This is a genomic window from Dyadobacter sp. LHD-138 (genome assembly GCF_030929615.1).
In the GTDB taxonomy this organism is placed as follows: Bacteria; Bacteroidota; Bacteroidia; order Cytophagales; family Spirosomataceae; genus Dyadobacter.
The window spans coordinates 1-187525 of sequence record NZ_JAVFVU010000020.1 but is presented as its reverse complement, the minus strand read 5'-3'; the positions used below and the strand labels follow the sequence as shown (position 1 = coordinate 187525).

Below are 187525 nucleotides of genomic sequence, written 5' to 3'. Positions count from 1 at the left end.
GAAGACTTTTCAGAGATGTTGAGAAAACCATAGAATCTTCTGAGGCAATGCTTGAAATTGCCTATTTATCAATTTTCTTAAACAGAATGACAAAATAAATATCCAAAACATACTCTAAGGGCACTTTTTCATTCGGCACTTTTAAACCCGGCGCGGCTTAAGTTTACTATTTCTCTTTATTTTACCCACAACGTTTGTTAAAAGCAGACGCATGCCCTCTATTGTCGTATCCTATACCAACCACAATTTCCATGAAACACACTTTATTTATTGCATTACTGATCGTTTTTTCGGTAAAATTTCAGAGTAACGCGCAAAAGCCCAAACCTGATCCGGCGGATACTACCAAAAACGCCGGCCCCTCGACGCTTATCGCGGCCCAAAGCAGGCTTATGGGCGTCATCCCTTCCTCTCCCAACGTAGCATCACTTGGCAAATATATTGACACACCTATCAGCTATTATACCGGTACGCCTACGATCTCAATTCCAATTTACACAGTAAAAAACGCCGATATTGAAGTACCGATATCCATTTCCTACCATGGCGGCGGCATCCGGGTGGAAGAAGAAGCCTCCCAGGTCGGGACTGGATTTGCCTTAAACGCGGGCGGTGTGATCCGAAGACAGATCCGGGGCCAGGATGACCTGCTTTCCAACGGTACGACATGGAAAAGGCTGCGGGAATTAGCCACCTCCGCAAGCGGTGCACTCTGCATCAACCTTGCCCAGGGAGGCTATGGCATTTTCACGGCCAACAATATCGGGTCAACAACGACACCGGCAGGAACGGAACTGTTCAATATACTTTCCAATATGAAATCACGGGTCGGTTTTGAACCTATAGTCGATTCAGAACTTGACCTTTTCTCTTATAATGTAGCCGGTTACAGCGGAAAATTTGTCATTGAACCTCTGAACACCGGGTCGTATGCCGCACGGACACTGAGCAATGACGCGGTTAGTATCACGGTGACAGGAGGCACTCCATCGGCCTGGAATTTTATATTAACCTTCCCCAATGGTGCAGAGTACACTTTCGACCAAAGAGAAATACAAAAAGTCTATTACCCAAGTGACAAGCGAACGATCAAGTCACAAAATGCGGTCGATTACGGTTCTACACCCTATACTTCCGGCGGCACCGACCACGTGGGAGCATGGTACCTGACCAAAATAAAATCAGCGCACCGACTGGCAACCGATGTTGTTACCTTATCATATACGGTAGGTGGTTATGTGGGACAGCTCCCAACGGGAACAGAAACCTATTATATCAATACCGCCACCACGCCAAGTGACCCTAACTTCCGCTGGAAAGTTACTGAGGTGCAAAGCCAGGAAATCACACTTGATCAGATCACTTTTACAAACGGGAAAGTGAAGTTTTTCAGGAGCAGCCGCAGTGACCGTCCTGCCGGAGCATTAAAACTAGACCGGATCGAAGTGCAAACACCAGGAAACGCGATCATAAAAAAAGTAGAAATGCTCTACGATTATTTCAGCAGCGGTTCCACCTCACCCGACATTGTCAAAAAACGTCTGAAATTACTTTCTGTACAAGAAACGACCGGAACGAATCCGATCCCCAAGTATCAGATGGAATATAATGCTGTAAACCTTCCCGATAAAAATTCATATCAGCAGGATTGGTGGGGATTTTATAACGGTGCCACCACCAATGATACCAAAGGTGGCGATGTAAAAGGGACGATGCTGCCCTCTGACGCAGCCGTAGGACCGGGAAACAAGTTGCCCACAAATATAGCGGGCGGTGCCGACAGAAATGCCAATGCCGCCTATTCGGTAGCTTGTATGCTGACCGGCATTACCAATCCGACCGGCGGAAAAACAGTTTATAACTGGCAGGGCAACGGGTATACTAACGGTTCTTCGCAATCAAACTTTCCGGTAAAAAATGTAGGGGATTTTTTAGGTACCGAAGAAGTGACCGGACCAGGGACCCGTATTTCAAAAATAGAATACCGGGACCGTGATGCCAGTGTACAAAAACAAACGCAGGTTGAGTACCAGGAGCCGGGTACGTCCATAAAAACCGGGAAATTAATGACCGGTGTGGTATTTATCGAGTGGGTAGACCAGGGCGTATTATATTCTTCCACATCGCGCCACCCGATGGGTGGCAGTTTGCAAGGCAACCTGATCGGTTACAGCAAAGTATCTGCTTTCAACGGGGCTTCCCGTCTGGCCGAAGGCTACTCCTATTACAATTATCAAAACCTGGTTGAGCAGGCAGATTACACCACCTTCTGTATGTCCTGGGGTTCTGGTGGCACTGCGCCGGTATGCAGTATCCAGCCTACTCTGTATTCGCCCGGAAGTTTCAATTGTAGTCCTTACGGTAACGGAGCGATCAGCACCAGCAAGAGTGTCAGTGAATCCAGTATGCCCAACATCGTGCACGATCTCAACGGCAGTCTTTTGGAAGAAACCCATTTTAATGCCGCCAACAAACCCGTTAAGTCAACGGTCAATCTCTATGAATCGATCCGCGAATCACTCTTCTCCAATTATAAAGTAAAGGAAACAGATGGTTTTACTTTTGGATTAAGCTACCAGATGGAAAGGCTCTGGAACCGGATTAAAGAAAGCAAAACCCTTGTCTACGATCAGGACGGAGATATCAATCATTTCAATCAGACTGTTACGGAATATACCTACGGCACCACTTACCCCTTCCCCGCAAAAACGGTGACCACAGACAGCAAGTCGGGAGCGGCAAAAGTACCGGCTACCATTGCAGGGCAATCGGTACAGGTTTATGACCGTCAGATTGAAACAACTAACGTGTATCCGTTTGACCTGGCCGATGCGACCAGTACTGCCATGACAACGGCCAATATTGTATCCGAGCCCGTTGAAACCACAACTAAACTCGGCACAGTAAGCGGCACAACCCAGACTTTAACCCCGTTACAGTACCAGAAAACAACTTATAACAGCTCACCTTTCTTCCTTCCTCAAAAAATAGAAAGCAAGCTGGGCGCAGCTGCAACCGCTGCAACCGACATGGAATTTCTTACCTACGATGCAAGGGGAAACTTGTTAACCTACAAAGAAAGGGACGGCATTGTCAAAAAACTGGAATATTATACTGTCAGCGACATCGGTAAAACAGACCTGCTAAAAACACAAACCGTTGCCGAGGGCAGTTCAATCCCTCAATCGACCAATTACGACTACACCCCGCTCGTAGGCTTGCAGGGCCTCACTGATCCAAATGCGAAAACCATCAATTATGACTACGATGATAAAAGCAGGATCAAAACGGTTAAAAACCCTTCCGGTTCAGCGCGTATAGCCTATTGTTACAACTATGCTGGCCAGGTAGTAGAATGTGCTACGCTTGCACCCACAGGAAGCATTGCAGCAACCGATACGGTTTTGCTCTATGACATTCCGGCTATACCGCTGCCCGTTACCCTTGTGGAATTCGAAGCTACCAGGGTTGAAAAGACAGCAAGGTTATACTGGTCAACAACGGCTGAAACCAATAGTGACCGTTTTGAAATCCAGCGCAGCAAAGACGGCAAACAGTGGTTTAATCTGGGATCAACCCCTACACAGGGTGAAAGCACAGCCTTACAACATTATACTTTCACCGATAAATCGCCGCTACCCGCAGAAAATCTGTACCGCTTAAAAATGGTCGATAAAGACGGAACCTTTGCATACAGCCGCATCAAAAGCGTGTCATTTGACGAGACAGGTGGAGTAACCTTGTATCCCAACCCTATCACCATCGGCGAGAAACTAAAACTTTCTACCGATCATCCGGATAAGATCAGCACCATCAGAATTTACGACACAACAGGTCAACTTGTTCATGAGTCAGGACATGCTGCGGAAATTAATACCGCAAAACTGGCACAAGGCCTTTACATGGTACAGATTACTTATACCGACGGTAGTGTAAACACACACCGGGTCGTGAAACAATAAATCATTTTCTGGCATTTTGAACCGTATTCTCATGAAATACACCATATTATTTATCCTGCTGCTTCTGGTTGTGTTGCCCGTTCTGGCGCAGCAAAGCAATGATCAAAATTACGTGCTCACGCGCACCTTCAAACAAGCGGGTGCCAATGTCAACGATGTAAGCAAGGTTGTTAACCAGGTACAATATCTGGACGGACTGGCAAGGCCGATACTCAATGTCACAGTCGGACAAAACCCTGTCAACTGGGGGGATATGATCCAGAATGTGACCTATGATCCGCTTGGCAGGCAACCCTTGCAGTACCTGCCCTACACCCTACCAACCAGTACCGGCGGATTTAACGGAGCCATTGGTAATGTGACTACCTGGTATTCAAATAACTACGCAAAACTGAAAAGTGATGACTTGGGACGGCCTTACAACGAGACTTTTTTTGAACAATCTCCGTTAAACAGGCCCTCCGGCCAACGTGCACCAGGAAATAAAAGCGCAAATTCTTCGATCCAATATAAGGTCAATGACGGCTCAGAGGTAAAACGTTATGACTACGCTGGGGGCACTGTAACCCAGAATGGCACTTATGCTGCCGGAACACTTACACGGCAGCAAAGCAAAGATGAACAGCAAAATGAAACCAATATATACACCGACAAGCTCGGCCAGATGGTTTGCAAGAAGATACAGGCATCCAATACCGAAACACTGATCACTTACTATGTCTACGATGATCTCAAACTGCTCCGTGCGGTGTTGCAACCCAACTATCAAAATGCAGCTGCTCCTTCACTGACCGACCACGCTTTTACTTATGATTACGATGAGCTTGGCAGAGTGATTGTCAAAAAAATTCCCGGCGCAGGGACTTTCGAAATCGTTTATGACCAGTACGACCGTCCTACCTTATCCCGTGATGCCAACCAGCTTGCGCGGGGTGTCTGGGGCTTTACCAAGTTTGATGCCCTGAACAGGCCTGTTGCTACCGGGGAAATATCGTCCACAGATTCGAGGGCAACCTGGGCCACAAATGTCAACACCGGTGCCCAGCATCATGAAGACCGGGACAATGCCGTTACCGCTGGATACTCCCTGAACAAAACAGTCCCGACAACGGCAACAGTAGACCATCTGCTCACCATCACCTTTTATGACGACTATGGTTTTACCAAAGCAGCCGGGCTCGCTTATGCCAATGTATATTATCCGGCCAATAACGGTAATGTGAAAGGACAACAGACCGGTGGCAGGGCAAGAATCCTTCCCGGAGGCAGCCCCTTGACAGGTGACTGGCTTAGCAGTGCCGTTTATTACGATGGCGAGTATCGTGTTATTCAGACCGTACGGGAACTGCATGATTTGGGAGCTAGCGCTACCGAACGTGTTTCCACTGAATACAAATATGACCTGGCTGCGGTGGCATCCCGGCAAAAAACCGAGCAGATCGTTTCAACAGGCACCAATTCCCTCCTGGTCGAATATACCCATGATCATGCCGACAGGATTCTGGACATAAAAGAGACGGCTTCCTTTGGCGGATCGCCGCCCGGCAGTAAAACCAAAACTGCTCATACTGTCGCAATGCGTTACAACCCTTTGGGGCAGCTGCAAAGCAAATGGTTTCATGCTTACTATAATCCCGCTGCAAGCGGTCCGGTCAATGCAGTCAGTGCCACTAAATTTCGGCGCAGGACCAGTTACGTCAACAACATACGCGGTTGGCTGACCAGCGCAACGACCTCTTATCTGAAAAAACAGGGCGATCCGAACCTGACATACTATGCTTTTGCACTCGCCTACGACAATGCAGCAAATTACACCAATGGCAATATAAGCCAGATGATGTTTCGCGGAAATGCTGTTGAAACATACACCAAAGGGCTTTCTTTCACGTACGATAAAGCCAGCAGGTTGACCGAAAGTGTAGGAATTGGCGGTTATGCAGACACTGAAAGTGGAATCACCTATGATGGCAACGGCAACATTAAGACACTATCGCGTGCCGGGGCATCTGTCGATAATCTGATCTACACCTATCCCGGTGAGGGTAACCGTTTGGGTTCGGTTAACGACGGCAGTGGTAATGGCTCCGGTGTCAGAAGCGGGGCAAGCGGCTATACCTATGATGCCAATGGCAACATGCTTACCGACGACAACCGCGGGGCCACTCTTACCTACAACTATCTGAACCTGCCCAAAACCATTTCTGCAGGCGGAAAAACATATACCTACGACTACGATGCTATCGGAAACAAACACAAATACGCAGGCGATACCATTACCACAAAGTACGCCAGAAGGTTTGAATACAACCAAAACAATGTCCTTAGAAGGATTGCAACCTCCGAAGGACAGGTGGTACCGAGTGGGGACACACTTCGTTTTGATTATTTATTAAAAGACCATTTGGGCAATGTCAGAGCTGTTTTTGATGAAAAGGGAAATACGCTCCAACTCAGCGACTTTTATCCTTTTGGGGGTAGTATCTCGCGTGATGGCAGTTTAGCGGAGAATGCCAGAAACGGTTTCAATGGTTATCTTTACAATGGCAAGGAGTTACAGGTTGGTACCGGTCTTTTGGATTACGGGGCCAGGATGTACATGCCGGAGATTGGGCGTTGGGGTGTGAATGATCCGTTAAGTGAACAAGCAAGACGATATAGTCCTTACAGCTATGCTAACGACAATCCGCTCATCTTTATTGATCCGGATGGAATGAAAGTAGTGAGTATAGAAGGTGGTACGAGGTATACAGAAGGCGATGCAGCACAATATTGGGAACAACTTGTACAGGAACAGAACGAAAGGGATAAAAAAAGAGGACACAAGAAAGATGCCTCAAAGAGTGAAAAAGAATTATCTAAAACTCAGGCTACAGTTACTGCATTAGGTTCAACCGCAACTCTATCGGAAGGAGTTACTGCACTTGGCTGGGATGCAGTATTAAATGGACTTAGCGTTATCACTCGATTGGGAAGTGCAATTGGTGTAATGTTAATGGTTGAAAGTGATACAAAAACAGAAAAGAAAAAAGAAGAAGGCGTGACATTGTATAGAGGTGTCCATCGCGGCCACCCTGATTATAAGAATGCCATTAAGGGCAGAGCAGTACCCTGGGGGATAAATGGCGGACATGCAAATCCAGAGCGCCATGCAGGAGGAGCAACATATAGTATTTTTACTTCTTGGAGTCTGACCAAATTTGAAGCTTTGAAAAATGCAACGGGAAGTGGACCTGGGGGCGTAATTCTCGAAAAGAGATTTTCTATTACCAAGGACGGAGTAATTCCCCAGACCGGAGGTTGGTTCGACGACGAATTGGAATATTTGGTGCCGGGAATAGTAAATGGGGCGAAAGTTCAGGTTGTAAAGTAAATTATGTAGATTATGAAATCAGAAATTGGAGTTCTCACTAAAGATGAAAAGTTGAAAATCAATGATTTATTAGTTAATAATACCAACTATATTTTTCAGAATCTTGAAATGCTCCTCTCAGGAGAAATTGGTCACTTTATCGAATCTCGGGAGCATATATTAAAAATTTATGCGTTTCGCTTGAAAAATACAAAAAGGGACAATTTAAAAAAGCAGTTAGAATGGCTCGTGAATAACTTGATGGAGTCATCCGATGAACTAATTAGAGCGTCATTTATTGGTCCGGCAGAAAATAGAATTATGATCTTTTCTGATATTTATTTTACTTCATTACTTGGTGTGGTGAGTAAAGATGATTCCCAATTAGTTAAAAGTACAACTTGATAAAGTCATTCTCTATTAAATTTCTGAGCAATCTGGTGAAATATAGATTGCTCAGAATTGTTCATTGGGTTGGTTATAGAATGACCCGCTAAGTGAACAAGCGAGGCGATATAGCGCTTACAGCTATCCTAACGACAAACGATGTTGACCGACAATGCTCGGTGTTGTTAATGGAACAAAGGTTCAAATTGTGCGATAATTTTGATATGGATAACGGAATATTAACTCTTGATGAAAGAGTAACACTAAAAAACTTGCTATCTACGTCACAGAAATACACTTTTGTTGACTTACCGGCTTTGGTTGAACGGGATGCTAAGTATTTTATCGCGACCAAAGAACATCTTTTGAACATCTATGTTCCTCGCTTTAAAAATACGAATAAAATAAAAGTAAAGTCTCAACTGGCATGGATCGTAAACAACTTGACAGCATCTTTAAAGTCGAATCTCCGAGTTTCAATAATTGGACCAGAAGATGATAGAATAATTATTTTCTCGGATATGGAGATGGATGCGCTTCTAGGGGTAGTGAGCAAAGAAAATTCTTTATCTGTTATTGATACTATTCCTGGTTCTTAAAACAGCTTTCTGGCTGGCGTTGCGGGTATCTTATTCGAAGATCATGCTATGATCTTGTATTGTTAATATGTTCATAGAAATACTCTCATCATTTGATAAGAGTATTTCCATATTAACCAACGTTAATAAACCGATGAGTGGCGGTAAACCATCTTTTTCTTGACGATTAATAACCTAACCGACAAAGGAAATGGAACTATTTAATAAGGTTTATTCACTGCTGATAGGCTTGGGTAACGACAGCGATTTTGCCAAGATTATTGTTGACCAGATCGCCTCTGATGAGGTTATATTCTATAAGGGAGGTGAAATGAAGACATCCTCTACGGTTCAGATTTATATCGACCGGTATAACTATGCTAGAAATTCCTCAAAGCTGGGAAAGTTCGAGAGGTTTGATCATTTTATTTCACAATTGAAACAATGGAAAGAACCTGCTCTGTATTATTGCAACATAAGCGACTTATCTAAAAATGAGACAATAATTATTTTTCTCTCAGTCAGGCATGATGAAGTAGTGGCTATTATGAAGAATAATAAAGTTTCCCCAGAATCTCTAGCTTCTGGTATCTCTAATCGAAGCGAAAATTATACTAGGCTAAAAAAGCTTATTCCCATTACATTATCAAGTTAAATGATGGAGATCAAAAAGGTGATTCTTAAATGAGAAACAAGGGCTGGTCTGTCTTAATAAGATCGCCCTTGTTTCTGTAATGTAGCGTTTAAAACGCTTTCTCTCCCGAGCAAAGGCTCAAATTGTTAAATAATTTTGATAATTGTGGATATGGAGAACGGAATATTAACTCTTGACGAAAGAGTAAGGCTAAAAAAATTGCTATCTAAGTCACAGAAATACACTTTTGTTGACTTACCTACTTTGGTTGAATGGGATGCTAAGTATTTTATCGCGACCAAAGAACACCTTTTGAATATCTATGTTCGTCGCTTTAAAAATACGAATAACATAAAAGTAAAGTCTCAACTGGCATGGGTCGTAAACAACTTGACAGCATCTTTAAAATCGAATCTCCGAGTTTCAATAATTGGACCAGAAGATGATAGAATAATTATTTTCTCTGATATTGAGATGGATGCGCTTCTAGGGGTAGTGAGCAAAGAAGATTCTTCATCTGTTATTGAGTATACTATCCCTGGTACTTAAAACAGCTTTCTAGCTGCGTTACCGATCCTATCCCATCAAAGTATATCAAATTATAGCATGGAACTAATAGAACTAAAAGATTTTTTTGAAATGGATTTTGGGGCTCCATTACCAATGATAGTATCCACAGATACTGAGCTATTTATTACATTTTATTCTGACCAAGAAATCAAATCATTTTATCCCAACGCTCTTAACCCCGTTTATAGCACAGGGGTGGTTGTTTTAAAATTTAAACATTACTTGAAATATACTTTCGGGATTCCAGGGAATGAAACCATCGAGGGCCACCCTTACTTTAAACTGGGAATGAAATTGTTTAAGTTTTACGAATTAACAAACTCTGATTTAGTAGCTCATCTCGAAAAAATTGAAAAGTCTCACCAATACTATAATCCTAATAAATGGAAGGATTATAAGCATTACATATTGACCTTCCACGATAATATGTTTGAATGCGTAGCAAAAAAGTTCAAGGTAAGGATAGAAAATTTATCAATTTACGACCAGGCTAACAAATTATTGAGCGAATTGTCGACAAAAGAACAATAAGTATCTTTCAACCGAACAACCAGAACTTCATAAAATCGGTAACAATGTTAGCGATGAACTAGGTGATCGAAAAATTTAAAACGACGCTTGTGTTTATATCTATGAATTATTAAAAGACGCGAAAGGCACAGAAAAAAGTATGGATTAAATGACAGTCTTATTTGAAAAAAATAATACAATTAACTGATAATCAGATTGGTAAATTAAATTATTGTCTGCTAGTAAAATTGCGGAATACACGAAAAAGGAACTTAGCTATAAAGGTCTACTATGATTAATCCTTAGTAAAATACTGTCGGGCAAAGGGTAAATGTCTTCAATTGGGAGCACCCCTTTGCCTGATCTATTTTATTAAGGCTAACCAATTGATTTACTGGAAACTCGGATGATAAAAGGATTGCTGACATACACCTTGTTTTTAATTATTGCAGATGCTTTCTTCTACCTGATGATCAATTACATTCAGGGCAATCCCTATAGCGTGATTATTATATCCTTAATAGTAAGGGCAGTATGTTTATCCATACTGTTCCTTACTATTGGATCAATCACCTTCGCGGTACTTAAGAATAAAAGAAGTAATTTATCACTGGCTGTTACTACCTTTGCGATATACGCATTACTCCCTATCAATTTGGGCTCAAAGACAATAACAAAACCCTGTTAGAAGTTTATTCGGAATTACATAGCGAGTTCTATTTATTCTCACTAATTTTCCTGCCGTATCTTTTAGCAAGTTTAATATGCATTTTACTGGCTAATAAACTGAAATTGTTTTAATTCCCCTTAGCCTTTGCTTGTTTAACGAGGTCAATAATTTTGTTACTTTTTGACTCATCAGCGGCTGATGAAGCGTCATTTCTCTTGAGGGCCTCCCAATTTTTGGACTTAAAACATGATTACTCGATTGGACAAGCAAACCTTTGGTCGCACTTTGGTTTGCTTGTAATAATATTTCCTCGAATAATGCGGATTCATTTGTCGATGTACTAAGCACCGATAATGACTTACTTGTCGATTTAAACAAGGATCAATCCCCTTTTTCCAAATCGAACACAAAAATATTACAACCTTCAATGAATAATGACAGAGTTGTTTCCCAATTTGGCTGGTTTACAGCCCATAAGTATTCACCTACCACCAATTCATTCGTAAGTTTAGAAACAAATAAAAAGTTAAAACAAAAAATTGCAGTAATTCAAATTCCAGCAAAAGAACGATTGAAAATTTTACAAACACTTTCAAAATTTGGAATTAACCATAATACTATTTTTCCAGGAATTGAAGGTCTTTGTTCGCATCTAAACTGGTCATATGGGTTATAAGATCAGTAATAATTCGAGAAGATAATTATCCATCATAGATCTCGCAAAAGACCATTTCCTACAACCTTAAACATCGCTAAATTTCTTCGATAAGGACTCAAATAAAATGACGGCAATTGGAACTTTAATTACTGGTGTGGCTACAATGCTTGCCGTATTAGGTGGGTTTTACACAATGCGAAAAAGAACAAATCCAAAAGATCAATTTAACAAATTGGATGAATATGTTTCACACAGAATTTTCGGACTTAATGATACATTTCACAACGCTTGGTGATGAAACTACAAAAGACGAATTAATAATTATTCAGCGAATAAGCATTTCATCCTACTACTATCTGAAAAAGATTCTGCACAAAAGGAAATGTTGGATCAATTTGAAGTATTTTGGCATTTTGCAAAAACTCATACAATGGAAAGAGATTTGAAGCAAAGTGAATTTGACCCATATGTTTTAAAGCTTCATACTTGTGCAAGCGTTGTTTTAGATGAAGTTGCTAGAAAATTGTAATTTTCCTGAAAATTCTCACAAAGAGACCTTTTAAAGCCATGAAAGCTTTTCCCCTTAGAATAATTCAGTCTTAGACTCGGTTAGGAATTTGACATTTTTCAAACTTGCATATCCACGTACAAATTGAAAATTAACGGCTATAAAATGTTAACAAAACTATCTAGCCTGTTGTAAAACAATCCAGCCGCACATTTATCAGTCAGTGCAAACGAAATTTACAAAGTAAAAAATGACGGCGTCAAGTCCATCCTTCTATTTACCGCGGTAGTCACCGCTCCTTAAACCGCAGGCTGAACTTGCAGCCAGGGGGCAAAAGCCCCGTCATTTTTTCTTCGAGTTGAAGGCAGCGATTGCCCTGAGCGCAAAGCCGGGCTTATTTACTTAAAGCCTTTCAATCATGAAAATTTCAGAAAACACTCCAAAAATCTATGTGGGTACTTATGGAATGTACAATTCCGGTTCGCTTTTCGGAAAATGGTTTGATCTTTCAGACTACACTGACACGGAAGAATTTTTTAAGGATTGTTATGAGTACCACAGAAACGAATTTTTGCCCGAATTGATGTTCCAGGACTGGGAGAATATCCCGGACTTTCTGATCAGTGAATCAAATCTTCATGAAGATGCATTCAAATACTTCGAGATAGTTTCTGCTATGGATGATGATACCACAGAAGCTTTTGAGATTTACTGCGCGCAAATTGTCTACTGGCCATCCAACGGAAATGATTTGGATGAAACACTCGAAGGATTTGAGCAGTCTTATCAGGGATATTTCGGAAAAGGGAATGATCCGAAAAAAGACTTTGCTTATCAGTTTGTAGAAGACACCGGACTTCTTGCAGGAGCTCCTGACATTCTGGAAAGGTACTTCGACTATGAGGCATATGGAAGAGACCTGTTTTTGGAAGGATACTCAGCGTATGAAGGATATGTTTTTATAGATCAATAAACGCTTGAAGAGCCGCTGAAAACCCAGCGGCTCTTCATTTTTCATTCTTTTTATTCTCAAAGGAACAACAGGAAGCTTTCCCAAAAATCACTTTTCTATTTTTAGCGGGTTAAAAGGCTTTCCGGCAAAGTCTGAGCTGTAATCAGCCTTGCCTGTAAGAAAAACTAATTCTATTCTATCATTAAACTGTAAGGAAATGACGACGAAGGGAAAGGAAAGTGAAAAAAGAAATATCATGTTCGCAAACCAGCTTGTTACAACAGTCGACCTTGAAAATTTCAAGGTCGACATGCTTGACGCAATTCGAAAGATGATTAAAACTGACCAGGGGCTTCCTGCTAAAAAATGGCTTAAATCCAGTGAGGTCAGAAAAATGCTGGATATCTCGCCAGGTAAACTGCACATGCTGCGGGCAAGTCGAAAGCTAGCCTTCATGCGGCTTGGCGGAATTATTTATTATGACAGGGAAGACATAATCAAGATGTTTGAAAGTAACAAGACACCGGTAGCTAAAAATCTAACTAACAGATGAAATCTGCTCTTCGTTGTTCGGGAGCACAGGTGCCTCCCAGTCGCAAACACGTCGAAATCTATTTCATTCAAAAAGGTCACTGTGAGAAGACTGCTCGGGAATTTTATCAGCACTACGCAGAAAAAAGCTGGATTAATCCTGAAGGCAATTTGATCGCAGACTGGAAACGGTGCGCCTGGCAATGGATCTGGAACAGGTAAAAAATTTATCGCCTTTCATTTAGCTGCTTGTAATTAACCTGTGTAGATTGTTTGTAACCCACCACTGCCGGTTTGGCAGCGGTGGGCTTATTTTTAAGCAACTGCTTTCAACTTCCCTGATTTGGTAAACAGTTTTCCTTTCACCTTGGCCATATTTTCACTAATCCGGTTTTTACGGACACGCGCATACCGCTGTGTTGTCCGGATATTACGGTGTCCCAGCATTTTGCCAACGTCTTCCAAAGGAACACCACTGTTCAGCATGATGTCTGCAAACGTGTGACGGGCCAAATGCGTGTTGAGCTCCCTTCGGATTCCACAGATCACTGCCAGTTCCTTCAAATACACGTTGTACCGGTAATTGCTGTTCACCGGAATCAACCGGTTATTGATTTTACAGTACGAGTGGTTTTTATACTTGTCAATTAACTCCTGAACGATCGGAAGGATCGGTACCATTTCAGTCACATCCGTTTTGCCCCGGTCTTTGATCAGCCACTTCTCACCTGATCTACCAACCCGGACAACATTTTCCGGGCTCAGATTATACATATCCTGATAAGCAAAACCGGTAAAACATTGAAAAATAAAAGCATCCCGCACTTCGGCAATGCGGTCGATGGATAGTTCTTTCTGATAAATCGCCTCTACTTCCAGCAGCTCCAAGGGTTGCACTTCCTTGTTTCCACCCGAACAGATGAAACCTTCTAACGGGTTGCTGGCAATCACTTTTTTCTTCACGCCAATTTTGACAATCTGCCGTGTCCATTTAACCTGTTTTTTGGCGGTAACTTCCGAAAGAGGCTGATCCTGGTGCAAGGTGAGATAATCATAGAATTCGTCTGCAAACAAGTGATCAATCTCAGAAAATTCCAGATCACGCCGGTGATACCGGTATGCGATGAAGGCCTCCACTTTTTTTCGGGTAGAGCGCCAGTGCCTGAGCGTCCCGCTGGAACGTAGCCCCTTCTCTGCCTTCTTCTCAAAGGTGGCGATAAACTCATCAAAAGCATTCAGCAGTGTGCTGCCCGGTTGAGGGGTTTGCCCCGAGGTCCTCTTTTCTTGCATGGCAGGCACGCCCAGGTAAACATTTTTTAGCATCGCTGGTGTAACCCGGTCAAACTGGGCTTGCAGCATCATGAAGTGTCTTTGAAGGTCTGTCTGCGCCTGCATGATCTTTTGGTTGATCATTTTTGCTTCCAACCCGGTACTCCTGACCTGTTTGGCCTCTCCATCCCAGAAATCCGAGTGGATTTTCTGACCCAGCGAAATGTCAGTGTCCAGACCATCAATGGTAATGCGCAAATAGATCGGCGCTTTGCCGTCTTTGGATGCTTTTCCCCGGTAAAGCCACAGCAGCAGGGATAGGTTTTGTTTGAATTTCATTCTCAACACATTTTAAGGTTAGAAATAAATGTTCCGGGAGAACCTTAAATCAAATCGCCTCAATCAAACATTCATTCGGTCACCTAATTTACCAAATCCAAATGGTGACCGAATAGGTGACCGAATGGTTTGATTTATCTTGATTCAGAATAACCTGCTTTTTTGTTAACTGTGCTGAAAATCAATGCATTTTAAACAAGAAAGGCACACTTTCGTGTGCCTTTTGTGATCCCGCTGGGATTCGAACCCAGGACCCATACATTAAAAGTGTATTGCTCTACCAGCTGAGCTACGGAATCTTATTTTTGGTAACTTCTGTGTCCAAGAGGAGAGTCGAACTCCCATACCCAAACGGGCACTACCCCCTCAAAGTAGCGTGTCTACCAATTCCACCACCTGGACATTACGAGGATATTCTTGTTTCTCAAAAGACATTAATTTTTCCATACAACAACTCTGGCTCTGCCTTTTGTCAGACCTTAATTCTTATCAAAATTGATATGCTTAAAATCCTGAATTTCGTTTCACTTTGATACCGTGTCCCTCAATTGTGATGCAAAAGTATAAAATTAGATTTACGTTCCAAATTATATGGCAAACTAATTTTCAGGTTACTTTTCGAGCAGACTCTAAGTTTCTCTAACATAGAAACTTGCAGTCGAAACTTTTTTTTCAAAAAAATCACATTTTAATTTTCGCTATCCTCGAAACAGGGGTTTTAATATAAAAACTGCCTCCAGAATACCTGGAAACAGTTTTATTCTTGCACAGTTTCACCGCGAACAAGGTTACTACAATGCTTGTTTCTTTTCAAGTGCAATAAAATCTTCCCGCACCGGCGTAAAACAGTCGATCACCTTACATTCCGTAAAAGCCTTTGCCGAATGCGGCGCGCCTGAAGGAATAAAAGCCGCCATGCCTGCCGTCAGCAACTTTTTCTCTCCGTCAATGACAAACTCAAGTTCCCCTTCCAGTACATGGCACCACTGCTCATGCACATGACTGTGCTCCGGCAAATCGGAACCGCTTACAATCGTAAAATGGCAAAATGTTGAATTTTCGGAATGCGAAATTGTTCCGTAAATCCCATCCCAGATCTGAACGACATTACCCTGACTAAAATCTACAAAAGGCATATTACTAAAACTAAATGTTGATACAAGCAAGTTAAATAAAAGAAGTAAAATCTCAGCCATCGTCTCCACAGACAAGCTGGCATTTTTTACGATAAGCCCATTTCATTTTTTACGGCAAAATTTCTAACGGCGATAGAAATCTTCTGTTATGGACTTTTTGAGCAATATCTAACTAAAACCATTACTTAATATCCTTTTTATAAACATACCAATCTCCGTGTATAACACGTCCCAAATCAGGGTTTTGATAAAAGAAAAGCTACAAAAAAAAATGCACTCATATCAGTAAACGCATACCTATAAATAACTAAGTCTTCTCAGTTCAGAACCAAGGCAAGTATGCCAGCACTATCTTTTACTTTTAAGTAATATTCAATACACTTAACGACCATGAACAAAGATTCCGGATCCATGCCCGGACGGCTGGCTTCTATTGATGCGCTGCGGGGTTTCGACATGCTGATGATTTCCGGCGGCGGCTCATTTGTATATCTGCTGCACGGCAAAACCAATATCCCGGCCATTGACGCTGTTGCACAACAATTTGAACATCCGGAGTGGAACGGTTTCACCTTTTACGACTTCATTTTTCCACTTTTTCTGTTTCTGGCCGGCACGTCGTTGGCATTCAGTCTAACGGGAGGTTTGTCCAAAGGTATACCGCAGTCCGTTCTACTCAGGAAGGTATTTAAGCGAATGATCATCTTGATACTTTTAGGCATTCTGGACAAAAATGCGCCGATCAATATTTTTGACCCGGCCAATATCCGTTACGGAAGCGTACTGGGAAGAATTGGTCTGGCTACTTTTGTTGTTGCCTGGCTTTACATGCGGTTTTCCTGGCAGCACCGGCTATACCTGGCCCTTGTCGTTTTAGTACTCTATTATTTATCGTTGATACTGATCCCGGTACCCGGTTTCGGAGCCGGTGACCTCTCATTCGAAGGAAACCTCGTCGGCTGGCTCGACCGAAATTTCATGCCTGGCAGACTTAAACAAAAAACATACGACGAATTAGGCCTACTGACACAATTTCCCTCATTTTGTCTCACCCTGTTCGGGACCCTTGCCGGCGACATTTTACTAAAACGTATTCCCGAATCCGGTAAAATGAAAAGACTCCTCATATTGGGTTTATCCGGAGTCTTTTTGGGTTTATTATGGAATCTTGTTTTCCCGATCAACAAACATCTATGGTCGAGCTCATTTATTTTGGTCACGTCCGGTATGTCTTTTTTGCTACTTGCCGTTTTTTACTGGGTCATTGATGTGCAACATTTTGTCAAATGGTCGTTTTTCTTCCGTGTCATTGGTATGAATTCGCTCGTGATATACCTCGCAGTCCGTTTTATCGATTTTAATGCCTCATCAAAACTCTTGTTTCAGGGATTTTACATGCATTTCGATGAAAAATGGCATGAAGTATTTAATACGCTGGGCGGCCTGGCACTGGTATGGCTATTCCTCTACTTCCTGTACAAAAACAAAATCTTTGTTAAAGTGTAGCAAGCGAACCACCTACTCCCCTGCCCTAAATTTCTCCTGTTCATACCTATGCAGACAAAACACGATTGCATTCATTTAATCTTCATTGGGATAAAACTAACAAAAATTATATATTAGTAGCGGATTGAAAACTTTGCCTGACCACATGCAAGTCTTTCTGATCCGCACTTTCTTCTTTTTAGCGTATTGATTCCTTGTCCGGACATAATTTGGAATAACTGTCCTGTATTCAAAATGTAACAATTGAAGCCCGCTTGCTACTTTAAAATTGATATGCGTTTTAAATACTTTGTGTTTTTTATCGTATTAATATTTGCTTCCCGATGTGCCTTACCGCTCACAACAACGGCGCAGAGTTTTGAATTGACCAGTTACAAAAAGCGCGTTACCGTTCCATTTAAGATGGTCCGCAATATGATCGTCGTTGAGTTAATGATCAATGGAAACGGTCCCTTCAATTTCATACTCGACACGGGCGTCGGCCTGATGATTATTTCCGATCCTAAACTTATTGACTCCATCCATGTTTCTCACAAGCGATCCGTGCAGCTTTTTGGCCTCGGAGAAGGCGAATCCTTCGAAGCTTATGTCGTTTCAACCCTGAAAGTCACATTACCCGATATCGAAAGCAATGGCGTTGGCGCGGTGGTTTTTAAAGAGGATCATTTTGGACTGTCCAATTATGCAGGTATACACATTCACGGCCTGCTGGGTTATGAGTTTTTCAATAATCTGGCGGTTGAAATCAATTTTTCAACCAACGTACTTAATGTGTGGCGCCCCAAAGACTTAAGAACCCGCCGTAGGGGCAACAAAATACCGATCACAATTGAAAACAAAAAACCTTATCTGGAAACAGACCTGGTCCTTCCCGATGGAACCCTTAAAAAAAGCAAGGTTGTGGTTGATATCGGTGCCGGTCATGCACTTTCACTAGAAAATTATGAAGACCATAATAACAGTTTCCCAAAACTCACCATGGCAAACCTTGGCATGGGTTTCACCGGCCCAATCAGCGGTTATATCAGTCGCATTCAGAAAATCGAACTGGGAAAATATAAATTCAGAAAAGTGATAACTGCTTTTCCATCCATAAACGCCTTTAAAAGGGAGACGTTTTTAACCCAAAGGGACGGGAATCTAGGCCTGGGAATTTTAAAAAGATTCACCGTCACCTTCAACTATCATGACCGCGTTATGTATCTGAAACCTTCACAGCGATTTGGAGAACCTTTCGAACATGACATGAGCGGCATTGAATATTTTACAGGAGGCGATGATTTTAAGCACATTATCATTCACCGGATCGAACCGTCGTCGGCTGGCGATCTGGCCGGTTTACAGAAAGACGACGAAATTTTGTCTATTAACCTCAAACCCGTGTCGCAGATGACATTGGAAGAAGTTGACGACATTTTCAAGTCACGTGACAACCGGACGATCCTACTTGAAATATTCCGCCAGAAAAAGCATCTCAACGTTTTTATGGTATTGAAAAGAAGGATTTAAAAAGTCGATTTAACGATTTACACTTTGACCTTCTTCCCTTATCAGGCAAACGTTTCCTTTTTCAGCTTCAACACCAGCATCACCATTACTGAGGCCAGAATTAGTATCGCATAACTGAAACTCAGGTTGTATTCATCCTTTGCCGGAAGCAGGTAAACAATCCCATAACTTAAAAAAGATACGATTACGTAATTAACGCCGCCGCTAAGTCCGCTGGCGATGCCTGCGTTTTTGGGAAATTTGCTCAGACAGTAGGTAAAAAAGTTGTTAAAGGTAAACCCGGCACCGACATGAATGATAAAGGCAAAGAATACCATCGAATACAATCCTGAAACATATTGAATACTGATGATCATCACCACCACAAAGGCAACCTGAGCCAAAAGATTAAATACCATTCGCTTGAAAAACGGACGATTGATGGTGGCTTTACCTAAAAATCCACCTACAAGCCACGCAAACCCCAAAATCAAAGATCCATAACCGGAGATGATCGGAGATAAATGTAACGCGTGTTCAATGATAAAAGGCCCTGTCATGTTATAAATCATCACCATGCTGTACGCAAGGCCGATCATGGCGAGTCCTAGTGTAAAACTTACGGTGGTAAGCATATCGGTGTATACTCTGGCTATTTTTCTGATGTTAAACTCCGAAAAATGCCGCAATGTTTCGCCGCTGTAAATAAACTCCAGAACAGCCATGATCGCGGCAAACAAGGCAAGGAAATAAAAATTGGATTCCCAACCCAAAGCGCTCTGCAAATAACCTCCGAGAAATGGCGCCACAATAGGCCCCGTCGACCAGATGATTGAAAAAAGGCTCAGATAATGTTTCAGTTTTTCGCCCGAGAAAAGATCAATAAAGTAAGCTCTTTTGGACACGACAATGGCTCCCACCGTAATGCCGTGCACAATCCGCATCAGATAAATAAGGTAAATACTATGCGTGTTGGCAATAACAATACTGGCGATCGCAAAGATGATCAATCCGGAAAGCCCGATTTTATAGCGCCCGAAACTATCCAGCAAACTGCCAATAAATAGCTGCGTTACGCCGTAGCTGATCAAAAAAAGCGTTAGTGTAAGCTGTACCTGTATATCGCTTACCTGCAAGGACCCGGCCATCGACGGCAGCGAAGGAAGGTAAATATCAGTAGCAAAACCTGAAAGTGGTATCAAGGCAAAAGCCAGAATATTTGCTATGCCCTGGTGGCGTTCCTTAATTGGTTTTGGCTGTGAAATTTGGCTCAACATGAAAATACTAATACTAAATTTCGAGAGCCGCAAAAATTAAAATCTCAGCTCCCCTATTAAAACAATAAACCGAACAAACGGAAAAGTACAAGAACAATTCACGCGAATTCTTTCTTTCGTCTAACATCGTTTTACCACAACTCGTTTCGTTGTTCAGAGAAAAACAAGGACAGCCTACATGTAAAAAACTGATTTTATGAAAGTTAAACGCAAATCAAAATTCTTGTATTTAACAAAATATCCAGTCCTATCATTATCAATATCTTGTTTTCAGCCAATCTCATTCTCTCAAAACAAGGTGTCCTGATGTACCCTCGGAGTTCGACGGTACATCAGGACACCTTGTTTATTTGGTTCCGGGTTCGGCTTATTTTGGGCTACGACTTTTTCCCTCGCTACGTCGCTCCTTGGTATTAGTCGTCATATGATTTTTCTTCACCAGTTCTTCTTCCTTATGGCGACTATCCAGATTGTCCTTGTTTTCTACCCTGACCATTGGTTTCGGGCTCGATGTTTGTGGCTGTTTCATATATCAAAGAATTGATTAGACGGTAAACAATACAAAAACAGTGCCACATTTTCACAACAACTGTTCCGGCGGCGAGGACAACAATTTTACGTTACCTCTCAAATCAATGATGAAGCAATGCACGTTAAGGAAATACGTTTCTTGCTCCCTACCCGACTTCTTTTCGTGATAAACTTTATGGTGCAAATCTTCCGCAAGCGCAGTGGCAAACTTCTTGTGGCACGATATTTCAGCTTCCCAGTTCGTGAATTTCCCGTCTTTCAGGAATTCCTTATAAGCACCGCAATCCTCATGTTCCACAATGTAAACGTCACGGATATCATGCAGGTCGACAGCAATTTGCAGGTGATCATCCAAAGACCTCTTCCAATGCTCAAAATTGTCATAATGCTCCAAAACATGATGATGAAAAAGGTCATAATGAACGCCGCCGGCATGATAACTCAATGCGGCTCCCGCCAATGCAAAATGGTCGTAACGATTTGCAAGATTATCATGGTGTAGAAATTCCAGCAGGTTATCGGCTAGTCTCAGATCAATACAACTGATTACGAATACATTTGTACCAGGTATCCGGTAATCGTCAACGGGCGGATAGTCCAGATGTGCCATGCAATGTGGTTTTACAAGATGTCAATGATATTTGAAAGAACGCCTTTTGTTTTCATAAACATATCACCAAAATACAAGAAAACCAGCGAGTATTAAAGTTTATCAGATTAGCTTTCGGAAGTCATAACTGTAATGATTTAAATCCTTGAAAACGCACTGGGCCGACTCAAAATAATTTCTATTTCTGGCATCCTTTAACCATACTTTTATGAAAATATTTCGACAAAAGGGTAAAATCAAGGGGACAAAAACCGATTTATCCAAATTAGTTACCTAAATTCAACCTGCAAAATGAATCGTGACATTCGCATACTTAAAAATGCCGCCAGTGGTACATCTTTTTGCAGGATTTTTAAGTAACAACGCAACTATAATCCGATATGGTAACGAAGCACTTAACACACCAAAACACCCCTGAGAGAAACGTAAGGCTTAATTTCAGCCAGATCCATTCATCATAATCCGGTTTGCACGGAACAATTTTTGTTAAATAACCCATTAAGACTTTCCTCAACCCTTTTAATTTTGTTATGTATAATCTTTTAATTTTAGAAAGTGATTCCATTTTTAAAATAGGAATTTCTAATCGACTGGAAAGAGAGAACAAAAACATTAAGATTGAGACTGCTGAGAGCATCAGTAAGGTTTTTCAGAAATCTCTTTTCCTGGCAAAAGAACAAAAGGACAGCTATGACCTGTTTATCGTTTCGGTGAATAAACAGGAAGATCACATGATCTCCTTCATCAAATATGTAATCCAGAATAAACCGGAACTTCCCATTCTGATTTTCTCTTACGAAACAAACGACTGGCTTTTCAAACAGGGAATCGACTGCAGGCAAACCAAAGGTCGTTATATTAAAAAAGTGTCCTGCTGGCAGGATATCCAGCAGGAAGTAAAAAGGCTGTTTGATGACCCGGTTGTTCTTTCGTCCACACCCACCAGAGAAATCAACGCTGATTTTCCTGTGATAAGTCTGCGCGTGATAGAAAACTGACACGATTGGTGACGGAATGTATCTAAAGTATTTATCCAGCAATGCAGTACATTTCTGGATAAATAAGTATTAGGTCAAGACGAATACGTATATACAAATACGTTAACATTTATCACCAACCAGCTCCTGATATAACGTGATTCAGAAACTGTTTATTTCTTGTCAATTTTTTTTAGCTTGGCTCCCGCAATATCTTCCCAACGGTACAAATGAAAGGTTTTATCATCGCTCATGGCCACAAAAAGACCGTTTTTAAAATCTGAATTCAATGGTACTGATACCATTTCCGATCCGTCGCTGTGGTTTGCCAATACCTTCACCGTATTTAGCAACGAATGATTATGCGGGTTTTTAGCATCCCCTTCCCGACTGAAAATCTGGAATTGATTAGCTCCCTGATCCGAAACAAGAATATAACCGGTACTGTCCGTCAGCTTGTAGATCGAAATACCCTCATGATCTTCCGTAAAGCCGGTTGTGGCAAACAGCGCCAGTTCCTTATTTCCTTTTTCAGGATCGGCATAATACTTCCTTACGCCTTTGCCTTCATCGGAATAGTAGACATACCCCGAGGCATCATCTACCGCGATAGACTCAATTTCCTTCAATCCGCTGTATGTGCCGAATTTCCGTACCAACGTTGCTTTCACCTGGCCTGAACCGTTATCTTCAAGCAAATACTGCCATAGATAAGTGCCGTCAACGGGTCCGGTTTTCCTACCTGCAATCGCAAAAATTTTCCCGTCTTTACTTTTGTAAAGCCCGATCCCCATCAAATCGCGGGTACCTTCTCCGGTTTCTCCCAGAAATATTTCGATGCCGCCTCCATCAACGGGTTTCATATCAGGCAAGGAAAAAATCCGAAGCTTATGTGTAAAGCGCTCCGAAACAACGGCAATATCCGTCGCCTTTCCGTTGAGTGTCAACCCATATTCTATGTCGACATTATTTGGCCGCTTCAATCCACGGACCATCTTCTCCTGCTGAGATTTTCCTTTCAGGTCAAAAACGTAAAGACCACCATCCTGATCTTTATCTGTACCAATAATCAGGCTTAAAGCCGGGTTTTGCGGGTTGATCCAAACGGCAGGATCATCGGTATCATGCGCGACGGTATCCGAAATAAACAAAGGTTTTATAACCTGAACCGAATCTTTACCGGCAGATTCAGCAACTTGCTTTTTATCCTGACAGGATAAAAATAAAATACTCAAAGCACTTAATGAGCTAATCAGTTGTTTCACAGCAATATATTAAAAATAGCTAAAAATAAAACTCCCGGTAATATACATCGCTTCCGGGAGTCGAAATTATTATTTTGTACCAAATGCGCCGATGTAGCTGGTCGGAGCAGGCGATTTATACGTAACACCATTGACCAGAAGACCGTTGGCAAATAATCTTGTAAAATCCGTTTTGCCCTTTCCAATGGCTGGTGAACCGGTCTGTAAATGGAAGTCCCAGGCGCTGTTGAAAGTCGCATTCTGCATGTCGGTAGTCAACGGATAATTTACAAACTTCGGATCATTTTCGGCCGCCTTTGCAGAAATAACATCATTCACGCCTTTCACAATTTCCTCGGTTGGCTGAAACTGGTCGGTGGTGGTTTGGTTCTGGCCATAATAAAAAGTGCTACTGATCACCGAACGCGCATCCTCCGGATTCCCCTTATCTCTTTTAATCCCATAACGGTCATTTGCCAAAAGGTTGTTGTACAAATCAACACGAACCCCTTTTTCAAGCCAAATCGAGCCGCCTTTCGTCGTCGGCCTTCTCCAACCCGCATTGATGATCGTGTTGTTATACCCTACTACGTAAGCCTGAGGCGTGCGGTCTCCTGTGTTTGATAATTTAAGCGCATTGGTGTTCGGGCTGTAAACCACGTTGAAAGCGACATCAGCCTGCACGCCCGACTTTATATTGATGGCATCGCCGCCGGAAACCCCTGTCGTGTAAAAGAAATTATTGGCAATGATCACCTGTCCACCTTCGATATAAAAACCGTCTTCGTTAAAATTGCGGATCGTGCTATTGGTTACAATCAGTTTTCCTGCCGCGTTGGCGTAATAAAGAGCCGGTACGTGAGATCCCGCCTCTTTATAAAGTTTCGCTTTAACCGAAGGAGATTCTTCGGTTGTTACCGCTCCGCCGTATTCCAAAACCGTATTATTCAAAACAAATTCGCTGGACGAAGCGGCTGCAGTAAGTCCGCCCCACAGGTTACCGTACTGATTTTTAGCCGTTTTCCATGCATCCGGAACAGTAAATTTCACTGGAGCTGCGGTAGTACCCAGGCTGTACAGATTCCCCTTGACGATCACCTCCGGTTTCACAACCGAGTCGCTGAAAAGGACCGTTACACCTTCTTCAATCGTCAGCGATTTTCCTGCCGGAATCTGGATATGGCCCGTTATCTTATACGTCCCCCCCTTGGTCCACACGCCGGAAACATCACCGGAAATAGCCTCCTTGATTACGGGGGTTTCAATAACCGGGGTCGGCTCATCTTTGTCGCTTGAACAGCCAGTCACCAAAAACACGCCCATAGCGGCACATGCAAGTAGATTTTTCATTTTCAGATCGTACATTTTTAAATTGATTTTGGTAAATATTATTTTAGAATTTGTAGCGGACTCCTGCCAGATATGACCGTTGATAATAATCCCGGCGCATTAAAGTTCTTTTCGAATTGGTTTGTTCAGGGACGTTAACATTTGCCGGACTGGCCGTTTTCATGTAAACCTCCATAGGCGTGTTAAGGAGATTATTAGCTTTTAAAAATATTCCCAGTCCGCTTGCAAATGTCTTTTCAACGGATGCATCCAGCTGCACAAAACCTTTTTGCCAGAAATCATTGTCAAGAAACTGTGAAACTGTATTGATTCTGTCGCCCGTGTAGCCTCCTGCCAACTGGCCGTCAATACCATTTTTAGGATTTTTGTACAACAAAGAAAGATTTGCCACGTGCGCCGACTGACCATAAAGTGGTCGCGACTGATCTACGCTGATCGTTTCCAGATCACCGCTTTCATTTCTAATCCGTTTGGATTTAGGCGTTGTGATTTTCGAATGCGTGTAGGTGTAGTTAGCCTTCACCCCAAACATTTTAAAGTATTTGATATAATCAACTTCCAGTCCGTAATTATTGGCATTTCCGAAATTTCCCGGTGCATAGTAAATATCCTGGCCACGGATGGCGTCGCGCTGAAGGGTATATTCGATCGGATCTTTGATGTGTTTGTAAAACAAACCAACCATCAATTGCTCCGACGATTTCGGGAAAAGCTCATACCGAAGATCGATATTATCGGCTATCGCTCTTTTCAGATCTGCATTTCCCCGCTCCTGATATTCTTCGTTGATAATCCGATAGGGCACAATTTCAAAGAATCCGGGCCTGTTTACCGATCGAAAATAAGAGGCCCTGAGATTAACATTTTCTCTGGTTTTATATTTCAAATGAAGGCTTGGTAAGACATCGGTATACACCTGCTTGCCATCCGGCCTGTCCTCACCCACCGGAAAGCGCATGGTATACCCCTGATCGGTAGACTCTATACGAAGCCCTCCAAGCACTTCGAAAGATTGAAACTCGGTTTTAACCTGAACATAGCCAGCTTTTATCTGTTCGGTCGCATCGTAATTCAATGCGGTGGCAACGGCACCGCGCGGGTTTTGTATTGTCCAGTGGATTTGAGAATATTCCGTAAAATCCTTGCCATAAACTGCAAACGGGTCACTTGGCCTCAGCTGGTAATTATTGTAAAAATTAGTCCTGTTTTTATCCCGAAACAATCCACCGGCTGTGTATTCAAGCCGCATGTTATCTAAATTCTGTACATAGGTCAGATTCAGATAGGCCGAAAGGTCGCGGTCGGTATTGTGTTCCCATCTTCTGGACGCATCACTGACTGTTGTTCTTTTTTCGACAAAATTCTGACGAACCCCAAGTAAAGGAACCGTGATGTTATCCGGCACTTCATTCGTAGCCTTTGAATACACCGCCGACCATTGCGCACTGAACTTTTCTGTAAGCTGATGTTTCCCCTGCAAAGTACTGTTAAAAATCTGCTGGCGGGTCAGCCGGGACCTGGTTGAATATCCCAACGTGGCATTTCCCAGAACAGGGTCATAACCGCCAATCGTCAGCTGCGTGGTTTTCACATCCCGCACCTGGACATTTGTCAGGTTCATAAACGCATTGTAAAACTGGATTTTATGATTTCCGTTGATTCTATAATCCAGTTTGGAATGTAGTCCATAGCGCGTCTGTTGCTCGGAATACTGGCGCTCGCTCATTTTTGTAAGCGTTTCCCCACTGAGGGTATCGACGGTTTCTGAGTCAAAGAACAAGCTGTTACTGCCACGATAGGTATTCTGATAACTTCCTGCCAGCAGTACACCAAGTTTATCATGAAAGTACCGGTTCCCGATGGCAAGGCTTCCAAGCAGGTTGGGCATGGGTGATTTCGATCTATAATCAACGGCGGCTTTCGAGAAATCGGCCTGCGTAGCACTGTACTGGTTTCCGTTTCTTTCGTAGGGTGATTTTGACTGAATATTTTTGTAGTCATACGTCATGAAATCGCGCTGCATAAATAACTCATTGTAACCCGTCGAGATATTCGCAGAGAAAGTGAACCGGTCCGGCGCATCTTTCATGACCATGTTTATCGCGCCCCCAATGGCATCACCTTCCATGGCTGGCGTTAAGGCTTTATACACTTCCAGGCGATCCAAAAGATCCGATGGGAATATATCCAGCGGCACATAACGATATTTATTATCGGGACTCGGAATTTTAACACCGTTAACCAGGGTGTAATTATACCTTTTGTCCATCCCACGTAGAATGGCGTGCTGACCATCGCCATTACTGTTACGTTCCAATGTCACACCCGAAACACGCTGAATCACATTGGCGACGGTTAAGTCCGGCGATATCTGTATCGTTTTCCCCGACACAATATTCATCACCTGATTTGCATTACGCTCCATCGATCTGGCCGTTTGCTCAGCTGCACCATCTCGTTTTCCAATAACCGACACCTCTTTCAAACGAAGTTCCTCCGCGGTTTCCAGCGACATATCCAGCTGCACAATTTCATCATCGCCGATGGTAAATTCTCTTTGAATCACGGCATAGGAAATATGCCGGACGATCAATTTGTAAGTTCCTTTATTAACGTTTCGGATCGTGAAAGTTCCGTCCAATCCCGATACGTCCTGAAAGTTTGTACCATCAAGCATCACCACAACGCCCAGTGCGGGTTCCCCGCTTTCTGCTTCCAGCAGTCTGCCTTTAAGGATGCCTGCCAACAGGCCCGAGGCAGCAGCGATAACTAAAACAAAGGATAAATAAATTCTATAAACCATCTTACCAAATCGCAAGGTTAAAATAATGAAGGCAAATATTTCTGCCTTTTTAAAACAACGATACGAAGGTGAAGAAAGAATGGGCAGCCATGCAAATACTGCCCGTTAACAAAAAGGAAACAGCGTTACATCAGGCGTTACAAGAAGGCAACAAGAATCAAAATAATAGGTTAAATTATTAGTAATAAGCATTTTGCAGCATTACGCACCGCCATTATCTTTGTGTTATGTTAATGTTACGTCAATATTAACAACATCAGATCGACTGAATGTAGGTGGAAAGATTCTCACCCTGCGGCAGGTTCAATTTTTTCCGGAGGCGGTGGCGCATCACCCTTAAGCTATCCTGAGATACACCGAGCAATGTAGAAATATCCTGAGAAGTAAGGTTCATTTTAATCAGCGCGATCAACCGCAGATCATTGGAGGTCAGCGAATCAGATTGCTGTTGAAGCCTGTCAAAAAAAGACTGGTGTACTTGCTCAAAAATTCCGCGGAATTCTTCCCAGTGCTGGTCATCGTTAAGCCCTTCACTGATTTGTTCAGAAAGTTGCTTGATCTGTTTCTTCTGATCGCGTTTCTCTTCTTTCACCAACGCTTCCAATTGTCCCTGAAGATTTTCAAGGAGCTGATTTTTACGGATTACATGCAAGGTATAACTTGTCAGTTCTTTCGTTTTTATTTCCAGCTCCTGTTTCAGATTTTCCTCTTCAAGTCTTTTATTTTTCAGTTCGGCTTCCATCAGCTGGTTTTGCGTCTGATATACCTGCTTGTTCTGCGCGTGCAGTTTTTGCTCGTTCCTGATTTTAAGCCGCTGGCGGCTGATAATTAGGCTGGCAATAAGTATGATCAAAACAATAACGACAATGGTAGCAATCGCGATAAGGGTATCCGTTTTACGGGCATGCAACAGCTTTTCTATTTCGTTATCCTTTTTTTCGATTTCATAAAGCGTTTGCAGCAGTGCAAGCTGCTTGTTGTTTTCCGCTGAATAAATATCGCTCAAATAAGCTCTGCTAAGCGATAGATAATAAAATGCGCTGTCGTTTTTGTTAAGAAAGTTATAGCCCTTTCCAATATCGTTACAGGCTCCGGAAAGCTGATAATGCTCACCCGTCTTTTCTGCAAGAGCAAATGCCTGCTTACTAAAATTCAGCCCCTCACGATACCGACCCGTCTTTCGCAAAACGTCTCCCAGGTTGTTAAGCACCTCGATCTGCGCTCTTTCATTTCCTTGCTGTTTGTTCAAAACATAAGCTTTATTGAAGTAAAAATAAGCGGAATCATAACGTTCCTGATCTTCATAAATGCTCCCGATGTTCTCATATATTTTGGCGGCACCTTCCTTCTGATCCACCTGCTGATACGCCTGCAGCGCCTTTCTCTGAAAATAAAAAGCGCTGTCATAGCGCTGTCTTTTCTCGTACAAATGCCCGATCCGGCCATAAATTCCTGCCTTGCCCGACTCCGATTTTAGGTTTTGATAATGCGTCAGCGCTTCATCATATTGCTTTCTGGCAAGATCGTTTTGTCTGCTCCGGAAATACAATTCCCCCAATACATCCAGATTTTCTGCAAGCAATTTTTTCTGATTCCGGCTCCGAAAAACCTTATCAGCCTTTAACAAATAGTCCATTGCCTGCGGATAATGCCCGGAAGCAAACAAAACAGCGCCCATCTTATGCAGATAACCGGCAGCTTTTACCTCGTCGTCATTTTGCCTGGCTGTATTGTAATGTTCCTTCAAAACCAGCAAAAGCGAGTCCGGGCGCGGAAAATTTGTACTGATATGATCGTTGATCTCCTTTGCGCTAAAATCGGGAACAGCGGTCTGAGCGCTGCAAACCGCGCTGAGTATTGCAGTCTTAATGAGCATGCAAATCAAAAGAATGAATTTATAGCGCTTTTTAATATCCTGAGAAATAGAAGTGACTTTTAGCAAAATAAGCTAGGATTGAATTCTTGTGCAAGTTAGCACACCGAACTTAACATTGACTTGATAAAAAATTGCCGTCGAAAATCGGCTGTCGATCTACGCAAAAAGCCGGCAACTTCGATCTGACGATAAAGTGCCGGCTTAACAAATTGTCTTCTTAGTAGTGGTGAAAATTAGTTTAGATCATTGATTTTTATAATAAACTATTAATCATCCTCTTATTGGGCTAATCGCATATAGCTAATGGCCAACAGCTACTACTTAAATCCTAATACCCTTCGTTCTGGTACATTTTAACCGGATCCAGTTTGTTTTCATCAAATGGAATTGGATAATAACGGTCTTTGGCAGAGAAATTACTAAGTTTTGCGTTACCAAAATCCTCCTGTTTTTTCGATTTCATGAAGGTGATCAGTTCGTCCGTCGTGAAAGTTCTCAGCAAGTCAAACCAGCGGTGATGCTCAAAGGCAAGCTCCACGCGTCTTTCGTGCAGGATCGCGAGTTTCAATGTAGGATACTTCGCAGCATAATTTGCATTTGCTTTACTGGCGGTATAACCCGGCATTTTCGCTCTTTCTCTAACCATATCCAGATAGCCGATCGCCGCTGCGTCGTTACCCAAATACATATTTACTTCGGCAAGCATCAGAATCACGTCCGCATAACGGATTAATATCCAATCATTTCCGCCATAACCGTTCACACCAGCCGTGGTGCTCGCATCTCTGAACTTTGTCACAAACCAATCCTGAACGCTCTGATCGTTCGCAAATTTTATCGAAAAATCTTTACGCAAATCACCGGTCTCATAATCAAATACAAGATCATGGGTCACGTTCATCCCGCTGCCGGTTGACGGCTTCAATGAGTTAATCGTTTCCCCTTTTGCCTGGGTGTTGGCAGCGATCGACGAAGCATAGTTCAAATCTCCCTGTTTGTTAACAATCTGGAAAATCAGTTCCGGGCAGGTTGATTTTTTAGCAACGTCAAAAACATCCGGGTAAGGGATTTCTTTAAGCGAACCAAAGTTTTTCATACCATAAGCCGCTTCCAGATACATTTTCGCATGATTCAGATTGACCGCTTTGTTGGTCGGATCAAGTGTGGTCGCCATCGTCAGATATACCTGTCCGAGCAAGGCGTTACCGGCGGCTTTGGAGACCTTTCCAGCGTTGGCGCCCGTTTGCAGATTTTCCAGCGGGGCAGCCACCACGTCTTTCAAATCAGCCACGATCTGCTCATAAACCAGTTCCTTTTTCACACGGGCTGTAAAAGCCGTAATTTCCTCCGTGCTGATCAGTTGCTTCGTCACCAACGGCACATCTCCCCATTTTCTTACCAATTGAAAGTAGATAAAGGCACGTACAAACTTGGCCTCAGCCGTGAATTTCGCCTTATTATTTGCATCTGCAAAAGTGATCTTGTCGATATTGGACAACACAACATTACACCGCGTAATACTCTGATACAAAGACACCCAGTGGTTTTTAAGCCAGGTATTGCTGGCAAGCAGCGCGAAGTTATTGAATTGAAACGGTTCGCCGGAGTTGGACTGATTATCATTGGTACCGGTATCGTCCGAACGTTCGTCCGTGTATAAGCCGCTGTTTTCACCAACCGAATCCGAGCCTCTCAGTGACTGATAAATTCCGTTTACAGCCAGCTGAACATCATTTTCAGTTTTGAAATAGTCGCCAACCGTTACCGCGTTCGGATCCGTCTGTTCTAAAAGATCGTTGCAGGAACTCGTCAGCATCAACAGACAAAGGCCGATTGAGGTAATATATTTCGTATTCATTTTCATGTCATTTATTGTAATTAAAATACAAGTTTCACCCCCAGATTATAGCCTCTTGCCAATGGATATACACCATAATCCACGCCAGGTGTCAGGTTTGAGCCATTGTTATAGTCAACCTCAGGATTGTAACCCTTATATTTTGAAAAAGTAAACGGATTGCTCACGCTCGCATAAATTCGTGCACTGCTAATCCCCAATTTTCCATTCCACAATTGCGGAATTGAATAACCCAGCGCCATGTTGGTACATCTGAAATAGGTACCGTCCTGGATGTAAAATGTTGAAAGACGCGTGCTGTTACTTTGCGTGGCACCACGTGAAGATCTGTAAACCTGACCATTTCCAGGGCTTGCTTCCGAACGATAACGCTGGTCAACCACAGCATACTGATTCCCTGAGCCTTCCAGGTTGAACAGATAATAATCCTGACCGTCAAGCACTTCGTTTTTGTATGATCCGTTAAACGACGCGCTAAAATCGATATTTTTGTAACTGCTGCTGATGCCAAGTCCATAAGTGAATTTCGGATAAGGATTTCCGATTACTTCCTTGTCAAGATCGTTCACAACACCGTCTTTATTTACATCCTCGAAATAAAGATCTCCCAAACGCAATTTTTGGCTGGTTGTCGTTGACGGAGCCACTTCGTTGATGTTTTCAGGCGTAACAATTCCCAGCACTTTAAATCCGTAGAACATACCGACCGATGAGCCTTGCTGTGTAATGTGCGTTTTGTAAGAACGCTCGGCACCATTCGTGATGATCGTACCGGCTCCACCCATGTCAAGCACTTTATTACGGTTCACCGAAATATTACCGTTTACGCCCAATTTGAAATCAGCCGTGGAGATCAAACGACCATCGGCCTGGAAATCAAATCCTTTGTTTTGAATTTTGGAATCCTTCAAATTCGTCAAAATCGAAGACGTTCCGGATACTGCCGATATCGACTGGTTGAACAAAAGGTTGTAAGAGCTACTGATGTAATAGTTAGCCATCAAAAGCAAACGGCCTTTCAAAATGCTCACATCGGCTCCGAAGTTAAACTGCGAAGTAGATTCCCAGCCCAGGTTCGGGTCTTTTACACCGCCCGCCCACATGGCAGAAGCAATGGCGTTGCTACCGTACACAATTCCGCCCGGCGTAGCCATCACCTGTTGTGAATTGTAGTTACCGATGTTATTGTTACCACTTAATCCCCAGCTCGCACGCAGTTTAACGGTTGACTCATGTCCTAAGAAATTATTGTAAAAAGCTTCATCAGACAAGTTCCAGCCTGCTGAAACCGATGGAAAATAACCATAACGGTTGTTGGCTCCAAATCGGGACGAACCATCCGCGCGGAAAGAAGCCGTCAGGAAATAACGGTTGTCGTAGTTGTAAGTAGCACGGGAAAGATAAGAAAGCAATGTATTCACACTCTTCTCGGCTTTATCCAATTTGAAGAAAGTGGCATCTGCCCCCTTTGCCGAAATTTCCTGAATACGATCGTTGGTAAACCCTTGTGCGGAAACGCCGATGTAATCACTCGTTGTTTTCTGAACCGTATAACCTGCCAATACATCGGTGTGATGCTTACCCCATTTTTTGTTGTAGTTGAAGGTAAATTCAGCCAGCTGATCGATTTGCGTTTGGTTCTGTGCCTTGGCTTTTGCAGCTGTTTGTGACTGCACCGAATAAGGCGCAAAATTACCGCTGCTCAAACTGGTAGGCAGATAATAATTATATTTTTCATTGTAAGTAAGCATCCCCAGGTTTACTTTGAAAGTCAAATCTTTGATGACCTGGTACGTTGCATTCACGTTGTAGCTGCTTCTTAGACCTTTACGTTTAATGTTAGTCTCCTCCGCCATCGCCACAGGGTTTTCAGGATTTTGCAGACCATAATTAGCGGCCGACAAAGCACCCATTCCAAATTTTGCCAGGCTTCCATCTGCATTGTGCGAAGGTAAAAATGGAGCGTAAAGCAACGCTGACATCACCGGGCTCAGGTTATACCTTCCCTCTTCCATTTCCTGGTTCTCGTTTTGGGTAAATGAAAAATTACCCCCAACTTTCAACCTTTCATTTACTTTTCCATCCAGATTGGCACGCAGGTTTATTCTCTTTTGTCCCGTCCCGACAACAATACCATCCTGATTTTGATAGCCGCCACTCATGTAGTAACGCAAATTCTCATTGCCTCCTGAGAAGGAAACATTATGTCTTTGAAAAACGCCGTTCCGGTAAAGCGCATCCTGCCAGTCGGTATCAACCGTTGGCCTGATCATTTGCTGCGATGCAAAATCATAGATTGACGTAGGTATTGTGACACTACCTGCGTTTCCGACACGTTTGGTACGCGTCGCATTATCGTCAGATTTCATCGCATCATTCCAGGTCGCACCCGAATTTTCTACAAAATCGCGGTAAGAGTTATTCCTTCCATCAATAACAAGCTCAGCAAACTGACTGGAATTTAATAACTTAACTTTCTTACTCACCTGATTAAAACCAGTCTGAAAATCATACTCAAGTTTCCCTTTGCCTTCTTTTCCACGTTTGGTGGTGATCAGTACCACACCGCCGGAAGCCCTCGACCCGTAAATTGCTGCCGAAGCCGCGTCTTTAAGAATATCAATGGTTTCGATATCTTCCGGATTAATAAATACGTCATTTCCGGCAGGATAACCGTCAATCACATACAATGGATCCGAACTGGCATTCACAGAACCAATCCCGCGAACCCTGATTTTAGTACTTGCATAAGGCGCGCCGCTCACCTGAGAAACCTGCACACCCGCCACCTTGCCTACAAGCGCCTGACCAACGGTCGGTGCTGAAAGGTTCAATTCCTTTGCTTTAACACTGGATATCGCTCCGGTCAAATCGCCTTTGCGCATCGTTTGATACCCAACCGCCACAAATTCATTGAGCATTAAGGCATCCGACTTCAACCTAATATTTATAGGGCCCGAACCTTTGACAATCACTTCCTGCGCCACAAATCCCACGAAAGAAAAAACAAGCGTGTTGCCCTCATTGGTTTCCAGTGCAAAACGTCCCTCTGTATCGGTGATTGCACCTTTATTCGTTCCTTTTTCCAAAACCGTAACGCCCAAAAGCGGCTCTCCGTTTTCATCAACAACCTTTCCCGTCACGGCAATTTTTGGCGAGCGCGAGAAATTCGAATGACCTGACCGCTTGCTAGTTTCCGGCCTCCCCGCCCACACCGTCGTGCAAGGGCTGAAAACAATAGCGCCCGCCATGAGTATGGGTACAACAGGTAAAAGAAATTTCTTCATAATACTTTCTTAAAATTGAACAAAAACAAGACAAACCGACTAAGCAACTGCTAAATACGACTATCGCATGGAGTGAAAATTAAGCCACAAAAGTATCTAGTCAGTGTTATGCCAATGACACTGGTTTATTAAGAAAATGTAAAAATTTAAAGATGTGAAAATAAACTACCAGCCAATGTCCATAAAATGAATATTACCTTGCCGCGAGGACGTTACCGCAATGCCGCGGTCGGCTGTATTGGTTAATGCAAATCCTTCAAGTTCATCCGTTTTGTCTATATCAACAACACGAATAACCTGCTCTCTGCCTTGTTGAACAGATTTCTCAAAATCAAGAAAAGTAAACCGCCATTTCCTTCCTTCAATCTGGTTCTGAATGAGGACCAGAATCTTTTTATCGTTAATCCAATGCAGATTTTGCACCCATGGCCCGCAGCTAAATTTCTTATATAAAACACCCTTTTCGCTTGTTTTCCCCACTTTGGACAGCATTTCAGGGTCATAAAGCCTGACTTCATTTGATTTGCCCCCATAATCTGCCGTTGCCACGTACCACCTTCCCTGGTATTGCGCATACTCAGGTCTTGTTCCCTGGACGCAGGCATCATCTTCAATGGTACTGATCAGATTGCCGTCCAACGTCCCTGTGTTTTTCAACCCCTCCCAATTAACCTGATAAATAACAGCCTTCCAGAGCGTTCCCTGCGGGTTTAGCCTGATACTATTTCCAATAAAAGTTGGCTTACCGGCATGAGAAGCGATGCCGGTCGGGTGATTGATAACATCTTTCCCATCCACCGTTAACCTGATTTCTTTTTTGGTATAAACAAGGGAGTCCTGCTCCAACCGGTATTCACGCACCATGCTCACTTCTCTGTCGCCATACAAATACACTTTATCATGCAGATAAGCGGCGCCCTGACAAGCTCCCAGCAAGTCCAGTGTGTGGGAGGACTTTATTTTGATTTCAGGTTTTTCAACTGTTAAAAAGCCTGTTGCGGTTAACAGGACCGAAAGAAAATATTTCATAAAAAATCAATAAACACAGGTGAACTTAAAGACACAAAGAAAAACCTCATTTGCCGCCCGTAGATTATGGCAAGATTAATTCTTCCCCCAACATGGTTTCTAAATGTCGGGAAAGCAGAATCCGGCTAAGGAAAAGACAAATATTTTCTAATTTTAAGCTCCAATCTCTTTAATCGATTCCATGGCACTTTGCAAGACCATCATTTTCGCAGCACTTTTGGCAATTGTTTCATTGTCCTTTCCATCGGTCGGGCAGTCTATAACTGAAATCCGGAAATTCCAGGTTCAAGAAGCCAAACAGGCGGTTGCGGTTGACAATAATTTCTTTTACGTTATCAATAACAGTACTATCACCAAGCATGTTAAAACAGACGGAAAACCCGTCACAACCTGGGATGGAACCCGTGAGGGTATCAAGCATTTAAATAGCGGCGTGGTGATTAAAGGAAAATTGTACTGCGCCAATTCAAATTACCCGGAAATTCCGATGGCAAGTTCCGTTGAAATTTTTGATACCGGCACGTTGCAGCACATTGGCAGTCATAGCTTTGGCATTGCCGAACATGGATCACTGACCTGGATCGATCAGAAAGATGGATTCTGGTGGATTGGCTTTGCGCATTACGGAGGTAAGGAATCCAGCGAAGGCAGGGACGTGCGGTGGACTTCCCTCGTCAAGTATGATCCGGAATGGAGACAGCTTGAATCATGGATTTTTCCGAAACATATCGTCGAGCTGTTTACGCCCAAAAGTAACTCCGGAGGGGCTTGGGGAACTGACGGGCTACTTTATTGCACGGGTCATGACAGGCCGGAACTTTATGTCATGAAAATTCCGAAATCAGGATACACGCTGGAACATGTGCGTACGCTGGCAGCACCGATTCAAGGCCAGGGCATTGCCATTGACCATTCCGCGAAAACCCGACAAATGCTCTATGGCCTCAATCGCGCGACCAATACCATAACGCTATCGGAGATCAAATGAAATATTTTCAGTTGCTGTATGGACAACGATGCCAACGAACGGCAGCGTCGGGAAATTAACAAACTTATTCTTTCATTTCTGAATTAGTTACCGAAATGGTCATCTGTTGCTCGTATGACCAAAATTGCCTTATGGTTATATCACCCTTTCAGGGTTATGACCTAAATGTTTGATCGCATTTTCTACAATACTATCATCCCTTCGGGATTATCTGTAAGTTTAAAAAGCCTCAATATCGAAAACGGAGACATTCTTAGGACATTGAACCCAATGAGGTGATTTTCATTCCTTTCGAATCAGTCACCAAAACCAGATTTCTGAAATTGCAGCCATTCCGGTATTAGTTTCCATTTTTTCGATATATATTTGAAAACATATCGAAAAATTACATGAAAAAACTTCTGCTATGCGGGTTATTTTTCTTACATATTTCTGTTTCGTACGGACAAGGAAATATTAAAACCGGATCGGTCAACGGTGAAAAAGTACCACTTGATACCACGAAAATGCAGGAGAAAGAACTGGGAGAAATTGTTATTACAGCTTCCCGCAGCACAGAGAGCATTTTACATTCTCCTGTCAGCATAGAAAAGCTGGGTAAAACCGCCATCGGGAACTCCGCCGCTCCATCCTTTTTTGACGCACTTGAGAATGTGAAGGGCGTTCAACTGCTCACGCCAAGCCTTGGTTTCAGAATTATCAACACCAGAGGGTTTGCCAATACCACCAATGTCCGTTTTGCCCAACTCGTCGATGGCGTCGATAACATGGCACCGCATTTGGGCACGCCCATTGGAAACGCGATGGGGCCCTCCGACCTTGATATTGAAAGTGTTGAGATTATTCCCGGCACGGCCTCGGCACTTTATGGCTTGAATGCGATCAACGGATTGGCAAATTTTATCACGAAAGATCCATTTTTAAGCCAAGGGTTAAGTTTTCAGCAAAAAACCGGCGTGAATCACGTCAACGACCAGGAATCGTCCGCAAAACTATATTCTGAAACAACGTTCCGACTGGCCAAAGCAATTTCTGAAAAATTTGCCTTTAAAATCAACGGAACATTTACGAAAGGTTATGACTGGATTGCCAATAATCAACTTGATCTCAATGGTAACGCCAATGCAAAACTGGGCATAAATGCCGGTCCCGAAAACCCCGGTTTCGACCCGGTTAACGGGTATGGAAATGAATCGTCCGATCGAAAAACCATTACTTTACAAGGGAAGCAATATGTCGTAGCCAGAACCGGTTACCTGGAGAAAGAGGTAACCAGCTACAATTTGCAGAACATCAAAGCAGACCTGGGTCTCGCCTATCTGATCAACAGCAATACCCGCCTTACTTACACCTACCGGTTTGCCGATCTTGACAATATTTATCAGCGGGCAAACCGTTTCCGGCTGAAAGACTACATTTTACAACAGCATTCCGTTGAACTTAAAAACCGAATTTATCAGGTCCGGGCTTATTGGACCAGAGAAAATACGGGAAAATCGTATAATCTGCGCTCCGCGGGAGAAAACCTTGACAGAAATTATAAAGACGACGCAACCTGGTACAATGATTTCACGAAGGGTTATAACGCCGCTTATGCAGCAGGCCAGCAGGTTCAGCAGGCTTTGCAGCAGGCGCGGCAATTTGCTGATGCGGGACGTTACCAGCCGGGTACTGCTCTTTTCCAGAACAAGGTGAAAGAGTTGGCAGATATCAACAACTGGGATACAGGAGCGGCTTTGCGTGTTAATGACGATTTGTTTCACATGGAAGGCCAGCTGGATATCTCAGGCATGCTGACTGAAAACTTCCGTAAAAAAACCGGACTAAGTTTTCTGGCCGGATTTGACCAGCGAACCTATCTAATCCATCCTGACGGAAATTATTTCGTCAATTACCATAAGGATCGAGAATTTGAAAGTTTTACATATGGTAAAACCGGCGGATTTATACAGGCCACCAAAACATTCCTGCATGAACGGCTGAAACTATCAGCAACGGTACGTGCCGATAAAAACGACCATTTTAAAGCAAAAGTCAATCCCCGCTTTACACTGGTTTATGCAACAAAAAACGACCAGAATTTCAGATTTTCTTACCAGAGCGGATACCGGTTTCCAAGTATTTTCGAGGCATTTTCCAATGTTAACAGCGGTGGCGTGAAACGGATTGGCGGCCTGAGGGTTATGTCCGATGGTGTTTTTGAAAACTCCTATTTACGAACGTCCGTAGATAATTTCCAGGCCGCTGTCAAAAACGACTTTAACCAGGGTACCTCTACCAATGCAGCAATTACGAAACAAAAAGGGCTGCTGATTAAAAATACCTACGCCTATCTGAAACCGGAACATATCAACTCCTTTGAAACAGGTTACAAATCCCTTTTCCTTAACGGAAAACTGTTTGTGGATGCAGATTTATACTACAATAAATACGATAATTTCATCGCCCAGGTGGAAGTTAATGTACCTAAAACGACCATCGCCGATTCCATTCCCTATTACATGAATGATAAGGCCAAACAAAGCCGATACCGTGTATGGACCAACTCAAAAAGCACCGTTTATAACTTCGGGGGCAGCCTTGGATTGTCTTATAAATTATTTCAAAAATACATGTTGACAGGTAACGTTTCTTACGCAAAATTACACCGTAAAACCCATGACGACGCCCTGGAAGATGGATTCAACACCCCACAGTGGATTACTAACCTATCCTATGGCGGTCAAAATGTTATCGGACGTTTAGGATTCAATGTCACTTATAAATGGCAAAGTAAATATTACTGGCAATCATTTCTTGTGAATGGCCAGGTAGCAGCTTACGGCACCGTCGATGCGCAGGTAAATTACGATCTGATCCGAACAAAACTGAATCTTAAAATAGGAGCCAGTAATCTTACCAATCATTACTACAACTCGTTTTTAGGCGGTCCGGCTGTCGGTGGATTTTACTATACGACCCTTACCTGCAACATCATGTGATACTTCCGCTTCTATCCAATTTTTATAAACCCGAGCTTTTGAGTTCTCTCAACCGGTTCAGTTCTGACAACGAATAAGGCAGAAAATCGTCGACGCCCTGGCCATACCGGTGAAGATCACGAATAATGCTTGAACTGATTGGTGCAAGATTTGGAGAAGTAATTAAAAAAACGGTTTCGATCTCCTCATACACAAAACGGTTCACCTGGGCGATTCCGTTCTCATATTCAAAGTCAGTAGTATTCCGGAGACCTCTCAGTAGAAATTTCGCCCCTATTTCCCTTGCAATTCTGGCTGTAAGATCGTTATAAGTAATAACCCGGACGTTCTGTTCTTTTTCAAAAGTCTTTTCGATTAGCTCTTTCATGACATCCAGCGGAAAATAACGCTGTTTGCTTGAATTGTTTCCAATCCCGACAACCACCTCATCAAAAAGTCTTAATCCCCGTAAAATAATATCTTCATGCCCTTTTGTAAAAGGGTCAAAGGAGCCGGGAAACAACGCTATTCGCTTCATAAATTCAAATTAAAATCGGAGAAGTCACTGAATCAACCGCAATTATACCCAAATAATGAAAACGAAGTGGCCATCCACGCAATCCTAATCATTTTCTAAGTTATAAAAACCGGGTTTTATTTCAGGAAGATACCAAATAAGTGTTGAACAGCCCAAAATACCGGTGCCCGGGAATATCGCCGCAATGCGTACTGTAACGCAAAGTGGTGGGCCCATTACCGATCTGAAGGTTTGGAAAGAAACGGTTCAGTTCTATGAAAGCATCCGCTGTCGGACTTACTTCGCCATAACACAACACCTTCATATCTTCGGGAAGATAATTCAGCTCATTCAGCGCAAAAAGAACAATGTATGTCAGCTCCTGTGGCTGCGCATATTTGAATCTGTTGCACAAAATAAGCTGCTCGCTTTCCGTTACGATCAGCGTAAAATATCCCTTTTCAAGATAAATAGACACCATTTTCAACTCCTGATGTTCCGCATGGCTGACCAATGCGCCAATGATCAGCGGGCTGGTCAGGTGATAAAATGCGATATCAGACGACTCAAAGTGTTTAACCATCCAGTCATGCCATACCTTCGGAATACTAAAAACATTATTGGCATGAACGATCGGTAGCTCATGGTAAAGCACCTTTTCGTCCTGATTTACCGGATGTCCTAACGCAAATTCGAGATAACCCGGAGCCGAATCCTTCTCAAAAATAAGCGTCGGAATTAAACTGAACGCGTGTGAATTAATAGCGACCCTGACATTTTTCCAATGGTTGGAAGACCACAGCAAATGTCCGGTGAAAATCTTCTTTAATCTGTCGAAAACCTCGTCCTGACTCAGAACGACATCAAAATTATAATCCTCCAACCAGATGCATTCCATCCTTTCGTCCCTGATAATACAGAAACGTATCCTCCTTTCATCCACTTCAATGCATAACGTACAAAACGGAATTGCATCTGCATCAAATGAATTATCGCCCACCAAAAGCGTAGGGATTACTTCAATTGCCTGGTTCTCAATTTGTGCCACAATCTGATGTTAAATGATATTGCTAAACTATGTTACTAATTATTATTCTTTTTTCCAACATAACCCCTGATCGAAAGCAGGTCGTACAGTGTTTCACAATCCTTAAAAATGCTATGTACCTGCGTTTCGGGAAGCACCTTTATTTCAGACATGTCCATAAAACGAACATCCTGTATAATTTGGTTTCCTTTCGAAAATTCCGGGTCCGATCCGGTTTGTAAAGTTCCTGAGACGCTTTTTATCTGGAAGAACAACTCTACGGCGTGCAAAGGAGGCGCTACAAATTCATTGACGAAAAGCATATCCCCTACTTCCACTGTTAACCCCGTCTCTTCAAAAAATTCCCTCGATACTGCTTGCGGAGCACTTTCTCCGAACTGCATCCCTCCGCCGGGCGGGCTCCAGAATACCTTTTCAGGACCGACCAGTCTGTGGCCTACCATCAAAATCCGGTTATCGGTTATACAAATTCCACAAACCCGCATGCGCAGCCTGTTCCCATATAAATCAAGCAGTTCTTTTTTTCCCGGTTCCAATGATTATTTTTTTGGAGGGGCAAAGATAACCAACCTGTCAAACTTGACAAGTTATATGAAAATTTTAGATACTAAAAGATACGTCTCTGAAAGTTATTTCAGAGAAAACGGGTAATTCCAATACAAAAATTAAAAACGATCAGGCATAAGGGGTGCCTGAAATGTAGCCTTCGAGCGATTGAATGTGTGTCTTCTGCTCATGAATAATGGCCGAAACAATATCATTGATTGAAATGATCCCAACCAGTTCACCTTTTCTGTTCACCGGCAAATGTCTGATATGCTTGTCGGACATGATCTGCATACAGTCTTCAATCTTTTGATCGGTTTCTACCGTAATCACTTTTTCAGTCATAACATCCCCGATCAAAGTATCCCGGGAAGCACGTCCCAGCAGAATTACTTTACGCGCATAATCACGCTCGGAAAATATACCGATCAGTTCTCCGTCTTCAAGAACCAGGACAGCACCGATATTTTTTTCTGCCATGAGCTCCAGTGCCTGAAAAACAGTTGTCTCTTTTGTGATAGAGAAAATAGCGTCAATGGACTTGTTGGCGAGCACTTGATATACTTGCATAGATGTTCAGGTTATGATTAAAAGTTGAACTGGAAAACTAATATATAAATTTGCTATGAAAAAATCCAATAAAATCAATGTATATTTTTGTTATCAGAGCCCGACTTTGATATTCGGCTTCCATCCCGTAGTTTCGTGCCCATGGAAGCAGACCAATTATTACCATCCCAGCGTTTAGTTAAAAAATTTCCCTTTCGGCCGACAAAAGGACAGTTACGCTTTTTTGCCCAGACGGATGATTTTTTGATTGAGGAAAGCGGGCTGGAACGTTACCGTGACTGCTTTTTGCTTAAAGGTTATGCCGGAACAGGAAAAACCACCATTGTCAGTACTTTAATAAAGATACTGAAAAATTATGGCTTCAAATCCGTTTTGCTTGCTCCCACCGGGCGCGCAGCGAAGGTAATGTCCAATTACGCCGAGAAAATCGCGCTCACCATACATAAGAAAATATACAAACAAACCTCGGATTCCTTTTCCGGAAACCTGACTTTCGAACGCCAGAAAAACTACCACGACAACACGTTGTTTATCATCGATGAAGCTTCGATGATCAGTGACGAGGCCGACTATGGAAGCCGGAGTTTGCTTGCTGATTTGATTGAATTTGTCTTTGAAAATCCGGGAAACAAATTGATGCTCATCGGAGATATGGCGCAGCTGCCGCCCGTTGGCAAGGCATTAAGTCCTGCTTTGGATAAGGCTTATCTGGAAAAGAACTTCTATATGTCGGTTTTTGAGGAAGAACTGACCGAGGTTATGCGCCAGGACGAACAATCGGGGATTTTGTTTAATGCCACGGAACTTCGCGAAGAACTGAAAGAAGAAAAGCCTAACATTCAAATCCAGACAAAATCGTTTCGGGATACTTTCAGGATGACGGGCGAAAAGCTCGAAGAAGGACTTCGTTACGCTTTTGATAAATACGGACAGGAAAACACAATTATCCTGACGCGCTCCAACAAATCGGCCGTTCAATACAACGAATACATCCGCCGGTCGATTAATTTTTCGGAAGAAGAACTCGACGCCGGTGACAGGTTAATGGTTGTCAGGAATAACTATTCGGTTCTTGATGAAGACTCCCCTGCCGGATTCATCGCAAACGGTGATTTTGTTGAATTGTTAAAAATAAAACGGACCCAGGAAATTCACGGATTCCGTTTCGCGGATGTCGTGCTGCGCTTGACAGATTACGAAAAACAGCCGGAATTTGAGGCAAAGATCATGTTGGATACCTTGCATTCCGTTTCACCTTCCATGTCCACGGAAGATAACCGGAAATTATATGAAAGTGTTTTGGAGGATTATTTTCATATCAAATCAAAAAAAGAGCGCATGGAAGCACTGAGAAAAGATCCTTATCTCAATGCCTTGCAGGTAAAATTCGCCTACGCTTTAACGTGTCACAAAGCGCAGGGCGGCCAGTGGAGTGCCGTATTTATTGACCAGGGATATCTACCTGAGGAGCAAATTAATAGTGAATTCATCCGCTGGCTTTACACCGCAGTCACCCGGGCAACCGATGAAGTTTTCCTGATGAACTTTCACGCGCATTTCTTCAAAAGCTAAGCTGTTTTTAATCGACTGCTGCTGCTCTTTTCAACCGGTCATTGATCGCCCTTCCAAGATGGATATTCGGAACAAGTTCTGCCAAAATCCTTTCAACAGGTTGCGCGTCCAATTCGCGCAAATAAGCAAACAAATTGTGCGCCGCCTCTTTCAGATCTCCCTGTGGACTTAAAAGTCGCTGATATTTCCTGTCAATCCCTTCAATAAACTGGTCAAACAAAAGATAACCCGTTGCTTGATCATAAGTTGACGAAATCGTTTTCCTGTCCTGTAAAAAGAACGGCTTACGCGGTGCATAATGACTTTTGAGCATGCCCGGCGCCTGCGGATTCGAGGACGAATGCGGCATAAGTCCCACCGCTCCCACGACCTCTTCAATCGCTTCAATCGACAGCCCGCCTAGTCTGTAAACTGTCGGCACGCCCTCGACAAACCCGATAATCGTGGATTCAATGCCAATACCACACTCTCCGCCGTCAAGAATGTAGGGAATTTTTCCACCTAACTGCTGACTGACATGCGCGGCGGTGGTTGGGCTGATATACCCGAAAGGATTTGCACTTGGCGCGGCCAGTGGAAAATCCAGTTCGGATAACAAGGCAAGCGTCAGCGGATGGTTCGGAATCCTGACTGCCACGGTATCCAGCCCGGACGTAACCAGATCAGGAATGATATCTTTCTTGGGTAAAAGTAAAGTTAATGGTCCCGGCCAAAATTTCTTCGCCAGTAAAAAAGCCTTTTCAGGTATTTCCTGAACATATTGTTTAAGCTTTTCAAGTGAATCCGTATGTATAATTAACGGATCAAACGATGGACGGTTTTTTGTTTCAAAAATGGATAAAACCGCCTCTTCATCCAAAGCGTTTCCTGCAAGTCCGTATACAGTTTCGGTAGGAATAGCGACTAATTGTCTTTTTTGTAGAAACTCCTTTGCCAGATTTATGTCCTTACCAATGATAGCCAAAATGTTATTCTCGTTTTTTAGACTACAAAGGTATGGAAAACGTTTTTATTACGCATTTGAGACGTACTTTTTACGCCAATTTCAGTATTATTATTGTCGGGAAATATTAATTTCCCCGTTGGAATCCGGTCATTTCTATAATACCGGGGTGAATGCATCCGATCCACAGCTATTCCGTTTAGATTCTTTTTAAATTAGTTTCAAAAGCAATCCAATGGCTGACTGTTTTGTTTTACATGTTTATATTTATTGATTAAATAGTATTTTCTAAATCAATCCTTTACTATGTTCCAAATTAAAGAACAACCTGCTGTTTTTGATGTCTGCATTATAGGATCAGGGGCAGGAGGCGGGATGGCTGCTTACCAGCTTGCGAAAGCTGGTGCCAAGGTAGCCCTTCTGGAGGCTGGTGGTTATTTTGATCCGGCTGACCCTAAATACATTACCCAGTTAAAATGGCCCTGGGAATCGCCTCGCCGTGGCGCAAGCACGACCCGTCCTTTTGGCGATTTTGATGCGGCATGGGGTGGATGGGAACTGGATGGAGAGCCTTATACACATAAAAACGGGACTAAATTTGACTGGTTCCGGTCGCGGATGCTGGGTGGGCGTACCAATCACTGGGGAAGGATTTCTCTTCGTTTTGGTCCAAACGATTTTAAAAGACATAGTATCGACGGACTTGGGGATGACTGGCCTATCAGTTATGACGACGTAAAACCTTACTATGACCAGGTCGATAAGCTGATTGGTGTGTTCGGCACCGTGGAAAATATGCATAACGAACCCGATGGAATTTTTCTTCCACCGCCTGCGCCACGTTTGCATGAACGTTTCATTAAGAAGGCCGGAAAAGCAGCCAATATTCCTGTTATCCCATCACGCCTTTCTATCCTGACTAAACCGATTAACGACCAGCGCGGCGTGTGTTTTTATTGCAGCCAGTGCGGTCGTTCATGCCAGGCTTACGCCGACTTTTCTTCTTCATCGGTATTGGTTATCCCTGCCCTGAAAACCGGAAATGTCACATTGATCAACAATGCCATGGCGCGTGAAATCCTGACGGATGCAAACACAGGTTTAGCCACAGGCGTTTCTTATGTAGATAGAGAAAAATTAACCGAGCATACGATCAAAGCAAAAGTAGTTGTTTTGGCAGCCAGTGCCGGGGAATCTGCGCGTTTGTTATTGAATTCAAAATCAGGCAGACACGAAGGTGGTTTGGCGAATTCGAGCGGTGTGGTCGGTAAATATCTTCATGATTCTACCGGAGCTTCTCGCAGCGCATTCCTTCCACATTTGATGGACCGTAAACGCTATAATGAAGACGGCGTTGGCGGCATGCACGTGTATACACCTTGGTGGCTGGATAACAAAAAACTGGATTTCCCAAGAGGTTACCACATCGAGTACGGTGGTGGTATGGGTATGCCAAGTTATGGTTTCGGATCTGGTATTGAAGGATTAAACGGTAAATACCCGACTGCAAACGGAACAATGAAACAAGCGGGAGGTTACGGCGCATCGCTTAAAGAAGACTACCGTCGTTTCTATGGTGCTTATGTCGGCATGGCAGGTCGTGGCGAAGCGGTACCGAACGTTAATAACTACTGTGAAATTGACCCGAACGTAGTTGACAAATACGGTATTCCGGTCTTACGTTTTAACTACAACTGGACGGATTACGAAATCAAGCAAGCCAAACACATGCATGAAACATTTGAAGAAATGATCCATGCGTTGGGTGGTGTGGCATTGGGAACAAAACCTGGTGCGGATACCAACTATGGCATTGCTGCGCCAGGACGGATTATTCACGAAGTTGGAACGGTGCGTATGGGTGATGATAAAAAATCGTCTGCACTTAACAAGTTCTCTCAGGCGCATGACGCTAAAAATGTTTACGTGGTTGATGGCGGATCATTTGTTTCTCAGGCTGACAAAAACCCAACCTGGACGATCCTTGCACTTTCATGGAGAGCATCCGATCACATTATTGATCAGATCAAACAAAAGAATTTATAATCCCTGTCTTCTCCGGTTGACATAAATGATATAAAAATGAAACGCAGAGATTCATTAAAAGCACTAACACTTAGCTCCCTGGGCTTTGCGGCCATGAACCCGCAGGAAGCGCTTGCGGAGGCTCGGGAAATTGAAAGCCAGTTACCTCCTGAAACACCCCTGAAAATTCCGGGAGGCCGTCAGAAAGAAGAGGCAATTCGCGATGCCAGGCTGATGAAAGAAAAATTCTTCACAGTATCCGAGTTGGCTACCATTAAAATATTAGCCGATATCATTATTCCGGCCGACTCCAAGTCAGGGAGTGCTTCGGATGCAGGAGTTCCTGCATTTATCGAGTTTATCGTAAAAGATATGCCGCAGCACCAGGTTCCAATGCGTGGTGGATTGAAATGGCTTGATCTGGAATCAACCAAACGTTTCAAAAAAGCATTCACCTTACTGACACCGGCGCAGCGGATAGAAATTGTCGATGATATTGCCTATCCGGAGAAAGCTAAACCGGTTTATAGCCAGGGTGTCGCATTTTTCAATCTGATGAGAAACATGACTGCTTCCGGTTTTTATACCACAAGGATCGGCATCGATGACATCGGATATGTGGGTAATACGCCGAATATGTGGTCAGGACCGCCTGAAGAAGTATTGAAACAATACGGATTTACAAAAGAATAATTACCGAGTACAAAAAAGAGAGCGGCCATCAATTTTTAATTGATGGCCGCTCTCTTTTTTGTACTATTTATAAAAAACGCTTAATACAAAGCCTTACGCTGTGCTTTAACCGTCTCGTCTTTAAGGAAATCATCGTAAGGCATTAGCTTGTCCAAAATACCTTTTGGTCCGATTTCGATGATACGGTTTGCAATCGTGTGAACGAACTGGTGATCATGAGAATAAAACAACAGACATCCGGAGAAATCAATCAGACCGTTGTTAAGCGCTGTGATGGATTCAAGGTCAAGGTGGTTGGTTGGGTCATCCATGATCAGGGCATTGGATCCCGAAAGCATGGTACGCGACAACATACAACGCACTTTTTCACCTCCTGAAAGCACTTTCGCCTTTTTCAAAGATTCCTCACCCGAGAAGAGCATACGGCCCAGGAATCCACGGATAAAGCTCTCATCTTTTTCTTCGGAATATTGACGAAGCCAGTCAACCAGGTTCAGGTCAACATCAAAGAAAGAGGTCGGATCCTTTGTGAAATACGATTTGGTAATCGTTACTCCCCAGTTAAAGTCACCTCTATCCGCTTGCTGTTCACCATTTAAAATATCAAAAAACGAACTGATTGCCAAGGTATTACGACTCACAAAAGCGATTTTATCGCCCTTATTAACGCTAAAACTCATGTTGTTAAACAATGCCACTCCGTCCTCTGTCTTTTTTGACAACCCGTCAACAGTCAAAATCTGGTCACCAACCTCACGTTCTGATTTGAAAGCAATGTATGGATACTTACGCGAAGACGGCTTGATATCATCAATGGTAAGTTTTTCCAGCAATTTCTGGCGCGACGTAGCCTGCTTGGATTTTGAAGCATTCGCGCTGAAACGGCGGATAAAGTCTTCAAGTTCTTTCCGCTTTTCGTCTGATTTTTTATTCTGGTCCTGGCGTTGTTTCATCGCCAGCTGGCTTGATTCATACCAGAACGAGTAGTTACCGGAGAACATCTGTACTTTACTGAAATCGATATCAACAATATGCGTACAAACTTCGTCCAAAAAGTGTCTGTCGTGAGAAACAACAATGACCGTATTTTTGAAATCAGCCAGGAAGTTTTCCAGCCATAAAACCATCTCAACGTCAAGGTTGTTGGTAGGTTCATCGAGCAAAAGTACATCCGGATTGCCAAAAAGCGCCTGCGCCAGCAGGATGCGGACTTTGATATTGGTGTTAAGGTCACCCATCAATGTACCGTGTACTTCCTCTCCTATGCCCAAACCACTTAACAACTGTGCGGCTTCCGTTTCTGCTTCCCAACCGTTAAGATCTGCAAATTCAGCTTCAAGATCAGCTGCCTTCTCTCCATCGGCATCCGTAAAATCTTCCTTTTCATAGATGGCCTCACGCTCCTTCATGATTTTGTAAAGACGTTCGTGTCCCAAAATCACCGTATCCATGGCTGTATATGCGTCAAATTCAAACTGATCCTGCTTAAGGAAAGTCATCCGTTCGCCAGGATTCATGCTAATCACACCCGTTTGAGCTTCAATTTCGCCAGAAAGAATTTTTAGAAATGTTGATTTACCTGCTCCGTTTGCACCAATTATGCCATAACAGTTTCCAGGTACAAATTTTATATTTACTTCGTCAAATAACACCCTTTTGCCGTACCGCAAGGATACGTTCTGAACCGTAATCATCTTAAAACTGATTTTTTATGAATGAAAGTGCAAAATTACGAAAAATAGAGGGATTTTCTATGCCCTAAAACTGGGGATATCCCCAGTTTTATACAAACATAACAAACAAAAGAGGCCGATTTACAACCGGCCTCTTGCATTCAAATATATTTTCAACGTTTAATCAGAGAATCACACGCAAAGTATGGGCTCCTTTTCCAACGCTTACCTTTGCTCCTTGTTTTTTCAAAGCCGGTGCATCTCCTTTTGTTACCGACCAGAATTCAACCGCGCCATTGCCGTTTCCGTATTCCAAAAACTCATAAACCGACACAGCCAGGTTTGATCCGTCCTTATCAAAAACCACGCTTTTTGGATAAATTCCTTCAAATGGATAGTCAGAAACTTTTGTCAAAGCGCCGTCACCAGCCAGTTTGAATAATGACAATGAACTTCCTGTTGCGGTGCCAGCCTCAGACCATGGGTGACCACTTTTTGCAGCATTTACCGTCACGAGCGAAGCCGCATCAGGGCTTATTGCAAAAGAACCTGTATTCAAACCAACGGCAGTTTTGCTGGCAATTTTGTGTTCAGCGGCTCCGTCCATAGAAAAATCAACTACAAATAACTCTCCTTCACCCGCTGCTTTTCCGGCCGCACCTTTTGAATCGAGCACAAAATAATGTTTCCCATCTGGCGAAAATTTACCAAAAGATGGTTCCGTTCCTACCTGTATCGGCTTTCCAACCAACTCAACATTTTTCAGTTTACCAGCTTCACGCAACACTTTATACAAACCTACCTCATGTGTTTTACCCAAAGTAAAAGCAATAAAGTCGCCTGATGGATGCCATGAAACGTCTACAATTTTATTTGTCGAGTCAATACCCGATGGCAGGTTCAGGAATCTTGCAGGTTTTCCGTCCGGTGCAGATTCAATAAAGACAAGATCCTTACCAGTCTGACGCGTAGAAATAATCAACTCATTTTTATTGATATCGATGGCAGTTGGATATTTCCCAACAGGAAAACCAAATTTCGCTTTTGGAGCTGCCAGATTGGCGATATCTACCACAAATAATTTTTCACCTGCGGGAAATTCCAAAGTGGCATCCTTATACTCGGCAACGCCATCATCCGGACGCAAACGGCTTTCCAGCACATAAGCCAATCCGCCATTCGCAGGAACCGCGATTGTCTTTGCTGAACCTAATGCTGAATTCGACACCAACGCCGTGCCCACCGACTTACTGCGTTCAACCGGAAATTTAATTGATGTTAAAAGATCTTTTGCTGTGTTGTCTCTTAATAGCTTTCCATCAACTAGCGCCGAGGCCGACATATCAGCATCAGAAACAACCACAAGGCCCCGGGCGTTAAAATTAACAGGCGATTGAGCGACAGCAGGAACGGCTCCCAAAGCCACTAAACCGGCAAATAATGCGACTTTTTTCATAGAAAAAGAAAGATTTAGATAAATTGAATTTTAATAAAAAACATAAAGTGTCCTTATTAAAAGAAACCCTGTAAGCCTGTTTTAAGGTGTTACAAGGTTTCTCTTAACCGTTTGCAATATATCATATAAAACATTTAATCTACAAGATTTACTCTCGTTTCCTACGCCATTTTTATTTAAATGTATTTTTCTTCTCGACATTGTTAACATTTTGAGGTTGTTATTGCAAAAATCATAAGCTATCCATTTGGTAATAACACAGAAAACCCCGACAGTAAAACTATCGGGGCAAATATCTTTGTAAAAAAGCTGCTTATGCTGCTATCGCCAATGAATTAACCAATTTGGCCAATTTCGATTTTTGGTTAGACGCTTTTTTCTTATGGATAATGTTTTTCTTTGCCAAACGGTCCAACATAGAAGAAACTGTTTTGTAAACTTCTATCGCAACAGTTTTGTCAGTCGTTTCACGCAATTTCTTTACGTAAGAACGTGTTGTCTTATGTTGGTAGCGATTACGCAAACGCTTCGTTTCGTTGGCACGAATTCTTTTTAATGCTGATTTATGATTTGCCATCTTATAATGTTGATATTTTTCAATTCTTAGAATCGGTCTGCAAAAATAGGCATACCTTATTAAAAACGCAACTTTAGTTAGAAATATATTTAAAGAAAACCATATTATCTACTTCACCAAACGCTGTACATCTGAAGACAGATATTCTGCCACGCGCGCTTCCAACTCGGAAACCGGAATGTTGCTCAGCAGCTCGCCTTCGACAGCAAGCGATATCTTACCTGTCTGCTCCGAAATTACAATCACCACAGCATCAGTGGCTTCGCTCATTCCCATGGCAGCTCTGTGACGAAATCCCAGCGAACTGGGCACATCCACACCGTCGGCAACAGGTAACACGCAACGTGCCGCCTTAAGTCTGCCATCAACAATGACAACAGCGCCATCATGCAGCTCGCTATACTGATTAAAAAGTGAAACAATTAAAGGTTTTGACACGCGCGCATCAAGCATTTCACCCGTTTCAATAAATTTCCCAAGATCATCCCGCTTGTTCAGGACGATTAACGCGCCGTTGAAATTGGATGCGATGGTCTTGCTGGCATCTATAATTTCTTTCAGATTTTTGTTTTTTAAGTCTAAAACCGTGCTTCCAAGTATTTTTTTCAAAAACTCATTGTTTGTATAAATGGTCGATTTTCCAATGATCAAGAGGAAACGCCGGATCTCCTGCTGAAAAATAACGATCAGCGCCACGGCCCCCACGCCCATAAAATATTGCAGAATAGCCGTCAGCAGCCCCAATCCAAGGCCTTTTACAACCAGATAAAAGACGTAAACAAACAAATATCCTAAAAAAACCCTGCTTGCTATACTGCCCCGAACAAGAAAATAAATCTGATAAAGAAGTATCGATACCAAAAAAACATCCAGAATATCAGTCCAGTTAACATTCAAAAAACCAACACGCATAAGAAATTCAATATTATTTCACGACTAAATTACTAATTTTTCATTCATACCGCTAGTAGCCATCCATAGTTTTACAGCCTCAACGGCCGGTTTTACATCATGAACACGCAAAATAGACGCGCCCTGCTGTAAAGAAATCGTATTTAAAACTGTGGTTCCGTTTAAAGCTTCCTCCGCGGTAATCTTTAAGGTATTGTAAATCATACCTTTCCTTGATATCCCGACCAACAGCGGACAACCCAGTTCATGAAATTCAGAAAGATCTTTCATCAGTGCAAAATTTTGAGCCGTAGTTTTTGCGAAACCGAAGCCCGGGTCAATAATAACGTCTGAAACACCTCGCTGACGCAAGGAAATCAATTTTTCCTGCAATTCCTGTAAAATCCGGGGCACCAGAAAATCATAATCCGTCAGTGTATTCATCGTTTGCGGCGTGCCTCGCATGTGCATTAATATATACGGTACACCCAACTCCGCCACAACATCAAACATTCCCTCGTCCAGCAACCCACCGGCGACATCATTAATAATATGTGCCCCGTTCAAAACAGACTGCCTTGCCACTTCTGAACGAAAGGTATCAACAGAAATTATAAGTTCAGGAAAATACTTATTTAGCTGCTCAATAACCGGCACAACACGGTCCATTTCCTCACTTTCGCTGACCTCCTTCGCGCCCGGCCTGGTCGAGTAGCCACCGATATCAATCAAAACGGCTCCATCCTCCTGCATTTTTCGAGCATTCTCAACAACCGCATCCATGGACTTCATCCGGCTCTCCGAATAAAAAGAATCCGGCGTAATATTTAAAATGCCCATCACCCGCGGTATGGAAAGATCCAGTAACCGCCCCTGAATTTTGATCGTTTTTTTACTAACTTGCGCCATATAACAGCAATGATATTAGAATAAAAAGCGTGTTTTTCTCAATTAATGGTTGACGGTCGGTTTAGTACAGCAATTTCCTTCGATCAGACTAGCCGTTAATTTCAGAACAGCTCATCCAACATTATTCCTGTACATTTTTTAGAATTAATTAAGCCAAACACATTAAGTACGCGTGAAATCGACCGAAGCGGAATATCAGGAAATCATTCAGCATTGCCAAGATCTTTTTACAAAAAAAAACAAAGATTACGGAACTTCATGGCGCATTTTGCGCATTCCTTCTATAACTGATCAAATTTTCATCAAGGCCCAGCGCATCCGTACCATTCAGGAAAAAGGTGTGCAAAAAGTTAATGACGATATTTCTGGTGAGTTCATCGGAATCATTAACTATTGTGTCATGGCGTTGATCCAGGTAGAGCTTGGAACGGAGAAAGGAGAAATTGGCGCCGACGAACTGACGTCGTTCTACAACAGCCAGGTTAACGCAGTAAAAGAATTGCTGTTTAACAAAAATCACGACTACGGCGAGGCGTGGCGTGATATGCGGGTGAGCTCCATGACGGATATTATCCTGATGAAGTTATTAAGAATCAAGCAAATTGAAGATAATGAAGGCTTTACGCTCGTTTCAGAAGGTGTAAAATCAGGTTATCAGGACATCATCAATTACTCGGTATTCTGTCTGATTAAGTCAAACGGTTTACATACAAATTAAAACGAAAACGACGGCTGCCTAACAAATTACCAAAAATGAAGATTCTTGCACATGTTTCCCGGATTATTGTAGGGTTATTATTTATTTTTTCGGGGTTGATCAAATTGAACGATCCCGTCGGTACCCAATACAAGCTGGAAGAATATTTTGAGGTTTTCGCAACCGACTTTTCGCATTTTCAGCATTTTTTTGAAGCGCTGATCCCGTTTGCACTTTACTTTTCAGTATTTCTTTGCGCTGCGGAAGTTGTGCTGGGCATCGCTTTGCTTGTTGGTTATAAACCCAAAACCATATCCTGGCTGCTCCTACTGATCATCGTTTTCTTTACTTTCCTTACTTTCTATTCGGCTTACTTTAATAAGGTGACGGATTGCGGCTGCTTCGGGGCGGCGATCAAGCTGACACCGTGGACATCGTTTGGCAAGGATGTGTTCTTATTGATTCTGATCCTGATCATTATATATAAGCGAAAGATTTTCAAAACGCAGCCTACCGGTTTTATTGTCGCACTTTCTACCCTGGCTTCTTTGGGGATAGCGGTTTATTCATTGAGACATCTGCCCATTCTTGATCTTCTGGCATACCGTGTAGGAGCCAACATTCCGGCCCAAATGAAACCATCCGAACCTTTGCGATATAAATATATTTTCACCATAGGAGGCAAAGAAGTGGAATTTGAGCAATATCCGACGGATACCACGATGGTATTTAAAGAAATGGTGGTATTGAACGAAGATGCCAAACCGACGATCACGGATTACAGGGTTTGGAACGATGCCGGTGATTTCACCGAAGAGACTTTTAAAGGAAAGAAATTATTTCTGATCATTAAAAATCTGACAGACATCAACACGGCTGCTTTTCCGGATATCCAAAAACTGGTGAATGAAGTCAAAAAGAAAGGTGTGGAACCCATCGTGCTCACATCTGCCAGCAGCGATGAAATTACCCAATTCCTTACGCAGCATCAGCTTTCATTGCCTTACTATTTCGTTGATGCAACTGTTTTGAAAACAATCTCACGCTCGAACCCGGGGTTATGGCTTTTGAAAGAGGGAACAGTGAAAGGCAAGTGGCATTATAACGACACGCCTTCTCCGGAAGAGGTTTTGGAAGAGCTGGTCAAATAAATTCACCTGTCCATTTCGCCATCTGCTTTTCGTTACAACCTAATTATTGCTGTTTCTGTATTGTAATTCATGAAAAATATATTTCTAATCGGGCTGCCCTCTTCCGGTAAGTCTACTTTGGGAAAAAAACTTGCCCGGCTCCTTGACTATCGCTTTGTCGATATGGACAAACTGATTGAAAAAGACCAGGGCATGACGATCCACGAGATTTTCACACAAAAAGGTGAGCCTTATTTCAGAGAAGTTGAAAGCCGGATTTTAAAAAATACAATCGAAAACCGCAGCGTTGTGATTGCCACCGGAGGCGGAGCGCCCTGCTTCTTCGATAATATGGATTTCATTAAAAAGTCGGGGATCAGTATTTTTCTGGATGTGCACCACGTTGAACTGGCCAAACGTATTCAGAACCATGGCAAAGATGACAGGCCTTTGTTATCCGGCGCTGCGTCACTTGAAAACGAGCTTGAACAAAAATATCTGCAACGATTGCCCTTTTATTCCCGCGCAGATTTTACGTTGTCCGGCGATAGCGACGTTTCTCAACTCGCGGCCATTGTCCAGCCACTTTTATAACAAAAAAAGCTGAGCCCTTAACGAGCTCAGCTTTTTTACGGCTTTATTTTCCTAAAAAAACGTCCCCACGGATAATACGATATTAACCATGTGGTTGTTTATTTTGGCGGAAGCATAATCCGCCGAATTGTTCAGAAAATAGGGCGTGTACACGGACTTAAAGGCATTGTAAGTTCCTGAAACATCAGCAAAGAAACGGTCGTTACGTACACCGGCTCCTATCGACAATAGGAGTTTGTCTCTGTTGATACCATCTGAATTGATCTTATAAGGATCCGAAAGGTAAGCCAATCCCAAACGGCCTCTCAGCATCCCAGCACGGTATTCCCCGCCAATACGCGCATTCACACCACCTTTGTAAGTGTCTTTAATCTCCGCTTTGTAATCATCCTTGAAGGCCTTGTTGTCTGCGCTGGAAGTGTAGAATTTTGTTCTGACCCCCATAGCACCGTAACCAACATACTCAAGTGAACCCGTAATAAAACCTTTGTTGGAAAGGAAGAAAGTAGCACCCAAAGAACCCCGGAACGGGCTTGTGATCGAATATTCAAAATCATTTGGTGCGACAGGAATAAAAGTATCCGTTGGTCCGGCTTCATTCCCTTTGTCATCAACCAAAGATCCTTTGATGTAATCTGCCTGAAGGCTTTGGTTGAAAGTCTCCTTCATGGCCATAAAAGTAGGCGATGTCAACGACCCGCCAAATTGTAAGATCGGAGACACCTTGTAAATAATACCAAAACTTGCATTAATCCCGTTACCTCTTACGGATAAATCTTCATTTGCCGTCGCACTTCTGAAAATAGTTGGGTCTGTGAAATTATCGGTAAAAGAATGCGAGTAATCATATTTGATCCGGTTAAAGCCAACCGATCCGCCCACATATAACTTATCATCATAATTTCCGGCGTAGGTAATATTCCATTGCGTCTGCGCTCCGGTTGACTCAAAAACGCCGGTCTGTAACGACGAACTCTCCCTGTCATCCCTGAAATAAGGTGCACCGGCTGAATTGGAATAAATATATTTCATGCCATAATACGCTGCCGCTTCCGAATAAGCCAGCGGCTGATCGTTCGGCGTACCTGGCAAATAATCGTTATTCAAATCAGAAACCAATAAATTTCCATTACTGGCATTATCCACCACTTTGTCAACATAGGCGCTTCTGTTATTTTGCCCTGCGTAGCTAAACCTGTTTTGGAACGACTGCTGGCGGGAATAAGATATTCCCAAAGAAGACCGCTTCCATTTTCTCTGAAAACTTGGCTGACTTGTTATGACCAGAGAAGCCTGCGCAATATTAAAATTGGCTTTGCTATCAGAAGTATTCTGCCCGATGTAATTGGTTTTGGTGCTAAAATTAGTGACGGACGGGCTCAGGCTAAGCTCCGATCTTGTGTAAAAACCTAACCCCGCAGGATTCCCGCTGATAGAACTGGCGTCCCCGCCAAGTGCCGTATGATTTCCGCCAAGTGCCTGAAAACGTGCGCTTCCTGTTTGGTTAATCTCTGAAAATCTGAATGCGTCGGAAGCATATTGAGCAAAGGTTGGAATGGAAAGCGTTAAACTGCAAAATAGTCCAATCCATATTCCCGGTTTTTTCATGACAATTGTAGCGTTTTTTATTTTAATATATTGGTTATTAAACGAAGACCCTGCAAAATTATGACATTTTGCAGGGTCAATTTATGTCTTTAAATTACAAAAATCATTCCTGATATCAGCGTGGACCTCTTGATGATGAAGAACGACCACCTCCGCCGCCTCCGCCACTACTTGGCGCACTATAACTTGGTGCACTGTAAGACCTGGTTGGCGCGCTGTAAGTATTGTTGCTTCTTTGAGGAGCGCTATAATTATTATTATTGTCATAACTTCTGGTAGGCGCCTGATAGGTCTGCGTGCTACGTGAAGGTGCCGAATAATTAGACTGGCTTCTTGAAGGTGCCTGATATGAATCATTGCTGTAAGTTCTCGTGGCACGTGAAGGCGTGTAAGTATTCACATTATCCGAAGAATAGTTGCTGCCAGCTGATGATCTCGGACGGGAATAATACGTATTTCCGTCGCTTGTGTTTCCACCTCTTGAATAACTTCTTGTATTGGTATTGCCTGAATTTGCATCAGAAGCACCTACCCGTCCGTTGTTTGAATAACCACGGCTGCCAGATGAAGACCTTGGCGACGTGTAATAAGTATCACCGCCAGAAGTTCTTGCACTACGCTCTCTTGTCGAATTTGAAGAACGCGGGCTGTTTACAAAACTTGAATTATAACGTTCCGAAGTTCTCGCGTTTGCATTGGAAACCCGGTTGCCGTAGGTTCTCGCATATCCTCTTCTGTCCGTATTGTTGTTGACAATAATTACAGGACTGCTGTATGCCCATGGATTGTATCCGAAGCCATAACCGCCGTATCCGCCGTAACCTCCCATGCCGTAATAGCTATCATAACCATAAAGTCCCGATCCGTAGCCATAACCAAACGGATCATACCCGTAAGGACTGTAACCGTACATCGAAGAATATGGAGAATAGCCACCGAAGCCATAACCAAGGCTCATGTAAGGGCGCATTCTGAACATGCTTCCAAAACCAAAGCCAAGTCCCAGACTCAAACCGCTACCGCCGAAATAAGGACTAAAACCTGAATACGGTGTGTAGCCGTAATACGGATTGGATAAACGTGTGGCCTGATTAAATCCGTCCGTAAACCCTGCGTTATAACCCGCAGAACTTGACAAATTCCGTTGAACACCACGTGCCGACAGGTATGAATCATCATAATAGTCCGCATTTCCATTCGCCTGTTCATCCGTGTATTCCTGATAATCAGGGTTATTGGAGCGCGACAATTGTTCTGAGGCGCGTCTGTCTCTGTTATTTTTTGTAACTACTCCTGAATTTGGATTACCTCCGTAAAGGTCGTCATATCCTCCCTGAGATGCATATTGGTTGTTGGTGCAGGCACCCACGCCAAAAAGCAGTATCAGTGAAAGATATTTTAAATTATTCATGCTCCCCATGGCTCTTAGTTATTTAGAATGTTGTCTCTAATATACAATAATTTTTATACCGGACTGTGAATAAAACATCATTAGTATGACATTAATTCCAAAGTTAACATAAAAAACTATCTTTGCAACTTCATTAAAAAGCGAAGCGACAAACCGTCATACTCCTTTCCATTACATAATATTTACGAAGAATGAGTAAAGCCTTACCAACCCGCAGTGAAAATTACTCCGAATGGTACAATGAACTTGTAAAAAGAGCCGATTTGGCTGAAACTTCCGCTGTTCGTGGCTGTATGGTTATCAAACCTTACGGTTATTCGATCTGGGAAAAAATGCAGCGTGCGCTGGATGACATGTTTAAAGAAACAGGTCATTCCAATGCCTATTTCCCCTTATTTATCCCGAAATCATATCTGAGCAAAGAAGCTTCACACGTAGAGGGTTTCGCAAAAGAGTGCGCGGTTGTAACACATTATAGATTAAAGAATGACCCGAATGGCGGCGGCGTGATCGTTGACCCCGACGCAAAACTGGAAGAAGAACTGATCGTCCGGCCTACTTCGGAAACGGTGATCTGGAGTACTTATAAAAACTGGATCCAGTCCTACCGCGACCTGCCTTTGCTTATCAACCAGTGGGCGAATGTTGTTCGCTGGGAAATGCGTACCCGATTGTTTTTAAGAACAACCGAATTTCTTTGGCAGGAAGGCCATACGGCACATTCTACCTCAGCAGAAGCGGTAGCAGAAACAAAACAAATGCTTGAAGTCTATGCGCAGTTTGCAGAAGAATGGATGGCGCTTCCGGTTGTTAAGGGCGTAAAAACGGCTAATGAAAGATTTGCCGGTGCAGTGGATACCTATTGTATTGAAGCCTTAATGCAGGACGGAAAAGCACTTCAGGCCGGAACTTCACACTTTCTGGGCCAAAATTTCGCCAACGCGTTCGACGTTAAATTTCAGGACAAGGAAGGAAAACTGGAATACGTTTGGGGAACTTCATGGGGTGTGAGTACGCGTTTGATGGGTGCGCTGATCATGGCACATTCGGATGACCAGGGCTTGGTTTTACCTCCAAAACTTGCGCCGATCCAAGTGGTTATTGTTCCTATTTACAAGAATGAAGAGCAACTGGCCCTGATTTCTGAAAAAGTTGGTGAAATCACCAAACAATTGAAGAAGAGAGGAATCAGCGTTAAATTTGATAACAACGACGCCTACAAACCAGGTTATAAATTTGCCGAATACGAATTGAAAGGTGTTCCGGTTCGTTTGGCTATGGGTGCTCGCGACCTTGAAAATAATACCGTTGAAGTAGCCCGTCGTGATACCAAAACAAAGGAAACTGTTTCCCTGGAAGGCATCATCGACCACGTCAGTGATCTATTGGATAACATTCAGGAATCCATTTACAACAAGGCGCTGGCTTTCCGTGAGGAAAATACTTTCAAGGTGGATACTTTTGAAGAATTTAACAAGGTGCTTGATACCAAAGGTGGTTTCATTTTAGCGCACTGGGACGGAACTTCCGAGACTGAAGAAAAAATCAAAGAGGAAACTAAAGCAACGATCCGCTGCGTTCCTTTGAATGCTGTGGAAGAAGCCGGTGTTTGTATTTACACGGGTAAACCTTCGACGCAGCGTGTTGTTTTTGCAAGAGCTTATTAATTGCCTTTGTAACGCGTCAAATCACCAATAACATATTTTTTTACCAATAGATTCTAATAAAATGAAACAAGCACAAGCAGGTGATACTGTCCAGGTACACTACACAGGCACTCTTCCGGATGGCCAACTGTTTGATTCCTCGGCAGGACGTGAACCATTGTCTTTTCAATTGGGAAGCGGGATGGTGATCAAAGGCTTTGATGACGGTGTTACCGGTATGGCCGTTGGAGACAAAAAGACCATCCATATCCCTAACGAAGAGGCATACGGCCCTCTCAATGAAGATATGATCGTTAACTTTGACCGCAGTCAAATTCCTTCTGATATTCCTTTGGAAGTAGGCATTACGCTTAATATGCATCAGGATGGCAATGGCCAGGTAATTCCGGTGATCGTTAAAGAAGTGACGGAAACGCATGTACTTCTTGATGCAAACCATCCATTGGCAGGTCAGGACCTGATCTTTGAACTGGAACTTGTAGGTATTGAATAGTATTTCAATAGATAAAAAAACGGGGCTTCGAATGTCAAAATTCGAAGCCCCGTTTTTTTATCTCGCTACTCACCCCATTTAAGGCTATACAATTCGGGTTTTCCTTTTTTTAATTTCAATAACACCTGTTTCTCGGCCAGATCGTTCATCATCCGCTCGGCTCTTTTTTCTGAAATATTGATCATCCGAGAAAACGCTTTTGCATTGATTGAGTCGTACTCTTTCAAATATTGAACCAGTGTCCGCACATGTCGGGAAGCCAGCAGCGTTTTCGTATCAATATCGCTTTCGCCTTCAATAAACAGTCTTAAAGTCGGCACACTTTTGTCTTTTACGCGGATATAAATCATCCGCTGCCCTTTTTCATTGATCGCATAATGCGGCCGTTCCTGGCTTTCGTCAATCTCGACCCTCAGCAGAACCCGGTTGTCCAGTTTTTCTGATTTGAAGCGGACCGGTATCATCTTGTCAACAAGCTGGGTACAGGCTTTTTCCAGTTTTTCCAGTTCGTTTAATTCAGATTTTATGCCCAGCAACTCCCGGTTATCCCCTACCCCGACCAGCAAAACGCCACCGGAAGTATTGGCAAAGGAAACAATCGTTTTGGCAATTTTATATGGACTATCAATCGTTCTTTTGAATTCAACGGTTAACCCCTCTCCCTCCTTGATTAATTGTACTGTACTTTTTTTCATGCTTAAATTAAACCATATTTTTTACCCGGCAACGACTTTACAACGCCCTGAAATTCTAGGTTCAAAAGTAGCGTCGCCAATTTATTTAAATGCATCCCGCTCTGCCACGACAATTCATCAACCTGCATCGTCCCCTGCCTCCTCAGCAAAGATAAAACCTGCCCCTCGTCCTGCGTAAAACCATCAAATACCAGGCTTGACTCGCCCGGACTGCTCACCTTATTAACACTTACAACACCTTCTTTGTTCTTCGAGCTCCATCCGATCGCCTCGGCCATATCCTGAACCGACGTAAAAATCGACGCTTTATTTTCCCTGATCAGCTGATTACACCCTTCTGACTGCGTACTGGTAATATTTCCGGGTACTGCAAAAACTTCCCGGTGATAATTTTGTGCAAATTCAACGGTGATCAGACTTCCTCCCTTGTTCGCAGATTCCACCACAATGGTGATATCACTCAATCCGGCAATGATTCTGTTTCTCGCCGGAAAACGCATAGAATCCGGTTTGGTCGCCAGGGCATTTTCTGTTACCAAACCTCCGTTCCCCTGCATTTCCTTAGCCGTTTTCTGATGTATAGCGGGATAAATCACGTTTAAACCGCTGGCCATTACACCAATGGTTGACAGGCCATGTTTCAGGCTAGCTTTGTGCGCCGTGATATCCACCCCGTAGGCAAGTCCGCTCACCACCAGCGGACCATAAGGTACGAGATCCCTGATAATTGTTTCCGTAATGCCTTTTCCGTAGTCGGTGATCTGCCTTGTACCCACGATGCCCACCGTCCGATGGCTGTTGTAATCGAAATGACCTTTGGAGTAAAGTACAACGGGCGCGTCGTAAAGCGATTTTAAACGGCTCGGATAAGCATTATCAGAAAAAAAATGAAGCGCAGCACCACTTTTAATGCAGTCGGTCCACTCCTTTTCAGCCTGGGCCAAGCCTTCTCTTTTTAAGATCAACCGGGCAACCTTTTCACCAACCCCGGGTATTTTTATAAGCTTTTTAAAATCCGCCTTAAACACTTTTTCCGCACTTCCACAGTAACTGATCAGCAACCGGATCGTCACAGAACCAATGCCCGGCGTGTTCACCAAAGCCAGCGTGCAAAGCTTTTCACTTTCGGGTAATTCCAGCATGTTATTTATAGTGTGTTTGAACTGCAAATTAAAAAATATGAACCATAAACCTCAATTCGATAACAATATATTCTCCAAAGTTCTGCTGGCATAAGATTTGCTTAATCCATTGAAAAATTCTCACATTTAAAATCCCAGATGAAAAACCCAGACACTAACGATACCGGCATTTTAGAACATTACGAAGGAATGGGAGCAGTTTGTCATCCTCAGGGAGTTTATTACAGGGTTTGGGCACCGCACGCCGACAGCGTTTCGGTCGTTGGAACTTTCAATGACTGGAATTCAGAAACCCATCCATTACAACCCGAAGAAAATGGGAACTGGGGAATTCTCGTAGAAAATTCGAAAGAAGGCGATGAATATAAATTTTCGCTAAAAACACCGTCAGGTGATTTTCAGCGAAAGGATCCTTATGCTTTAATGGTGACCAACTCAGTCGGGAACGGCGTGGTTTATAACCATGCAAGTTTTGACTGGAAAGACGCTCAATATATAATGCCAGGCTGGAATGAGCTGATTATATACGAATTACACATTGGAACGTTCCACGTAACAGAACAAAATAAGGTCGGCACTTTTTTCACCGCCATTGAAAAAATTGAGTATCTAAAAGGATTGGGCATTAATGCCGTAGAACTCATGCCCTGCTCCGAATTCCCCGGTGATCGTTCCTGGGGATATAACCCTGCCAATCCCTTCGCAATAGAATCTGATTATGGAGGACCTGATGGGCTAAAAGCATTCGTTAAAGCCGCCCACGAAGCTGGTATCGCCGTGATTTTGGATGTGGTTTACAATCATTTCGGACCGTCGGATCTTGATCTTTGGCGCTTTGACGGCTGGTCAGAAAATGATGGCGGAGGTATTTATTTTTACAACGACTGGAAATCCCACACACCCTGGGGTAATACCAGACCCGACTACGGGCGCGGGGAAGTGAGGCAGTATATCCATGATAACGCCCTGATGTGGCTAAGAGATTACCAGATCGACGGGCTGCGCATGGATATGGTCGTTTACATCCGGAATGTCAAGGCTGATGGCAATCCTGGAAATGATTTGCAAGACGGTATCTCACTGATGCAATGGATCAATAAAGATATTAAAGAGAATTTCCCGGACCGGATCACCATCGCCGAAGATATGCACGCGCTGGATTTCGTAACAAACTCGGTTGAAAACAACGGCATGGGTTATGGCTCTCAGTGGGACGCCGAATTTGTACATGCCGTTCGTGAAGCCATTATCACACCCGATGATAAAAACCGTAATATTCCGTCTATTGCAGACGCCATTACCAGCCGCTATAACACGGATTCGTTTCAGCGGATTATTTACACGGAATCCCACGACGAGGTAGCCAACGGACAGGCGCGAGTGGCCGAAGAAATTGCCGACGGCGACGTGGACAACTGGTATTCCAAGAAGCGGGCAGCGCTGGGCGTAGCTTTGGTATTAACTTCGCCCGGTATCCCGATGATTTTCCAGGGACAGCCGCTTCTGGAAGACAAATGGTTTTCGGACAGCGATCCAATGGACTGGTCCAGACTGGAAAGATTCAGCGGTTTTATCAATCTGCACCGCGATCTGATCCATTTACGAAGAAACTGGTTTGGCGTCACCGAGGGTTTGCAGGGACAGGAAGTTCAGATTATACGTGCCGATGACGAGAAAAAGGTCATTGTCATGCACCGCTACAAAAACGGCGGACCGAAAGACAGCGTTGTCGTCATACTCAATTTTTCAACAGAAACTTTTGACGATTACAAAGTCGGGTTTCCAAGGCCCGGCTCCTGGAAACTCCGTTTTAACAGCGACAATGAAAATTACGATGAGGATTTTTCTAACTTAGGCGTTTTCGATGTTTCGACCGTCGAAGGAGAATTTGATCAGTTACCCCAGCATGTTCCGTTGCAGATTCCACCTTACACGGCTTTGATATTTTCTCAGGAAGAATAGCCCATAATAACAAAAAAACTTCCCGGTTGGGAAGCTTTTTTGTTATTCAATAATCCTAAATAAACGGTTCCAGCGAATTTTATTTACAAAATCCAAAGGATCCGGATCAATAGACATCCACACAAATACCGCCTTTCCGACAATGTGATCTTTCGGAACAAATCCCCAATAACGGGAATCCGCCGAGTTATGCCGGTTATCCCCCATCATAAAATAATAATCCTGCCGGAAAGTATAATTGTCGATTACCTTTCCACTTTTAGTGACTTTTCTGTCTTTCACGATAATGTCGTCATTCCCATCAAAATACTGAATAATTTCGCCGTACAAGGCAATGTTGTCATCGGTTAGCCTGACATTCACTCCTTCTTTTGGTATAACGATCGGGCCATAGTTATCCTTGTTCCAGCCGAATCTTTCCGAATTTGGATAGAGATACGTTTCTTTCATCCCTTTCGGCAATACAGTCATCTGTACGCGTTTTACAAAGTCATAGGATTTTAGCTTTTCAGCAGTTTCAGCGGTAGTTTTGACTATATAACCTTGCTCGTCGTTAGCGGAAAGGCTGTCGTCAAATGTTTCCGTATAAGGCGAATACTCCGTAATACCATTCTTTTTAAAGATATTGGTTTCATTGATAGCGGTTCCTGACGAAACAAAATAATCACTTTGCAAGCCCTCCGGATTTTCACTTTTTGCCCCATTGACATACACCTGACCGTCTTTCAGTTCAAACTGGTCGCCGGGTTGCGCCACACATCTTTTGATATAGTTGGTTCGAAGATCGATCGGATGCGGTTTCAGATTGGGCAACACATGGCTGTATTTCTGGTAAAGACCCGGATGTTCGGAAGGGATATTGAATACCACCACATCGCCCCTTTTCACATCCGAAAAGCCTGGCAAACGGAATTTCGGCAAAGAAATCAAATCCATGTAAGATGGTATTTCGGTTCCCCACAGCGTCTGATGCGATAACGGGACCTGCAACGGCGTAATTGGCGTACGTGTGCCATAGTGTAATTTACTTACAAACAAATATTCGCCGACCAGCAGCGTATGCTCCATGGAGGACGACGGAATGACGAATGCTTCAAAAAATAGCCACCGGATCAGCGTGGCGGCAATCACAGCGAACAGCACAGAATCCAGCCATTCGCGGACAGCCGATTTTTTCTTCGTTTTCACAGGCGTACGCGGTGCTTCTTTATGAACAGGAGTTATCATGGCTTGTTTATATCTTTAACAATAGTACAGGATTCGCAAATAACATCCAAATTCTTATATATATAATTTTACTGTATATTGATTTAAAACAAAAAGGGGAGAAAAGTGCAATACTTTTCTCCCCTTTTCAATCTTAAAAATTTTTCGGTTAGTTAATTACGCGGAATAATCTGCTCCAACGAATTTTCCCTAAGAAACTTGTCGGTGCCGGATCGATCGACATCCATACAAATACCGCCTTTCCGACGATGTGGTCTTTGGGAACAAAACCCCAGTAACGTGAATCAGCCGAATTGTGACGGTTATCTCCCATCATAAAATAATAATCCTGATCGAAAGTATAACTTGTAATGACCTTCCCAGCCACTTTCACGGTGTTGTTGTCAATTTCAACCGCGTCTACTCCTTCGTAATTTTTGATCACCGGACCATACAAAGCAACATTTTCAGGCGTCAGCTGCACGGTCATTCCTTTAGCTGGAATGGTAATCGGACCGTAGTTATCACGGTTCCATTTAAATAATTCCGAGTTTGGATAAAGCATTGGCTCGCTGATATCCTTCGAAGCTTTCACTAAAGTCACGTCTTTCACAAAGTCGTATTGCTTCAATTTCGCAGCCAGTTCAACGGTAGTATACACCAAATATCCCGACTGGTCATTTCCCGGAATGGTATCGTTAAAAGTTTCCTGATACGTGTTGTACTCAGAAATTCCATTTTCTTTAAAAATCTTCGCTTCGTTAACACTGGTCGTTGTCGCAACGAAGTATTCATTTTCCATCCTTTGAGGATTCTCAACGGCTGTGCCATTTGCGAAAACCTGAAGGTCACGCACTTCCAGTTTATCGCCGGGAAGCCCCATACATCTTTTGATATAGTTTGTCTTCAGATCTACCGGGTGTTGTAATTCCGGCGGATAGTTAAATACGACCACGTCGCCGCGTTTAACGTCACTGAAACCCGGCAAACGGAATTGCGGCAATTGGATGGCGTCCGTGTAGGAAGGAATGTTGGTTCCCCAAATAGTCTGGTGGGTTAACGGAACCTGCAACGGCGTTTTTGGCGTGCGCGTTCCGTAATGTAATTTACTAACAAACAAAAAATCGCCTACTAAAAGGCTGTTCTCCATCGAAGGTGTCGGAATTGTAAATGCTTCAAAGAACAACCACCGGATAAGTGTTGCAGCGATCACTGCGAACAATATGGAGTCAAACCACTCTCTTACTCCTGATTTTTTACTTTTGGAAGATGATGCAGAGGTTAATCCCTTATTAAAAGCCATATTCTGATTTATTGAGCGTTACGTATACTAGTCTAAATTTTTTAACAGATCATCCATTCCAAAAACACCTTGTTTGCCTGGAAGCCATTCTCCCGAAACCACGGCACCCAACGCAAAACCAGCCCTGTTATGTGCTGTATGAGAAATCTCAATGGTATCCACCTCCGACTCATACCGAATGATATGCGTCCCCGGCACTTCTCCTTCTCTTTCTGCTTTAATCTTAATAAAACCTTCCCCATCTTCCGGATCCAGTTTCCATCCGCCGATTTTTTCATCCTCAGCAATAACGCCTTCGGCAAGGGTAATGGCCGTTCCGCTTGGCGCATCCAGTTTGTGAATGTGGTGGATTTCAGTCATGGAAGCGTGGTAATTCTGCCCTTTCATCAAACGCGCCAGCTGACGGTTCAAACGGAAGAAGAGATTAACCCCGATACTGTAATTGGAAGCGTAAAAGAATGCACCTTTTTTACTTTCACAAAGCTGCTCAATTTCCTTGCGGTGTTCGAGCCAGCCTGTGGTGCCGCATACGATCGGCCAGCCTTTTTCAAGACAATACGTGATGTTGGCATAAGCCGATTCGGGAGAGCTAAACTCAATGGCAACGTCAACATCGTCTTTTCCGAGATTTTCCATTTCCGAGCGGTTCTGGACATCTATTTTCCCGACGATAACGTGTCCTCTTTCCAAGGCAATCTTTTCGATTGTTTTACCCATTTTGCCGTAACCCAGCAATAATATTTTCATTTTAAAAACTTAAATTTCAATCAATACTTTATTAACTAATATCTCTTATTTCCGGAAATTAAAAACGAGGCTTACACCGGGTGTAGGCCTGGTCATATTGGGCTGCTGAATTTTCGGCGAAACATGCAATGTCAGGTCGTCCGACAGGTCAAATGTTTTTAAATGTGCGGCAACGTTGGCTTCGATGATGGAAATAGCATAAAGCGCAACGGTAAACACAATGGCGGTTTCACGGTAACGTCTGTAACGGCTTTTCTCTCTTTTAACCTGATCCACAGTTAACATCAATGAATCCACGCGCTCGCCATTTAAAATACCTCCCCGATAAAAAATCGGCAATCTGGTATCCGACGTTACTCCCTTTTTAAACTTTCCGTATCCCGCGCTTGTCGGATCATCCAGATCATAAAAGCTCCTATATCCTTCTACGAAATCCTTATACCTGACATTCCAATAGAGCGCAGTCCAGGTTCCGCCTCCGAGCGCCGCATACACCAAAGGAACTTTCCAGTAGTCGCGGTTATAAATTTGTCCGGATCCGGGTATCATCGCCGCCAAACGCGTGGCTTTTTTAGGATTAGGCATCCATTTCTTTGTCACCTTTGATAAAGAAGTATCGCCCTTCATTACTGCCGCTGTATCTGCAACTACAATTTTGGCAGCCTTCCCATTTCCACCATCCGGCCCGACAGTCTGGGCATTTCCTTTACCAGAGATAAAAAGGACAATCCCTATCAAAAACCACTTTTTCAAGCTTTGCTATTAAATTTCAACGTTTCCAAAATCTTTTTCAACTCATCCTGAGACTCAAAAGGAATCTTAATTTCACCCTTATGGTCGTCACTGCTTTTCACAGATACTTTTGCCCCAAAAAAGGAAGACAATTGGAATTGTAGCGATTTTATTTCCTGGTTGACCGTCACCGGTTTTTTAGTCTCAAAAGAAATGCTGCTCATCATACCAAGCTTGCGCACCTCTTCTTCTACTTTACGAACCGACCATCCTTCTTCAATAATTTTATTGAAAATTTTCAGCTGGATCTGGTCACTGTTGATGGTGATAATTGCCCTGGCGTGCCCCATGCTGATGCGGTTGTCGCGCAAAGCAGCCTGAATCACCGGCGGCAATTTCAAAAGACGGATGTAGTTATTAACCGTAGTCCGGTTCTTACCCACGCGCACACCAAGCTCCTCCTGTTTCAGGTTACATTCCAGAATCAGGCGCTGGTAGCTCAGGGCAATTTCTATCGAGTTAAGGTTTTCACGCTGAATATTTTCAATCAGCGCCATTTCCAGCATTTGCTGGTCATTCGCAGTCCGCACATAAGCCGGAATGCTCACCATCCCAAGGGATTTCGAGGCCTGCAAACGTCTTTCACCGGAAATAAGCTGATACTGGTCCGGCCCAAGCTGGCGAACCGTAATTGGTTGAATAATCCCCTGGACCCTGATCGAGTCTGCGAGTTCCGAAAGTGCTTCCTGATCGAACTTGGTTCGGGGCTGATATGGGTTCGCTTCTATCTGATCCAGCTCGATCTCGTTCATCGAACCGACTGCATCAAGAGACGAAGGTCTTGTACTCGGACGGGGCGTGTTATTCACCTTGTCCGAATCCTGCAACAATGCGCCCAAGCCTCGCCCGAGACCGGTCATTTTTTTATTTTTATTGGTTGTTTCCATTCTGCGCTATGATCTCCCCTAAATACAATTGATCAATTTACTCCCTGATGTGCATCCGTAGAAAGCAATCCGTTTTTAGTCAGAATCTCTCTGGCCAGATTCAGATAACTGATAGCACCCTTGCTGTCTGCATCCTGCGCCAAAACAGGAATACCATAACTTGGCGATTCACTTAAACGAATGTTGCGGGGAATGATTGTATTAAATACCAACGACTCAAAATGGCTGGTGACCTCATTAACCACCTGGTTCGACAAGCGTAAACGCAGGTCGTACATGGTTAAAAGGATACCTTCAATCGCAAGATTTGTGTTGAGTCGTGACTGGATAATGGTGATTGTATTCAGGAGTTTCCCTAAACCTTCCAATGCAAAATATTCACACTGAACGGGTACAATCACAGAATCTGCCGCGGTTAAACTATTGATGGTAATTAAACCCAGAGAAGGTGAACAGTCGATAATGATAAAATCGTATTCGTCGCGCACTTCCGCAATCGCATCTTTCATGCGCTGCTCGCGATTTTTAAGGTTGATCATTTCAATCTCCGCCCCTACCAGATCTATGTGCGACGGCAATAGATTGAGGTTTGGGAAATCGGTTTCCAAAATGACATCGCTTGTACGAACATCCTCTACCATACATTCGTAGATGCTGTTCTGCATTTCCTGAGGGTTAAATCCCAGTCCTGAGGTAGAATTCGCCTGCGGATCTGCGTCAATAATAAGCGTACGGAATTCCAGTGCTGCCAAGCTGGCAGCAAGATTAATCGCGGTAGTAGTTTTACCTACTCCGCCTTTTTGGTTTGCAATTGCAATTACTTTGCCCATGAATTGTGTGAGTTACCAATGCCAAATTTCAATTATTCGGAGCAAACCACCAAAAAATGTTCCACGGAGTTTTAATAATAACTATTTAAAACCTGTATATCAGAATGTTATATCGTATTAATATTTGTTAATTTTTCGAATATATATCAAAAAAACCAATGTTTCACGCCCAAACCTGTGTTCCCTCCGTGCAATTCTTGCACATTTCGATCTCGGATCTTGACCGGATCAACGATGCTCTAAAGTCGGTATACTTCTTGCCGCGCCACAACTCCCGGAAACTGGTCCGCTTCATATCGCCCAATTGATATTCGGCATCCTTATCAAAACAACAGGGCACCACCGCGCCATCCCAGGTAATAACACAGGAGTGCCACATTTTCCAGCAATGATCAACAAACTTGTTTTTGATCGAAAAACCTCCGCCTTTCTCTTTCTTATAACGGGAATATTTGTCAATGGTTGGTATCAGATCAGATCCTTCCTCGTAGTCGTATATCTGCGCCGTTTTCAAACCCACTTCATCCACACCCATTTCCTCAGCCAGTTTCTTGACGTCTTCAATCTGATGTTCATTGGGCTTCACCACCAGAAACTGAAAAATCACATGCGGCGTACTTGATTTCAGCTCTTTTTTCCATTTGATGATATTGCGCGTTCCTTCCAGCACTTTTTCAAGGTTTCCGCCGATGCGGTACTGCTCGTAAGTGTCCTGCGTGGTTCCGTCAATAGAAATGATCAGACGATCGAGCCCCGACTCCACGGTTTTTCTGGCTTTTTCATCCGTCAGATAATGTGCGTTTGTAGAAGTTGCCGTGTAAATACCCTTGTCATGTGCGTACTGCACCAGTTCGAAAAACTTGGGATGCAGATAAGGTTCGCCCTGAAAGTAAAATATAAGGTATAATAAGGTATCCGCGAGTTCGTCGATCGTCTTTTTGTAGAGTTTTTCTTCCATCATCCCCGTCGGACGGGTGAAAGAACGCAGCCCGCTCGGACATTCAGGGCAGCGTAAGTTACAGGAGGTGGTTGGTTCGAAAGAAATGGCAATGGGCATTCCCCAATGAACAGGTCTGCCAGTGGATTTCGAGTAAAAATAACTGCTTAATATCTGAATGGCATTCCATGCACGCTTCGGAGTAACCTTCGACATGAGGTTCAGGCCATCTTTAAAATTTTTATTCATCTGGTTAATTTTTAGCTTTCATTACCGAAACACGAAATCGATAATCCGCTTGTAAACAATACTTTTGCCATGGCTTATCAAACAAAATATCACAGCCCTAACGAACCGAAATACCCGTCGAATACTTTATTTCGGATATAACGAAATAGCTGCTGATGTGTAACACACTTTTTAGGGCAGAAAGTTTATGCTGGTAAAATTGATTGTACGCTTCCCCGTCTTCTACCACCACTTTGAGCATGTAGTCAAAATTGCCGGAAACGACCGAACATTCCAAAACTTCGCTCATATTAACAATGGCCTGATTGAAATCCTCAAAGCTCTCACGTTTTTGTTTATCCAGTGTAATATTACAATAAACAATCAACGATTTCCCCAGCTTCCGGCGGTTTAAAAGGCAAACATATTTATCAATATAACCTTCTCTTTCCAGTTTTCGAATGCGGTCATGCACCGGTGTAACGGACAAATTGATCTGGCTTGCGATTTCCTTCATCGTAACTTGTGAGTCCTCCTGAAGAAGTTCCAGAATGTGGCGATCCGTAGCATCTAATGACATAGAAAGTGTTTTTTTCAGTGGTGGTTTATTTTACGGTAAATGAAAGGATATTTTTCCTGACAAAACACCCAAAACAGTTTTTTTTTCTATATTTAAATACCTCAAAAGAATCTTTTTCCACAATCCGGTACTTTTACAGAATGATTTAAATAAACTCTTTCCCAAAATATAAAATTGCTATTACTATGATCATCGGCGTTCCGAAAGAAATCAAAAACAATGAAAACCGGGTGGCTGTTACGCCAGCCGGCGTAACTGAATTTCGTAAACACGGGCATACAGTTTACGTTCAGACTGAGGCTGGCAAGGGAAGCGGTTTTACAGACGAACAATATAGTGAAGCCGGAGCGACCATTCTGCCAACAATTGAAGAGGTTTATGGCATTGCGGAGATGATTGTTAAGGTAAAAGAGCCGATTGAAAGCGAATATGCCTTGATTAAAGAAGATCAGTTGCTATTCACCTATTTCCACTTTGCTTCATCTGAACCGCTGACCAAAGCAATGATCGGACGCAAAGCAGTTTGTCTTGCTTATGAGACAGTAGAACGGGCAGACAGAAGTCTGCCTTTATTGATTCCAATGAGTGAGGTCGCCGGTCGTATGGCAATTCAGGAAGGTGCAAAATTTCTGGAAAAACCCATGGGCGGATTCGGGATTTTACTTGGCGGCGTTGCGGGTGTAAAACCAGCAAACGTGCTCGTACTGGGCGGTGGCATTGTTGGAACGCAGGCTGCAAAAATGGCCGCGGGCTTAGGCGCCAATGTTACCATTGTTGATATCAGCCTTGCGCGTTTGCGTTACCTGGAAGATATTATGCCAGCCAACGTGGACACGGTGATGTCTAACGAATACAACATCCGTGAATTGATCCAAAGCTCTATCCTTATTATAGGCGGGGTTTTAATTCCGGGTGCAAAAGCACCTTCACTGATCACAAAAGAGATGTTGAAACTGATGAAACCAGGAACCGTTATGGTGGACGTGGCCATCGATCAGGGCGGATGTTTCGAAACTTCTCATGCTACTACACACGAAGATCCCATTTATGAAGTCGATGGCGTTGTTCACTACTGTGTGGCCAACATGCCGGGGGCGGTTCCTTATACTTCTACCCTTGCATTAACCAATGCTACCCTGCCTTATGCGTTACAGCTGGCAAATAAAGGCTGGAAAGATGCCTGTACCAACAATGAAGAATTGCGCAAAGGACTGAATGTTGTCCACGGCAAGATCGTTTTCAAAGGCGTTTCCGATGCTTGGAACCTGCCTTACACGGAGGTTAGCGAGGTGCTTTGATTGATATAAACTTGCACAACAACCTGGGCTGCGCCACCATGTGATGCAGCCCGGGTTATTTACAGGATTTTACAATCCAAAGTTCTTGGAAATACCAAACCCTGCACCGCTTCCAAAGTTAAGCCCGAAACTGCTGCTCCTGTCCTGGCCTTTTACTTTGGCCGATGTAAAACCAAGACTTCCAAAATTAAAGTTCAGCGCAAAACCGTTTTTAAGATTCACGCCGATCGCCGGAAAAAGAGTAGCCTCTGCCCCATTCATTTTCACTCCGGCTGTTTTTCCTGATAAGAAATTGGTGTTCAGCTGCCCATAAACTGCGAAGATATCCGAAAGCGGATGCGCATAACGAATAAACGGCCCGGCCCCGAAAGCAGTCGATTTTACTTCCGGGGATCCGGTCTTCCAGCTTTCCGTTTTCAGATTAACCCCACCCGTCCAGTGGTCATCCCATTGATAACCCACCCCAGGTGAAAAAGAGAAACTGCTTGTTTTCACATCCGCGGCCGATTTGCTGCTGTTGATCCCCAGATTTCCATAAACGAGGATTGAATGACGCTGAGCATGAGCGGTTAAACTCGCAGCAGCGACCAGAGCACTTAAAAAGATCTTTTTCATGGTCGTATGTATATAGTTGTGTATGACGTTACCTGCACCGAAACAGGTAATTTTATCCTTTATACGGGCTTAATACAAAAAAGTAACTGTGTCCAAACTTATTAAAAAAGTTAATTAGGGCACTCACAGCACCGTTTTCAGCTTCCCATCGATACTCGCCAAATTATCGTTTCTAAAAATATTACAATTATTATTTCTCAAATACTTGATTGTTCAGATTTTATTCTTACTTTTGTAAAAAAATTAGAACGAACATCCGTTCGCTTCTCTGCTTCTAAAACGGTTCGGCGACAGTTTGCGCCACCAACCTTTAAAACGCCTGGTTGGCTTTTACCCGTTTCGTCATGCAGAGCCCCACGGATGTCTAGTGGTGGGCTTTGCGCAATCCCCTTTGAACTAAAAAAAACTGATCGTCATCAGATTTGTTGTACCGAATCGGCCTCGTCTGGTTTACCTTAACAAGCAGATGTGATTTCAAATTGTGCAGATTGTTTAAGTATCAGATTTGGTTATTCGTCATGAATAATAATCAGATTTTGTATTGAGGGAATCTAATGTCTGCCACTTTCTATTAAATCATTTTTAAAGAATTTTAATAACAATAAGATAGATGACAACTGAAACAATTGAGACAATTGAAGATTTTGAGACCTTCGCTGATTTAGGACTCTCAGAAAACATCCTTAAAGCCTTAACTGAAATGGGTTTCACAAAACCCTCCCCAATACAAGCGCAAGGTATCCCTGCTGTTATGCAAGGTTCTGACGTAATTGGTCAGGCTCAAACAGGAACCGGAAAAACTGCTGCCTTTGGAATACCTGTACTTGAACGTATTGACACATCCAGCAATGCAGTTCAGGCACTTATACTATGCCCTACAAGAGAATTAGCTGTACAAGTTTCCGAAGAATTGGGAAGACTTGCGAAATTTCAGCGCGGAATAAGAATTGAAGCTATATATGGTGGTGATTCAATCGATCGCCAGATCCGTTCACTAAAAAGAGGCGTTCATATTGTTGTAGGAACACCTGGTCGTGTAATGGATCATATGCAACGTCGTACTTTGAAATTTGACGAAGTACGTATGATGGTACTTGACGAAGCGGATGAAATGTTGGATATGGGCTTCCGTGAAGACATTGAAAGCATTTTGGCCGACATGCCGGAAGATCGCCAGACGATTCTTTTCTCGGCAACAATGTCTAAGCCGATTATGTCAATCACAAAACGTTTCCTTAACGATCCTGTGTTGATTAAAGTAGTTCGTAACGAACTTACCAACGTGAACATCGAACAGGTTTGTTTTGAAGTGAAACCACAGGCAAAAGTGGAAGTAATGACTCGTTTGATCGATATGTATCATTTGAAATCATTGCTTGTATTTTGTAATACAAAACGTAAAGTGGACGAAATCGTTGAAGATCTTCAGCTTCGCGGTTATGCATCAGAAGGTATCCACGGTGACTTGCGTCAGCAACAGCGCAGCAATGTAATGAGCAAATTTAAGGCCGGTGTAACAACCATCCTTGTTGCAACTGACGTAGCTGCACGTGGTATCGACGTAAGCGGTCTTGACGGGGTTATCAACTACGATATTCCTTTGGATGAAGAATATTACGTACACCGTATCGGCCGTACAGGTCGTGCCGGTATGTCCGGAAAAGCTTTCTCCCTGGTTGCACGTGACGAAAAATTCCGTCTGAAATCAATCGAGAGTTATACAAAAGTAAAAATCGAAAAAGGCGTTATTCCTTCTTATGAAGATATTGTTGGGGTTCGTAAAGCACGTTTTGTAGAAAGCATCTCTGCGGCTATCCAGGAAGGCGACATTGACCTGTACGAAGATGTATTGGAAATGTTACGCCACAGCGGATACTCAACAGAACAAATTGTTGCTGCGCTTGCTAAACAAATCATGGGTGTTCAGAAAAATGAATACGCTGACAGCAATCTTGCATGGGAAGAAAGACGTGGTGGAGAACGTCGTGAAGGCGGAAACGACCGTTTCGAACGTCGTTCATCAGGAGGCAGCCGTTTCGAAAGAGGTGGCCGTGATGGTGGAAGAGACGGAGACCGTCGTGGTGGAAGCGACCGTTTTGCAAGCAGAGAACGCAGCGGCGAATCGCGTGCACCACGGGAACGTGACGGCGAATCAAAACGCACAGCGGCACCGGAAGCGGGTATGACTCGTTTATTCCTTAGCCTTGGACGCAAAGACCATATCATGCCACGTGATATCGTTGGTGCGATTGCAGGCGAAGCAAACATTCCTGGTAAAACAATCGGAGCGATTGATATTTATGACAAATTTACTTTCGTTGACGTACCTGAACGTGATGCCCGTGCGGTATTGCGCGCTATGGACGGTAACACCATAAAAGGTAAAGCTGTGCAAATTGATATTGCAAAATAATCCGTTGGATATTTCTGACACCAATATATGAATTGAAAAGGGACTTGTAAAAGAGTCCCTTTTTTCGTTTCTTTTCCGTATGGAAAATCAGCAAAAGTTAGAAGTATGGCTCAGAGGCCCGCTTGAAGGAATACCGCCCCTGTTGCAGCCAGTGGCGCATGCGCTGTTACAGGTACAGGAAGAATTGAACGCGCTGGACAAAACTTTCCCAACCGAACGTCTATGGCTAAAACCGGCCGGACTGGCCTCCGTAGGTTTTCACATGCAGCATCTGGCCGGTGTACTGGACCGTCTTTTAACCTATGCCAAAGCACAACCCCTCACAGAAAACCAATTCACTTATCTGAAACAGGAGGGGACGGAACCTTTTCCCGGATGTACTTTTAGTGATTTACTGCACATTTTAAACAAACAGTTCGCTGTCGCCCTTGATCAGATAAAACGGACCGATTCTGCTACGCTCCTGGAGATCCGCGGGGTTGGCCGCGCTCAAATTCCATCCACCCATCTTGGGCTGCTCTTCCATGCGGCCGAGCATACCGTAAGACATTTTGGTCAGCTGCTGGTAACATTCAAAATTCTTCTCAGTGATAGCAAAACAAATATTGAGTAGTTCGAAATGTACTTAACCTTTTAAAAGTGTTTATTTTACATTATAATACAATCTCATGCAATTTTCTAAATCTACAATTCTTTGCTGCCTGTTTGCGCTATGCAGTTTTGCGGCAGTCGCTCAAAAAAACCCTGAAGACAAAATTGGCTGGAAGCTTGGCGCTCAGTCCTATACGTTTCGTTTATTCACCTTTGACGAAGCCCTTAGAAAAATTGACAGCTGCGGATTAAAATATGTTGAAGCTTTTCCGGGCCAAAAATTAGGTGGCGGACTGGAAGGCAACATGGATTTTAAAATGGATGCAGCCAAGCGTCAGGCGGTAAAAAATCTGCTCAAAAAACATGGCATCACCATCACCGCGTTTGGCGTTGTCAATGCAAAAGACGAAGAAGAATGGAAAACTTTGTTCGAATTTGCGAAGGATATGGGTATCCTGAACATCAACACGGAACCTAAACCGGAGCAATTTGCATACATCGCGCCGCTGGCCGACAAGTATAAAATAAAAGTGGCTTTGCATAACCACCCAAAACCTTCCCGTTACTGGCACCCGGACTCCGTCCTTAAATATGCTGTTCAGAGCAAATTCATCGGTTCATGCGCTGATATCGGTCACTGGGTACGGTCTGGCCTGGATCCTGTCGAGTGTTTGAAAAAACTGAACGGACACGTTTTGGGCTCCCATTTTAAAGATGTGGTAAAAGACACGCCTGACGGAAAATACCACGACGTGATCTGGGGAGGCGGTGACAGCAAAGTAGATGCTGTAATTGTTGAACTAAAACGCCAAAAATTCAAAGGACCTATATCCGCTGAGTATGAGTACCATTGGGAAAATAGCGGTCCGGAAGTATCAAAAAGCGTTAAATATTTCCGCAGCTCTTTCGAAAAATCAAAATAAAACGGGTGTAAATACTGTTTTAAACCTAATTAGTTCTTTTAACATTTAACAGTACCTTTTTATGACTTATAACCGTAGGTTATTTTTAAAATCCGCTGGTGCCGCCGCAGCCGGCACGCTTGTTTTCTCCATTTCGTCATGTGGAGGATCAAAAGACAAAACTTCCGAAAGTGCTGATTCGACAGGCTTGGCATCGGCAGCTACTTCGGGAGCGCCGTCAATTCCTGATTTTGGATTACAATTGTATAGCGTTCGTGACATCATCGGAGCAGATCCAAAGGGGGTTTTAAAACAAATAGCTGATTTAGGTTATAAAAAGGTAGAAAGCTATGCAGGCGATAAAGGATTTTTGTGGGGCATGAAACCCAAAGAATTCAAAGCATACATGGATGAACTTGGCATGACCATCGTGAGTACCCATGCCGACACGACAAAAGATCTTGAAAAAACGGCTGCTGAGGCCGCGGAAGCCGGTTTGAGTTATGTTCTCCAACCATACATCGGCGCGCAAAAGACCTTGGATGAATGGAACAAGCGTGCTGAAGAATTCAATAAGCGTGGGGAGATCTGTCAAAAAGCAGGTATCAAATTCGGATATCACAACCACGATTATTCTTTTAAAGTACAAGACGGAAAAATTCCTCAGGAACTTTTACTTGACAATACCGACAAATCGCTTGTTCACTTCGAACTTGATTTGATGTGGATCGTCGCCGCTGGTGCTGATCCGGTTGCGCATTTGAAAAAATATGCGGGTCGCTACGACCTTTGCCATATCAAGGACCTTGTGAGCAAACCAGAGCACCATTCAACGGATTTAGGAAAAGGAGAAATTGATTTCGCGAGTTTGTTGAAAGTTGCCTCCGATTCCGGTATCACGCAGTTTATCGTGGAGCAGGAAGAATATCCGGGACCCGTTTTGACAAGTATTGGAAACGACGCGGAGTACATGAAAAAGCTTGTTTTCAAATAAGCCTTACTCTTCACTTTCTGGCCTGATATGCAGAAGCCGCCGCCACCAACTCCGTTGTTCGGCGGCTTCCGCTTTTTTATCCGTTTCATTGAAGGAAAATTTGGTCATTTCGGATAAGTCCGGCTGCCCTGCGTTAATCCAGCACGTAAACCATAAGTTGCTTACCATTTCAATGGACGATCGCATCTGGCGTTGCACCTGTCCTTTTAAAAGATCATGATAAGCCCGTGAAAAATCTTCCGAGTAGGTTCTTACCAAAACATTATTCCTGGGTTCGTAACTAAATTTTTTATCCTGCGGAAAAGATTCACTTAATTGCTTTTCCAGCAAAAAAACCGAGTCGCTCGCCACATGTGCATGGTTCACGGCCTTCCATGCTGCTTCACTGATGTTTTCGATGTAGGCTGCCTGTCCAATCCATAAATCATAATCCGCCGCATACAACTCGGGAAGCCGGGATTCCCAAAACGCATGAATACCTTCCTGCCGGGTCAATTGCCCATTATAATTTCGGGTGGTATGCAAAGGCACATGGGCGTCGGCAATATAGTGCCCGAGGTCAGCAGAAATACGTAAAATTCTTTTGGGATCCCTATCCCTGAACGCCTCCATCAGCTGAAAACTTGCGGTCTGAATATACCAGGGGACGATACCGTGTTTTCGCAAGCTGTCCTCTCCCACTTTTTTAACGGCTGCCGACCAGAACCGTGGCAAAACTGCCGCACTATCGCCATACACATCGAGATCAATAAAATGCCTTTCCGCCTCGCCCACGACCGCATAACGTCGCCGGTCCGGATTTACGGCGTTCTCTGTGATGTAATCAATATGCTTTTTGTAAAAATACTGCATCTCGGGCGGAAGCCTGAAAACGGCCAGACGGTTAATTCGGCGGTGTGCCCAGAACCCCCATTCAGGTTTAAAACCCAACAGACCAGTCAAAAAAAGCCAGACAGAACTTAAAATCAGCAATTTTTTGAAAAAAAACTTAAAAACTTTTGGCTTTTTTTCGAAAAACCTATGGTCTGTTTCCATATAAAGTTTGGTATAATGATCTCCATTTCAAACACCATTATATACCGTAAACAATAAAAAAAGTAACGTTTCCAATAGAAAATAAACCTGATTTTTCATTTTTATAACTATTTCAAAAAAAGCAACCTGCTTTTATCGCCCCCTCTTACACAAAAAACAAAAATTCAGCAGACAAGCAGGGAGAATAATATATGGCTGACTGAGCTTTGGCAGGCTAAAAATTTCAAAAAACACCTCACAAACAATATATGTTATATTATTTATTTAAATAATGCAATAAGAAATATTTATTATACTTTTGCTTAAGAATAAAACCAGACGGTTACCGAATTTCGAAACAATGAGAACAAAAAATAAAACATTAGGATATTTACTTCCAGTATTCGTATTGAGCGTGTTTATGCTCATTATTTACGGAGCGTACGTTCCGCATAAACCAGCGGAAACACAACGCGTTGTTTGTATCAAATTCAAACCTGGTACAACATCTGAGGAAATAGAAAAACACATGCGCGATTTTGCTACTTTGAAAAACAACGTAAATGATGTTGTGGCTTATTCAGCAGGGCGTGTTCAAAAATCAGAAGGAACTCAGAGTGATTACGACGTAATTCACTATCTGACTTTCCGGACCAATGATGCCGCGAAACAGTATGCATCCAATGCAGATCGCAAGAAATTTGTGAAAAGCAACGAAGGGCACTGGGACAAGGTATTAGAAATGAATTCCAGTATCGAGAGATAATTATTAAATAGTAATAGGAGTGAAAATCATTAAAAAGAGTCGGGAATTCCCGGCTCTTTTTTTTGTAAGTGGTAGTGAAAAATTAGTTTGTATTATTGATTTTTACAATAAACTATTAATCATCCGGTTACTGAGCTAATCGCATAAAGCTAATTGCCAACAGCTGCTTATCACCAATTAATAGGCTGAAGCCCTTTTTGCACGAGATATTCATTCGCTTTGCTGAAATGCTTGCAACCAAACCACCCTCCCCCATTCGCCGCCATGGGCGATGGATGTTTTGCTTTTAACACGTAATGCTTGCTTTCATCGATGATTTTGCCCTTTTCCTGCGCATATCTCCCCCAGAGCAAAAAAACAATATCCTTTTTTTCGTCCGACAAACATTTGATCACCGCATTGGTGAAAGTTTCCCATCCCATGTTTTGATGTGAACCCGCTTTCCCTGCCTCAACGGTTAAAGTAGCGTTGAGCAAAAGTACGCCCTGAGAAGCCCAGCGTTCAAGATTTCCGCTTTTAGGAACAGGCTTCCCCAGATCCTCTTTAATTTCTTTAAAAATATTAATCAGGGAAGGTGGAACCCTGACGTCGTCATTCACGGAAAAACAAAGTCCGTTTGCCTGACTAAAACCATGGTAAGGGTCCTGGCCAAGAATAACGACTTCACAATCGTCAAAACTGCAATGATTAAATGCGTTGAAGATTTGTTTAGCAGGCGGAAAGATCTGTTTGGCTGCATATTCCTTTTTTACAAAATCGGTCAGGGAAACAAAATATGGTTTTTCAAACTCCGTTGCTAATCGTTTTTTCCAGGATTCCTCTATTTTAACATCCATACTTTTGATAATTGAATTAAAAAACAAATTAATTGATTTTTGATTTGGTTTTATCCGTAATTGATGACTATTTTCGTTTATATTGATGTTTTACAAAAGATAGAGCAAATCCTCCTAAAATTAACCCGGATATTCACCAATATTCTTAATGTATATGGTTTCGAAAGTAACAGATGGCGTTAAAGTCACCGTATTGACAGAATATCAGCCTGATTACTCTAATCCAAGGCAGGATCATTTTGTATTTACCTATAAGATTCTCATTGAAAACCACAGCGAGCACACGGTCAAGCTGCTGCGCAGACATTGGTTAATTTACGATGCCAACGGCACTGTCCGTGAAGTGGAGGGTGAAGGCATCGTTGGTTTACAGCCTGTGCTGGAACCCGGAGATGTGCATGACTATGTTTCAGGGTGTAATTTGCGGACGGACCTGGGCAAAATGTCCGGAACCTATCTGATGGAACGTGTTTTGGACGGCCGCCAGTTTCACGTCATTATTCCTGCGTTTGCGTTGGTTGTCCCTTATCGATTAAACTAAAATACTTTCGCCGTAACTTTGATGGCCGAAAGACAATATTATTAAAAAATACCTCAATTGATTACTTCTTATTTTAAGTACCTCCTGCGTTCCGGGAATGAACATGCTATTCACTCGCCCTTTCTTTTTGATCTGTATACCAAAGTTATCAAGGTTAAAAACGACAACCACCCGGACTACGATGAGCTAAAATCGCTTCGCAAAGCATTGCTTTCTTCCAATGAAAAAATTGAAATACTTGACCTCGGTGCTGGCTCCCGGGTTAATAAATCCAATCTGAGGAAAATAAAAACGATTGCCAAAAACGCTGAAAAACCTGCAAAATTCGGGAAACTATTTCACCGGTTAATCCGTCATTTCCAGCCCGAAACCATACTGGAACTGGGTACATCGCTCGGGCTTACGACCTTGTACATGTCAAAAGCAAAACCTGGCACTAAAATTATTTCTTTTGAAGGCTGCCCACAAACCGCGGAAGTAGCACAAAGGAATTTTGACAAATCAGGTGTCGAAAATATTGAAGTCGTGCTCGGAAATATCGACGAAACGCTACCGGCAGCCCTGCAAAAACTAAACCGCAAGCTTGATTATGCTTACTTCGATGCTAACCACCGTTACGAACCTACGGTAAGGTATTTTGAAGACTGTCTGCCTTATGCCCATAACGATTCCCTCTTTATTTTTGACGATATTTACTGGTCCGACGGAATGACCAAGGCGTGGGAAGAAATCAAGGCGCATCCGCAAGTGACACTCACGGTTGACTTATTTTGGATCGGGCTGGTATTTTTCCGGAAGGAACAGGTCAAGGAAGATTTTGTGTTAAGATTTTAGTGCCGGAGGCAGCTTCACACCTGCTATTTATTTACTGGCAACATGCGGATTCCGAGAATAAATTATCTTTATAGATTATTTACTTTCACTGCCACCTCTACAAACCAATGGATACCAAAGCAATCCTGGAAAACCTGACACAAAAAGGAATAATACCCGAGGAGCAGTCCGTTCAGGTTCTGGAATATGAAACGACAAAACCCTTTTCGATACACTGGGAACTGAGGTCCCTTCTCTTCCTGGGAATAACCTTGCTCACTTCCGGACTTGGTGTGCTGATCTATAAAAATATTGATACCATCGGGCATCAAGCCATTATAGCCCTTATCGGCGCGCTGGTTGTTGTATGCTTTTATCATGTGATCAGACACCGGCTACCATTTAGCTGGGACGAAGTAAACCACCCGACAAAATTTTCGGAACATGCCTTGCTGCTTGGCTGTACGCTTTTTCTGATCATGGAAGGCTATTTACAGTTTCAGTACAACTTTTTCGGCACAAAATACGGCCTTGCCATATTCATTCCAACGGTGTTATTCTTTCTTCTTGCCTACCGGTTTGACCACCGCGGCGTGCTTTCCATGGCCATTACCGGATTAGCCTCCTGGCTCGGCCTGACCATTTCCCCACTCGCCGTTTTAGAAAAAAATGATTTTACGGCTCCGGGAATTACCAACACCGGAATTGTTTTAGGTATTGCACTGGCTGTCATCAGCTGGCTTTCTGAAACCCGAAATCTGAAAAAACACTTTGGTTTTACTTATCTCCTGCTCGGTGGAAATCTTGCCGTTATAGCCAGCATGACCGGTTTGTTCACAAGCAGTCCGAAAATAATTTACTTCATAATCGGTGTACTCCTGTGTCTTTATCTGGTTATGTATGCCAGAAAAACGCAATCCCTGATATTTCTGCTGCTGGGCGTTGTTTATGGTTACATCATGCTCACCTACGCTGCTTTTGAAGCCTTGCCGGATATTGTCCTCGGCTTTCTGAGTATTTACTACTTTTTGTTCACCAGCATCGGCGTAATCTTTTTTCTGTTAAACGTTAAGAAAATCTTAGGGCTGAAAAAATGAAAAAGGCATATAACGAAACCTGGGTTCAGAACCTCGATATTCAGCGCATTGCTCAGTCCTGGCAGGAGAAAAACCTGATTACCACTGCGCAGTTTGAGCAGGTTAAAACTGAATTTCACGAGTCGTTTTATCGCCCGGGCATCTTTGTGAAAATTGGTTTATTCCTGTTTACACTTGTTGCGGGCTGCTTTTTCACGGGTTTCATTTCCCTGTTTTTCATTGACGGAGGCGGCGATAAATCCTTTGCCGTTTTGAGTATGCTGTGTGCTGCCAGCTTCTTTTTTGTGCTGGAATATTTCATAAAAGACCGCAAGTTGTTTCATTCCGGTATCGATAATGCCTTGCTTTACATGGCCACAGGCGCCGCCCTTGTTCCGATCTTTATCATTTTCCCGGATCTAAAGGTCTGGCAGTATTGTGTATTTATCCTCATTATCCAAGTACTTGTCACGCTGCGTTATGCGGATGTTTTCACGACACTTATCGGCATCATCGTACTCTATGCTTTTTTTTCCAATCTGCTGATCGGCTTTCCTCTGGGAAAAGCACTGCTCCCATTCGCGATGATGATCCTCTCCGGAATCATCTATTTGTTAAACAGGAAAAGGCAGGATGCCTATTACCGCGATACTCAGACCGTGATAGAAATTGTGGCCCTGGTTGTCTTTTATCTAGGCGGAAACTATTATGTCGTACGAGAAGGCAATGCACTGCTCGCAGATTTATTGTCACCGGTTGCACCTCAAATTCCTTTTGCAACGCTGTTCTATCTACTTACGGCTGCGATTCCCCTGCTTTATGTCGCCCTCGGATTGAGGAATAAAGACCGGGTTTTGCTGATTATAGGCTTATTGATGACCGCCTTTTCCTGCTTTACTTACCGCTATTATTTTGACATCATTCCTGTCGAAGTTTTACTTTCGGTTGCAGGTGCATTGCTGATTGCCCTGACCGTCTTTTGTATTCATTATTTCAAAACGCCCAAGTTCGGTCTGACGGATGAAAAACTTGAAAAACGCAACCTCGCCAACCTGGAAGCCATGCTGGTCGCGCATCAATTCGGACAGACGCCGGCAGGAAAAAATCTCGAATTTGGCGGTGGTGACTTCGGTGGCGGTGGCGCAGGCAATGATTACTAAATCATTCAAAAACCGGTGAACAATTTGAATTCGTTGTGACTGCTATTAACTTGCAGTTAAAAAATTAATCTATGAAAAAACAAATCTTATTCGTTCTTCTGTCATTAATTACCGCATCTTCCTATTCTCAAAATATAAAAAAGACATCCGGCAACCCCGTGTTTCCGGGCTGGTACGCAGATCCTGAGGGCATTATATTTAACAACCCGAAGGGCGGAAAAGACTACTGGATCTATCCTACTTATTCTGCCCCTTACAAGGACCAGGTTTTCTTCGATGCTTTTTCATCAAAAGATCTTGTGACATGGAACAAACACGAGAAGGTTTTAGATACTTTACACGTAAAATGGGCTAAAAAAGCGATTTGGGCGCCTTCCATAATTGAAAAGGATAAAAAATATTTCATGTTCTTCGGAGCCAACGATATCCAGAGCGATCAGGAATCTGGCGGAATCGGCGTTGCCGTTGCTGATAGACCCGAAGGGCCTTTCAAGGATTATCTTGGAAAACCATTGATCGACAAATTTCACAATGGCGCACAGCCCATCGACCAGTTCGTCTTTAAAGATAAAGATGGCCAGTATTACCTTTACTATGGTGGCTGGAAACACTGTAATGTGGCAAAACTTAAAAGTGATTTCACCGGATTTATTCCTTTCGAAGACGGGAAAATCTTCCGGGAGATTACCCCGGCCAGTTACGTTGAGGGGCCATTTATGTTTATCCGTAACGGAAAATATTATTTTATGTGGTCAGAAGGCGGCTGGACTGGCCCGAATTATTCGGTAGCTTATGCCATTTCAGACTCTCCTTTCGGACCTTTTGAAAGAATTGGAAAAATTCTTCAGCAAGACCCAAAAGTCGCAACCGGCGCAGGGCATCATTCCGTCATTCAGGTTCCGGAAAAAGATCAGTGGTATATTGTTTACCACCGCCGTCCATTGACCGAAACCGATGGTAACCATCGTATGACTTGTGTGGATTTAATGACCTTTGACGAAACAGGGTTTATCAACCCTGTGAAAATTACAAATGAAGGTGTTAAGCCTTATGTTCTGAAATAATTGTCAGTTTAACAGAGGGATTAATCATAATTTCTCTGTTAAATTAACTGCAAAAAGCTTGTCCTTATCCATAATTATCCGATATTTAGTTGCCCGACGGATTCAAAAAAACTTCCGGTTGTACCCATACTGAAATTCAGAATCATGTTTTGGCTTTATGAATATCAGGGTTTCCCAATTCAGGAAAATTAAATAGATGATCTCATCTGTCCGAAAACTTTTCAACTTATCACAGATCATCCTTATTCATCTTTTCAGAAATATTGAGCAAGCCAAACGTCATGGAATAATTTTTGCTATTACAAAAAACAATATACAGACAGCGAGACTGCAACCACTTAACGCCGTAATGTAGGTAATCAACCTTTGCAATAACTTTTGATGAGCGCGAAACAAAAAGAACATGTTTTTACTAAAAATTTAGATCATGCCCTGCTGTCAGTATACAATGGCTACAAATTTTTTATCCGGTTTTTCGTAGAGGCCTTTCGGGGGCGTATGGAATTTCAGGAATTAGTCAAACAATGTTACGCAATAGGCTATAAATCATTGTTACTGATAGGCCTTACCGGTTTTATTACCGGGATGGTTTTCACGAAACAATCCAGACCTTCGCTTGCTGAGTTTGGGGCTACCTCATGGTTGCCTTCGCTGGTGTCTATCGCCATCGTCCGGGCACTGGCCGCACTGGTAACGGCATTGATCAGCGCGGGGAAGGTAGGTTCGAGTATCGGCGCTGAATTGGGTTCCATGCGGGTAACCGAGCAGATCGACGCCATGGAAGTTTCGGCAATTAATCCCTTTAAATTTCTGGTCGTCACCAGGGTCCTGGCCTCAACGATCACCATACCGCTTTTAATGTTCTATTGTACGCTGGTAGGCCTTACAGGGGCATTTTTGAATATTTATGTGAATGAGGGCACGAGTGCAACGACATTTATAGAAAAAGCTTTTGAGCAGATTACCTTTCTGGACCTGGGAACTTCCGTCGTAAAAGCGATTGCCTATGGCTTCACGATCGGGATTGTAGGATGCTATCAGGGCTACAATGCAACGAAAGGAACGGAAGGAGTTGGAAAAGCAGCCAACAGTTCCGTTGTCATATCGATGTTTTTGATTTTTATCGAGGAGGTAATCATTGTTCAGATATCAAATTATTTCCGCGGTTAATTAGTTATGAAAAACGATACAGCACAAGAGGATCCGATCATTTCAATCAGAGATGTATATAAGTCATTTGGCGATTTGCACGTACTGAATGGCGTGGACCTTGATGTATACCGGGGCGAAAACGTAGTGGTTTTAGGCCGCTCCGGTACCGGAAAATCCGTATTAATTAAGATAATCATCGGGCTTCTCCAACAGGATAAAGGCTCGGTCAATGTGCTGGGCCAGGAAGTTTCCGGGTTATGGGGCCCGGCGCTTAATGCATTGAGACGAAAAATTGGGTTTTCATTCCAAAACAGCGCGTTGTACGACAGTATGACCGTCCGTGAAAACCTCGAATTCCCGCTCGTGAGAAACGTGGAAAACCTTACCCGCGCAGAAATTAACGAACAGGTTGAGTCAGTATTGGAATCGGTTGGATTGTCTCAAACCATCAATCAAGTTCCGTCCCAGCTTTCGGGAGGGCAACGCAAACGTATTGGTATTGCCCGCACACTTATTCTGAAGCCAGAAATCATGCTGTATGATGAACCCACTGCCGGCCTTGATCCGATAACCTGTATTGAGATCAATGAGCTTATCAATGAGGTCAAAGAAAAATACCAAACCACAGCCATCATCATTACCCACGATCTAACCTGCGCTAGAGAAACAGGCGACCGGATAGCCATGCTTCTGGACGGCCAGTTCCTGAAAACCGGGACATTCGATGAAGTTTTTGCCTCGGATGAAGAAAGAGTTAAGAGTTTTTACGATTATAATTTTATTCAATAATAATGGAAACAAGCAATAGAAAACGCTCCGTCATAGTTGGTCTTTTCGTAGTTATAGGATTGGTGATCTTACTTGTTGGAGTCCTTACGATTGGAAGCATGAAAAAGGTTTTTTCATCCAATATAACCGTAAAAACTATTTTTGAAGATGTTAATGGTCTCAAAGCCGGAAATAACATCTGGTATTCCGGGGTTAAGATCGGAACGGTAAAATCGCTCCGCTTTTTACCCAATTCGCAGGTGGAGGTTATGCTGAACATCGAGGAAAAATCTAAGGAATTTATCCGGAAAAACGCGCTTGCAAAAGTAAGCACGGACGGACTGATCGGAAATAAGATCATTGTTATTGCTGGTGGAACACAAAAAGTACCTTCGATTGAAGATGGTGATGAACTAGCCGTTGCCAAGGTCGAAAGTACTGAAGAAATGCTAAACGTATTGTCAGAAAATAACAAAAACCTGCTCTCGATAACCGACGCTTTTAAAAAAATAAGCAAGAATATCCTGGAAGGAAGAGGGACCGTAGGGATGCTTTTAAATGACGACAGGTTATACCGTGATGTGGATGAAACACTGGCCGGTTTGAAGAAGGCCGCCACGAACGCACAAACCCTTACGGCTTCGTTGTCTGCTTACAGCACTAAATTAAATCAGAAAGGCGGGCTCGCTAACGACCTTGCCACTGACACGCTCATTATGCATGACGTACGGGCGACGATGTTCCGGTTAAATGAGACCGTGGCTTCCGCCAACGCTATGGTAAATAACCTAAAAACCGTCAGTGCGGACATCAATTCTAATTCAAAAAGCCCGATCGGTGTACTTCTTCACGATGAAGCGACCGCTGCAAATCTGAAAACGACGATACAAAACCTGGAAACCAGTACATCTAAGCTGGATGAAAATATGCTTGCTTTACGTCAAAATTTCCTTTTCAGGAGGTATTTCAAGAAAAAAGCTAAGAGTGAAGCTAAGGAAGAGGAGGTAAAAAAGGAGGATAATAAAGAAAGTGGTGTTAAACCGTGAGAATTTGTTTTTGAAAACGGTTGTATTTCAGCACAATTCCAATCTGGCACGAATAATTTTAACATTATTTAAGGAATTCTACAAATAAATATCATAACTACTTATAAATTTACCTAGTTCTAAGTAGTCCGAATAATTATTTCCGGTATTGGAAAAAGTCAGGATATTAGTCATTATAATTCATTAGTTTTAAATTATTTAACACCATCCAAATCCCTAAAGAATATACCTTAATGGCTCTACCACTTAACTCAGCGCTTGATGTCAATTATCTCACCCAAATTTATGGTGACGATGCGTCAATTGTGCAAATCATATTCGAAGCCTTTTTGTCCGATTCACTGCCACGTTGGAAAACGCTTAAAACACTGATCGAAAAAGAAGACATTGCCGAAGCTGCCAGTGTGGTTCATGGCATTAAACCGTCTTTCACAATGGCCGGGCTGACTGCCATCCGTGTAAAAGTAGAAGAACTTGAACGTGATATCCACAACGAAAAAGATACCCAGGATTTGATCGCACATTATCTTAGGATCAATAAAGATGTAGAAAATATTGTACCAATTCTTGAAAAAGAAGCCATAAACCTGGCTAAGCTGGTTCAGCAATAATTACTACCTGAATATAAAAAAACGCCTCAGATTACATTAACGTAAATCCGAGGCGTTTTTTTTTGGTCCATTAAGTCGTTTTCCGTCTGGCCTTTTCCCAGGCTGCACTCTGGCTTCCCTGATAATAACGCCAGATACCGGCAATGACCGCATAATTCATGACACAGAAATAATAGGGAATAAACAAAGCCTTAACTTTAATCCTTCGCTTCTCCAGCATCCAGCCCGCAAAAGCCGCGCCGTAAAAGAATAACTGTCCCGCCATCATCAGCCCATAGATTATTTCCTGCGTCTGAAAACAAATCAGGATGTTTAGGATAAAGACAAGGATCATCAAAAAAGGTGTCACTGTCCATCGCAACACGCGGTGGCTGATGTATTGAAACCACAACAGTGGAAAATTGAAAGGCAAAAACAATTTATTCAAACGCAGAATGGATTGAATCCCCCCCGCAGCAATACGTACCTTTCTTTTTAGTTCCTCCGTGATATTGTCAGATGAAAGCTCGGAGGCATACGCATCCGGCTCATAGATCACGCGGTACCCCTGCTGCGCAATAAGCATTGAAATCATAAAATCGTCCAAAATGGTATCGGGCTCTACTTCCTGATACAATGAACGCCTGACGCTGAACAATTCGCCGGCAGCGCCTACGACAGAATACAGTTCCGAGTCCCACTTCTTTAATGTCGATTCGTATTTCCAATAGAATCCTTCACCCGCCGTTGCATCGGAAACAGCATCCTGCATAACCCGTTTTTCACCGGACACTGCCCCGACTTCCGGGTCAGCGTAATGCCGCGCGATAAGAAGCAGCGCATCTTGATTCAAAAAAGTATTGGCGTCCGTAAAGACAACCACCTCACTGTTAACTTCATGCATGGCTCTATGGATCGCATGAATTTTACCATTTCTGGCAGCCGAATGCATGAGCTTTATTTGCGGATACCGTGCAATAAGATCAGGCGTTTTATCGCTGGATCCGTCTGTGATAAAGAGCAGATGCAACTTATCGGCAGGATAGTTCAAACCCAACGTATTCTGAACTTTTTCAATAATGAGGTCTTCTTCATTGTACGCAGCCACCACAAGTGTCAGCGTCGGAAAATCCTGGTTCAGATCGGGTAAAATCCTTTTCCCTTTGCGTACTCGTCTGATCTTCACCAGAAAATAAAGAAGAATTCCGTAACCCAGAAAAGTATAAAAAACAATGAACAAGCTAAGCCAGAAAAGAATCTGCATATATTAAAATTTTATGGGATAGCCCAAATTATTACTATTCGTTGTATTGGTAAAATGCCAGGTAACAGCCCTTAAAAAAACCGGTATAAAATGATATTCCTTATGGATCAGATAGCTCAGCAGATTTCTTGGGACGACCAATAACAGAAAATAGATACAAAAAATAGCAAAGGTGGTTAACGATGTATTTCTCCTGATAAACAATATCCGGTTCCTATTCATAAAAAACTCTTTCAAAGCACTTTTTTTTCCTACTGAAACAGATTCCTTATGGTATATCAAAGCTTGCAGATTCACATGAATTTCATAACCAGCCTTCCTGATCCGTTCGCACCAGTCAAGTTCTTCATAGTATAAAAAGTAATTTTCGGCCATAAGACCTGCTTTTTGAACTGCCATTGCGGACAGCATCATAGCCGCCCCGTGGGCATATCCTGTCGGACCACTTAGGGAGTCGTATTGCCCTTTATCTTCCTCAAATTGTCCAATGCAGGCGTTCCTGGCTGTGTAGTAATTCATCGGGGTGTATCCCGCATATTGCAGCATGCCCGGCCGGTCGAAATAGTGGATCTTGGGAGAAATTATGCCGATTTTCGGATTGGTTTCGAGGGTTTTAACAAGCTTTTCAATCAGGTCAGCGGTGACTTCTGTATCGTTGTTGATCAGAAAAAAATAGTCTCCCCTCGCCTGTCTTATCCCGATATTATTTCCTCCGGCAAACCCTGTATTTAGCTCTGATCTGATAAAAATCACATCCGGGTACTTCACTTTCCATTCGGGGACAGGGTTTATTTTACTCCCGTTATCGACAACAATAATTTCAAAATCAGGATAAGTATTGATCTCAGTCAATGATTTAAGCAAATCTTCTGTAACTTTTTGTTGATTGAAATTAACTGTAACGATAGAAACTTTTTTCATCCGGTAGAAAATAACGACTGAATTTATAGGTTAAAATGAAGAATAAATTCCGTTGATTTGTAGAAGTATTTCAAAATTAATAATAAAAACCTAGCTTTAAACAAAATTCATAAGGCATACTGACGATTTTACTACAAATCGCCTGCAAAGCTTTGTAGCTATTGACACAATTTCCTAAAATTGACCGGGTGAAACTACCACGTTTACAAGACATAAAAAGAATTTCTGCGAGCAAGCCGGACAGCCCCATCCCCGGCGAGACTGAAAACTCACTGCTAGACGCAAAAGTAAGGGAATTGATCGATGTTATAGAAAAGTCCAGCGTCAGTAACAAAATTGCAAAAAATTATCAGCAGCAAATAGCCACCGCATTTCAGAACTCCCGGTTTTCGGCAAAACAACTTAGCCCTTACGACGCACTCGACCAGAACAATAGTTTGTCCCGTGAAGAATTATTAGAAGGACTTGAAAAACTGCTTTCGGAAACAAAGATTGACAGTAATATCAGCAAAAACTACCTTAGGAAAAATGCGGTCCAAAAGATTATCCTGTTTATTCTGGCGTTCTTGCTGATTGTCGTCGGCTTTGCCATGATTATCATGCCAGCACCTCCGAGCTTCGAAATATTTACTGTTTTCTATTTTAATGCCAATGATGGGGTTACGATCATGGATCTGGTCTCCCTGCTCATTATTTTTTGTGGAGTTCTGCTCTTTGTGTTAAATTTCAACAAAAAATGATGACGTTTCCAGACCCTCCCGCCAAAGTAAAAAAAATACTGTTCGTTGAAGATAACCTGGTCTTTCGCAAAGTGATGGAGGCATCTCTAAAAAAGGCAGGTTATGTTTGCACCCTGTGCGGCTCTGCGACGGAGGCTTTATCGTTACTGCAAACAGAGATGCCGGATCTCATTTTATCTGATTATGAAATGCCTGAGATAAACGGTTTTGATTTCCGTCAAACCGTTCTCCTTAATCCTGATATCCGCGACATCCCTTTCGTATTCCTGACTTCTTTCACCGACAATTCCCTGGTTCTGGAAGGGCTGAATATGAATGCACTGGACTACATCAATAAGGAAACACCAATACCCGTTATTATTTCCAAGCTGAATAACATTATTAAATCGCTTGAAAATGAACATATCCGGTCAATCCGGGAGTTAAGGATAGCAGCAGAAACCCTCAACGTAAAATCAATTCCAACGACAAACCCGGTGGTTTCCGGTTTCAAAATCGATTTTTGGCACAAAGGTTATCTGGGATACCCCGGAGGCGATTTTATCGATTTTATTCGGGTCGACGACCGCTATTGTTTTGCGTTACTGGGTGACATTATGGGCAAAAAATGGAAGGCCTGGTTTTTTACCTTCGGTTTTCTAAGCTACATCCGGGCGGCCATTCGGTTCTGTGCCCTGGATGACGACTTTGCCCTGGATAACATCGTACAAAAAATAAATAAACTGGTTTTTCTAGATGAAAGCCTGCAAAATATTTTATCCAGTCTCTCGCTGCTGCTTTTGGATAGTCAAACCGGACATGTCCATTACACTGGTGCGGGGGATTTGCCTTTGATCCTGTATAAAAAAAAGGGCCAAAAAACGGACATGATCAAGTCGTCCGGGTTGTTGCTCGGACTCCTTGAAGACGGTTTATACGACAACCAGATCGTGTCCATGCAACCGGGCGATAAGCTCGTAATTTTTACCGATGGCATGATCGATATCCCTTCAAATGGCACAAAGAAAAGCGACTATCCGTTTTTTGTTGAAAAGATCAGTCCATACTTTGGGAACGAAGCCAGCTTTGAACAGATCAAATCGCATGTGCTGAACAAGATCAACGACAGCAACCAGATGGATGACGCGAGTATAATTTTTATCGAGAAACAATAACCCATTCACATAACCCGCATGATACTTCAGGTTAATAAGATTCAGGACATCACACAGGCAACAATTTTGCAGCAAGAGGCAAGCCTGGCCAACGCAGACAAGTTTAAGGAAGAAATGGTTTCCCTGATTGCAGAAGGGACGAAACTGATCATCGTCAATTTTGAAAATGTAAATTATATAGACAGCTCGTTTTTAGGTAGCCTGGTTGTGGCCTTGAAATTTGCTATGCCCCGAAAAACCGATATTTATCTGGTTGCATTAAAACCCGATGTCAGAAATCTGTTAACGCTGATCCGCATGGATAAGGTTTTCAAAATCTATACAAATTTTGATCAGGCAATGGACACATTAAATAAATGAATCGTCACAGGTACCAAAAGTCATTTCAATTCTCAAATAAGACGGCAGATGTTGCTTCTGTTTTAAGTAACTGCATGGAGCACATACAGGCGTCTGAAGAACTACGGGAGGTATCTCAGGACATTAAGTCCAGGGTTAAGTGGGCGCTTACCGAACTCCTCATTAATGGGGCGAAACACGCGGGCGCAGCACAAACCCTGTTGCATTTCAAACTGGCAGAAAATACGCTTGTGATTGAAAAGGAGGACCTGGGCAATCCTCTTTTGCTTACAGTGAACGGCAATCAGCAATTATCCTGGCCCGTTGCTGAACCTTGTCTAAATCAACATTTTGATATTTATAGAAACGGAATGGATTCACTCCGGATCTACACCGAGAGCCGTAACAGCGCCTTTTTTCTGGTTGAAGAGATCGAAGATCTGGAAATGCCGGAGCTTCTGACCAATACAAGTGACCATTTTGGCCTACTGATCATTGCCAAGGCATCTGACCATTTCAGTTATTGCTTTGATCAGCCTACAGGCAGAAACACTTTCCGAATCACCTTTAATCTGCTGTGACAGCGCATTATTGTTATTAAGCGGAAAATCAATTTAAGGTCCGGCAACGAAAATACCCCAGTCTTTTCAAGCATTACTTCGCCGACAACTTGTACCAATAAGTCCTAAGCAAGGTTATGATCTGACTATACCCGGTTGTCAGAATACTGAATATATTAAATGGCTGGAACCGGTTTAGCCCCCAATAACCCACCCCTACGCCGATCAGCGTGGGAATGAGTCCCGCAAAGGCTACGCCGTAAAGGCTGTTGGTTAAGAAAATGCCAAAAAACGACGAGCCAGCACTAGCCACCAGCATAACCAGCACCTTGATAAAATTAATTTTAGGCTGATGGATAACGTCCAATGTCAGGGCAAAAAATCTGTCCATGGGATACAGCAATGCGAATGTCATAAAAATGCGCATGATATTAGCCGCTTCTGAATCCATATACTTGCTCCCGCCGATGATCGCGATTGCAACATCGGCAAGCGCAACGGCCCCCAAACATACCGGCATCAGCGCAACGGTGATAAGCCCGGCGTAACGCTTCATCGTATCGATCACCCAGGCCTTATTCCCGGCATTGTAGGCAGCCGACAACTCCGGCATTCCTGTGGCAACAAAACTTCTCAATGGAATTTCAATAACTTCCATCAACCGCTGTCCCAGGTTAAAAACCGCCAACGCAGCGGGCCCGAGCATGAAATTGATGATCATCATGTTGGAAGTACTGAATAAATTAGCACTTAGGCTGGTACCAGCACTGTACTTTCCAAAGTGAACCATCTCGCGGATACAAGCAAATGTCCTGTATTGAAAGGACGAAACACGTGCCCAACCCATGAATATGCTCAATAAACTCGTTAAAAATGCGCAGCCAAGATATGCGTAGATGATATTTTGCAGGGTCGCGGTTTTGGTCAGCGCCATGAAAATGACGAAAAATATAAAAATACCCTGGCTTGAAAAACGGATGTACAATAGATGATCAAAACGTTGTTCTGCCTGGACTACGCAGGAAGCAATGAAATATGGCAATGACGAGACGTAGATTATCCCGGACCATTCAACAAACAAGACAATCGAAGGATTCTTTATATATGAAATGAAGAAGTAGGCGAGAATATTGATTAAAACCATAACCGTCGTGATTGCGCCGCCGATAAACCAGGCCGAGCCCACAACTTCCCGAGCCCGCTCAGGCGTTGCACCAGCATAAAATTTAATGAAGGCCGTTGTCAAAAATCCGGATCTGAACGTGTCTACCAAAAGCAAAATGGAAAGAAAAAAGACCCACACACCAATGCTCGCAACCGGAAGCGCCCGGTAAAGGATAATCATATTGAGCATGCCTAATACCGACATGATGCCGTTGCCCGCCAAAGAAAGAAAATGCTTGTTTTGTAACTTTTGTAAAAGCTGTAATGCCATTTAACGATGAGTCAGTTAATTGCGTCTGCGTTTGAGGAGCTCCGCAAATACGCTATTTTTCAATAATATATTGTTTGCATCAACAAATTACTTCTACAAAGTAAAAAAAGAGTAATTTGCTATAACGATTTTATAAATAGTCGAAAAAATACTTTATTTATAAATTATTTGCTCAACGTATGACAAAAAGTATTGACAGTTCTACAAACTTTCACAAAAGTACACTTCCCTTTCTTGTCATTTTTCTTTTTTCAGGAGTTTTTCTTCGTTTTTTGCGCTACTTTAATAATTGTTCGCTGTGGAAAGATGAAGTATTTCTGGCTTCCTGTCTAATGAGAATAAATTTCACGAAACTGTCCACCCCACCCATTGATTATCAACAAAAGGCAGCTATCTGGCAAGTAAAACCAGTACGGACATAAAATGATATCTGTTTGTCTTTACCTGGCCCAAAGTCTGTCAAAGTTTTAAAATAATGGGTCTCAGCACAATAATTGAAATAAAGATATGAGCTTATTTGGTTTGCCAAAATGGATTTTACCACATCTTTTTAAGAACAAAAAATTCCAGGACCTGACGGATGCTGAAATCGGTCATCTCAGAACGGCCATTGGTCATTTTAAGACTGAACATCCGGATATCTCAGTTGTCATTCCGGCATGGAACGAAGAGAACAATATTTATCGTACCCTTTCCTCGCTGTCGGCCAGCCATACAAAATACAAGGTTGAAATCGTCGTGATCAATAACAACTCGACGGACGGTACGCAAAACGTTCTTGACACACTTGGCGTCCGCAATTATTTACAGACGGTGCAAGGCACTCCTTTTGCCCGGCAAATGGGACTTGAACTCGCCCGAGGCAAATACCACCTTTGCGCCGATTCCGACACTTTTTACCCGCCAGACTGGATTGACCTCATGGTGGCTCCCATGGTAAAAGATTCCGGAATCACCGGCGTTTATGGAAACTATGCATTTATCCCTCCCGGCGATCAGGGAAGATTTGGACTTTGGTTATATGAAAAATTCGCCGGTGTGATGATCCAAATTCGAAAAAAGAACCGGGAATATCTCAATGTCTATGGTTTCAACATGGGTTTCGTTACGGAAATTGGCCGCAATACCGGAGGTTTCAAAGTAAGCGGGTCCAGGATATATGCCAATATCGTAGGAAGCGATTATGAAAATGAAGCGGAAGACGGACGCATGGCGTTAAACCTCAAAACAGCCGGTAAACTCAAAATGGTTCGTGATTCAAAAGCCACTGTCTTTACTTCGCCACGCAGGTTGCTTGACGACGGAAGTATTTTTAATGCTTTTTTAAATCGGGCAAAAAGGCAAGTAAAAGGAATGCGCGACTATTTATCTATGTTTTAAGCCACTATGAAGCACATATTTCCCGACACGACGCTACGCGCTACAACCGCGGCCAGTCTCTGAAACAACTGCTAAAATCTTTTGCCGGCTTGAAAATATCGTCGTTTCAGACGATGGAAGCAAGACTGTGCATGAGACATCTGTACCGTCATCTAAAATTCAACCTCGATTATCGGAAATAACTCAGATCCGTTGCGGCTTAGCTCCCGCGATGGCTTTGTAAATTTCCCCGACGCTGTTTTCCCAGGTGTGTGCGCTTGCAAAAACCCTGCGGGCTATACATTTTTCAGGTGAATTTTCGGCCAGTGCCCGTTCTATTAACTGAACGTACTCTTCTTTGCTATCCCCCAGATAAACATGTTCCGCAAAAACACGCATGGCATCTGTTTTCGTTGCAACGATCGGTTTTCCAACGGCAAGATATTCATCAATTTTCCGGGGATAATTTCCAATCGTCACCTCATTGAGAAGCTGTGGATTAAGACAAACGTCGAAGGAATTGATGTAAGCCGGGAGCTCATCGAAACGCTTTGAACCCGTAAAAACAACGTTATTTAAATGATGCAGACCACTTTGTCTAAACTCATCGTCCTCAGGCCCGACCAGAACAAGGCTCCATTCGGGCCGGGAAACTGCTATATGCCGTAACAGCTCCAAATCTAATCTAAGACTCTGTAAAGCACCCACATACCCAATGATGGGTTTCCGTATCGGCCGGATATCTGCGGGCTTCCCGGCATGAATACCATCCATAAATATGTCAAGATCACAGCCCTGCCCTACATAATAAGATCGTTCGTTGTATTTTTTACAATAATCCGCCAGGTAGGTAGAATTGGCCACACAAACATCACTTTTTGCGATCAATTGCGGCTCAAGCGCCCGACCATGTTTTTTCCAGTAATCGACTGCGAGCATATAATCGCGCGAATAGTAGACCGATAACCTGGGGCTTAGGTAGTCTTTCAGATAAAAACTCCGGAAAATGTCATTGTCATTGAAATGTATATAATCCCTGAATCCCAGTTGCTGCGCCGCCTGCATAATGCTTTTGACGAAAATCCTGTTATTTCTCTTATTAAACAGATCAAAAACAAAGTCAGAATTGATCCAGTTGATGGATTCTATCATTTTATCAGGATAAAGAACCCAAAGATTTTCATTGATCACTTCCAGACCATTCAGCTGCTTTCTGACAACTTTCCTTCTTTTTGCAATTTTGGGATCATTACCATTTTTCCACAAACTGATCCTGTCCAGCGGAGAATTGACATATAACACCCGATGAATTTTACTAAATTCCAGTGCTATATTCTTGCAATTGCTCCCAATTTCGACATCCCAGGCCTGTTGTCCGGTAATAATAATATCCATAATTTTCTTTTATATAATGTGAGTAATTAACAATTGGACGGTTTAAACCCGATCCTTTCGATCCAGTGCATCCATGATTTCAGGATGTTTCAACCGATCAAACTTTCTTGCAAACAACGCCTCGGTGGCAAACAATTCCGACTCGCTTTGTTCCGTTAATGTTTCCGGACTTGCCTTTCCTTTCGTCCAGACGATATACCGCAAATTGTTGTTAACCATCTTATCCTTCCATTTCGAATTGAATAAAATCGTCTGGAATAAAATCTCATCCGGCGCCCAGGTCAGTTTGAAAAACTGTTCCACTTCCGGATGATCTTTCAAATAATCCAAAATATACCTGCCCGCCTCCGTTGGAATACTAAACCATTGTGATCTCCCGACTGCCACCAGATTGTCCGGCATTTTCCGCGCGGGCGTCAGCCGGTTAAGCCATTTCTGCACAAAATATTTCCCCGGAAACGAATAATGTGTCAGGTGATATTCCGTCAGCCTCGGAATTGCTTCTTTCCATTCATTCACAACAGAGTAATACTCCATAAAAACCTGTTCTTTGTTCCTGGCAAAAAACGTATGGATTTCTTTGGTACTTTTCAATGGATAATCGGCACCGCTTAACAAATTGAAATAATCTATTTTCAAACCCGAATCAAGAATTTCCTTAAAGCCGTTTAGGGTTGCCTGCACCATACTATACGCTCCCCATTGCACATTTACGCGGTTTTTCACCAAATACACCTGATGCTTTTCAGACAGAAATGCAAAGGGATCAATGGCTGTTTTATTATCTATATGGATAAAAAAATAGGCGTCCTCATGTTGCAAACGATCAATAAGCCTGCCCAGTTGGTGCGGATCCGAATGAGCCAATATCAAATGGGCAATTTTCATAATTCCTCTTTACGATATTTAATGTTTCCGATTATTCTAAATTATCTGTTCTCGTGTGCGGACCTCATTTCCATATCATCAATCCTTTTGGTTATGTTGATCAAAGCCACGGCCAGATAGAAACAAATACTGGAAGGAAATTGTACGAGTGCTTCCTGAGGATAATTGCCAATATTATAGGCAAAAACAATCATCAGCACCGCCAGGCAATAGGTCTTCAATTCAGGATTTCTAATCGTGTAATAGTTATTGATCCCTTCACGCATGATAAAAAACATCAGGCAGCAGAATATCAGCAAACCCACCCAGCCCAGCTCCACAGCCACGCGTACATAACCGCTGTCAGGAGGGAATTTGGCCAGATAAGAATGTGGCGCAAAACGCTCTCCCCAGGTACCAGTCGCCCCCAATCCTCCTCCGATGGGGTGCGCGAGAATATAAGGCTGTATCCGTTTTTGATTTTGTGCACGCAGGTTGAACGAATCGTCATTGGAGGGCTGAAACGCCGTTTGGAAACGAACAATGTTGGGATTACTGGAAGGGGCAATAATCAGGAAAAGGATGAAAACACCGGCGATACCTGTAAAGATTAAAACCTTCGGGCTAAATCTCAGAATGAGAAATAACACCATCGTCGCGGGTAGTAACACGTACGCGCCACGGGTTCCCGAAAATAACATGGATGAAAAAAACAGGGCGATCAGTCCGAAAAGCACGACTTTTTTCCAAATCTGTTTTACATAAGTCAATAACGCGATGCATATAATGCTGCTTACCACCATGTTATAGGAAAAAGCAACAGGGTCAGACAATATCGAAAATTTACGCCAGCGACCATTGATAAACAACAAGTTAGCAATATTCGGATCCGAGTGCAGCCAGCTGTCTTCGGCATCAGAGAAACCCAGGTATTCCTGTTTGTACCCGTAAAGTGCCGCGATAACCGCAAGGCCAAGCCATAATAGCAAGATTCCCCGGATGGCGGCAACCGTTTTTATATGGTACATAAAAACAAAATACATCAGCATGACAACGGCCACAGAGCGGATCGTATACACCCAGGCCAGACGCGATTCTGCGGTCGGATTGAGCACTTGCAAAACATTGAAGCCAATCCAGATCAGGATCATCACGCTGATAGGTCCGTTAAAAACTTTCCAGTCCGGCTTTGTCTTCTGGTGTATGAAGAAGCCGAGTATAAGTAAAAACTGAATTCCGTCCATGACCGTGCCTAATGGAAAATTAAGCCCCAGCCGCATGATTGCAAAAAGCAGATAGGCCATGATCATCAGAACGAAGATCCCGAACATCGGGAAGGCAATAATGCCGTACAACACAGCCGGAACGATTAGAGCGCCCAGAATAAGCACGCCGGCAATCATGCCATGATTGACGATCAGCCAGCCAAAAGTCAACGAGATTAAAAGCAAAACAGCGATTCCAACCGGGTTATTGAGTTTTTCAACCCAAAACCACTGCTTCAACCTACCCCAAAAAGTGTTCCGGGCATTCTTGTCTTTTACAAAAATCTGAATGTCCTTCCCCACTTAAAAGAATAGAATTTTAAAGAAAAAAATAAAAACACTTACAAAAGCCAGCAACGATGCAGCCTGCCTCGTTTTCTTTTGAAGCGGAGACAAATGCTCGTAGCTTGTCTTGTCTTTTTTGACTGATTTTGCTGGATAAATTTTCATAACTTCAAAGACTTTTTACTCCTGTTTCACTTCCTGTCCATGGCGTGTAGCTACCGAAATCTGGTTGGCTTTTCCTGCTTTTAACAACGCCAGGACCTGAAAAGCAATGAATTTCGGAATGTTCACCAGCGCATTATAAATCCGCGGATCTGTCTTTGAGCGCGCGAGTGAAATGTAAAACCCGGCTACAAAAACAACCATCGCAGCAAACCAAACCAAAGCAACCCAGGGTGCTAAAAACAGATTGATCATTAAAAACAAGCCCGACAACAACAGAAATATGAAAAGCGGTGGCCGCAAAAGCACCAGACCGAATAAGATCTGGTTCCAGTTTAAGCCGACAATTCCCTTAAATAATATCTTGAATCCAAGTGCAAAATATTTGAACCAGGTATTAATCCAGCGGGCACGCTGATTTACCAATTGGTCCGTTCCGCTTGTTTTTTCATCGTAAACCACTGCCTTTTCTGCAAAAGCAATGCTATACTTTCTGCTGACGATTTCATACTGCAAAACTTTGTCAAAACCCGCGCCCGTAACGTCAAGATGTCCGAGACATTCCTCGTACAAAGCCGTTGTAAATGCCATACCCGACCCTGCCAGCGTTGCAGAAGATCCGGCACCGAAAAGTATTTTTCCATCATAAAAATGATAGTAAATATCCCGGGCAGCATCCAGACAAGCATAGGTACTATCCAGATTTTTTGCTTCACGGACACCCTGAACTGCCTGAAATCCGCGCTTGAAATAGCTGTTCAGTTCATTCAGATATTCGGGATCCGTTAAATTATCGCTGTCTATGATCGTCAGATGTGAATGTGGCCTGATAAAGTTACGGATCGCATAAAAGTGTGATCGCGTATTGCTGCCCAAAACCTGCTCGGGTCGGAGCAGGGAGACTTTATCCGAATTAAAATGCAGGTTGGTAATATCACATTTATCAGCGACCACGTAAATATGGTAACTGCTGTAATTCAACTTCAACAAAGAACTGACAACCGCCGGCAATTGATGTATTTGCTCATAAGCCGTCACAATGATCCCGTAGTCCGGAGGTGTTTCCAGTCCAGACTTTTTAAAGGAAATTCCGAGCGCGTTTCGTAATCCATAAATCAGCAGCAACAATACAGGAAAAACCAGATTATACCCGACTAAACACTGAATCGCTATCCATATGTATTCGACTATTATCATACTTCCACCGGTTTACCTAGTTTTCCTGCCTGTTCGGGAATATCCTCGGTATTGGTGAGGACCCATCCGGAAAACTTCTCGCCCAAATTGTCAAGATATTGTATTTTAGACTGATCCTCTTCAGAAATGGCATGACCAGCAGCAAAAACCGCAACCAGACGATCGGAATAGGTAATCCATTCTTTTGCTTTGTTCATTGCCGCAAGAGAATCCGTCTCGATCAGGATAATGTCAAACCGGGTTTTCAATACCTGAATGCTTGCCGACAATTGTTTTTCGTCCGCTAGTTCAAGCAAAGAAATATCACCACCTCTGTTTCCCAAAATACTGATCTGCCCTGAAACCGCCTCAGGTAAGTTTTGCTTAGCAATATAGGTTTCAAAGAGGCCCGCATCCGGGTTCAGTCTGGAAATATCCGGTTGACCAAAATTACCGTCTATGATCAACACCGTTTTGTTAATTTTAGAAATGGCCCAGGCCAAAGCAATCACGAAAGAGGTTTTGCCAACACCATCGGAAAGACTCGTTATCGAAAGAATTTTCGGGTCTTCAATTTCGTTATCAAGCTCATACCTTATCGACCGAACCAGATTCTTATACGTTCTGATGGATTTGCCGTCAGAGGCATTCATCCCCGACAAGCTCAAATTAGATTCTTTCCCCAAAGCATTCAAATAACCTAATACCGGTTTATTTGTGGCATTGGCCAGCTGCATCGGATAACGAATCGATTTATCCAAAAAGAACAGAATGAAGAAAACAAAAACACAAAAAGTCAGACTGATAATACCGGAAAGGATCACGAGTACCATTTTTTTAGAAGCCTGAACCTCTCCCGGAATCGCCTTTTCGATCATGCGCAGATAGACCGGAAAACTGAATTCCAGACTCGCCTCGTTGTAACGCTGCAAAGCCTCAATGTATTCTTTGCTTGCGATGTCAATGCTGGTCTCGTACTCCTGAATTTTTGCTTCGTTGGGCACCAGGCCGTCAAACTTTCGGTTCAATCGGTTTAATTCGTCCTGTATTGATTCCACACTATTTTTAGCCAGTTCCAGAGAAATTTCCATACTCATTTTCTGCGTAACCAGGTCCTGTTTCAATGCCATCGGGTTGTACGCATATTTATCGGCGGCAAAAGAAATCTGTTCTGTCAGCTTACCCCTCAGCGAATCCAGGCTAAGTTTCAGTTTCGGATCAAAATTGCTCTGAATGTAACGTTCGTTCAGTGATTTGAGATTGAGTTTGCTGGAAACAATACTCTGGTTGATCTCAGTAAGCGCACTTTCAAAATATTTCCTGTCTGCCGGATTAAACTTGTTATCAATATTTCTGATCGCCGCGCCGTATGCAACAATGTCTTTATGGGCAATTTCCCTTTTCGTTTCAAAATCCGCCATTTGCGCGTAAAGACTTTTAGCCTGCTCGTTGAGGTTCAATACCCTGTTTTGAATTTTAAAATTCCGTAACGTATTCATCCGCTCATCAAGCACTCCCAGTTTTTGCTGCATAAAACTTTGCAGAAAGTCGATTGTCTTTTTATTATTGTCGACTACCCGGGACGAGTTCTGGACAATAAATTCCTGCGCCAATGTATTGATCACATAAGCGGTAAAGTCAGGATTTTCCGCTTCGTACTGAATGTCAATGTAGTCACTGCCGCCGGTGCGATAAATCGTAAGTTTTTCTCTCAGCGACCCGGCATCGTAGTGCATGTCCTCAATGATTTTGCTCAGATAACTTTCGTATGGTATCGAGATAAAAAGCTCTTCCCTGGCTTTATATTTCCGCGTAATCAGGGCAATTGCCTTTGCCTTGTCACCCTTACTCATGTCCTGCAATTCCTTTACAGGTTCACGCCAGGTCGAATCCTTTACCCCTTTTAAATCATTTAGTATAAGGCGGTAAGAAACCTGATCAAGCGTTCTTTTCAGCAGCATCATCTGGATGAGGCTTTCAAACTTTCTGCCAATCTGCGAATCCTGCTCGTCTTTGGCTTTCGTCACCACCTGGTCTGTCTTGTCCACCAGCCCCGTGGCGATCCGTCCGCGGGACTCAAAAGAATCCGGAAGTTTTTTGACCAGGAAATAACAAACAATGACCGTGATCAACGGGACCACGATAAGCGTGATTTTATTTCTTTGAAGTAATCTTAAAAATTGTAAAAATTCGGTCATTTTATATTTTCCAGTTTTTGTCCCAACAATTCTTCCAAACTAGTCTTCGCGTTCAAAACATCTCCTTCTGCATTGATAACATTCTGAGCGTGATCGGATTGAACTATCAGTGCTTTATTATAATTATCCAGGCTTTCTTCGCCCTTTTCAAAACGATGTTTTATGTTAGTAAGCATGCTTTCAACATCCAGAATCGTTGCCGATCGCAAACGCAAAACCGCCACTCTTTGGATATAGGTAAAATATCTTTTTTTCACTTCCGCTTCCATGCTCAGATCATTGGCTTCTTTATCGTGCAGTGCGGCTGCATACTCCCCTTTCGCCTGTTTGATAAAACTAGGTTTTTGAAGCAGCATCCCCACATTGGCAAAAAAACCAAACTGGTAACCACCCAGAAAACTCGGAGAAGAAGTGGTGTTATAGTTATTGGGACTATACAGGTAACCTACCGAAAAAATATCAAAATAAGACAATTTGGCTTTTTTGATTCCATGTTCAGCAATGCCCACCCGGTCTTCGTAGGTCTTTATTTTGGGATAATTTTTCTTGCAAACGGCAATTAATTTGTCCAGATAGTCGTAAGAAATATCTTTTGCCAAAGACTCCTGTGCCCGGGTTGTATGTATAGTAAAAAAAAGAACCAAAAACACTGCGTATCTCATCTGCATTAATTTTTGAAAAAAAATAAATTATTAAAAACTACTTTTGCTATCTGTGCAAGAAAATGCCCGCCTTAAAAAAATACTAATCTCAACGTCCGTAAATAAACCCGTTCATGTCTTTCTCAGAAAAAATCAAGAGCAATCCCCGGCTGAAAAAGTTTGTCCATTGGTTGTTAATCCCCACTAACCAGGCCCGTCCGCGTCTTTGGGTCAGATTGTTCCTGAATCCTTTCTATCATAAAAAAGGAAAGGGTGTAATCATCCGTCGCTGGGTGAGAATGGATGTTGTCCCATTCAATCCATTTTCAATCGGAAGTAACTCCGTGATCGAAGATTTCAGCACCATTAACAATGGCGTGGGAGAAGTTCAGATCGGTGCGAACGCTCTGGTCGGATTGGGAAATGTTATTATTGGACCGGTAAAAATTGGCAATAATGTTATTCTTGCTCAAAACATCGTCGCAAGCGGGCTCAACCATCACTACACCGACGTCCATCAGCCTATTCATAAACAAGGTGTCGGGGTTGCGCCCATTGTCATTGAAGACGATTGCTGGATTGGTGCCAACGCTGTTATTACCGCCGGCGTGACCATTGGAAAACATTCCGTTGTTGCAGCAGGCGCTGTTGTTACCAAAAACATACCGCCCTATTCCGTTGCCGTCGGAAATCCGTCGCGCGTTATCAAAAGATATGACGAAGTGCAAAAAGAATGGATTAAAACCTCTTGACATAACAGCTTTTGTAAAGTTTATTTATCCAGTTTGACCGGTTCTTTTTTATCATTAGCCGTTCCGGTTTACTGGATCAAGCGCAAAAAATCAAACATTTTCAGACTGGAACAATGCAGGAAAAGTTTTCAGAATTATTTCCAGATCCATACGAAAAGAAAAATTTTTCGCGTATTTAATATCCAGCTCTGTCCGTTCTTCCTCAGACATATCGGATTTACCCTTCCCACGTTTGGTCACCTGCCATAAACCTGTAAGTCCGGCCGGGCCTGCAAAACGTAGTATCTGATGATCTGTGGTAAGTTTCTCGGCTTCATAAAGCGGCAATGGACGGTTTCCAACCAATGACATATCGCCTTTAAGAATATTGATCAGCTGCGGCAATTCATCAAGACTGGTATTTCTCAGGAAGTTGCCCACCCGGGTTATCCTCGGATCGTTCTGAAACTTCATGAAAGCAGCCTTCTGCTCCTTTTGAGCCTGATGCACCTTTTCGCAGATTTCTTTTCCATCCAGAAACAAACGGCGGTTGCAAAAATCTCCGCTCTGACAGACTTCACAAAGATTTGTCATTTCAGCATTTACATCCGTTTGCGGGGTTTTGGCATTGTACATGTTGAATGCGGCCATTTTTTTAATCATTTGATCGGCATCCGTCCGCATGGTTCTGAACTTATAGAGATCAAATATCTTATAACCGCTGCCCACTCTCTTGGATCTGTAAAAGACCGGACCCTTCGAATCAAAACGTATCAGCAATGCAACCAGAATAAAAACCGGAGACAATACGATCACAGCCGATCCCGTGAGTATCACGTCAACCGCCCTTTTCCAGAAAGGCGTATGGCTTTTTTCGGCATCAATCTTTTCAGACGCTTTCCTGGCCACGTACCATTGTCTTTTTGTGAAATAGTGAAGCCGTGTCAGCAAGTCCCCCTTTGCAAAATCGACCGCATAAATATCGTCCGCCTTCTTTGCTCTTGCATTTTTTATCACGGCAGGCGTAAGACTGTCGACCAGAATGATAAAGGGAATATTCCCAAAACCAGCATTATTGCGTACGGTATCGAGCAATTCCCAAGCGCCGCTTTTGACGTGCGCAATAATAGCATCTGCCGGAAAATAATCGTGCAGGGCTTTCAGAAGATCTTCTTTGCCTTCAAAATATTCAATTTGCAAATAGCTGCCGTAATTGGCAGAAAACCAAAGGTACTGCTCGAAATCCTTCGTGAGATAGGCTATTCGGTATTGTGCAGAAGGCGGTGCCTTTGGATCAACAGTAGTATCCTCAGACTGGCTTGTCCATTCCATCATGCTTGCGTTTTTTTTACAGAATCAGGAATATCTCTTGCTGCGTCTCAATATCGCATTGATTTTCGCATGCACCTCAACAGGATTGAAGGGCTTAACCATAAAATCATCTGCTCCTAAATTGAGGCATTGTATGCGTTCGCTGCTCTCATCCGAGCCCGACAGTATAATAACGGGGATATCTGCAAAGAGATTACTGGCTCTGGTAATTTTAAGAAATTCTTTGCCGTTCAGGTTAGGCATCTGAAGGTCTGCAATGATCAGGTCAACTTCGTTTCCTTCTTCCAGCCATAGCATACCTTCTGCACCATCATTTTTGACAAAGACATTAAAATCTTTTTTTAGAAAGTGCTCCAGTATTTTGCAAATACTGGGCTCATCGTCCATCACCAATAGATTTTTTCGTGGGTTCATAATGTTGAGTTAACTAGGATATACTGTGTCGATATTTCAAAATGAATGTATAGTCCATAGTATGACCTGCAATAAAATTTCCTGACATTGTTTTATAACGTATCGCAATTTTCTGGTGCATTCACCTACGAAAATATGAGAATAATTATATTATACACGATTACAATGGAGCCTAAGTCAGGTTATTAGTCCATTGATTTACAGCAAAATCCGAATTTTATTATCGAATAAACTACCGGCCAAAATTACGAACAATGTCTACAACCACCAAAGTATACTGATAATATTTTAGACGATAAAAGAATTCGCATTTTTCAGAAAACCTCATAAATTTTCCTGGTTAAGTATATAAATACCGTATTCAATACCGAATCAAAGTTCACCAAAAGCTGGCATCGGAATATTTATACAAGCAACGACTGGCTCCAATTTATAGAAATACAATTAAATAAAACCATGCATGAATTATTTCTACAAATTACAAATCCTGGGTTTTTACGTCATAAAAACATAGCCAGCTCTAGCAAAAATTCAATAAAAGATAATCACGCTGAATACCTATCCGTTGCGTGGCACCGACAGGATTATGCATCCGGATTTAACGCCTTTTTTAATAATTCCGTGCCAGGTTTGCTGTATTGCATCGCCAATGCAGCGTTCTGCCCCGGATCACTCATTTTCCCCCAGGTTTTCCGAAGAATATCAATCATCTTTTCTTCGCTGAGTTTTTCTATCAAATCATCAAACTGATATTCCAGAAAGACAAGACAAAGGGCGTTTTCCATCGTTTGTACATCTTCATCCAGCTTGATCCGCTGTTTAAGAATAATTTCCCTTACCCGCTTTATTTCAGTTTCATCATAACCCACTACTGTGAGTATTTCCGCCGCTTTTTGCGCATGGAATTTCCCAAGATCGCTGCGCCATTTGAGATACCCTACCCGCCCGTCGGGATATGATTTTCTGGCGATCTCCCACCTCCCGATATGCTGGCTTCTCGAGGCTAACAAAAGACTTTCTGGTGCATCAGGTTCCAGTTTTTTAACCCAGTCATGCAACTTTAAGGCATAGAAATATTCAGAAGGATATTCCTTCCCCTCCCAGACAATTTTCTCGGGTGACTGTTGGTTGTAGGCATCAAAAAGGGAAAATGCTTGTTCTAATTTGCTCATGGTGGATTTGTATGCTGTTTTACAATGATGCAAATAAAGAATAAATCCCGTAGTTTTTTTGATTTTGAAACGCAGATAACCTAAAACAACACAGGTCTACTGCCGGAGACAAAATCTCAGACAATAAACCTGCGTTCAGACGTTAACAATTCTTATAAATGCTGCAAATGCGCAGGCAACGGGATATGCTGGCTTCGCGTATCTGCGATCGGAGTTAACCGCTTATTTGACAATGGGATAAGACCGGACCAAATCGGAAGTTCGAGATCTTCTTCCTCATCAAGGGGCATTCCCGACCGCATTTTGGCCGATGCTTCATCAATTTTAAAAGCCAGCGCGGTCGTTTTTTTCACTTCGTTATTTTTAACCGGGCGTAAATATTCCCAGCTATCCGGAACAATTTTATTCGTAAGCCATTCGAATGAGGCAATCTTTTGATCGATATCCTCAATAACTTCCGCCTTTGAAAAAACAACGACCGACCTGTAATTGACTGAATGACTAAATGCTGATTTGGCAACAACCAGTTCATCCACGAGCATCACGGTGATGCAAACGGGAATACCCTTTTCAATTTGCCGGATAAAATGACTTCCAACCGAACCGTGGATGTATAGCTTATCTTCATACCGAACAAAAGAAGTAGGAATAGAAAAAGGCTGATCATCAACAGAAAAGCTGATCGTACAAAAAAGAGCTTCGTCCAGGATCGGATAAATGGATTCGGCGTCGAAGTGCGCGCGTTTCGCTGAACGGCTTGGAATGAGATGTGGAAGTGCTGTGCCCATAGGTTTGTTTTTTTACAAAATTGTTCCTTTATTGGACTGACACAATCATCCAGTTTTAATAAAATCAGTAGTCCAATCCAATGCAGCCGCTCTCGTCCCTGTTGTTTATTAATAAATCAGACCGCCAGCCGGTCTATTTACAAATCGCCAATCAGTTAACGGAGCTGATCAGGACCGGCATAATTTTGTCGGGGCACCAGCTATTGAGTAGCAGGCAGTTGGCCGACACCATGGATATTCATAGAAAAACCGTGGTCCGTGCTTATGATGAACTTCTGGCGCAAGGCTGGCTCGAAAGCCGTGCCGGCAGCGGTACCTTTGTTGCCATGCATTTTCCCGAGATCAAACCGCAACCGATCAACACCTCCGGAAAGGAAATTCCCAACACAAGCAAAATAGCGGGGTTTTCGTTTGAAGATAAACCGCATCTACATCGGGCGGTTTTAAAAAGCAGAACCTCATTGCACCTTGACGATGGTTTCCCCGATCCGCGCCTGGCACCCCTGGAAGAACTTTCACGCGCTTACCGGACGCAATTGTTAACTGGAAATTCCTATGTAAAACTGGGATATGGCGATACATTTGGCACCTATTGGCTCCGCCAGGAATTGTCTGATTACCTGAATGAAACACGTGCACTGAAAACTTCACCGGAAAATATTCTGATCACCCGCGGAACGGTGATGGGCCTTTACCTGGCGAGTACCGGTCTTTTAAAAAAAGGGGATCATGTAGCCATGGGTGAATTGTCCTGGTCCAGTGCGCGTATGAATTTCACTCAGGTCGGTGCCAATATTCTGAGCATTCCATCGGATGAATATGGAGTCAGCGTGGACGCGATCGAAACAATATGTCAAAAACAACCGTTGCGCATGCTTTACGTCACCTCGCACCACCACTACCCTACCACGGTAGCATTACGTGCCGACCGCCGACTGCAATTACTCGCACTTTCAGAAAAATACGGGTTCATTATTTTTGAGGATGATTATGACTACGATTTTCATTACCTAAGCAAGCCGTTGCTTCCGTTGGCCGGTGCAGATCGTGCCGGAATGGTGCTCTATTGCGGTTCATTCACAAAAACGATTTCTCCGGCTTTCCGGGTTGGCTATCTGGTCGGTTCTGAAAATGTGATAAACCATCTTGCCCAAATACGCAGAATTATCGATCGGCAGGGTGACAATATGCTGGAAAACGCCATGGCGGAACTTTTACAGAATGGAATTATCCAGCGGCATTTACGAAAGTCATTAAGGACATATCGTCAACGGCGTGATCTTTTTTGTGGCCTTTTAAAATCAGAATTAAGTAACTATCTGGATTTTCAGACCCCTGACGGCGGTATGGCCGTTTGGACGCGCTTCGATCAAGACATTGACCTACGTAATCTTGCGCAAAAAGCCTTCCAACAAGATCTCTATTTTTCAGACGGAGCCGATGGTAACGCCTTGTCACCAAAACTGAACGGTACAAGGCTCGGATTTGCATCGTCAACGCCGGACGAACTCGAACAAAGTGTTGGTATCATCAAAAAGCTCCTGGAACAAATCTAAGACATCACCAGGTCAAAACACGTCATAAAGTGTTTTATCCCAGCATCCACAAGCCCCAAAATTTCACTATTGAATAAACAAAAACCGCAAGACCAGCCAGTTTTGCGACCGATCCTGTGGTTATACGCATTCGATAAATATTACTTCGTAATGCTGATACCCGTGCGGCCATTTACATTGTATACGGTTTCCCAACCCGGGCCTTTCACATATTTAGCCTTCATTTTCTGATGTAATGCGTCCGGCTGCTTCACACCATTTACGATCAGTTCATCGCTGTTCAGCTTGTAAGAATATACTGTTTTGTCTTTTAAAACACCCTCCTTCATCAAATCATTGGTAAGTTCGGCCTGCATTTTTTCAAAAACCACTCTGGATTTTTCCGCTTCCTTTCTGGAAACTTCTGCCCGCTCACGTTGTTCTCCGGCAATTTTTCTATGTTCCTCGGCTTTCAAACGATGCCCTTCCGCCACCTCCCTTTGTTTTTCAGCCTGCCCCCTGATCGTCTCTGCTTGTTTCCTCACATCCTCCGCCACCAAGCGTGCCTGATTTGCCTGCTCCCGCATTTTCCCAGCCTCCGCACGCATTTTCTCAGCGTCCTTTCTATACTCGTCCGCTTGTTTTCTCATCACATTTGCCTCAGCCCGTGCTTTTTCCGCATGTCCTCTTTCCACTTCCGCATTTTCCCTTGCCACTTTTACTTCCTGCATAATTTCGTCAATATCCGAATGATAGCTCGAAATTTGATCCTCCGCAATTTTTTGTCCGTCCACCTTCAACGATGTAATCTTCCCGTCGACGCTTTCAATTTCATAACGTTTATTGTTTTTTGTCGTCTCAATATTGCTGACGTTTCCATTCGTCTGAATACGGTCATATCTGCCGGGCACCGTATCACGCACTGTCGGTTCTTGTAAATTTACTACTGGCTCTTTCACCCGCGCGACCGTTTCAGAAAGCAAATTCTCCTTCCAAACTGCTGGTTCTACCATTGATTTTTCCGCAATCGGTTTATTCTCAATTGCGCTAACTGGTTCAGGTTTTTCATTGGGCGAAAAAGCAGCGGTCAATAACACTGCTGCGATTAAGCTGGTTGTTACAAATAATTTTTCCATGGCGTTTAAAGATTTATTGTTTTTGTAAATGATTCGCTTGATCCGATCCAGAAGGGCATTGCGCTTCCCGGGAAAAGCCATCGCATGCGAAGTTTCCGGAAGATTATATTCCTGAAATGAAACCAGTGCCTGCACAAAGGAGGTATCATTTTTCGTTATCGAAATGGCGATATCGTCGCAGCAGTGTTCACGTTCTTCACGGATCAAAGCCGATATCCAGACCACAGCCGGGTTGAAAAAGAAAATATTTTCTCCAAAACTCTGGATCAGGTTTACCAGATAATCCCTTCTTTTGATATGCGCAAGCTCATGAAGTAAAATGGCTTCAATCTGGTTTGCGGGTAGATTTGCAAGAATTCCAGCGGGAATAAAAATGATTGGTTTCAGAATGCCAACGACCAGCGGTACCGTCACGATAACGGATTCAAACAAGGACACCGACTGCCGGATACCCATTGTTTCCGCAAGCTGCATCACTTTTATCTTCCAGACTTGCTCGGGTTCCTGCCAATGATTGTGCTTTAACTGATGAATATAAAACAGCCCCGCCCCTGCTTTCAAAGATTTTAGTACGAATATGACCAGCCAAATGGCAACAATAATGGATGCATTTTGACTAAAAAACTGATCAAGCCATGTGAGGGTCTGATCAACCGGACTTAACAAAGAAACCCTTTCTGTTGTTATCAATGACCCCGTTACCGCAGGATTTCTGACCAAAAAGTCATCTAAAACCAACGGTGACGTCTGGCTTTGCCTGCTGAATTCAATAAAAAAAGTAACACCGCTGCCAAAGACGAAAAGCAGCAATGACAGAGATAAAAGATTATACCGCAGCGCCGGACGTGATTTCCGGGTTGCCATCAAAATAATGCCTGTCAGAATAGCCAGCAGCAAACCCTGCCATAACGAATGCAATAAGGTCCTGCAAACAGTCTGTATCAGTTTTTGAAAAAAAGGATGGTTCAAATAATCAAAATTCATGGCTAATAAATTTTAGGAAAGTGAACGAATATGTATTGCTAATCCAGCTTGTTCAGGAAGTCCTTAATCTCCTTCAGATCACTTTCAGAGGTTCCTTTATTTCCAAAAAGCTGCATCACCAAACTGGATGCAGAACCTTTGTACATGGTATCCACGAAACGTTTTAAAAGCAGATTTTTCGTCTTGCTTTCTTCTTCCGCAGGACTGTAAACGTGTTTCATACTGCGCTCGTCTCTTTTCACAATACCCTTTTCGGCCATGATCTGCATAAGCTTTAAGGTTGACGAATATTGCACGGCACGTTTTTCTTCATTAAGTGTATCGTTGACAAATCGTACCGTTGAGGGACCGTGCTGCCAAAGCACCTGCAGTATCTCCAATTCTGATTTTGTAGGCTCCATAGTTTCAATTTTCAATAACAACGGATCAAAGGTAGGAAATATTTCGTACGAAAAAATATTTAGGTATTTTATTTCAATTCGGTTGTCATAAAAAATACCGATAACAACGCCAACCAAAGGATTCCCTTCCTAATCAGCAGCATCACCGGCACATACAGGCGCGTTTTACGGGTAGTAATTTAAAAGTGTTTCTAGTAAAACCTTCCGACGTACTTATTTTCAACAATAACCTTTTTCATTTTCCTGGGGTCAATCGGTCCTTGCTGCGCATAAACAATTTTTCCGCCCGGCTCAACCAGGATGGTATAAGGCAATGCCCCCTGCCAGTTGGGATCTATGGCCTCAATAAGTTTATATTTATCCTCGATATGAAAAATATAATTTTTGTTGGAAGCTCGTTTGCCTTGCAGGAATTTCAGCGCTTTCTCCTTTTTATCCGGCGTGTCGGCGCTTACCGAAATAAATTCAAAATCGCGATTTCGGTACATATGATACATTTGCATAAAATCAGGAAATTCAGTCACACAGGGGCCGCACCAGGTAGCCCACACATTAATCAGCCGGAGTTTATCCGATTTATTTGAAATCAGCTCCTTCAACCCCGCCTCGTCAATCGTTTCAAGCGAAACGGGTTCCTTGGCCCATGAAGCTTCCTCATCCTGCACATTGTGTTCCTTTGTCGCCCATTTCATGGAACAGCCGAAAGTTTTGGTCGTCGCAACGGTCACCGGCCGGTTACCGACCAGTTCCTGAATCGCATTGTAAGCATCTCTGTTTTTGGGCGTTCCGGTTGGTTTTTCTACATCGTCAATTCTCCCTGTATAGCGCAGTTTTCTTTCCTTATCGAAAATAAAAATATGCGGTGTCGCAACCGGGCCATACGCCAATGCGGTCGCCTGATTATCACCATCATACAAATACGGGAAGTTATAACCTTTGTCTTTCGCACGTAATTTCATTTCCTCATACGTGTCGCTCATGTCGGTATACCCAAGCTCATCAAGCCTGATCGCCTTCGGGTCATTGGAGGAAATAGCCACGACAGCCACTTTTTTATCCTTGAAATCATAAGTGAGTGCTTTGATCCTATCCTCATACGCCTGCGCAGTAGGACAATGGTTGCAGGTAAAAACAATGGCCAGTACAGCCGCGTCGGAAAAATTTTTGAGGGAATAATTTTTCCCGTCGATATTCTTTAAATTAAAATCCGGGGCGGCAGAGCCAATTGTCAGCGTTGCCGCTGGTTGGGCGGAAAAGGAACAGACCGATGCCAACAGTAAAATAATGACTGTCTGAACTGATAATCGTATACGCATAACGCTAAGATTTAGTGAATATCAAATGAGAACAAACACTTAAATTTAAAAGTATTTGTCGATATTATTATATTTTCTAAATCCTAGCGTCCTAAGGAAACTATCTTATCACCAATTCCAGCTCCGATTCCTTAAAAGGCTGAGTTACAACGGCAGTATTATCGTTAACCCATGTACACCAGACTTTTCCATTGTATTGCCTGTGCACATAATCTCCACCTTTCTTTCCCGCAAGCACTTCCACCACCTCCTCGGTCTGATACTCTTCGATCTGCATCAATTGTGCGCTCCCTTTCTTCCTGACCCAGTCCTCTTTTATAAATTTAGGCACAAACATATTGAACTGATTTAAAGGTTTAGACTCCATTATCAACCTTCCTGTACAGTTCTAAAACGTTGAAATAATGATTTTTCTTTTATCCTTTACCGGTTTCATTAAAATCATACCAAAGATTTCCGCCAAGCAGATTTTAAAAGCAATATTTCGAAAATTAAATTTAACGGACCGAACTTTCGTTTTTTACAGATACCTGAACTTTTCGTAAAACGATAACCTTCATTTTGAGCTTGGATTCCTTTATTGACACCAATCAACTGAAAATCAATTCATATTTTATATCTAACCAAGTCCTGGCTTACTTTTAAAATTCAACCAATAAGTATGTAGAATTCATAGATTATTTATTAGTGTTTTATATTTACTTTAATTAACCCAGACAATATCTTGGACAGCAAATTGAGGAATTCGCAACACATATTGTAGCCACAGGGGCTTGATTCCGCACTTTAGTATTCATTCAAAATTAAAGGTACACAAGTACCGAATCGGTAAACAATGTAACCAATTTGATGAATTACGAACAAATATGACTCTCGTGTAATATTTATTCTATAATTTCTTTGATTTTATATTTCCATCCCCTACTTTTATGTCACTTATTTTACAAGTGTAGAGGAGGGTTAAAATGAGCAAAAAAGCCTTGATGATATCGAGGCTTTTTATTTTGTTCAATACTTCGACTTTTGAACCCTGACATTTTAATGCTACAAAGCAGATCGCACAAAAAATGGCGAACCGAAGTCCGCCATTTACCAAAGTCTGTCAAGGCAAAGACTGCACTATTTCACCACCGGTATAGCCCAAAACAAACTCACCTGTATTACACTATTTTTAAAATCAGGATCAATATTATTTCCCTTAAAATCACCAACCTTGGATAAGCCCGCGATATATCGTGCACCAATACCCAGTCCCATGGCAGACTGGTAACCAATACCGCCGCCTAGCGCCAGGTCAAGATTTTTAGAGAAATGATCGATGGTCTGATCCGGAATATCTTCACCGGTTTTAAATGCAACCTGCGGTCCGGCTTCAATATAAAGCCCGCCCGAGGTTTTTAGTTTTAACATAACCGGAACCGAGACATAACTGGTTTTATATTTTTCAGCCTTAACGCCATTGTCAACTTTTGCACCTTGCGTTGAAAAAAGAACTTCCGGCTGAATGGAAAAATGCTCTCCTATCCCAAAATTCAACAAACCTCCCAAATGAAAACCCACAAGCGCATCGGATTTGATATTACCACTCGTATAATTACTCACGTTGACACCGACTTTTGGGCCGAATTTGAAAGATTGTGCAAAAGTAAACGTACTGACTGCTAGCAGGAGCAGCGTTAACGAAATTTTTTTCATATGGCTTTTGATTAAAGTGTAAATATTTAACTGAATTAAGCAATAAAAAAGCATGCCACGGCAGAGAAAACAACCCAACCCAGGAAGTTGATCTGCTATGGGAACGCTCCGTTTGACGCTGCCACAACAAAAAGGTCACACACCATCCCGGCATGTGACCTTTCCCGACTTTATGAATTTGTTAAAAAATTCAGCTTTAACTATTCCTCAAATTTTTTAAAAATACTCGTTGCAATATGTCCCCCAAAACCAAATGTATTGCTCATTGCGTAATTCACTGTCCTTTCCTGTGCTTTACCCAATGTCAGGTTAAATTTCCCTTCAATTTCAGGATCCAGCTCAGCGGTATTAATCGTTGGCGGAACAATATTGTGCATCGTGGATTTGATACAGGCAATGGCTTCCACAGCACCGGCTCCGCCCAGTAAATGCCCGGTCATCGACTTAGTCGCACTGATGTTAAGCCCGGAATTAAAGCCGAAAACTCTTTCAACCGATTTCAGTTCACTGGCGTCTCCCATCGGCGTCGAGGTTGCGTGCACGTTCAGGTAGTCGATTTCGTGCGGTTGCAGGTTTGCCTCAGCCAAGGCTTCCAGAATACCTAAATAAGCTCCTTCTCCTTCAGGGTGTGTACCCGTCAGGTGATAGGCATCGGCAGCCATTCCGCCGCCAACAATTTCAGCAAGAATAGGCGCACCTCTTCTGATAGCATGTTCATAGCTCTCCAATACGAGCGCGCCGGCACCTTCACCCATCACAAATCCATCTCTTTTTATATCAAAAGGGCGCGAAGCCGATGCCGGATCTTCATTATGGGTCGAGAGCGCTTTGCTGGCGTTGAATCCGCCAATCGATGTTTCATTAATCGGGGCCTCAGAACCACCTGTGATGATCATATCCGCTTTTCCCCAATGAATATAGTTGAAAGCATCAATAATAGCGGTATTGGAACTTGCACAGGCTGAGACTGTTGTAAAATTAGGCCCGCGTAAACCGTACTTAATTGAGATAACCCCCGAAGCAATATCCACGATCATTTTCGGGATAAAATAAGGGTTAAAACGTGGCGTTCCGTTACCCAGGGCAAATTCCATAACCTGCTCCTGGAACGTCTGGATGCCGCCGTTTCCACTACCCCATATCACCCCGATACGGTTTTTGTTAAGCGTATCAAAATTGATATTCGCATTTTTAACGGCCTCTTCAACCGCTATTAAGGCGTACTGCGTAAAAGGATCATATTTTCTTGCTTCATTTCTTTCGAAAAAATCCTGCGCTTTAATGCCTTTCAGCTCACAGGCAAATTTCGTTTTGAAATGTGTCGTATCAAACTTCGTAATATTGGCAGAACCGCTAACCCCGTTTATCAATGAATTCCAAAAATCGTCTACATTGTTCCCGATCGGCGTTAAGGCGCCCAGCCCTGTCACGACCACCCGGTTTAATTCTTTCCTAACTTTCATTTTGTAACTTCGATTTATTAAATATTAGCTTTTGGTTGGTTCCACATTTCAAAAGGCGAAATTAAAATTTGTTTGCACTAATACCACCTAAATACATCGGATGATCATAAAAATGCAAACTTACCGAACGATCGGTAAAATAAAAACAATTTGATCTCTTATTTAATTCCTTTGTCCAAGCAGTTTCGGAATTGCGGAGATGCTGGTTCCGAAAATAGTATTATCTTTCAGGGCACGGGACAAAATCAGTGAGCCCTGAATATTAATCATCGCTTCCATCGCTTTTGCTTTTGCAACATTCTCTGGCAAACCATTTTCCATGGCGATGTGTGAAAACCCGTCGCTCAGAATGGTAAAACAGGCGGCTATCGCTTCCTGAAAAAAAGCCGACTCAGAACCCGCGGACAGCATCCGCAACGGGCAATTTCTGTCGCCATCCTCAAAAAGATCACGGATTGCCTTTAAAGCTTCGGCCAGACGAGCCTCCAATGGCAGCGACGGATCACGGATCACCGCATCAATACGCTCTAAAAACCAGGTTCTGATATTTAACAGGACGTGCTGCGCCATTTCCTTTTTCCCGCCCGGAAAACGGTGATAAAGACTGGCCTTTTTCAGCCCGGTTGCCTGGGATAACAATTCCATCGAGGCTCCGTCATAGCCAAAACGGGTAAATACCTCGGTCAGCTTTCGATCTACGTCCTGTGGAAAAACTTTAATTACTGGCATACGCTTTATTTTACCGATTGTTCGGTAAAGTTACAAAAAGCCTTTAATACTGCGAAATTTATTCCACAATCCACCGGTTCAGATGGTTGTACCTGGCTTCCAGCACAATTTTATAAAAGCCGGCAGGCAATTTTGATATATCAAAAGTCGCCCTTTCCTTACTCACGGGTATTTCGTCGACCAAATAGTATAAGTCGCTCCCACCCTCTTCAAAATGGTTTGTCGTAGTCAGCCAGATTTTAACACTCCCCTCCTTATTTATAGCCTTCCAGCTGGCGTTTATTTTGCCGTTTTCTTTTTTAACAACCGGATCAAGAATAGAAATATTACCCGTTAACGATACACCATCCACTTCAAATGCCTGTTCCTTTGGAAAGCTCACATCCATATGCCTGGCAATGGTCGGCATAATGTCAACGATACCCGGATTGGATTTGAAATTTGTATTCAGGTCTTTTGCATTGGTCACGATCCAGGTGCTGCGCTCCCGATCCGACTGTCCGCCATGGCCTTTTCCATCCTTGGGGTCACGGCCATGATCCGTTGTAATCACCACGAGCCAATCTTCCTTGAAATTTTTCTCCCGGTACTGCACAGCCTCCCACAAACGGCCCATTTGCTTGTCCATTACCTTAATCGCATCATGAAACTGATCGCTGTCGCCATACTTATGGCCCATGTCGTCTGTATACTCCAGATAAACCCAGGACAGATCGGGGCTGTTGGTTTTGATATAAGAAGCCGCTTCGTCCACAACTTTTTCATCAATGTTGTGGATATAAGCCTTCAGCTTATCATGCGGAAAATGGAGGGTATCCAGTTCAAAACCATCAAAGGTATAATCTGTTTTTAGCTTGTCTGTTTGTGGTAAACCGTCTCCAACCAGTTTCGTGCGGTTATCCAGCCAGGTCGAAAATATGGCACTGCGCTTGGCAGGATATTGTTCCTTAAAAAAACGGAAAATTGTCCAGTAGTTGTAATTTGGCGCTTTGATATCATTATCCCACACATTGTGTTTGTTGACCCAAGTTCCCGTAAGCAAGCTGTTATAACCAACGGCAGAAATGGTCGGTGTTTGAGAATAAGTCCCTTTTTCTCCGCCCACATGCGCACGGGTATAACCACCCTGTTTGGCTATCATATCCAGATTTGGTTTCTGTATTTTCTCCAAAACATCACTGGAAATGCCATCAACGATCACAAAAACTGTTTTTTTGATACGAGACTGCGCGTTCGACGGGGAATTCGTCAAACCAACGGATATCAAAGCCGCCGTCAATAAGTATTTTAACTTCATGGGTAAATTTAGCTCAGATTAATTCCTTCCTGGAAAAGTGGTTGAAATTAAACATAATTATGGCAGCGCAAAAAATGTGATGTGTTTCTTCGCATAATTTCACATGAATATAACAAAGCGGGAAAATCCAACGCTTCCCGGTATTTCCGGTCCGTTAAGTTTTCCCGCTTTCGAATTTAAACTTTTTACACTTCAAAAATCAGCTGTTCATCCCGGTCTAAAATTGGAATTTTTCTAATAAAATTGTCATAGCCTTCTTCATCCTGATGGTCGCTGTACACGCCGTAAGTACCCATGCTGTAACCAACAAGACCATCTGAGGCTTCAATAATATATAGAATCGATGAATCCGCAGGATCTGACTCGCCCTCAAACCGATATGTCCTGATAATCGTCAGGTCTTCCGGCGCATAACTTTTGCCTTTGCTGGCGGTAAACCCTTCCTTCGTCCACCTGAACTCGTTGTCGAACTTTCTCAAACGAAGTTTTTCCAAAACATGTGATAACGTGGCCATTTCCGTAACCCTTGGTGCAATGTTATTTTCCATAGTGGTCGCTGACAAGTATGTCGTGTTTGGTTGATTTCAATATTTACCATTTCCCAAATATTGTGCCATGAAAAATGGGATATGTATTCAGATTTAATTCAAAATTGAATACGTAAATTGTATCTATGAAAATTCTGGTCATAGAAGACGAAGAGGAGCTTGCCCATAATATCGCGGTTTATTTATCCGACGAAAATTATTTGTGCCAGTTTGCCGAAACCTTTCAACAGGCCATTGAAAAAGTGAACGCATACAATTACGACTGCATTTTACTTGATTTAATGCTGCCCGGCGGTAGTGGTTTGAAAATTCTGGAGGTACTGAAACAAGAAAACAAACAGGACGGCGTCATCATCATTTCGGCCAAGGATTCGTTACAGGATAAAATTGCCGGACTTCAAATCGGTGCTGACGACTACCTGGCAAAACCTTTTCATTTGTCCGAGCTTGCTGCCAGAATTTATTCGGTAATCCGCAGAAAACAATTCGGTAATTCGAATATCATCCGCTTAAACGAGTTAGAGATTGACCTACTGGCCAAGACGGTTCATGTCAATCAGGAACCCGTCGTGCTTACCAAAAGGAATTCGATCTGCTTCTACTTTTTATCGGTAACAAAAACCGCGTTCTTTCCAAAAGTGCGCTCGCCGAACACCTTTCCGGCGAATTTCCATTCGTGCCAATAAAAGTCTTGTGGAGATCATGCTTGTAAATTTGCTGCTCAACGCAATCCGGCACAATCCTGTGGATGGTTTAATAAAAATTGAACTCACTGACCATGAATTCACGGTCAGCAACACCGGTGATACACCGCTTAATCAGGAAACTATGTTCAAACGTTTTATTGCTCCGTCAACCAGCACACCTAGCAGCGGCCTGGGACTGGCGATTGTTCGTGAGATCGGAAACCGGTATGGCTGGAAGGTGAGCTATGCTTTCAAGGAGGGTTTTCACCAATTTTCCGTACAGTTTTAAAATTCAGAATTTCTTCCAAATCATGTCCGACTTTTAGGTTAAAATCCCTGAGTCATATGAAAAAAATGTTTTGTTGTCTGCTGTTTCTCTTTCAGTCTAACTATCTTTTTTCGCAATCCGATAGTATTTATCTACATGAAAAACCAAAGTTTCAGTCGATCCAGTTCGTACCGCCTGTGGCACTCATGATGGCTGGTTTGCTGACCAACGGCAACGGAAGGGAATCGTTAAAAAATGAAATTGTTGAGGAACGTAATGAACACTTTTCGCATTTTCGCACACATCTGGACGACTACCTGCAATTTTCGCCAAGCGTAGTGGCTTATGGTCTGGATGCCGCGGGAATCAAATCACGAACGGATGCTGCCAACCGGACTGCGATTTTGTTGAAAGCTGAAATTATGATGATGGGTTCCGTAACGGTTTTGAAAAATGTCACACACAAAATCCGTCCTGACGGCAGTTCTTACAACTCCTTTCCGCCAGGTCATACGGCGCAGGCCTTCGCGGCGGCCACATTTTTAAGTGAGGAATACGGACGGCGCTATCAATGGATGCCCTACGCGGCTTATGGCACGGCCTCTGCCGTCGGCTCGTTGCGTATGGCCAACAACCGTCATTATATCAGTGATGGGTTAATGGGTGCCGGAATAGGTATCCTTTCCGTAAAAGTTTCGTACTGGACCCATCGGTATAAGTGGGGCCACAAGCCTAAAACATCCTTTGTCTATTAACCTGCTGAATCCTTCACAATACCTCGTTTATCGGGCCAGCTTCAAACCCGGCCAGGTATCAAAAAAATCCGGAATTTTAGTTAATGCTGGTTATATTCAACACTCGAAAGACTGGTGCCGTTTTCTATTTTAGGGTTGTTTGGCTTTTTAAATGCGAAGGCTACAATCATCACCAAAGTCAGCATTGAAATTATAAAAAGTCTGTCGGCGTGCTTTTCAATTGTCTTGTACATATCGTTGAATAGAGTTTTTATCATCCCGGGAAAATTACCAGCTTTATCTTATTTAAACGCAATATAGATATTTTATTTTCCATACAAGAAAATCACCTATTTTTTATACGTTTTTTTGCTAAAAAAACAGAATAATAACAAAAAGAAAGAAAACAGATCTCATTGTAAATCATCAATATTACAGGGTGATTTGCAACGTGCCATTGGGTTTATGGAAATACTGAAAGCTACACTGCCCATCGGGTAAATTTGGGAGAATTGTGTATCTTTATCAAACAATAGACCCTCATTCCACCATGAATTATTTCGATATTTTCAGAATAAATTATGATGATTTGAAAATCATCGCGGAAAATCCCGAGGCAATCATCAGTTCTGTTGAAAAAACGGACGCGGGCTATATCGGGGAAATTATTCTGCTGGGCGAGCATCCTCAGCGGGAAAGTACGATATTGTTTTTCCATGAAAATGGATTTCAGTCCATTGAAGAAGCCTATTCGGACCTGGATTTGATCATCGAAACTGTCACAACGGCATTCAGGAATACAAAGAAAAGTGAAGCGATCAGCAAAGGTGATTACGCTGATTAGCGATTCTTTTTGATTAAATTCGGAGATAATTTCACCACGCCTCCACTACTTCATGGAAAAAACTTTCAGCATTTTTATTCTTGATCCCGAAAAAGGAATTCTGCCAAACCCGATCGACGTTCAAAACGAGGTTGGGAAATGGTACAAAGAATTTTTGTCGGAACGTCACGCTGAAAAAGTAATTGAAAAGTTAATGAACGAATACGACTACAACGGCTCCAAGTATATTATCCTGCCCGTTTACAGCAAGGAATAAATTACTTTTTCATATTCGCGAAATGGAAATCCATTGGCTAAATGGTATGAATTTCCTATCACGCTCTTGCTGCCCTTCTACCAGAAACGGATATTTTATAAATCCCTACGGAACACATCCTCATTTTATTCCTTATTTTAGGGAATTCAATTTCCTTAGCCCAATTAAGTAGCCGTTGGCAATTAGCGCAGTAACCGGATGATTAATAGATTATTATAAAAATCAATAGTATAGACTAATTTTTCACCACTACTTATTCCTAAACCAATGGATTCTAAACGTCGGCATTTTCTAAAAAGTGTTACCGCCGCTTCGGCTCTGCTTGCTACCGGAAGTGTTGCAAAACCTTTCAGCATCATCCGGGATTAAAAAAAGATCAGTCCAAATGATAAAATCCGTTTCGCTACAATCGGCATGGGTATTCAGGGGAATCAGGATACCAGAGCCGCCCTACGCGGTGCTCCTGATGCTGAATTTGTCGCAGCTGCGGATCTTTACGACGGCCGGCTTACCCGTGTCAGGGAAACTTATGGAAAAGATATTTTCACAACGCGCGACTATCGCCAGATCCTGGAACGCAAAGACATCGATGCTGTCCTGGTGGTGACGCCGGATCACTGGCATGACCATATTACAAAAGCTGCATTGCAGGCAGGGAAGCACGTTTATTGTGAAAAACCAATGGTTCAGCATATTGACGAAGGAAAATCGGTGATTGAAGCCTGGAAAAAATCGGGCAAAACAATGCAGATTGGCAGTCAGCGTATCAGTTCTGCATCGTTTAAAGAAGCCAAGAGGCTTTTTCTGGCTGGTGAAATCGGAGAAATCAATTACGTTGAATCCAATAGCGACCGCTTTAATTCACTGGGTGCCTGGAATTATTCCATCCCCGGTGACGCATCTCTGACCACCCTTGACTGGGATGCATTTCTTGGCGATGCCCCCAAAACACCTTTTGATCCCAAACGTTTTTTCAGATGGAGAAATTATAAGGACTATGGTACTGGTGTAGCCGGCGACTTGTTTGTGCACCTGATCACAGGTGTACATTTTGTGACAAATTCGCTGGGGCCCGAACGTATCTTTTCTTCGGGCGAACTAAGTTATTGGAAAGACGGAAGAGACGTTCCTGACGTACTGGTTTCGATTCTTGAATATCCCAAAACGGATGTTCACGCGAATTTCCAGATGGTGTTAAGGGTAAATTTTGCCAATGCCGGTGCTATTGCCAATAACACAAGGATAATCGGAACGGAGGGACAAATAGAATTTACGGAAAATAACCTCATTCTGACGAAAAATAAATTGCCGAAAGCACCTGGTTACGGAGGTTATGATAGCTTCGGAACCTTTGCCGCAAGTGAGCAAAAGGAGTTTGAAAAACAGTACAACGCGCAATATCCTGCGGACAGCAGAAAGGCCGATCCTGTAAAAGAGATCCGGTTTGAAGCCCCGAAAGAGGATGATGCGCACGCAAACCATTTCCGTGACTTCTTCGAGAACGTAAAAAAAGGAACGCTTGGCACGGTCGAAGACCCGGTTTTCGGATTCAGGGCTGCTGCACCCGTGCTTGCCTGCAACGATAGCTATTTCAAGAAGAAAATAATTCACTGGGATCCGGTAGCCATGAAGGTAAAAAAATAATTCCTCGGGGAAATGTACACCAGCGGGCACGGCTGGTACAATTATAGTAGCTTTTTGGAGGTGTAATTTTACGCCCTGTATTGTTGCAGCATATGGGCGAACATGGAAAAATCAATGTATCAAACCTTTAACGTATTTCGAAATGAAACCAGGAATTGGAATCTCTGACAAAAACAGAAAAGTAGTTGCTGACCAGCTAGCCATATTGCTGGCTGACGAGTTTATATTGTATACAAAGACCCTGAACGCCCATTGGAACCTAGTCGGGCCCGACTTCCATTCTGTACACGTCTATTTTGAAGGCCTTTACGAACAATCGGCTGAAATTCTGGATAGCGTCGCAGAAAGAATCCGTCAACTGGGACATTTCGCCCCCGCCAAACTTAAAAATTATTTGCAGATAAGCCACCTCACCGAACAATATGAAGGCGGTAACGACAGCCAGAGCCTGATCAAATATTTATTGCAGGATCATGAGAGTATTATCGAGTTTATCCGCGGGAACATCAACACCTTTGCGGAAGAACATAAGGATGCCGGAACAAGCGATTATGTAACAGGACTTATGGAGCAGCATGAGAAAATTGCCTGGATGCTGAGAGCACACCTGCAATAATACGATTATAAAGGAAAAACGACATCAGGATGCATCCTGATGTCGTTTTTCCTTTATAATTCCCTAAATAAAATCTCAGGAATCCAACAAATTATTGATGAATTTTTCAAGCACAACCACGTGATTATATTCTTCGTCGTGGGCGGCGTAGAGTAAAGTAACCGTTTTGTGTTTTTTGATTTTATCCACCAGATCGTGAACCGAGGCCATGCAATGCCTTAACTCGAAAGTATAGTCTTGCCTGAATTCTTCCCATTTCTCGGGGTCATGGTTAAACCATTTTCTCAAATCTGTTGACGGGGCCACACCTTTAAGCCATTCATCAACACCTGCCTCTTCTCTTTTTAATCCGCGAGGCCATAAACGATCCACAAGTATCCTGAAGCCGTCTGCCTCATTTTTTGGTTCATAAATACGCTTAATATGTACGCTACTCATATTACAGTTAGGACTATATAGTTCTTAGACTAAATAAAAACTAGGTGAATTTAAAAATAGTTTCCTAAACAACCTATTTTCATTTGCCCATTCCCTGTTAAAACCGGCTTGCTAATAACAATTTGTAACCGATGTAAATCTAAGGCTACAAATTTAGCAAAACATTTTACCGGATCATTTTGAAATATGAGCCACAAAACCGCACACATCTATCTGAATTACAATTACTTATATAGTAAAATAAAGGTTTTAACGATATCCGACTTCAAAAACTGGTCGTTACCAAACTGTCATTATTTTTTCATTAAAATTTGAAGAATATTTTAATGAAATCTTGAAAGGAAGAAATGAGCATTTGCCAATAAACCTCAGTGAGGTAGATTACGTACCAGCTAACAACAAATGTACTATGGCTCCGCCGTAACCTCAGGTTTCTTGGGTACTTTCCCGAAGACATATCGTATTCCACCCGTCACGGTCACAGACTGTTTGCTATTTTTCAAGAGATAAAGATCATTGTCCGGCTTTGTCGGATCCATGTGTACAGCGTTATCGGATCCAAATGTCACATTGTATGCAGCCTCCACCATGAAGCCAAGCCGTCTGCCTATGGGAAGCAACACGCCGACCTTTGGCGCCAGACCAGGATTTACGGCTGATTTATCAATAATGATGTTGTATCCTTCAATCTTTTGAATATTTATCCCTGCTTCCAAACCTGCGTAAGGCTGTATTCCCTTTGTTTTAAAATAATATTCAGCCATCAGATTAACCGGAACGTTCGTGGCACGCCCTCTGATCGTCTTCAGGGATAATTGATTGCTAAAATTTTCTACGAGATATTTGGCAGACAAACCAACGGCAATATTGGGCTTTACGAAGTAACGATACTGAGTCCCTCCGCCAAAAATACCTTTTGAAATATCATTTTGATTTGTACTCCCGTAAGTGCCAAGTAAAGTGAGCGAGGATTGGGCTGAGACATTTTCAGAAAATAAGAAAGTTAACAAAAACAAAACCGACAGGCCTAATAACTTTTTCATAAATTTTTAATTTTATTTACGCTATTGCTTTTAGGCCTGTACGCATAAAAATGCCGTTTCGTGGAAAATGACGATGTTTTTATTACATAAATTATAAAATCGTTACCGGCGCATTCAGCTTTACCCGTACTTTTTGCATTGAAAAACACAAAGCAATACTTAAAATACTGAAAGAGAATTATTTAAAAACTACAATTTTACAATCCGGAAAACTTTCTTCTGATCGTTTGAAGTGACTTCTACCACATATAATCCGGCAGAAAACCCGGATCCTGACAAATCCATCTGATGCTGCTGCCTTTTACCATTTGCTGTTAGTGATTTATCATACACAAGATTTCCCGTCAGATCGAACGCTTTGATACGCATCGGCATGCCGGCACCAGCCTGATATTGTATTTCAAAACTGCCATTCGAAGGATTCGGATATGTTTTCCAATCCGCATTCAGGTCAAACGAAACAGCCCTAATTGATGAATATTTGAAACTTTCGTCGCGGTCCAGCATTTTTAAGCGATAATAATAATCCCCGGATTTTGGAGACTCGTTATCCGTAAAAAAATATTCATTTTTAATCCGCGAGTCTCCCGCCGCACTAACTTCGCCAATTTTTGCAAACCGTTTAAGTTTTAACGCCTCCAGCCCGTCCGCGCGCTCCACCTCAAAACGATCCGCATTGATTTCAGAAGTCGTGACCCACTGCGCAATCACCTGATCCGGATTTTCAGTATCTGTTTTTTTATTTACATTAAAACTGATCAGATCGACAGGTAACGGATTGCTGTTATCACCGTTAGAAAACCAGAATTCCGAGAAATCCTTAACACCAATTTCAGCATAATAACCTTTATCAAAAGGGACTTTCAGCGTACTCGCGGAATTTATGTATTTCCATACACCTGCCTGATTATTGGTTAGACTGCCATCCTCCTTGCTTTTGTCTGCATCGGTATATTTGAAAACGCCAAGCTCAAAAGCAGTTTTCACTTTGGGACAGGCGACGCAGGTTGCTGCGTTGATAAGTTTTTCTGCTTCGGTATCCAGGAAATAGATGCGAACCGTCGCATTCGAACCAAGTGCTGCATGAGCCGGTTTGATTGTAACATTCCGGTCGAGATAATATTGTTTCCCGTCATCACGAATTGCACCGCCGTTGATATAAGCCTGCACGTTGGTGGCACCAATGGTCTGTCCATTGGGATTTATGGAAACCACAAGTTTCCCATTCTGCTTAAAATCAATCCATCCTGAGGGACTTGGCGGCTGCTGCAAAACGGGTGACAATGTGGTGCTTTCATCGTAAATCCCCGAATTGTTATTGTAAATATGAATATCATCGATGGCAATCCCTTCCCGCGTCGTGCCCGGATCGCCGATCATCACAAAACGCAGACGGATATTTCCGTTTGTCACGGGAAGCGGAATTGTCCCCACGTGCCAGCGCGTATAGTCCTGTATACTCCACGCCTGTTTATCCGTTGTCGTTTTATTATACCAATTGGTCCCCTGCCCTTTCGCCCCCAACTGGGTCCAGACATTTCCATCGATCGAATATTCCAGGTAAGCCAGGTCGCAATCTTCATTGGCACAGAACTCAATGTCCAGTGCCAGGCTAAAACTTAACGTCGGGTTCGCCATGCCGCTGATGTTGTAGCATGGCGAATACAAATATGAATTTTCCTGGTTGTTGTAATTTCCGTTTAAATTCGTTTTCCATGCTTTGGTCCCGCTTGCTGCTCCATTAATTTTGGTAGAAGCCGGTGTGCCATACGACCAGGATTTACTCGTCCCGCCGCTATGCCAGCCTCCGTTGCTATTCTCAAAATTTTCAAGATGAGGAAAAGTAGTTACCAGCGCATTGTTATAAAAAATCAGGTCCACCATATTATTGTCAGCATAGGTATCGGTGTTCAGCGCCGACCAGACTTTAATATAATATTCGCCAAAAGCAGAGAGATTCAGCTTCGTATTAAATGTGTACTGAATGGTCTGTCTACCGTTAATCACAGGAATCATTTCCGTCACCTCGTTATTTGTTCCAAGTTTATAGCGCACGGGAACATTGTTAATAGTACGGTCTGAGCTATTACGGATGGTTACTGTCACAGGATGTAAACTACCCAGCCCGCAGCTGGCAGCCGTTATGCTGTTCAGGCTTAACATCTGAATATCATCCATTTCAATTCTAAGTTGAATATCATCAAACGAATATCCTGAGCCGTCTGAGGGGCTCGCTGTAATTCTTTTGCCATGCTGTCCCCACCGAATCTGGGCACTTTTTGACAGGGGCTGTCCGTGATCCGCCAGAATATTGGCAAGTTCAATACTGGTCGAAAGTTTATAGGATTGGTTAACTGAATTCTGGTTCGCAAAAAGATCATAAACCAAAATCCAGTTGTCCGCATAACTTCCCCGTATCCAAACCTTGTTGTCAGCATGGTTCGTTTGTCCATGATTTTTATACCGAAAAACGAGGCGAATATCATCCGCTAACGAGTAGTTCGAAAAGTTGAAAGTTCCATACAGGAAATTCGTATTTTCACTCGGAAAATAGCGGTCTGTGTCCAATGTCAGCGCTCTGTTCCCCGAATAGGCCATACCCGTATTAACAAAAGTACGAAGGCGTCCAGCCGTTGAAGAATTTGTAAAATCGTAACGGTCCGCATGCTCCAAACCCACCTGACCAACAAGTACAGACTGCTCCGATGCCGATTCAAGGTTATCAATAAAAGGCAGCGCAACAGGATTGTTAGGCAACTGTTTAAAGATTTTCGAAAGGGTGTTATTTTTTATGACAATATCCCCGACCTTGTTGATGGTAGCTGAAACAACATAGCTTCCAAGGGCAGACAGATCCTGGTCGTCGGGGAAAATATAATCTGTAAATGAATTGGCAGCAATAGACAATGGTACACTCAGCGATTTCTTAAGAGAACCGTTAACAGAATAACTAACAGCCACATTCCCGGCAGTCGCCTGATCGTCAAGATTCCGGACCCGGATCGTTACAGGCGTGTGATCTGAAAGGGCGGTCGGCGTAAACTGCCTGCCCGAAGATACCGGTGAAACAATGGCTTCGAGTTTAAGATCATTATCTGAAATTGAGCCAGCACAGGTACCGCTATCCGGTTTTCTTGAAAGTGCCGTCGCCCTTGGCCCTGGATTTTGATTCAACCGGGCCCGTACTGAAAACCAGTAAAGGCTGTCTCTGGACATTCCGGCCATAACAAAACTGTTTGAAGTGGTTGTTCCGGCTGAAACCATCTCATCTCCATGCAAAAGCATAACTTCATAGTCTGTTGCACCAGTTACGGGTTGCCAGTCCACAGCAATATATCCTTCGCACTGTATATCCGAAATTTTGAACACCGGGGGCGGCAAAATGGTAAAAGCCTTACTGATGACCTCAATCCCGGTACCACTCTGCGTAATTTTAACTTTTGCCTTATCGGTTACGACATCGGGCACCACCCAGCGCAGCAAGTGCTTGCTCGTTACCGGATTACCCAGCACATTGGTCCAGGTAGCGCCATCGTTTGTCGAATACTGAACCGTAAAATTGCTGGACGTATTTCCATAAGATTCCCAGCTGATGTTAATATCGTCACCCGGCTTAAAATGTTCATTTCCAACCGGATAAGTAAGCTCCGTCGCCACCGGAATAGCATCATAAACCAGAAAGTATTCCTGCTGCGGATTTTGTAATATCTCCGTTCCCTTGATATTTATTTTATAGGTTCCGGCACCCGGGTCGTTGATAATAACCTGTTCCATATTGTTTATATGATCCGGACCAGTGGAGGCCGCATTGCCGACATTTGCTGGCGTGGGATCGAGTAATTTCGGAAGCGTCGTAATATTTGATGGATTTTTAACTTCAAGATCCAGGTCATTAACCAAAGTCCTCGAAGCAAAAACGGAGGCTGCCGGATCATTCCAGTACAACATCACTTTCAGTTTTGCTGTCCCGGGCGGAACCTGTATCTCATGTAAATTACTACTGCCATGGGTTGCAGAACCCGTCAGATAACTATTATTTTCAATCATTTTAACCGACCGCAGCAGGTTCAACCAGCCAAATCCGTACTGATAGTCGGGTCCTTCGTGGCCCAGATCCGTGGTTCCATTACAAAGAATGGCTTTCATTAACCCGTTTTTAGGATTATTCTGGTTATTCAGTTTCCGATATTGCTGATACAACAACGCCAGTCCGCCGGAAACGGCCGGAGAAGCCATGCTGGTACCCGTGGAATTGATGTATGAATTATCAACCGCATAAGTAGACATTACCAGTCTCCCCTGCGCTGATATTTCCGGTTTAATCCGCCCATCAGCAACCGGGCCTCTGCTAGAGGTCGTCCAAACATCCCCTTCCATCGTAGTATTTCCAACAGTAATTACATTTTTAGCCGCCTGATATCCGCCCACAACGCTACCGAATCCGCCCGTAAAAGGGGCGCAATTCATTCCACCGCTATTTCCTGAGGCAAAAACATGCTGAAGGTATGGCATTTGGAAAGCCTGCTGATCGAGAATGTAGGAATTAAGGTCGTACTCCCCAAAAGTAGCGCAATCGGTTATATTATTTCCATACGAGTTATTTGTGATCACCATCCCGAAATCCTGCACATAAATGGGTGCATAAGCCAGAATGTTGGAATATAACTGAGAAACGATTTTTGCTTTGGGCGCATATCCCGTATATTTTTCTGAAACAATTCCAGCTCCGGCCAGTGTTCCGATTACATGCACCCCATGCGCACCGAAGTCAATGGCAGCCCGGTTGATCACTCTGCTGCTGAAATCTATATGCTGCAATGGATTAGATTCATCACCCACGCCCACAACCACTCCTTCTCCGCGCAGGTTACGCCCCATATTAAACGCAGCATTCAGGACATTTGCCCGCCCGTTAACCGTGCTGTGGTCGTTAACGGGGCGATCTTCCTTTGGTATCGCCTGTATGTATTGAATAAACGGCAGTTGCGCCAGGTCATTCAATTTCGATTCCTCCACCCGAATTTCCAGTACCTGATAATCTTTATAAATGTCAGAAAGTACCTCATAGTGATCATTTTTGAGAGCGGCCAATACGTCCGCCGCTGTAAAAGATCTCGGGAAATTCACCCACACATCCACGAAACCCGCCACTTTTTTAGCGTGGACGGGAATTGTCCCGTTTGCCAGGGAAGTTTGTAGTTTTTGTTCGGCGACAGGGAAAACAACAGCCCGCACGCCCGATTTTTGCAAAAGCACCTCATTGAACACACCGGTAAGCGTTGCGGTATAGGCATTGTTGGGCACATAATCCAGCAATTCAATACCATCTTTTTTTAAAACCTGCCGCTCCGACTCAGAAGGATTTTTCTCAAATTGAATAATGACAAACGATTTTTTATTAAAGGGGACTAGTCTGCGGTTTAAGTCTTTGATTTTGTTTTTACTGACATTCCTTTCCGGTACAAAAGACCCACTTTTCAGTTGCAACAGGTATTTTTCTGCATCCTGAGCAACGACAGAAAATGACAAAATAACGCAGAGTAAAATAATTTTCAGGTGTATAACAGCTTTCATAGTTGTGTGGCAAATGTGTGACCTTTTAAAGGCTAATTTCAATAAATAAATTCACATTTATACCATATTTGACCGCCTAATTCTGAAGATATAATACCCAATATGGGGTAAGTAGTAAACAGTCGGCAACATCAGGCCAAACAACAATCCGCTGAATTATAACCACTTAATACACATGGCATGATCCTGTTATGAAACTGTCGAAGTGCAAGGGCACAGTAATACTGATTTAATCATATAAACACAGATTATGAAAAAGCTAATAATGTCGGCAGTAGCCTTAACGCTTATCTCTTTCGCCACTGTTCAGGCTAATCCAGGCGCAGAAATTACATCTGCTTTAACAGTAAATCAGGACAAAGTTTCCGTAAAACCGGAAGATTTGCCCGCGGCGGTGAAAGCAACCATAAATAGCGAAGCATTTGCAGGATGGAAAGTTGTTGAAGCTTTCCTGGTAACCGGAGATGACAAAACACAATACTACGATTTATCCGTAATGAAAGGCAAGGAAACCGCCAGGGTTAAACTTGACAAAAACGGAAGAAACGTAGAATAACCATAATACCAATTTCTTTTTACTCAACGTAGATATGGCCGGGGCTTGCTCCGGCTTTTTTGAAAGGTCTCTTATCAGATTTCGCGAAGTATTTTCTTTGCCGATTTTTTTTGGGGGGTGTAAAGACAAATATCCAGCCACTTCCAATCTATTTTATTTCCGGACAAAAATCGAGTACAGGCATCGGCACTAGCTAAAAAAAGAAAGTGCAAATACAACGGCAGCAAGGATTAAGGCGAGGCTTGCCATCGCAATCGGAAAACCAATGGTCAATCGTCTCCTGAAATCCAAGTTTTGCTGCATGGGTATAATGTTTTCATTATTCCATTTGATGATGTCACCCATACGGTTCATTGCTTCCGTTGCTTTGTTGAGCACGTTTGGATTCGTCATTCTAAGTTCGAAAATACGTTCCCTAATAAGTTCCAGCATATCCTCGTCAATATTTTCTTCGCTTTCGGCAAGTTTTCGCTCCAAGCCCTTTATTTTTTGCTCAAAATCCAAATACATGGCTTCATACTTCTTGACTTTATCAAATTGGCGATTCCCGTAAACATCCCCATTTGCAAGCTTCTCTGGCAGTTCTTCTATTTGCGCCTGTAATTTGGCCATATGTATCGCCCTATTTTTATCCCATTTCGCACTAAACCATAAGAGAATAGCATAAAAAAGACAACAGAGTAGCGCCACACCCAATATCAGATTATAGCTCCCCTTTCCAAACGCAAACCCTAGCACCTCGACGGATTGTACATATGATTTAATAAATTGAATATTAACCATTTGCAAATCCAAAAGTAGAGTAAAAAACGAGATATAAAGTAGCTGATTGGAAAGATTTCTTGTATCCTCGCTAATAGGATGCTCTGCCAGGAGCTGAAAGATACGTGCCATTTTCGCCTTATCGTTTTCCATAAAAGAGAACAGCTAAGATTCTTGAGAATAGTTACCTCCTAAAATACACCAACAAATCAATTATAAAAAGTCCGCTAAAAAAGAAATCTCACGCGCGACGCTTTCCTAGTGGAAAAGGTTCATAATTTCGTCTTCTTAAAACCGAACGGATCTCTGTATACATTCGGCTTTTTGAATGAAATAAATCCTAAACACCTGAAAGAATTTCTATGTACCGTTTTCTAGCTTATGCTGTTTGTTTTTCCGTTACCGTTTTTGTCCTCGTCAATTGTTCCACCAGTAAAAAAACTACGGGCTATCCGTCTGACAACAAGACATTAACCCAGGGAAAAGAACTTTTCAATAACAATTGTGCCTCTTGCCACGCCATCGCCGACGAAGGCATAGGGCCCAGACTTGGCGGCATCACCCATCTGTTGTCAGAAAAAAGCTTAACCGATTTTATCCTGAACCCGGCGAAGGTTATCGATTCCGGAGATCTCAGGGCCGTCAATCTGAGTAAGAAATTTAAAATGGTCATGCCGTCTTTTGATTTCCTGAAACCAGCCGAAATCAATTCAATCCTGGCTTACATCCATAAGGAAACAGCGCTTAATCCCATCGAACCGCTGGTTGTTAAAACTGAAACCGATGCTGTTTCAACAACGAGCGAAAGGGTTGGTGTGCCGGTTAAAAAATCCGGGATTACGATTGAGCTGGAAGATTTCGTTCAAATTCCTGCGTCTTCCGACAAACCTCCTCTGACCAGGATTGCCAATATGAGACCGCATCCGACGGCTGACGGATCGCTCTTTGTGAGCGATCAAAGGGGAATTATTCATCATATCCACAAAGGACAGGTTAGCACGTTCCTTGACATACGGCAAAAAATCGATCATTACATCAACGCACCGGGTCTGGGAACCGGTCTGGGCAGTTTTGCATTTCATCCGGATTATCAGAAAAACGGGTTGATTTACATTACCCACACGGAGGCGTTTACCGGCAAAAAAGCGGATTACGAATTCAACGACTCGATCAAAGTCGCCATGCAGTGGGTCGTGTCCGCGTGGAAAATCAACGATGTAAAAAGCGCTGTTTTTGAAGGAAGCCGAAGAGAGTTATTACGGATTAATGTCCCCTCGGGCGTACACGGAACGCAGGACATTAACTTTATTCCGGGCATTGATAAAAAAGACCCGGACTATGGTATGCTCTTCATCGGTACCGGTGACGGCGGCTCAACCATTGGCAAACATCCTGAACTGACGCATCACCTCAATTCTTTACTGGGAACGATTATCAGAATTGACCCGCTCGGCAATAACAGCCCGAATGGAAAATATGGAATTCCCTCAGACAATCCGTTTGTAAACAACCCTGACCCGGGAACCAGAAAAGAAATATGGGCTTTCGGTTTTAGGAATCCACATCGTATGTCCTGGGATTTAAATCACGGAAAAATAATGTTCAGCGCCGAGGTTGGCGAAGGTAATTTCGAAGAGGTCAACGTAATCGTTAAAGGGGGTGATTATGGCTGGAACACCCGCGAAGGAAGTTATGGAATTTCTCCATCCGACCTTAAAACTGTTTTTAAAGTGAGTGATTCCGAAAAATACATCAGACCTTATCTCGAATATGACCATTTGGACGGTAATGCCATCAGTGGTGGGTCTGTATATGAAGGTGCGTTGACTGCACTTAAGGATAAATACATCTTCGGTGATATTGTTAACGGACGGATCTTCTTTGCCAACATCAACAGACAATTGTCAGATTCGACGGTATATGAAATTGGAATTATTCAAAATGGCGAGCCAACTAATTTACAGAAAATGTCAGGTTCCAAACGGGTGGATTTGAGAGTAGAATACGATTATTTTACAAGGGAAATGTATATGATGACCAAAAGTGACGGTAAAATAAGAAGAATTTCCAAAGCCAGATAACATCAAAATTGTCGACCGTTTAAAACGAGAAAGGAGCTGCACAAAAAGCACACCTTTCTCGTTTTTATGCCGAATACACTCAGGCAAATTTATTATGGCTGTCATAAGCCAAACCAAGCCCTACGCTGGAAAGTTTGTTTTCATCCGCCAGAGCAGCGTTGGGAAAAAGCTTTTTGAATTCCGTTTGTATCAAAGGCACCTCGGTAGAGCCACCCGTCAGAATCACAAGCTCAATATCTTCCTTTTGAACCTTTGCATCCAACAAACATTGCAAAGCTGAGTTGGATATTTTTTCAATCTTTTGAATAATGGCTTCGTCAAATTGCTCACGGGTAACTTTCGTCGTAAGGCCGTCTTCAAGGAAATCGAAAGGCGCGTCGTATTCAGCCTGTGAGGTCAGCGCAATTTTCGTTTCCTCGGTAGCTGCCAATAGCGTATGACCGGTTTCCTGTTCAAGCACCTGTAACAGACGCTTGTAGCGGATTTTGTCGTGCGCCTCAAAAAGGATCTGCTTGGTTTGTGATATGATCTTGGTCGTATAAAGAAAGTTAACTTTGCTCCACTCCGACAAGTCAAAATAATGATACAAAGGCACTTCCAGATTTTTAGAACCATAAGTACTCCGATAACCCAATTCAGGCATAATGGCCGCCAAACTCAGGTCTTTATCAAAATCATTCCCTCCTACCCGAATCCCGGTATTAGCCAGAATATCCGAAGTGCGGTCGGCCTTGTTGATGTATTTATTGGATAACCTGATCACCGTAAAATCGGAAGTTCCTCCCCCCAGATCCACGACAATCGCCAGCTTTTCTCCCGTTATGTTCACTTCATGAGCGAAGGCTGCGGCAATAGGCTCAAATTGAAAATCTATATTTTTGAATCCCAGCTGTTTGGCAATCGCTTTCAATTCAGCTTCGGCTCTGATATCCGCCGCGCTGTCGTTGTCAACAAAATGCACCGGCCTGCCCATCACTACATTTTCCATTTCATGACCAGCCTCAGCGTCTGCCTTCTCTTTTAAATTTTGTAAAAAAGAAATGATGATCTGATCGAACCGCATCAGCTCACCGTTCACCATCGTTCCCTGACGCATCACCGGCGTGCCTAACACACGCTTTAAACTGCGCATAAAACGTCCCGGATTTCGATCCAGAAACATATTCACTGCCGCTCTCCCATAATAAGGAACATTGCCTTTACGGAGAAAAAACATTGCACTTGGCGTTGTTGTACTGGAACCCTCTACCGGAACGAGATGGACGTTACCCTGGTTTGCTATTGCTATACTTGAATTGGAAGTTCCGAAGTCGATTCCGCAGGAAATACTGGTCATTATAATTCTAAAAATTTGGGGGCGCAATTTCCGATTAATTATGATACTTTGCAATTTCTGAACTTACTATTATCCATATAAAGTGAAATATTTCTCCCCGCTTTTTATTTCCCCGCTACGGGTCTTTAAATTCTGCTAAGTAATATAAAATGTTTTATGTCTCTGGTCAGTATGTTCATTTCCTGGCGGACTTAAGGGTAATTAAAGCATTATCAAGTCTTGTAATAACAGTACCCTATTTCAAAGAAAACAATCCTTTTTGATACGAACCTGAAAATGAAAAAAGCAGAAGATAACCGACGTGAATTTATCAGAAACACCATGAGTACCGCCGCGGGACTGATCATGATGTCAGCCATTCCAGGTGAGGCAGCCAGCGCTCCGGTTGCTTCGGAAGCAGCAGAAATTGAGGAAGAAATTATCGAGCCGGGAAGGATAAAATTTGCCGTGATCGGCATGAATCACGGGCATATTTACGGACAGGTGGAGGCGGTGACCAGAGGCGGAGGACAACTGGTTGCTTACTATGCAAAGGAAGCGGATCTGACGGCCGCATTCGGGAAGAAATATCCCGACGCCAAACTGGTTGCGACAGAAAAAGAGATACTGGAAGACAAATCCATCCAGCTAGTGCTTAGCTCGGCAATTCCCGATGAACGCGCACCGATAGGAATCCGCGTGATGAAGCATGGCAAGGATTTTATGGCCGACAAGCCTGGCATAACCTCACTGGAACAATTGGCACAGGTTCGTAAAGTACAAAAAGAAACGGGTCGGATCTATTCAATTATGTACGGTGAACGTCTTGAAAACCGGGCTACTGTCAAAGCAGGCGAACTTGTTAAAGCGGGAGCTATCGGAAAAGTGATACAAACGATCGGACTTGGCCCGCACCGGATGTCAGCCAGTTCACGCCCCGAATGGTTCTTCGATGCCAAACGTTATGGCGGTGTCATTTGTGACATTGCGTCTCACCAGTTTGACCAGTTTCTGTTCTTTACCGGTTCCAGTAAAGCCGAGGTGGTGGCTTCTCAGGTGGGAAATGTCAGCCACCCGCAATACCCAAAATTTGAAGATTTCGGAGATTGTATGATTCGCGGCAATGGTGGAACAGGATATATTCGTGTAGACTGGTTTACCCCCGACGGCCTGAAAAGCTGGGGTGACGGCCGGTTAACAATCCTTGGAACAGAAGGATTTATTGAACTTCGCAAGAATGTCGATATCGGTGGTCGTGAAGGCGGGAACCACTTGTTTCTCGTAACGCAAAAGGAAACAAAATACATCGATTGCAGCAAGGAGCCACTTCCGTATGGCAAACAGCTGGTTGATGATGTGATCAACAGAACGGAAACGGCGATGTCTCAGGAACACTGTTTCCTGGCCACCGAATTAGCCCTGAAAGCGCAAAAACAGGCTCAGATTGTAAAATTGACCGTTTGATCTTTTTTGATCCAAATACTAAAAGCTGAATACGGTTCCATACCAGGAATGTATTCAGCTTTTGTTTTAACCAGCAGCATGCCGATACTGACGTTATTTGAACTTATTTGTGGTAAACCAATAGAAGTTCAAACAACTTTTTATGCCTCGTAGCCTTCATCTATCACCCAACAAAAAAGAGCATTCATACAACACACTCCTTTAAATAATTGTTGGGTCCGGTGCTTTCAAACTTCAATTTTGAATAAAGGAAACTTCCACCGGTAAAAGTATAGAGGGAATTTATCAAATGGGTGTACAGCACCTCATAACGAACACAAAAGTTATATCAAAAGTCTTTGCCGCATATGATAGGAATTCCGTAACAAGTCTGGTAACTTGATTTTTTTTAGAAGATTGGAGCGAACAAAACGCAGTTTCTGAAAGACAGGCTTATCGGTTTACCACAATAACTAATCTAACAGAATAGCTTAAAATGGGATCAGATACGAAGAAATTACCGACGATGGCAACATGATATTGCCATGACCACTTCCAGGGAATCTACGCCAGCGGAGGATCTGTATTAAGTTTTTGGATTTACCTTAGAAAATGTAATTAATAAACCAAAAGCGTTGTTAAATAAATAAGATGAAAATAGGAATAGCAGCCGATCACGGCGGATTTGCGTTAAAAGGAATAATCAGAGACTACATCGTTTCGCTTGGGCACCATGTAACAGATTTCGGAGCCTATCAACTGGACAATAAGGACGACTACCCCGACTTTGTAATACCGCTTGCAGAAGCAGTTGCAGCCGGAGCGCTAGACCGCGGCATAGCGGTTTGCGGCAGCGGCGTCGGGGCATCCGTGGCCGCGAATAAAGTGGCCGGAGCGCGTGCTGCCCTTATCAACGATCATTTTTCAGCACATCAGGGTGTTGAGGATGACGACCTGAATATCCTTTGTCTCGGAGGCCGGGTAACCGGAAACAGCGCCGCTCTGGAATTGATCGGAGCATTTTTAAATGCCGAGTTTACAGGGTTAGAGCGGCACTTACGTCGTCTTGGAAAAGTTAAAGCATTAGAAAAGTAAATTTATAATTCAAATTAAAGTTGGTTATGGCAAGTAACAAAGTAAAACAAATACACGAGTTTGGTCAAAGCATCTGGTTGGATTTTATTGACCGTAAGATTATTAATACGGGTGAACTTAAGAAACTGGTGGAAGAAGATGGCGTTAGAGGCGTAACTTCAAACCCCGCTATTTTTGAAAAAGCAATCAGCAGCAGCGCTGACTATGATGCGGATATCAGCGCCTTGTCAAAAGGAGATAAAACGAACGAAGAGATATTTTTTGGTCTGGCGGTAAGCGACATCAAGCTGGCCTGTGATCTGTTGAGACCCGTTTATGATGAAGCTCCAAAAGGCGGTGACGGTTATGTGAGTCTTGAAGTTTCTCCTTTCCTTGCTTTAAATACGGAAGGAACCATCAAGCAGGCGATTGAACTTTGGAAGGCTGTTGATAAAGAAAATGTAATGATCAAAATTCCGGGAACCGAGCCCGGTCTTCCTGCCATCCGGAAAGCCATCAGCGAGGGCATCAATATCAACGTTACGCTGCTATTCGGACTGGATCGTTACGAGGCAGTTACAGAAGCTTACATTTCAGGTTTGGAAGAAAGGGCTGCGAAGGGTTTACCGGTTAGCAATATTGCTTCCGTGGCCAGTTTCTTCCTGAGCCGCATCGATGTTGTCGTTGATCCTTTGCTGGATGAAAAAGGATTGGGCGAGCTTAAAGGCGAAGTTGCCATTGCTTCCGCCAAAAAAGCCTACGAAATTTATAAAAGAGTATTCAGCACCGACCGCTGGAAAAAACTGGCCGAAAAAGGTGCCGTTCCGCAGCGTTTGCTTTGGGCAAGTACCAGCAGCAAAAACCCGGCCTTCAAGGATACCAAGTATGTGGAAGCCCTGATCGGTCCGGACACCGTTGATACCATTCCTTTGGAGACACTGGAAGCATACCGCGACCACGGCGATCCGGCAAGTCGTTTGGAAGATGATCTGGATGGGGCGACGGAGGTTCTTGCAAAAATCAAAGCCGCCGGAATTGATATCGACGCGATTACAAAACAGTTGGAAGACGAAGGAATTGATAAATTTAATAAGCCTTTTGAAAAATTATTACAGGCTATTGAAGACCAAAAATCCAAAGTCAACTAACTGTAATAATGGAAAGTACTGATCTTAAAATACTATTTTTTGATATCGGTGGCGTGCTCCTCAGCAATGGCTGGGGGCACGAATCACGTCAGGTAGCGGCTGAAAAATTCGGGCTGGATTATGCCGAAGTAAATGCGCTCCATAATTTCATATTCAATGTCTATGAGATCGGTAGTGTAACCCTCGACGAATATCTCGATACCGTAATTTTCAATCATCCCCGTGATTTCGCACGGGAGGATTTTAAAGCATTTATCTATTCGCAGTCGGTAGAGCTGCCGGATATGCTGAAATGGCTTAAAGCGTGGAAAAAAGATTGCGGTTTCCGTGTAATTTCCATCAACAACGAAGGAAAAGAACTGAACGATTACCGTGTCCAAAAGTTCAAACTGCACGAATGTTTTGACGCCTTTATCTCTTCCTGTGAAGTAAAAATGCGCAAACCTGATCCCGGAATATTTAATCTGGCTATGGGCATTGCCCAGGCTAGTCCATCGCAATGCGTCTACTTCGACGACCGGATCATGTTTACGACCACGGCCCACAAGCTAGGCATACGCGCTTTTCATCATACCGATTTCGAGTCAACTAAAAAGATACTTGAAGGTCTTAAAAAAGAAAAATTCAGCCAGTTATGAGTTCAGAACAAAAATATAACTTTGGAATGATTGGCCTTGGCACCATGGGCCGGAATTTACTTCTCAATATTGGTGATCATGGCTTTGCAGGAGCAGGTTATGATAAAGATGCCAGCAAAGGAGCTTTACTCGAAACAGAAGGGAAAAATATCAAAGTAAAAGGTTTCAGTGATATTAAAGAATTTGTCGCAAGCCTGACAACGCCGCGCGCAATCACGATGCTTGTACCGGCGGGGAAAATTGTAGACAACGTTATTGAAGAATTATTGCCGCTGCTGGACAAAGGTGATATACTTATCGATGGAGGGAATTCTCATTTCGTTGATACCAACCGCCGCGTCGAATATTTGGAAAACCTTGGTTATCACTTCTTTGGCATGGGAATATCCGGTGGCGAAGAAGGAGCACGTCGCGGCCCGAGTATTATGCCGGGTGGAGACAAACAGGCTTATGCGGTTATGAAACCAATTCTGGAAGCCATCGCTGCCAAAGTAGACGGCGCGCCATGTGTCACGTATATAGGACAAGGTTCGGCTGGACATTTTGTTAAAATGGTCCACAACGGCATTGAATACGGCTTGATGCAGTTGATTTCCGAAACCTATGAAATTCTGAAAAACGGATTGAAACTGGACAACGGCTCCATCCAAAAATTGTTTTCCAAATGGAATGAAGGCCGGTTGCAGTCATTTTTGATCGATATAACAAAAGACATATTTGCCTACAAAGAGCCTGGCGCTGACCACTTACTTCTGGACGATATTAAGGACGAGGCAAGGGCCAAGGGGACCGGCAAATGGACTTCACAGGCGGCCATGGATCTGCAATCCCCTATCCCGACAATTGATGCAGCTGTGGCGATGCGTGATTTATCAAAATACAAAGCGCTTCGTGAGCAGGCTGCCACTTTGTACAGCATTTCCGAAACTGCGAAACTGGATGTAGATCAGAATCAATTTTTGGCTGAGCTGGAACAGGCGTTTTATTTCAGCATGATCATCACCTATGCACAGGGCATGCAAATGCTGTCCAATGCCTCGGCAGAATACGGCTATGGTCTCAACCTGTCTGAAATTGCTAAAATCTGGCGTGGCGGCTGTATTATCCGCTCGTCGTTTTTGAACGATATCTACAACGCTTATGAAAAAGATAGCGGATTAAAGCACTTATTGCTGGATGAAAATGTTGCTAAAATTGTCAATGAAACCATCCCGGGTGCGCGGTCTGTTATTTCGGCCTCGGTTGCCAAGGGCATTGCCATTCCCGCATTTGCTTCCTCATTAAGCTATTTTGATGCATTCCGAAGCAAAAGAATGCCATCAAACCTGATTCAGGCCCAGCGGGATTTCTTTGGTGCGCACACCTATGAGCTGATTGGGAAAGAAGGTGTTTTCCATACGCAATGGGTGCCAAAAAACTGACCGGAAATATAAAAAACAGTCTGTAAAACAACGACATCATGTATTCAACATTAAAATCACAGCCAACGATATTCATTATTTTCGGCGGTACCGGTGACCTGAATTCCAGAAAACTGGCTCCGGCTTTGTATAACCTTTACCTGGAAGGCTGGCTTCCCGACAATTTCTCAATCATCGGAACGGGCCGTACACCTTTGTCTGACGATGATTTCAAGGTAAAAATCCTGGAAGGCATCAATTCATTTTCACGAAGCGGTAAAGCAAAGGAAGATAAATGGGCAGCGTTTTCGAAACATCTTTATTATCAGGTTTCTGATATCAAGAATGCCGAAACGTACAAAGAATTTGGTGTTCGTATCGATAACCACAATGCAGAATGGGGAACCAAAGCCAACGTCATTTATTATCTGGCCGTATCGCCCAACTTCTTCCCGATTATTGCCGAAAATATTTCAAAAAGCAACCTTCAGGATCCTGAGAAAACCAGAATTGTCATTGAAAAACCATTCGGTCACGACCTGGATTCGGCCGTTGCGCTGAATAAGCTGCTTTCCCGCATTTTTGACGAAAAACAGATTTACCGTATTGACCATTATCTGGGAAAACAAACGGTTCAGAATATCATGGCGTTCCGTTTTGCAAACGCGATTCTCGAACCGATCTGGAACCGGAATTATATTGAACACGTACAAATTTCAGTAACCGAGCAATTGGGCGTTGAAGAACGCGGTGATTATTACGACGGCTCGGGAGCCATGCGCGATATGATACAGAATCACCTTTTGCAGCTGCTTTGTCTTGTAGCGATGGAGTCGCCGGTGAGCTTTGATGCCGACGAAATTCGTAACCGGAAAGTGGACGTATTGAAAGCCATGCGGAAGTTTACGCCAGAAGACGTCCGTTTATCGGCCGTTCGCGGACAGTATGGCAGCGGCTGGATGAAGGGCAAGGAAGTTCCAGGCTATCGGGAAGAACCGAAAGTGGATCAGGAATCCAACACCGAGACTTTCGCGGCTATTAAGTTTTTCGTTGATAACTGGCGCTGGCAGGGCGTTCCGTTCTACGTACGTACCGGAAAGCGTCTGCATCAGTCGGCTTCGGTGATTACCATTCAGTTTAAGGACGTCCCACACCTGGTATTCCCAACTGAGGCTAATGAAAGCTGGCAACAAAACAGGCTCATTATCAGCATACAACCAGAAATGAGCATACGTCTGCAAGTTCAGGCCAAACGTCCGGGACTTGATATGTACCTGAATGCAGTGGATATGGTATTCGATTACAAAGGAACTTACACAACCGAAGCACCGGAAGCATACGAAACACTGCTGCTGGATACGATGCTTGGCGACCAGACCCTGTTCATGCGCGGCGACCAGGTTGAAACGGCCTGGGAGTTGATCATGCCGATCCTGAACGCATGGCAAGGAAGAAAAAGTCTGAACTTCCCGAATTACTCGGCTGATTCATGGGGACCGGAAATTGCAGAAGCCTTGATAGCAAGGGATGGTTTTCACTGGTTTACCCTACCGATCAAAAGCAAGAAATAACCTTTTATCATACAAAATCAAAGGGGAGAAGTCGCTGCGACCTCTCCCCTTTTTTATGCTAAATCTTTAAAACACCCGGATTCTAGTCGCCCAGACAAGTGTTTGAAATGTGCGACTTTCTGATCATTCCTCTTGATTCCTTACGTTTCAACCGTTCCAGGTTTTTCTTTTTACCATATTCCAGCAATTCCCGGCCATAGCCGGTTTTAAAAAAATGTGATTCCAGCAAACAGATTGTCGCTTTTCGCCAGTTACTGGTGTCAATTTTACAACCCGTCTTCCTTTCCACTTCTTCCTGCATCAGCATATTCCGTTCAGAAAACTCCTCGGTTCCGAAGTGGTATAAATCTGCATCACACATGATCTGCTGCAAGAGATTTTCAGGTTTCTGAGGCATGACCGTAGCCATGATGCACATTTGAACCTCCTGATTCAACGCTTCCTCTACCCCCAGATTTGTTAAAAACCCGCCAGCCATTTCTGCGCCTCTCTGCTCGTGCCCGTCTGCGCCGCCAGTATAATAACCCGTATCATGAAACCACGCAGCCGTTGTGACAATAAAAGTTTCCTTTTCATCCAAACCGTAATGCTTCGCCATTTTCGTCGCATGGGTTACCACATCATGCGTATGCGCAAAATTATGGAAGGTCAGCGTCGAATCTTCTTTGGCTTTGTAAAACTGCTCAATATACTGCTGAACCACCTCGAGAATTTCAGTATACTTCATACCCTGGAAATAATAATTGACACATAACTACATCAGCTGGCCACACGATTTCACTACAAAACCTGTACCAAGATATGGGTGAATTTCGAATACATTTTGAATGTATGCATAGAGAACGGACTTTTCAAGAAAAAATTTTTCTACTTCGGTTTTATGCCCCAAAATCACCGTATTTTCCACCATCAGTTTTCGGCTTTTTTACTGATCACCTTGCCTGTTTTATCAAAAGTTACGTCCATTTCCGAAGTTGCCGTCTTTAATTCAACCTTATACGTAACCACTCCAGCGTTATCGGTTTTCTTAGGATCATGGATTTTGTACCCTTTGTAATCCCTGCTAATCGCGGCTACCACTTCCTTTGGCAATTGTTCAGCCTTAATTTCTTCCTTATGCTTCACCACCTTCCCTGTTTTTTCAAGCCACAGTTCGTGGTCGTCCTTCCCGATCGCAAATTCCACTTTATACATACCGGCTTTCAATTTCCACTCCACAGCAGTCGCCTTGGCATATTGTTGTTTGAAGGTATTTAAAACAACCGAAGGAACCTCTGTTTCCTTAATATCCTGACCATAACTCACAGCAGCGTAAAGCATGCCGCATAGTACAAAAATTAACTTTTTCATATGATTTCAATTTAGGTTTAACAAAATACAACTTGCTACGTTTTGGCGGCTCAAATATCACCCGCGCTAAAAAACTGATGCCATGATCCTTCAAATTTAAGGGAATCCCCGTCACTAATCCTAACGCAAGATTTGGGGTCAAAACCAATTTAATTTGCGGTCGCACGACAGTCTCCGCTTTCCACCCAAAATATTCCTGATTCAATTCCACGCCTAACAAATTCCCTCCATTTTTCAACTGGTAATGCATGCTGGCATTCAACTGATAGTATTTTTCGGGTTTCTTTTCACCGGCTGTAAACTCCCATTCCGGTCCCGTGTAAATCATCGAATGGATTCGTTTTCCCCACCTTTTTGCCACCACAAAAAACGGGCTCATATTATGTCCCTTCAACGGAACCGAGCCATGACTTAGGGAATGAAAAGAATGTGCCCTGAATTCATGGATATAGCCAACGGCCATGGACATATTACATTTGGGAGCAACAAGAAAAGTATATTGTGACGCCAGTTTCACGCCTTCCATGCGATTTCTCGGTGCATCCTCCCCTTCCTTGTGTTCAAATACCGGTTTGTAAAACGTAAAAGGCACTTCCACTTCAAGCCCCAGCCTGTTAACCGGCGAAAACTCATACTCGAAAAAACCGGTATTCGCAACGTAACCATTCCGGCTTTCCATGCCCCAGCCAACGTTTAGCTCTTTCTCGCCTCTGCGTGCGCCCAGATCGCGAATAAGATCAATGAACAAAGGTTCTGCGTGGTGAATCTTGACCGGCGGCTTGGGCAGAGAATCCGTTTGCCCGAAAGCTACTGAACAGGCCATTGCCAATACGAGTGTTCTGATGATGTGTTTCATACTTTTAACGTTTGATACCACAATGTTAAAAGTCAAAACCGGAAAGAACTGGTAATCTGTTACCCGATGCTCCCTTGGTTAAAAGAAACCGTCATTTGATGTCTGTTTTGGTAAGAATATGCAACCGGCAATCCATACAAATCTGCGATCGCCTTCACAATCGCAAGTCCCAGACCAGTCGTATTTTTTTCGTTTGATTTCTTCTGAAAACGTTGAAAAACCTTGTCCTTGTCCAGCGGTGCATCACTTCCCGAATTCGTTATTGTGAAAGATGTCGGGTTTACCGTTATCTGTACCGATCCGCCGGAAACATTATGGACAATCGCATTCTTTAAAAAATTGGTAACGAATATCTCCGCCAGGTTTTTGTTCATGTCTGCATACAGCTGCCCGTGCTCCTGATACGAAATGGTTACATTTTTATAATCCGCAAAATCGGTAAATTCCTCAATCAGGTTTTTAAAAACCGCATTGATATCAACCCTTTCATTTTCCTGAAATTGCTTGTTTTCGATTTTCGATAATAGTAATAAAGACTTGTTCAGCCGCGTCAGCCTTGCCAGTGTCTGGATCACCTGCCCGATCGCCATCAGATTGGCCTCGTCCATATCTTCCTTTTCACTCAGCAATTCCAGCTTGTTGATACTGATCGCCAAGGGTGTTTGCAGCTCGTGTGAGGCGTTTTCAATAAACTGCTTCTGTCCGTGGTAGGTTTCCAGCGAGCGGTTAATCAGCAGACTGACTGCCTCGTTCAATTCCTTGAATTCCTTTACCTGTGTTTCCGCAGGCTTTATCATCGGATCTTTCCCGAGCTTGAAACCCCGGAGCTGTTCCAGCAAAACATAAAATGGCTTCCAGGTTTTTCGCAGCAGGAAATTATTGACGAGCAGAATACTGGCAATCATCGCCAGATAAAGCCAGATCAAAGAATACAGCAAATCCTCGATCAGGTCGTCCTCTTCCACCATCGACGAAATCACTTTCAGCTCATAATAGCGGTTATTCATCCTGAAAGCGGATGTGAGCATCCGAACCGGTTCGTAATCTTCTTCATTCTCCATATACATCAACGTGTCCACATGCGTATCCTTACGCTGCAAAGCGATGGTTTCAGGGATTTCACGGATCTCATAATTACTCTCAGCAAACTCGGTTTTGGTCAGAATCGTGGAATCTTCTTCGGCTTTGTTGATGATCAGCAGTTTGTAATTATCCAGTCCGTCATCCAAACTGTCATATACTTCATCCAGCATATTGATGTAAAAAATCGCCGCCCAGATGCTGATGATTACAAATAAAGTAATTGAAAGATACTTTAACGTATGATTCAGAAGTTTCATAGTATCAACAGTTTATAACCGAGCCCGTACACGGCCTGAATTTCCACACCCGCACCGTTATCCTTCAATTTCTTACGCAGGTTTTTAATCTGGGAATAAATAAACTCATAGTCATCCGCTTCATCCATGTGATCGCCCCAAACGCGCTCAGCCAAAGATGTTTTATTCACAAGACGGTTTTTATTAACGACCATATAGGTCAGAATATCGAATTCTTTACGATTGAGTAGCAACGGTTTATTATCAATAAGCAAAGTCCGGTCATCGAGATCGAGTTTTACGTTCGCGAGTTCGACCGTATTTTTCCCACCAAAAGACTTTCTCCGCAAAACGGATTTAATTCTGGCATTCAGTTCGGCGATATGAAATGGTTTGGTCAGATAATCGTCTGCACCAAGGTCAAGCCCCGTCAGTTTGTCTTCGAGAGAATCCTTGGCCGAGATGATAATGACATTATCTGACTTATCCAGGTTTTTAAGCTCCTGCAAAATATCCAGTCCGCTTCCTCCGGGAAGCATGATATCCAGCAAAATGCAGTCGTAGTCAAAGGAAATAACTTTGTCCAGTGCGTTATGATAGTCAGAAGCACTTTCTACGAGAAAATTCTCCTTTTCCAGCGACTGGCGAATCACTTCCATCAGCTCCGTTTCGTCTTCAATGATCAGTATTTTCATAATCCGTAAAGATCAAAAACAAAACTGGAAAGAATCTGGAAAAGTTACCGTTTTATGAATAAATCAGGGGATAACAATTAAATTTTATGTGGAAGTTGTTTAAACTTATAGATAATCCCGAAGGGATGATATTATTGTAGAAAATGCGAGCGAACCTTCAGGCCATAACCCTGAAGGGGTGACATAACCATTTCAAAAATCGAATTTACAACGCCGCCAAAAATTCTCATTCCGTGGCTACTCACAACGAATCAGCCACCCTGACGGGGTTTGTTGGAACGGCCTGACATTTACTTTCTACAATAATTCCATCCCTCCGGGATTTTGCGGCTGATGGATTTCTTTGCAACCCTATCGGTTTTCGGTGGGGCCACCTCGGCTATCTTATGAAGGCAAGGGATGAAATTCTAGCCGATTGCCGATGGTAAAACTGCCTTACAATACAATTCGTGTTACGTATATTGAGTTAGCCCAAATAAGTTTAAACAACTTCGTGATAATTTATGAATACATTTACAGCAGTAGAGAAAGAAGAAAAAAAACTTTTAAAGCAACAGGTCCAGGAAGTATCCCAATATGAAAATAGCAGTGCGCAATATTGTATGCTGTAACGGTTTTAAATCCGTTGGCTTGTGCATTATTTTTGTCCTGTTTTCCTGCACGCTACATGCGCAGAAAGATTCGTCTTCTACCAAAAAAGCGGCCTTCTTATTTAACCTTGACTCCCGGAATACCTTTATTGACCATAAACACATCAACATTTGGGGCGTAAGAGCCGGCGTGAGTTTCGGCAAAAAACTACATCGCCTCACGCTGGGTTATTACTGGCTGGGCTACAATAGCTCGCATAGTGTGATCCGGTTTCGGAAAATGTTTTCTCCGACGATTCATTTATCCAGCATCAAACAAACCGACGTTCAGTTTGTCAGCCTGGCTTACTGGTATCCGATTTTAAAAACGCCCAAATGGATTCTTTCCGCCCCCGTTGAAATTGGTTTGGGGAAAGAATCTTCTCATTATAAGGATTTCTTTGAAGATCTGATCATGAGAAGAAGAGAACGATATTTTCAGCCATTTCAGCTTGGAATATACGCCGAACACCGTCTCACGCCCTGGGCCGGTTTGAACCTACAGGTGGGCTATCGAAATGCGCTTTCCAAGGGAAATCTTCGTCAGGGGTTCGGTGGGGTCTATTATAGTTATGGGCTCACTTTATATCCGGGAACGATTTACAAGGATATAAAAAAATGGAGGGCTGGCAAGAAATAAGATGGTATTTCAGAAAGGCAAAAAGCGGCATTCTGATATGAATACCGCTTTTTGCTTTTGTGAAAATCGTACGTTCATTACCGACGTCCTCCACGGGAACCTCCACCGCCGCCACTTCTGAAACCGCCGCCGCTATATCCACCGCGATTATATCCACCGCCGTAAGAGGGTGCGCTTCTGAAACTTCCACTGTTGTAGCTTCTTCCGTTATTGTTATAACTCCGATTATAAACCCCCTGGTTCGGTGCAGAACGGAAACCCTGGGACTGCACACCGCCGGGACGGCTATAACTACGTGGTGATGACAACCAGTTTGAGCGTGCACTCATTTCTGGATTGTAATGTCTTCCGGCTGCCCCGATAAATCCATTGCGGGGAGAAATATACCGGCCTCTGCTGATGTACTGATTGCGGTAATAATTGCTGTAAGTACGGTACAAATGAGGATAATACCGGTAAGCGCCGCCAAAAACCAGGTTGAAAATCCCCAGGTCGGGAAACCATATCCATACAAACCGGCTCCGTAATACAGTCCGCCACTGAAACCAAATGCGCCCGGATACCACATCGGTGAGCCGTACCAGTAAGGATATCCGAACCAGTAAGAATACGGATTGTTGTAATAATTGATCACTTTGTCACCTGTTGGCGCAGGATAGCTATAACCACCGGACGCCGCATATTGCTGGGACGCCTGATCATATTCCTTTTGAGCCTCGGGATCCTGTGAAAGGTTATTTTTATAATTGGCCAGATCTTCTTTATTCTCCGCATCTATTTTATCGTGCATCGCTGCAAGATTCTGACGCGTTCCATCCGGATCGTTTTTAAAATCTTCACCCAGCCGTGCTGTAAGATCTTTGTGGTCGTTCAGAATGGACAAAACATCGGGCATTTCCTGCAATGATTTGAATGCTTCCTGCGCATCACCGCTCAACGGACTGATCAGATCCTGAAAAGAATTAATCGCCTGCTGGTTCAGATTATCAACAGTCGTCAGGTCTGCGTGGTGATTGTTATACAACTTCCAGGCGGCTTCCTGCAATTCCTTCGACGGGTTGCTCAAAAGACTGTTAATCTGGTCTTTTGACTGTTTACGAGGCAGCGTTGCCAGATCATGCATCAACTCGGGATAGCGGGATACTTCGTAAAACCAGTTTTGTTTTTTCTGAGGATAACCCTGAATCGTTCCCTGAAAAGCCTGGGTGGTATATTCCCGGATACGTGCCAGTTTTTCCAAAACATCAGGATACTGCGTCGCAATCAGGATGTTATTTCTGATCTCTTCACTGTACGGAGCCACAGTCGGCGCAATGCTCTGCGCCACGGGACCTGATCTGTTGTCACGATAAGACAGCTGCGTGTTGTAATTATTCTGATCGTTTTGACTATAACCGGTAATCGAGACGGTTACCAGTGCTATTGCTGCGAAAATGGTTGTAAATGAGCGAAATTTAAAGGCTTTTTCTCCTTCGTAACAAATATCGGGATTACCTTTTTTAAGCGATTTCATGTGCTTACCTATTAAAATTTGAATTACTTTTAATCTTTAACTGATCAGAATTACACGGACATCCTCCCTGCTCAACTCTGACGGACAGGGAAATCCTTCATCAATTTTTTCACACCTTTATTGATCCTTTTTTCAAGATGGTTGGGATTGCTGACATCTCCCGAGATTGCCTTTTGCCAGATAATTTCACCGGTTTTTGCATCAATCACATCGAGAATCAGTGTCCCGTCGGTGTTGTTGCTGGAAGATGGATAACCACCATAACCGTAACCATATCCGCCGTAAGGCATTCCCCAACCATATCCCATCATCGGATAACCCATCATGGGATAACCGCCATAGTAATTTCTGCGAACGCGTTGGGTGTAGGTATGAAATTGCAGCAGCAGATCGGGATTCTGGGTTTCCCTTACCATACCTCTGCCATTCAGCGCTTCATCAAAAGCCTTTTGTATCCGCTGACGGGAGTACGTGCTGCTGTACATCGGGTTTTGATTTTTTTTCATATCAGGCACGATCCAGTTATAGGTGCGGGCCGGTGCACCTTCTGTCACTTTGGAATGAGGATTATTCGCAAAAACCACACTGCTTAAAATACTAAGCACGCCCAGCACAATCAGATTCTTTTTCATTTTTACGGTGGTTAAATTTTTAATACTCCGAAAAAAATTCTCTTTAAAACATAAACATTGCATCTGTGGAAGGGCGGGTACGAGACCCGCCCCTACAATCACAAACCAATCGCATAATATTGTGTTTCCTGACTTCCCGGATAAATCCCCTCAATCATGACCCCACCTTTTTTACCTTCCAATGCTTTCATGGCCTGCTGCACGCTTCCCACGGGTGTTCTATCTATTTTAGTAATAACGAAACCGTCCTGCATATCCGTATTCTGGCGAACTTTTCCCGCGTTAATCTGGCTTACCTGCACACCGGCTTCAACATCACAGGCCTTTTTTTGCTGAGCAGTCAAATCCTGCAATTCAATACCCAGGTTATCAAGCGTCTGGGTTGATTTCTCAGCGACCAATGTTCCGGCACTGCTTTTCAAAATTACGGTAATGGCTTTTTCGGCCCCGTCGCGGTTGACGTTCACAATCACTTTATCACTTGGCTTATGCTGGGCAATGGCTTCCTGCAATTGTGCCACACTTTCAATAGCCTGACCGTCAATTTTTGTAATCACATCACCTACTTTAATGCCGGATTCGCGCGCGGCACTTTGTTCGGCAAAATTTTCCACACGGACACCTTCGTCGACTTTAAGATCATAAGACTTCACTTTCTCGCCATCCACTTCACTGATTCCTACGCCCAGATAACCGCGTTGCACTGTACCGAATTTCGAAATATCTTCCACAACTTTGTGCGCGATACTCGATGGAACGGCGAAAGAATAACCAGCAAACTGGCCCGTCTGACTCGCTATGGCCGTGTTGATGCCAATCAGATTTCCGTTCAGATCCACCAGCGCACCACCCGAATTACCCGGATTGACGGCCGCATCCGTTTGAATAAATGATTCGACAGGTGCTTTTGAGTTTTCACCCAGAATATTAATGCTGCGACCTTTGGCACTGACAATCCCGGCTGTAACGGTCGATGTAAGGTTATAAGGATTTCCGACGGCAAGTACCCACTGCCCTACTTTAACATTTTCTGAGCTGCCGAACGATAGGGCGGGAAGGTTTTTCGCTTCAATCTGAATCAATGCAATATCTGTATTCGGATCTGAACCGATCACCTTTGCTTTAAATGTACGTTTATCAGCAAGCGTTACTTCCAGTGACTCTGCACCCTGGATCACGTGGTTGTTCGTAACAATATATCCGTCAGGATTGATGATAACGCCCGAACCGGAAGCTTGTGGCTTTTCACCCCTGTCCCGCCCCTGTGGCACTTCTTGCCCAAACGGACTCCGGCCACCGAAGAATTCTTTCAACTCATCGGGCACCTCCATTTGACTTACCGTCCTTTCTGCTTTGAGCGTCGATGTAATATGTACAACGGCAGCCGTTGCTTTTTGAGAGGCAAATGAAAAATCGGCCGGAATCATGGCCACATTGGCACCCGCATTTTTTTCGTCCAGTCTGGCTTTTACAACCGGCATGTTGGATTCCACCCCGTTTAAAATGGTATCCGGTTTGCTCAGGTGCTCATACATGGCGTAAGAAGTACCGCCCAAAAACGCAAAAGCCAGAGCAACAGGAGCTAATTTTTTAATATTTTGTTTTTCTAACATGACTACAAAAGATGATAAGTTGAAAGATGAATTAACCAACTCGAGAGGCGTTTCAGGAAGGCCGGCTGGACCTTACCCCTTACTTTCTCTTGTTTGTTATTTCAAAATTGCAACACGATCCTGTTGTAATCTTGTGGGAATTCTGAAGAGATTCTGAAGTTTTTAAAAATCTCCTACGCTTCCCGCACATTGCTCAATTAATTGGCTTTGAGCCCTACTTTGTCATTGATAAAAAGTAAATAACGGGTTTGCAGTTTTGAACTTCTTTTATCGTGGTCCAGAAAGCCCAGTTTCAGTTTTGTAATATGAAAATTCCGTGGGGCCGCTAGGATTTCGGCATCGACGCCTGCCCGCAGCAGACTATCTCCGATAGCTGCTGTCGTGTACAAATAACAAGGGTTATTCTTGATAAAATGCCCCAGCTGGTCATTACTTTTTATAAGTCTGACATCACCGGGAGCGTAAAATTCAAAAGAATAGGAAAAAGACTGGTAGGATGCAACCGGAATCTCGTCATGATTCCTGGCGTCGATCAACCGCGCAGCCTCTGTACCCGATTGATAACGCAGTAAAAATGGATAAAAGAAATAAAACAAAAATACATACAGCATAACCGATGTGGCATATCCTTTAAAAAGCAGCTGACTGAGTGGCTCCCGTAACCTGATAAAAGTCGCGCCAAACGTCAGCATAACGGTAACCACTGCCCCCGCAACCGCATACTCCAATTTTGTAAAAAACAACAGCCACAAAATCGCCGCACACAAAATGTACATCAAAATGGTTTGAAAAGTAACCAGTCGCCTAAGTATCGGATCCTGTGCCTTTTTGTAGAGAAAATATCCGGTCAGGATTGAAAAATATGGAAACTCGATCACGATATAGTGCGGCAGTTGAAACCTGGATAACGAGAACAATACGAACGTGATGATGGTGCTGCCATAGATAATCCAACGCAACGGATTAGGCGCCCTGTCAAACCTGACCAGGTGTATAATCGCAGCAATTAATCCGATCGACCACGGGAGAAATGCCCATAAAGTGGTATGTAAAAAGAAGGTAACATCGCCCTTTCCTTTGATGGGTCCGGTATTAAAAAAACGCCCGAACTGACTATCCCAAAAGAAAAAACGAAGGCCCGAGACATGGGTTCTGCCAAAAACAACTTTCTCCGGATGAAGGTCAAACTGCTGATACAAACAAAACAGTTCGGGAAGAATAAAAATGAAAGTCAGTGCCAGAAATACCCACCAGCGATAATTCAGAAGCTGTTGCCATTGCTTTGTTATCGCCCAAAAGATTAGCCACCCGCCACCCAGTGTGATTAAAACAAAAACACCTTTTGTCATGATCGCACAGGCAGAAAAAAGAGCCGCAGCAAAAATATGTATCCAGTGCTTTCGCTCGTAAATGCACAACATATGCCAGATGGCCGCGATAAGGCAGGTGGTCAGATAGGGCTCGGCACGGACATCAAAATTGGCCAACGTACTGTGCAGGGCGACGGTATAAATCAGCACGGAAATTCTGGCAACCGTATGATTAAACAAATCGCGCGCGGTCAGATAGGTATACAAAAGACTGACCAGCCAGAAAATGAAAGCGGGCAATTTATAAGCCAACCCGTCGACACCAAGAAGCTTATAACTGATGGCAGCCATCCAGAAAGGAAAATGGGGTTTATCAAGCCAGTCGTGCCCGTCACCGTATAAGTTAATCCAGTCGTTGTGCTGAACAATATGTTTGGCAATGGTTGCGTACAAGGCCCCGTCAGGTTCCATCACGTCCAGCCAAAGACCCGGCACATTCAGTAAAATTCCAAGCATGAGCAGCCAGGGAAAGTAACGCTGCAAAGAGATTTCCAGTGTAGTCATCGTTGAGCTTCGGTGAATTATGTCACATTTTAATCCTTTGCCGGAAATAAAAATTTCGTCCCGGGCAATGATTACAAAATGATAATATTCACCTATATCGCAGACCCTGCGATTTTGATGCAAAACGATTGTGATTATTTTGGAAATGAATCAATCCGATACCCCGATTTTCAACCGTACAGAAAAGTTAATTCATTAAAAAAAGGAAGGTTAAAAACCTCCCCCTTTCCTTTGTTATTAGCCATGAAAAATCTTTATGTTACCAACTCACAGTCAAAGAATGCCAGTCGTTCTCAATGTCATATTTTAATGTTTGTCCATTCACCTCGCAAATGCTTTTTACCAGCGCAAGGCCCAGACCCAACGAAGCAGACAACGTACTTTCTTTACGAAAACGTTCAAACAACTGCTCAGGGTTCGCACTCAGGGTTTTCCCCGTATTTCGGACGGATAAAAATCTTTCCCGTAAGATAATAATAATCTTTCCTTTTTCAACGTTATGGCGTATCGCGTTAGTCAATAAATTATTTACAAGAATTTCAGCCAGCGCCGGATGTATCACAAGACCAACGGGTTGCAGCTCTGTTTGAATATCTATTTCCCTTTTCCCGATCAAATCTTCCAGATCCCTTAGTTTCCCATTGATGATCGGTACCAGATTTACCGGCTCCGTCCCTGCCAGAAATTGTCTGTTTTCAATTTTTGTTAGCAATAACAATGCCTGATTCAAACGCCCCAAACGATTAGCCGCTTCACTCACGCTCGACAATATAACAAGTTGTGACTCAGTTAAAGTTTCATCCTGGAACAATCCCTCAATTTTTGAGAGGATAACCGCCAACGGTGTTTGTATCTCATGCGATGCATTTTCAGTAAACTCTTTCAGGTTCTGATAAGCGGTTGCGATCCTGCTCGTAAGCTGCGAAACGGCCTGATTCAACTGGTCAAATTCAAGTGTTTCTTCGCGTGCAAACCTCAGCGTTTCATGCTGCTGAATCTGGTATTGATCCAGTTTACCCAATGTTTTATAAAACGGTTTCCACAAACGTTGCGAAAGCCAGCTGTTTAATAATAACAACGATACAAGCAACAGCGCCACGATAAAGGTCACCGTCATCACCACCGCCTCCATAAGCCGCTGCCGTTGAAGCAACAACTTACTGATTGTCACCCGGTACCATTGCCCCAGCGCACGTTCATAAAACACAAGCTGCCGATAAGGCTGATATTCGTTTTCGGCAAGATTTAACATAAAAGTTTCCCTGACCAGCACTTTCCCCGGATAACGGACTTCTTCCAGTTGCAAACTATCGCCAAGCTGTAAAATATAAACCGGTAAAGTTTCCAGGTGTCTTAATTGCCAGCGCACTTTTAACTGACTCTGAAACAGCTCTTTATTTACCTCACGATCAATCAGATAACGCACCGAAACATAGAACAGCCCCGCTCCCAAAAAGAGAACCAGCATGGATGTCACCAATTGGTAGCGCAGGATCTGTACCAGTAATTTCATTGTTCGCTAAACTTATAACCCACCCCGTAAATCGATCTCAGATAATCGGGACAATCTTTGTCCATCAGTTTCTTCCTGAGGTTTTTAATATGGGTATAAATAAAATCGAAATTATCCATCAAATCCGCATCGTCTCCCCACAAATGTTCCGCAATTGATTCCTTTGTCAGCACACGGTTTTTATTGGCAATCAGATAAATCAACAGATCATATTCCTTTCGCGTCAGTATGATTTCCTGGCCTTCGACGGAAACAAAATGCTCTTGCGGCTCAATAACAATTTTACCAAAACGGATCTGCTGATTCCCTTGAAAACTTCTCCTCCTGATCACCGCCTGCACCCGCGCATTAAGCTCGGACAGGTGGAAAGGTTTAGTCAGGTAATCGTCCGAACCAAGATTTAACCCCTCAATCCGGTCGTCAAGCGAATTTTTGGCTGAAATAATAATAATGCCGGTCTGCGGAAATTTCCGTTTCAATTCCCTTACTGCATTCAGCCCGTCCCCATCCGGAAGCATGATATCAACCAGGACGCAGTCGTACTGATAAATATTTATTTTTTCGGTGGCCGTTTCATAATCGACCGCCCATTCACATATAAAATTTTCGCGCTGGAAATAATTCTAAATACTGGTGGCCAGCGCTTTTTCGTCTTCTATGAGTAATAGCTTCATGCCCTGATATTTTATACAAATGAAGCAATGAATTCTGATGCAATTCTGTACCTGGCTTAAAAACTACTTTTTGCCGGTTCCCAGCCATAAAAGTCCGTCAACGACAAGTTGATTCTGTACCTTGTTATCAAATGTATGGGACAGCGTTTTATTCGTTTTACCCTCATAATCAATATCATTATGCCCCATATTTAAATACAGCATTTTGTAATTCTTATTGGTCCAAACCACCGGATAATAGCCGCTGTGCCAGATTTCATGCTTTTTGGGGCCTGTTCCCAAAGGAAAACTGGTCGAATCAATTGAGATAAGTATTTTTATATCCGCGTTTTTACGAAGATCATGTTCCCAGCGATACCATTCGTTTGGCGATGCCCTGAAGGTATCGGGAAGGTTTTTTGTAGCCGGATTTTTGTGATCCTCAACCCGCAGGATCGCGGAAGTTGGCCGCCAGGTATTGCTGGCATACTGCCCCGACCCCAGGAATTTTTCATGATACCAATCCCAGTCCTGATTGAAAGCAGAAGGTGTCAAAGCAAATGCTGCAAAATGAAAACCCATCCAGGCACCCCCATTTTCCATGTACTTCTGAAAATCAGCCCTTTGCTCCGGTACTTCCGGCCTGGTATCCAAAAAAAGGACTACCTGATAATCAGACAGAAACTGCGCATTCAGTTTGCTCCAATCGGTTGTTGCTTCGTAGGTAAAATTGTTTTCGGCAGCCATTTTCGGAAAAAACTGATTCGCTTCGTGCACATAACTGATATGCGCCTGATCATTTTTCCCGGTATAAAACGCGATCACTTTAAACTTCGGCTTTTTAGTTTGCGCCTGAACAATTTGAACACATCCGGTTAAAATGAAAAAAGAAAAACATAATCGTAAAATATTTCGGAGAACGGGGAACATGGTTTGGTGGCTAAATGACATAGGTTTAGAAACACTGGCAGTATTTGTGCCTTATCCGGCTCAGCTGCCTGGTTTTGCAATATAAAATAATTAAATCAATACTTTCTTTCGAGTAATCCAACGGCAGCAATTTATCACTTATTTGTTCTGCTAGGGCGCTATGTACAGTCTGTCATTGGACCGTACAACTGCCCAAACGTCGTTCCTTATTCATTCAGTAAATTGAACAAAATGTGTCGCAGTCAAAACGGGAGCGACGACCTGGCCTTGAAAAATTTTATAGCTTTAACAGGTTTTCGAGACAAATAAGACCCTGATTTACAGAATAAAAATAAATAAAAAGTGATATTGACAAATTAAATAAAACCTTTAAATCACCCGTTGCGTTGCATTCTAAGGATGGGAGATGTCCCGGAAACAGTTTACGTGCACTGATGATGCGTTCGGAAAACATTGGCCATCATGAAATTTTCGGTGTAAACCTACATACCGGCGTTCCCGAATTTTACGAATTTTCGTCTCAGGTGATCGTTAATAAAGTCGGATATTCTGATTGATAGTTCGTAAACCTGGTTAATTGAAATACCCTAAAAAGAAATGTTATGAAAAGAATACTGGTGCCATGTAATTTTTCCGCGTATGCAGAAATGGCCATACAGTTTGCCATGGAACTTGCGAAAGTTAACAATGCTGAAATATTGTTGCTGACCGTTTTACAAAATCTCGATCCCGGGATACCTGTTGGTCCGGAAGAAATTACCGCAACAACCGAAACACAGAAACAAAAATTTGACCACTTTATAAAAAGTCATAGCCATGCACCGGTTGCAATAAGCCATTTGATACAATATGGTCAAATGACTCCCGTGGTGCTTGATGTAATTGAAAAGAACCATATCGATCTGGTGGTGATGGGGACGCATGGTTCGAGAGGCTGGAACGACTTTTTCATGGGCTCCAATATCGAAAAAATTGTACGTACCTCGCCTGTTCCTGTTTTCGCCGTTAAGAAAAAAACAACGATCAGCTCAGTGCACAATATTGTTTTCCCGACCAATCTTAAACTGGATCAAAAAGATGTCGTTGAAAAAATAAAAGCCATTCAGAAGCTCTTCCATGCGAGACTGCATCTGTTACGGATCCATACAGACGGAGAAAAAAAGGAAAGTGAGATACTGGCAAAAATTGAAGCGTATGCCTCGCATTATCAATTAAATAACTACACAACGAGTGTGAGAAATAATGATGATGTCAGACAAGGCATTCTGCAATTCTCACGCGAAATGAATTCGGATATGATTCTCATGACCACACACGGAAACAGGAGCCCGAAGGATATGTATAAACAAAGCATTACCGCGGAAATCGTTAACCACGCCAACTTGCTCGTATGGACCTGCTGCACGGAAAAACGTGCACATCCGGTAGACGATCTTGTTTAGACTCGTATTGACTACAATAATTTTTATTCTCATCTAAGCAGCTGTTGGCAATTGGCTATATGCGATTAGCTCAGTAACCGAAGATTTATAGACAGAGAAAATACTATCCGCAGCATTGAACGTGCTACGGATAGTATTTTTACATATCAGCAAACTCCCACGCGCTCTGGTACGCATTCAGTTCTTCCGCATACGTTATAAAATCTGAATAAAATGGTAGCTGTGAAAGTGTTGCGCTATCGCCAACGATAACCAGTTTTTTTCTGGCTCTGGTCATCGCCACATTCATTCTCCGTACATCCGACAAAAACCCGATTTCACCTTCTGCATTGCTCCGCGTCATGCTGATGTAAACAATGTCCCGCTCCTGCCCCTGAAAACTGTCAATCGTGTTGACTGAGATTTTATCCCCATACTTTTGAAGCGCCGGCGAATGCGTCAACTGCTCTTTCAGTACGTGTATCTGTTGTTTGTACGGTGAAATAATAGCAATCGATGGAAATGTGTTCACGTCAAAATCCCCCTCCTTAGTGCCGATCAGCGCTGCAACCAGATAATTCAAATGCCTGAAAAGAAAGGCCGCTTCTTCCGGATTTGTTGAACTTGTGCCTGCCAGCTTTTCATCGAAACCACAACCGGCGGTGTCGATAAAAGCAAGCGGAGCATCGCCCTGGAACAACAAATGACCCGAAACCGAATGGTGCGCACGGAGCTTATTTTTATAAAATATCTTCGAAGAATAGCCCATAATAGCCTCATGCATCCGGTATTGTTCTTCCAGTAAAACCACCGCTTCCGGATGCATGGACACACATTTTTCAAGGAGTGTATTGGCCAATCCTTTCTTTGCCGCCTCGCTGGATTTGATCGTCGGTGATAGCTGGCAATGATCTCCCGCCAGCACTACTTTTTGCGATTTCAGTATCGGGATCCAGCACGCCGGTTCAAGCGCCTGTCCGGCCTCGTCAATCACAACGGTATTGAATTTGAGATTTCTTACCGTGTAATGATTTGAACCAACCAAAGTCGCCGTGATCACCTGTGCTTTCGAAACCAAGTCGTCAATAATATATTGCTCTGCCTTGCCTACATCTTTCATAATCCGATGCGCTTCATCGAACAGCGCCTTCCGTTGATCTCGTTCCGACTTGCCGAAATTCCGCTTGTACTTATGCGCCATATTCTTGAATTCATTCGCCTGCTTTTTCAGGGTCTTGATTTCCTTCATACCCGCATGTCCGGTCATTTTACTATCCAGCGTCAAAGACATCAGCCGCTCCGAAACCCTTGCCGGATTTCCCACCCGCAATACGTTTAAACCCTGATCCGAGAGCTTTTCGCTCAGCAAATCGACAGCGGTATTACTGGGTGCAACGACAAGAATCTGTTTTTTATCCTGTTTGATCAGTGCTTTGATCGCTTCAACAAGTGTAGTCGTTTTTCCCGTCCCCGGCGGGCCGTGTACGATCGCCAGCTCATTGGCCGATACGATTTTATTCACTGCCGCCTGTTGCGAATCATTTAATTCGGGGGCAACGTAAAACGGAACATCCTGTTTGAAAGTCGGCTCTTTTTCACCTGTAAGGATTTTAACAACGCGCCCTGCCTCATCTTTTTCATCCAGACAACCCGCCGCTTTAAGCGCATTTTGCATTTCGTCATAACTGTTATCGTCGAAAAGCAAATCGATGCCCAGTTTCCCGTCTCTGGACCAATCTGGTAATTCATCCGTCCGCAAGGTAATTTTCAAACGATTTCCACTTTGGTGCGTTATCGTTCCTTCTACCCGGTCCTTTTTAGGTTCATGATTTGAAAACAGCACGACGGGCATACCAAAACGGAGCTGATGCGAAACATCCTGATGGGTAGTCCTCTCCACTTCAACCGTCAAATAATCCCCTCTGCTCATTTCAGAGCCCCTTATTGCAATCGGATACCAGGCCAAACCATTGGCTCTTCGCTCTGATACCGAACTTGATTCTGTAAGTTTGAGATAAGATTGTCGGTCTTCTTCCCTTTCTATTTTGAGTAATTCAAGCAGCTTTTTAAAATAATCCATACCACAAAGGTAAGCAATCGGAAAAGTTTTGCGGCTTATTATCCTCCAATTAAACCTGTTCCGTTAACTGATAACGAAAGTTTGCATCTGCTTTTTGTTCCAGAATTCTTTCCAGCCTATTGGCTTCATCAATCAGCTTTTTATCTATAAAACGACTAAAATCTATTTGCTTGCTCAACAGACCCGGCTTGTAAATATCTCTGAAAGCGAAATAATCAAGCGCGAACTGCCAGCCATCATTGAGCTTTGAAAACAACGCTTTGTCTGATTTTAACAACCGGCCGAAGTTAATGATCGTATAATTTTCCTCGTTAATTCCAGAAATACAGTTTAAGATTTCCTGGTTGTAAAAAGTCCAGACTTTCACAAAATGGGAAGCGTGGTCGGTACAGATCTGTTTAATCCGCTTGTTATAGGTTCTCTTTTTCCTTAATTCTTTGAACAAACCCTTTTTTACAATCTCATGATCCTTATAATCTACTTTATAGGTTCGGCTGATCAGCGAGCTTACCGTTGTTTTCCAATCGCGAAAAACAACCAGATAATATGCTTCGGGAATCAGCTCCCGGTATTCTTTTAAAAACAGGCAGGTTCTCGGATCCTTCCATCCCCACTCCCCGACTGTGTTATTTTTTCGGACAATTATTTCCCTAAGCTTTTCCCTGTCAGAGGCACTTAGTGCACCCACAGGATGGTCAATAATGCCGGAATCGGGTAACTGCATATTGATCAAAGCCTGAACCTGAAAATTATAAAATTCAAGGTCTTCGTAGTGTCCGTCTTCATTTCCTATACCAGATCCCAGCAGATTTCCTCCCACATGAAGTCCGCACCGGTATAACCATTGTGTAATTAACGAGGTGCCGGATCGGTGCATTCCGGCAATTATCAGCGTTTTATTCTGCATAAATTATGGATTCAGTATAATATTGTCTTTCGGTATCGTTTGCAGCAGCGCGCTCATGCTAAGCTGAGTCAGAATAAAATCACATAGACTTTCTGTGCATTCATCTACCGTTTCAGACCCCGTATTAAGATATAAATCAGGACTTAGCGGAATTTCAAACTGATCATTCACACCCGTCAAGTTATGAAGTTTTTGAGGATCTCCCTCTGGTAAAAGCGTTCGTTTGTATAAGCCTTTGGTATCTCTTTTGTAAAGCGTTTCAACCGGACAGTCGAGGTGAACCGTTTTTACATCGGGATAGGAATTAACCAATTCAAGCCGGGTTTCTTCATACGGATTTATCACGCTCATGATCGCGACGATGCCCTGATCCGAAAAACGACTGGCAATGAACCCTAATCTGCGGATATTTTCCTGTCTGTCTGCTTTTGAAAAACCCAGGTCCTTACATAATTTGCTCCGATACACGTCGCCGTCGATAATCTCCACAGCAATTCCTTTCAGATTCAGCTGCATTTTGGTTTGGGTAGCCAAAGTTGTTTTACCAACCCCGGACAAGCCACAAAATTGAATAACCATATTTCATTGTTTTTTCGATACCACTTGCGGATATGTCAATTTTTCTTCCCGGGGAAGTGCGGACAATGTTCTCAAAATCCGTCCCCCTGATTCTATAATAAAAACATACCCGTGAGCATATCTCACTAGTAATTATTGGGCACTATCTAACTAATACGCTGAAAAGTGATGAAATGTTGCATAGACATTTATTAAGTCCTTCGATAGTCATACCTCATCCAATGACCTAGCATCCAGCACAATGTCCCATTTAAAAAATTAATAACTATGGGTTACTTTCTCATTATTAACTGATTACCATCATAATTCAAACCTATAAAAGTCATAATCAGCTTCGCCTGAAAAGAAGAATTTTACGTCATCATTTTTTTCAATCTCTTTTAGAAATCATAAAAGGTTGGGTAAAAAATTCACTTAATGCGTATGCCAATGAACACGCCAACTTACATTTCAGCCGACGACGCTGTCAAACATATCAAATCCGGAAATCGCGTATTTATCCATGGCAGTGCAGCAACCCCGATCCGGCTTATTCGCGCACTACAGCGCAGGCACTGGGAACTAAAAAATGTTGAGTTGATCAGCATCACCACCCTTGGCGACGTGGATTTTAACAATCCGGCATATCATAACAGCTTCTTTTTCAATTCACTTTTTGTTTCGGCCAATACGCGGTCCGTCGTCAATAGTGATTATGGCGACTACGTACCCATTTTCCTGAGTCAGATTCCCCAGCTCATTAAAAGCGGAAACATGCCCGTCGACGTGGCCATAATTCAGGTATCACCACCGGATCCACACGGTTTTTGCTCGCTCGGGACCTCAGTCGACATTGCCAGGTCAGTTGTTGATACAGCCAAATGCATCATCGCCCAGGTGAATCCGAACATGCCCAGAACGCATGGCGACGGTTTTGTGCACATCAGTAAAATCAACGCAATGGTTTGGTGTGACGATACCCTTCCGGAAGTCGATTATGCGCTGAACGTAAAAAGCGCAACCGTTCAGATCGGTGAAAATATCGCTTCGCTTATTGAAGATGGTGCCACGCTGCAGGTGGGCATCGGCGGCATTCCTGATCAGGTGCTCAAAAATCTTAAACACCACAGGCACCTGGGATTACATACTGAAATGTTATCCGACGGGGTCATTCCGCTGATCGAAAGCGGCGTGATTGATAATAGCCTAAAAAAACTGAACCGCGGTAAATCTGTCACTTCATTTATGGTCGGCACGAAAAAACTCTATGATTTTGTCAACGATAATCCGGCTATCCGCGTGATGGATATCGGTTATGTGAACGATACCAGCATCATCAGGCAAAATCCGAAAGTTACTGCCATCAATTCCGCACTGGAACTGGATCTGACCGGTCAGGTTTGCGCCGATTCACTGGGGACTTATCAGTATTCAGGTATCGGCGGACAGATGGATTTCATTCATGGTGCCTCACTTTCCCAGGGCGGCAAACCAATTATTGCATTGCCATCTGTGACTTCGGCGGGCGCTTCCAGGATTGTGCCGTTTTTAAAAGAAGGAGCCGGTGTCGTTACCACCCGGGGACATATTCATTGGGTCGTAACCGAATTTGGTGTCGTCGATTTATTTGGAAAAAGCTTAAAACAGCGCGCCCGGGCATTGATCAGCATCGCGCATCCCGACCACCGGGAAGCGCTGGAAAGGGCATTTTGCGAACGTTTTGGAAGTTATCACCGCCCGGCAATAACGGGAATTTCTGACAGGGTCTTTCATCCTTAAAATTTTTGTTACCCGTCGGATGGTCCAAAAGCCATTCGACGGGTAACTCAGGGAATCTATTTTTTGGCGAGCATAATAATGATCGGACGATCTACGAAATCGCCTAAATTACTTTGCGTCGTCTCTACTTCTTCAATCGTTTCATTTAACGAAAAACCTGCCTGTTTCAAAAGCGCTTCAGCCAGATCTTTGTCATACAACTGAAAACCAAACCTGGTAAAAGGCAACTGTTCCATGAAACTTTTATCGGAAAATACCAGACTAAAAACACCACCCGGCTTTAAAACCCGAAAAATTTCTTTGGTATAACCGACAGGATCCTGCCAGAAATACACCGTATTGACCGTAAAGATCTTATCAAAAAAATTGTCTCGAAAATCCAGCCCATTACCATCGGATAAGGCAAAAGTTACCCGCCCCTTTGCCACCAGATCCGCATTTAATTTACTGGCTTCAAGCACCATCGTTTCGGAAATGTCAATGCCATGATACGCAACATCGTCAGCAATACTGACAACCGAACCGACATGCGAGCCGTTACCGGGTCCAATTTCCAAAACTGTTTCACCTGTCGTTATATGCAGCGATTCAATCCCGCGGTTAATCATATTCGCATTGCTGAGATTCATCCGTTCGCCGGTTTTAACACCATTGGCACCATCGGGATTTCCCAGTTGCCGAGCCACTTCCTTCAATTCGTCTTCACTCCATTCTTTTTTCATTTTCAATTACCATTGTTTTAGCCGACAATTTAATCAGGAAATTGTCGGAGTGAGCATTTCTTTTCATTATTTTACCTGAGAATTTGTTTAGCCGTCCGACGGTGAAAAACCGTCGGACGGCGTTCCTGGTCAGATGACATTTCCCGTTTGTTCAATCAATGCAAAACACTCTGAAATAAAATTCACTCATGTCGGTTATCCCTGAATTTAAAATTGCGCGGTTCAGCATCCAGGCTCCTTTCATTTTTGCTAAAGATCCGCTTCTGGCAATCAGAAGAGGTTTTGATGCCTGCGGAGACACTTTTCGGCTAAAACTATTCAGAGAATTTGCTGTCAGTCGTGACCCCGCTTTTTTCAAACAGGTTTTGGTGACAAACCACAAAAACTACAAAAAAGGCAGCTCTTCAAAAATGCTGAATCCGGTTCTGGGAAACGGCCTGGTCACGAGTGAGGGAGATTTCTGGCTTCGTCAGCGGCGGCTTGTACAACCAGCCTTTCACCGGGAAAGATTACAGGAATTATTCGTTACGATGGGACAAATAACGGCTGACTTTTTGCACGAAATGGAAACTTTCAGAGGTAAAAAAGCCGTTGATATTGACGCCAAAATGATGGGCATCACAGCCGACATCGCATTGAAGACGCTGTTTGGTAATATTTCCCATGAGGATAAAATGCAGATCTATCATCAGGTGAACAGGACCCAGCGTTATCTTGTCACGCGGGTGCGCAGGCCGTACCGCATTCCTCTGATGATGGTCAATGGCGAAAGGACCCGCTTCAAAACAGATCTGGCATACTTTAATAAACTGGTTTTTGAATTTATACACCAGCGCCATGGGATAACTGAAAAACCCAATGATTTGCTGCAATTATTGCTGGACAGCCTGGATGAAGAAACCGGTGAGCAAATGAATGATCAGCAGATTCGTGATGAAGCGATAACCATGTTCGCAGCCGGTCACGAAACGTCGGCTACGGGCCTCAGCTGGCTGCTTTGGGAACTTGCTCGACAGCCGAACATTATTGCCCGGATACGACAAGAGGCGGAAATTTTTGATACGGTTCCGACTTTTGAACAGCTGCTAAAACTTCCCTACACGCGTCAGGTCATCGAAGAAGGTATGCGGTTGTACCCGCCCGCATGGACCATGACCCGCGAATCGTTGGGCGAAGACGAGGTCGAAGGACAGATTATCCCCAAAGGGATATCCGTGTTTATGTCCATTTATGAGCTGCACCGGAACCCTAATATCTGGAAAAATTCACTTGTTTTTGACCCAGAAAATTTCAGTTTGGAAAATGTCAAAAACAGACCTAAATTTAATTACTTACCGTTCGGCGCCGGTCCGCGACTATGTATCGGACAGCAATTTGCCATGATGGAAATGCAGCTGATCCTTGCTTCGCTGATCAAACGTTTTGACTTCGAAATTGACCCATCACATCACGTGGGCATATATCCCCAGATTGTTTTGAAATCCACGAATGGCATTAAGCTGTTCATCAAATAGACGTATTACGCCAACATTTTACATTCCAATAACAGTGAAGAACATCCCGCTCATCGTATTACTGATTATGCTTTCGTCAATAAATTTACAGGCACAAATTCCGGTTGGCATCAAACTCCAAACCGGCGATATGATTTTTCAGGATCTGGACTGCGGCCCCTTATGCGACGCCATTGAGCAGGTTACCAAAAGTTATGACGGCAAACATTTTTCTCATATCGGGCTTGTATCCGTTCAACACAGCGGTATTTTCATCATCGAAGCCATCGGCAAGGAAGTTCAGCTTACACCTTTGAAAAAATTCACAAACCGAACGACCAATCCAATGCTGGTGGGGCGTGTTAAAAAACAATATACCCGCATTGCTGCCAAGGCGGTAAAATATGCACTCGCCGAAAAGGGTGTGCCTTATGATGATGCGTTTTTGTACAACAATAAAAAATATTACTGCTCCGAGCTGCTCTATGACGCTTTCAAAAAAGCAAATAGAGGGAAGGACTTTTTTGTCCTCGAACCAATGACTTTTAAGCAGCCAGGCAGCAATCAGTTCTTTCCCGTCTGGGTTGCGTATTACGAAAAACTAGGAATTTCCATTCCCGAAGCTGAACCCGGAATTAATCCCGGCGGTATCTCTACGTCGTCAAAAATAGAGATATTGACACCTTAATTATTTATTAGCCAAACACTTGCACATGCTAATATAAAGCAACCTGATTCAACTATACAAACTTGAAAAATGGAAACGAAAAACACAGAACCATTTGTAGTCGAAAGCACCTATCGTGCACCTGTCGGAAAAGTCTGGCAAGCAATAACCGACAATGCCAAAATGAGGCAATGGTATTTTGACATCGCCGAATTCAAACCTGAAGTCGGATGCGAATTTGAGTTTTACGGAGAAAACGAGGGGGTAAAATACCGTCATCTATGCATCGTTACCGCAGTTGAAAAAGAGAAAAAACTGGCATACAGCTGGCGTTACGATGGCTATCCGGGAAATTCGTTGGTCACATTTACGTTATTTCCCGAGGGTGATAAAACCAGAATTAAGCTGACACATGAAGGTCTCGAAACGTTCCCTGACCTAAAAGATTTCAAACGCGAAAATTTTGCCGCTGGCTGGAATGAAATTATCGGTACCATGTTGAAAGAATATGTCGAGTAATCGACAATAAGGTTTTAACCAGTAAATCCTGCGCCTCTCGAATTTGTAATTGGACGCAGGATTTACAGGTTGTATTTTTTTGAAAAACCTATTCTCCTTCGCCGCTATACAAATTGAAAGCCAGCAAGTGTTTCTTAAAAATTGCTTCGTATTCCTTTGCAGCAGTATCCTGTTTTGCCTGCTTGCATTCCTGCACGATTGTCTGCAAAATGTATAGGTCCGCATTAATGTCCCGGCTTCTTGAAACCTCATTTTTCCTGGCAAATTCCAGATTTTCATTGGCACGCAACGCCATGGTCCGGGCGGTATCTAACGCTTTTTTATTTTCACCAAGATCAAAAAGCATCCCGATATAATTTGAGGAAATCTGGTCGTACGGAATACTGTTGTCGGGCATGACCGTCAACGCTTTACGCATTACTTTTCGGGCGTCTTCCTTGCGATTCTCGGCCAATAACTGATTTGTAAGACGTAAAAATGCAATTCTTGCCGTCGCGACCGGAGAACCCAGGTAGGTATTATCGTAATAAGTCTCTTTGTTATTTAACTCCCGCCAGAACATTTTATTCATCAGATTGTCGTACATCACATCCGAATTCACATATCCGTCCGACGCGCCCGGCACACGGACCGGAAGCAAGCGATAGGTGTATCCTTCCAGTTGCATATACTCTTTCAAACCCAGATTATTCGATCCGCCCATCGTGCTCGAAAAATAGACCGGCCGTTTCCAGTTATTACTGGCAATGATATCGAGCATCACCAGATCTCCCTTATACAAATCCTTCTTGCCAATTGTCCAGCTCATGGAGTCAGCTAAAAGTGGCAACAGATCCTTTTTGATAATATTCAGCCTTTCAACTTCCCTGACATTTACCGGGAGAAACAGAACGGATGACGGTAAAATGGAAGCCACATCACCACTCGTCAGCGGAACCTGAATGGCCTTGTTTTCCTTCCCGATCAGTTCAAGATATTCTTTCAAATTGATACCGGATTTTACACTTGGAATCTCATAAAACGGCAGATAGTCATTTTTTCCGAATGCATAACTATTGGAATCCAGAGATAAAGGCAACCCCTCCGATTGATTGGTTTTCCGTTTCAACTGGCTGATATACCAATCGGTACCGAGAAAAGTCTGCACACAAACGCGCACATCCGTCCGGAAACCTTCCACCTCCTGCACATACCACAACGGAAAAGTATCATTATCGCCGCCGGTAAACAGAATGGCGTTGGGCGCACAGGAATTTAGCAGATTTTTAGCAAAGTCGACAGCATGATACCGGTTGCTCCGGTTATGATTATCCCAGCCTTTAACCCCCATCATGACGGGTACAGCCAGACACACGGCGCTGGCAAAAACCGCACTTTTTGACGCATTTCCCGACCATTTTCTAACGCCATCAGCCACAGCAATAACGCCCAGTCCGATCCACATGCAAAAGATATAAAATGAACCAACATAAATATAATCACGCTCCCGGGCCTCTATGGGAGGCGAATTCAGGTAAATAACCAAAGCGACGCCGGTCAGCAAAAAAAGCAACCCTAAAACGAGTAAATCCTTTTTGTTTTTAAAATATAGTACCACTATACCAGCCAGCCCGAGCAGTAACGGAAGCATGAAAAAGTTGTTGTGCGCCCTGTTTTGCGTAATAGCGGAAGGATACGTTTTGGCAGCATCCCATGGCAGCATAACGCCTGCCCCCTCCACATCACTCTCGCGTCCCGCAAAATTCCAGAGAAAATAACGCCAGTACATATGTCCGAGCTGATGCGAAAACATAAATGAAAGGTTCTGAGACATCGTTGGCTTTTGCCCTTCCACCAGCCCCATCATCTGCTGATAAAGCTGCGGATGCCCCGGCTCCGTGCTGTACAAACGCGGCAAAAGCATACTGCTTCCCGGCTCATAATCATAGTCGTACCGATAACCCTGGACGACATACTTACCGTCTTTTTTCTGATAAACAGGTGTATCACGTTTTTGACTTATGGGTCTGGATGCAAAGGAAGGTCCATAAAGCAGCGGACGACTTCCGTATTGTTCCCTTTTCAGGTAAGAAACAAAACTTAAAACATCGCTCGGATTATTCTCGTTAATCGGCGGATTGTATTCCGACCGCACCAGAACAAGCAGATACGAAGCATAACCGATCAGCACGAAAGCAAATGACAACAAACAGGTATTGAGCAGCGCCTTTTCCTTTTGATGCGCATACCGGATACCCCAAACGAGGGAGCCTAAAAAAAGCACGATGAACACAGTCATTCCTGATTTGTACGGAAGTCCGAAGCTATTGACAAAAAATATCTCGAATTTCCCCGCCAGCGTTGGCAGGCCGGCAATTAGCCCTGAATTAATGAGCGCAAGAACTGCCAATCCCCCGCTCAGCGCCATAAACCCTCCAAACACACCCGGTTTAGGATATTTTTTAAAATAATAAACCAAAGCCAAGGCAGGAATGGTAACAAGGTTTAATAAATGAACACCGATAGAAATGCCCGTGAGATAGGCTATAAAGATCAGCCACCGGTTTTCCTCAGAAGGATCTTCCATTTTCTCCCATTTAAAAACCGCCCAGATCACAATCGCCGTAAAGAAAGACGACATCGCATAAACTTCTGCCTCAACGGCCGAAAACCAGAAGGAATCCGACCAGGTATAGGCAAGAGCGCCCACAATGCCCGCGCCCATGGAAAGCACAACATCGTCGGGCGTCATTTCATCGTCAGGTTTTCCGATCAGTTTTCTTGTCAAAAGGGTTATCGTCCAGAATAAAAACAGGATCGTGAATGCGCTGCACAACACCGAAAGCATGTTGATCCAGAAGGCTACCCGGGTAACATCGCCCATTGCCAGCATCGAAAAAAGCCGCCCGACCAACAGAAAAAACGGGGCTCCGGGCGGATGCGGAACCTGTAATTTAAATGCACAGGCGATGAACTCGCCGCAGTCCCAGAAACTGGCCGTTTGCTCGATCGTGAACCGGTAAGTCAGCAACGCAATTGCAAAAACAATCCAGCCAGTAAGGTTGTTGATTCGTTTGAAAGTCATCATTGAATTTGTAGTGTTTGGGATCGATATCCGTTGTAATTTATTTTCAGCAATGCACTTGTAATCAACTACAAAGTGTATAATTGATCAGATTCATCCGCCAAAACTATTGAAATGGATATTCAGAAGCGGGCTGCTTTGTCTTAAAAAAAGTTAAGCATTTCCCCGAGGTAGCCGTGTTTAACTTTCTTTAACAACGAGTCGGTAATTCCACCGGTTTTTGCTTTTGTTCATGAAGTGTTTCACCACAAGAAAGCAAATTTCAGACAGGCGAAATGACAGCCGAAAGTATTTTATCAGTAATATTGAACCCTGTATCAACCCGAGTGCCGAAAAATGGAATTTTTAGTTGTTCTGGCCATATTTGGCTATATATATTATTTGAGGAACTACGCGGACCTGCGAACCAAATCTGAAAAAGAAACTGCAAGTCTGAAAGACGGAATTAAATTATATAATGACGCGCAGATACAGCCCGCCTTTGATTATTTTGACGCCAGAATAAAAGCCAAACCCAAGTCCAGTGTTGCCTATCTGTACCGGGCGCTTTGTTACAAAAAAATGGGGAACACCGATGCAGCCAAAAAGGATCTGATCAGTGGTTTAAGTTATGACGGCACTTTGTCTGCGCTACACCTGGAAAAAGGTAAGCTGGAATATGAAAACCAGTTACTGAAAGATGCACTGGAATCACTGAATAAGGCTATTTTATACGACGGAGAGCAAAGTCAGGCACCCTATCGCTGGCGCGGCCTGACATATCAGGCACTTGGTCTTGACGCAGAAGCGCAGAAAGATTTTCTGAAAGAAAGCGAGATACTGAAAATGAAGCTGACCGGTGAAAGTCAAACCGTAGAGGTTAAAACTCCGTTTCTGGATAAACGACTGGCGGTCAATTCAATATTAATCGTTGTAACCAGCGCTATCATCATCATTGAAATAAAAGGAGCGGAAAGTATTCACCTTCCGTATTTCCTGGCCGTTGTCTCGGCGATTTCCATCGGCTTTGTCGAGCCTGTGAAGGGCTGGCTGCTGGCCATTTGCCAATGTATTTTCCTGTTAGCCGGGTATTTTCTTTTTACAAACATTCCCGAAAGTACCGGACGTCAGGAAATTGAAAATTTTAGTCTGTACGGCAGCTGTATTCTTACGTTTGCAGGCAGTTTCATTGGCGGATTTTTCAAAAGAGCCATCAACGCAGGATAAATAACAACAAAATCTTTCAGGAAATACATCAAACCATTTTCGGCTGTTTATCTCTGTAAAGCTGACGATAACTTTGCGGGCTCAAACCGGTCGTTTCTTTAAACCTCTTGTGAAAGCAGCTGAAATTCATAAACCCGCTTTCAAAACCCAGTTGTTTGATACTTACACTGCTATTGATCAGCAATTTACAGCAATGCCCTACCCTGATTTCGTTTAAAAACTGAGAATAAGTCTTGCCAGTCCTTGATTTAAAATACCTGCAAAAAGAATTCGGCACCATACCCGCCACCGAAGCAATTTCTTCCAGACTTACTTTTTGCTTAAAGTTGGATAAAGTGTAGTCATAAATCGCATTGATCCGGTCATTTTCAGACTCTGAAAGATCGTATTGAAAACCCACCGACGACAGCATCAGATACTCTTCGGACCTTGCCACAGCGATCAGACATTTCATGAGGGCAATAATCCGGTCAGGTCCCTCGGCAAAACGCATTTCTTCCATCAGTTCGGCAATCCTGATTTTCAGTTTTCCAGTCAACAACAAACCTCGCTGGGCCTTGTCAAGAATTAGTTTCAGCGGTTTGTTTTCCGTAAGATCCAGAAACTTCTCGCCCCAAAACTGGCTTGTAAAATGCACAACGGTAGAATATGGCGCGTGCGTCGGTTTATGTAAAATTTCATCGTCATCGTCCCGCCAGTAATGAGGCAGATTTGAGCCCACCAGCACAATATCATCCGCTCCAAAACGCTTGATACTATCCCCGACAAACTGCGTACCCGAGCCTCTGTGAAAATGTATCAGCTCGATTTCAGGATGGTAATGCCAACGGTTGTTCAGATTCGGGACCAGGTCCTGCCGGACACTAAATGAATACGCCGGTGCCGTCGGGACTTTAAGAAGCTGTGGTTTCATGCCGATATTTATACATCAATAAACATATCAAATAAAAAAACATGTTAATATATCTTATTACTTGGATAAATACGATTCTCTTCTTTATAATAAAATATAATTCCTTTGCATTGTTTAATTTTAAGCTCCTTAAACCACTAAACTTATCTTAACCTATGACAGATCGCAAAACCCGTCTGGCTATTATTCTTATTACTTCCCTGTTCTTTTTGTGGGGTTTTGCACTCAATCTTAATCCGATCCTTATTCCGCATTTAAAGAAAGCCTGCCAGTTGACCGACGTACAATCTGCATTGATCGACTCGGCTTCTTACATCGCGTATTTCCTCATCGCATTACCGGCAGGACTTTTCATGAAAAGATTCGGCTATAAGGCTGGGATTACGCTCGGGCTCATTCTCTTTGCGTTCGGCACATTCCTCTTCTATCCGGCAGCGGAACTTCGTCATTTTGGCTTTTTCTTGGTCGCGTTGTTTATCATTGCCAGCGGTCTTACTTTACTTGAAACTGCTGCAAACCCTTATATCACCGTACTTGGAGATGCCGACACGTCCACCCAGCGCCTTAATTTTGCTCAATCCTTTAACGGTTTGGCAGCATTTCTTGCACCTTTAATGGGCGGAGCATTCATTCTTTCGGGAAAAACACTTTCGGCACAGGAGCAGCAGGCCATGAGCGCGCAACAGCTAAACAATTACCTGGCCGAAGAAGCTGCCTCCGTAAAAATCCCATTTTTAACAATCGGTATTATTGTACTAATCGTCGCCGTTCTGATCTGGCGGACACAGCTTCCTGAAATTGTTGAAGAAGAAGACACAAGCGAAAAAGCTTCCGGCTCGATCCTTGGCGAGAAAAACCTTATCCTTGGGACCTTTGCGCAGTTTTTCTACGTAGGTGGACAGGTATGCGTCAGCAGCTTCTTCATCCGTTTTTCGGATAAGGTTGCAGGGATTGATGAAAAAACAGCGGCCTACCTCTTATCCGGTGCATTGCTGAGCTTTATGGTTGGCCGTTTCATTGGGACTTATCTGATGCGTTTTATCGCGCCTCCACGTCTGCTTGCGATTTACAGTGTACTTAACATTGCGTTGCTGATCGTAGCCGTCGTTACTTCCGGCATGGTATCGGTTTATGCTTTGGTTGGCGTCGAGTTCTTTATGTCAATCATGTTCCCGACAATCTTCGCATTGAGTATCCGCGGACTTGGGGCCAAGACCAAAATTGGTTCTTCCCTTGTAATTATGTCCATCGTCGGTGGGGCTATTTTCCCGGTGATCATGGGTTGGGTTTCCGATCAATCGTCTATACAAACCGCCTACATCGTACCGGCATTCTGTTTTCTTGTAGTACTTTATTTCGCAGTAAAAAACAGTTCTGTAAAAAATGTGACACTGGGTGTTTCACATTAAATTATTAAAAACCGAAACGATTAGACATTATCACGATTTCTCTTGTAGCGCTGTCAGCTGTCACGCCAAGAAATGATATTTTAACCGATTGCTGATAGCCTACTTCTGACGTAAAACAGTCTTGCAATATAATTCGTGATAAAGTCTATTGATTCTCTATTATTCTTAAAAAATGGATTTACAGCTTAAAGATAAAGTCATTATCGTAACCGGTGGTGCAAAAGGTATTGGCGAAGGCATTGTTCAGGTACTGGCAGCGGAAGGCGCTGTCCCCGTGATCGTTGGAAGAAACGCAGACGACAACCAAACAGTGCTAGATAATATAACATCCAAAGGATTGAAAGCCTTCCAGGTTTCGGCGGAGCTAACCAAACCCGAAGATTCCGAACGGGCTGTTAAAGAAATACTGGCTCAGTTTGGCCGGATCGACGGACTTGTAAACAACGCTGGTGTGAACGACGGGGTTGGTCTGGAAAATGGAAACTACGAAAGCTTCATTGCCTCACTGCACAAAAACCTTGTCCATTATTACCTGATGGCGCAATACGCCTTGCCTGCTTTAAAAGCATCCAAAGGATCCATTGTCAATATTACTTCCAAAACAGCTGATACCGGCCAGGGAGGCACTTCGGCCTACGCGGCAGCCAATGGCGGAAGAAATGCGCTCACCCGCGAATGGGCCGTTGAATTGCTAAAATACGGTATCCGTGTGAACGCAATTGTCGTGGCGGAATGCTGGACACCGCTTTATGAAAAGTGGATACAGACCTTACCTGATCCGGAAGAAAAGTTAAAATCCATCGTAGCACATATTCCGTTGGAAAACCGGATGACAACGGCCGCAGAAATCGCGAATACAACGGCGTTTCTGCTGTCGGGCAAATCAAGCCATACGACCGGCCAGCTTCTTTATGTGGATGGAGGTTATGTTCACCTGGATCGGGCGTTGGCTAATTCCTGAAAATAAATACCTGCATCAGTTGTCCCAGGCAACTGATGTATCATTTTTCATTCTTAATTCTCAGTACACTCCATGGAAACGCTTGTTTGTACAACGCCGGGCCATTTTGCTTACCAGCAAGCCGAAAAACCCGTGCTGACTCCCGGGCATACAATTCTCAAAATAAAACGGATCGGCATTTGTGGCACGGATCTTCACGCTTTTGAAGGAACACAACCATTTTTCAATTACCCCCGTATTTTGGGGCATGAACTTGCAGGCGAAATTGTCTCCCTCGACAACGCCCCGGGTTTTGAAATTGGAGAAGCCGTGACTTTTGTCCCTTATTTCAATTGTGGCAAATGTGTTGCCTGTCGTGCCGGCAAGCCAAATTGTTGTACCAACATACAGGTATCCGGCGTGCATATCGATGGCGGAATGGCAGAATATATTTCCGTCCCATCCTATTCGCTTGTGCATGGCGATGGTTTGAGCTTTGACGAACTTGCGCTCGTAGAACCATTGGCCATTGGCGCCCATGGTGTTAGGAGAGCTGACATAAAACCCGGCGATGTCGTGCTGGTCGTTGGCGCGGGCCCCATAGGATTGGGAACGATGGAGTTTGCCCGAATTGCAGGAGCAACCGTGATCGCACTGGATATCAACGACTCCCGTCTGGCCTTTTGCCGTGGCCGGATTCATGTTGATCATACCATTAACGCATTGACGGAGAACGTGACAGAACGGTTGCATGAACTCACAAAGGGTGATATGCCGACCGTGGTCATAGATGCAACGGGGAATCTCAGGGCGATCAATACCGGTTTCAGCTATCTGGCGCACGGCGGCCGGTATATCCTGATAGGACTGCAAAAAGGCGATATTAATATCAACCATCCCGAATTCCACAAAAGGGAAGCCACGCTGATGAGCAGCCGAAACGCAACGCGCCAGGACTTCGAACATGTGATCGACAGCATGAAAAAAGGGTTGGTTAAACCAACTACTTATATCACCCACCGGGTTCAGTTTGACGAGGTCATGGATCAATTTGAGAGCTGGCTGGATCCGCAAAACGGCGTGATCAAGGCCATGGTTGCCATCAGTTAAACGGCCTTCGGTTTATAAAAAAGCCCTACTTCCGAACGACTGGAAGTAGGGCTTTTTATTCATAACGACTCCACAATTTAGGATATCTCAGTTGTACAGCACTTCCATCTTTTTTCTAAAATCCTCAGGGGAAAATCCGGTTTGCTTCCCGAAAAAACGGGTAAAATACGAAGGTTCTGTAAACCCGAGTTCATAACTGATTTCCTTGATTGGCTTCTCCGAGCAGCTTATTTCCCTTTTAGCTTCCAGAATAAGCCTGTCGTTGATAAGCTGACTGATTGTTTTGCCAAATGTTTCCTTCGTCAGTTCGTTAAGTCTTTTCGCACTCAGCGATAATTCATTGGCATAAAAAGAGGATTTCCGCTCATCTTTGAAATTCACCTCAACCGATTCGATCAGTACCTGCATTCTGCTATCTGGCCGGTCGTCACGCTGCACTGCCTTTTCCAGTTCTATACAATGTAAAAACCAGCTTCGTAAATAGGATTCAAGGATTGCCGGCCGTTTTCCCGACTCGTTTTCCTGTCGAATCAACTTGATAAGCGTTTGAAAAAGATTGTCATGAGTATCGGGAATGACCACTGAAAAATTAACCGAATGATAGAACAATTTAAAGATATCGGCAGCAATCAAGCGTTCAAAGAAATCCCGCGACATGGCAAAAACAAAACCTGTCTTACCGGCCCGGTCCATACTATGCACCTGATCTGGCAAAAGGAGAAATAACTGGTTATCGGCGATCGGATATTTGATAAAATCGATATAATGTGCCTCCTGTTTTTTTACGCTTGTAAACCAGAGTACCTCATAAAAATCATGGCGGTGAACGCCATTAAAAAAATGTTCGTCACCGCCTTCAATCGTTGTGATTGCAAAAAAATCTTCGCCCAGATCATGCAGAGGAAAATCCGAATTTTGAGTTAGTGTGGTATCATGTGTTTTTTGAATGGTTCTTGTACTGGTATATTTCATGGCTTGTTGATTCATTCAGGCACAAAATGCTGCCTGAAATAGAAAACTTTCGCTAATTTATTTATTTTTATTCTAAATAAAAATAAATAAATTAAACAATTATGATTGTGCTGCCAGATCCGGGCTGCGGACGCAATACATATTTCTTCGGTTGCTTCCCGGCATTCGTTCGACAAATCCCTGTTTAACCATCCAGTCGAGCATTTGATAAATCGTTGCCTGACTAATTCGCACTGAATTTTTGTGAAACATCATATACAGCGTTTCGGCGTCCGCCTTTCCCTCTTCTTTTTCCAAAAAATCGGCAAGCATCAATCTTTTGTTGGTGCAACGCAGCTGCTTCGACTTGCAGTACTGCGCTATTTCATTTGATAATATCATTACGCATAAATTTTATGGATAACCTATTATTTTCGGGATCAAACCGATGTGACCGATACGCTAAACACTGCTAAAACAGACCGAGATTGAGTTTCCCCAATCCCGGTGCTTATGAAGAAGAAGTGTAAATGCTGATCAGTCATTAACCTGCGCTTTTTTCATTGCCGGCTGGAACTTTGGCCTTGGTTTGGAAATCTCGTTTTCATCCGGGCTTCCCCCTGCCGACTTGGTCTGCGCTTTCGGCATTTTCTTTTTGTCCTTTTTATTCCGCTTGCCCCACCACACGAGAAATCCCGTGACGGGAAGACTGGCACCAATTAAACTGGAAAGAAATGCCAGCACTTTACCCGGAAAGCCAAGAATACTTCCAACGTGGATGTCATAGTTCATTTTCCGCAATTTGGTGCCAAACGGAGCGCCCTCGTAGACCGCGCCATAAACCTTGTCTCTTGGTAACTCCTTTAAAGTGTGCTGATCGAAGGTGTATCCCTGGTTATTATAAAATTGTCCGCTGTTGGGATAAATGGTTACAAAAATTGCAGATTTGGCTTTGGCAGTATCCGGAAAACTGTAAAAAAAACCCTCCGATTTCGGATGTTTGGCAATCACCGTAGTCCAGGCCTTATCAATCGCCTGTTGCGGTGTGTAAAACTTATTAGCCATCAGGGAATCGGAATTGGTCTCCCTGTCTCTATCCGGAAGAGAATCGCCCCCGGAAGTAACCCAGTAAAGCCCTTCACTATACCATTTGATACCATAAACCATGCCGGTCATGGCAATGGCCAGTAGGAACAGGAGCGAGTAAAAGCCCAGAACATTGTGCAAATCAAGATTTACGCGTTTGAAAGAACCATCCCATTTTATTTTAAAACTTTTGTCGCGCGTACTTTTTGTCCATTTTTTAGGATACCACCACACCAATCCGGTAATGAGCAGAACGACAAAAATCAACGTGCCATAGTTCACGATCGGGCGGCCTATTTCAAAAGGCATCCATAAAAAGCGGTGACCGTTCAGCACCCAGCGAAAGAAATTCGTTTCGCCCTTTTTATGTACTTCCTTGCTGATCACCTCACCTGTATAAGGGTTTACTTTTAGTGTGATATTGGGTCCCCGCCGTTCACCGAGGCCAAGGTTAATAGCCCTGCCCTGCTGATAATTGGCATAGGAAACTTTAACGTCGGGATATAAGGTATTGCCAATCTGCATCAACTGAGATGGCATGATCACAGGCTTATCCTGGTGCTCTATGCGGGTTTCGGGCTCCATTAACCCTGTTATTTCTTCATTAAAAACCCAGATACAGCCAGTCACGCAGACAATAAATACGATAATTCCTGACGCAAGACCCAGCCATAAATGCAGCCAGTTATTGATTTTTCTGAAAGTGGACATAACTATGTTCAGTGAATAGGTTAAACAGAAAGTATTTTGTTCGTTATTCAGCTATTTCGGTAGAGAGATACGGCAAAACCTTTCCCCCTTTGAATTTTTAACTAAAAACAAACCCCTGTCTTCCATAGTAAGGTCGACAGGGCTTGTTCGCTGAACCTGATTCCTAACTATTTTACTTTAACAATGGCTGTAATTGCACCACCTTCCACTTTCAAGCCTTGTTTGGCTGTTGCGGTTGCGATGTCAATGTTATAAACCCAGCTTCCTGCGTCTGTGTTAATTCCTACAAATACTGTTTTTCCGTCGGCACTAATTGTGTTGTTGTTATAAGAAGCCGAACCAGACTCGATGCTTTCCGGAGCACCCGTTACCCAGGTAAATGTTTTGTTGTAGATGTCAGAAATCGCAAGTCTTTTCGCGCTGTACTGATCGTTGGGATCCGTCAACATGTAAAGCAATGATTTCCCTTTTCCAAGATAAGTCTGGCCGATCACCTTTTTGCCACCAGCTTTTTCCTGCACATTGAAGTAATAACTCTGATCAAATTCGGTTGTACCTTTTTTGATTCTTACGAACGCAGACGGTTTGGTTGAAGTTTGCTTGCCACTGTTCGAAGCCACAGCGGGAGAAAAAGCATAAGTATCGCCGTTTTCGTCCACCGTAAGTCCATTGTTGAAATAAGAACCGAAGAAACTGGTTCTGTTGTCTTTGATTACTTTTTCAAGCTGCATGCTTGGGTAAGCAAAAACGGCAATCCAGCTGCTGTCCGGATAAGCCGTTCCGAAAACATCCGGCGCCGCACCTTTGATGCTCATGTAAGGAGCGAAAATTTTATCCCCAACCTGTGTTGCCCAGGTAAAATGCGCACGCTCACCGTTTCCGGCCAGTTTTACGATATTAACCTGACCTTCCGCTACAATTTTAGACTGATCCGCGTTAATTCTAAACCAGGAAGCACTTTCGTTACCACTTCTTGGCACTTTTATGGTCAGGATATCGTCCCCCGCCGGTGCAAATACCTGTACCGTCTCACTTTGAAAATCGGATATTTTTTCCAATTCCCCTTTGTCATTCATGGTATAAGTGGTTACAGCACCAGGATTTCCCTGTCCGTACAACAAGCTAAAAAACTTGCCCTTATGCGTCAGGTAGTATCGGTATGAACCATCCTGCTCAATTCCTTTTCCCACCGTACTGATCGTTCCCTGTGAAAGATCGCTTGTTGTCAAAAGATAGTCAGCCACGCCCGAAGAGCCTATCGGTGAAGAAGCTACAACATATCTCGACGTAACGGGTGTTCCCGGGTCCGTTCCCGGATCCACGGTTTTATCATCGCTGCATGCGCCTAAAACCATTCCCATCCCTAACACCAAAAACCAGTGTAAATATGACTTTTTCATTGTTGATTTATTATAATTATTGAATTGATTTTAAACTATTTACTGATAAAATATCTTAGCTTGACATAGAAGCCTCTGCTTGGTTTTTGCAGACTAAAATTGTCGTACAACTTGCCGTCAAGCATGTTTTTACATTCCAGCGAGACGTTGTATTTTCCGTTTGCCATTGCATACACAACGTTCACATCATGGCTCAGCTGACGGGGAATATCCAGCTTATCACTTCCCAAACTTGGCCAGTACAAGTAGTAGGCATGTACGAAAAGAAGGTTATAGCCAAACGTCAGTGTATTGCCTTTATGACCAAAATCTTTTAGAAAAACAGCTGCGTCGGCATTTCCGAACATGAAAGGCATATTGGGAATACGATCGCGGTACAGCGGACTTTCAGTGGTGTATCCGTCTTCAAATCTGGTGTTGTTACGCAGGTCCTGATACGTCAGGTTCACACCGGCCGTAAACAATTGTTTGAATGAATAACGCACTTCACCGTCAACACCAAAGTTGGTAACATCGGCCAGGTTGTCCATGACCTGTTTCGTCTGGTTTGCATTTAATTTAGGACGGATAAAACCCTGTGCATCACGATAAAGCACATTTGCATCAATACTGAAACGATGGATTTTATTGATATGCGTCTGATAACTTACGCCAAGATTGTAGTTGTTACTTGTTTCCGGATCCAGTTCGATATTTCCTTCCAGATTCAGCAGGTCGCCAAACAACTCGTCGGTCTCCGGTAAACGGTAACTTTTTTCAAATGAACCTTTTAACTGTAAATTTTTGGCAAGAAAATAGGTTGATGCTAAGCCATACCCCATTTTGCTGAAACTATTTTTCTGCTCCTTGTAAGCCACATCGCCATAGTTTCCGCTAGGGTTATAGGACACAGAATACTTGTTGTGCTGCGAAAAATGCTTTACAAAAAGAGAAGTATTCCACCGCTCGCTGTAATCAAATTTATAACCCAGTCCAAGTACATTTTTTGTATTAATCCGTGGCTGCTCATATTTGTCTGCATCCGGATAAAGCTCGTCCCGTCCTTTACGGTTGAACGTGTTGTAAACATTATTGACCGTAACCGAATGTTTGCTATTGATCGTGTAACTCGCATTGGCCGTTGCCAAACCATTGTTATTCCGGTATTTATACATCGAACGTTCTCTTTCGCTTCCTGCACCTTCGTACTGTTTAAATTGCTGAAACCAGTTGTAACGACGGTACACCGTGTCGATATTCTGCTCTTGTCCAAGGTTATAGTTGGCCGAAATATTTACATGCAAGCCTTTTACAAACAGATCTTTCTTCTGGTATTTGAGGCTTGGCATCACAATATTTCCTTTCCGGTGCCATTGGCCAAAAACGCTCACCATCCGCGCACCCGTTTGTATCTCGGCCTTATTTTGTCCTAGTGTTATTCCCACCAAAAGTTTGTCAGCGAATTTCTTCCCAACTACCCCCACATTGGCGATCAGCGTTTCATTGTGGTAAGTATCGTGAAATCTTCTCAGCCGCTGATTTCTGAAATATTCTCCGGTATTAACATCGGCCACATCAACATTAATCCAGTAATTATTATCAGAATAGTTTTGAAAAGCGTTAAGTTGAGCGGTAAAACCATTTTTCGAAGTAAAACCTGCATTGATTCCTGTGCGGTGGGTATTGAAAGAGCCATAAGAATAAGAGGCGTCCAGGTAGCTGTTCTGCTTGGTGTTGGTAACAATATTCACCGCCCCGCCCAGTGCGTCCGAGCCGAGCCAGATCGGTACCACACCCTTGTAAACTTCCACCCTTTCAGCCAGATTGATCGGTATATTATTCAGCTGAAAAGAGGATCCAAAGTTATCCATCGGCACACCATCCAGAAAGAATTTAACCTGTCTGCCGGTAAATCCATTCAAAGAAAAATTCATGTTCGAGCCCACACCGCCACTTTCTCGAACCCGAACCCCCGATACGCGGTCCAGGGCGTGCGATAAATCGAGCGTTGAATTTTGGAGTTTTTTTGCATCAATCGCCGTGACATTATAAGCCTGGCGATTGATTTCTTTCGTTTCCGTCCTTCCGATTACGGAAACCGATTCAAGCTCCCTGCTATCCGAAGCCAGACGAAAATTCAATTTTGGATGTTCACCAGCCTTTACCGTAATCTGTTTCAACTGTGATTGGTAGCCAAGAAATGAAACAATAAGCTGGTATGATCCCGGATGTACATTTTCCAGGCTGAACCTGCCATCGTTGGCAGAAAATGTCCCGATTGCTGTTCCCTTCAGCGCCACGGCCGCACCAGGCAATGTTTCCCCTTCTTCCGTTTTGACCTGCCCGGAAATGGTGACAGGCGAATTTTGGGCAAAAGTTATTATTGAGAGGGCACAAAGAAGCCCTGTATGCAGAATTTTACTAATTTGCATTGCTTTAAAATGTTTCAGCGTTTATAAGCATTGCGCTTTTGCGCAATGAGCCGGGTGGGTTCCAGCCATCCGGCTTTTACTTTTAGTTACTTATTTGAAAATTCAGATTGGATAGGGTCAGGTCATATGTTTGATTTTATTTTGTCTTTATTGAAACACTTTAATAACTAGTAGCGTAATGAAGGCATAACCACAGTAATTTTTTTGATCTTTTTGATAACTGACTGTATTATACATAAATAGACTTATTCTAAATAAGATCACAAAAGTACACGCCACAGCGCAGATACACTTATACAATTTGCCGGTTGAGTTGGACAATCTGCACATTTTTGTCAATCTATCCGAAAACATTCCAATCAAAGCCTCATGATCGGGTTAATAAGCATAACAAATCCTATCCGCCATAAAAACTTCCCGAAATAGACCTTCTTTCAAAAGCTGCATTTTCCAGTTTAAGTATAACTACCTATTAAAATGGGTAAAAGCTCGTATTTCACGGCAATCACAATACTGGTAATTTTGTCGCATCAATTAGCGTATGAAAAATTAATCGACCAGTACAATCAATTAGCCATGAAAAAAATCCTTTTTGCAAACATTCCATTTGATGGACATTTTAACCCGTTGACCAGTGTCGCCATGCACCTGAAATCTCTCGGACACGACGTACGATGGTACTCCGGCAGCATTTACAAGAACAAGCTAGACAAGCTTGATATCCCCTATTTCCCTTTTGTCAAAGCGGTAGATTTTAACCAACACAACGTAAATGAAATTTTTGCAGAACGGCTTAAATTTAAAAGTCAGATCAGCAAACTGAAATACGATATTGAGCACAGCTTTATCCTCAGGTCCACAGAATTTTATGAGGATATCAAAACGATCAACGAAAACTGGGATTTTGATCTGATGATCAGCGATATAGCTTTTACCGGAATTCCATTTGTCAAGGACAAACTTCACAAACCCGTGATATCAATCGGCGTCTTTCCACTTACGGAAAATTCCCGTGACTGTCCACCGGCGGGTCTGGGACTGCATCCGTCATATACTTTCTTTGGAAAAATAAAGCAGCAATTTCAACGAAAAATGGCTGATCAAATCATCTTTAAAGATTTGAATAAATTGTATAAAAACCTTTTCGCCCAATATGGTATGAAAGCCGGAACCGGTAACGTCTTTGATGCGATGGGACAAAAATCTGATCTTCTTCTTCAAATCGGTACGCCAGGGTTTGAGTATATGCGTTCCGATCTTAGTAAAAATATCCGGTTCATAGGGGCATTACTGCCATTTACGGCAAACAAAAAGCAAGCTCCTGAAATTGGCGAGGTGCTTCGAAAGTATCCCAAAGTTATTCTGGTAACGCAGGGAACGCTGGAAAAAGATCCGGAGAAAATCATTGTCCCAACACTGGAAGCATTTAAGGACAGTAATTATCTGGTTATCGCGACTACGGGCGGTTCTAAAACACAGGAATTAATAGATAGATATCCGCAGGAGAATATCATTATCAGAGACTTTATTCCTTTTAATGAAATCATGCCACATTGCAACGTATATGTAACGAACGGTGGTTATGGCGGTGTCATGCTCGGTATTGAAAACAAACTGCCGCTGGTAGTAGCCGGAGTTCATGAAGGGAAAAATGAGATAAACGCCCGTGTTGGCTATTTCAAACTGGGTATCGATCTTAAAACTGAATTTCCAAAGCCAGCACAGATCAAACAAAGTGTGGAAAAAGTGCTTTCAAACAGTGTTTATCAGGATAATGTTACGAACCTGAGCCAAGAATTTAGAAATTACGACCCACAATTACTTTGTGAAAAATACGTAAATGAAGTTTTAGACGCTGTTGAAAAAACGCATGAAACTTATTCGGAATACATTTAAGATCTGGATGGTTTTTGGGAAAAGGGTTGTGTAAAAAGACTTATTCTCTCTTAATCAGCTTAAAACCACGAAAGAGGAAACCGTTATAACATTCATCCGCTTTTTGATCCGTTCATGTATAGAATAATGCAAAAATAAAACCAGTACTATATATTGCATAGTACCATGTTTTACATTATAAATTATCGCCATGAAACAGACCTTACTTCCCAACCTATCAGCCATAATAGTACTGATTTGTTGCGTTTCCTGTACAAATTCGGATGATTTAAGCATTAGCGTCAAGGACTCCGAAGATATTTATAAATTTTCCGCTCATTACGACGAAGAGAAAACCGAAAGAGTTCAAAGCATGATCAACGAAGGTATCGCTCCAAACCATATTGAATCCACAGAGGACTGGGACATTACCACGGTGCTAAACAACAAAACGCATGTAAAAATAGAATCAGCTCCGGGAGATTTAACCATTAAACTGGATAAAGAAGAAAATGATAAGGCTTCTTATTTGCAGGTAAAAAGAATGTGTGAAGGAATAAAAGGAATTTTGACAGAGAAGCAATGATTCGAAAACGCTTTTGCTATAAAAGTTTCAAAAATAGGTCTAAACTGGGCTCTCCTTTGAAGGAGAAATTAGCTTAGCCAGTGTATATGATACAAATCCGACTCAACATCACCGACTCAACATCAAACACATTGGCGGAACGAGTATTGCTATCCTTGCAGTATAAAAATATATAAACCCGCTTAAACGCAAAAAGCCACCCTTATTCAGAGTGGCTTTTGCATTGCAATGGTATTGTGGCGACTACCTACTTTACCAGGTTTGACCCAAGTATCATCGGCGGTTCTGGGCTTAACTTCTCT

162 protein-coding genes, 2 tRNA genes and 2 pseudogenes are annotated in these 187525 nt (G+C 43.2%); 74 read left to right on the top strand and 92 right to left on the bottom strand.

Going from position 1 to position 187525, the window contains the following annotated elements; genetic code table 11:
* The first annotated feature begins 251 nt into the window (after positions 1-251).
* The 11 genes from RB622_RS16495 to RB622_RS16445 all read left to right on the top strand — a co-directional run bounded on the left by RB622_RS16495 (position 252) and on the right by RB622_RS16445 (position 13531).
* The gene (locus RB622_RS16495) at positions 252-3962 is read left to right on the top strand and encodes a T9SS type A sorting domain-containing protein (RefSeq protein WP_308047676.1); all 3711 of its coding nucleotides are present in this window, start codon (positions 252-254) and stop codon (positions 3960-3962) included.
* Between the two features lie 31 nt (positions 3963-3993).
* Positions 3994-7332 (top strand): DUF6443 domain-containing protein, encoded by a 3339-nt coding sequence (locus tag RB622_RS16490; RefSeq protein ID WP_308047675.1) that lies wholly within the window; start codon positions 3994-3996, stop codon positions 7330-7332.
* Between the two features lie 12 nt (positions 7333-7344).
* A complete protein-coding gene (locus tag RB622_RS16485) occupies positions 7345-7716 on the top strand; it encodes a hypothetical protein (protein WP_308047674.1) in 372 nt (123 codons plus the stop codon).
* Between the two features lie 206 nt (positions 7717-7922).
* Entirely contained in the window at positions 7923-8297 is a 375-nt protein-coding gene (locus RB622_RS16480) for a hypothetical protein (protein WP_308047673.1), read from the top strand.
* Positions 8298-8487: 190 nt separating this feature from the next.
* The gene (locus tag RB622_RS16475) at positions 8488-8931 is read left to right on the top strand and encodes a hypothetical protein (RefSeq protein WP_308047672.1); all 444 of its coding nucleotides are present in this window, start codon (positions 8488-8490) and stop codon (positions 8929-8931) included.
* 150 nt (positions 8932-9081) lie between these two features.
* Positions 9082-9459, top strand: a complete 378-nt coding sequence (locus RB622_RS16470; protein WP_308047671.1) for a hypothetical protein — start codon at positions 9082-9084, stop codon at positions 9457-9459.
* A 57-nt stretch (positions 9460-9516) separates the two neighbouring features.
* Entirely contained in the window at positions 9517-10011 is a 495-nt protein-coding gene (locus RB622_RS16465) for a hypothetical protein (protein WP_308047669.1), read from the top strand.
* A 1076-nt stretch (positions 10012-11087) separates the two neighbouring features.
* The gene (locus RB622_RS16460; protein WP_308047668.1) at positions 11088-11336 is read left to right on the top strand and encodes a hypothetical protein; all 249 of its coding nucleotides are present in this window, start codon (positions 11088-11090) and stop codon (positions 11334-11336) included.
* A 908-nt stretch (positions 11337-12244) separates the two neighbouring features.
* Positions 12245-12799 (top strand): antirestriction protein ArdA, encoded by a 555-nt coding sequence (locus RB622_RS16455; RefSeq protein WP_308047667.1) that lies wholly within the window; start codon positions 12245-12247, stop codon positions 12797-12799.
* A gap of 196 nt (positions 12800-12995) precedes the next feature.
* Positions 12996-13331, top strand: a complete 336-nt coding sequence (locus RB622_RS16450) for a helix-turn-helix domain-containing protein (protein ID WP_308047666.1) — start codon at positions 12996-12998, stop codon at positions 13329-13331.
* Positions 13328-13531, top strand: a complete 204-nt coding sequence (locus tag RB622_RS16445; protein ID WP_308047665.1) for a hypothetical protein — start codon at positions 13328-13330, stop codon at positions 13529-13531. The genes RB622_RS16450 and RB622_RS16445 overlap by 4 nt, the downstream gene beginning before the upstream one ends.
* A 93-nt stretch (positions 13532-13624) precedes the next feature.
* On the opposite strand, the gene RB622_RS16440 is transcribed toward RB622_RS16445, so the two are convergent.
* From RB622_RS16440 to RB622_RS16425, 4 genes are all read right to left on the bottom strand, one after another.
* The gene (locus RB622_RS16440; RefSeq protein ID WP_308047664.1) at positions 13625-14917 is read right to left on the bottom strand and encodes a site-specific integrase; all 1293 of its coding nucleotides are present in this window, start codon (positions 14915-14917) and stop codon (positions 13625-13627) included.
* A 226-nt stretch (positions 14918-15143) separates the two neighbouring features.
* Positions 15144-15216 (bottom strand) — tRNA-Lys (locus RB622_RS16435).
* A gap of 19 nt (positions 15217-15235) precedes the next feature.
* Positions 15236-15319: transfer RNA gene (locus RB622_RS16430), tRNA-Leu, on the bottom strand.
* Positions 15320-15708: 389 nt separating this feature from the next.
* Positions 15709-16053, bottom strand: coding sequence for a cupin domain-containing protein (locus tag RB622_RS16425; RefSeq protein ID WP_308047663.1), 345 nt, complete (start codon positions 16051-16053; stop codon positions 15709-15711).
* 390 nt (positions 16054-16443) lie between these two features.
* Between RB622_RS16425 and RB622_RS16420 the strand changes: the two genes are divergently transcribed.
* Both RB622_RS16420 and RB622_RS16415 read left to right on the top strand, forming a co-directional pair.
* Entirely contained in the window at positions 16444-17559 is a 1116-nt protein-coding gene (locus RB622_RS16420; RefSeq protein WP_308047662.1) for a DUF5009 domain-containing protein, read from the top strand.
* A 273-nt stretch (positions 17560-17832) separates the two neighbouring features.
* A complete protein-coding gene (locus RB622_RS16415; RefSeq protein WP_308047661.1) occupies positions 17833-19068 on the top strand; it encodes an aspartyl protease family protein in 1236 nt (411 codons plus the stop codon).
* A 41-nt stretch (positions 19069-19109) separates the two neighbouring features.
* On the opposite strand, the gene RB622_RS16410 is transcribed toward RB622_RS16415, so the two are convergent.
* The 3 genes from RB622_RS16410 to RB622_RS16400 all read right to left on the bottom strand — a co-directional run bounded on the left by RB622_RS16410 (position 19110) and on the right by RB622_RS16400 (position 21465).
* Complete coding sequence (locus tag RB622_RS16410; protein WP_308047660.1) at positions 19110-20324, bottom strand: MFS transporter; 1215 nt, start codon at positions 20322-20324, stop codon at positions 19110-19112.
* Between the two features lie 367 nt (positions 20325-20691).
* Positions 20692-20853 carry a hypothetical protein gene (locus RB622_RS16405; RefSeq protein ID WP_308047659.1) on the bottom strand — a complete coding sequence of 54 codons (162 nt, stop codon included), beginning with the start codon at positions 20851-20853 and terminating at the stop codon, positions 20692-20694.
* A gap of 51 nt (positions 20854-20904) precedes the next feature.
* Entirely contained in the window at positions 20905-21465 is a 561-nt protein-coding gene (locus RB622_RS16400) for a hypothetical protein (protein WP_308047658.1), read from the bottom strand.
* Between the two features lie 530 nt (positions 21466-21995).
* Between RB622_RS16400 and RB622_RS16395 the strand changes: the two genes are divergently transcribed.
* Complete coding sequence (locus tag RB622_RS16395) at positions 21996-22463, top strand: hypothetical protein (RefSeq protein WP_308047657.1); 468 nt, start codon at positions 21996-21998, stop codon at positions 22461-22463.
* A 152-nt stretch (positions 22464-22615) separates the two neighbouring features.
* Here the strand turns inward: RB622_RS16395 and RB622_RS16390 are convergent, their stop codons facing one another.
* From RB622_RS16390 to RB622_RS16360, 7 genes are all read right to left on the bottom strand, one after another.
* Positions 22616-23707, bottom strand: coding sequence for a phytase (locus tag RB622_RS16390; protein WP_409021547.1), 1092 nt, complete (start codon positions 23705-23707; stop codon positions 22616-22618).
* Positions 23708-23776: 69 nt separating this feature from the next.
* Positions 23777-25036, bottom strand: coding sequence for a right-handed parallel beta-helix repeat-containing protein (locus RB622_RS16385; RefSeq protein WP_308047656.1), 1260 nt, complete (start codon positions 25034-25036; stop codon positions 23777-23779).
* A 43-nt stretch (positions 25037-25079) separates the two neighbouring features.
* Positions 25080-27839 (bottom strand): TonB-dependent receptor domain-containing protein, encoded by a 2760-nt coding sequence (locus tag RB622_RS16380; RefSeq protein WP_308047655.1) that lies wholly within the window; start codon positions 27837-27839, stop codon positions 25080-25082.
* Positions 27840-28095: 256 nt separating this feature from the next.
* A complete protein-coding gene (locus RB622_RS16375; RefSeq protein ID WP_308047654.1) occupies positions 28096-29715 on the bottom strand; it encodes a tetratricopeptide repeat protein in 1620 nt (539 codons plus the stop codon).
* Between the two features lie 328 nt (positions 29716-30043).
* Positions 30044-31573 (bottom strand): RagB/SusD family nutrient uptake outer membrane protein, encoded by a 1530-nt coding sequence (locus tag RB622_RS16370; RefSeq protein ID WP_308047653.1) that lies wholly within the window; start codon positions 31571-31573, stop codon positions 30044-30046.
* Positions 31574-31593: 20 nt separating this feature from the next.
* Positions 31594-34860: a TonB-dependent receptor gene (locus tag RB622_RS16365; protein WP_308047652.1), complete on the bottom strand. Its 3267-nt coding sequence runs from the start codon at positions 34858-34860 to the stop codon at positions 31594-31596.
* 165 nt (positions 34861-35025) lie between these two features.
* Entirely contained in the window at positions 35026-35889 is an 864-nt protein-coding gene (locus tag RB622_RS16360) for a hypothetical protein (protein WP_308047651.1), read from the bottom strand.
* Between the two features lie 181 nt (positions 35890-36070).
* Between RB622_RS16360 and RB622_RS16355 the strand changes: the two genes are divergently transcribed.
* Entirely contained in the window at positions 36071-36877 is an 807-nt protein-coding gene (locus RB622_RS16355; protein WP_308047650.1) for a hypothetical protein, read from the top strand.
* A gap of 389 nt (positions 36878-37266) precedes the next feature.
* The gene (locus tag RB622_RS16350; RefSeq protein WP_308047649.1) at positions 37267-39858 is read left to right on the top strand and encodes a TonB-dependent receptor domain-containing protein; all 2592 of its coding nucleotides are present in this window, start codon (positions 37267-37269) and stop codon (positions 39856-39858) included.
* A gap of 22 nt (positions 39859-39880) precedes the next feature.
* Here RB622_RS16350 and coaD read toward each other — a convergent pair whose 3' ends face one another.
* The 4 genes from coaD to RB622_RS16330 all read right to left on the bottom strand — a co-directional run bounded on the left by coaD (position 39881) and on the right by RB622_RS16330 (position 42518).
* Positions 39881-40375 carry a pantetheine-phosphate adenylyltransferase gene (coaD, locus tag RB622_RS16345; RefSeq protein WP_308047648.1) on the bottom strand — a complete coding sequence of 165 codons (495 nt, stop codon included), beginning with the start codon at positions 40373-40375 and terminating at the stop codon, positions 39881-39883.
* A gap of 121 nt (positions 40376-40496) precedes the next feature.
* Entirely contained in the window at positions 40497-41402 is a 906-nt protein-coding gene (locus tag RB622_RS16340; RefSeq protein WP_308047647.1) for a DUF3822 family protein, read from the bottom strand.
* Positions 41403-41437: 35 nt separating this feature from the next.
* On the bottom strand, positions 41438-41938 hold the full coding sequence (locus RB622_RS16335; RefSeq protein ID WP_308047646.1) for an NUDIX hydrolase: 501 nt from the start codon (positions 41936-41938) through the stop codon (positions 41438-41440).
* Positions 41939-42077: 139 nt separating this feature from the next.
* Positions 42078-42518 (bottom strand): CBS domain-containing protein, encoded by a 441-nt coding sequence (locus tag RB622_RS16330; protein WP_308047645.1) that lies wholly within the window; start codon positions 42516-42518, stop codon positions 42078-42080.
* A gap of 141 nt (positions 42519-42659) precedes the next feature.
* Between RB622_RS16330 and RB622_RS16325 the strand changes: the two genes are divergently transcribed.
* Positions 42660-44090 carry an AAA family ATPase gene (locus tag RB622_RS16325; protein WP_308047644.1) on the top strand — a complete coding sequence of 477 codons (1431 nt, stop codon included), beginning with the start codon at positions 42660-42662 and terminating at the stop codon, positions 44088-44090.
* 7 nt (positions 44091-44097) lie between these two features.
* Here RB622_RS16325 and RB622_RS16320 read toward each other — a convergent pair whose 3' ends face one another.
* Positions 44098-45054, bottom strand: a complete 957-nt coding sequence (locus tag RB622_RS16320; RefSeq protein ID WP_308047643.1) for an L-threonylcarbamoyladenylate synthase — start codon at positions 45052-45054, stop codon at positions 44098-44100.
* 285 nt (positions 45055-45339) lie between these two features.
* Between RB622_RS16320 and RB622_RS16315 the strand changes: the two genes are divergently transcribed.
* Positions 45340-47079: a GMC family oxidoreductase gene (locus RB622_RS16315; protein ID WP_308047642.1), complete on the top strand. Its 1740-nt coding sequence runs from the start codon at positions 45340-45342 to the stop codon at positions 47077-47079.
* A 36-nt stretch (positions 47080-47115) separates the two neighbouring features.
* Positions 47116-47751, top strand: coding sequence for a gluconate 2-dehydrogenase subunit 3 family protein (locus RB622_RS16310; protein WP_308047641.1), 636 nt, complete (start codon positions 47116-47118; stop codon positions 47749-47751).
* A gap of 80 nt (positions 47752-47831) precedes the next feature.
* Here RB622_RS16310 and RB622_RS16305 read toward each other — a convergent pair whose 3' ends face one another.
* From RB622_RS16305 to folP, 5 genes are all read right to left on the bottom strand, one after another.
* Positions 47832-49445: an ATP-binding cassette domain-containing protein gene (locus RB622_RS16305; protein WP_308047640.1), complete on the bottom strand. Its 1614-nt coding sequence runs from the start codon at positions 49443-49445 to the stop codon at positions 47832-47834.
* 163 nt (positions 49446-49608) lie between these two features.
* The gene (locus tag RB622_RS16300) at positions 49609-50880 is read right to left on the bottom strand and encodes a WD40 repeat domain-containing protein (protein WP_308047639.1); all 1272 of its coding nucleotides are present in this window, start codon (positions 50878-50880) and stop codon (positions 49609-49611) included.
* 313 nt (positions 50881-51193) lie between these two features.
* On the bottom strand, positions 51194-51457 hold the full coding sequence (gene rpsT, locus RB622_RS16295; RefSeq protein ID WP_308047638.1) for a 30S ribosomal protein S20: 264 nt from the start codon (positions 51455-51457) through the stop codon (positions 51194-51196).
* A 108-nt stretch (positions 51458-51565) separates the two neighbouring features.
* Positions 51566-52369 carry a diadenylate cyclase CdaA gene (gene cdaA / locus RB622_RS16290; RefSeq protein WP_308047637.1) on the bottom strand — a complete coding sequence of 268 codons (804 nt, stop codon included), beginning with the start codon at positions 52367-52369 and terminating at the stop codon, positions 51566-51568.
* Between the two features lie 24 nt (positions 52370-52393).
* Positions 52394-53257, bottom strand: coding sequence for a dihydropteroate synthase (gene folP / locus RB622_RS16285; RefSeq protein ID WP_308047636.1), 864 nt, complete (start codon positions 53255-53257; stop codon positions 52394-52396).
* A 172-nt stretch (positions 53258-53429) separates the two neighbouring features.
* On the opposite strand from folP, the gene RB622_RS16280 reads away from it, so the two are divergent.
* The 3 genes from RB622_RS16280 to RB622_RS16270 all read left to right on the top strand — a co-directional run bounded on the left by RB622_RS16280 (position 53430) and on the right by RB622_RS16270 (position 55678).
* Complete coding sequence (locus tag RB622_RS16280; protein WP_308047635.1) at positions 53430-53975, top strand: DUF1599 domain-containing protein; 546 nt, start codon at positions 53430-53432, stop codon at positions 53973-53975.
* A gap of 35 nt (positions 53976-54010) precedes the next feature.
* A complete protein-coding gene (locus RB622_RS16275; protein ID WP_308047634.1) occupies positions 54011-55105 on the top strand; it encodes a BT_3928 family protein in 1095 nt (364 codons plus the stop codon).
* Positions 55106-55174: 69 nt separating this feature from the next.
* A complete protein-coding gene (locus RB622_RS16270; RefSeq protein ID WP_308047633.1) occupies positions 55175-55678 on the top strand; it encodes a shikimate kinase in 504 nt (167 codons plus the stop codon).
* Between the two features lie 51 nt (positions 55679-55729).
* On the opposite strand, the gene RB622_RS16265 is transcribed toward RB622_RS16270, so the two are convergent.
* The gene (locus tag RB622_RS16265; RefSeq protein WP_308047632.1) at positions 55730-57286 is read right to left on the bottom strand and encodes a hypothetical protein; all 1557 of its coding nucleotides are present in this window, start codon (positions 57284-57286) and stop codon (positions 55730-55732) included.
* A 115-nt stretch (positions 57287-57401) separates the two neighbouring features.
* Positions 57402-58697: a hypothetical protein gene (locus RB622_RS16260; RefSeq protein ID WP_308047631.1), complete on the bottom strand. Its 1296-nt coding sequence runs from the start codon at positions 58695-58697 to the stop codon at positions 57402-57404.
* 191 nt (positions 58698-58888) lie between these two features.
* Here RB622_RS16260 and proS point away from each other — a divergent pair, with 191 nt between their 5' ends.
* Together proS and RB622_RS16250 are read left to right on the top strand one after the other, a co-directional pair.
* A complete protein-coding gene (gene proS / locus RB622_RS16255) occupies positions 58889-60364 on the top strand; it encodes a proline--tRNA ligase (protein WP_308047630.1) in 1476 nt (491 codons plus the stop codon).
* Between the two features lie 61 nt (positions 60365-60425).
* Entirely contained in the window at positions 60426-60857 is a 432-nt protein-coding gene (locus tag RB622_RS16250; RefSeq protein WP_308047629.1) for a peptidylprolyl isomerase, read from the top strand.
* A gap of 65 nt (positions 60858-60922) precedes the next feature.
* Here the strand turns inward: RB622_RS16250 and RB622_RS16245 are convergent, their stop codons facing one another.
* Positions 60923-61552, bottom strand: a complete 630-nt coding sequence (locus RB622_RS16245) for an ATP-binding protein (protein WP_308047628.1) — start codon at positions 61550-61552, stop codon at positions 60923-60925.
* 2 nt (positions 61553-61554) lie between these two features.
* Entirely contained in the window at positions 61555-62694 is a 1140-nt protein-coding gene (gene dprA / locus RB622_RS16240) for a DNA-processing protein DprA (protein ID WP_308047627.1), read from the bottom strand.
* 138 nt (positions 62695-62832) lie between these two features.
* Here dprA and RB622_RS16235 point away from each other — a divergent pair, with 138 nt between their 5' ends.
* Positions 62833-64656, top strand: a complete 1824-nt coding sequence (locus RB622_RS16235; RefSeq protein ID WP_308047626.1) for an alpha-amylase family glycosyl hydrolase — start codon at positions 62833-62835, stop codon at positions 64654-64656.
* 42 nt (positions 64657-64698) lie between these two features.
* On the opposite strand, the gene lepB (RB622_RS16230) is transcribed toward RB622_RS16235, so the two are convergent.
* The 8 genes from lepB (RB622_RS16230) to RB622_RS16195 all read right to left on the bottom strand — a co-directional run bounded on the left by lepB (RB622_RS16230) (position 64699) and on the right by RB622_RS16195 (position 72166).
* Positions 64699-65883, bottom strand: coding sequence for a signal peptidase I (lepB, locus tag RB622_RS16230; RefSeq protein WP_308047625.1), 1185 nt, complete (start codon positions 65881-65883; stop codon positions 64699-64701).
* A gap of 148 nt (positions 65884-66031) precedes the next feature.
* Positions 66032-67165, bottom strand: coding sequence for a signal peptidase I (gene lepB, locus RB622_RS16225; protein WP_308047624.1), 1134 nt, complete (start codon positions 67163-67165; stop codon positions 66032-66034).
* 27 nt (positions 67166-67192) lie between these two features.
* Positions 67193-67912 (bottom strand): 4-hydroxy-tetrahydrodipicolinate reductase, encoded by a 720-nt coding sequence (gene dapB, locus RB622_RS16220; RefSeq protein ID WP_308047623.1) that lies wholly within the window; start codon positions 67910-67912, stop codon positions 67193-67195.
* A 45-nt stretch (positions 67913-67957) separates the two neighbouring features.
* Positions 67958-68665: a DUF5683 domain-containing protein gene (locus RB622_RS16215; protein ID WP_308047622.1), complete on the bottom strand. Its 708-nt coding sequence runs from the start codon at positions 68663-68665 to the stop codon at positions 67958-67960.
* Positions 68662-69591, bottom strand: a complete 930-nt coding sequence (locus RB622_RS16210; RefSeq protein WP_308047621.1) for a ParB/RepB/Spo0J family partition protein — start codon at positions 69589-69591, stop codon at positions 68662-68664. The genes RB622_RS16215 and RB622_RS16210 overlap by 4 nt, the downstream gene beginning before the upstream one ends.
* 32 nt (positions 69592-69623) lie before the next feature.
* Positions 69624-70421: an AAA family ATPase gene (locus RB622_RS16205; RefSeq protein ID WP_308047620.1), complete on the bottom strand. Its 798-nt coding sequence runs from the start codon at positions 70419-70421 to the stop codon at positions 69624-69626.
* Positions 70422-70584: 163 nt separating this feature from the next.
* Entirely contained in the window at positions 70585-71607 is a 1023-nt protein-coding gene (locus RB622_RS16200) for an SPASM domain-containing protein (protein WP_308047619.1), read from the bottom strand.
* Between the two features lie 97 nt (positions 71608-71704).
* Positions 71705-72166: an Lrp/AsnC family transcriptional regulator gene (locus tag RB622_RS16195; protein WP_308047618.1), complete on the bottom strand. Its 462-nt coding sequence runs from the start codon at positions 72164-72166 to the stop codon at positions 71705-71707.
* Positions 72167-72351: 185 nt separating this feature from the next.
* Here RB622_RS16195 and ald point away from each other — a divergent pair, with 185 nt between their 5' ends.
* On the top strand, positions 72352-73464 hold the full coding sequence (ald, locus tag RB622_RS16190) for an alanine dehydrogenase (RefSeq protein ID WP_308047617.1): 1113 nt from the start codon (positions 72352-72354) through the stop codon (positions 73462-73464).
* Between the two features lie 69 nt (positions 73465-73533).
* Here ald and RB622_RS16185 read toward each other — a convergent pair whose 3' ends face one another.
* On the bottom strand, positions 73534-74079 hold the full coding sequence (locus RB622_RS16185; protein WP_308047616.1) for an outer membrane beta-barrel protein: 546 nt from the start codon (positions 74077-74079) through the stop codon (positions 73534-73536).
* 610 nt (positions 74080-74689) lie between these two features.
* Between RB622_RS16185 and RB622_RS16180 the strand changes: the two genes are divergently transcribed.
* The 4 genes from RB622_RS16180 (at position 74690) to RB622_RS16165 (ending at position 78979) form a co-directional block, all read left to right on the top strand.
* Positions 74690-76492, top strand: a complete 1803-nt coding sequence (locus RB622_RS16180) for a DEAD/DEAH box helicase (protein WP_308047615.1) — start codon at positions 74690-74692, stop codon at positions 76490-76492.
* Positions 76493-76571: 79 nt separating this feature from the next.
* Positions 76572-77105, top strand: a complete 534-nt coding sequence (locus RB622_RS16175) for a DinB family protein (RefSeq protein WP_308047614.1) — start codon at positions 76572-76574, stop codon at positions 77103-77105.
* Between the two features lie 55 nt (positions 77106-77160).
* Entirely contained in the window at positions 77161-78006 is an 846-nt protein-coding gene (locus RB622_RS16170) for a sugar phosphate isomerase/epimerase (protein WP_308047613.1), read from the top strand.
* A 61-nt stretch (positions 78007-78067) separates the two neighbouring features.
* Positions 78068-78979, top strand: a complete 912-nt coding sequence (locus RB622_RS16165; protein ID WP_308047612.1) for a TIM barrel protein — start codon at positions 78068-78070, stop codon at positions 78977-78979.
* Between the two features lie 3 nt (positions 78980-78982).
* On the opposite strand, the gene RB622_RS16160 is transcribed toward RB622_RS16165, so the two are convergent.
* Positions 78983-80014, bottom strand: a complete 1032-nt coding sequence (locus RB622_RS16160; protein WP_308047611.1) for a zinc dependent phospholipase C family protein — start codon at positions 80012-80014, stop codon at positions 78983-78985.
* Between the two features lie 340 nt (positions 80015-80354).
* Between RB622_RS16160 and RB622_RS16155 the strand changes: the two genes are divergently transcribed.
* The gene (locus RB622_RS16155; RefSeq protein ID WP_308047610.1) at positions 80355-80759 is read left to right on the top strand and encodes a Dabb family protein; all 405 of its coding nucleotides are present in this window, start codon (positions 80355-80357) and stop codon (positions 80757-80759) included.
* Between the two features lie 170 nt (positions 80760-80929).
* Here the strand turns inward: RB622_RS16155 and ung are convergent, their stop codons facing one another.
* The gene (gene ung, locus RB622_RS16150) at positions 80930-81595 is read right to left on the bottom strand and encodes a uracil-DNA glycosylase (protein ID WP_308047609.1); all 666 of its coding nucleotides are present in this window, start codon (positions 81593-81595) and stop codon (positions 80930-80932) included.
* A 154-nt stretch (positions 81596-81749) separates the two neighbouring features.
* Here ung and apaG point away from each other — a divergent pair, with 154 nt between their 5' ends.
* From apaG to RB622_RS16105, 9 genes are all read left to right on the top strand, one after another.
* Positions 81750-82136, top strand: coding sequence for a Co2+/Mg2+ efflux protein ApaG (apaG, locus tag RB622_RS16145; protein WP_308047608.1), 387 nt, complete (start codon positions 81750-81752; stop codon positions 82134-82136).
* Between the two features lie 57 nt (positions 82137-82193).
* Positions 82194-82970, top strand: coding sequence for a class I SAM-dependent methyltransferase (locus tag RB622_RS16140; RefSeq protein ID WP_308047607.1), 777 nt, complete (start codon positions 82194-82196; stop codon positions 82968-82970).
* Positions 82971-83077: 107 nt separating this feature from the next.
* Positions 83078-84046: a DUF2157 domain-containing protein gene (locus RB622_RS16135; RefSeq protein WP_308047606.1), complete on the top strand. Its 969-nt coding sequence runs from the start codon at positions 83078-83080 to the stop codon at positions 84044-84046.
* Complete coding sequence (locus RB622_RS16130) at positions 84043-85185, top strand: hypothetical protein (RefSeq protein ID WP_308047605.1); 1143 nt, start codon at positions 84043-84045, stop codon at positions 85183-85185. The genes RB622_RS16135 and RB622_RS16130 overlap by 4 nt, the downstream gene beginning before the upstream one ends.
* Before the next feature lie 71 nt (positions 85186-85256).
* Positions 85257-86249 carry a glycoside hydrolase family 43 protein gene (locus RB622_RS16125; protein WP_308047604.1) on the top strand — a complete coding sequence of 331 codons (993 nt, stop codon included), beginning with the start codon at positions 85257-85259 and terminating at the stop codon, positions 86247-86249.
* A gap of 381 nt (positions 86250-86630) precedes the next feature.
* Positions 86631-87419 (top strand): ABC transporter permease, encoded by a 789-nt coding sequence (locus tag RB622_RS16120; protein ID WP_308047603.1) that lies wholly within the window; start codon positions 86631-86633, stop codon positions 87417-87419.
* A gap of 6 nt (positions 87420-87425) precedes the next feature.
* Positions 87426-88190 (top strand): ATP-binding cassette domain-containing protein, encoded by a 765-nt coding sequence (locus RB622_RS16115; protein ID WP_308047602.1) that lies wholly within the window; start codon positions 87426-87428, stop codon positions 88188-88190.
* 98 nt (positions 88191-88288) lie between these two features.
* Positions 88289-89215 carry an MlaD family protein gene (locus RB622_RS16110; RefSeq protein ID WP_308047601.1) on the top strand — a complete coding sequence of 309 codons (927 nt, stop codon included), beginning with the start codon at positions 88289-88291 and terminating at the stop codon, positions 89213-89215.
* Between the two features lie 233 nt (positions 89216-89448).
* Entirely contained in the window at positions 89449-89826 is a 378-nt protein-coding gene (locus RB622_RS16105) for an Hpt domain-containing protein (RefSeq protein ID WP_308047600.1), read from the top strand.
* A gap of 70 nt (positions 89827-89896) precedes the next feature.
* Here the strand turns inward: RB622_RS16105 and RB622_RS16100 are convergent, their stop codons facing one another.
* A complete protein-coding gene (locus RB622_RS16100) occupies positions 89897-91069 on the bottom strand; it encodes a glycosyltransferase family 2 protein (protein ID WP_308047599.1) in 1173 nt (390 codons plus the stop codon).
* A gap of 3 nt (positions 91070-91072) precedes the next feature.
* Positions 91073-91990 (bottom strand): glycosyltransferase family 2 protein, encoded by a 918-nt coding sequence (locus RB622_RS16095; protein WP_308047598.1) that lies wholly within the window; start codon positions 91988-91990, stop codon positions 91073-91075.
* 188 nt (positions 91991-92178) lie between these two features.
* Between RB622_RS16095 and RB622_RS16090 the strand changes: the two genes are divergently transcribed.
* From RB622_RS16090 to RB622_RS16075, 4 genes are all read left to right on the top strand, one after another.
* Positions 92179-92730 (top strand): hypothetical protein, encoded by a 552-nt coding sequence (locus RB622_RS16090; protein WP_308047597.1) that lies wholly within the window; start codon positions 92179-92181, stop codon positions 92728-92730.
* Entirely contained in the window at positions 92727-93884 is a 1158-nt protein-coding gene (locus RB622_RS16085) for a response regulator (RefSeq protein ID WP_308047595.1), read from the top strand. Before RB622_RS16090 ends, RB622_RS16085 begins: the two co-directional genes overlap by 4 nt.
* A gap of 18 nt (positions 93885-93902) precedes the next feature.
* Positions 93903-94244 carry an STAS domain-containing protein gene (locus RB622_RS16080; RefSeq protein ID WP_308047594.1) on the top strand — a complete coding sequence of 114 codons (342 nt, stop codon included), beginning with the start codon at positions 93903-93905 and terminating at the stop codon, positions 94242-94244.
* A gap of 74 nt (positions 94245-94318) precedes the next feature.
* Positions 94319-94804 carry an anti-sigma regulatory factor gene (locus RB622_RS16075; protein WP_308047593.1) on the top strand — a complete coding sequence of 162 codons (486 nt, stop codon included), beginning with the start codon at positions 94319-94321 and terminating at the stop codon, positions 94802-94804.
* A gap of 73 nt (positions 94805-94877) precedes the next feature.
* On the opposite strand, the gene RB622_RS16070 is transcribed toward RB622_RS16075, so the two are convergent.
* A complete protein-coding gene (locus tag RB622_RS16070) occupies positions 94878-96218 on the bottom strand; it encodes an oligosaccharide flippase family protein (protein WP_308047592.1) in 1341 nt (446 codons plus the stop codon).
* Between the two features lie 507 nt (positions 96219-96725).
* Here RB622_RS16070 and RB622_RS16065 point away from each other — a divergent pair.
* Positions 96726-97598, top strand: coding sequence for a glycosyltransferase family 2 protein (locus tag RB622_RS16065; protein WP_308047591.1), 873 nt, complete (start codon positions 96726-96728; stop codon positions 97596-97598).
* Positions 97599-97781: 183 nt separating this feature from the next.
* On the opposite strand, the gene RB622_RS16060 is transcribed toward RB622_RS16065, so the two are convergent.
* The 6 genes from RB622_RS16060 to RB622_RS16035 form a co-directional block, all read right to left on the bottom strand.
* Positions 97782-98972 carry a glycosyltransferase gene (locus RB622_RS16060; RefSeq protein WP_308047590.1) on the bottom strand — a complete coding sequence of 397 codons (1191 nt, stop codon included), beginning with the start codon at positions 98970-98972 and terminating at the stop codon, positions 97782-97784.
* A gap of 42 nt (positions 98973-99014) precedes the next feature.
* On the bottom strand, positions 99015-99860 hold the full coding sequence (locus RB622_RS16055) for a beta-1,6-N-acetylglucosaminyltransferase (protein ID WP_308047589.1): 846 nt from the start codon (positions 99858-99860) through the stop codon (positions 99015-99017).
* Between the two features lie 41 nt (positions 99861-99901).
* Entirely contained in the window at positions 99902-101407 is a 1506-nt protein-coding gene (locus RB622_RS16050) for an O-antigen ligase family protein (protein WP_308047588.1), read from the bottom strand.
* 162 nt (positions 101408-101569) lie between these two features.
* A complete protein-coding gene (locus RB622_RS16045) occupies positions 101570-102748 on the bottom strand; it encodes a glycosyltransferase (protein WP_308047587.1) in 1179 nt (392 codons plus the stop codon).
* The gene (locus tag RB622_RS16040) at positions 102745-104925 is read right to left on the bottom strand and encodes a lipopolysaccharide biosynthesis protein (RefSeq protein WP_308047586.1); all 2181 of its coding nucleotides are present in this window, start codon (positions 104923-104925) and stop codon (positions 102745-102747) included. Before RB622_RS16040 ends, RB622_RS16045 begins: the two co-directional genes overlap by 4 nt.
* Positions 104922-105587, bottom strand: a complete 666-nt coding sequence (locus RB622_RS16035) for a TolC family protein (RefSeq protein ID WP_308047585.1) — start codon at positions 105585-105587, stop codon at positions 104922-104924. Before RB622_RS16035 ends, RB622_RS16040 begins: the two co-directional genes overlap by 4 nt.
* 113 nt (positions 105588-105700) lie before the next feature.
* Between RB622_RS16035 and RB622_RS16030 the strand changes: the two genes are divergently transcribed.
* Positions 105701-106318, top strand: coding sequence for an acyltransferase (locus tag RB622_RS16030; RefSeq protein WP_308047584.1), 618 nt, complete (start codon positions 105701-105703; stop codon positions 106316-106318).
* Between the two features lie 90 nt (positions 106319-106408).
* Here RB622_RS16030 and RB622_RS16025 read toward each other — a convergent pair whose 3' ends face one another.
* The 4 genes from RB622_RS16025 to RB622_RS16010 all read right to left on the bottom strand — a co-directional run bounded on the left by RB622_RS16025 (position 106409) and on the right by RB622_RS16010 (position 110003).
* Entirely contained in the window at positions 106409-107632 is a 1224-nt protein-coding gene (locus RB622_RS16025; protein WP_308047583.1) for a sugar transferase, read from the bottom strand.
* A 21-nt stretch (positions 107633-107653) separates the two neighbouring features.
* Positions 107654-108043: a response regulator transcription factor gene (locus RB622_RS16020; protein WP_308047582.1), complete on the bottom strand. Its 390-nt coding sequence runs from the start codon at positions 108041-108043 to the stop codon at positions 107654-107656.
* A gap of 584 nt (positions 108044-108627) precedes the next feature.
* The gene (locus RB622_RS16015; RefSeq protein ID WP_308047581.1) at positions 108628-109215 is read right to left on the bottom strand and encodes a DUF4202 domain-containing protein; all 588 of its coding nucleotides are present in this window, start codon (positions 109213-109215) and stop codon (positions 108628-108630) included.
* Between the two features lie 152 nt (positions 109216-109367).
* Positions 109368-110003: a pyridoxamine 5'-phosphate oxidase family protein gene (locus tag RB622_RS16010; protein WP_308047580.1), complete on the bottom strand. Its 636-nt coding sequence runs from the start codon at positions 110001-110003 to the stop codon at positions 109368-109370.
* Positions 110004-110083: 80 nt separating this feature from the next.
* Between RB622_RS16010 and RB622_RS16005 the strand changes: the two genes are divergently transcribed.
* On the top strand, positions 110084-111559 hold the full coding sequence (locus tag RB622_RS16005; protein ID WP_308047579.1) for a PLP-dependent aminotransferase family protein: 1476 nt from the start codon (positions 110084-110086) through the stop codon (positions 111557-111559).
* A 140-nt stretch (positions 111560-111699) separates the two neighbouring features.
* Here the strand turns inward: RB622_RS16005 and RB622_RS16000 are convergent, their stop codons facing one another.
* From RB622_RS16000 to RB622_RS15960, 9 genes are all read right to left on the bottom strand, one after another.
* Positions 111700-113658, bottom strand: a complete 1959-nt coding sequence (locus tag RB622_RS16000) for a M56 family metallopeptidase (RefSeq protein WP_308047578.1) — start codon at positions 113656-113658, stop codon at positions 111700-111702.
* Positions 113659-113696: 38 nt separating this feature from the next.
* Complete coding sequence (locus RB622_RS15995) at positions 113697-114059, bottom strand: BlaI/MecI/CopY family transcriptional regulator (protein WP_308047577.1); 363 nt, start codon at positions 114057-114059, stop codon at positions 113697-113699.
* Positions 114060-114250: 191 nt separating this feature from the next.
* Entirely contained in the window at positions 114251-115375 is a 1125-nt protein-coding gene (locus RB622_RS15990) for a redoxin domain-containing protein (protein WP_308047576.1), read from the bottom strand.
* A 100-nt stretch (positions 115376-115475) separates the two neighbouring features.
* The gene (locus tag RB622_RS15985) at positions 115476-115712 is read right to left on the bottom strand and encodes a hypothetical protein (protein WP_308047575.1); all 237 of its coding nucleotides are present in this window, start codon (positions 115710-115712) and stop codon (positions 115476-115478) included.
* A 782-nt stretch (positions 115713-116494) separates the two neighbouring features.
* Positions 116495-117070: a porin family protein gene (locus RB622_RS15980; protein ID WP_308047574.1), complete on the bottom strand. Its 576-nt coding sequence runs from the start codon at positions 117068-117070 to the stop codon at positions 116495-116497.
* A 200-nt stretch (positions 117071-117270) separates the two neighbouring features.
* Positions 117271-118533, bottom strand: a complete 1263-nt coding sequence (gene fabF, locus RB622_RS15975) for a beta-ketoacyl-ACP synthase II (protein WP_308047573.1) — start codon at positions 118531-118533, stop codon at positions 117271-117273.
* 162 nt (positions 118534-118695) lie between these two features.
* Positions 118696-119262 carry a TetR/AcrR family transcriptional regulator gene (locus tag RB622_RS15970; protein ID WP_308047572.1) on the bottom strand — a complete coding sequence of 189 codons (567 nt, stop codon included), beginning with the start codon at positions 119260-119262 and terminating at the stop codon, positions 118696-118698.
* Between the two features lie 58 nt (positions 119263-119320).
* Positions 119321-120559: an alkaline phosphatase family protein gene (locus tag RB622_RS15965; protein ID WP_308047571.1), complete on the bottom strand. Its 1239-nt coding sequence runs from the start codon at positions 120557-120559 to the stop codon at positions 119321-119323.
* Between the two features lie 185 nt (positions 120560-120744).
* Positions 120745-121107 carry a hypothetical protein gene (locus RB622_RS15960; RefSeq protein WP_308047570.1) on the bottom strand — a complete coding sequence of 121 codons (363 nt, stop codon included), beginning with the start codon at positions 121105-121107 and terminating at the stop codon, positions 120745-120747.
* Positions 121108-121232: 125 nt separating this feature from the next.
* Here RB622_RS15960 and RB622_RS15955 point away from each other — a divergent pair, with 125 nt between their 5' ends.
* From RB622_RS15955 to RB622_RS15945, 3 genes are read left to right on the top strand one after another with little or no spacing between them, the layout of a single operon-like run.
* Complete coding sequence (locus tag RB622_RS15955) at positions 121233-121793, top strand: response regulator transcription factor (protein ID WP_308047569.1); 561 nt, start codon at positions 121233-121235, stop codon at positions 121791-121793.
* Between the two features lie 16 nt (positions 121794-121809).
* Positions 121810-122082, top strand: a complete 273-nt coding sequence (locus RB622_RS15950) for an ATP-binding protein (RefSeq protein ID WP_308047568.1) — start codon at positions 121810-121812, stop codon at positions 122080-122082.
* A 56-nt stretch (positions 122083-122138) separates the two neighbouring features.
* The gene (locus tag RB622_RS15945) at positions 122139-122816 is read left to right on the top strand and encodes a phosphatase PAP2 family protein (protein ID WP_308047567.1); all 678 of its coding nucleotides are present in this window, start codon (positions 122139-122141) and stop codon (positions 122814-122816) included.
* A gap of 80 nt (positions 122817-122896) precedes the next feature.
* Here RB622_RS15945 and RB622_RS15940 read toward each other — a convergent pair whose 3' ends face one another.
* Positions 122897-123049 (bottom strand): hypothetical protein, encoded by a 153-nt coding sequence (locus tag RB622_RS15940; protein ID WP_308047566.1) that lies wholly within the window; start codon positions 123047-123049, stop codon positions 122897-122899.
* A gap of 296 nt (positions 123050-123345) precedes the next feature.
* On the opposite strand from RB622_RS15940, the gene RB622_RS15935 reads away from it, so the two are divergent.
* The 4 genes and pseudogenes from RB622_RS15935 to RB622_RS15920 all read left to right on the top strand — a co-directional run bounded on the left by RB622_RS15935 (position 123346) and on the right by RB622_RS15920 (position 126155).
* On the top strand, positions 123346-123639 hold the full coding sequence (locus RB622_RS15935) for a hypothetical protein (RefSeq protein ID WP_308047565.1): 294 nt from the start codon (positions 123346-123348) through the stop codon (positions 123637-123639).
* Between the two features lie 52 nt (positions 123640-123691).
* Positions 123692-123895, top strand: coding sequence for a hypothetical protein (locus RB622_RS15930; protein WP_308047564.1), 204 nt, complete (start codon positions 123692-123694; stop codon positions 123893-123895).
* Positions 123896-124162: 267 nt separating this feature from the next.
* Positions 124163-125539 (top strand): annotated as a pseudogene (locus RB622_RS15925) (Gfo/Idh/MocA family protein).
* Positions 125540-125681: 142 nt separating this feature from the next.
* Entirely contained in the window at positions 125682-126155 is a 474-nt protein-coding gene (locus RB622_RS15920; protein WP_308047563.1) for a DNA starvation/stationary phase protection protein, read from the top strand.
* 75 nt (positions 126156-126230) lie between these two features.
* On the opposite strand, the gene RB622_RS15915 is transcribed toward RB622_RS15920, so the two are convergent.
* The 3 genes from RB622_RS15915 to RB622_RS15905 form a co-directional block, all read right to left on the bottom strand.
* Positions 126231-126593, bottom strand: a complete 363-nt coding sequence (locus RB622_RS15915; RefSeq protein WP_308047562.1) for a DUF488 family protein — start codon at positions 126591-126593, stop codon at positions 126231-126233.
* A gap of 407 nt (positions 126594-127000) precedes the next feature.
* The gene (locus tag RB622_RS15910) at positions 127001-127636 is read right to left on the bottom strand and encodes an outer membrane beta-barrel protein (protein WP_308047561.1); all 636 of its coding nucleotides are present in this window, start codon (positions 127634-127636) and stop codon (positions 127001-127003) included.
* A 189-nt stretch (positions 127637-127825) separates the two neighbouring features.
* Entirely contained in the window at positions 127826-133210 is a 5385-nt protein-coding gene (locus RB622_RS15905) for a S8 family serine peptidase (RefSeq protein ID WP_308047560.1), read from the bottom strand.
* A gap of 250 nt (positions 133211-133460) precedes the next feature.
* On the opposite strand from RB622_RS15905, the gene RB622_RS15900 reads away from it, so the two are divergent.
* A complete protein-coding gene (locus tag RB622_RS15900) occupies positions 133461-133766 on the top strand; it encodes a hypothetical protein (RefSeq protein ID WP_308047559.1) in 306 nt (101 codons plus the stop codon).
* Between the two features lie 189 nt (positions 133767-133955).
* On the opposite strand, the gene RB622_RS15895 is transcribed toward RB622_RS15900, so the two are convergent.
* Positions 133956-134681 (bottom strand): hypothetical protein, encoded by a 726-nt coding sequence (locus RB622_RS15895; protein WP_308047558.1) that lies wholly within the window; start codon positions 134679-134681, stop codon positions 133956-133958.
* A 209-nt stretch (positions 134682-134890) separates the two neighbouring features.
* Here RB622_RS15895 and RB622_RS15890 point away from each other — a divergent pair, with 209 nt between their 5' ends.
* Positions 134891-136609 (top strand): PQQ-dependent sugar dehydrogenase, encoded by a 1719-nt coding sequence (locus RB622_RS15890; protein WP_308047557.1) that lies wholly within the window; start codon positions 134891-134893, stop codon positions 136607-136609.
* Between the two features lie 79 nt (positions 136610-136688).
* Here RB622_RS15890 and RB622_RS15885 read toward each other — a convergent pair whose 3' ends face one another.
* Positions 136689-137945, bottom strand: coding sequence for an Hsp70 family protein (locus tag RB622_RS15885; protein ID WP_308047556.1), 1257 nt, complete (start codon positions 137943-137945; stop codon positions 136689-136691).
* A 276-nt stretch (positions 137946-138221) separates the two neighbouring features.
* On the opposite strand from RB622_RS15885, the gene RB622_RS15880 reads away from it, so the two are divergent.
* The 6 genes from RB622_RS15880 (at position 138222) to zwf (ending at position 145198) form a co-directional block, all read left to right on the top strand.
* Entirely contained in the window at positions 138222-139388 is a 1167-nt protein-coding gene (locus RB622_RS15880; protein ID WP_308047555.1) for a Gfo/Idh/MocA family oxidoreductase, read from the top strand.
* Between the two features lie 630 nt (positions 139389-140018).
* Positions 140019-140462, top strand: coding sequence for an RpiB/LacA/LacB family sugar-phosphate isomerase (locus tag RB622_RS15875; RefSeq protein ID WP_308047554.1), 444 nt, complete (start codon positions 140019-140021; stop codon positions 140460-140462).
* 26 nt (positions 140463-140488) lie between these two features.
* Positions 140489-141589 (top strand): transaldolase, encoded by a 1101-nt coding sequence (gene tal, locus RB622_RS15870; RefSeq protein WP_308047553.1) that lies wholly within the window; start codon positions 140489-140491, stop codon positions 141587-141589.
* An 8-nt stretch (positions 141590-141597) separates the two neighbouring features.
* Complete coding sequence (locus RB622_RS15865; protein ID WP_308047552.1) at positions 141598-142227, top strand: HAD-IA family hydrolase; 630 nt, start codon at positions 141598-141600, stop codon at positions 142225-142227.
* Positions 142224-143648: an NADP-dependent phosphogluconate dehydrogenase gene (gene gndA / locus RB622_RS15860; RefSeq protein WP_308047551.1), complete on the top strand. Its 1425-nt coding sequence runs from the start codon at positions 142224-142226 to the stop codon at positions 143646-143648. The genes RB622_RS15865 and gndA overlap by 4 nt, the downstream gene beginning before the upstream one ends.
* 38 nt (positions 143649-143686) lie before the next feature.
* The gene (zwf, locus tag RB622_RS15855; RefSeq protein ID WP_308047550.1) at positions 143687-145198 is read left to right on the top strand and encodes a glucose-6-phosphate dehydrogenase; all 1512 of its coding nucleotides are present in this window, start codon (positions 143687-143689) and stop codon (positions 145196-145198) included.
* A gap of 82 nt (positions 145199-145280) precedes the next feature.
* Here zwf and RB622_RS15850 read toward each other — a convergent pair whose 3' ends face one another.
* The 5 genes from RB622_RS15850 to RB622_RS15830 all read right to left on the bottom strand — a co-directional run bounded on the left by RB622_RS15850 (position 145281) and on the right by RB622_RS15830 (position 149418).
* Positions 145281-145925 (bottom strand): HD domain-containing protein, encoded by a 645-nt coding sequence (locus RB622_RS15850; protein WP_308047549.1) that lies wholly within the window; start codon positions 145923-145925, stop codon positions 145281-145283.
* Positions 145926-146107: 182 nt separating this feature from the next.
* Complete coding sequence (locus RB622_RS15845) at positions 146108-146548, bottom strand: PepSY-like domain-containing protein (protein ID WP_308047548.1); 441 nt, start codon at positions 146546-146548, stop codon at positions 146108-146110.
* Positions 146481-147404, bottom strand: a complete 924-nt coding sequence (locus tag RB622_RS15840) for an HAEPLYID family protein (RefSeq protein ID WP_308047547.1) — start codon at positions 147402-147404, stop codon at positions 146481-146483. Before RB622_RS15840 ends, RB622_RS15845 begins: the two co-directional genes overlap by 68 nt.
* A 59-nt stretch (positions 147405-147463) precedes the next feature.
* Complete coding sequence (locus tag RB622_RS15835) at positions 147464-148744, bottom strand: HAMP domain-containing sensor histidine kinase (RefSeq protein WP_308047546.1); 1281 nt, start codon at positions 148742-148744, stop codon at positions 147464-147466.
* On the bottom strand, positions 148741-149418 hold the full coding sequence (locus RB622_RS15830) for a response regulator transcription factor (RefSeq protein WP_308047545.1): 678 nt from the start codon (positions 149416-149418) through the stop codon (positions 148741-148743). Before RB622_RS15830 ends, RB622_RS15835 begins: the two co-directional genes overlap by 4 nt.
* Positions 149419-149994: 576 nt before the next feature.
* Here RB622_RS15830 and RB622_RS15825 point away from each other — a divergent pair.
* The gene (locus tag RB622_RS15825) at positions 149995-150687 is read left to right on the top strand and encodes a hypothetical protein (RefSeq protein WP_308047544.1); all 693 of its coding nucleotides are present in this window, start codon (positions 149995-149997) and stop codon (positions 150685-150687) included.
* A 77-nt stretch (positions 150688-150764) separates the two neighbouring features.
* Here the strand turns inward: RB622_RS15825 and RB622_RS15820 are convergent, their stop codons facing one another.
* The 9 genes and pseudogenes from RB622_RS15820 to RB622_RS15780 all read right to left on the bottom strand — a co-directional run bounded on the left by RB622_RS15820 (position 150765) and on the right by RB622_RS15780 (position 159436).
* The gene (locus tag RB622_RS15820; protein WP_308047543.1) at positions 150765-151016 is read right to left on the bottom strand and encodes a hypothetical protein; all 252 of its coding nucleotides are present in this window, start codon (positions 151014-151016) and stop codon (positions 150765-150767) included.
* Positions 151013-152200, bottom strand: coding sequence for a hypothetical protein (locus RB622_RS15815; RefSeq protein WP_308047542.1), 1188 nt, complete (start codon positions 152198-152200; stop codon positions 151013-151015). The genes RB622_RS15820 and RB622_RS15815 overlap by 4 nt, the downstream gene beginning before the upstream one ends.
* 71 nt (positions 152201-152271) lie before the next feature.
* Positions 152272-152832 carry a DUF4136 domain-containing protein gene (locus RB622_RS15810; RefSeq protein ID WP_308047541.1) on the bottom strand — a complete coding sequence of 187 codons (561 nt, stop codon included), beginning with the start codon at positions 152830-152832 and terminating at the stop codon, positions 152272-152274.
* Between the two features lie 98 nt (positions 152833-152930).
* Entirely contained in the window at positions 152931-154445 is a 1515-nt protein-coding gene (locus RB622_RS15805) for a Do family serine endopeptidase (RefSeq protein ID WP_308047540.1), read from the bottom strand.
* Between the two features lie 197 nt (positions 154446-154642).
* Entirely contained in the window at positions 154643-156319 is a 1677-nt protein-coding gene (locus RB622_RS15800; RefSeq protein WP_308047539.1) for a glycosyltransferase family 39 protein, read from the bottom strand.
* Between the two features lie 259 nt (positions 156320-156578).
* Positions 156579-157832, bottom strand: a complete 1254-nt coding sequence (locus RB622_RS15795; protein WP_308047538.1) for a HAMP domain-containing sensor histidine kinase — start codon at positions 157830-157832, stop codon at positions 156579-156581.
* Complete coding sequence (locus RB622_RS15790; RefSeq protein WP_308047677.1) at positions 157829-158164, bottom strand: winged helix-turn-helix domain-containing protein; 336 nt, start codon at positions 158162-158164, stop codon at positions 157829-157831. The genes RB622_RS15795 and RB622_RS15790 overlap by 4 nt, the downstream gene beginning before the upstream one ends.
* Before the next feature lie 15 nt (positions 158165-158179).
* Positions 158180-158440, bottom strand: a pseudogene (locus RB622_RS15785) (response regulator transcription factor); the annotation flags it as partial.
* Positions 158441-158569: 129 nt separating this feature from the next.
* Positions 158570-159436 (bottom strand): ThuA domain-containing protein, encoded by an 867-nt coding sequence (locus tag RB622_RS15780; RefSeq protein ID WP_308047537.1) that lies wholly within the window; start codon positions 159434-159436, stop codon positions 158570-158572.
* A gap of 581 nt (positions 159437-160017) precedes the next feature.
* Between RB622_RS15780 and RB622_RS15775 the strand changes: the two genes are divergently transcribed.
* Positions 160018-160857, top strand: a complete 840-nt coding sequence (locus RB622_RS15775; protein WP_308047536.1) for a universal stress protein — start codon at positions 160018-160020, stop codon at positions 160855-160857.
* Positions 160858-160996: 139 nt separating this feature from the next.
* Here RB622_RS15775 and RB622_RS15770 read toward each other — a convergent pair whose 3' ends face one another.
* From RB622_RS15770 to cysC, 3 genes are read right to left on the bottom strand one after another with little or no spacing between them, the layout of a single operon-like run.
* Positions 160997-162916, bottom strand: a complete 1920-nt coding sequence (locus RB622_RS15770; RefSeq protein WP_308047535.1) for an AAA domain-containing protein — start codon at positions 162914-162916, stop codon at positions 160997-160999.
* A 49-nt stretch (positions 162917-162965) separates the two neighbouring features.
* Positions 162966-163823, bottom strand: coding sequence for a hypothetical protein (locus tag RB622_RS15765; RefSeq protein WP_308047534.1), 858 nt, complete (start codon positions 163821-163823; stop codon positions 162966-162968).
* Between the two features lie 3 nt (positions 163824-163826).
* The gene (gene cysC, locus RB622_RS15760; protein ID WP_308047533.1) at positions 163827-164402 is read right to left on the bottom strand and encodes an adenylyl-sulfate kinase; all 576 of its coding nucleotides are present in this window, start codon (positions 164400-164402) and stop codon (positions 163827-163829) included.
* 429 nt (positions 164403-164831) lie between these two features.
* Between cysC and RB622_RS15755 the strand changes: the two genes are divergently transcribed.
* On the top strand, positions 164832-166160 hold the full coding sequence (locus tag RB622_RS15755; protein ID WP_308047532.1) for an acetyl-CoA hydrolase/transferase C-terminal domain-containing protein: 1329 nt from the start codon (positions 164832-164834) through the stop codon (positions 166158-166160).
* 56 nt (positions 166161-166216) lie between these two features.
* On the opposite strand, the gene RB622_RS15750 is transcribed toward RB622_RS15755, so the two are convergent.
* The gene (locus tag RB622_RS15750) at positions 166217-166882 is read right to left on the bottom strand and encodes a class I SAM-dependent methyltransferase (RefSeq protein WP_308047531.1); all 666 of its coding nucleotides are present in this window, start codon (positions 166880-166882) and stop codon (positions 166217-166219) included.
* 188 nt (positions 166883-167070) lie between these two features.
* Here RB622_RS15750 and RB622_RS15745 point away from each other — a divergent pair, with 188 nt between their 5' ends.
* The 3 genes from RB622_RS15745 (at position 167071) to RB622_RS15735 (ending at position 169561) form a co-directional block, all read left to right on the top strand.
* Complete coding sequence (locus tag RB622_RS15745) at positions 167071-168396, top strand: cytochrome P450 (protein ID WP_308047530.1); 1326 nt, start codon at positions 167071-167073, stop codon at positions 168394-168396.
* 67 nt (positions 168397-168463) lie between these two features.
* Positions 168464-169063, top strand: coding sequence for a YiiX/YebB-like N1pC/P60 family cysteine hydrolase (locus RB622_RS15740; protein ID WP_308047529.1), 600 nt, complete (start codon positions 168464-168466; stop codon positions 169061-169063).
* 69 nt (positions 169064-169132) lie between these two features.
* Positions 169133-169561: an SRPBCC domain-containing protein gene (locus RB622_RS15735; protein ID WP_308047528.1), complete on the top strand. Its 429-nt coding sequence runs from the start codon at positions 169133-169135 to the stop codon at positions 169559-169561.
* 88 nt (positions 169562-169649) lie between these two features.
* Here the strand turns inward: RB622_RS15735 and RB622_RS15730 are convergent, their stop codons facing one another.
* Positions 169650-172628: a DUF2723 domain-containing protein gene (locus RB622_RS15730; RefSeq protein WP_308047527.1), complete on the bottom strand. Its 2979-nt coding sequence runs from the start codon at positions 172626-172628 to the stop codon at positions 169650-169652.
* A 333-nt stretch (positions 172629-172961) separates the two neighbouring features.
* Between RB622_RS15730 and RB622_RS15725 the strand changes: the two genes are divergently transcribed.
* Entirely contained in the window at positions 172962-173831 is an 870-nt protein-coding gene (locus tag RB622_RS15725; RefSeq protein ID WP_308047526.1) for a hypothetical protein, read from the top strand.
* Positions 173832-173859: 28 nt separating this feature from the next.
* Here the strand turns inward: RB622_RS15725 and RB622_RS15720 are convergent, their stop codons facing one another.
* The gene (locus tag RB622_RS15720; RefSeq protein ID WP_308047525.1) at positions 173860-174744 is read right to left on the bottom strand and encodes an AraC family transcriptional regulator; all 885 of its coding nucleotides are present in this window, start codon (positions 174742-174744) and stop codon (positions 173860-173862) included.
* Positions 174745-174899: 155 nt separating this feature from the next.
* Between RB622_RS15720 and fucP the strand changes: the two genes are divergently transcribed.
* From fucP to RB622_RS15705, 3 genes are all read left to right on the top strand, one after another.
* On the top strand, positions 174900-176153 hold the full coding sequence (fucP, locus tag RB622_RS15715; RefSeq protein WP_308047524.1) for an L-fucose:H+ symporter permease: 1254 nt from the start codon (positions 174900-174902) through the stop codon (positions 176151-176153).
* Positions 176154-176325: 172 nt separating this feature from the next.
* Positions 176326-177114, top strand: coding sequence for an SDR family oxidoreductase (locus tag RB622_RS15710; RefSeq protein WP_308047523.1), 789 nt, complete (start codon positions 176326-176328; stop codon positions 177112-177114).
* Positions 177115-177186: 72 nt separating this feature from the next.
* On the top strand, positions 177187-178203 hold the full coding sequence (locus RB622_RS15705) for a zinc-binding alcohol dehydrogenase family protein (protein WP_308047522.1): 1017 nt from the start codon (positions 177187-177189) through the stop codon (positions 178201-178203).
* Positions 178204-178290: 87 nt separating this feature from the next.
* Here the strand turns inward: RB622_RS15705 and RB622_RS15700 are convergent, their stop codons facing one another.
* From RB622_RS15700 to RB622_RS15680, 5 genes are all read right to left on the bottom strand, one after another.
* A complete protein-coding gene (locus RB622_RS15700) occupies positions 178291-179175 on the bottom strand; it encodes a helix-turn-helix transcriptional regulator (RefSeq protein WP_308047521.1) in 885 nt (294 codons plus the stop codon).
* A gap of 99 nt (positions 179176-179274) precedes the next feature.
* The gene (locus RB622_RS15695) at positions 179275-179556 is read right to left on the bottom strand and encodes a transcriptional repressor (RefSeq protein ID WP_308047520.1); all 282 of its coding nucleotides are present in this window, start codon (positions 179554-179556) and stop codon (positions 179275-179277) included.
* 135 nt (positions 179557-179691) lie between these two features.
* Complete coding sequence (locus tag RB622_RS15690) at positions 179692-180951, bottom strand: PepSY-associated TM helix domain-containing protein (protein WP_308047519.1); 1260 nt, start codon at positions 180949-180951, stop codon at positions 179692-179694.
* A gap of 167 nt (positions 180952-181118) precedes the next feature.
* Positions 181119-182351, bottom strand: a complete 1233-nt coding sequence (locus RB622_RS15685) for a DUF4374 domain-containing protein (RefSeq protein ID WP_308047518.1) — start codon at positions 182349-182351, stop codon at positions 181119-181121.
* A gap of 35 nt (positions 182352-182386) precedes the next feature.
* Positions 182387-184762 carry a TonB-dependent receptor gene (locus tag RB622_RS15680; protein WP_308047517.1) on the bottom strand — a complete coding sequence of 792 codons (2376 nt, stop codon included), beginning with the start codon at positions 184760-184762 and terminating at the stop codon, positions 182387-182389.
* Positions 184763-185338: 576 nt separating this feature from the next.
* Here RB622_RS15680 and RB622_RS15675 point away from each other — a divergent pair.
* Entirely contained in the window at positions 185339-186658 is a 1320-nt protein-coding gene (locus RB622_RS15675) for a nucleotide disphospho-sugar-binding domain-containing protein (protein ID WP_308047516.1), read from the top strand.
* 190 nt (positions 186659-186848) lie between these two features.
* Positions 186849-187223, top strand: coding sequence for a hypothetical protein (locus tag RB622_RS15670; protein WP_308047515.1), 375 nt, complete (start codon positions 186849-186851; stop codon positions 187221-187223).
* Positions 187224-187525: the final 302 nt, after the last annotated feature.

Excerpts from the sequence above, each read along its gene's own strand:
- RB622_RS16495 (WP_308047676.1), top strand. The coding sequence starts at position 252 with ATGAAACACACTTTATTTATTGCATTACTGATCGTTTTTTCGGTAAAA.
- RB622_RS16490 (WP_308047675.1), top strand. The coding sequence starts at position 3,994 with ATGAAATACACCATATTATTTATCCTGCTGCTTCTGGTTGTGTTGCCC.
- RB622_RS16485 (WP_308047674.1), top strand. The coding sequence starts at position 7,345 with ATGAAATCAGAAATTGGAGTTCTCACTAAAGATGAAAAGTTGAAAATC.
- RB622_RS16480 (WP_308047673.1), top strand. The coding sequence starts at position 7,923 with ATGGATAACGGAATATTAACTCTTGATGAAAGAGTAACACTAAAAAAC.
- RB622_RS16475 (WP_308047672.1), top strand. The coding sequence starts at position 8,488 with ATGGAACTATTTAATAAGGTTTATTCACTGCTGATAGGCTTGGGTAAC.
- RB622_RS16470 (WP_308047671.1), top strand. The coding sequence starts at position 9,082 with ATGGAGAACGGAATATTAACTCTTGACGAAAGAGTAAGGCTAAAAAAA.
- RB622_RS16465 (WP_308047669.1), top strand. The coding sequence starts at position 9,517 with ATGGAACTAATAGAACTAAAAGATTTTTTTGAAATGGATTTTGGGGCT.
- RB622_RS16460 (WP_308047668.1), top strand. The coding sequence starts at position 11,088 with ATGAATAATGACAGAGTTGTTTCCCAATTTGGCTGGTTTACAGCCCAT.
- RB622_RS16455 (WP_308047667.1), top strand. The coding sequence starts at position 12,245 with ATGAAAATTTCAGAAAACACTCCAAAAATCTATGTGGGTACTTATGGA.
- RB622_RS16450 (WP_308047666.1), top strand. The coding sequence starts at position 12,996 with ATGACGACGAAGGGAAAGGAAAGTGAAAAAAGAAATATCATGTTCGCA.
- RB622_RS16445 (WP_308047665.1), top strand. The coding sequence starts at position 13,328 with ATGAAATCTGCTCTTCGTTGTTCGGGAGCACAGGTGCCTCCCAGTCGC.
- RB622_RS16440 (WP_308047664.1), bottom strand. The coding sequence starts at position 14,917 with ATGAAATTCAAACAAAACCTATCCCTGCTGCTGTGGCTTTACCGGGGA.
- RB622_RS16425 (WP_308047663.1), bottom strand. The coding sequence starts at position 16,053 with ATGCCTTTTGTAGATTTTAGTCAGGGTAATGTCGTTCAGATCTGGGAT.
- RB622_RS16420 (WP_308047662.1), top strand. The coding sequence starts at position 16,444 with ATGAACAAAGATTCCGGATCCATGCCCGGACGGCTGGCTTCTATTGAT.
- RB622_RS16415 (WP_308047661.1), top strand. The coding sequence starts at position 17,833 with ATGCGTTTTAAATACTTTGTGTTTTTTATCGTATTAATATTTGCTTCC.
- RB622_RS16410 (WP_308047660.1), bottom strand. The coding sequence starts at position 20,324 with ATGTTGAGCCAAATTTCACAGCCAAAACCAATTAAGGAACGCCACCAG.
- RB622_RS16405 (WP_308047659.1), bottom strand. The coding sequence starts at position 20,853 with ATGAAACAGCCACAAACATCGAGCCCGAAACCAATGGTCAGGGTAGAA.
- RB622_RS16400 (WP_308047658.1), bottom strand. The coding sequence starts at position 21,465 with ATGGCACATCTGGACTATCCGCCCGTTGACGATTACCGGATACCTGGT.
- RB622_RS16395 (WP_308047657.1), top strand. The coding sequence starts at position 21,996 with ATGTATAATCTTTTAATTTTAGAAAGTGATTCCATTTTTAAAATAGGA.
- RB622_RS16385 (WP_308047656.1), bottom strand. The coding sequence starts at position 25,036 with ATGAAAAATCTACTTGCATGTGCCGCTATGGGCGTGTTTTTGGTGACT.
- RB622_RS16380 (WP_308047655.1), bottom strand. The coding sequence starts at position 27,839 with ATGGTTTATAGAATTTATTTATCCTTTGTTTTAGTTATCGCTGCTGCC.
- RB622_RS16375 (WP_308047654.1), bottom strand. The coding sequence starts at position 29,715 with ATGCTCATTAAGACTGCAATACTCAGCGCGGTTTGCAGCGCTCAGACC.
- RB622_RS16370 (WP_308047653.1), bottom strand. The coding sequence starts at position 31,573 with ATGAATACGAAATATATTACCTCAATCGGCCTTTGTCTGTTGATGCTG.
- RB622_RS16365 (WP_308047652.1), bottom strand. The coding sequence starts at position 34,860 with ATGAAGAAATTTCTTTTACCTGTTGTACCCATACTCATGGCGGGCGCT.
- RB622_RS16360 (WP_308047651.1), bottom strand. The coding sequence starts at position 35,889 with ATGAAATATTTTCTTTCGGTCCTGTTAACCGCAACAGGCTTTTTAACA.
- RB622_RS16355 (WP_308047650.1), top strand. The coding sequence starts at position 36,071 with ATGGCACTTTGCAAGACCATCATTTTCGCAGCACTTTTGGCAATTGTT.
- RB622_RS16350 (WP_308047649.1), top strand. The coding sequence starts at position 37,267 with ATGAAAAAACTTCTGCTATGCGGGTTATTTTTCTTACATATTTCTGTT.
- coaD (WP_308047648.1), bottom strand. The coding sequence starts at position 40,375 with ATGAAGCGAATAGCGTTGTTTCCCGGCTCCTTTGACCCTTTTACAAAA.
- RB622_RS16330 (WP_308047645.1), bottom strand. The coding sequence starts at position 42,518 with ATGCAAGTATATCAAGTGCTCGCCAACAAGTCCATTGACGCTATTTTC.
- RB622_RS16325 (WP_308047644.1), top strand. The coding sequence starts at position 42,660 with ATGGAAGCAGACCAATTATTACCATCCCAGCGTTTAGTTAAAAAATTT.
- RB622_RS16315 (WP_308047642.1), top strand. The coding sequence starts at position 45,340 with ATGTTCCAAATTAAAGAACAACCTGCTGTTTTTGATGTCTGCATTATA.
- RB622_RS16310 (WP_308047641.1), top strand. The coding sequence starts at position 47,116 with ATGAAACGCAGAGATTCATTAAAAGCACTAACACTTAGCTCCCTGGGC.
- RB622_RS16305 (WP_308047640.1), bottom strand. The coding sequence starts at position 49,445 with ATGATTACGGTTCAGAACGTATCCTTGCGGTACGGCAAAAGGGTGTTA.
- RB622_RS16300 (WP_308047639.1), bottom strand. The coding sequence starts at position 50,880 with ATGAAAAAAGTCGCATTATTTGCCGGTTTAGTGGCTTTGGGAGCCGTT.
- rpsT (WP_308047638.1), bottom strand. The coding sequence starts at position 51,457 with ATGGCAAATCATAAATCAGCATTAAAAAGAATTCGTGCCAACGAAACG.
- cdaA (WP_308047637.1), bottom strand. The coding sequence starts at position 52,369 with ATGCGTGTTGGTTTTTTGAATGTTAACTGGACTGATATTCTGGATGTT.
- folP (WP_308047636.1), bottom strand. The coding sequence starts at position 53,257 with ATGGCGCAAGTTAGTAAAAAAACGATCAAAATTCAGGGGCGGTTACTG.
- RB622_RS16275 (WP_308047634.1), top strand. The coding sequence starts at position 54,011 with ATGAAGATTCTTGCACATGTTTCCCGGATTATTGTAGGGTTATTATTT.
- RB622_RS16270 (WP_308047633.1), top strand. The coding sequence starts at position 55,175 with ATGAAAAATATATTTCTAATCGGGCTGCCCTCTTCCGGTAAGTCTACT.
- RB622_RS16265 (WP_308047632.1), bottom strand. The coding sequence starts at position 57,286 with ATGAAAAAACCGGGAATATGGATTGGACTATTTTGCAGTTTAACGCTT.
- RB622_RS16260 (WP_308047631.1), bottom strand. The coding sequence starts at position 58,697 with ATGAATAATTTAAAATATCTTTCACTGATACTGCTTTTTGGCGTGGGT.
- proS (WP_308047630.1), top strand. The coding sequence starts at position 58,889 with ATGAGTAAAGCCTTACCAACCCGCAGTGAAAATTACTCCGAATGGTAC.
- RB622_RS16250 (WP_308047629.1), top strand. The coding sequence starts at position 60,426 with ATGAAACAAGCACAAGCAGGTGATACTGTCCAGGTACACTACACAGGC.
- RB622_RS16245 (WP_308047628.1), bottom strand. The coding sequence starts at position 61,552 with ATGAAAAAAAGTACAGTACAATTAATCAAGGAGGGAGAGGGGTTAACC.
- dprA (WP_308047627.1), bottom strand. The coding sequence starts at position 62,694 with ATGCTGGAATTACCCGAAAGTGAAAAGCTTTGCACGCTGGCTTTGGTG.
- RB622_RS16235 (WP_308047626.1), top strand. The coding sequence starts at position 62,833 with ATGAAAAACCCAGACACTAACGATACCGGCATTTTAGAACATTACGAA.
- lepB (WP_308047625.1), bottom strand. The coding sequence starts at position 65,883 with ATGATAACTCCTGTTCATAAAGAAGCACCGCGTACGCCTGTGAAAACG.
- lepB (WP_308047624.1), bottom strand. The coding sequence starts at position 67,165 with ATGGCTTTTAATAAGGGATTAACCTCTGCATCATCTTCCAAAAGTAAA.
- dapB (WP_308047623.1), bottom strand. The coding sequence starts at position 67,912 with ATGAAAATATTATTGCTGGGTTACGGCAAAATGGGTAAAACAATCGAA.
- RB622_RS16210 (WP_308047621.1), bottom strand. The coding sequence starts at position 69,591 with ATGGAAACAACCAATAAAAATAAAAAAATGACCGGTCTCGGGCGAGGC.
- RB622_RS16205 (WP_308047620.1), bottom strand. The coding sequence starts at position 70,421 with ATGGGCAAAGTAATTGCAATTGCAAACCAAAAAGGCGGAGTAGGTAAA.
- RB622_RS16200 (WP_308047619.1), bottom strand. The coding sequence starts at position 71,607 with ATGAATAAAAATTTTAAAGATGGCCTGAACCTCATGTCGAAGGTTACT.
- RB622_RS16195 (WP_308047618.1), bottom strand. The coding sequence starts at position 72,166 with ATGTCATTAGATGCTACGGATCGCCACATTCTGGAACTTCTTCAGGAG.
- ald (WP_308047617.1), top strand. The coding sequence starts at position 72,352 with ATGATCATCGGCGTTCCGAAAGAAATCAAAAACAATGAAAACCGGGTG.
- RB622_RS16185 (WP_308047616.1), bottom strand. The coding sequence starts at position 74,079 with ATGAAAAAGATCTTTTTAAGTGCTCTGGTCGCTGCTGCGAGTTTAACC.
- RB622_RS16180 (WP_308047615.1), top strand. The coding sequence starts at position 74,690 with ATGACAACTGAAACAATTGAGACAATTGAAGATTTTGAGACCTTCGCT.
- RB622_RS16175 (WP_308047614.1), top strand. The coding sequence starts at position 76,572 with ATGGAAAATCAGCAAAAGTTAGAAGTATGGCTCAGAGGCCCGCTTGAA.
- RB622_RS16170 (WP_308047613.1), top strand. The coding sequence starts at position 77,161 with ATGCAATTTTCTAAATCTACAATTCTTTGCTGCCTGTTTGCGCTATGC.
- RB622_RS16165 (WP_308047612.1), top strand. The coding sequence starts at position 78,068 with ATGACTTATAACCGTAGGTTATTTTTAAAATCCGCTGGTGCCGCCGCA.
- RB622_RS16160 (WP_308047611.1), bottom strand. The coding sequence starts at position 80,014 with ATGGAAACAGACCATAGGTTTTTCGAAAAAAAGCCAAAAGTTTTTAAG.
- RB622_RS16155 (WP_308047610.1), top strand. The coding sequence starts at position 80,355 with ATGAGAACAAAAAATAAAACATTAGGATATTTACTTCCAGTATTCGTA.
- ung (WP_308047609.1), bottom strand. The coding sequence starts at position 81,595 with ATGGATGTTAAAATAGAGGAATCCTGGAAAAAACGATTAGCAACGGAG.
- apaG (WP_308047608.1), top strand. The coding sequence starts at position 81,750 with ATGGTTTCGAAAGTAACAGATGGCGTTAAAGTCACCGTATTGACAGAA.
- RB622_RS16135 (WP_308047606.1), top strand. The coding sequence starts at position 83,078 with ATGGATACCAAAGCAATCCTGGAAAACCTGACACAAAAAGGAATAATA.
- RB622_RS16130 (WP_308047605.1), top strand. The coding sequence starts at position 84,043 with ATGAAAAAGGCATATAACGAAACCTGGGTTCAGAACCTCGATATTCAG.
- RB622_RS16125 (WP_308047604.1), top strand. The coding sequence starts at position 85,257 with ATGAAAAAACAAATCTTATTCGTTCTTCTGTCATTAATTACCGCATCT.
- RB622_RS16120 (WP_308047603.1), top strand. The coding sequence starts at position 86,631 with ATGAGCGCGAAACAAAAAGAACATGTTTTTACTAAAAATTTAGATCAT.
- RB622_RS16115 (WP_308047602.1), top strand. The coding sequence starts at position 87,426 with ATGAAAAACGATACAGCACAAGAGGATCCGATCATTTCAATCAGAGAT.
- RB622_RS16110 (WP_308047601.1), top strand. The coding sequence starts at position 88,289 with ATGAAAAAGGTTTTTTCATCCAATATAACCGTAAAAACTATTTTTGAA.
- RB622_RS16105 (WP_308047600.1), top strand. The coding sequence starts at position 89,449 with ATGGCTCTACCACTTAACTCAGCGCTTGATGTCAATTATCTCACCCAA.
- RB622_RS16100 (WP_308047599.1), bottom strand. The coding sequence starts at position 91,069 with ATGCAGATTCTTTTCTGGCTTAGCTTGTTCATTGTTTTTTATACTTTT.
- RB622_RS16095 (WP_308047598.1), bottom strand. The coding sequence starts at position 91,990 with ATGAAAAAAGTTTCTATCGTTACAGTTAATTTCAATCAACAAAAAGTT.
- RB622_RS16085 (WP_308047595.1), top strand. The coding sequence starts at position 92,727 with ATGATGACGTTTCCAGACCCTCCCGCCAAAGTAAAAAAAATACTGTTC.
- RB622_RS16080 (WP_308047594.1), top strand. The coding sequence starts at position 93,903 with ATGATACTTCAGGTTAATAAGATTCAGGACATCACACAGGCAACAATT.
- RB622_RS16075 (WP_308047593.1), top strand. The coding sequence starts at position 94,319 with ATGGAGCACATACAGGCGTCTGAAGAACTACGGGAGGTATCTCAGGAC.
- RB622_RS16070 (WP_308047592.1), bottom strand. The coding sequence starts at position 96,218 with ATGGCATTACAGCTTTTACAAAAGTTACAAAACAAGCATTTTCTTTCT.
- RB622_RS16065 (WP_308047591.1), top strand. The coding sequence starts at position 96,726 with ATGAGCTTATTTGGTTTGCCAAAATGGATTTTACCACATCTTTTTAAG.
- RB622_RS16060 (WP_308047590.1), bottom strand. The coding sequence starts at position 98,972 with ATGGATATTATTATTACCGGACAACAGGCCTGGGATGTCGAAATTGGG.
- RB622_RS16055 (WP_308047589.1), bottom strand. The coding sequence starts at position 99,860 with ATGAAAATTGCCCATTTGATATTGGCTCATTCGGATCCGCACCAACTG.
- RB622_RS16045 (WP_308047587.1), bottom strand. The coding sequence starts at position 102,748 with ATGATAATAGTCGAATACATATGGATAGCGATTCAGTGTTTAGTCGGG.
- RB622_RS16040 (WP_308047586.1), bottom strand. The coding sequence starts at position 104,925 with ATGACCGAATTTTTACAATTTTTAAGATTACTTCAAAGAAATAAAATC.
- RB622_RS16035 (WP_308047585.1), bottom strand. The coding sequence starts at position 105,587 with ATGAGATACGCAGTGTTTTTGGTTCTTTTTTTTACTATACATACAACC.
- RB622_RS16030 (WP_308047584.1), top strand. The coding sequence starts at position 105,701 with ATGTCTTTCTCAGAAAAAATCAAGAGCAATCCCCGGCTGAAAAAGTTT.
- RB622_RS16025 (WP_308047583.1), bottom strand. The coding sequence starts at position 107,632 with ATGATGGAATGGACAAGCCAGTCTGAGGATACTACTGTTGATCCAAAG.
- RB622_RS16020 (WP_308047582.1), bottom strand. The coding sequence starts at position 108,043 with ATGAACCCACGAAAAAATCTATTGGTGATGGACGATGAGCCCAGTATT.
- RB622_RS16015 (WP_308047581.1), bottom strand. The coding sequence starts at position 109,215 with ATGAGCAAATTAGAACAAGCATTTTCCCTTTTTGATGCCTACAACCAA.
- RB622_RS16010 (WP_308047580.1), bottom strand. The coding sequence starts at position 110,003 with ATGGGCACAGCACTTCCACATCTCATTCCAAGCCGTTCAGCGAAACGC.
- RB622_RS16005 (WP_308047579.1), top strand. The coding sequence starts at position 110,084 with ATGCAGCCGCTCTCGTCCCTGTTGTTTATTAATAAATCAGACCGCCAG.
- RB622_RS16000 (WP_308047578.1), bottom strand. The coding sequence starts at position 113,658 with ATGAATTTTGATTATTTGAACCATCCTTTTTTTCAAAAACTGATACAG.
- RB622_RS15995 (WP_308047577.1), bottom strand. The coding sequence starts at position 114,059 with ATGGAGCCTACAAAATCAGAATTGGAGATACTGCAGGTGCTTTGGCAG.
- RB622_RS15990 (WP_308047576.1), bottom strand. The coding sequence starts at position 115,375 with ATGCGTATACGATTATCAGTTCAGACAGTCATTATTTTACTGTTGGCA.
- RB622_RS15985 (WP_308047575.1), bottom strand. The coding sequence starts at position 115,712 with ATGTTTGTGCCTAAATTTATAAAAGAGGACTGGGTCAGGAAGAAAGGG.
- RB622_RS15980 (WP_308047574.1), bottom strand. The coding sequence starts at position 117,070 with ATGAAAAAAATTTCGTTAACGCTGCTCCTGCTAGCAGTCAGTACGTTT.
- fabF (WP_308047573.1), bottom strand. The coding sequence starts at position 118,533 with ATGAAAGTTAGGAAAGAATTAAACCGGGTGGTCGTGACAGGGCTGGGC.
- RB622_RS15970 (WP_308047572.1), bottom strand. The coding sequence starts at position 119,262 with ATGCCAGTAATTAAAGTTTTTCCACAGGACGTAGATCGAAAGCTGACC.
- RB622_RS15965 (WP_308047571.1), bottom strand. The coding sequence starts at position 120,559 with ATGAAGTTAAAATACTTATTGACGGCGGCTTTGATATCCGTTGGTTTG.
- RB622_RS15960 (WP_308047570.1), bottom strand. The coding sequence starts at position 121,107 with ATGGAAAATAACATTGCACCAAGGGTTACGGAAATGGCCACGTTATCA.
- RB622_RS15955 (WP_308047569.1), top strand. The coding sequence starts at position 121,233 with ATGAAAATTCTGGTCATAGAAGACGAAGAGGAGCTTGCCCATAATATC.
- RB622_RS15950 (WP_308047568.1), top strand. The coding sequence starts at position 121,810 with ATGCTTGTAAATTTGCTGCTCAACGCAATCCGGCACAATCCTGTGGAT.
- RB622_RS15945 (WP_308047567.1), top strand. The coding sequence starts at position 122,139 with ATGAAAAAAATGTTTTGTTGTCTGCTGTTTCTCTTTCAGTCTAACTAT.
- RB622_RS15940 (WP_308047566.1), bottom strand. The coding sequence starts at position 123,049 with ATGTACAAGACAATTGAAAAGCACGCCGACAGACTTTTTATAATTTCA.
- RB622_RS15935 (WP_308047565.1), top strand. The coding sequence starts at position 123,346 with ATGAATTATTTCGATATTTTCAGAATAAATTATGATGATTTGAAAATC.
- RB622_RS15930 (WP_308047564.1), top strand. The coding sequence starts at position 123,692 with ATGGAAAAAACTTTCAGCATTTTTATTCTTGATCCCGAAAAAGGAATT.
- RB622_RS15920 (WP_308047563.1), top strand. The coding sequence starts at position 125,682 with ATGAAACCAGGAATTGGAATCTCTGACAAAAACAGAAAAGTAGTTGCT.
- RB622_RS15915 (WP_308047562.1), bottom strand. The coding sequence starts at position 126,593 with ATGAGTAGCGTACATATTAAGCGTATTTATGAACCAAAAAATGAGGCA.
- RB622_RS15910 (WP_308047561.1), bottom strand. The coding sequence starts at position 127,636 with ATGAAAAAGTTATTAGGCCTGTCGGTTTTGTTTTTGTTAACTTTCTTA.
- RB622_RS15905 (WP_308047560.1), bottom strand. The coding sequence starts at position 133,210 with ATGAAAGCTGTTATACACCTGAAAATTATTTTACTCTGCGTTATTTTG.
- RB622_RS15900 (WP_308047559.1), top strand. The coding sequence starts at position 133,461 with ATGAAAAAGCTAATAATGTCGGCAGTAGCCTTAACGCTTATCTCTTTC.
- RB622_RS15895 (WP_308047558.1), bottom strand. The coding sequence starts at position 134,681 with ATGGAAAACGATAAGGCGAAAATGGCACGTATCTTTCAGCTCCTGGCA.
- RB622_RS15890 (WP_308047557.1), top strand. The coding sequence starts at position 134,891 with ATGTACCGTTTTCTAGCTTATGCTGTTTGTTTTTCCGTTACCGTTTTT.
- RB622_RS15885 (WP_308047556.1), bottom strand. The coding sequence starts at position 137,945 with ATGACCAGTATTTCCTGCGGAATCGACTTCGGAACTTCCAATTCAAGT.
- RB622_RS15880 (WP_308047555.1), top strand. The coding sequence starts at position 138,222 with ATGAAAAAAGCAGAAGATAACCGACGTGAATTTATCAGAAACACCATG.
- RB622_RS15875 (WP_308047554.1), top strand. The coding sequence starts at position 140,019 with ATGAAAATAGGAATAGCAGCCGATCACGGCGGATTTGCGTTAAAAGGA.
- tal (WP_308047553.1), top strand. The coding sequence starts at position 140,489 with ATGGCAAGTAACAAAGTAAAACAAATACACGAGTTTGGTCAAAGCATC.
- RB622_RS15865 (WP_308047552.1), top strand. The coding sequence starts at position 141,598 with ATGGAAAGTACTGATCTTAAAATACTATTTTTTGATATCGGTGGCGTG.
- gndA (WP_308047551.1), top strand. The coding sequence starts at position 142,224 with ATGAGTTCAGAACAAAAATATAACTTTGGAATGATTGGCCTTGGCACC.
- zwf (WP_308047550.1), top strand. The coding sequence starts at position 143,687 with ATGTATTCAACATTAAAATCACAGCCAACGATATTCATTATTTTCGGC.
- RB622_RS15850 (WP_308047549.1), bottom strand. The coding sequence starts at position 145,925 with ATGAAGTATACTGAAATTCTCGAGGTGGTTCAGCAGTATATTGAGCAG.
- RB622_RS15845 (WP_308047548.1), bottom strand. The coding sequence starts at position 146,548 with ATGAAAAAGTTAATTTTTGTACTATGCGGCATGCTTTACGCTGCTGTG.
- RB622_RS15840 (WP_308047547.1), bottom strand. The coding sequence starts at position 147,404 with ATGAAACACATCATCAGAACACTCGTATTGGCAATGGCCTGTTCAGTA.
- RB622_RS15835 (WP_308047546.1), bottom strand. The coding sequence starts at position 148,744 with ATGAAACTTCTGAATCATACGTTAAAGTATCTTTCAATTACTTTATTT.
- RB622_RS15830 (WP_308047545.1), bottom strand. The coding sequence starts at position 149,418 with ATGAAAATACTGATCATTGAAGACGAAACGGAGCTGATGGAAGTGATT.
- RB622_RS15825 (WP_308047544.1), top strand. The coding sequence starts at position 149,995 with ATGAAAATAGCAGTGCGCAATATTGTATGCTGTAACGGTTTTAAATCC.
- RB622_RS15820 (WP_308047543.1), bottom strand. The coding sequence starts at position 151,016 with ATGAGTGCACGCTCAAACTGGTTGTCATCACCACGTAGTTATAGCCGT.
- RB622_RS15815 (WP_308047542.1), bottom strand. The coding sequence starts at position 152,200 with ATGAAATCGCTTAAAAAAGGTAATCCCGATATTTGTTACGAAGGAGAA.
- RB622_RS15810 (WP_308047541.1), bottom strand. The coding sequence starts at position 152,832 with ATGAAAAAGAATCTGATTGTGCTGGGCGTGCTTAGTATTTTAAGCAGT.
- RB622_RS15805 (WP_308047540.1), bottom strand. The coding sequence starts at position 154,445 with ATGTTAGAAAAACAAAATATTAAAAAATTAGCTCCTGTTGCTCTGGCT.
- RB622_RS15800 (WP_308047539.1), bottom strand. The coding sequence starts at position 156,319 with ATGACTACACTGGAAATCTCTTTGCAGCGTTACTTTCCCTGGCTGCTC.
- RB622_RS15795 (WP_308047538.1), bottom strand. The coding sequence starts at position 157,832 with ATGAAATTACTGGTACAGATCCTGCGCTACCAATTGGTGACATCCATG.
- RB622_RS15780 (WP_308047537.1), bottom strand. The coding sequence starts at position 159,436 with ATGTCATTTAGCCACCAAACCATGTTCCCCGTTCTCCGAAATATTTTA.
- RB622_RS15775 (WP_308047536.1), top strand. The coding sequence starts at position 160,018 with ATGAAAAGAATACTGGTGCCATGTAATTTTTCCGCGTATGCAGAAATG.
- RB622_RS15770 (WP_308047535.1), bottom strand. The coding sequence starts at position 162,916 with ATGGATTATTTTAAAAAGCTGCTTGAATTACTCAAAATAGAAAGGGAA.
- RB622_RS15765 (WP_308047534.1), bottom strand. The coding sequence starts at position 163,823 with ATGCAGAATAAAACGCTGATAATTGCCGGAATGCACCGATCCGGCACC.
- cysC (WP_308047533.1), bottom strand. The coding sequence starts at position 164,402 with ATGGTTATTCAATTTTGTGGCTTGTCCGGGGTTGGTAAAACAACTTTG.
- RB622_RS15755 (WP_308047532.1), top strand. The coding sequence starts at position 164,832 with ATGAACACGCCAACTTACATTTCAGCCGACGACGCTGTCAAACATATC.
- RB622_RS15750 (WP_308047531.1), bottom strand. The coding sequence starts at position 166,882 with ATGAAAAAAGAATGGAGTGAAGACGAATTGAAGGAAGTGGCTCGGCAA.
- RB622_RS15745 (WP_308047530.1), top strand. The coding sequence starts at position 167,071 with ATGTCGGTTATCCCTGAATTTAAAATTGCGCGGTTCAGCATCCAGGCT.
- RB622_RS15740 (WP_308047529.1), top strand. The coding sequence starts at position 168,464 with ATGCTTTCGTCAATAAATTTACAGGCACAAATTCCGGTTGGCATCAAA.
- RB622_RS15735 (WP_308047528.1), top strand. The coding sequence starts at position 169,133 with ATGGAAACGAAAAACACAGAACCATTTGTAGTCGAAAGCACCTATCGT.
- RB622_RS15730 (WP_308047527.1), bottom strand. The coding sequence starts at position 172,628 with ATGATGACTTTCAAACGAATCAACAACCTTACTGGCTGGATTGTTTTT.
- RB622_RS15725 (WP_308047526.1), top strand. The coding sequence starts at position 172,962 with ATGGAATTTTTAGTTGTTCTGGCCATATTTGGCTATATATATTATTTG.
- RB622_RS15720 (WP_308047525.1), bottom strand. The coding sequence starts at position 174,744 with ATGAAACCACAGCTTCTTAAAGTCCCGACGGCACCGGCGTATTCATTT.
- fucP (WP_308047524.1), top strand. The coding sequence starts at position 174,900 with ATGACAGATCGCAAAACCCGTCTGGCTATTATTCTTATTACTTCCCTG.
- RB622_RS15710 (WP_308047523.1), top strand. The coding sequence starts at position 176,326 with ATGGATTTACAGCTTAAAGATAAAGTCATTATCGTAACCGGTGGTGCA.
- RB622_RS15705 (WP_308047522.1), top strand. The coding sequence starts at position 177,187 with ATGGAAACGCTTGTTTGTACAACGCCGGGCCATTTTGCTTACCAGCAA.
- RB622_RS15700 (WP_308047521.1), bottom strand. The coding sequence starts at position 179,175 with ATGAAATATACCAGTACAAGAACCATTCAAAAAACACATGATACCACA.
- RB622_RS15695 (WP_308047520.1), bottom strand. The coding sequence starts at position 179,556 with ATGATATTATCAAATGAAATAGCGCAGTACTGCAAGTCGAAGCAGCTG.
- RB622_RS15690 (WP_308047519.1), bottom strand. The coding sequence starts at position 180,951 with ATGTCCACTTTCAGAAAAATCAATAACTGGCTGCATTTATGGCTGGGT.
- RB622_RS15685 (WP_308047518.1), bottom strand. The coding sequence starts at position 182,351 with ATGAAAAAGTCATATTTACACTGGTTTTTGGTGTTAGGGATGGGAATG.
- RB622_RS15680 (WP_308047517.1), bottom strand. The coding sequence starts at position 184,762 with ATGCAAATTAGTAAAATTCTGCATACAGGGCTTCTTTGTGCCCTCTCA.
- RB622_RS15675 (WP_308047516.1), top strand. The coding sequence starts at position 185,339 with ATGAAAAAAATCCTTTTTGCAAACATTCCATTTGATGGACATTTTAAC.
- RB622_RS15670 (WP_308047515.1), top strand. The coding sequence starts at position 186,849 with ATGAAACAGACCTTACTTCCCAACCTATCAGCCATAATAGTACTGATT.